Here is a 230,686-nt window from a genome sequence, read left to right as displayed (position 1 = left end):
AACCAGGCCGCTCTACCGACGTCAGCGGCAGCACCGACACCAGCGCGCCGCGGGTCAGGTTCAAATGGAATGCTGAGGAGACCACCAGAGCGGGTCGATCCTTGCCTTGCTCGCGACCACGGACCGGGTCGAAGTCGCAGAACCACACGGAGCCAGGCTCAATGGGCGGTCGGCTCAACTCGGCGACCACTCGTCGGTGATTGGCGCGTCCGCCCCTGCCAGGTTCTCGGCCGCGGCGAGATAGTCGGCCCAGCCCTGCGGGTTGTCGATCCGGTACCGCTCGACGGCCGCGAGCGCGGCGGCCTCCCAGTGTTCATCGAGCAGGCGTCGGATCGTCTCATCGGCACTCGCGCCCCCGAACTCGTCTCGGGCGAGGCGCTGTACCTGCTCGCGTGTGTCATCACTTACTCGCAGCATGCCTTCAGTTTACAGGAATGTAAACAATCTCGTAAGCATAGAAAGGATCGAAGCCGCGCTGCCAGCTCAGGTCAGACAGAACTCATTGCCCTGTGGGTCCTGCATCGTGACCCAGCTGTAGGGGCCCTGTGCGCCGTCGTGGACGAAAGTTGCGCCGCGGGCTTCGAGGGCGGCGCGGATCCGGGCGTGGTTCTCCGGTCCGACCCGCAGATCCAGGTGCATCCGGTTCTTCACGGTCTTTGGCTCAGACACGTACTGGAACAGGATGCGCTCGGCCGTCGACGCCTCGCCCGGCGGCAGGATCCCGGAGCCGGCCTTCCAGACGAGCGTGCCGTTGTGTCTCATAGTGTCGGCCTCGGATGCGTAGCCTTGCTCGACCATGGAGGAAATGAAGGCTTCGTCGGATGGTTCCACTTCCCACTCCAGGGTCTCCGCCCACCAATCGGCGAGCTCGTGCGGCTGGGATGAATCGACGGTGATTTGAAAGCTGTATGTCATAGCAGGAACTCTAGGCGGGGCCACTGACAGTGGGAAGAGTCGATAGGTCTCCCTACAAGACCCAGCTATTCAGGCCGGCAACATACTGCCGGTATCTGGCTTGTTGCTCTTTAGTCAGCAACATCTCAGGGGTGTGAGTGAAGTGCTCCAAGTCGCGCAAGCTGGAAATCAGCAGTTCGCGGGTCAGCTCGCACGACCTGAAATTGATTTCAAGGGCTCGCCGATCTGCGTCCTTCAACGGAGATAGCGACGTCACGAGGAGACTTCGGGCAGTGTCGAGTATGCATAACTTTTGATAGTCGCTCTCGGCATGATCCGCGTATGCCATGAGGAATGTGAGGAACTCCTCCGCGGGTTGGTCATCGGTGGCGTCGAAGATCAGATCAAAGAGAACGTCCGGGTTCAACCGTGCCGCCAAGGCGATGGCATCTTCGATCCTTGCCGAGGTAATCGCCTCAATCAGCGCGTCCTCATCTGGAGAACTAGTCATCGTTTCTGCGGCTGTGGCGAATCGACGGTGATCTGAAAGCTATGTGTCATAGCAGGAACTCTAGGCGGGGACACTGACAGTGGGAAGAGCCGATAGGTCTCCCTACAACACCCAGCTATTCAGGCCGGCAAGGGCACACTCCGAACCTGGATGTCGGTGCCGGCGGATAGAGTCATCAGCATGGCAGACCTGTTTTCCACCCAGCACGAGGATGCGATCGCCGGGGTGAGCTCGCACGCTCCGCTGGCAGTGCGGATGCGGCCCCGAACTCTCGACGAGTTGCTCGGCCAGGAGCACCTGATCGCACCCGGGTCGCCGTTGCGCCGGCTGGTCGAAGCCGGTGAAAATGCTCGGGTCGGTCCAAGCTCGATAATTCTCTGGGGGCCACCCGGCACTGGTAAGACCACCCTCGCCCACGTGGTCTCTCGCGCTCCTGGCCGGAAGTTCGTCGAGCTGTCCGCGATAACCGCGGGGGTCAAGGACGTACGCGCGGTGATGGAGGGCGCCCGGAACGACCGCGACCTCTACGGCATGACAACCGTGCTGTTCCTGGATGAGATTCACCGTTTCACCAAGGCGCAGCAGGACGCGCTGCTTCCCGGGGTCGAAAACCGGCTCATCGTGCTGGTCGCAGCGACCACCGAAAACCCGTCGTTCTCGGTGATCTCGCCCTTGCTGTCCCGGTCCCTGCTGTTGACCCTTCGTCCGTTGAATGACGGCCACATCGAGGCGTTGCTACGGCGTGCGATCGAGGACGAGCGTGGCCTGGACTCGACAGTCCAGGTCGACGACGAGGCGCTTGCACACCTAGTGCAGCTGGCCGGGGCAGACGCCCGCAGAGGGCTGACCACGCTTGAGGCCGCGGCGGGAGTGTCGCTTTCCCGGGTTACGGGTGGAGAGTCGGCGACGCTGACCGTTGCCGACGCCGAGCAGGCACTGGACCGCGCGGTGCTGCGCTACGACCGGCAGGGCGACCAGCACTACGACGTGACGAGTGCGTTCATCAAGTCGATCCGAGGTTCGGATGTCGACGCCTCGCTGCACTATCTGGCCCGGATGATCGAGGCGGGGGAGGACCCACGCTTCATCGCGCGTCGGGTGATGATCTCGGCGTCGGAAGACATCGGCATGGCGGACCCGTCCGCGCTTCCGATCGCTGTCGCGGCGGCCGAAGCGGTACAGATGCTCGGCATGCCCGAAGGCAGAATTCCGCTCGCTCAGGCGGTCGTGCACCTTGCAACTGCCCCCAAGTCCAATGCTGCCTATCTCGCTTTGGACGCCGCTATCGCCGATGTGCGCGCCGGCAAAGCAGGCAGCGTGCCGGACGAGCTGCGGGACGCGCACTATCCAGGGGCCAAGGAACTGGGCCACGGCGCCGGGTATCGCTACGCCCATGACCACCCGCATGGCGTCGCCGAGCAGCAGTACCCGCCGGATGAGCTGGTTGGCCGCGACTACTACCGGCCGACCGATCACGGCGCGGAACGTGATGTCGCGGCGCGACTGGATCGGTTGCGAGAGATCGTCCGCGGCACAGCGGGCCAAAGTGTCTCAGCCTCCCGGAACGAGGCCTCCCGGAACGAGGCCGCACGACCCGAGGCCTCTCGGCCCGAGGCCGATCTGCCATAACTCCCGGACGGCATCGACACCACCGGTAGCTGGCAGACAACCGACTCAGCCCGAGCTGGCCGCCACCTGGTGCGCCATCAGCAGGAACCGGACCGCATCCAGCGCTTCGCCGCCGTCGCGAACCGGCTGCGGGAACGGGACGCGCAGCGTCGCCGGCTCCCGGTCGAACCAGTGGCAGATCAGCGTCAGGCCGTGCCGGTCGATTCCGATCGGGCGTGCCGAGGCGATATTGCGCAGTGGCACCGACCCGGCGTCCGCGGCGTCCTTCGATCCGCGTGCGGTGCCTTTCAGTTCCAGGAATCCTTCCCACTGACCGGCCGTCTGATCGACGACATCCAACAGGATGGCCTGCTCCTCGTGGGCGAGCGGGTCCGGCGTAGCGGCGAGAATGTCCCCGATCGGAAGTTCGGAGTACTCATCTCCGATCAGCACATCGCAGGACTCGGGGGTGAAGGTCAGCAGCCTTGACGCCGCCCGATGGCCGACGACTTCGCCGAGCCGCAGGCCGCTGCAACGGGCGCGCAGGGCGGTGGATACGTAGTGCGCCGGCAGGCTTGCCAGGGTTCCCGAAATGAGCGTTATCGCCCGAGTTACGCTAAGCTGTTCTATCGGCGCCAGTGACCGGATTTGCAGTAGTGCCGGGATGTCTGAATACGACGTTCCGATATGCGGGAGATTTATCTTCACCGCGGCCAAAGATTCGGCATCAGCAACAAGAATGGTTTTTCCATCTTGTGCTTCGGCGTGCAACACGGGAATCGAGACCGGGGTCCGGGCGGATGTCAGGACAGCGGTACCGATTCCGGACAAGCAAGTCCTTGCCACTTCGGCGGCGCTCGGTTGGTTATGAAGAACTCGATGAGTCACTTGATTACCTTCTCAGTCGTCTTATGGCAAGGCTAACCTAAAGTAATCGAATCCGTGAAAGGACATCGTGACAGCACCAGCACGTACGCGGCGTCAGGCCCGGGCATCCCGGGCGCTTGGCCTGCCTCTTACACCGAAGGCAGTCAAGTACTTCGAGCGTCGCCCGTACCCCCCAGGTGAGCACGGCCGCGCCCGGCGCCGTGCGGACAGTGACTATTCTGTTCGTCTCAAGGAAAAGCAGCGTCTTCGCGCCCAGTACGGGATCCGCGAAGCTCAGATGCTGAATCTCTTCAAGGAAGCTCGTCGCGCGGAGGGACTGACCGGTGAAAACCTGGTCGAGCTCCTCGAAATGCGCCTCGACGCTCTTGTCCTGCGCTCGGGCTTCGCCCGCACGATTGCGCAGGCTCGTCAGCTGGTTGTGCACCGCCACATCCTGGTTGATGGTGAACGTGTCGACCGCCCGTCGTTCCGGGTCAAGCCAGGTCAGCTGGTTCACGTTCATTCCCGCAGCGAACAGATGCCGCCGTTCCAGGTTGCAGCAGCTGGTGCACACCGCGATGTGCTGCCTACCGTTCCTGGCTACCTCGACGTAAGCATCGAGAAGCTCCAGGCCAAGCTGGTACGCCGCCCTCAGCGCGTCGAAGTTCCAATCACCTGCGAAGTGCAGTTGGTTGTTGAGCACTACGCCCGCTAAGTAGCACGCCTTAGGCGCCACGTCATCGTTTCGATGGCGTGGCGCTTTTGGTTTACGCAGAACTGTAGTGTTGGGGGAGTGTTTGTGACCAGACGTTTTTTCAAGGGAGATGGAAGATGACCGGAGGAGACATTGCAGGGCTGATCGCGGCCGGTGTTTTCGCTATCCTGGTCGGCCTGATGGCCGTGCCACTGCTCAAGCTCGGCAAGGTCTTTGATGAGGCTCGCCGGGCGATCAAGGATGTCGGGGATGGCGCCTCGCCACTGCTGACCGAGGTCACCTCCACGGTATCGACCACGAACAAGCAACTCGAGAAGGTCGATGGCATCACGACCAACGTCTCCGAAATGTCGGCGAACGTTTCGGCGCTGACCTCGCTGTTCGCGGCGACGCTTGGCTCGCCGGTCGTGAAGGTCGCGGCCTTCAGCTACGGAGTCCGCCAGGCCGTCCGCGGCCGCAAGCGCCGCTAAACCGCGCCCAAGACTTGTAAGGTCCACGAAGGAATCAGGACGAAGCTATGAAACGAATTTTTTGGCTGGGTGTCGGCGTCGCCGTCGGCGTCGTCGCTGTACGTCAGCTGTCCAGGAAGACCAAGTTCCTCACCGGTTCGGCAATCGCCGGCGAGGCGTCCACGCTGGCGGACGCGATTCGCGACTTCGGCGAATCGATACGACGCGGCATGAACGAGCGTGAAGCCGAGCTCCGGGTCGCGCTCGGGGCCGACGAGGGCGAGATCGCCCCCGACCGGGCGAAGAGTCTGCTCGAGTCCCCGGCCTCCCACCTATCCTAGGCAGTACAGAACCCACGATCGACACGCTCTTACCCTGCGCCGCAGCGGCGTTACGGTAACCGGCGAGCTCGTAAGAAAGGCACACCAGAAAATGCAAACGGCTGAGATCAAGCGCCGGTGGCTGCAGTTCTTTGAAAGTCGCGGCCATACAGTGGTGCCCTCAGCGTCGTTGATCAGCGACGACCCGACGCTCATGTTCAACGTCGCAGGCATGGTGCCCTTCATTCCCTATCTGACCGGTCGCGAGCCGGCGCCATTCAACCGGGCGACCAGCGTGCAGAAGTGCGTGCGCACCAACGACATCGACGAGGTCGGCAAGACCACCCGGCACGGCACGTTCTTCCAGATGAACGGCAACTTCTCCTTCGGTGACTATTTCAAGGCCGAAGCGATCGAGTTCGCCTGGGCGCTGCTGACGACGCCGCAGGCCGACGGCGGTCTCGGTTTCGACCCGGACCGGCTGTGGGCCACCGTCTATCACGACGATGACGAGGCATTTGGGCTGTGGCAGTCGATCGCGGGCCTGCCCGAGTCACGAATTCAGCGGCGCGGCAAGGCGGACAACTACTGGCACACCGGTCAGGCCGGACCAGGCGGCCCATGCTCGGAAATCTACTATGACCGTGGCCCGGGTTATGGGTCCGAAGGCGGCCCCGAGGCCGACGAGGACCGTTACATCGAAATCTGGAACCTCGTGTTCATGCAGTACCAGCTCGAGAACGTACGCAGCAAGGTCGACTTCGACGTGGTGGCGGAGCTGCCGAAGAAGAACATCGACACCGGGATGGGCCTTGAGCGGGTTGCGTTCCTGCTGCAGGACGTCGAGAACATGTACGAGATCGACGAGGTGTTCCCGGTCATCGAGGCAGCTTCGAAACTGTCCGGCCGGACTTATGGCGCAAACCACGAGGATGACGTCAGGCTTCGGGTCGTCGCCGACCACGTCAGGTCCGCGCTGATGCTGATTTCGGACGGCGTCACCCCAGGCAATGAGGCGCGCGGCTACATCCTGCGCCGGCTGATCCGCCGCGCGGTTCGGGCGATGCGGCTGCTCGGCGTCGAAGAACCCGCTATGCCGTCGCTGTTGACCGCCTCCCGGGGCGCCATGCAGAGCTCGTACCCGGAGGTCGGAAGCGACTTCGACCGGATCTCGCGCATTGCTTATGCGGAGGAGGAAGCCTTCCTGCGCACGCTGGTGTCAGGAACCGCGCTGCTGAACCAGGCAGTTGCCGGAGTCCGGGGTGGCAGCAACACGCTCAGTGGCGACAAGGCGTTTGCGCTGCACGACACATTTGGCTTTCCGATCGACCTGACACTCGAGATGGCGGCGGAACAGGGCGTTTCGGTTGACGAGCAGGGATTCCGTACCCTGATGGCCGAACAGCGCGACAGGGCGAAAGCCGATGCGCGGGCCAAGAAGACCGGCGGAGTTTCCGACACCTCGGCTTATCGTGAACTCCGCGATATCGGCGAAACCCCGTTCGTCGGGTACGAATCGCTAAGCCAGGATTCGAAGATCCGCGGGCTGGTCAGCGAGGGGCGGCGCACAGAGCTCGCCGAGGTTGGATCGACAGTCGACATAGTGCTTGAGCAGACCCCTTTCTACGCGGAATCCGGTGGCCAGGCCGCCGACTTCGGCGTGATCAGCGGCGACGGTTTCGCCGCGAAAGTGCTCGACGTGCAGTCGCCGGTCAAGGGCCTTGTTGTGCACCGGGCAGAAATCACCGAGGGCGTGCTGCAGCCAGGCAAAGACGTGCTCGCCGCCGTCGATGCCGACCGCCGTCTCGGTGCCTGCCAGGCGCATTCCGCGACCCACCTCGTGCATGCCGCATTGCGCCAGTTGCTCGGGCCAGGAGCGGTCCAGGCGGGTTCACACAACGAGTCCGGTTACATGCGGTTCGACTTCTCCTACAACGCGACACTGACGCCGGCAGTACGTGCCGAAATCGAAGAGGTCGCTAACCTTGCCGTCCGGCAGGACCTCGGCGTCACGGCCGAGTACATGTCGCTCAATGAGGCAAGGGCCTCGGGAGCGATGGCGCTGTTCGGCGAGAAGTACGGCGATACCGTCCGGGTCATCGATATCGGTGGCCCATGGTCGCGCGAACTCTGCGGAGGTACCCACGTGGCGCACTCATCGCAGGTGGGCCCGATTTCCCTGCTCAGTGAGGCGTCGATCGGCTCCGGCGTGCGCCGGATCGAGGCGTCGGTCGGCATGGATGCGTTCCGCAATCTGGCTAAGGAACGCGCCCTGGTCAGTTCGCTTACCGAGCTGCTGAAGGTGCCGGCAGATTCAGTCACCGAACGCGTGCAGTCGCTGCTCGACCGGGTCAGGGACGCCGAACGCCAGATCGACCAGCTGCGCAAGGCGGAGGTACTCGCCGGCGCAGGCAAACTGATCGCGTCCGCACAGCAGATCGGCAAGGTCGCGCTGGCCCGTGCCGACCTTGGCGAGGTGAGCTCCGCCGACGACCTCAGGACACTTGCCCTTGACGTACGCCAGCGGTTCGGCGACGCGCCCGGCGTGGTTGCCGTTACCGGCGTCAGCAAGTCGCGTCCACTGATCGTCATCGCAACGACCGCGGCGGCCCGGGACCTGAAAGTCGAAGCCGGCGCCCTGGTCAGGATTGCCTGTGGCATTCTGGGTGGCGGTGGTGGCGGTAAGCCGGACCTCGCGCAGGGAGGCGGTTCCGACATCGCGGCCATTCCCGCGGCTCTGGAAGCCGTCGCGGCGGATCTGCGCGCCCGACAGGCGGCCTGAGCGCATGTTCCGTCGCGGTGTCCGGCTCGGTGTCGATGTCGGGTCGGTTCGGGTGGGGCTCGCGGCCTGCGATCCGGACGGCATCCTGGCAACTCCGGTTGAAAGCCTCCCGCGGGACGACAGTGGCAGCAGTTCCGACATCAGGCGGATAGCCGAGGAAGTGACCGAGCGTAATGCGCTTGAGGTCATCGTCGGCCTGCCTCGGTCGCTTGACGGCACGCCACGCAAGGCGGCCGAGTTGGCGACCGAGTACGCCCGGCGGCTGGCGTCATCGGTGGCGCCAGTGCCGGTCAGAATGGTCGACGAACGCATGACAACGATCGACGCGCACCGTGCGCTGCGAACCTCCGGAGTTTCCGGGCGGAAGCAGCGTAAGGTTGTCGATGCGGTCGCAGCGGTCATCATCCTGCAGCACGCCGTCGATATGGAACGACAGACAGGACGGGCGCCAGGTGACCTGGTCACCGGGGGCGCCGCGCCAGATACCCAGGAAGGGCGATAGGGCTTTCGATGTCGAAGCTACAGATCGGTGAGCTCGGTGCCGAGGAAACCCGAAAGCAGGAGAACGCGCGCCGGCGCAGACGCCGCCACCATCGTCGCCGGTCGCTCACGATCCTCGTCGTGGTGCTGGCTTTGCTCGGAGCCTCAAGCTATTTCGTCGTCGGGCCGTTGAAGAACATCGCCGCAGAGTTCGGCGTGAGCAACGCCGATTACACCGGTGATGGCAAGGGCGAGGTGGTCATCGACATCCCGGAGGGCTCCTCTGGCCGCACTGTGGCGAACATCCTGCTGGAGGCCGACGTGATCAAGGCCTCGAAGCCGTTCATCAAGGCGGTCGAAGCCGGCAAGAAGCCACTGCAGGCCGGCGTGTACCCGATGAAGAAGCAGATGAGCGCCCAGGCCGCATACGACCGGTTGATTGATCCGCCCACCCTTGACAAGGTCGCCATCCCCGAGGGCTTCCGGCTCAAGCAGATCAGTGAACGTATTCAGCTGGCCACCGGCCTGTCGAAGGACGAGGTCGACGCCGCAGTCAACGCGAAACCGGAAACGTACGGACTTCCGAAGGAGCTGCCTAGCCTGGAAGGGTTCCTTTACCCTGCGACATACGACATCAAGGAAGACGTAAAGGCCAAGGCCATTGTGCAGTCGATGGTCGACCGGCTGAAGGAACAGCTGAAGAAGCATGGCGTCGAGGAAAAGGACGAACTCAAGGTCCTGACACTGGCAAGCCTGATCCAGGTCGAGGCGCCCAATAACGAAGAAGCGCGCGCCCAGGTTTCCCGCGCGCTGCAGAACCGGCTGGACCCGAAGATCAACAAGGAAACAGCCGGATTCCTGCAGCTGGACTCCACGATCGCCTATATCCACGGGGCGCGCGCCGATGCGAGCACAACCAAGGACGAACGGAAGACGGAGTCGCCGTACAACACCTACCTGAACAAGGGGTTGCCCGTCGGCCCGATCAATTCACCGGGTGCTGACACCATCGAGGCTGCGTTGAACCCCGCCGAGGGGAACTGGCTGTACTGGGTGACTATCAACCCGGAAACCGGCGAGACGCTGATGGCCGACAACTACGCGGACCACCAGAAGAACGTGAAGAAGTACCAGGAATGGCTGCGGGACCACCAGTCTGACGATTCGGGAGGCTGAGGTGGGCAAGGACCGGTTCCGGGCCGGTGTGCTCGGCAAGCCGATCTCGCACACCCTGTCTCCTCGGCTGCACCGCGCCGGCTATGCCGCCTGCGGCTTCAACGACTGGCAATACGAGGCGTATGAACTGGATGCCGATCAGCTCGGCGACTTCCTGACCGAGCACGCCGATTTCCTTGGCTTCTCGTTGACCATGCCGCTGAAGCAGGAACTGATCCGCTTGCACCAGACTGCCGGTGAGGTCGACCGGGTCGCCGCCGCGACTGCCGCCGGTAACACCGTCGTGCTTGCCGGCTCGGCCACTGCGGGGCGCGACGCCGTTCCCGGCAGGGGCCAGGTGTACAACACAGATGTGCTCGGCATCGAGCGTGCCTTCCGGTTCGTCGCTCCTGATGCGCGGTTCGACCGGCCCGCAGTGCTTGGCGGCGGCGCCACCGCGGCGTCCGCCGTTGCGGCGCTGATCGGCCTCGGCGCCGGCGAGATTCAGGTATTCGTGCGGAATCTCGCCAGGACCGAGGCAGTGAAACGGACGGCGGACCTGCTGGGTGCGAGTCTTTCAGTGCGGCCGCTCGACGACTGGGAACCTGCCGAGCACGACTCGGTCATCTCGACCCTTCCCGCGGGCGCGGCCGACGAGCTCAGCGCCCGTATCCTGCCCTACGACGTCATCGCTCCCGACGATGAAATCGTGGCCGATTCATCCCGCGCACTGCTCGACGTCGCCTACGCCCGACGACTCAGTCCGCTGCTGATCGCCTGGCAGCAATCCGGCGCCGTGCCGATAGACGGATTGAACATGCTGGTGTTCCAGGCTGTGGAGCAGTTCGTGCTATTTGCCCGCGCCGCGGCCAGGATCGCCGATCACAGCGACCCGCTGCATGGCCTGGCCGAGGAAGAGATCCGGCATCGGGTCGAAACCGCGATGCTTGCCGAGATCTCCAATGATCAGCCCGGCAACGACCCCAGCGCCGACGGCTCAGCCAACGATGCCTGACGCGTTCCTGGGTTTGATTGTTGCCATCGGAGTGTCCCTGCTGATCGGCGCTTTCGCCCGGAAGATCGTCGGCGACCAGGACTGGCCGCTGCTCGGCTGGCCGGGTCGACGCGCGCCGCTGCGCTGGCAGATCGTCACGGCAGTTGTCGCCGCGGTGCTGTGCGGCGGTTATCTGCTGAGCAGAGGCCCAGTGGCGGAAGCCGCCATCGACCCCCAGCCGATGCTGACACTGCGGATGGCAGCCCAAATGACGGCGGTGGCCGTTCTGGCCGGAGCGACGCCGGCGTTGGCCTACTTCGACGTCAGGCTGCACCGGTTGCCTGACCGGATAGTTCTCCCGATGACCGGGCTGGTCCTGCTGCTGGCCGGGGTGGGCGCGCTGACAGGTGCCGGCTTTGCGCTCCCCGCGCCGGAACTGCTCAGACCGTTCCTTGCCGCTATCCTGCTGGCCGGCTTGTTCGCGGTGATCTACCTGATTCCGCGGTCAGGCCTTGGCCTTGGCGACGTGAAACTGATGCTGCCGATCGGCATCATCACCGGCTTCAGCTCCTGGCTCACCGTGATCGGCGCGGTCTATGCCGGCGTGTTGTTCGCCGGGCTCGCCGCAGCCGCCCTGCTCGTGACGAAACGCCGCCGTGGCACCGATCCGATCGCCTATGGCCCGTTCCTGCTGCTCGGTGCGTGGACGGCCGTCATCGGCAGCCTCTGGCTTTCAGTAGGATCGTGACTATGTTGCGTTGGCTTACCGCAGGGGAATCACACGGCCCTGCCCTCGTCGGAATTCTTGAGGGCCTTCCGGCCCACGTGCCCATCACGACTGAGGAGGTCCAGGCCGCACTGGCCCGCCGTCGGCTCGGCTATGGTCGCGGCGCCCGGATGTCGTTCGAACAGGACGCCGTGCGGCTGATCGGGGGCGTCCGGCATGGACGGACCCAGGGCGGCCCGGTCGCCATCGAGGTCGGAAACACCGAATGGCCGAAGTGGGAACAGGTGATGTCCGCCGACCCGGTCGATCCCGATGAACTCGCCGAACAGGCGCGTAACGCACCCTTGACCCGGCCACGGCCCGGCCACGCCGACCTGGTCGGCATGCAGAAGTATGGTTTCGACGAGGCGCGGCCCGTGCTCGAACGTGCCTCCGCACGGGAGACGGCGACCCGGGTCGCTCTCGGCGCCGTCGCGTCTTCCTTCCTCGCCGAGCTCGGGATCACGCTGGTCTCGCACACCGTCGGCATCGGTCCCGTCATGGTCCCCGAGGGTACCGAGCTGCCTACCGCAGACAATGTCGACGCTCTGGATGCCGATCCGATGCGTTGCTTCGATCAGGACACCTCGGCCCGGATGGTCGCCGAGGTCGACGACGCCAAAAAAGCCGGCGACACCCTCGGCGGAGTCGTAGAGGTGCTCGCGTACGGCACTCCTCCCGGCCTGGGCTCGCATGTGCACTGGGATCGCCGGCTCGACTCCCGGCTCGCCGGAGCCCTGATGGGGATCCAGGCAATCAAGGGCGTCGAAATCGGCGATGGTTTCCGCACCGCCGCCCGGCGCGGCAGCCAGGCACACGACGAAATTCAGACCACCGGCGGCAGGATCGGACGCTCGACCGGTCGTGCCGGCGGAACCGAGGGCGGCATGTCCACCGGAGATGTCTTGCGGGTTCGGGCGGCGATGAAGCCGATTGCGACTGTTCCGCGCGCCCTGGCCACAGTCGATGTCGCAACCGGGCAGAACGCCAAGGCCCACCATCAACGCTCGGATGTCTGCGCGGTTCCTGCGGCCGGCGTCGTGGCGGAAGCCATGGTCGCCCTGGTCGTTGCGGACGCCGTCGTGGAGAAGTTCGGCGGGGACTCGGTGGCCGAGACCGCACGCAATATCGACACCTACCGGCGGAACATCCCGGCAACTCTGCAGAGTTAGCGATGTCCAGACCAGTTCCCAAACCGTCACCGCCGCTCAATCCGTCTGCCCGGCCACCGGCCCGCATCGTGCTGATCGGACCGCCAGCTGCTGGAAAGACCACGGTGGGCCGGATGTTGTCCGAGAAGCTGGACGTCAGCATGCGGGACACCGACGCGATGCTGGTCGCGAAGTGGGGCACCATCGGAGACCTCTTCCTCGTGTACGGCGAAGATGGATTCCGCGACCTGGAGCGCCAGACAGTCGATGACGCGATCCAGGAACTCGTCCGCCGGCCCGGCGTCGTCTCACTCGGCGGTGGCGCCATCCTGCACCCTGACACCAGGGCGCAGCTCAAGCACCCGAGCGTTATCGTCGTGCTGATCGACATCGATGCCGAGACGGTGGCCACCCGGATCAACAACAATTCCCGGCCGCTGCTCAACTCGGAGTCTGCCACTGCGCTGGACCGCTGGCGGGCAATCGTGAAGGAACGCACCCCGTTGTACCACGAGGTCGCGAGCGTCACTGTGACAGCGTCCAACGCGCCACCGGGAGCGGTGGTTTCGCGCATCCTTGAGGCCATCGCCTCGGTCCACACAAAAAGCTACCTGCAGGACCTGGCCCGGGAACCTGAACAGACACCACGAACGGAGAACCAGTGAGTAGCGAGAACGCAGCGGAACCACGCCGGATCGAGGTCGGTGGCGACCAGAGCTATCCGGTTCTGGTCGGCAGCAGCCTGCTCGGTGAGCTTCCCGGCCTGCTCGGCGAGCACGTCAGGAAGGTCCTGGTGGTCTACCCGCGCGCCCTGCGCACCACTGGCGATGCCGTGCGCGAGGATCTTGCCGCTAGCGGGTACGAGGCCGTGGCGGCCGAGATTCCAGATGCCGAGGAGGCCAAGCACATTCAGGTCGCCGCGTTCTGCTGGGGCGTTCTCGGTCAGTCCGACTTCACCCGGTCCGACGCCGTCGTTTCGGTCGGCGGGGGAGCGGTGAGCGACCTGGCCGGCTTTGTCGCCGCCTCCTGGCTTCGAGGCGTCAAGGTGGTGCACGTGCCGACAACCCTGCTTGGCATGGTCGACGCCGCCGTCGGTGGCAAGACCGGAATCAACACGGCCGAAGGGAAGAACCTGGTCGGCGCCTTCCACCCGCCTGCCGGCGTCGTCGTCGATGTCGACACGCTGGCGACGCTGCCAAGAAACGAGTTGTTCACCGGAATGGCCGAGGTGGTCAAGGCCGGATTCATCGCCGATCCCGCAATCCTGGACCTGCTGGAGAACAATTCGCTCGACGACATCTCGGACCACGGCGGCGCCGTGCTGCGCGAACTGATCGAGCGGGCCATCGCGGTGAAGGCCTCCGTGGTCAGCGAGGACCTCAAGGAGACCGGTCGCCGGGAGATCCTGAATTACGGGCACACGCTCGGCCACGCAATTGAGCTTGCCGAACGGTACCAGTGGCGGCACGGTGCCGCAGTTTCGGTCGGCATGATGTTTGCCGCCGAGTTGTCCAGCCTCACCAGGGGACTTCCGGACGCCGTAGTGGACCGGCAACGCGATATCCTGCGCAAGCTCGGGCTGCCCCTGACCTACCGCGCCGACCGTTGGCACCAGTTGCTGGACTCGATGAAACGCGACAAGAAGGCCCGCGGTGCACTGCTGCGTTTCGTGGTGCTCGATGACCTGGCCCGGCCAACTACCCTTGAAGGCCCGGATCCCGCACTGCTGTTTGCAGCATTCCAGGAGGTTGCAGCCGAGGCGCCACGCGGCGGCGCGGTCCAGCTGGGCTGACTAGAATCTGAAGCTATGACGCTGCCACCTGAACCCAACCGGCCGCCGCCCGCTCCCCAGCCCTATGGTCGACCGCCGGGGTACGGGCCGCAGCAGCCCTATTACCAGCAGCCGGCCTACTACCAGCCGGTGTATTACCAGCCGGTCTACTACCAGCCGTATCCGCCGGTGTACCGGCCGCCCAGGCCGCCGTTGTCTCGGCGGCAACGTTCCGCGGCGCTTTGGGCCGGTGGCATCGCCGGGCCGCTGCAGCTGCTTGGCATCACTGTTCTCGGAGCTGTCGGCAGTGTTCTGGCCTTCGTTATGTTCGCCGCTTTTGTCGAGGCCACTGGCGAGTTGAGCGAGTCAGAGAGTCTGTTCGCCGGGCTGGACCGGTCCGGCTGGATCGTCGCAGCCGCGATCACGGTGGCCGCCTGCTTCGTCGGTGTGGCATTCTTTCTGGCCGGGCTCTGGATCGGCCGGGCGGTGATGCGTGCTGCAGACGTCCATCGGCCGAAAGCCGTGTCGTGGTCCGGCACCGGCATCAACTTCGGCGTCAACCTGCTACTTTCAGTTTTCCTCTGGCCGCTTGCCTGGACCGTGCTATCCAGTATGTTCGTGGTTGCCATGGTCGCCGTTGGCTCCAGTATCGAGGCAGGTGGGGCCGATCAGGATGCAGTGTCCGGCCAATTCGCGGCACTTGGTGCACTCGGCATCGGTCTCAGCGTGCTCGGATTGCTTCTCGTCATCGCGATAAGTGCGTTGCTCTGGTGGTGGATGGCCTTCGCCTACAGGGCCCGGCCCGCAGATCAGGAAACGACCGGATGAATGGCGAAAGCTATAGTTGGCCACTATGCGCGTTCTGATACTCAACGGGCCCAATCTCGGCCGGCTCGGCAGCCGCGAACCGGACGTCTACGGCGCGCAGAATTTCGTGTCGCTGACGAAATTCTGTGTCGATCAGGCGGCTTCACACGGCTACTCAGCCGAGGTGCGCCAAACCAACGATGAGGCCGAGCTGATTTCCTGGCTATACGAGGCGGTCGATTCGCGGACGCCGGTGATCCTGAACCCGGCAGCGTTCACCCATTACTCCTACGCGCTGCGCGATGCCTGTGCCCAGGTGTCCGGCTCCGGGCTGCCGCTCGTCGAGGTGCATCTGACCAACCCGGCCAGCCGTGAGGCGTTCCGGCACAACAGCGTGATCAGCGGTGTTGCGACCGGCACCATCGCCGGCTTTGGTTTTCATTCCTACCGGCTGGCGATCTCGAGCCTGCCCGTTGAGCCGGAGACTGATGATCGCCGCTAACGGTTAATGGGTTGATGCGCAGACCGGGTACCCTAGGTGAGGTTCGAAAAAATCACCCCAGGCTGACCCCCGCCGCCAGGCAAGGCTCGGTCAGATAAGACCCGGGCTGGATATGACTCGGGCTGGATAAGACTCGGGCTAGACAAGGGAAAGAAATCGCGTGGCTTCGACTAATGATCTGAAAAACGGCATGGTGCTTAATCTGGAAGGGCAGCTGTGGTCTGTCACTGAGTTCCAGCACGTCAAGCCCGGCAAAGGTCCGGCGTTCGTCCGGACCAAGCTGAAAAACGTGCTGTCGGGCAAGACCGTCGACAAGACGTTCAACGCCGGCACCAAGGTCGAGACCGCGAACGTCGATCGCCGCGATATGCAGTACCTCTACCATGACGGCACCGACTACGTCTTCATGGACAACAGCGACTACGAGCAGTACAGCATCACCGAGACGGTGGTCGGATCGGCCGCCAACTTCCTGCTTGAGAACAACACTATCCAGATCGCCTTCCACGACGGCGCAGCGCTCTACGTCGAGCTGCCGCCGTCCGTCGTCCTCGAGATCACCTATACCGAACCTGGCATGCAGGGAGATCGCTCGACCGGCGGCTCCAAGCCGGCGACGCTGGAGACAGGTTACGAGATCCAGGTACCGCTGTTCATTGAGCAGGGCACCAAGATCAAGGTCGACACCCGCTCCGGCGACTACCTGGGGCGCGTTAACGAGTGAGTGCCCGCAGCAAGGCGCGTAAGCGCGCACTGGACGTTCTGTACGAAGCGGAGCAGCGAGAGATCGCGCCGCTGGCTATGTTGCAGGAACGCAGCACCGACACGGAATACCCGATGCGCGCGTACGCCGCGGAAATCGTGCAGGGTGTCGCGGCGCATCAGGACGAGATCGACGAGTACCTGGAAACCTACTCACAGGGGTGGTCGCTGCAGCGGATGCCCGCAGTTGACCGGGCCATCCTGCGGGTGGGTGCCTGGGAGGTGCTCTACAACGACGATGTGCCGGACAAAGTCGCACTCGATGAGGCGGTTGACCTGGCACGCCTGGTGTCCACCGACGAGTCGCCGAACTTCGTCAACGGACTGCTCGGCAGGATCATGGACCTCAAGCCGAGCCTGGGCCTTTAGGTCCAGAGTCTGACGCGTTGCTACAGTTGTGGCAACACAGCTCCTTTAAGTGCCGTCCAGTGAGGCGGGGAAGGGGGATGACGCATGCGTGCACGCCAAGTGCTTGATGCTGCCGAAATCCGCAGGGCGATAGCCCGAATCGCGCACGAAGTCCTCGAGCACAACAAGGGCGCTGAGGACCTGGTCATTCTCGGCATTCCCAGCCGCGGCGTCCCATTGGCTCGCCGGCTGGCTCAGCGGATTGCGGAGATCGAACCCAGCGTTGATGCCGACGCCATCGTCGGATCGCTCGACGTGACGATGCACCGCGACGACCTGCACCGGCAGCCCATCCGGAGCATCTCTCCCACTGAACTCCCGCAGGGCGGTATCGACGACAAGACAGTCGTGCTCGTCGATGACGTCCTGTTCTCCGGGCGCACCGTTCGCTCCGCCTTGGACGCGCTTTCGGACCTGGGACGCCCCCGCGTGGTGCGGCTCGCCGTCCTGGTCGACCGCGGACATCGCGAGTTGCCGATCAGAGCCGATCACGTCGGAAAGAACCTGCCAACCGCCGCGGATGAGCGGGTACAGGTCCGGCTTGCCGAGCTGGATGGCGAAGACACCGTCGAGATTTCCGGCGGTGACCAGTGAGTTACCGCCACCTGCTTTCAACCGCAGACCTCAGTCGTGCAGACGCCATCGCTACGCTCGACATCGCCGAAGAGATGGCCGCCGTTTCCGGACGGGATATCAAGAAGCTGCCTACGTTGCGCGGCCGTACCGTGGTGAATTTGTTCTTCGAAGACTCCACCCGGACCCGGATCTCCTTTGAAGCCGCGGCAAAGCGGCTGTCGGCGGACGTGATCAACTTCGCCGCCAAGGGCTCGAGCGTGTCCAAGGGCGAGAGTCTGCAGGACACGGCGCAAACTCTCGAAGCGATGGGCGCCGACGCCGTGGTGATCCGGCACCCCGGCTCGGGCGCTCCGGCCAGGCTGGCACAGGCCGGGTGGATCGATGCCGGGATCGTCAACGCCGGAGACGGCACCCATGAACATCCGACCCAGGCATTGCTCGACGCTTTCACGATGCGACGTCATCTGGTCGGAGGCGACGGGAACACCGCAGCAACCGGTGCCGACCTGGCCGGCGCTAGAGTCGCGATCGTCGGGGACATTCTGCACTCCCGGGTCGCCCGGTCGAACGTCCACCTCCTGCGAACGCTCGGCGCCGAGGTAACCCTGGTGGCGCCACCAACGCTGTTGCCGGTCGGCGTCGACTCCTGGCCCTGCGAGGTCAGCTACGACCTGGACGGCGTCATCGACGACGGGGCACTGGACGCGATCATGATGCTCCGGGTGCAGCAGGAACGCATGCAGGCATCGTTCTTCCCCTCGGCGCGCGAGTACTCCAAACGCTGGGGACTCGGCGAGACCAGACTCTCCCGCTTGGCGGATCGGACGCTGATCATGCATCCCGGCCCGATGAACCGTGGCTTCGAGATCTGCGCGGCCGCAGCCGACTCGGCCCAGTCGACCGTCATCGAGCAGGTCGCCAACGGCGTCTCGGTCCGGATGGCCGTGCTGTACCTGCTGCTTGCCGCGGACCACCCACAGAAAGAGCTGCCATGACCTACCTGATCCGTAACGCGTCCCCACTTGGCGGAGCCGGCACAGATTTCCGGATCGAGAATGGCCGGTTCGTCGATGTATTCAGCCCAGGAGCCGAAACGCCGACCGAGATCGACGCAACCGGCCTGATCGCGTTGCCCGGCTTCGTCGACCTGCACACCCACCTGCGCGAACCGGGACGCGAGGATGCCGAGACGGTGCTCTCCGGGTCACGGGCCGCGGCGATGGGTGGCTTCACCGCGGTGCACGCAATGGCCAATACCGCTCCGGTCGCCGACACAGCAGGCGTCGTAGAACAGGTCTGGCGGCTCGGCCAGCGCGCCGGCTACACAGAAGTGCGGCCGATAGGCGCCGTTACCCTCGGCCAGGCCGGGACCAGACTTTCCGAACTCGGCGCGATGGCCGAATCGGCCGCCCGGGTTCGCATTTTCTCCGACGACGGAATGTGCGTGCATGACCCACTGCTGATGCGCCGGGCACTTGAATACGTGAAGGCATTCGACGGCATCATCGCGCAGCATGCCCAGGAGCCACGGCTGACCGAGGGTGCCCAGATGCACGAAGGCGCCGTCTCCGCGACTCTCGGACTGCCTGGTTGGCCAGCGGTGGCCGAGGAGGCGATCATCGCCCGCGATGTGCTGCTAGCCGACCACGTCGGCTCCCGGTTGCATATCTGTCACGTGTCGACGGCCGGATCGGTCGACATCATCCGCTGGGCGAAGTCCCGCGGGGTGAATGTCACGGCCGAGGTCACGCCGCACCATCTGCTGCTGACGGATGAACTGGTGCGCAGCTTCGACCCGGTCTACAAGGTCAACCCGCCGCTGCGAACGGCGCGCGATGTCGAAGCCGTCCGCGAGGGGCTCGCCGACGGGACGATCGACATCGTTGCCACCGATCACGCCCCGCACCCTGAAGAGGCCAAGTGCTGCGAGTGGTCGGCCGCGGCAATGGGCATGGTCGGTCTGGAGACCGCCCTGCCGATCGTCAAAAAAGCGATGATCGACACCGGCCTGATGACCTGGCCGGACCTGGCCCGGGTGCTGTCGACCCGGCCGGCCGAGATTGCCGGCCTGGAGCAGCAGGGTGGCGGGCTCGCCGCCGGTGACGCCGCGCAACTGGTGCTGATCGACCCCGACCGGCAGTTCACCGTGGATGCCGCAACGATGGCCACGGCCGGCCGGAACACGCCATTCGCCGGGCTCGAACTCAGCGGATCGATCCGGCACACATTCCTGTACGGGCATCCGGTCGTGGCCGATGGGGCGCTGGGGACACCGCATGTGATCAGCGAGGAAGGCGGCGCCGAATGGACCGCCTGATCCCGGTTCTCATCGCGGTAGCCGTCATAGCGCTGCTCTTCCTGCTGCTGTGGCTTGGCTGGCGAGGACGGCTGAAACGACAGGCCGAAATCGCCGCTCCCGACCCGGTGCCGCAATCGCTCGGCGATGCCATCCTGGTAGTGCCGGGCAGCTATGTCGCCACCACGACGGAAGGCGACTGGCTCGACCGGATCGCCGTGCACCAGCTCGGAATCCGCACCGACGCCACCGTGGAGGTCCGGCCCGAGGGCCTGGTGTGGCGCCGCAGCGGAGTCTCCGACTTCTTCATCCCGGTCGGCAAGCTCCGCTCGGTCCGGACGGAAAGTGGCATGGCCGGCAAGTTCGTCGAAAAGGACGGGCTCGTCGTAGTGAGCTGGCGACTGGGCAAACAGCTCGTTGACACCGGATTCCGGACCCGTCAGGCAGAGCATCGACCAGCACTCAAGCAGGCAATTTCAGAACTAGTACCGGAGAAATCGTGAGTACCGCAACCCAAGCAACGCACCCCGCAACGCTCCTGCTCGAAGACGGACGTACCTTCCACGGAGCAGGCTACGGCGCGATCGGTTCGACAGTCGGTGAGGCTGTTTTCGTCACCGCCATGACCGGGTATCAGGAAACCCTGACCGATCCGTCGTACCACCGGCAGGTCATCATCCAGACCGCTCCGCACATCGGAAACACCGGAGTCAACGACGAGGACGACGAATCGTCCAGGTTCTGGGCCGCGGGCTACGTCGTCCGCGACGCCGCGCGCCGGCCGTCGAACTGGCGCTCAACCGAGACCCTGGACGAGCGCCTTGCCAGGCAGGGAATCGTCGGTATTTCCGGCGTCGACACCCGCGCTCTGACCCGGCACCTGCGCGACCGCGGCGTTATGCGGGTAGGGATTTTCTCCGGAGATGCCGCGATGCAGCCGCACGCCGTACTACTGGAAGCCGTGCGTGGCGCCGCCCCGATGAAGGGCGCCCAGCTGGCGGAGGAAGTCTCGGTCGGCACCTCGTACATCGTGCCGGCCAAGGGCACCAAAAAATTCACGGTTGCCGCCATCGACCTCGGGATCAAGACGATGACGCCCGCTCAGCTGGCCGAACGCGGAGTAGAAGTACATGTGCTTCCGGCCGCGACGACCCCTGAGCAGCTTCGCGAACTCGGCCCGGACGGCGTGTTCTTCTCCAACGGGCCCGGCGACCCGGCGACGGCCGACCGGCAGGTCGAGCTGCTGCGGTCCGTGCTGGATGACCGCATGCCGTTCTTCGGTATCTGCTTCGGCAATCAGCTGCTGGGCCGCGCGCTTGGCTACGGCACGTACAAGCTGCGGTTCGGGCACCGCGGTATCAACCAGCCGGTGCTCGACCGGGCGACCGGGAAGGTCGAGGTGACCTCGCAGAACCATGGCTTCGCGGTCGACGCCCCGGTCGACGCGCCGAGCACGGCGCCCTACGACGACGGCCGCTACGGCATGGTCGAGGTCAGCCATGTCTGCCTCAACGACAATGTCGTCGAGGGCCTGCGCTGCATCGACCGGCCGGCCTTCTCGGTGCAGTATCACCCCGAGGCCGCGGCCGGACCGCATGATTCCCGCTATCTGTTCGATCGTTTCCTCGATCTGATGGCCAACGCTCACGACGAGGAGATCCACTAATGCCACTTCGTTCAGACCTGAAAAGCGTCCTGGTGATCGGTTCCGGACCGATCGTAATCGGCCAGGCCTGCGAGTTCGACTACTCCGGAACCCAGGCCTGTCGCGTACTTCGCGGCGAGGGCCTGCGAGTCATCCTGGTCAACTCGAATCCCGCGACAATCATGACCGACCCGGAGATTGCCGACGCCACCTACGTCGAGCCCATCTCGCCGGAAGTTATTGAGACGATCATTGCCAAGGAGCGTCCGGACGCGCTGCTGCCGACGCTCGGCGGCCAGACTGCGCTGAATGCGGCAATTGCGCTGGATGAGCGTGGAACGCTCGCAAAGTACGACGTCGAGCTGATCGGCGCGAACATCGCCGCGATCCAGCTGGGTGAGGACAGGCAGCTGTTCAAGGGCGTGGTGGAACGCTGCGGCGCCGAAGTCGCCCGGTCCTACATCGGTCACAGCATGGAGGACTGCCTGGAGGCCGCCGGGCAGCTCGGCTATCCGCTGGTTGTCCGGCCCTCGTTCACAATGGGCGGCCTCGGCAGTGGAATGGCCTACAACGAGCAGGACCTGCGCCGGATCGCCGGCGCCGGTCTGCAGGACTCGATCACCCATGAGGTGCTGCTGGAAGAGTCAATTCTCGGCTGGAAAGAATACGAACTCGAGCTGATGCGCGACAGGGCAGACAATGTCGTCGTCGTGTGTTCCATCGAGAACGTCGACGCGGTGGGCGTGCACACCGGCGACTCGATCACAGTTGCGCCATCGCTGACCCTGACCGACCGGGAATACCAGCGGCTGCGCGACGTCAGCATCGCCGTGATCCGCGAGGTCGGCGTCGATACCGGCGGCTGCAACATCCAGTTCGCGATCAACCCGGACGACGGCCGGATCATCGTGATCGAGATGAACCCGCGCGTCTCGCGGTCCTCGGCCCTGGCGTCGAAGGCCACCGGCTTTCCGATCGCGAAGATCGCGGCGAAGCTCGCTGTCGGCTACACCCTTGACGAAATTCCGAATGACATCACGAAGGTCACTCCGGCGTCCTTCGAACCTGCCCTTGACTACGTTGTGGTCAAGGTTCCGCGCTTCGCCTTCGAGAAGTTCCCGGCTGCCGATCCGACGCTGACCACGACGATGAAGTCGGTCGGAGAGGCGATGGCGCTCGGCCGGAACTTCACCGAGGCGCTGCAGAAGGCGCTGCGCTCCCTGGAGAAGAAGGGCGCGACCTTCCACTGGAACGGCTCAGCCATCGACATCGATGACGCCGATGCCCGGGCAGACATCCTGCGCAGGATCGGGCACGCCACCGAGGACAGGCTGATCGCAGTCCAGCAGGGACTTCGTGCCGGGCTGTCGGTCGAGGAGGTGCACGAGGCCTGCGACATCGACCCGTGGTTCCTGGACCAGATCCAGCTGATCAACGAAATCGCCGAGCAGATCGCCTCGGCGCCGCAACTGGATACAGCGACCCTGACCATCGCGAAACGACACGGTTTCTCCGATGTGCAGATCGGCCAGCTGCGGACAATGCCCGAGGACGTTGTCCGAGGGGTCCGGCATGCGCTAGGGCTGCGCCCGGTCTACAAGACGGTTGACACATGTGCGGGGGAGTTCGAGGCGACGACGCCCTATCACTATTCGAGCTACGACGAGGAAACCGAGGTCGCCCCGCGGGAAGAACCAGTTGTGCTGATCCTCGGCTCCGGGCCGAACCGGATCGGCCAGGGCATCGAGTTCGACTATTCGTGCGTGCACGCAACGATGGCGATCCGCGAGGCCGGGCTGAAGACGGTCATGGTCAACTGCAACCCGGAAACAGTGTCGACCGACTACGACACCGCCGACCGGCTGTACTTCGAACCGCTGACCTTCGAGGACGTGCTTGAGGTCTATCACGCCGAATGCCAGGCGGGACCTGTGCTCGGCGTGATCTGCACGCTAGGTGGCCAGACCCCGCTGGGCCTCGCTGACCGGCTGAAGCAGGCCGGTGTTCCCGTGCTTGGCACCCAGCCGGAGGCGATCGACCTGGCCGAGGACCGCGGGGCCTTCGGAGAGGTACTGGATAACGCCGGGCTGCTGGCACCGAAGAACGGCACCGCGACATCGTTCGTCGGCGCGCAACGGATCGCCGAGGACATCGGTTACCCAGTGCTGGTCCGGCCCTCCTACGTTCTCGGCGGACGCGGCATGCAGATCGTCTACGACACGGAGCAGCTGCGTTCGTACATGGCTTCGGCGACCGAGGTGTCTCCCGACCGGCCGGTGCTGGTCGACAAGTTCCTCGATGACGCGGTTGAGATCGACGTCGACGCGCTCTACGACGGCGAGGACCTGTACATCGGCGGGATCATGGAGCACATCGAAGAAGCCGGAATTCACTCCGGTGACTCCGGCTGTGTGCTGCCCTCGGTGACCCTTGGCGAAAACGTGCTGGAACGGGTGCGCCAATCGACGCTTGCCATCGCGCAGGGCGTCGACGTGAAGGGGCTGCTGAACATCCAGTTCGCCCTGGCCGCCGACGTGCTCTACGTGATTGAGGCGAACCCGCGTGCATCGCGCACCGTCCCGTTCGTCTCCAAGGCGACAACTGTCCCGCTGGCCAAGGCAGCGGCATTACTCGCCATCGGCCGCACCATCAAGGAGCTGCGCGAACCGGGTTCGCTGCTGCCCGCACACGGCGACGGCAGCATGCTGCCACTGGACGCCCCGGTCGCGGTGAAGGAGGCCGTGCTGCCGTTCCGGCGGTTCCGCACCGCCGACGGCGCGATCGTTGACAGCGTGCTCGGGCCGGAAATGCGATCCACCGGTGAGGTGATGGGCATCGACGTCGACTTCCCGACCGCGTTCGCCAAGGGCATGGAAGCGTCATCGACCAATGTGCCGAAGTCCGGCCGGGTCTTCGTTTCGGTGGCCGACGCGGACAAGCGTTCGATGGTTCTTCCGGTGAAGCGCCTGGTTGACCTCGGCTTCGAGGTGCTGGCGACCGATGGGACCGCGACAGTGCTGCGTCGGCACGGCATCGCCTCCACACCGGTGCGCAAGGCTTCCGATGAGGGGGCGGGCGATGACGGCACAACCATCATCGACCGGATCCTGGCCGGCGAGGTGCAGATGATCCTCAATACGCCGTCCGGGCGCTCGGCCCGGGCCGACGGCTACGAGATACGCGCCGCGGCGACCTCGGTCAACTGCCCGACGATGACGACGATTCAGGCGTTCTCGGCCGCAGTGAGCGCGATCGAGGTGGTCAAGGCCGGACCGTTCAAGGTCAAGTCGCTGCAGGAATGGGGCAAACGATGAGTAGCTTCGGCGTTCGGCTGGCCTCGAAGGTCGCCGAACGCGGCAGCCTCGTGGTTGGGATCGATCCGCACCCCGGGCTGCTCGCGGCCTGGGGCCTGCCGGATTCCGCGCGCGGCGTGGCGGAGTTCAGCCGGATCGTGGTCGAATCGCTTGCCGACCTGGTTCCGATGGTCAAGCCGCAGTCAGCGCTGTACGAACGGCACGGCTCGCAGGGCGTTGCCGCGCTCGAAGACACCCTGAGCCTGGCAAGGGAACTCGGCGTGCTCAGCCTGGTCGACGCCAAGCGGGGCGATATCGGTTCGACGATGACGGCATATGCCGAGGCATATCTCGGCCCGATGTCGTCCCTGGCCGGCGACGCCGTGACGCTTTCGCCGTATCTGGGTTTCGGTTCACTGCAGCCCGCGCTCGAGATGGCGGCGGACAACGAGCGGGGAGTCTTCGTGCTGGCGTTGACCTCGAACCCGGAGGGAGCCTCCGTGCAGCACGCCACCGGACCCGAGGGACGAAGCGTTGCCGCCACCATCGCACGCGACGTGGCGGAGGCCAACGCGGATGCCCGGCGGCGCGGCGAGCTCGGCTCGGTAGGCATGGTCGTCGGCGCCACTGTCGGCGACGCGGTCCGGAAGCTCGGAATCGACCTCGCGGAGACGGCGGCACCGCTGCTTGCGCCCGGGGTGGGTGCGCAGGGTGCGGGACCGGATGAGCTGCGAGCGGTGTTCGGCCTGTCGGCCTCGAACGGTCAGCTGCTGCCAACCACATCGCGTGCGATCCTCGCCCACGGGCCGGACCCGGCGGCGCTGCGGCAAGCCGTTTTCGATGCGGTCGCCGAACTCGATTCGCTGACTGACTAGACTGAGCTGGTTGAACTGCCTTGCTTAGAATCCGGCTGTGGCTCGTACTGTTGCACGGGCTGGGCCTTGTGATAGGTATGACTGACAAGCGAATTCCCTCGTAGTGACACGCGAAACCCCATCGAAGTGTTTTTGAATATCGTCGAATAGGAGTCCTGGTGGCGCTCTCTCCGCTCACGGCCGAGCAGCGTGCTGATGCGCTGGCCAAAGCCGCCGATGCTCGGCGAATCAGGGCAGAAGTGAAAAGTGAACTGAAGCGGGGCATCGGTTCCGTGGCAAAGGTGATCGAGCGCTCGCGCAACGATGACGCATTGAGCAAGCTGAGGGTCTCGGCCCTATTGGAATCGTTGCCAGGAGTAGGAAAGGTGCGCGCGGCGCAGATTATGGAAGACATTGGCATTGCGCCGACCCGGAGGCTTCGCGGCCTCGGCACTCATCAGGTTGCCGCGCTCGTTGAACGTTTCGACAATCCGTGAGCCGACTGACAGTTCTGGCAGGACCCACAGCAGTTGGCAAGGGCACTGTCTCGGCGTTCGTTCGTGGCCGTTATCCGGACGTCTGGCTGTCTGTTTCGGCAACCACCAGGGCCCCGCGGCCCGGAGAGATCGACGGCGTTCACTATCACTTCGTCAGTCAGGCTGAGTTCGACCGGATGATTGCCGGCGGCGAGCTGCTCGAATGGGCGGTCGTGCACGGTCGTAATAGCTACGGCACGCCGGTGGCGCCGGTGCGTGAGGCCCTAGCGGAAGGCAAGGCTCCGCTGCTTGAGATCGATCTGCAGGGAGCCCGGCAGGTGAAGGAGACCATGCCGGAGGCACACTTCGTGTTTCTTGCCCCACCCTCCTGGGAGGAATTGGTGCGCCGGCTGATCGGCCGCGGCACCGAATCCGCGGAGGAGCAGGAGCGACGCCTGGACACAGCGCGGGTCGAACTGGCGGCTGAATCCGAGTTCGACACGACGGTCGTCAATCACGACATTCGGAAAGCGGCTGAAGAACTCGTATCATTAATGGGAGTCGACCCGCATAGCGCTGGTTCGGACTCGTAAACCTTGGCAGCCGGGCGGCTGCCGAACACACTCAACTGTTAAACGGAGATTTTGTGTCTGCAACGCCAGAAGGCATCACCAACCCACCGATCGACGATCTGCTTGCGATCACCGATTCCAAGTACGCGTTGGTCATTCAGGGTGCTAAGCGGGCCCGGCAGATCAATGCCTATTACTCACAGCTACAGGACGGCCTGCTGGAAAATGTCGGGCCGCTGGTGGCAACCAAACTCAACGAGAAGTCGCTCTCGATTGCGCTGCGTGAGATCGAGGCCGGCCTCGTCGTCGGTTCGGACCACGTGCCTGCCGGCGAGTAAACGCTCACCCCGTGGCCAGCATCGTCCTGGGCGTGGCCGGAGGTATCGCCGCATATAAGTCGGCGCTGCTGCTCCGGAAGTTCACCGAAGCTGGTCACGACGTGCAGGTGGTGCCCACGGCGGCATCCCTGAACTTCGTTGGCGCCGCCACCTGGGAAGCGCTCTCCGGACATTCAGCTTCGGCGGATGTGTTCGAGAACATTCCCGAGGTGGCGCACGTACGGATCGGCCGTCACGCCGATTTGGTAGTTGTCGCTCCGGCGTCGGCCGACCTGCTGGCCAGGGCCACGCACGGTATGGCCGACGACCTGTTGACGGCGACCTTGCTTACCTGCACGGCCCCGGTGCTGATGGCGCCGGCTATGCATACCGAGATGTGGGAGCACCCCGCGACCCGAGCGAATATCGCCACCCTGCGCTCCCGCGGTATCAACGTGCTCGAGCCGGCTTCCGGTCGGCTCACCGGTGCGGACTCCGGCCCGGGACGGCTGCCGGAACCAGAGGCGATTTACGCTGCGGCGATTGCGCTGCTTGGGTCGGCTGAAACCGGGTCGTCGTCTGCAACCGGGTCGGCGGCTGCCGGGTCGGCTGAAACCGGCTCGGCGTCTGCCGACGATGGCGAACCGGCCGGCCGCGGATCCGATTTGGCCGGCACTCGGGTACTGATCAGCGCGGGCGGCACCAGGGAGCCGCTGGATCCGGTCCGCTACCTCGGCAATCACTCGTCCGGGCGCCAAGGTGTCGCCCTTGCGAAGGCAGCGCTGGCACGGGGCGGTCAGGTCACCTTGGTCGGCGCGAACCTCGAGGTCCCTCCGCCGGACGGCATTTCGCTCGTGCCGGTGTCCAGCGCCGCGGAACTGGCCGAAGCGATGCTGCGCGAGGCCGCGCAGGCGGACATCGTCATCATGAGCGCGGCCGTCGCCGACTATCGGCCGGCGAGCGTCGAGACAACAAAGATCAAGAAGACCTCGGCGAACGAAGAACTGACCCTGCGGCTGGTCCGCAACCCTGACATCCTGCGGTCTCTGGTCCAGGCCAGGTCGGATCGCTCCGTCACTGATCAGGTCATCGTCGGCTTCGCGGCCGAAACAGGGGATGCCGACGGGACAGTGCTCGACCACGCCAGGAAGAAGTTCGAGGCCAAGGGCTGCGACCTCTTGGTGGTCAACAAGGTTGGCACAGGTGTTGGCTTTGGCACCGATGGCAACCGGGTCGACATCCTGGCCCGTCGCCGGCCCGGAGGTGAACCGGAGGTTATCGGTTCTGCCGACGGCAGCAAGCTCGCTGTGTCACATGCCGTCATCGACGCCCTGGGCGTTCTCCGTTCCTGATTGGTAGAAGCTAAGCTTCATCAAGTGACAATTCTGCCTTCCGCCCAGCAGGGTCTGCGCCTGTTTACGTCCGAGTCCGTTACCGAAGGACATCCGGATAAGATCTGCGACCAGATCAGCGACTCGATTCTCGATGCCTTGCTGCGGGAGGACCCCTCGAGCCGGGTCGCGGTGGAGACAATGGTGACCACCGGCCTCGTCCACGTCGCCGGAGAGGTTCGGACCGAAGGCTACGCCGACATCGCCAACATCGTGCGGAACCGGATCGTCGACATCGGCTATGACTCTTCCGAAAAGGGTTTCGACGGGCACAGCTGTGGCGTCTCCGTGTCGATCGGTTCGCAGTCGCAGGATATTGCCGCGGGCGTGGACAATTCCTTCGAGTCCCGAGGCCGCGATGGCGACACCTGGTCGGCGGGTCATGACGAGATCTCGCAGCAGGGCGCCGGCGACCAGGGCCTGATGTTCGGCTACGCCAATAACGACACACCGGAATTGATGCCCTGGCCGATCTGGCTGTCCCACCGTCTGTCCGAACGGCTTACCGAGGTGCGCAAGACCGGACTGCTGCCCTACCTCCGCCCGGATGGCAAAACGCAGTTCACCGTCGGCTACGACAAGGACGATGCTGTCAGCGTGGAAACCGTCGTGCTGTCGACCCAGCACGCAGGTGAAGTCAGCCAGGAACAGCTCAAGGCGGACATCGCCGAGCACGTTATCCGGCCGCTGCTGGATGGGATCCCACTGGACACCTCGAAAACCAATTTGGTGATCAATCCAGCGGGCGCTTTCGTCACCGGCGGTCCGATGGGGGATGCCGGCCTGACCGGCCGCAAGATCATCGTCGATACCTACGGCGGCTATGCCCGGCATGGTGGCGGGGCCTTTTCCGGCAAGGATCCCTCTAAGGTTGACCGCTCGGGCGCCTACGCCATGCGCTGGGTGGCGAAGAATGTGGTTGCCGCCGGACTGGCCAGCCGTGCCGAAATCCAGGTGGCCTACGCGATCGGCGTAGCGCAGCCGGTCGGCCTTTACGTTGAGACTTTCGGCACAGAGCAGGTTGCCTCCGACAGCATCTCCGCTGCCATTCAGGAGGTGTTCGACCTGAGGCCAGGCGCAATCGTTCGCGATCTTGACCTGCTGCGGCCGATCTACCAGCAAACCGCGGCGTATGGTCACTTCGGTCGTGAGCTCCCGGATTTCAGCTGGGAGAAGGTAAACCGGGTCGACGACCTGCGGCGGGCGCTGAACGTCTGACACGCATTCGGGGATCGGCTTCGAGGTCCGGGTTTCGTAAGCTACTTCGGCCCGGAACCTTACCGGACCCGGACATCGCTGACTCTCTGCCGCTGCTGTCGGTACCGTCTGCTGAAATGGAGGCATGTCCATTCCGCAGAGCGATTCCTCGCCCGCAGCGGTTCCGGCCGCAGGGCGACCGGACAATGCTGCGGAAACCGGGCTGTTCGACGGTCTGCTGACCCCGGCGGTCAGCTCCGGCAGCACAAGCAATGGCATCGAGCTTGCCGCTGAGAACCACATCGCCGAGGTTCTGATCGACGCTCCGGTTCCGCATCTGGACCGGGTCTTTGACTACTATGTCTCCGCCGACCAGGATGCCGACGCACAGTTCGGTGTGCGGGTACGGGTGCGTTTCGCCGGCCGCGATGTCGACGGCTTCATTGTCTGCCGGAAGGCCGAGACTGATCACGTCGGCGAGCTGACCACCCTGGGCAGAGTCGTCTCACCCGTGCCGATACTGACGCGTGAGGTACTGGGGCTTGCCGAGGCCGTGGCCGACCGATACGCGGGTACGCGTTCCGACGTGCTGCGGTTGGCGATTCCGCCGCGTCACGCCCGGACGGAGAAGCAGATCCTGAAGGAGTCGCAGGGGTCTGCTGGGTCTGAGACCGCTATCCGCGCCGGCGACCTGGCGCCGGGAGACTGGTCTGCGTACGGGGGAGGCGCCGCATTCCTGCGGCACCTGGCCGAAGGGCAGGCACCGAGGGCGGCGCTGACCGCGATCCCCGGCGACGCCCCTGGCACGGGCTGGGCCGCGCTGGTGGCCCGGGCGGCATCCGCCGTTCAGCGTTCCGGACGATCGGCACTCATCGTTGCGCCCGATTATCGCGATCTGACTGTGCTCGCCGACGCGCTGACCGCAGAGTGCGGCCCGGCCGGCTTCGTCCGGCTCAGCGCCGATGAGGGTCCCGCCGACCGATACGCTTCATTCCTGGGCGTGCTGCTCCGGCCGGCGACCGCGGGCGCCAGGATCGTGATCGGTACCAGGGCGGCCGCGTTCGCCCCGCTTTCCGATCTGGGACTCGTTGTCTGCTGGGACGAGGGCAACGACCTGCTGGCCGAGCAGCGGGCGCCTTACCCGCACGCCCGGGACGTGCTGATGATGCGCGCGGCCCAGAACGACGCGGGCGTGCTATTGGCCGGCTACTCGCGCAGCACCAACGTACAGCGGCTCGTCGAACTCGGCTGGTGCGTCGACCTGAAGCCCGACCGCAAGACGCTGCGGCAGAACACTCCACGCGTCGTGCAGCCCGATCCGGACCGCGACTCCGGCGCGCGCAATCGGTTTCCCGATGCGGCCTTCGCAATCTTCCGATCGGCGCTCGGCCTGGAAAAGCGCCAGAAACACGAGCCGGGACCCGTCCTGGTCCAGGTTCCCCGTGCCGGCTACCTGCCTGCCCTGGCCTGCGGCACCTGTCGTCGATCGGCACGCTGCTCGGAGTGCGCCGGGCCGCTTCGGCAAGCGAGCCCGGATCAGGCGCCCAGTTGCGGCTGGTGCGGGAAACCGGCCGGCGACTTTCACTGCCCCGAATGTGAAGGCACCTCTCTTCGCTCGATTGTGATCGGCGCGGACCGGACAACCGAGGAACTCGGCAGGGCATTCCCCGGAATCCCGATGGTGCGTTCCGGCGGAGACCATGTGTTGCACAGCGTGCCCGATCGACCGGCCATCGTGGTTGCCACGGTCGGCGCCGAGCCGATCGCGGACCGGGGCTACGCAGCCGCGGTCCTGCTCGATGGGGAACAGTTGCTGTCGTTACCCGGCCTGCGTGCGGGGGAGCAGGCACTGCGGCGCTGGCTCGGCGCGGCGGCGCTGGTCCGTCCATCCACACGCGGGGGAACCGTGTTGCTCACTGCTGACGAACCCACGACTGCTGGCGGTCTGATTCGGTGGGATCCCTCCGGCTATGCCTCGCGTGAACTTGTGGAACGCCGCGAGCTACGCCTTCCGCCGTCGCTACGGGTGGCGACGCTCAGCGGTGCTTCCACGGCCCTCAATGAGGCGTTGTCGGCACTTGAGCTGCCCGAATCGGTTGATGTGCTCGGGCCCGCGCCGACCGAGCATTCTGCCGGGGGAGCGCCGCGGCCCGGGGCGCCGGACGATGATTATCGACTGATCCTGCGGTTCAGCTACGCGGACGGCCCCGGGCTGACCAGGCAGCTGCGCCATCTTGTGGCGACCCGGTCCGCCCGCAAGGACCCGGAGATCGTGCACGTACAGGTCGACGGAATCCACTCACTGTGAGCAAGTAGGTAGGATACGACGGTGCGTTTGATATTTGCAGGTACCCCGGAGGTGGCTCTTCCCTCACTGAACGTCCTGGCCGAAAGCGCGCACGACGTCGTCGCGGTGCTCACTCGGCCGGATGCTCCGGTCGGGCGGAAGCGGATTCTGACCGCAAGCCCGGTGAAGGCGCGCGCCATCGAACTCGGCATTCCGGTAGTTGAAGCGTCCCGCCTGCGAGGCGACGTTCTGGACGCGCTTGCGGGATTCCGGCCGGATGCCGTGCCGATTGTCGCGTATGGCGCAATCGTGGGTCCTCGGGCATTGGCGATCGCGCCGTGGTTGAACCTGCACTTCTCCCTGCTGCCACGCTGGCGCGGAGCTGCCCCGGTGCAGCGCGCCATTATGGCTGGAGACTCCGAAACAGGTGTCAGCGTCTTCCAGCTCGACGAAGGCCTGGACACCGGGCCGGTGCTGGGTACTTCCCGCGCAGCGATTTCTGATCAGGACACCGCCGGCGCTCTACTGGAGCGCCTCGCAGTCGATGGCGCCGGGCTGCTGCTGGAGAGCCTGACCCAGCTAGCCGCGGGAACTGCCACGCCCAGTGAGCAGCCGGCCGGCGGGACGCACGCTGCCAAAGTGGTGAGCGCGGACGCCCAGATTCACTGGCAAGACACCGCCGAGCAGATCGACCGGACGATCCGGGGCACCACCCCGGCCCCCGGAGCCTGGACTTTGCTCGCCGGCGAACGCTGCAAGATCGCTCCGGTGACCGTGAGGTCCGATGCCGGGCCGATCGTCCCGGGACGAATCGTCGCGGACAGCTCGGAGGTGCTGGTCGGTACCGGCACTCACCCGGTCCGGCTCGGCAAGGTGAACCCGCCGGGTAAGGGCTGGATGACGGCCATCGACTGGATGCGCGGCGGCGGCGCACAAGCTTTCGATACCGACGGCGGCTTGGCCACCGATGCAGCCTTGGCCACCGACACAGATACCGAGGAGACCCGATGAGCCCCAGACCAAGGCCGGTTCAACCGGGGAAGCTTGAACGCACCGCCACCGCGCCATCGCAGCGGACAAGGCACGCCGACGCACCGCGCGCCGTCTCGTACGCGGTGCTGCAGGCGGTGACCGAGGACGACGCCTACGCCAACCTGGTGCTACCCGGGCTGTTGAGCCGGCGTCGACTCAGCGGCCGCGATGCGGGCTTCGCCACCGAACTCACTTACGGCACGCTGCGTGGACAGGGCTACTACGATGCCGTGATCGCTCGCTGCACCGACCGGGCGCTTGCCGACATCCAGCCGCCCTTACTCAACGCGCTCCGCCTGGGCGCGCACCAGCTGCTCGCGATGCGGGTTGGCGCGCATGCCGCCGTGGATTCGACAGTAGGCCTGGTCAGGTCGGAGCTGGGCATTGGCCCGTCGAAGTTCGCCAATGCGGTGCTGCGGCGTATTTCCGAAGTTCCGGCAGAAGACTGGCCGGCCAAGGCAACCGAAGGCATGTCTGAGGCGGCAGCATTCGCGGCGCGCAGCTCACATCCGGAATGGATCATCCGGGCCTTCCGGCAGGCATTGCTTGCGCACGGTCGTCCGGCTGAGGAGCTCGAAGCCCTGCTGGCTGCGGACAACGTACCGGCGACGCCTGCGCTCACGGCCCTGCCGGGGCTGACAGCGGTACAGGACCTGCTCGACGAGGGTGCCGAGCCCGGCCGATGGTCTCCGGTAGCCGCGCTGGCGGCCGGCCGGGAGCCAGCATCGTTCCCGTCCGTGCGCTCCGGGCTGGTCCGGGTGCAGGACGAGGGGTCTCAGCTGGTGGCTCAGGCTCTGCTGGTGCCCGAGATCGACGAAGCGCGGAACACCGGGCGTTGGCTCGACCTGTGCTCCGGCCCCGGCGGTAAGAGCGCACTGCTTGCGGCGATCGGCGATCAGCGAGGCGCGACGCTCACCGCGGTCGAGCTCAGCGAACACCGTTCCAAGCTCGTTGTGCAGGCGCTGCAACCGCACCGCGGCGACCACGAAATCCTGACCGGAGACGGCCGCGACTTCGGCACTGAGTTTCCGGATCAGTACGACCGGGTCCTCATCGATGTGCCGTGCACGGGATTGGGCGCACTGCGTCGTCGGCCCGAGGCGCGATGGCGACGTCTGCCGGCCGACATACCGGCACTGGCTCCGGTCCAGCGCGAACTGCTCAAGTCCGGCATCAGGGCTGTCCGGCCCGGCGGAGTCGTGGCGTACACGACCTGCTCGCCGCACGCCGCAGAGACGATTGCGGTGATCGAGGACGTGATGAAGTCGACCCCCGGCCTCGAAGTGCTTGATGCGCCCCAGGCGCTTGACACAGTTGCCGGCACCAACATCGGCGCAGGTTCTGGGCGATTCGCCCAGCTGTGGCCGCATCTGCACGGAACCGACGGGATGTTTCTGGCGCTGCTGCGCAAGACCGGCGCCTGAGGGTCGTCGCTGCCGGTCAGTCGCGATCAGGTTGCGGCACGCCGGCTGGTACGGTCCGCTGCTGCTGCCGCAGGCGCTGCCGTTCCCGCCCGGCCCGTTACCGCAGGCGGCGGGATTACCGCAGCCGGCCGTGGCCCGTGGGGACGACGTTCCGGCACGGGGCCATGTTCCGGTATGGGACGAGGGGACGCCGTCGGCGGACATTGGATAGAGTCGGTGTCGTGGGAATTCTAATCAATCCGAGTATTCTGTCCGCTGACTTCGCGAACCTGGAATCCGAGCTGGCAGCGATCTCAGCAGCGGACTACGCGCACATCGACGTGATGGACAATCATTTCGTGCCGAACCTGACCCTGGGGCTGCCGATCGTCGAGCGTCTGGCCAAGGTATCGCCGATCCCGCTGGATGCGCACCTGATGATCGAGAATGCCGATCTGCATGCCCCGGCCTACGCCGAAGCCGGCGCGGCATCGGTGACTTTCCACGCTGAAGCGGCTAAGGCGCCGGTTCGGCTTGCCCGGGAGCTGCGATCGAAGGGTGTTCGGGCCGCCATAGCGCTGAAGCCTGCGACCCCGATCGAGCCGTACCTGGACCTGCTCGGCGAGTTCGACATGATCCTGATCATGACCGTCGAGCCCGGCTTCGGCGGTCAGCAATTCCTCGACGTCTGCCTGCCGAAGATCCAGCGAACCCGCGCGGCAATCTCCGCGGCGAACCTCGACGTATGGGTGCAGGTAGACGGTGGCGTCTCGGCGAAGACAATCGAGCGCGCGGCAGACGCCGGAGCAAATGTTTTCGTGGCCGGCTCCGCAGTGTACTCCGCTGAGAAACCCGCCGCCGCCGTGGACGAGCTGCGGCAGCTGGCTCAAGCGCGCTGCGGCGGGCACTGAACAGCCGCCCTGCGTTAAGCTGTAAGCCTGCAATAAGTACGTGCTCCGGGGTCGGTGAAAGTCCGAACCGGCGGTTATAGTCCGCGACCCGGCACCTTTCGGGGTGCCGGTTGACTCGGTGAAATTCCGGGACCGACGGTTAAAGTCCGGATGGGAGGATGCACGCGACGCGATCGGCATGTCGAACCGCCGCTCGCGCCGAGGGTCAGGTTGCGCCGTCGTTGGCGTCGATCCGAATCCTTGATGGTACCCCGGACCGTGTTTTGAACGCGACCGATGAGGAACACCATGGACATATTCAGCTGGCTGAACACCCCGGCTTTCGAACTGTTGGGCAGGCCCGTGCCCTATTCCGACTTGTTCGGCAATGTCTTCGCCCTGTTGACCGTGGTTCTGGCGCTGCGACGCAATATTCTGTCCTGGCCGGTCCAGATACTCGGTTCGATCCTGTTGTTCTCGGCCAGCATGTCAGCAGGCCTTGGCGGAAACGCCTCCCGGCAGGTCGTCATCGTTGCGGCCGCGATCTGGGGGTGGACCCAGTGGCGAAAGAGCAAGGCGGAATCGGGTTCGGTCACCGTGCGCTGGGCCAGCCGGAAGGAGCGGGTGCTGCTGATTGTCGCGTTGCTCGCGGGCACCGCTTTGTTCGCTTCGATACTGCACATCTGGAACCTGTCCTGGTCTCCGATCCCGGACGCCTATATCTTCATCGGCAGCCTTGTCGCGATGTACGCGCAGGGCCGGGCGATTGTCGAGTTCTGGTTCGTCTGGCTTGCCGTCGATCTGGTCGGCATCCCGCTGGCAGTTAGCGGCGGCCTGGTCTTCTCTGGCGCGGTCTATCTGATCTTCCTGGTCATGGTGATCATCGGACTGCGCGACTGGGCTCGCCGGAGCCGGCAAACTGCGTCGTCGCCGTACGCCTCGGCGTCCGACTTACGAGCACCTTGAGCCGTGAGATTCCGGCAGGCACTAGGCTGGAGGGTGTGAAAACCTTCGACTCCCTGTTTGCAGAACTCCAGGAAAAAGCCGCCAGTCGTCCCGCAGGGTCGAAAACCGTCGCAGAACTGGACGCAGGAGTGCATGCGATCGGCAAAAAGATTGTCGAGGAAGCCGCCGAGGTATGGATGGCTGCCGAGTATGAGTCCGACCGGGAGACAGCCGAGGAGATTTCGCAGCTGCTCTACCATCTTCAGGTGTTGATGGTCGCCAAGGGACTGACCCTCGACGACATCAACACCCACCTCTAGGTGCTCACCACCCACTTAAGACGCCAAGGACTTTATCAACATGCTCCGCATTGCGGTACCAAACAAGGGCGCCCTGTCAGAGGCCGCCGCGACTATGCTCGAGGAAGCCGGCTACCGCCGTCGCCGTGACTCGAAGGAACTCGTCCGGGCCGACCCGGACAACGACGCTGAATTCTTTTTCCTGCGTCCCCGGGATATCGCTGTCTACGTCGGCGAAGGAATCCTCGACGTCGGCATCACCGGCCGCGACCTGTTGCTCGACTCGGGCGCGAACGCTCAGGAGATCGCGACGCTTGGATTTGGCAGCTCGACGTTCCACTACGCGGGCCCGGCCGGCAAGTTCACCGACATCGGTCAGCTGGAGGGACTGCGGATCGCTACCAGTTACCCGACCCTGGTGGCGGCCGACCTGGAGCGTCGTGGCGTGAGCGCGACCCCGGTCAAGCTGGATGGAGCGGTAGAGGTGTCTATCCAGCTCGGAGTTGCCGATGCGATTGCCGACGTGGTCGAAACCGGATCGACCCTTCGGGCAGCCGGGCTTGAGGTGTTCGGCGAATCGTTGCTGGACAGTGAGGGAGTGCTGATCTCCCGCAAAGACACGGAACCGAGCCAGGCCGTGCAGGTGCTGGCGCGCCGGCTGGAAAGCGTGCTGGTCGCGCGTCGATACGTCCTGATGGACTATGACGTTCCCACGGACCTGCTCGACGAGGCAATCAAGCTGACTCCCGGCTTCGAATCGCCGACTGTGTCCGCCATGCATGATCCGCAGTGGATGGCGGTGCGCTCCATGGTGACCCGGGAAGACAGCAACAAGGTGATGGACGCGCTCTATAGCGTCGGAGCGCGCGCCATCCTGGTCAGCACGATTCACGCCTGCCGGATGTAGCCATGCCGGATGGCGAACAGTTACGCGTATTCGCGCCGCGGCGAGCCAGGTTCGTGATGATTCCGCTGGCAGTGATCGTGATGCTCGGCTTCATCGTGATCGGCATCGGCCTCCGGGGCGAAGGTGTCGAAGGATTCGACCTGTTCGACCAACTGAGCCTGCTCGGTCTCGGGGCGCTTTTCGTCGGCATCATGCTCTGGATGGTCTCGGTGCGGGCCCGGCCGTCCGGATCCGGCCTTTACGTGCGGAACCTGGTTCGCGCGCGCAGGCTGACCTGGGCCGAGATCGTGGCGGTCCGTTTCGAATACCTGAGCGGCGACCCTTGGGTCACCCTCGACCTGGCGGACGGGACGACGCTCGCTGTGATGGCGATCCAGCGCGCCGACGGCGAATACGGCTTGCGGGAGGCTGAACGCCTTAGCTCGCTGGTGGACAGTTTGGGGACGGCCGGAAATCCCCGCTGAGGCGGCTCGGAGCGCTAGGTTCGGCGATGCAATAGGAATTTCAGTCCCCGAATCTCCTCCCGAACAGGAGACTGACGCCCGTCTCCGCGTTCGCTTCCTCCACCGCAATCCTCGCGGCGACCATCCCGCTGGCAGTGCCGTTCCTGCTGGGTGGTGAGATTGGAGCCGTAGGAATGATCGCGGCCCTTGCCGTTTCATCGACAATCGTCGACGTTTCACCGTTCTCAACCAACGGGGCGCTGGTACTTGCACTTGCCAATGCCAAGGGCACTGACCGCGATCGGTTCTACAAGCAGATCCTGAGCTACAGTGCCGTAGTTGTCGCCGTCGGTCCGCTGATCGCGCGGCTGGTCCTCGTGGTTCCAGGCTGGCTGTAAGACGACAAGAGAAGAAAGAGCAGGTCCACCGATGACATCATCGCCCGATACCCAAGCGCCCCGCCCCGCCGAGGACGCCTCACCGCTGTCCGGATACACGGTCGTCGACCTGACCCGCGCGCTGGCCGGCCCGCACGCCGGAATGATGCTCGGCGACCTCGGGGCACGGGTGATCAAGGTCGAGACCCCTGGACATGGCGACGACACCCGCAACTGGGGTCCGCCCTTCGTCGGTCCCGAGGACGACAAGCAGGCAACCTACTTTCTTTCCTGCAACCGGAACAAGGAATCCATCGCACTGGACCTGAAGTCCGAGGATGGCAAGGAAGTCCTGACGAAACTGGTCGAACGCGCGGACGTGCTGCTTGAGAATTTCAGGACCGGAGTGCTTGACCGGCTCGGCTTCTCGATGTCGCGGCTGCTGGAAATCAATCCCAGGCTTGTGGTGCTCTCGATCACGGGATTCGGCCACGACGGGCCGGAAGGCGGCCGGGCCGGGTATGACCAGATCGCCCAGGGCGAAGCAGGTCTGATGTCGCTGACAGGTTCAGGGCCGGATGACCCGCAGCGGGTCGGTGTGCCAATCGCCGACCTGCTCTCCGGCATGTATGGCGCCTTTGGGGTCGTCTCCGCGCTGCTGCAGCGTGAACGCACCGGGCGCGGCCAGATCGTCCGCACCTCGCTGATCGCCGCCATCGTCGGCGTGCACGCCTTCCAGGGCACCCGGGCCACCGTGGCCGGCGAGGTACCGCGTGCCGCCGGCAACCACCACCCCTCGATAGCACCGTACGGGTTGTTCCACTGCGCCGATGGCGCCGTGCAGATCAGCGTGGGAAGCCAGGGGCTCTGGAATCGGCTCTGCACCAGGTTCGACCTCGACCCGGAGACGCCGGGCTTTGAGAACAATCCCGCCCGGGTAGCGAATCGTCCAGCGCTGATCGAGACGATCGAGAAGGCGTTCTCGACGTATCAGAGCGAAGAACTGCTGGCGATCCTCGCCGATGCGGGTGTTCCGGCCGGCAAGGTGCGTTCGCTTGATGAGGTGTACGCCTGGGACCAGGTCGAAGCGCAGAAGCTCATCGTCGACGTCGAGCATCCGGTGCTTGGCGACATCCGGCTGCCCGGTCCGCCGCTGCGATTCTTCGGCGCCGACCAGGCGGGGGAGCACGAGACGACCCGCGAAAAGCACAACACGCCGCCGCTGCTCAACCAGCATGAGGAAGCCATTCGGTCGTGGCTCGGACTATCGACGGACGTCGGAACCAGCACGGTCGATGACGGCGCGCTCGATAACGGCGAAACTGATTCCGGCACGATCGAGCAGGGGCCCGGCAGCAATGGCTGAGAAGAAGCGCAGGCTGGGCGCACGCGAACTGTTCGACGTCGCCGTTGACGAAGGCACGTTCATCTCCTGGGACGAACCGCCGGTTCGGATTGCCGGCACTATCAGCGCGGAGTATGCCGCGGAGCTAGCTGCCGCGAGGGAAAAGTCGGGGGTCGACGAGTCGGTGATCACCGGCGAAGGCCTGATCCGGGGCCGACGCGTGGCACTGGTCGCCTGCGAGTTCCGGTTCCTTGCCGGATCCATCGGGCTTGCCGCCGCGGAACGTCTGGTCAAGGCGATCGAGCGCGCCACTGCCGAGGGTTTGCCTCTGCTGGCCGGACCGGCATCCGGCGGTACCCGGATGCAGGAAGGCACGCTGGCCTTCCTTTCGATGGTGAAGATCACCGCCGCGGTCGCAGCCCATCGCCGGGCCGGCCTGCCATACATGGTCTATTTGCGCCATCCAACTACCGGCGGCGTATTCGCCTCCTGGGGTTCGCTCGGGCACGTCACGGTCGCCGAGCCTGGAGCCTTGATCGGCTTCCTCGGCCCGCGGGTGTACGAGGCACTGTACGACGACACCTTCCCCGAGGGCGTGCAAACCGGCGAGAACCTGCACCGCCGTGGGCTGATCGATGCCGTGATCCAGCCGGAAAAGATATCGGACACCGTCGACCGGGTGCTCAGCGTCCTGATGGCCCCCAAGGAAACTCTGCCGGCCACGTCTGCGCCCGAGGACGTCGACGTCCCGGACACCCCGGCCTGGGAATCGATCACCCGGTCACGTAAACAGGACCGCCCAGGCGTGCGCCAGCTGTTGCGTTATGCGGCCCGGGACGTGCTGCCGCTGAACGGCACCGGTGAGGGCGAGAAGGATCCCGGCTTGATCCTCGCCCTGGCCCGGTTCGGCAGCGCACCGTGCGTTTTCCTCGGCCAGGACAGGCGCGGGCAGTCGAAGAACGAACCGATGGGTCCCGCCGCGCTGCGTGAAGCGCGCCGGGGAATGCGGCTGTCCAAGGAGTTGAATCTGCCGCTGGTGACAGTTATCGACACGCCCGGCGCCGCGCTTTCGAAGGAGGCCGAGGAGGGTGGCCTGGCCGGCGAGATCGCCCGCTCACTGACCGACCTGGTGATGCTGAGCTCACCCACCGTTTCGGTGCTGCTGGGCGAAGGCAACGGGGGCGGCGCGCTGGCTCTGGTTCCGGCCGACCGGGTGTTGTGCGCCCAGAACGGCTGGCTCTCACCGCTGCCGCCTGAGGGCGCAAGCGCGATCGTGCACCGAACTATCGACCGGGCCGCGGATATGGCTGCCGCTCAGGGAGTGCGCGCCCTCGACCTGCTGGCGAGCGGAGTCGTCGATCGGATAATTCCGGAGCACGACGATGCCGCCGACGAGCCGGAAGAATTCTGCCGACGCGTCGGACAGGCGCTCGAATATGAGGTGCTTCGGCTGATGCAAGAAGAATCGGCGCCGCGTTTCGAGCAGCGGCTCCGGCGTTACCGCCAGCTCGGACTCGGTAGCGAAACTGCGTAGGCTGGGATCATGTCGCTAGCAGTCCGGGTTATCCCATGCCTTGATGTCGATGCCGGTCGCGTGGTCAAGGGCGTGAAGTTTCTGAGCCTGCGCGATGCCGGTGATCCGCTCGAACTGGCTCATGCCTACGACGCCCAGGGCGCCGACGAGCTGACGTTCCTTGACGTCACAGCCTCGAGCACCGATCGGGCCACCACGTATGACGTGGTTTCGGCGACGGCCGAGCAGGTCTTCATCCCGCTCACCGTCGGCGGCGGGATCAGGAGTGCGGATGATGTCGACCGCTTGTTGCGGGCGGGCGCGGACAAGGTATCTGTGAATACCGCCGCGGTGGCCAGGCCGGAACTGATCGGCGAGATCAGCGCGCGGTTCGGAACCCAGGTGCTGGTGCTCTCACTGGACGCCCGCCGGACCCGAGCGGATGGCGATGGCGGCGAGCCGGCCGGACCGGCGACGGCGTCCGGCTTCGAGGTCACCACTCACGGCGGGCGCCGGGGGACCGGAATCGATGCGATCGACTGGATTCGCCAGGCCGAGGACCTCGGGGTCGGCGAGGTGCTGCTCAACTCGATCGATGCGGACGGAACCAAAGAGGGGTTCGACCTGGAGCTGATTTCAGCCGCTCGTGCCGCGGTGTCGGTGCCGTTGATCGCCAGTGGAGGCGCCGGGGCGGCGGACCACTTCGCGCCAGCTGTCCGTGCGGGTGCCGACGCGCTGCTGGCGGCCAGCATATTCCACTTCGGCGAGGTCACGATCGCAGAGGTCAAAGCGGCCCTGCGCGCGGACGGCATCCAGGTTCGATGAACCGTAGGTGGCTGCCGGGCAGTCATGGCCGCGTGGAAACGGAACTCCTGGGCTCGGGGACGTTGCGGAAATCGCGAGCTCGATGTCAGAACGCGGCTGGATACGCGCGCGTTCTGACATCGAGCTCGCGATCCTTTCCGTCCTCCAGCGCAATGCTCGCGTCCTTTTCCGCCGGCGCCTAGCTTTGCCCGGCGTCTAGTGCCCGCGTCTAGCCTCGGGCGGCGTGAAACTCATCGATTGCCGAAGGATCGCCGCCGATCTCAACAGCAGCGGCCTGTTCGCGGCCGCTGCAGAACAGCACCAGGTCCTCCAGCTCGCCGGTGAGAACCACCGACGGCTTATTGGCCGGCCCGAAGCGCCGACGCGGGCCATCTTCGCGGCGGACGACAACGCCGACCGGGAGGCCGCGGAAGTACAGTGCGCCGGCAGCACGGCCGAACCCACGCCAGACGGCCTCGCGGTAATCCTCGGCAAGGACGGCCGGCTCCTCGGCGACCGCCCGCGCGACATCCTGGTAATGAATGAAGTACTCAAGCAGATTGGCGGCCCGGTCAACGGCAGGCACGGCGAAAGGACTGAACACTGGCGGCCCGGAACGGAATTGATCCACCAGCTTCGGGTAGCCGGATCCGCTTCGAGCCTCCGAGGCAGTTTCGGCCAGCCGGCGTTCGCTGAAGTCCCGCAGGCCGGGGACTGCGGCCAGCAACGAAACCCCGGGGCGCGCCTCGCGCAGCCACAAATGCGCGGCTAGCTCTGCCGTTTGCCATCCCTCGCACAGAGTCGGAGCATTCGGACCGCTGCGCAGCAACAGGTCGGCGAGGTCGTTTCGGGCATTTTTCGCACGTAGTTCCTGCATGCTGCGATCCTGTCACACTGTTGCCCGCGGCCTCATGCCAGCGGACCGGCGACTGTCTGGGAAGATGGATACCGTGAGTACTGCGGACGAGACCGAGACCTCCATTGCCGCGCGCCTGAAAAGAAACGAGGCAGGGCTGGTGGCTGCCGTCATCCAGCAAGTCGATACCGGCGAGGTGCTGATGCTGGGCTGGATGGATGACGAGGCGCTTCGCCGCACCCTCACCGAAGGTCGGGTGACGTTCTTCTCCCGGTCCCGGCAGGAGTACTGGCGCAAGGGCGACACCTCGGGGAACATCCAGCTGGTGAAGTCAGTCGCCATCGACTGTGATGGTGATGCCCTGCTGATCAAGGTCGACCAGGTCGGCGCTGCCTGCCACACCGGAACGCGGACCTGTTTTGACGGCCGGGAGATACCTGCGGTCGCAGGGGAGCGGTCCGAATGAAGAAGTCGCCTCTGGGTGGAGCTAGCCTCACCCTCGAACAGTTCCGCGCGCTTGCGCCAGACCACCGGGTGATACCGGTGACGCGTCGGCTTATCGCCGATGCCGAAACTCCCGTCGGCCTGTACCGCAAACTCGCCGACGGCGCGCCCGGCACCTTCCTGCTGGAGTCTTCAGGTGGTGGCACCTGGGCCCGCTATTCGTTTGTCGGTGTGAGGTCGCTGGCAACCCTGACTGAGCGGGACGGCCAGGCACACTGGCTCGGCACGCCGCCGGCCGGCATCCCGACCAGCGGCGACCCACTCGAGGCCGCGGCGGCGACGCTCGCCGCACTCGCTACCGACCGTCACGATGATCTGCCACCGCTGACATCCGGACTTGTCGGCTACTTCGGCTGGGATGTAGTGCGCCGATGGGAAAAGCTCGGTCACGGGCCGATCGACGAACTCCAGATTCCTGAGCTGTCACTCATGCTGGCCGCGGACCTTGCGATATTCGACCATCTGGAAGGCACCGTGCTGCTGATCGCCAACGCGGTCAACGTCGATAACACCGCAGATCGCGTCGACGAGGCGTATCAAGATGCCTGTGACCGGCTCGACGCCATGACCACGGCGCTTGCCCAGCCGGCGGCATCCACTGTCTCGGTTGCCGACCTGCATACCGAACCTGAGCTGAAGAACCGGACAACGCACGATGACTACGTCGCCGCCATCGAGGCAGGCAAGCGAGCCATCGTGGACGGTGAGGTCTTCCAGGTGGTCCTGGCGCAGCGGTTCGACCTGCCCTGCGACGTGGAGCCGCTTGAGGTGTACCGCATCCTGCGTGGTTCAAATCCGAGTCCCTACATGTACCTTCTGTCGTTGCAGGACTCGGCCGGCCGGGGCTACGCAATCGTCGGCTCCTCACCCGAGGCGCTGGTCAAGGTCACCGGAACCGAAGTGATAACCCATCCGATTGCCGGTTCCCGCCCGCGCGGCTCGACGCCGGAGGACGATCAGCGGCTGGGCGCGGAACTGCTGGAAGACGCCAAGGAGCGGGCCGAGCACCTGATGCTTGTCGACCTGGCCCGCAACGACCTGTCGAAGGTATGCCGGCCAGGCACGGTCGAGGTGGTGGAGTTCATGGAAATTGAACGCTACAGCCACATCATGCATCTCGTATCGACGGTGATCGGCCGACTCGGCCCGAACTATTCCGCCTTCGACGTGCTCCGGGCCACGTTCCCGGCCGGAACGCTTTCCGGCGCGCCGAAACCCCGGGCGCTGCGGCTGATCGACCAGCTGGAACCCGTTTCCCGCGGCGTCTACGGCGGAGTGGTCGGTTATCTTGACTTCACCGGCGACCTGGACCTGGCCATCGCGATCCGCACAGCGCTGCTCAAGGATGGCTACGCCCACGTCCAGGCCGGAGGCGGAATCGTGGCCGACTCGGTGCCGGAGACCGAGATCATCGAATCCGAGAACAAGGCGGCCGCCGTCCTGCGGGCGGTCGCCATCGCGCAGACCATGCGGACCGTCAGATGAGCCGGGCATCCGGAGCCGGACGTTCGGGCGGTCAGCGTTTCGGCAAGGGCGCCTGGGTGCTTATCCTGATCGTGCTTGCCGGGGCGATGTTCCTGACCGCGACCCGGGAGTGGCTGCTCACAGAACTGGCATCGCCGGCCGGAGGCACCCAGCAGATAATTGTTGCCGGATCGGAGGCTTCCGAGGTCCTGCTGGCCGTTTCGTTGGCCGGAGTTGCCGCGGCACTGTTCCTGAGCATCGCCCGGCGGATCGGTCGTGTCGTCGGCTTCGTCATCCTGTTCGGCATCGGCGCCGCCTGGCTCGCCTCGACGGTGTCCGTGATCGTCGATCCAGGTCGGGCCAGCGTGCCCGCCGTTCGGGCCGCGACCGGTCTCGAGGTGGTCGCCGACCAGGTCAGCCTCAGCGCCTGGCCTTACGTAGCTCTTGTAGTCGGTGCTTTGTTCCTGATTGGCACCGTTACGGCGGCGGTGATGTCCCGAGGCTGGGACACCTCATCCCGGTTCGAGCGTGCGCAGACCAGGCCGCCTGCCGATGCGGACGCCGCCGATGACGGACTCGACCCGGCTAACTCCTGGGATGCCCAGACCCGGGGCGAGGATCCGTCCTAATCCGTACAGCATGAGACAATGCATGTGAACTTTCACCTCAAGGAGAACAATGAGCACGCCCACAGCTGATATGCCAGAAAACGCCAAGTACCGCCTGACCGAGGAGCAGGTCGCGGCAGCCGTGCCGGAATCACTTGGCCACGGCCATTCCATCGCAGGCTGGACTACGGTGCTGATCATGCTGGGCGGCTGTCTGATCAGTGCCGCGGCATTCTTCCTGGCGTCGGTGACCGTGTTCTGGATCGGCATGGCCGTCGCTGTCGTCGGGCTGATCGTGGGCTGGATTCTGCGCAGGGTCGGCTTCGGCGTCGGCGGCTCGCGAACCAGTGCCCGGCACTGAGCCGGCCGGTGCGATGACGGTTCTGGAGGAAATCATTGCGGGAGTCCGGGAGGATCTCGAAGCCCGTGAGCGAGCGCTGCCGCTCGAGCAGCTCAAGGAGCAGCTGGAGTTCGCCACTCCGGCACTCGACGTCATGTCGAGGCTGCGCTCGAACCCGGACCTGAAGATCATCGCGGAGGTCAAGCGGTCGTCGCCGTCAAAAGGTGCGTTGGCCCCGATCGAGGATCCCGCCTCGCTAGCCGCGGCCTATGAACGCGGCGGAGCGGCGATCATCAGCGTGCTCACCGAGATGCGACGTTTCTCCGGATCGCTCGCCGATCTCAAGGCCGTTCGTGCCGCCGTGTCGGTTCCGGTGCTCCGCAAGGACTTCGTGGTCTCCGAGTACCAGGTCTGGGAGTCCCGGGCCTGGGGTGCGGATGTGGTGCTGCTGATCGTGGCGGCACTGGACGACGCGCAGTTGGCAGCATTGCTGAAACTCACCGAGAGTCTCGGTATGACCGCGTTGGTCGAGGCACACACCGAGGCGGAGATCGCTCGTGCCGTCGCCGCTGGCGCGACTCTGATCGGGGTGAACACCCGCGACCTGAAAACCCTGGATGTCGATCGCGCCATCTTCGGTTCGCTCGTGCATGCAATTCCGCGTGGCGCGCTAGCTGTCGCGGAATCCGGGGTGCGGAACGCCGAGGATGTCGCGGACTACGCGGCGACCGGCGCTGAACTCGTGCTGGTCGGTGAGGCGCTGGTTACCGGCGGCGAGCCCGAGGCCAACGTCCGCGACTTCATCGCCGCGGGTAGTGCCGCCCGGCAACAGGCCACCTACGAATCGACGCCCGCGTCGCTGGATGGAGAAAGTTAAGTGAACGAATCTGCTTCACCTGCTCGTTCGAATGGACCCTACTTCGGCGACTTCGGCGGCCGGTTCGTTCCGGAAGCTCTTATCGCCGCGCTCGACGAGATAGACGCGGCGTATCAGAAGGCCTCGAACGACCCGGAATACATTGCCGAACTGAACGAACTGCACAGGACATACACCGGACGGCCCTCGATCATGACCGAGGTGCCTCGCTTCGCCGAGCATGCCGGAAACGCCAGGATCCTGCTGAAGCGTGAGGATCTGAACCACACCGGTTCACACAAGATCAATAACGTGCTCGGTCAGGCTTTGCTGACGAAACGGATGGGTAAGACCCGGGTCATTGCGGAAACCGGGGCCGGCCAGCACGGAGTGGCCACCGCCACGGCGGCGGCGCTGCTGGGCCTCGACTGCACCATTTACATGGGCGCGGAGGACACCCGCCGGCAGGCGCTCAACGTAGCCAGGATGCGTCTGCTCGGTGCCGAGGTTGTCGCGGTCGAAGCCGGTTCGCAGACGCTGAAGGATGCGATCAACGAGGCGTTCCGTGACTGGGTTGCCTCGGTCGAAACGACACACTATCTGTTCGGCACCGTCGCCGGTCCGCATCCATTCCCGGCGCTTGTTCGCGATCTGCAGCGGATTGTCGGGGTCGAAGCCCGGGAACAGGTCCAGGAGATCACCGGACGTCTGCCGGACGCCGTGGTGGCCTGCGTTGGCGGAGGCTCGAACGCGATCGGAATTTTCCATCCGTTCATCGATGACGCCCAGGTCCGGCTGATCGGCTGCGAGGCGGCGGGGGATGGCGTCGACACCGCTCGGCATGCCGCGACAATCACCCAGGGGACTCCCGGCGTGCTGCACGGAGCCCACTCGCTGATGCTGCAGGACGAGGACGGCCAAACGCTCGAAAGCCACTCGATTTCGGCCGGGCTGGACTATCCCGGCGTCGGCCCGGAGCATGCCTGGCTGGCGGCTTCCGGCCGCGCCGAGTACCGTCCGGTGACTGACACCCAGGCGATGGACGCGTTCCGGCTGCTCTGTGAGACGGAAGGGATCATCCCGGCGATCGAATCCGCGCATGCACTGTCCGGAGCGATCGACCTCGGCAAGGAACTGGGCCCGGAGTCCGTCATCCTGGTGAGCCTCTCCGGTCGCGGCGATAAGGATGTCAATACCGCAGCCCGCTGGTTCGAGCTGCTCGACGAGGGAGCTGAGCAACTGTGAGCGCAGTCCGGAGCACAGCCGACGTACTCGATGCGGTCCGTGCCGACGGCCGGCCCGCCGCGCTGGTCGGTTACCTGCCGGTCGGGTTTCCCGATGTCGACACGTCGATCAAGGCAGCGAAGGAGATCGTCGCGGCCGGCGTCGACATCGTCGAACTCGGCCTGCCGTATTCCGATCCGGGCATGGATGGCGTCGTCATCCAGCACGCCGCCGAGGTGGCGCTTGCCGGGGGAGTCCGCACCAGGGACGTGCTGCGAGCGGTGGAAGAGGTCTCCGCCACCGGCGCGGGCGTCGTCGTGATGTCCTACTACAACCCGGTGCTGCGCTACGGGGTCAACGCGTTTTCGCGCGACCTTGCCTCCGCAGGCGGCGCCGGAATGATCACACCCGATCTGATTCCGGACGAAGCCGACGATTGGATCGCTGCAAGCGACCAGTACGGGCTCGACCGGATCTTTCTGGTCGCACCGTCCTCGACAAGGGAGCGACTGGCAATGACTGCCGCCGCGAGTCGCGGGTTCGTCTACGCGGCATCGACGATGGGTGTCACCGGAACCCGTACAGCGGTTGGCGAACACGCCCGACGCCTGGTGGACGACACCCGCGCCGCGGGAGCCGCCAACGTCTGCGTCGGCCTTGGCGTCTCCAACCCGGCGCAGGCCGCCGAAGTCGGTGAGTACGCTGACGGCGTCATCGTTGGCTCGGCGCTGATTCGTGCCCTCGACGCCGATGGCGTCGGGGCAGCAGGCAAGCTGGCTGGCGAGCTCGCCGGCTCGCTGGCCGTCGCCAAGAAACCGGTCGGAAAGTAGCTATGTACCTCGCGAGTATTCCAAGTCCGGGATGGAGCGGGTTCTCCATCGGTGGTTTCACCGTTCATGCCTACGCGCTGTGCATCCTGGCCGGAATCGGCGCGGCCCTCTGGCTGACGAACCGGCGCTGGAAGGCTCGCGGTGGCAAAGAGGACCACATCTGGGACATCGCCATCTGGGCGATTCCGCTTGGCATCATCGGCGGCCGACTGTATCACGTGTTCAGCTCGCCTGACGCCTACTTCGGCCCGGACGGCGACCTCACGCTGATCCCGCAGATCTGGCGGGGTGGACTCGGCATTTGGGGTGCGGTCGTGCTCGGCGTCGTCGGCGCCTACATCGGCGCCAGACGGTGCGGCGTCCGGCTACCCGCGTTCCTCGATGCTGCGGCACCTGGAATTCTGCTCGCGCAGGGCATCGGACGCTGGGGCAACTGGTTCAACCAGGAGCTGTTCGGCGCGCCGACCACTCTGCCCTGGGGTTTGCAGATCGATTACCTCACCGACGGCGGGATCAACCCGAACTGGCCAGGCCCGCAATACACGGAGGGGACACTGTTCCATCCGACGTTCCTGTACGAATCGATCTGGAATGTGATCGGCGTCGTCCTCCTGCTCTGGCTCGGCAGCAAGTTCCGTCTGGCCTGGGGTCAGGTGTTCTGGGCGTACGTCTGTTACTACACTCTCGGCCGGGTGTGGATCGAAGCCCTGCGGATCGACGACGCGGAACTCGTGCTGGGGCTCCGGCTCAACGTCTGGACCTCAATACTTGTTTTTGCGCTCGGTGCCGCGATGTTCTATCTCAGTCGCCGCAAGCATCGTGAGATAGAACCAAGCGTGTACCTTCCCGGTCGGGAGCCCGCTACGGATTCCGCTTCGGTTGACGAATCGACGACGGATTCAGTTGACGAGCTGGCCACCGGCCGCGGCGACGCGCTGCGAGTCGCCTCCGAACCGCAGCTGAGCAGACGCGCGCGCCGCGAGGCGGATCAGAAGCAGGGCAGGGGTCACGCTTCGGACGGTTAGTGTCTTATTCCTTGAGACGAAAAATGTTGTATTCTGGGCAAACGCGTAGATGGCACGTACCGATGATCCATGTATGCGCTCTGATGTAGTCGGCACCATCCCTGCCGGCGTCAAGAGAACCAGCTAACGCAGGAGCTCGATCGTAAAGGACAGCGCCGTCCCGATGCCCGCTAGCGGGTTGCAGCTGCTGATGACCCGTGTCTTACTGAAGACGCCCGGAGCATAAAAGGACGGTGCTTATGGTTGCTGAATCAGGCCGCATTTCAGCGCACGAAAGATTTTCGGACCTTCCGAAGGCGACCGGCCTTTACGATCCGGCGAATGAGCACGATGCCTGCGGGCTCGCCGTCGTCGCCTCCCTGCACGGCAATCCCACTCACGACATCGTCGACAAAGCGCTCACCGCGTTACGCAATCTGGAGCATCGCGGGGCAGTAGGCGCCGACGAGGGGACCGGTGACGGCGCCGGTATCATTCTGCAGGTTCCGGACGAGTTCTTCCGCTCCGTGCTGGAATTCGAATTGCCCGCGCCCGGCGATTATGCGGCAGGTACCGCCTTCCTGGCGGCGGACGAGCCACAGACAGGCGTTGACCTGGTTGAAGAGCTCGCCGCCGATGAGGGCCTGCAGGTACTCGGTTGGCGGAAAGTGCCGATCATCGCGGATATCGTCGGCCGCGCCGCACGCGCCGTGATGCCGGAATTCCGTCAGGTTTTTCTCGCGCTCGACCCGGCAGTCCCAGCCGAAACCACGGCGACCGGTGAGCCCGATCCGATGGTGCTGGAGCGCCGGGCCTTTATGCTGCGCAAGCGGGCCGAGCACGCCGGCGTGTACTTCCCGTCATTGTCTTCGCGCACAATGACATACAAGGGAATGCTGACAACGGCTCAGCTCGAACCGTTCTACCCTGATCTGTCCGATGCCCGGTTCACCAGCCGGCTGGCAATCGTGCATTCCCGGTTCTCCACGAACACATTCCCATCCTGGCCATTGGCCCAGCCATTCCGGATGATCGCCCACAATGGCGAGATCAACACCGTGCGCGGCAATCGGAACTGGATGCGCGCCCGGGAATCGCAGTTGGCCTCCGAATTGCTCGCCAGCCCGAGTGCCGACGGCTCGAACCGCGATATCCAGCGACTGCTGCCGATCAACGCCCCGGGCGCGAGCGACTCCGCGTCGTTCGACGAGGTCCTTGAACTGTTGGCCATGTCCGGCCGGTCACTGCCGCACGCCATGATGATGATGATTCCCGAGGCCTGGGAAAACGATCAGCAGATGGACCGGAAGCGACGTGAATTCTACGAGTTCCACTCCATGCTGATGGAGCCGTGGGACGGCCCTGCCTGCGTTTCGTTCACTGACGGCAGCCAGGTCGGCGCGGTGCTCGATCGCAACGGACTGCGGCCGGCCCGCTACATCATCACCGACGATGGCCTGGTCGTGCTGGCCAGCGAGGTCGGCGTGCTCGACATCGATCCGGCCAGGATCGTCAAACGTGGCAGATTGAAGCCGGGGCGGATGTTCCTGATCGACACCGCCGCAGAGCGGATCGTCAGCGACGACGAGATCAAGGACCGGCTCGCCAGCCAGGAACCGTATGGCGAATGGCTGGACGCCGGCCGGATCAAGCTCAGCGATCTGCCGGACCGTGAGCACGTCGTGCATACCCAGGCGTCGGTAACCAGGCGTCAGCGTACCTTCGGATACACAGAGGAAGAGCTTCGAATCCTGATAGCGCCGATGGCGCGTGCCGGCACCGAGCCGCTCGGCGCAATGGGGTCGGACACTCCCATCGCAGTTCTCAGTAAGCGGCCACGCCTGCTCTTCGACTATTTCTCCCAGGCTTTCGCACAGGTCACGAATCCGCCGCTGGACGCGATCCGGGAAGAACTGGTCACATCCCTTGAGGCCGGGTCCGGACCGGAAGGCAACCTGCTGCGGGTTTCACCGGAACAGTGCCACCAGGTGGTCCTGCCCTATCCAGTGATCGACAACGACGCGCTGGCCAAAATCGTGCACATCGACGGCACAGGCCGTGAGCGCGCCGGCGCGAGTACCGTCATCCTGCGCGGGCTGTTCCGGCCGAGCACGGGAGGAAACGGCCTGGCCAGGCGGATAGAGGAGATCTGTACCGAGGCCACTGCCGCGATCGCCAAGGGTGCGAGGTTCCTCGTGCTCTCCGACCGGGACTCGACCGCTGACCTGGCGCCGATCCCATCGCTGCTGCTGACGTCTGCTGTGCACCATCACCTGATCCGGGAACGGACCCGCACCCAGGTGGGCCTGATCGTGGAGGCCGGCGACGTGCGCGAGACGCACCATATCGCCACGCTGGTCGGCTACGGAGCGTCCGCCGTCAATCCCTACCTCGCCATGGAGACCGCCGAGGCGCTGGTCCGTGCCGGCGTTGTCACCAACGTGTCGCAGGACAAGGCGGTTCGCAACCTGCTCAAGGCACTCGGCAAGGGCGTGCTGAAGATCATGTCCAAAATGGGTATCTCCACGGTGCATTCCTACCGTGGTGCCCAGACATTCGAAGCGCTTGGGTTGTCACAGCGCATCGTGGACCGGTATTTCACCGGCACGACCAGCCAGCTGGGCGGCGTGGGTCTCGACGTGATAGCGGCCGAGGTCGCGGCCCGGCACGAACTTGCCTACCCGGCGACGTCGATGCCGCCGGCGCACCGCAGGCTGGAGGTCGGCGGCGAATACCAGTGGCGTCGCGAGGGACCGCCGCACCTGTTCAATCCGGAAACAGTCTTCAAGCTGCAGCACTCGACCCGCGCGGGACGCTTCGATATCTTCCGCGAGTACACCAAGGCGATCGATGACCAGGCCGCTGACCTGATGACGCTGCGTGGCCTGTTCCGGCTGCGCGAAGGCGTGCGCCCGGCCGTGCCGCTTGACGAGGTCGAGCCGGTCTCCGAGATCGTCAAGCGATTCTCCACCGGCGCGATGAGCTACGGCTCGCTGTCACAAGAAGCACACGAGACGCTGGCGATTGCGATGAACCGGATCGGCGGCAAGTCCAACACCGGTGAGGGCGGCGAGGACGTGGACCGGTTGCTCGACCCGGAGCGCCGTTCGGCTATCAAACAGGTCGCCTCGGGGCGCTTCGGCGTGACCAGCCTCTACCTGACCCACGCCGACGACATCCAGATCAAGATGGCCCAGGGCGCCAAGCCGGGGGAGGGCGGGCAACTGCCGCCGTCCAAGGTGTATCCCTGGATCGCGCGCACCCGGCATGCCACCCCGGGGGTCGGCCTGATCTCGCCGCCGCCACACCACGACATCTATTCGATCGAGGACCTGGCCCAGCTGATCTACGATCTGAAGCGCGCGAATCCCAGCGCCCGGGTGCATGTGAAGCTGGTCAGCCAGATAGGCATCGGCGCCGTTGCTTCCGGGGTTGCCAAGGCGCATTCCGACGTGGTGCTGATTTCCGGCCACGATGGCGGAACCGGTGCAAGCCCGCTGAATTCGCTCAAACACGCCGGGGTTCCCTGGGAACTCGGCCTCGCCGAAGCACAGCAGACTCTGATGCTGAACGGTCTGCGAGAGCGAATCGTCGTCCAGGTCGATGGCCAGCTGAAAACGGGCCGGGATGTCCTGATCGCTGCACTGCTCGGTGCGGAGGAGTTCGGCTTCGCCACGGCGCCGCTGGTCGTCTCCGGCTGCATTCTGATGCGCGTCTGCCACCTGGATACCTGCCCGGTCGGGGTTGCGACCCAGAACCCCGAGCTTCGGGCCCGGTTCAACGGAAAGCCGGAATTCGTGGTGAACTTCTTCGAGTTCCTGGCCGAGGAGGTCCGCGAATACCTCGCGGCCCTCGGCTTCCGGAGTATCGACGAGGCGATCGGCCACGCCGAGCTGATCGACACCAACGAGGCGATTGCCCATTGGAAGACCTCAGGACTCGACCTGACCCGGATCCTGAACGGACCCGAGTTCCCCGAATCCGCCGTGCGCAGGAACACCACGGTTCAGGATCACGGTCTAGAAAAACACTTCGATCATCAACTGCTGCCACGGGTTGCGGACGTGCTGCAGGACCGGTCGACGGTGCGGCTCAACGCGGCGGTGCACAACGTTGATCGCAGCGTCGGCACGCTGCTCGGATACGAGGTGACCCGGCGCTTCGGTGAGGACGTGCTCGACGAGGATTCGATCGACGTCGCCCTCACCGGATCGGCGGGACAGTCGCTCGGCGCTTTCCTGCCGGCTGGCGTCACCTTGCGGCTGTTCGGCGATGCGAACGACTACGTCGGCAAGGGACTGTCCGGCGGCAGGATAATCGTTCGGCCGGATGCCTCGAGCACTACCGCCGCCGCGGAGAACGTCATCGCCGGAAACGTGATCGGCTACGGGGCCACCTCCGGTGAACTGCTGATCTCTGGCATCGTCGGCGAGCGGTTTCTAGTGCGCAACTCCGGCGCCCGCGCGGTTGTCGAGGGCATCGGTGATCACGGTCTGGAGTACATGACCGGCGGTGTCGCGGTGATTATCGGTGGCATCGGCAAGAACTTCGGTGCGGGTATGTCCGGGGGAACGGCATATGTGCTCGACCTGGATCCGGCGCAGGTGAACCGGGGGGCGCTGGAATCGGGCGAACTCGCGCTGATGGCCCTGCAGCCGGACGACGTGGATGTGCTGACCGAGTTGCTGCAGCGCCACGCGGACCAAACCGGTTCCGTTGTGGCGGCCGCACTTCTTGAGGGCTGTCGCGGTTCAGGGGACAGCATCAGCCGGTTCACCAAGGTGATGCCGCGCGATTTCGCCTCGGTGATCGAGACCAGGGAACAGGCCGTCAAAGAGGGCCTCGACCTGGAAGGCAATGTTGTGTGGGAACGAATTCTGGAGGCGACCAATGGCTGATCCCAGGGGATTTCTCACCACCCGCAAGCGTGAACTGCCAGCTCGTCGTCCAGTGCCGGTGCGGATCATGGACTACCGCGAGGTGTACGAGCAGCGGGACAAGGACCAGCTGACCCGACAGGCCGGGCGTTGCATGGACTGCGGGGTGCCGTTCTGCCATAACGGCTGCCCGCTCGGCAACCTGATCCCGGAGTGGAACGACGCTACCTGGCGTGGTGATAACCGGACCGCCATCGAGCTGCTGCATTCAACGAACAACTTTCCGGAATTCACCGGTAGGGTCTGCCCGGCCCCGTGCGAGTCGGCGTGTGTTCTCGGCATCAATCAGCCTGCCGTCACGATCAAGCAGGTCGAAGTGTCGATCATCGACGAGGCCTGGGAAAACGGTTTGGTGATACCGAAGATCCCGGATCGGCTTACCGGGAAGACGGTAGCCGTCGTCGGCTCCGGGCCCGCGGGTCTCGCCGCCGCACAGCAGCTGACCCGGGCCGGGCACACCGTCGCGGTGTACGAGCGCGACGATCGGCTTGGCGGTCTGCTGCGCTACGGCATCCCCGACTTCAAAATGGAGAAGCACCACATCGATCGCCGGATCGAGCAAATGCAGGCCGAAGGAACCAGGTTCCGGCCGGGCGTCAATATCGGCTCAGACTTCAGCTGGGTGAAGCTACGGGCCCGTTTCGATGCCGTCATCGTCGCCACCGGGGCCACAGTGCCCCGTGACCTGTCGATCCCTGGCCGGGACGCCGAGGGCATCCACTTCGCTATGGACTACCTGACCCCGTCGAACAAGGTGCAGGCCGGTGACACGGTCGACGATCAGATCGTGGCGACCGGCAAGAATGTCGTGATCATCGGTGGCGGTGACACAGGTGCCGACTGCCTTGGCACGGCGCTGCGCCAGCAGGCGGAGAGCGTGACGTCCCTGGCGATCGGCCACCGTCCGCCTGACAGCCGGCCAGATCACGAGCCATGGCCGTTGGATCCACGACTCTTCGAGGTCAGCAGCGCCCATGAGGAGGGCGGCGACCGCAAGTACCTGGCGTCCTCAGTCGAGTTCCTTACCGACGATTCCGGGTATGTACGGGCGCTCAAGGTTGCCGAAACCCACTTCGTCGATGGCCAACGCTTGCCGAAGTCCGGCACCGAGCATGAGATCCCAGCGGACCTCGTGTTGATCGCGCTGGGCTTCACCGGCCCCGAACGCGCGGAGTTCGATCAGGAGTTTGATGGCGGCGGCCGCTCGGAGGCTTCGTCGAGATCCCGGACCTTTGCCCGGGATGAAACCTACATGAGCGAGCACGAGGGCGTTTTCGTCGCCGGGGACGCCGGACGGGGTCAGTCGCTCGTCGTCTGGGCCCTAGCCGAGGGGCGGGCATGCGCTGCAGAGGTTGATCGCTGGCTGTCGGGCAGCACGACGCTGCCTGCCCCTGTGCGACCGAGCACGCGGGCGCTGAACGTCCCATAGAGCGGACCTTCCAGGAGGCCCGCACGCTTTACAGCACTTTGCCAAACATCGATGACTCACTAGCGACTAGGGTTAGGAAACATGAGACGCGCAAAAATCGTAGCAACCCTCGGGCCGGCTACCTCTTCCTATGAACATTTACGTGCACTCGTCGCCGAAGGGCTCGACGTCGCACGTTTCAATCTCAGCCATGGCGACCACGCGACGCATGAGGAGATCTACCGCTCGGTGCGCAGGGCGGCGGCAGACTCCGGTCGGGCGGTCGGCGTGCTGCTCGACCTGCAGGGCCCGAAGATTCGCCTGGCCCGCTTTGCCGATGGCCCGGTCGTGCTCAACACCGGCGATACATTCACGATCACGATCAACGACGTACCCGGAGACAAGGACATCGTCGGCACGACGCATAAGAGCCTGCCGCGCGACGTGAACGTCGGTGATCCGCTGCTGATCGACGATGGCCGGATTCGGCTCCGGGCCACGGAAGTGACCGCAACGGACGTGGTCACCACGGTCGAGATCGCGGGAACGGTCTCCAATAACAAGGGCCTCAACCTTCCCGGGGTCGCGGTAAGCGTGCCGGCATTGTCGGAAAAGGACGAGGACGATCTGCGCTGGGGCCTGCGGATGGGCTTCGACATGGTTGCGCTGTCGTTCGTTCGCAATGCCAGCGATGTCGACCGCGTGCACGCGATCATGGCCGAAGAGGGCCGGGTCGTCCCGGTCATCGCCAAGATCGAGAAGCCGCAGGCGGTGGAGAACCTCAGCGAGATCGTCGATGCTTTCGACGGCATCATGGTCGCCCGCGGCGATCTGGGTGTTGAGCTTCCTCTCGAGCAGGTGCCGATCGTGCAGAAGGACGCCATCACGCTGGCGCGCCAGCGGGCTAAGCCGGTCATCGTCGCGACCCAGATGCTTGAGTCGATGATTTCCGAGGCGAGGCCGACCCGCGCCGAGGCCTCGGACTGTGCCAACGCCGTCCTGGATGGCGCCGACGCACTCATGCTTTCCGGCGAGACATCGGTCGGAAAGTACCCGATCGAGGCGGTCCGCACTATGGCGCGGATCATCGAATCGACCGAGGAACACGGCCTGGACCGGATTGCCCCACTTGGCACCCTGCCGCATACCCGCGGTGGCGCCATCACGAAGGCTGCCGTCGAGATCAGTGAGCTGCTCGACGTCCGGCTGCTGTGCACATTCACCCAGTCGGGCGACTCGGTGCGCCGGATGTCCAGGTTGCGGCCACGTTTGCCGCTGCTGGCGTTTACGCCGGTGGAAGACGTCCGCAACCAGCTGGCGCTGACCTGGGGAGTGCACACCTTCATCGCCCAGCAGGTCAAGCACACCGATCAGATGGCCCGGCAGGTCGACACCATCCTGCTCGGCAATGGCGAGGCGAAGGAAGGCGAGCTGGCGGTCATGGTTGCCGGTTCACCGCCGGGACTCACCGGCTCGACGAATGCGCTCCGGGTGCACAAGATGGGCGACGCGATCAAGGGTGTTGCGCCGGCATTCGCCGACGACACCGACGCTGACCTGGCGATCGAAGGCTACGGCCCGCAGAAGGCACGCCCGGCCTAGAGTCAGTCTGTACATACGCGTTTCGCCCGCACCGAAGTCCGGGTTTTGAGCTTTCGCCGTGCGCGCTACATCTGCTTCGCAGCGGTCCGCAGCGCTGTCACGACGGGCGCAGTTCCGTCTTCCGTTGCGAGCTTTGCCGCCAGTTGGCGTGCTCGTGCGGCGTAGGCCGGCGTCGTGGTGGCCTGCGTGATGGCGGCGGCCAGCCGTTCGGTTGTGAGTTCCTTGTAGGGGACCGGTCGCGGGCCCGCGCCGAGGGACGTGATCCGTGCGGCCCAGAAAGGTTGGTCCGTATATATCGGCAGGCTGACCGTCGGCACGCCGGCGCGCAGCCCTGCCGCGGCGGTCCCCGCTCCGGCATGGTGGACCACCGCAGCCGTCTGCGGGAACAGCCATTCGTGCGGAACGGATCCGATGCTGATGGCATCGGGTCCGGAGGCACCCTGTACGCCTTGCAGTACCGCGCGTACCCCCGCGCGGTGGGCGGCGTTGAGCATGAAGTCGGCGTCCAGGGCTGCGCTGCTACCGAAGCCGATGAAGACCGGGGGCGGTCCGTCCGCGAGGAATTCGAGAAGCACGGCGGGCGGCTGCCAGCCCGGCTCGGTTTCTGGCCACCAGTAGCCGGTCATGGTGAGTCCGGATCGCCAGTCCGCCGGGCGTGGAAATATGGCGGGGCTGATGCCGTGGAGAACGGGACAGTTGGCTTTCCTTCGGATGCGTTCGGACGCAGACCGGGCCCTTTTGGGCAGCCCGAGGGCCTGGCGGATGCGGGCGCTCGGGGCGTCGTAGGGTGCCTTTCCCGCGGATATCAGTGAACCGAGCAGCTTGTTGCCCGCCGGACCCAGGCTGCGGGCGGTCCCAAGAAGTACGGGCGAGTAGGCGGTGCTGGGTTCGGTCGGCTGCAGATGGGCGCCGATGGCAGGGACGCCGAGGGCCTCAGCCACGTCGTAGGCATAGGGAGCGATCGCATTTGCCAGGATCACGTCGGCGCCGGCCTCGGCCGCGGCAAGTGTTCCGGTCGCGGCCAGGTCCATGTAGTCACCGAGTTCGCGCATGTACCTGCGCAGATCCGCGCCCGTGGCCTTCTTCCCTGGGGCGGCGGGACTGACCAGATGGCTCATGTCACCGGGCAGTTCGCGGTGCTCGCACCCGGCTGCGGTGACCAGCGGGGCATAGGCGGCATTCGCCGCGATTGCGACGTCAAACCCCAAGGCTCGAAGTCTGCTGCCGAGCCCGGCCATCGGGGCGACATCGCCTCGGGTCCCTGGCGTAATCATGAGTACCCGCATGCAATTTTCTCATTCCGCTTGATTGCGATCACAGTTCGCAATCAAGCGTATAGTGGAATAGGTACGGAACCTAACCTAAGCGGCCAGACGAAAGGCGGAACAGGTATGCCCTCACATGACCCCATTGACGTCTGGCGGCGGCCGGAGCGTTCAGGGGTCGGGCCGAAACCAGAGCACTCACGCGCGGGGATTGCCACGGCGGCGATCGATATCGCCGACCGGGACGGCCTGGCGGCGGTGTCCATCCGACGCGTGGCCGCCGGCATCGGGGCCGGCGCGGCGTCCCTATACCGGTATCTGAAATCCCACGACGAGCTCATCGAACTCATCGTTGACACGGTCAGTAGTGAATACGACCTTGACCCCTCCGATGAACCACCTCGGATTCAGCTGCTGAACCTGGCACGGCAAGGTCGGGCCATCATGCACCGGCACCCGTGGCTGGCTCCGCTGCTGCTGACCCGGCCCTCAATGGGACCCAACGCTCTCGGATACCTGGAGCATGCCTTGTCCGCTATGGAGTTGGTGGACATGCCCGGCCCCGCGAAACTGCAGACCGTGGCCATGATGACGGCCATCACCTCCGCATTCGTACAAAATGAGCGCTCATCAGCCGCCAGCTCCAAGGAGGGCCCCGACGGGGAGAACGCCCGCTTACAGTACCTCTCCGATGTAGTCCAGGCAGGGAATTACCCGCTGCTGTCCGACGCACTCACTGGGCAGCACGAACCCGAGAAACCGGACGAAATGTTCACCACCGTCATCACTAACTACCTGGCAGGCGCGGGACTTCAGGTCGCCGCCGGTTCTATCTGAGAACAGCTGAACTGCCAAACCGAGCTTTGAAAAACCGCCATTCTGAACTAACGGTGACAGCTTTCGCCGAACGTTCTTCTTACGAGCCCCGGACTTCGCGCTGTTTCCGCATGAGCACGACTGTGGATAACTCGGCCCGACGCCGAAAGTGCGCTTACCTTCGAAGGATGCCGAAGACGCGGATTGCCCAGAGGCCCCTGTTGCAGACGGCGGTTCGGACGGGTGAGGCGAGGCGAAACGGAACTCTGTCCGCGTATGCTGGCGCAGGCGCGAATCGTGCTGACATCGAGTACGAAGGGGATTAACACCGCTCTCACATGAGTCGGGAGATCGTTCACAGGTGAACTTCCCTCGGTGAGTCGGGACATCGTTCACACCCCGGACTGGCAACGATGGTCTATGTCGAAGTAGAAAGTCATCGTTCTGGCCGTTACCGAACAACACGTATCCCAGACAGTAGCCGCCGATACAACGTCAGTCGACGCTGGGTCCACGAACTGATCCTGGATCGCCCGTGCACCCGGCTTCATCGGGGATGGCCGGTGCCCAATGACACAGTAAGTGCGTTTAGGCGCGGTTAAAACACCCCTACTCTGACATTCGAGATACTCTGACATTCGAGAGCAGGGCTACGCTGCCTGTCAACGATCTTGCGGTCTCGCCACGCCAGGACGGCGTCAGCTGAACACAAGAGCCCGCCCCGGTCCGAAGACCAGGGCGGGCTCATTGTGAACGATGTCCCGACTCATCACAAGGGCGGAGAGCGTGGTGTGTAGTTTCAGGACATAGTTGACAGCTGAGTCGGGACATCCTTGACAGTGATGCTTTGCCGGTGAGTCGAGACATCGTTGACACTCGGGGTGGGCAACGATGTCCTATGTCGAAGCAGAAAGTCATCGTTCTTGCCGTTACCGAGCAGGGGTTGAGCCATTCCCAGGCCGCTGCCAAATACGCCGTCTCACGGCAATGGGTCCATGAGTTGATCCGCCGCTATCGGGCCGGCGGCCTGAGCGCGGTCGAGCCACGTTCCCGACGACCAAATTCAGTGCCACAGCACACCCCGGATGACATCGCCACCAGAATCGTCCACCTCCGAGGCAGCTCCAAGCTGCCGGGCTCGACGCCGGCCCGCAAACCATCGCATGGCACCTACAACGCCAAGGACACGCCACCCCCTCGACCTCGACCATCCGCCGCATCCTGCACGCCGCAGGACTGATCACCCCGGAACCGAAAAAACGCCCCAAAACCTCACTCCACCGCTTCGAAGCAGCCCAACCAAACGAGACCTGGCAATCAGATTTCACCCACTGGTCCCTGGCTGATGGCACCGACGTAGAAATTCTCAACTTCCTCGACGACCACTCCCGCTACCTACTAGCCTGCACCGCCTACCGGCCCGTGACCGGAACCGTCGTCGTGAACACCTTTGCCCAAGCCTCCAGCTATTACGGGCTCCCCGCCTCCACGTTGACCGATAACGGCCTCGTCTACACCGCCCGTTTCGCAGGCGGCAAAGGCGGACGCAACGGCTTCGAAACGCTCCTCGCAGCCCTGAACATCACCCAGAAGAACGGCTCACCCGGACACCCGCAGACCCAGGGCAAGATCGAACGCTTCCACCAAACCCTGAAGAAATGGCTCACCGGTCAACCCGCCGCGCACACCCTAATCGAACTCAACGACCAACTGGGAAAATTCCGGCAGATCTACAACCACGAACGCCCCCATCGCGCCCTGGACCGACGCACACCCGCCAACGTTTACAACAACACCCCAAAAGCCCAACCCCTCAACGCCCGGCAAGGCGGCCACTGGCGGATCCGCACCGACCGCATCGACACCACAGGAAAAATCTCCCTGCGCTACAACGCACGCCTACGCCACATCGGCATCGGACGCGCCCACGCCCACAAGCCCGTGCTCATGCTCATCCACAACCGCGACGTAGTCATCACCGAAACCACCACCGGAGAAATCCTCCGCGAACTCACCATCGACCCCGACCGCGACTACCAACCCAGACAATAAAAGAGCCCGCCCCGATCCGAAGACCAAGGCGAGCTCTCTATGTCAACGATGTCCCGACTCATCCGTAAACGATGTCCCGACTCATCACACACGGTGCCGGATGTGGGACTTGAACCCACACATCTTTCGATACCGCATTTTGAGTGCGGCGCGTCTGCCAATTCCGCCAATCCGGCCTATCGGTCATTTGCGGCGCTACGCCGGAAAAACCTAGTTCAGCATATCGAAAAGTGCACTGTGGCACGAATCGCGTGGCCGCCGTGACGCTGGCCCTGCCGTGGCGTTTAGGATTGAAGCGTGACTCAAGATTCTGAACCAGACTCAAGCCCGGCATCCCCTCAGTTCATTGCCGCTGACGCCAGCAGCGTGGCCCCGGTGCGACGCGTGGTCGTTGCCGAGGACGAGGCCGTCATCCGCCTGGACATCGTTGAGATGCTCCGTGAGATCGGTTACGACGTTGTCGGTGAGGCCGCCGACGGTGAATCGGCGATCCGTCTCGCCGAGGAACTGCGTCCTGATCTGGTCGTGATGGACATCAAGATGCCGGTGCTGGACGGTATCTCCGCAGCCGAACGCATCACCAAGGCCAGGATCGCTCCGGTTGTGCTGCTGACCGCCTTCTCCCAGCGTGAGCTGGTGGAAAAGGCGCGGGACGCCGGCGCGATGGCGTACGTGGTCAAGCCTTTCACTGCCAATGACCTCGCGCCCGCGTTGGAGATCGCGTTGTCCCGGCACGCCGAGATCAATGCGCTGGAATCCGAGGTTGCCGACCTGCAGGACCGGTTCGAAACCCGCAAGCTGGTCGACCGGGCCAAGGCCTCATTGATCGAGAACATGGGCCTCACCGAACCCGACGCGTTCCGCTGGATCCAGAAGACTTCGATGGATCGTCGGCTCACCATGCGTGAGGTGGCAGAGACCGTGCTCGCCCAGGTGGGTAAGAAGCGCTAAAGCGCGAACCCGGCCGCGCGGAGTCGAACCTGGCCGCACGGCGTGCAGCCTGCGACTCGCGCGGCCAGCGGGCTTCTTCGCAAACTGCGACTCCCGCGGCCAGTGGGCTACGTCGCGGCGGGAGGCTTGGTCCGGACCAGGTTAGTCATGCGCACAGTGGATAGCAGCTTTCCCTCTTCGTCGGTCATCTTGATCTCGTGAGAAATCAGGGTGCGGCCGACATGGATGGCCTCTGCCGTGCCGGTGACCAGGCCGGACCTCACGCCGCGGACATGCGTTGCGCCAATCTCGATGCCGACCACAATGTGGTCCGGACCGGCGAGATAGGCGGCGGACATCGAGCCAAGCGTTTCGGCCAGCACGAGGTGGGCACCACCGTGTAGCAGCCCGTACGGCTGGGTGTTTCCTTCCACCGGCATGGTGGCAACCACGCGGGTCCGGCTGGCCTCGGTGAACCTGATTCCCATTCTTTCGACCAGGGTTCCCTCGGCGTGCCCGGCCATGAACGGCAGGATGTCGGCGTCCGACGGCTCTGCCGACGACGTAAGCGATGTCTTGAGATGATCATTCATTCCAGACAGCTTAGGCTGGCATGGTGAGCGAAAAGACCCTGACCCCTGCCGATGAACGTTCCCTGCTGCTGATCGATGGCCACTCCCTGGCCTATCGTGCGTTCTTCGCCCTCCCGGTGGAGAACTTCAGCACCGCGACCGGCCAGCACACGAACGCCGTGTATGGCTTCACCTCGATGCTGATCAACGTGCTGGGCAGTGAGAAGCCCACGCACTGCGTCGTCTCATTCGACCTCTCCCGTGAGACATTTCGACTCGCGGAGTACAGCGAGTACAAGGCGGGGCGCTCAAAGACGCCGGACGAGTTCAAGGGCCAGGTTGCCCTCGTTGAGGAGGTACTGGCCGCCTTCAACATCCCGGTGGTGACCAAGGCCGGCTTCGAGGCTGACGACGTGCTCGCCACGCTTGCGACCCAGGCCAGTCAGGAGGGATACTCCGTTCTGCTGATGTCAGGCGATCGGGACTGCCTGCAGCTGGTGAGCGACCGGACGACGGTACTGTACCCCCGCAAGGGCGTGTCCGACATGGTGCGGATGACCCCGGCTGCCGTCGAGGAGAAGTACGGGGTGACGCCGGACAACTACCCGGGGCTCGCGGCCCTGGTCGGCGAATCGGCCGATAACCTGCCGGGTGTGCCCAAGGTCGGGCCGAAAACCGCGGCCAGGTGGATCGCAACGTACGGCGGTCTCGACGGCGTGATCGCTAACGTGGACAAGATTCCCGGCGTGGCAGGCAACAACCTTCGCGAGCACATCGATTCAGTGCTGCGTAATCAACGTCTGAACCTGCTCGTGCGTGACGTGGACCTGGACTTCGGTCTGGATGACGCAGCGCGCACGCAGCCGAACCGCGAAGCCGTTCATCAGCTGTTCGACGCCCTTGAGTTCCGCGTGCTGCGCGACCGGTTGTTCGCCGAAACGCCGGACGAGACCGAGACCACCTCGTCTCTGGAGGCAGAACCGGCTCTGCTTGCCCCGGATGACGTGATGAAGTGGCTGAGCGCGGCGACCGCGGGTCCGGTCGGTGTCCAGGCTCTCGGCCACTGGGCGCAGGGCACCGGCGATGTTGCGAAGATCGCGATTGCGTCGCCGGACCAGTCTCTCGCCGAACGTATTGTTGTGATTGATCTCAACGAGCTGGATGAGGTCGGTGACAAGGCGCTTGCCGCCTGGCTCGCCGACGAGTCGGTGCCGAAGGTGATGCACGAGGCAAAGGGAGCATTGCAGGCGTTGGCCGCCCGTGGCATGAGTATCGGCGGGCTGGTCGACGACACCGCCCTAGCTGCATATCTTTTGCATCCGGACCAGCGAAGCTACCAGCTCGACGACCTTGCTGTCCGCCACCTCGGCATGTCGCTGCCCGACGCGGCGGATTCCGGCGAACAGCTCAGCCTCGATCTCGATGGCGGGAGCGCGGAAGCGCGGGCAGCCGGGCAGCGTGCCGAGGCCGTGCGGCTTCTGCACGAGGCCTTGGTCCCCGAACTGGTGGAGAAGAACTCCACCAAACTGCTCTCCGAGCTTGAGCTTCCGGTCATGCGGGTACTGGCCGGAATGGAGAACGCCGGCGTCGCCGTGGACCTCGACCGGATCGGCGCACTCGAGGCGGAATTCTCAGCAGCTGCTCAATTGGCGGCAGACGCGGCGTACGCAACGATCGGAAAACAGATCAACCTCGGTTCGCCGAAGCAGCTTCAGGTCGTGCTCTTCGATGAACTGGACATGCCGAAGACCAAGCGGACCAAGACCGGATACACGACCGACGCCGAGGCGTTGGCCGACCTCTACGTGAAAACCGAGCACCCCTTCCTGCAGCACCTGCTGGAGTTCCGGGACAGCACGCGGCTGAAGCAGACCGTCGAGGGACTGCGGAAGTCGATTGCGGATGACGACCGGATTCACACTACGTATCAGCAGACCGTGGCCGCGACCGGACGGCTGTCCTCGACTGACCCGAATCTGCAAAATATCCCGGTGCGGACAAATGCCGGCCGGCAGATTCGTGAAGTCTTCGTCGTCGGGAAGGGCTCGGCAGATGCAGGCTTCGAGTGCCTGCTGACCGCAGATTACAGTCAGATCGAAATGCGGATCATGGCCCATCTCTCCGGCGATGCCGGGCTGCAGGAGGCGTTCCTGGCGGGGGAGGACCTGCACAGATTCGTCGGGGCCCGCGTGTTCGGCGTCGACGAGAGCGACGTCACCTCGGAGATGCGTTCCAAGGTCAAGGCGATGTCGTACGGGCTGGTGTACGGGCTGAGCCCCTTCGGGTTGTCGCGCCAGCTAAGGATCAGCGTCGAAGAGGCCCGAGCCTTGATGAACGAGTACTTCGAGCGTTTCGGCGGCGTGCAGACCTATCTGGCTACCGTCGTCGACGAGGCGAGGCGCACCGGCTACACCGAGACGATCTACGGCCGCCGACGTTACTTGCCGGACCTGACCAGCGACAACCGGCAGCGCCGCGAGATGGCGGAGCGTGCCGCGCTCAACGCGCCGATCCAGGGGTCTGCGGCGGACATCATGAAGCGCGCCATGCTCGGCGTGGATCGCGCGCTCCGGGATGCCGGAGTGAAGAGCCGAATGCTGCTTCAGGTGCACGACGAGATCATTGTCGAGATCGCTTCCGGCGAGCGAGATGTGGTTGAACAGATTGTCCGCACCGAAATGGCAGGCGCCGCGGATCTTGACGTTCCGCTCGACGTCAATGTCGGCTACGGCCGCTCCTGGCACGAGGCCGCCCACTAACCCGCTTACGGGGGTTGGTTTGACTTCATTGTCATGGGTCAGTCGTGGATTTGATGCTGAGAGCTCGGTTGTTTTCGACGTTTCGCGGCTAAACCCACGATCGGCGATGAGAACACCCAGAGCCCGCGTGGGGACGACGGCCTCGTCAGGGTGTGGTCGGGCATTTCGAGCGAGGGACGAGCGAGATGGGCGAGACGATTCCGCCGTCCGCCGCGCCCCAGGCGGGGCCGCCATTCCCGTGCCCAAGCGCGGATTCTCGACCCAAACCAACGCTACGCCAGCTCGCAGCTGAAGATCATTGTCCCCGGCATCAGCGACCCGCGCAGCGGCGACCAGCCGCCCCAGGCACTGGTGTTCGACTCCGGCCATTCGGGTTCGGTGACGTCGCGCAGCGCGAATCCCGCGCGGGTGATAAGCGAAACCCAGTCGCCGATCGTCCGGTGGTGTTCGGCATAGATCGGTGAACCGTCCTGAGCCAGCTCGACATAGGGCGTCCGGTCGAAGTACGAGTATTCGACGGTGAGGCCAGCCTCACCCGGAACGTCGGGGAAGATCCAGCGAATCGGGTGCGAGACGGAGAAGACCCATCGTCCGCCCGGCCGCAGTACCCTGGCGACCTCGGACAGCGCGGACTCGGCATCCTGCACGAACGGAAGCGCACCGTAGGCAGAACAAGCGAGGTCGAAGGAGTCGTCCTGGAACGGCAGATGACGGGCGTCGGCCTCCAGTAGCGTGGGCGGCACGGCGCCATCGCTCAGCGGATGCTCTTCCTGCAAACGGCGTGCTTGCTCAAGCATTCCGGGGGAGAAGTCCACGCCGACGGCGCGCGCGCCCTGCTCAGCGAGCCAGCGGCTGCACTGGCCGGCGCCGCAGCCGACTTCCAGAACGTCCCTGTTCCGGACGTCACCAAGCAGGTGAACGTCGGCCTCGTTGAGCCCCTCCGGGCACCAGACGAACTGGCTCGCACCAAGGAAGCTGCCGTGATCCTTGAGGTATTCCTCCGCCGAACCGTCCCAGTAGGTCCGGTTGGCCCGGACCGACTCTTCGGCGCCGATGGAAAGGTAGCCACCGCTGATAATATTGCCGGCGCTGTCGCCTTCCGTCATTGAGTACATTCCCACTTTCTAGATGGTAAGCTTGTCGCGTGTGTGCGCAATGCTGGTTGCAGTGCTGTGCGATCGCGGGCAGGCCTGCAAGTAACTGAGCAAGTCACCGGCAGGCAGCTTCGCTAAGTCTCACGGGATGAAACCGGCCGCGCATGCAATCAGAACTGATGTGATTTTCGATTCTGTTCGCCTAGTCACTCACTGTTTCACAATGTGTTTCGGTTGGTGGTTTCGACGATCAGTTTCACATGTCAATCTGCAATTCAATACTGTACCTGTCCATCTACTACGCAGCTGCTTCATGAAGGGAATCGGACGATCGCTGTGATCGCCGGGGCCGGAAGTGAAGCACTATGCAAATGTCCATCAACGGAGTCCCTACTTTTATGACCACCACGACGCCCGAAAAGGCGACAACACCGCAGGTCGCTGTCAATGACATCGGATCTGCTGAAGATTTTCTCGCTGCAGTCGACGCCACGATCAAGTACTTCAACGATGGCGACATCGTCGAAGGCACGATCGTCAAGGTTGATCGCGACGAGGTTTTGGTCGACATCGGTTACAAGACCGAGGGTGTAATTCTTTCCCGCGAGCTTTCGATCAAGCACGATGTGGATCCCTCCGAGGTCGTATCCGTTGGCGACGAGGTCGAAGCGCTTGTTCTCCAGAAAGAGGACAAAGAAGGCCGCCTCATGCTGTCGAAGAAGCGCGCTCAGTACGAGCGTGCCTGGGGCGACATCGAAAAGATCAAAGAAGAAGACGGCATTGTCACCGGTACCGTTATCGAGGTTGTCAAGGGTGGTCTCATCCTCGACATCGGCCTGCGTGGCTTCCTGCCAGCTTCATTGGTCGAAATGCGTCGCGTCCGCGACCTTGCTCCATACATCGGCCAGCAGGTCGATGCGAAGATCATCGAGCTGGACAAGAACCGCAACAACGTTGTGCTGTCCCGCCGTGCCTGGTTGGAGCAGACCCAGTCCGAGGTTCGGCACACCTTCCTGCAGACCCTGCAGAAGGGCCAGGTCCGCCCTGGTGTCGTGTCCTCCATCGTCAACTTCGGTGCCTTCGTGGACCTTGGCGGCGTAGACGGTCTGGTTCACGTTTCCGAGCTCTCCTGGAAGCACATCGACCACCCGAACGAGGTCGTCACGGTCGGCGACGAGGTCACTGTCGAGGTTCTCGATGTCGACATGGACCGCGAGCGCGTTTCGCTCTCGCTCAAGGCGACTCAGGAAGATCCATGGCAGCAGTTCGCCCGGACGCACGCCATCGGTCAGATTGTCCCGGGTAAGGTCACGAAGCTGGTTCCGTTCGGTGCGTTCGTTCGTGTCGAAGACGGCATCGAAGGCCTCGTGCACATCTCCGAACTGGCCGTGCGTCACGTTGATCTGCCAGAGCAGGTCGTCAACGTCGATGATTCCATCTTCGTCAAGGTCATCGATATCGACCTTGAGCGTCGCCGGATCTCGCTGTCGCTGAAGCAGGCCAATGAGGGCGTAGACCCAGACGCCGAAGAGTTCCTCGACCCAGCCCTGTACGGCATGGTTCAGGAATACGACGCCGAGGGCAACTACAAGTACCCCGAGGGCTTCGACCCGGAGACCCAGGAATGGCTCGAAGGCTTCGACAAGCAGCGTGAAGAGTGGGAGCACCAGTACGCTGCTGCTCAGTCACGCTGGGAAGAGCACAAGAAGCAGGTTGCCGCGGCGAACGCAGCTGACGCAGCCGCCGGTGAAGACGAGGGTTCCGCTGACGAGGTTCCGGCATCGTCGTCGTCGTCCTCCTCTGCTTCCTCGTACTCCTCGGATGAGAAGGCTGCCGATTCCGGCACCCTCGCAACCGATGAGGCGCTTGCTGCTCTGCGTGAGAAGCTCGCAGGAAACTAGTCGTAACTTTTCGTTCCTTGCGCTGCGTCGCGTTCGTCCGGCGTTGCCAAGAGAATGGAAGCATGACGATTGGCATGAAGTGGGGCTCCCTGTCTGCTGACGGGGGGCCCCACTCGCGTCTGCGCACGTTGTTGCGTGACTGTGCGCGAAGCTGGGTCGTTCGGTATGCGGCACTGCTGCTAGTCGTCTCGGTGCTGGTGTATCTGCCGGTTCTGCGGGATGTCGGCGCCCGGGTTTTCGCAACGAATGACGACAGCTCGCTGTTCATCTGGTGGCTCGCTCATGCGGCCGCCGTCGTCCGCGGCTGGTTCACCGGGGGCACCGACAGCTCCTTGTTGTTCAGCACGATGATGAATCATCCGGACGGCGTAAACGGCGCCTGGAATACGTCCGTGCTTGGGTTGGCATTGCCGATGGTTCCGGTGACCCTGCTGGCCGGACCGGTTGTTTCGTACAACCTGCTGATTGTTGCTTCACCGGTCGCCTCGGCGCTGGCCGCCGCCTGTGCTGCGCGCCGCTGGGCAAGCGTTCCGGCAGCGTGTCTTGCCGGTCTGGTTTATGGCTTTTCCAGCTACATCGTGGCTCAAAGTGGCGGCCACCTGAACCTGAGCTTCGCCATCCTCCCGCCGATCGTGGCCGGTGCGGTCTACGACCTGGTGGCCACCGATAGCCGGCTTCGCGGAATCGTGCTGCGCCTCGGAGTCGCCGTCGGCTTCCAGATGTATCTGTCGACCGAGGTGCTGGCTTCCACGGCGCTGATGACGTTGCTCGGGCTCCTGGTGCTGGCCAGCGTTCGGTGGGGACAGGTCCCGGCGATTGCCCGGAGATTGCTGCTCGGCAGCGTTGGCTCGGTGCTGATTGCCTTGGTTGTGGGGTTGCCCTTGCTGGTCATGCTGATTGCCGGCGGCTCCCGGCCGGCAGCCGCTATTCGGCCGCACGGCATTTGGGACAACGACTTCTTCGACCTTGTGCTGCCGGTGCCGACCACGGCGCTCAATCCCTTCCCAGGCTGGGACTACGGCCGGTCCGGCTATATAGACGACGCCGAGCGGGGTCTGTACCTAGGTGTTCCGCTGCTTGTGCTCGCGTTGATCGCCGTCGTGTTGCGCCGCCGGGCGAACGTGCCGGCTGTGGTTGTTCCTATCGCACTCACCGGGGCCATCGCATGGCTGCTGTCGCTCGGCTCGGTGCTGTACTTCGCAGGCAATCCAGTCGAAGGCCTGGTGCTGCCGTGGCGGATGTTCGAGCTGGTTCCCGTTATCGCCAATGTGCTGCCGATGCGGCTTGCTCTGTTCGTGACCCTGGCCGCGGCGATACTAGCGGCGGTCAGCTTCGACATCTTGCGCGCTCACCGTCGATGGTCCGGGTACCTGGCCGGAGCCATCGCGTTGATCTTCGTGTTCCCGGCACCGGTCCCGGCCCGCGCCGTGAGCATTCCGCAGTTCTTCACAAACGGATCGGTCAGCGAGGTCATCGGCGCCGGAGACGTGGTCAAGACCGTGCCACGTGCGCGAGCCCTGGCTGAGCCGCACGCCGATGAGGCGATGGTCTGGCAGGCCGTAGCCGGCATGCGCTACGCCGACACTGGCGGGTACTTCATCGGTTCAGCGCTGGGCTACTCGGTGATCTACCAGGCACTGGACGACCCCTATGACGCCGCGGTCGATGCCGCAAACCAGTCCGGTAGCTTCTACGCTCCGGATTCGGCCCAGGGCCGGGCAGCCGCGGAGTCACTGAGGTCACAGGGCATCGACTTCGTCCTGATCGCGGATAACCCGTGGCTGCCTGTCGGTGCGGCTGAGACTGCGGCATGGACCGGCAGCGTCCTCGACAGCCCTGCCCGGCTGGTTGACGGCGTATGGGTGGTGCCGGTCGGCTAAGCCGGGCGACATCGGATCGGATAGCCTGTTCGGCGTGCTGCTACTCGGACTGACCGGCGGAATCGCGGCCGGTAAATCAATGATCGCCACTCGGCTAGCCGACCTCGGCGCTGTGGTTATCGATGCGGATCTGCTTGCTCGGCAGGCGGTCGAAGCCGGCTCGCCCGGCCTCGAAGCGATTGCCGACGCCTTCGGCCCGGATGTGATGCTTCCGGATGGCACCCTTGACCGTCCCGCGCTGGGCCGGGTGATCTTCAATGACGAGCAGGCAAGGGCGCGTCTGAATGCGATAGTCCATCCCGCCGTGCGAGAGCTCTTTTCGCACCGGCTTGCGGAAGCCCCAGCCGATTCGATCGTCGTCCACGATGTGCCGCTGCTGGTGGAGAACGCCATGCAGGCCGAGTACCACCTGGTCATGGTGGTGGCGGCCTCTGAGCCGGAACGCCTTCGCCGGCTGATCAGTGAACGGGGAATGAGCCGGGAAGACGCCCTGTCCAGGATCCGCGCGCAGGCGGACGATTCCGAGCGCCGGGCCGTGGCGGACATCTGGCTGGACAACGAGCGAGCGCCCGAACAGACACGGATGGAACTCGACCGGATCTGGCGCCAGCGCCTGGTCCCGTTCGAAAGAAATGTTCGCACCCGGCAACTGACCGACAACTCCGGGCCGGTGGTCATAGTTGCCGCCGATCCATCCTGGCCCGCCCAGGCGCGGCGGATTAGCGAGCGAATTCGTCGTGCGGGCGGGGCGGGTGTGCTTGCGATCGACCACATCGGCTCGACCTCGGTACCCGGGCTGGGCGCCAAGGATCGGATTGACCTGCAGATGGCGGTCCGATCGCTTGCCGATGCCGACGAAATGGCCGATCGCCTGGCCTGGATCGGTTTTCCACCCGGCCGGCACTTATTCGACACGCCGAAACCGATGTTCTCCGCCGAGCATGAGGCCTGGGGCAAACGGTTCCATCGGGAAGCCGACCCTGGGCGAGCGGTCAACCTGCACGTTCGGGTGTTCGGCGCGGCCAACTGGCGTTACGCCCTGGCTTTTCGCGACTGGTTGCGGGCGGAGCCAGGATGGCGAGACGAGTACGAGCGACTGAAGCGGCGGATCGCCTCCGAACACAGCCACGATCCTGATGGCAACGGCTACGCCATGGCCAAGGAACCGTGGTTCAGCGATGTCGCTGAGCCGGCCCTGCACGCCTGGATAGCAAAGACCGGCTGGGAAGCCACTGTTCAATGACCTCCCAGCCGGTCCTATCCTGGCGTGGGGCTGTTTCGGCTTAGTCGCCGTACCGGCCCTAGCCGACTGCGACTACGACTACGACTACGACTATGCGAGTCTGGCTTTCAGCGTGATGTCCACGCCGGCCAGTGCCTGGCTGACCGGGCAGTTGGTCTTGGCATCTGCCGCGATCTCCTGGAACTTTGCTTCATCGAGCCCCTCGACGGTCGCCAGCAGATTGAGCGTAATTCCGGTGATGCCCTCACCTGCGACGAATGCGACATCTGCCGAAGTGTGCAGTTCCTGCGGCGGGGTGTCGTTCTGGGCCAGGCCATTCGACAGGGCCATGGAGAAACAGGCGGAATGCGCCGCAGCGATGAGTTCCTCGGGAGTCGTGGTTCCGTTGTGAGCCTCGGAACGGGCCTTCCATGAAATATCGAAGGTCGCGAGTCCGGAGCTGTCCAGGCTTACCTTGCCGGAACCATCGGTGAGTGATCCGTTCCAGATTGTGTGGGCTTTGCTGACTAAAGGCTGTGGCATGCGATGCATCCTCTCCTCACGCCGCGCAGGCTATCCGCGCGTGCTGTCGGTTACTGGCGGCAGAGCGGGCCGGTGCCTCGAATTGCCGCCGTCCCCATTCTTGCCGCATGGCCGGAATCCGGCCACAGCGGGGCGGTCTAACCCGCTTTACGGCACACTCGCTCCGGCCCGTTCGAAAGAGTTCGGGCTAAGCCCGGCGGGCGAGCGTGCCCAGATACAGCTCGATCACCTTCGGGTCATTGAGGAGTTGACGCCCGGTGCCCGTGTACGCGTCGCGACCCTGATCGAGCACGTATCCGCGGTTGCTGATCTCCAAACACCGTTTGGCGTTCTGCTCCACCATCAGGATCGATACCCCGGCATCGCTGATCCGTTTGATCGACTCGAAAACCGTGTCCTGCATCAGGGGCGACAACCCGGCGGACGGCTCGTCGAGGAACAACACCTCGGGGCCGGTCATCAACGCCCGGCCCATTGCGACGATCTGCCGCTCGCCGCCGGAGAGCGAACCGCATTTCTGCGCGCGACGCTCGCTCAGCAGCGGGAACAGCTCGCTGACGGCCGCGAAGCGGCTGGGGTACTCCTTCGGGCGGAGGAACATCCCCATCTGCAGGTTCTCCTCGATGGTCAGCGAGGGGAACACATTGTCGTTCTGCGGCACATATCCGAGGCCGCGTGCCACCATTTTGTGCGCGGCGGTCCCGGTGATCTCATGGCCACGGAGCAGCACCTGGCCGCCACGGACGGGCACGAGGCCGAACATGGCCTTGATCAGCGTCGATTTCCCCGCGCCGTTCGGTCCGATGATCCCGACGAGTTCACCGGCGCCGACGGTGACGTTGCAGCCATTGAGGATGTTGACGTCCGGGAGGTAGCCCGCGACGAGGTCAACTGAGCGGAGGATCGGCTCTGGATCGTTCATTTCTTGTCCTCATGATCGTTCGGTTCTGAACTGTTTTCCGTCGTCCGTGAGGTGCCGAGATAGGCGTCGATCACGGCGGGATTGGCCCGGATGTCGTCCGGACGGCCCTCGGCAATCAGCTCGCCGTCGGCAAAGCAGACGATCCAGTCACTGATGCCCATCACGACATCCATATCGTGTTCGACGAGGACGATGGTCATGCCATTGTCACGAAGCTCCCGGACGTGCCCAAGCAGCGACTGGGTAAGCGCCGGATTGACCCCGGCCATCGGCTCGTCGAGCATCACCATCGTCGGCTCAACCATGAGTGCCCGGGCCATCTCAAGGAGTTTTCGCTGCCCGCCGGACAATGTGCCGGCGAACTCGTCGCGCATGCGCGTCAGGGAGAAGCCGTTCAGCAGCCGGTCGGCGCGTTCCGCAATCTTTCGTTCCTGGCCGCTCCACAAGGGTTTGAGCAGGGCCGGGAAGAAACGCTCGCCGCGCTGCCCAGTCGCGCCGAGCATCAAGTTCTCCAGGGCCGTCAAACGCATCAGTGCCTTGGTGAGCTGGAAGGTCCGGACCAGGCCGAGCCTGGCCACCTTGTACGCCGGAAGCGATTGCAGCGGAACGCCTTCGAAGCGCCAGCTGCCTGAGTCGGCGGAGTCGAATCCGGTAAGCACGTTGAAGAACGTCGTCTTTCCTGCCCCGTTCGGACCGATCAACGCTGTGATCGCGCCGCGCTGCACCTCCAGGTGGTCGACGCTGATGGCACGCAAACCGCCGAAATAGCGGGACACGTTGTCCACGATCAGGATTGGATCCGGCTTCGCTACCCCGGGTATTGGTTCGACGCCCGCCAGCGCGCGTGCCTCGGTGGCGGACCTGGTTTGCTCTGCGGCGGCGCTGACGGCCTCGGCCCGGGCGGCCAGTCCGTTGGCACCGTTGTTATCGGACATCGAGCCGCAATCGGACGCGGAGTTGTTATCGGACATCGAGGCGCAGCTCCTTCTGGTTTCCGAGGATGCCGGCGGGACGGAACATCATCAACAGGATCAAGATCAGGCCGACGAAGGCGAACCGCACCGCGCCGACGTCTGAACCGCTGAGGAGCGACGCAGGGATCAGTCCGGACGAGGTCGCTTGCCGCAGGAAAGCATCGAGGAAGGTGACCAGGAACCAGAAGATGATCGATCCGAGGACAGGGCCAAGCACCCGACTGGCCCCGCCCAGGATCACAATCGCGTACAGGTAGAAGGTGACGACCGGGTTGTAGCTGTCAGGGGAAACCGACTGCACGTTGATCGCAAGCAGTGCCCCGGCAAGTGCTCCGAGGATTCCGCCTAGCACGAGGCTCTGCATCTTGATTGCGTATACGTTCTTCCCCAGGCTGCGGGCCGCCAGCTCGTCCTCGCGGACCGAACGGAGCACCCGACCCCAAGGGCTGTGGATCAATACGTATGTCATGCCTGCCGCAAGCGCGACCAACGCCCATCCGACGGTCATAACCCACAAAGATCGCGAATCGAATACCACCGGCCCGAAACCGTACCTGCCGGGCTCGTAGGGGTTCAGTTCGAAGAAGGTGTCCGCAAACTGCCTGAGGCCGAACACCCCGCCCGTAGTCGGCTCGGCGTAGCTGGAGCGGTAGAAGTAGCGCAGGACTTCGCCGGCAGCGATCGTCGCGATCGCGAGATAATCGCCGCGCAGCCGAAGCGTCGGGATGCCAAGGATCAACGCGAGTATGACAGCGCAAAGGATCCCGACGCCGATCCCTGCCCACAACGACCAGCCGAATGTAGTGACGCTGATCGCCACCCCATAGGCGCCGACCAGCATGAAGGCCACCTGACCGAAGTTGAGCAGGCCGGTGTAGCCGAAGTGGATATTCAAGCCGATGGCAGCCAGGGCGTAAATGGACGCTTCAGGCCCGAATGCCCCCCGGACAGAATTGGCGATCACGCTGAGGAAATCCACCAGTCCTCCTATCCCACTCGCTCGGCTCGGCCGAGGATGCCTTGCGGACGGATCAGCAGAACCACGATGAGCGCAAGCAGGGCCCACGCGTTCTGCAATTCAGCGGGGAACCACAAGGTGGACAGCTGGGCGATCAGCCCGATGACGAAACTACCGACCACCGCGCCGAACGCGTTGCCGAGGCCGCCGAGAATGACACCGGCGAACATCAGTAGGAGCAGATTGAAACCCATGTCCCAATAGACCGCTTCGGTCAGGCCGTAGAAGACACCACCCAGCGCGGCAAGACCGCCGCCCATGACCCATACGACGGAGATCACCTTGTTGACGTCGATTCCCGATGCCTCGGCGAGGTCCTTGTTATCGGCTACCGCACGGGTGGCTTTGCCGATCCGGGTGCGCAGCAGCATCAGAGCGACACCGATCAGCACCAGAACGGAAAGGATGGTGATGATCAGGTCGCGTGGCGCGATCGAGAGCGGTCCGAAGTGCATCGCCTGCTGCAGGGTGTATTGGTCGTACTGCTGTCGGCGTGAGCCGAACAGCGCGAGCAGAAGGTGGCGCAGCAGGAGGGAGATGCCGATCGAGATGATGAACATCTGGATCAGCCCGGCGCTGCGGGCCCGCATTGGCCGCCACACGACCCGATCCATGGAAAACCCGATGGCCCCGCCCACGACGATCGCTATCAGGGTGGCAAGCACCATCGGCAGCCCGAATGGCCGCGTGCTGAAGAAGTAGGCGGCAATCGCGCCGATAGTGACGAGTTCGCCGTGGGCGAAGTTGATCAGCCGGGTGGTGCCGAACACCAGGGACAGCCCGACCGCGGTGATAGCGATGATTGCGCCGAGCTTCAGGCCTTCGACGACCTGCTGGATGAGGCGGCCGCCGAAACTTCTGCTTGTGGCAGGACCCGCGTCCAGGGTCTCTTGTGCATCTGTGGACTTCGGTGCGGAGGGAACTCCCTCTCGCGGTTGCTGCGCCTGGCTGGAGAGGATGAGCGGGAAGATCACCGTGCGCGCTTGCCCGGGGCGCACTACGACGTCGGCCAGATTTTCCCCGCCGCTTGTGCGCAGGTGAACCCCGGTTGGCAGCGTGCTGGCGTCGAGGATGACGGTGTAGGTCCCTGGATTGGGTACGGGGATCGTCCAAGTGCCGTCGTCCGAGGTTTTGACCGTACCGATCTCGGCTTCGCCCTGCGCAACTCTGACGGATACGCCGGGCACCGGCTTGGAGTCCGGGTCTTTCAGGGTGCCCCTGACCGACTCGCTGCTGGCCTGGGCGCGCGTTTCCGGCCGACTGGAGCCGGCTTCCGTGCTTACGCCGAAAACGCCGGAGGCACTGAGCAGAACGACGAAGAGTGCCGCGAATATGGCCATGACCCGCACGCCCACGCTGGACTCCGATCCACGTTGCTTGACTCGGAGCATAGCTTCAGCTCTCTGGGCGATAAAGCCTTGCCGCAGCGGGCGAGCGAACGTAACCAAACCGTTGCGGCAAGGACCAAATTCCGTTGTCGGCAGGCGAACCTCAGCAGCGGGATACGGACCCGTAACATGTTGGTCACGTCAGCCGCCTTTGGCCGGTAGGTCTGTTACTCTCGCCACATCGGGAGACTGTGAGGCAACGGCGGCCGGCAAAAAGTCGAATGGCCTCATACAACCGATCCGCCGCCGCATGTCCGACGCTGCGTGCGAGGAGATCCCATGCAAACGCGAATCTGGATGAAGGCTGTCGGCGCTACCGCCGCGGTGATGCTCGCCCTCACAGCCTGTGGCGGAAATGGTGGGGGAGGCGGTGGCGACACAGGCGGAGGCGATGCCGGCGGCGAGCCCCTCAAGCTGGGCTACGTTCTCCCGGAGACCGGCGACCTCGCCTATCTCGGTCCGCCACAGATCGAAGCGATGAAACTCGCCATCAAGGAGATCAACGACGCTGGCGGTGTGCTCGGCAATGAGATCCCCGATCCGGTCGGAGGCGATGAGGCCAACGATCAGGCGATCGCATCGCAGTCGGCCGATCGAGTGCTTAACGCCAACGTCAACGCGGTGATTGGAGCGGCGGCTTCGGGCATGTCGCTGGCGATCATCGATAAGATCACCGGTGCCGGGGTCGCTCAATGCTCTGGTTCCAATACCGCACCGACATTCACTGATTATCAGGATGACGATCTGTACTTTCGCACCGCACCGTCGGACGCTCTCCAAGGCCCCGTATTGGCAGACGTGATCACGGGTGACGGACACAGCAAGATCGCGATTGCTGCCAGGGCCGACGATTACGGCAGGGGCCTGGCTGACGCAACCGCGAAGGCGCTGGAAAATGGTGGCGCGACGGTGGCGGTCAACGAGGCGTACGACCCGAAGACGACCGACTTCAATGCCACGGTCCAGAAGATTGTCAGTTCCAAGCCGGATGCCGTGGCGGTGATTGCTTTCGAGGAAGGAACGCAGATTCTCAAGGGCCTGATCGAGGCCGGTCTGACCCCGGACAAGGTAGGGCTCTACGGCGCGGACGGGCTGCGCAACACCGACCTCGCCACACTGGTTGATCCAAACAACCCCGATGTGCTTGCCGGGATGAAGGGAACTGCGCCGGCTTCGGCCGACAACCCCGAATTCACCAAAGAGCTCAAAGCCTTCGCGCCCGACCTGCAAGAGTTGCAGTTCGCCCCCCAGGTTTACGACTGTGTCAACGTGATCGCGCTTGCGGCGCAGGCGACGGAGTCCACTGACGCGAACGACTTCAAGGCCGAAGTCGTGAACGTCACCAAGGATGGCGAGAAGTGCACATCGTTCGCCGACTGCAAGACGTTGCTCGATGATGGCAAGGACATCGACTACGACGGCGCCAGCGGGCCGTTGGACTTCGTTGCGGCTGGTGAGCCCGGGAAAGCGACGATCGAGGTCTATGGCTACAACGAGAAGGGTGAGTTGACGACGCTCGACACGCGGGAAGCCGCCCCGGCCCAGTAAACAGGCCACGGCAAAGCCGGCGATACCGCTGAAAGGGAGGGCTCCATCGGGGCCCTCCCTCGCTATGCCGGGACCGGTGTCCTCGGCGCCTGGAATCATCCCTGCGCTCGCGCGGCGACGGCGCAGAACGACGACGCAGCGGAGCAAATTTTCGAAGCAGCCGTTCTCCAGTGCGTTACCGCCGGAAGAGCTGTGACCAAAATGTGTCCAAAAAGAGTAGAGGGTTCGCCAGCTGTCTTGCTAAAACCTAAGGAGCCATCACAATGGTGAGAATTATCACGATGAAATTTCATGTCTTCTTCGCTTGAGACGCTGTGCGGTTTCATCACTGATCAGGTAAACCCAAGTACCCACTGTGGGATTCACGAAAAACGGAGGACTAATGCCCCGGTCTAGGAAATTAATCGGTGCGTTCGCCGCGGCCGGCGTGCTCGCGCTCGTCGCATCGGGTTGCGCAAATCAGCCAAGCGAGGGCGGCGGGTCGGAATCGGCGGCTGGCGGCCTGAAAGACCTCCCTGCCCTGGATACAGTCGAAGTACCCGCAGATGCCGTTCTGCCGGCCGGTGACGGCAAGGCGAAATGTGACGCAAAGACAACGCTTGCCTACGTTGGCGCCGAGACCGGTCCCAACGCGCAGCTCGGCGTGAACATCTTCAATGGCGTGCAGCTGGCCATCGACCAGCACAACGAGGCAAATCCAGACTGCCAGGTGCAGTTCAAGAAGTACGACACCGAAGGTGACCCGAATAAGGCGACCGGTCCGACGACCCAGGCCGCCAGTGTCGAGGACATCATCGGAATCGTTGGCCTGCCGTTCTCCGGCGAGTCGAAGGCGACCGGCAACATTCTGGAACAAAAGGGGCTTGTGCACATCACACCGGCCGCTACCGGCCCGGGACTGAGTGAGAACGGCTGGACCACCTTCTTCCGTGGCCTGGGCAATGACAACGTCCAGGGACCGGCCGTCGGTCAGCTCGCCGACAAGCTCGGTGCAAAGAAGGTCTACGTGATCGAGGATGATTCCGAGTACGGCATCGGGCTGTCCAAGACGACGCAGGCAGCGCTGGGCGACAAGGTCGCCGGAGTCGACAAGGTCACCACCGGCCAGAAAGACTTCTCCGCGACGATCTCGAAGGTGATGAACGCCAAGCCGGACGCAGTGTTCTTCTCCGGCTACTACGCCGAGGGTGCGCCGTTCGACAGCCAGTTGGTCGGCAAAGGCTTCGAAGGCACCTTCATCGGGCCGGACGGGCTGAAGGACAACGCCTTCATCGAACAGGCCGGCGACGCTGCGTCGAACGCGTACTTCACCTGCCCCTGTATCCCGGGCGAGTTGATCAAGGACTTCTCTGCTGCCTACACCAAGGTGTCAGACGGCAAGGCGCCGGGAACGTACTCGATCGAGGGCTACGATGCGGCCACCGTGCTGCTGGCCGGCATCGACAAGGGCAAGACGACGCGCGAGGATCTGAAGGCCTGGGTCAAGGGCTACGACGCCAACGGCCTGAGCAAGAAGTACAAGTGGGACGAGAAGGGGGAGTTGGCCGAGGCCGCGGTTTACGGCTACAAGGTCGAAGACGGCAAGATCGTCTCCGTCGGAGCACTCTAACCACTCAACGTTCCTCGATGGGGAGGGGCTCGCCCGGACGGGTGAGCCCCTCGTCATAAAGCTCCCAAGGACTTCTTCGTGACAACTATTCTTGCCGCCGACGAGTGGGTGACGTTCGATTTCGCCAGCCTTGGCCAGAATTTCTGGTCGGCGACGTTTGACGGGCTTACCTTCGGCGCGATCTACGCGCTGGTCGCGCTCGGCTACACGCTGGTCTACGGCGTGCTCAATCTGATCAATTTCGCCCACTCCGAGGTGTTCATCGTCGGCGCCTACGCCGTCGTCTTCACCCTCTCCGGCCTCGGCTTCGGCCCCTCCGCGCCGAATCTCTCCATCGGCGCAATAATCCTGAACCTGGTTTTGGCCGGCATCGTCGGGATGTTGGCCGCTGCAGTGATGGCGTTGGTCCTGGAGCGGGTGGCCTATCGGCCGCTGCGGCGCAAGAACGCGCCGCGCCTGGTCTTCCTGATCACCGCTATCGGTGCCTCCTTTGCGGTCCAGTACATCATTCGACTGATCCGCGGTCCGGATCCCGAGCCTGCCGTGATCATGTTCAGGCCTTACCCAGTCTTCGACGTATTCGGCACCATCATCGACAGTCAGCAGATCGTGATCGTCGCCGCTGCGATCGTGATGATGGTTGTGGTGGACCAGTTCATCCGCCGGACCCGCACCGGCCGCGGCATTCGAGCCGTCGCGCAGGATCCGGACACCGCCACCCTGATGGGGGTGAACAAGGAACGCATCATCATGACCACATTCGTGATCGGCGGCCTGCTGGCCGGCGCGGCCGCGTTGTTCTACGTCATGAAGATTCCTTCCGGCGTGCAGTACATCGGCGGCTTCATCCTCGGGATCAAGGCCTTCACCGCCGCCGTTCTCGGCGGGATCGGCAATGTACGCGGCGCGCTGCTCGGCGGATTCCTGCTGGGCCTGATCGGTAATTACGGTCAGATTCTGCTCGGCAGTGCACAGTGGACCGACGTGGTGTGCTTCGTCGTCCTTGTCCTGGTGCTGATGGTTCGGCCGAACGGCGTCCTCGGAAGCGACCTCGGGAAGGTACGGGCATGAGTACAACAGATGGACAGACGCCGCTGCCCGGGGCAGCTGCCGCGCAGGCGGCGCAGGATCGGCAGGCGGAGCCCACGAAGAAGCACAACCGGTTCCAGGGCCTCTGGGATAAATGGGAGCGGATGCCACGGATGCAGCAGTGGCTGGTCCTGATCATCGTCGTGGTCCTGGTCTACCTGCTGCCTGTGCTGAACCCGCCGATCATCACCACGGAGCCCGGTAACAACTTCGCTCTGGCCTGTTTCGACATGGCCAGGTTCGCGCTCGTCGCGCTCGGCCTGAATGTCGTCGTCGGCCAGGCCGGCCTGCTCGACCTCGGCTACGTGGGCTTCTTCGCGGTCGGTTCCTATGTGGCGGCGCTCTGGACCAGCAGCGACTCCAGCTACATTCACATTCCGTACCTCTGGACGTTGCCGCTCGCCATGGTGGTCACCGTCGTGTTCGGGGTCTGTCTGGGAATACCGACTTTGCGGCTCAGGGGTGACTACCTGGCGATTGTGACTCTCGGATTCGGCGAAATCATCCGCCTGCTGGCAACTATCGTGCCCGCACTCAAGGGCCAGCCCGGTTTCCAAAACGTAGGGCGGCCTCCGGGCACCAACGCCGACGGCACGCCGATCTTCGCGAACTCCGAGGGGTTGCCCTGGTACTGGCTGACCGTGACGATCATCATCATCGTCATGCTGCTGCTCGGCAACCTGGAACGCAGCCGAGTGGGTCGCGCCTGGAACGCTATCCGGGAAGATGAGGACGCGGCAGAGATCATGGGAGTGCCGACGTTCAAGTACAAGCTGTGGGCATTCGCGATCGGCGCCGCTATCGGCGGCCTGTCCGGGGCATTGTTCGCGGGTCAGGTCGGCTTCGTCAACAACCAGAAGTTCGACGTACAGACCTCGATCCTGTTCCTGGCCGCTGTGGTCCTTGGCGGTGCCGGAAACAAGGTCGGCGCCATCGTCGGTGGTGCGCTGGTGTCCTATATCCCGCTGCGATTCACCGCTATAGCGGAGTACAAATATCTGATTTTCGGCGTGGCACTCGTGCTTCTGATGATCTTCCGGCCGCAGGGCCTGCTCGGCGCGCGCCAGCAGCTGCTGACATTTGGCAAGACGGTGCGTGCCAAAGTCGAGGCGCTCGGCAGAAGTACCGAATCACGAACGCGGACCAGCCGGGCAAAGGAGGAGAGCTGATGACTGAGAACGCTCCCGCACCGGTCCCTGACCTGGATTCAGAGGTGGCGCAGCTTGCCGCGCCGGAACGTGAAATCGCCGTGGAAGAGGGCGAGAACCTGGTTGAAATCGAGAATCTCTCGGTGAAATTCGGCGGCCTGACCGCTCTCGACTCGGTGTCGTTCAATATCAGGCGCGGCGAGATCTTGGGCCTGATCGGACCCAACGGCGCTGGCAAAACCACCTGCTTCAACGCGATGACCGGGGTATACAAACCAAGTAGCGGCACTGTGCTGCTGGAGGGCAACTCGATCGTCGGCCGTAAACAGCACCACATAACCCAGGCCGGCCTGGCCAGGACATTCCAGAACATCCGGCTGTTCGGCGAGATGTCGGCGCTGGAGAACGTGATCGTGGGTCTGGACGCCCGGCACAAGACAAGTGTCTGGGGAGCGTTGTTCCGCTCACCACGGCACTACCGTGAGGAGCGGACGGCGATCGACCGGGGGATGGCGCTGCTGGAGTTTGTCGGCATCGCAGACAAGGCCGAGTTCCAGGCGCGCAACCTGCCATACGGCTATCAGCGACGACTGGAAATTGCTCGCGCACTGGCGACGGATCCGAAGCTGTTGTGCTTGGATGAGCCGGCGGCAGGGTTCAATCCCGCCGAAAAGGAAGAGCTGATGGCGCTCATCCGCACGATCCGCAACGACGGTTACACGGTGTTGTTGATCGAACACGATATGAAGCTGGTGATGGGCGTGACGGACCGGATCGTCGTGCTCGAGTTCGGTAAGAAGATCGCCGACGACAAGCCGAAGGCCATTCGGGAGAACCCGGCGGTAGTCGCCGCCTACCTGGGAGAAGAGGCCGACGATGGCGCTGCTTGAGCTCGACGACATCACGGTGCACTACGGCCGCATTCAGGCAATCACGGGGATGTCGCTATCGGTCGACCAGGGGGAGATCGTAACGCTGATCGGCGCCAACGGCGCGGGCAAGACCACGACGATGCGTGCTGTCTCCGGACTGCTCAAGGCCTCTACCGGAAGTATCAGGTTCGATGGCGACGACATCACAAAAGTGAAGGCACACGTCAGGGTCGTCCGCGGCATCTCGCTCGCGCCGGAAGGCCGCGGTATCTTCCCGAACATGACAGTGCTCGAGAACCTCGACATGGGCGCCTACACCCGTAAGCGGGACAAAAAATATGCGGCCAATCTGGAGCGGGTCTTCGACCTGTTCCCGCGGCTTGCCGAGCGGAAGACCCAGACCGGCGGCACGATGTCCGGTGGGGAGCAGCAGATGCTGGCGATCGGCCGGGCACTGATGGGTGAGCCGAAGCTTTTGCTGCTCGACGAGCCATCGATGGGGCTTGCTCCGCAGTTCATCCGGCAGATTTTCAAGATCGTTCGGCAGATTCATGAACAGGGCACCACGATTCTGCTGGTGGAACAGAACGCCAACCAGGCGCTAGCCATCGCGGATCGCGCGTATGTGCTGGAGTCCGGCGAGATCACGCACCGCGGCACTGGTGCCGAGATTCTGGCCGATCCTGCCGTGAAAGAGGCCTATCTGGGCGTTGCCTGACGGAGGTCGTGCAACCAGTCTCGGGTGCGACGCCCGACGTGTTACGCGTCGGGCGTCAGCCTCACCCGGTGACTGTCAGTGCCAGCGCGTAGCGTATGAGTATGAGCAGAGATGACACGATGACGGACGCTACCCGGCCACTGCCGAAGATCGGGCACCGTCCGCATGTGACGCGTACCGTGGCACCGTTCGAGGTGATCAGTGACTTCTCGCCGTCCGGTGATCAGCCGACAGCGATCAAGGAGCTGACCGAGCGGCTGTCGGCAGGCGAACGGGATGTCGTGCTGCTCGGCGCCACCGGAACCGGAAAATCGGCGACGACTGCCTGGCTGATCGAACAGGTGCAACGTCCTACCCTCGTGATGGCGCCGAACAAGACTCTGGCAGCGCAGCTGGCCAATGAGTTTCGTGAGCTCCTGCCGAACAACGCGGTCGAGTACTTTGTTTCGTACTACGACTACTACCAGCCGGAAGCGTATGTACCGCAAACCGACACCTTCATCGAAAAGGATTCGTCGGTCAATGACGAGGTTGAGCGGCTCCGGCACTCGGCCACCAACGCCCTGCTGACCAGGCGGGATGTCGTCGTGGTCTCGACTGTTTCCTGCATATACGGCCTCGGTACGCCCGAGGAGTACGTGGACCGGATGGTCACGCTCAACGTCGGCGACGAGGTCAGCCGGGACGACCTGCTCCGGCACTTCGTGTCGATGCAGTACTCCCGAAACGATATGGCGTTCACCCGAGGCACGTTCCGGGTCCGTGGCGACACCGTCGAGATCATCCCGCAGTACGAGGAACTCGCCATCAGGATCGAGTTCTTCGGCGACGAAGTCGACAAGTTGTACACACTGCATCCGTTGACAGGCGAGATCGTGCGCGACGAAGAAACCATCCATGTTTTTCCGGCGTCCCACTACGTTGCGGGCCCTGAGCGGATGGACCGTGCGGTGACCGCGATCGAGGCCGAACTTCAGGAGCGGCTCGACGAACTTGAGAAGCAGAACAAGCTGCTTGAGGCTCAGCGGCTAAGGATGAGGACTGCGTATGACCTCGAGATGATGCAGTCGGTCGGCTTCACCTCGGGCATCGAGAACTACTCCCGGCACATCGATGGCCGGGAAAAAGGATCTGCGCCAAACTGCCTGCTGGACTACTTCCCGGAAGACTTCCTGCTAGTGATCGACGAGTCGCATGTCACAGTCCCGCAAATCGGCGGAATGTACGAAGGAGACATGTCCCGGAAGCGCACCTTGGTTGAGCACGGTTTCCGGCTGCCGAGTGCGATGGACAACCGGCCGCTGCGCTGGGAGGAGTTCCTGGATCGGATCGGCCAGCGGGTGTACCTGTCGGCGACGCCGGGGAAGTACGAGATGGGCCAGTCCGATGGCTTCGTCGAACAGATTATCCGGCCGACGGGTCTGGTCGATCCGGAGGTGGTGGTCAAACCGACCAAGGGCCAGATCGACGACCTGCTGGGCGAAATTCACGCTCGGGTGGCGAAGAACGAACGCATCCTGGTCACGACACTGACCAAGAAGATGGCCGAGGACCTGACCGACTACTTCCTTGAGCACGGCGTGCGGGTGCAGTATCTGCACTCCGATGTCGACACACTGCGGCGGGTCGAGCTGCTTCGCGAACTGCGCAGCGGCGAATTCGACGTCCTGGTCGGGATCAACCTGCTGCGTGAGGGACTCGACCTGCCGGAGGTTTCACTGGTTGCCATTCTCGACGCGGACAAAGAAGGTTTCCTGCGTTCGTCGACCTCGCTGATTCAGACGATCGGGCGGGCGGCCCGAAACGTCTCGGGTGCGGTGCACATGTACGCCGACAGGGTAACGCCGTCGATGCAGTTCGCGATCGAAGAAACGAATCGCCGCCGGGAGAAGCAGGTCGCCTACAACCTGGAAAAAGGCGTCGACCCCCAGCCGCTTCGCAAAAAGATCGCCGACATCACCGATTCGCTCCGCCGGGAAGACGCCGACACCGCGGAACTGCTCGCGGACGCCGCCACCCGCCGGAAGGTTCCGGTGCCCGGCGAGGGACACGCTCGAACCGGCAAGCTCGCGGAGCTGCCTGCCAACGATCTCGCAGATCTGATCACCCAGCTGACCGAACAGATGCACGGCGCCGCAGCCGAGCTGCAGTTCGAGCTGGCGGCGAGGTTGCGCGACGAACTGTCCGAATTGAAGAAGGAGCTACGCCAGATGAAATCGGCCGGTCACGCCTAGCGGGGACGCCTGGACTGGTCGCGGCTGGCCGCCAGCGTGCCCGGACTGGGTTCGCTCGGCCCGGTCACGCCTGGACTGGGCCACTCGCCCGTGTGCTTGGGTGTGCTCGGCCCGGGTGCGCCACGGCGCGTCATTGCTTGGGCTCCGGTTGGCCACGGCACGCTAGCTGAGACGGGTTCGCTTCCGATCGGTTAGGATTGACCCAGCGAAGGGGAGTATCCCAAAACACCGCGGACGTCAGCACGAGCTTCACCAGCGAGGTTCCGGGCGCGGTGGCATTGTTTTAACCAATGCGGGAGAGACTTTCGGGTTTCGTTGTGCCGTAAGCACAATAAATGAGCGAAACGAACGTCTGCACGAATAACTCGAAAGGCCCCGAATGGACCTCGCCCTACCCCTGTGGTTCGAGATCGGCTCACTTGTCGTACTCGTACTCATCCTCGTCGGTGATTTGCTGCTTGTGATCAAGCGGCCGCACGTGCCGTCAATGAAAGAAGCAAGCCTCTGGGTTGCCTTCTATGTTGCGCTGGCCCTGGTTTTCGCCGGTCTGATGTTCCTGCTCGGCGACGCCGAGCACGGTGCCCAGTTCCTGGCCGGCTGGCTCACCGAGTACAGCCTCAGCATCGACAACCTGTTTGTGTTCGTCATCATCATGGGACGGTTCGCCGTGCCGCGAAAGTTCCAGCAGGAAGTGCTGATGGTCGGTATCATCCTGGCCCTGGTCTTCCGCGGTGTCTTCATCCTGCTCGGCGCGCAGCTGATCTCAAACTTCAGCTGGATCTTCTACATCTTCGGCGCGTTCCTGCTGTACACCGCCTACACCCAGGCATTCAGCGGTGACGATGACGAGAACGAGGACAATGCGCTGATCCGGATCCTGCGGAAGCGGATCAACATTTCTTCGGAGTTCGACGGCAACAAACTGAAGACTGTAATTGACGGCAAAAAGTTCTTCACGCCGATGCTGCTCGTCTTCATCGCGATCGGCACGACCGATGTGATGTTTGCCCTGGATTCCATTCCGGCCATCTTCGGCATCACCCAAAGCCCCTATCTAGTCTTCACCGCGAACATCTTTGCGCTGATGGGCCTGCGGCAGCTTTACTTCCTTCTCGGCGGCCTGCTGGATCGTCTGGTTTACCTCAAGTACGGCATCGCGGTCATCCTCGCCTTCATCGGGGTCAAGCTGGTATTCCATGCCATGCACGAGAACGAGCTGCCGTTCATCAACGGCGGCGAACACATCAGCTGGGCGCCTGAATTCAGCACCTGGGTCTCGCTCGGCGTGATCGTCGGCACAATGGCTCTCGCCACGATCGCCAGCCTGATCAAGATGTCGCATGACGAGAAGCGGGTGGCGGCGTCTGCGGACACCGACACCGACGCCGACGCTGACGCCGACGCCGACGCTGACGCCGATGTCGAGGTCGTGCAGGACCACTCACGGGATAGCTAGTCGGACGACCCGGCTAAGGGTGCAAACACGGTGCTGGAACGCAGGCTGAATACGCTCGCGTTCCTGCACCGTGTTCGCAGTTTCACCGCCGGCGCTGGCTAGTTCGATCCAGGGTCGATCCAGTCGGCATCCTGCCTGGGCCGGCTCACATCCTGGTCCGCGGCTTCCTCGGAGGCCTGATGGATCGCGTCGGCGGCACGCACCAGGGTGAGGTGGCTGAATGCCTGTGGATAATTTCCGAGCATCCGCTCGTTCCTGACGTCGTATTCTTCGGACAGCAAGCCAAGCTCGTTGCGCAGGCCGAGTAACCGATCCATCAGCCGCCGGGCGTCCGGAAGCCGGCCGGACTTCGCATACTGCTCGACCAGCCAGAAGGAGCAGGCCAGGAAAGGATGCTCTCCCGGTGGTAGCCCGTCGACGCCCTCGTCGGTGTCGTAGCGCAGCAGCAGACCATCGGGCATCAGGTCCCGCTCAAGTGCGGCAACCGTGCCGAGCATTCTCGGATCGTCGTAGGCCAGGTAGCCGATCTGGGCAAGCTGCAGCAGCGAAGCGTCCACGGTGGTTGAACCGTAGTACTGGGTGTAGGTGTTGCGGCGGCGATCGAAGCCGTTTGCCTCTATTTCGTCGGCAATGCTGTCCCGGAGGTTTCGCCACGACTCGGCATCGCCGCTCAGGCCGTATTCCTCCACTGCCCGCACTCCTCGGTCGAAAGCGGCCCACAGCATCGCGCGGGAATGTGTGAAGTGCTGACGTTCGCCGCGGACTTCCCAGATTCCGTTGTCCGGCTCCTTCCAGTTCTTCGCCAGATGGCCAAGCAGGGTGCGCTGCAACGGCCAGGAAAAGGCATCCTCGACGACGTTGGCGTGGCGCGCCATCTCCAGTGACACCATCACTTCACCGAGCACATCCGCCTGGTACTGGTCCACCGCGGCGTTCCCCACCCGGACCGGCCTGGAACCGGCGTAGCCGTTCAGATGTTCCAACTCGCGCTCCGGCAGGTCACGCTCCCCGGCGAGGCCGTACATTATCTGCAGATCCTCCGGGTCGCCGGCAACGGCACGAAGCAACCAGTTACGCCAGTGCCCGGCTACGTCGCTGTAGCCATGAGAGAGTAACGCCTCGAGCGTGAGTGCGGCGTCTCGCAGCCAGCAGTACCGGTAGTCCCAGTTACGTTCGCCGCCGTACCGTTCCGGCAGTGAGGTAGTGGCCGCGGCAACGATACCGCCGGTGTCTTCATGGGTCAGCGCCCGCAGCACGAGGAGCGAACGTGTGACCGCCTCCTGATACGGGTACTTGGCGTCACTCCGCTGGGCCCAGTTGTGCCAGTAGTCGATAGTGTGCTCGAGCCGTTCGGTCACCTTCAGCGGCCCGGGTGGCTTCCGGTGCGAGGGGAACCAGGTCATTACGTAATCGAGCGTCTCACCTTCGGCCACCTGGAAGGTGCCTTCGTGCCGCATATCGGTCGCCGAAGGCAGGTGCGGGCCGCGAAGCTTCACCGCGTCTGGGCCGGCCACCGCGACAAGCGCTTTGCGGTCGTCGGGGTCGTCCACGCTGTAGGGATGCGATGGCACCGACGGCCCGGAGCTGACCGAGTCGCGCCGCCGTGACGTGGGCTGGTCGGCCTCTTCCGCAGGTGGCTCCGCCGACAGGTCTGGGGTATGGTCCAGCCGTCGAACCCAGGGCACGACGTCTCCGTATCCGAAACGGATCTCAAGTTCCTGCCGCATTTCGACAGTTCCCTTGATGCCCCGTATCCGGCGGATGATGTCCGCTCGCCGGTCCTGGACCGGCATCGCATCGATGACCTCCACGGTGCCGGTCGGCGTCGTCCAGACCGAACGAAGCACGAAGCTGTCGCCGACGTATTCGCGGCGCACTGAGGCAGCGTCGTCGTTCGGCGCGATAAGCCAACGTCCGTTGTCCTCGGTGCCAAGCAATGCAGCGAACATCGCGGGGGAGTCATAGCGTGGCAGGCAGAGCCAATCGATGCTGCCATTCGCGCCGACGAGTGCCCCGGTGTGGCAGTCGCTGATCAGGGCGTAGTTCTCGATGGGGGTGGTCATATCGGATTCAGTCCTGCCACGGGCCGAAGACGACGGTCCACTGTCGGATGGTGGCGTCCGCGATCACGCCGATCTGGGCGTAGGGATCGTCAGGGAGTAGCTCTTCGACGGCGCCCGCCGTCTCGGCCCGGATGATCAGCTGCCCGCCGGGTGCACCGTCATCGGCGTAGGGACCGGCAGCGACCAACCTGCCCTCGTCGAACAGGCCCCCCAACCACTCGCGATGCGCGGGTCGTTCTGCAAGCCGTCGCTCGATGTCCGGGCTGTAGCTGTACTGCACCAGAAAAAGCGGCATTGATCCTCCGTACCTCGTCACTGTGCTTCTGCCGTATCGTGCTTTGCGATTCGCCGTCCTGGTTTCCAGCCTAGGGGTATCCGGACAGGCTCCGGACAGGAGGCCCGGTCGGATCGGGTGAAGCACGCTCTCGCCGGAGTTGGTGCGCGACACGGCTTCTGAGGCAAGATCACTAGTGATGAAAACTCTCGAGGTACCCCCCACCCTTGCCGGCCAGCCGGAGGCAATCTTCGATGCGTTCGAGGCGTGGGTGACGGAGCAGGGCCTTGAGCTGTATCCCGCTCAGGAGGAGGCGCTCCTGGAGGTCGTTTCCGAGTCGAACGTCATTGTCAGCACGCCTACCGGTTCGGGCAAGAGCCTGATCGCGCTTGGCGCGCATTTCGCTGCGCTGGCCAATGGCAGACGCTCCTTCTACACCGCGCCGTTGAAGGCGCTGGTGTCCGAGAAGTTCTTTTCGCTCGTCGACGTGTTCGGCGCGCGCAACGTCGGAATGATGACGGGGGACACGGCGGTGAACCCGGCCGCGCCGATCATCTGTTGCACAGCGGAGATTCTTGCCAATGTCGCCCTGCGCGAAGGCGCGGACGCGGATGTGGCACAGGTCGTGATGGACGAGTTTCATTTCTATGCCGACCCACAGCGTGGCTGGGCCTGGCAGGTGCCGCTGATCGAACTGCCCCAGGCGCAATTCATTTTGATGTCGGCGACACTCGGCAATGTGAGCGAACTTGCCAAGGACCTGACCCGCCGTACCGGGCGACCGACCGCGGATGTCACCTCGACTATCCGGCCGGTTCCATTGCATTTCTATTACTCGACCACGCCTCTGCATGAGCAGATCGGGGAACTGCTCAGCACCAAACAGGCACCGATCTACATAGTGCACTTCGCGCAAGTGGCCGCGATCGACCAGGCGCAATCGCTCACGAGCGCGGGTATCGCCAGCCGGAGTGAGCGGGACGCCATCGCCGAAGCTATCGGTGGATTCCGGTTCAGCACCGGCTTCGGCAAGGTGCTTTCCCGGCTGCTTCGGCACGGGGTCGGCGTGCATCACGCCGGTATGCTGCCGAAATATCGGCGGCTGGTCGAACAGCTTGCCCAGCAGGGGTTGCTCAAGGTGATTTGCGGCACTGACACCCTCGGGGTCGGCATCAACGTGCCGATCAGGACCGTGCTGCTGACTGCCCTGACCAAGTTCGACGGCGTCAGGATGCGTCAGCTTTCGGTACGCGAGTTCCAGCAGATCGCGGGGCGAGCCGGGCGCGCCGGGTATGACGATGCCGGAACTGTCGTCGTGCAGGCGCCCGAATATGTGATTGAAAACCAGAAGTCGCTGGCGAAGGCCGGCGATGATGCGAAGAAGCGCCGGAAGATCGTCAAGAAGAAGGCACCGGAAGGTTTCGTTTCCTGGGGCGAAGGCAGCTTTGACCGGCTGGTGTCGTCGACGCCGGAAACTCTCGAATCGCACCTGACGATTAATCACGCGATGGTGCTGAACCTGTTGGCTCGCGGCGGCGACAGCGTGGCCGTGATCCGGCACTTGCTGGAAGATAACCACGAGCCGCGTCGGCGTCAGCTTGCCCTGATGAAACAAGCGATCAGTATTGGCAGGACTCTGCTCACGGCCGGGGTGCTGGAGCGGTACACGGCTGCAGTCGACGGCGAGCCGGTAGTGCGTTTCCGGGTGGTTGCCGAGCTGCAGCCGAACTTTGCGCTCAACCAACCACTGTCCCCGTTCGCGCTTGCCGTTATCGACTTGCTCGACCCGGAGCAGGAGAGCTACCCGCTCGACGTCATTTCGGTGCTGGAAGCCACCCTCGACGAGCCGCGGGCCGTGCTTCGCGGCCAGGAATCATTGGCGCGTGGCGAGGCCGTTGCGGCGATGAAGGCCGAGGGCATCGAATACGAGGAGCGGATGGAGTTACTCGAGGACGTCACGTATCCGCGCCCATTGGCCGAGATGCTGGATGAGGCGTTCGCGATCTATCGGCAGACCCAGCCGTGGGTGTCGGACTTCGATCTCAAACCGAAGTCGGTCGTGCGTGACCTCTACGAACGGGCAATGACCTTCACCGAGTTCGTCTCCTTCTACAAATTGCCTCGGGCCGAGGGAGCCGTGCTCCGATACCTGGCCGACGCCTACCGGACCATGCGGCAGACGATTCCCGATGATAAGAAGACGCCCGAGCTGCACGACCTGATCGACTGGATCGGAGAGCTCGTCCGCCAGGTCGACTCCAGCCTGCTGGAGGAGTGGGCTGCTCTGACGGATCCTGGCACCGACGTTCCCGACCAGGTTCGGGCGCCAGTTCCGGTCGAAACCGGAGTGACCGCGAATCCGCGGGCGTTCATGGTGCTGGTGCGCAATGCGCTGTTCAGGCGGGTGGACCTGGCAGCCCGCCGGCAGTATCAGGCACTTGGCGAGCTGGATGCCGGGGACGGCTGGGATGCCGGCCGCTGGGCAGAAGCGATGGAGAACTACTTCGATAACTACGACCATCTGGGCACGGATGCCAAAGCGCGTAGCAGCGCCATGCTGATCATTGAAAAGGGTGCGGACATCTGGCAGGTACGGCAGATCTTTGCCGACCCGGAGGGCAACAACGACTTCGGCATCAGCGCTGAGGTTGATCTGGCGGAGTCGGACGAGCAGGGCACCGCAGTGGTGCGAGTGATCGACGTGAACGAGATCTAGCTGCCCGGCAGATCCGAGGCCACTGTCACGTCTCAGCCGGTTACAGCTCAGCCGTTTACACCCGGCCGGTTACAGCTCAGCCGTTTACATCTCGGCTTTGCCGAGCCGCCAGTAGCCCATGAAAGTGATGGTCTTCCGTTCGATCCCGCGGTCGTTGACCAGATGGCGCCGGATTGCCTTCACGGCACCAGCTTCCCCGGCAATCCATGCGTAGAACGGAATGTCGTTGTCCTCGGTCACCTCCCAGAGGATGTCCCGATCGACATCGATGTCGTCCAGCTGGAAGGACGGATCGGATTCGGCAACAGACGCGGCCGTCTTGATCTCAGCCGACCTGATTGCCTGGACCAGCGCGGCGCCGGCTACTGTGTCTGCGCCGCGCGGCAACCAGGTGACGCGAACATTGGCTGGCCTGTGCAGTTCGATGGCGTCCGAAGCATCCGGCACCTCGAGAAAAACCTGCCCGGTGGCGTCCGCGGGAAGGGATTCCAGGATGCCGGCGACCGCGGGCACCGCGGTTTCGTCGGCCGCGAGCAACAGGTCAACTGCATGCGCGGGTGGCTTCCACTCGAAACCACCCACCTCTCCCGAGTACTCGTGGGTTGGTGCGAACAACACGATCTCCCGGCCGAGCGGATCTCCGCTGACCCAGCCCGAGGCCGGCCCGCTGTCGCCATGCAGCACGAAGTCGACATCCACCTCGTCGTCATCCGGCCGGATCGCCCTGATGGTGTAGGTGCGCAGGATTGGCCGGTGCGCTGGATCGCTCAGCTTAAACGCGTCGTACCAGCCCGGTCCGCCGTCGAACTCCACCCGGTCTTGGCCGGCAGCCGGCAACACGACTTTGATCCGCTGGTCAGGGGCGTCGGCGCGAAGCAGACGGACGTCATCGCCGGTGAATGTGACCCGGACGAAGCTGGCGCTGAGCCGGGTTGTCCTGGCCACCCTGACTCGGAAGGCGCGGTACGGGGTCTGCACGTGTTGGTCGGTCATCGTCATGACCCGATACTAAAGCATGCCTAACCTAACCTCCAACGTGTGACCCGTCACACGCCCGGCCGTTCAACGAAGAATCTCCCGAAGCCATTGCGACTCGCGGCACGGCGGTGGTTGGATAGGCGCATGACCAGCAACGGAGCAGTCGTCCTCGCAATCGGCACCAAGAAGGGACTGTGGCTGGCCTCGAGCCAGGACCGGAAGTCCTGGGAGCTGTCCGGTCCGCACTTCCTGATGTATGAGATTCCCAGCATCGGTATCGATACCCGTGAAGGGCGCACCCGGATCATGGTGGGCGTGACATCGGAGCACTGGGGCCCGACTGTCGCCCATTCCGACGACTTCGGCGCCAGCTGGCAAGAGCCGGACCACGGCGCTATCCGGTTTCCCGACGACACCGGGGCGGCGCTGGCCCGAGTCTGGCAGATCAAACCGGACTCCGCTGACCGGCCGGGCGTGGTGTGGGCCGGCTGTGAGCCGATCTCGTTGTGGAAGTCCACCGACGGCGGTGAACACTTCGAGTTGAACCGGGGGCTCTGGGACCACCCGCATCGCGCCGAATGGGGAGCCGGATATGGGGGAGCGGCGGCGCACTCTGTTGCTCCGGACCCCACCGATCCGCAAATGCTCCACGTTGCCATGAGCACCGGCGGCGTATACCGCTCGACGGATGGCGGCGGCTCGTGGCAGGCGCGCAATACAGGTATTTCGGCGTACTTCCTGCCCGACCCGAATCCCGAGTTCGGCCAGTGCGTGCACAAGATCGCCCGGGACGGAGAAGTGCCCGAGCGACTGTACGCGCAAAACCATCACGGCGTGTACCGCTCCGATGACAACGCCGACACATGGAAGTCCATCGCGGACGGTCTACCTTCCGACTTCGGCTTTGTCATGCTGACCCACCCGCGCGCCGGGGGAACTGCCTGGGTGATCCCGATGAAGGCCGACGGCGAGCGGATTCCGCCGGATGGCAGGCTCGCGGTGCACCGCACCGATGACGCGGGCAACAGCTGGAGACGGCTGGACAATGGTCTGCCCCAGGCCGAGTACAACACGGTGCTGCGCGATGCGGCGGCCGTCGATGAGGCTGATCCGGTTGGCGTATATTTCGGCACTCGCGGCGGAGACGTCTACGCGAGTTCGAATGAGGGCGAGGGCTTCGATCACGTCGTCGGCAACCTCCCCGATGTGCTGTGCGTTCGGGCAGCGGTTGTCGGTGACCGATGAGCGAAACGCACGAGGTGCTGATCCGGCTTCCACGCACGCTGACGGCGCTGATCGGTGACCAGGAGAACGTCACGGTCGCACTGGCGGTGGGCTCGACTGTCGAGGGCTTGCTGGATGAGCTTGCCGAAGCCTATCCGATTCTGGACCGCCGGCTGAGGGATGAGACGGGGGCGATCCGGCGCTACGTGAACCTCTATCTCGATGGCGAGGACATCCGGAACCTGGACGGCGAGAAGACTGTCATTGGCGCGGGTCAGGACGTGCAGGTGATCCAGTCAGTTGCCGGCGGCTAAGACCACTTGAATCACGCCGGGCCCGGCTGTCTGTTTCGCGGCGCCGTTGTGCGTGCCTAGAGTTATGGCATGGATCCCGGCGGTAAGGCTCGTGTCGACAGCTGGATCTGGGGCGTGCGGTTATACAAGACGAGGTCGGCCGCAACGGCAGCGTGTCGTGCCGGCCACGTCCGGATTAACGGTGAACGGGCCAAGGCCGCGCAGGCTGTGCGGGTCGGTGATGAGGTACGGGTACGGAAGTCCGGTGTGGAGCGGATCGTGGTCGTCACCCGCCTGGTGACCAAACGCGTCGCGGCGAGCGCAGCCGCGGAGTGCCTGATCGATAACAGCCCACCGCCCCCGCCGCGCACCGAAGTGCCGCTGCCGGTGCTTCGGGACCGGGGATCGGGCCGCCCGACCAAGAAGCAGCGTCGTGAGATTGACCGGCTGCGCGCGCGGCTCGGAAACGACGTGCCCGGGCCCCTAGGCTAGGGCCGTTTCCTGCGGATCGATGAGCTGGCGCGGATCGATGAGCTAGCGTCGGGCGGGCTGCCAGCGATTACCTCTGCGGGCAAGAACGTCCATCCGTCCGGTGCTGGCGAGAGTGGAAACGTGTTCGCGCATCGAGTCCGCCAGCGTGACGGCCTGACGGTCGTGCAGCGCGAGAAAGCGTAGCCGGATCATCGGCACACCGGCGACGATCTCGACGCTATTGCTTTCGACAAGCGTCGTCTGCTGCAGGTTGTTTACAGCTCGTGGCAGCAGCGTCGCCGGGTCGACGCCGGCCTTAACTATGCCGATCTCTAGCGACACCCGGTACGAAGGCATAGTCGATTCCTTTGTGGCTGCTGAGACTGCTTATCGCGGTGGCAGGCATGCCTGCGGGCAAGCCAGCGGGCATTACCAAGGGGGCGGGCAAGCCGCAGGTATTGCCATTAGGGCGGACCGCCGGCGTTACCAGCCGCGTTCCCGCCAAGCCTGCAACTGTGGCCGCTCGGCGCCCAGTGTTGTGTCGTCGCCGTGGCCGGGATAGATCCAGGTGTCGTCCGGCAGGCCAGCGAAGACCCGCTCGTCCAGATCGTCCATCAGCTGATTGAATTCCTGTTCCGAGTTGGTCTTGCCCGGGCCGCCCGGGAAGAGGCTGTCGCCGGTGAACAGGTGGGCGGTCCCGTCTGGATCGCGATACAGCAGCGCAACCGATCCCGGAGTGTGCCCCCGTAACGCAATCACCTCGAAGCTGCTCTGGCCGAAAGCCAGCTCATCGCCGTGCAGCAGGGTCTGGTTGACGCCGACCGGGAGGGCATCCGCGTCCTCTGCGCCGGCCATTGTGCGTCCTGCCGTCGCCTCGACAAGTTCGGGCAGCGCCCTGTGGTGGTCCCAGTGCTGGTGGGTGGTGACGAGAAGCTCGACTTTCCTGGCTTCCACGCCCTGCGCGGACAACGCCTCGAGAATCCGGTCGGCATTATCCGCAGCGTCGATAATGACTGCTGAGCTGCTGATCCGGTCGATCACGAAGTAGCAGTTGTTGTCCTGCTCCGAGACGCTGACCTTAACAATGCAAACATTGCCGAGATCACGTCGTGCGGACGGGCCCATCGGCTCAACATGTCCGGTGTAATCGCCGTCGCCGGTCGCGGCACTACTCGTTGTTTCAGTCATGACTAGAGTGTAAGCACGGACTCATCTTTCGGTGACTGTCAGTGCCGCGTCATAGAGTGGAACCGTGACTACTAAGAAGCGCACAATAGCTGCCGCGGGCCCTGCCGGAGGACCCGCAGCATTCGTGGAATCGGCCCAATCATTAGCTGGCTCAGCAGCTGAGTCAACGCTGCCGGTTCCTTCGCAGGCCGGATCGCTGACCGACACGCTTTCGGTCCGTGGCGCCCGGGAACACAACCTGCGGAATATCAACATCGACATCCCGCGAGATGCACTCGTCGTCTTCACCGGGCTCTCCGGCTCCGGAAAATCCTCGCTGGCATTCGACACGATCTTTGCCGAAGGCCAGCGCCGCTACGTCGAGTCGCTGTCGGCCTACGCGCGGCAGTTCCTCGGCCAGATGGACAAGCCGGACGTCGATTTCATCGAAGGACTGTCTCCCGCTGTATCCATCGACCAGAAATCGACCAGCCGCAACCCACGGTCAACCGTCGGCACGATCACCGAGGTATACGACTATCTCCGCCTGCTCTGGGCCCGTGCCGGTAAACCGCACTGTCCGGTCTGCGGTGAGCCGATCACCCGGCAGACGCCGCAGCAAATCGTCGATCAGCTGCTGGCGATGGAGGATGGGACCCGGTTCCAGCTGCTGGCCCCGATAGTGCGGGCGCGCAAGGGCGAATTCGTCGATGTCTTCGCCGAGTTGCAGTCCAAGGGTTACGCCCGGGCGATCGTCGACGGTGAGCTCGTGCAATTGTCGAGCCCGCCGAAACTGGAGAAGCAGATCAAGCACACCATCAGTGTTGTGGTTGATCGGCTCGCTGTGAAGAAGTCCGCCCGGCAGCGACTCACCGACTCGGTGGAGACCGCTCTTGGCCTGGCCGGCGGGCAACTGGTAGCCGACTTCGTTGACATTGAAGCGGAGTCGCCACACCGGGAGCGCCAGTTCTCGGAACACATGGCCTGCCCGAACGAGCACCCGTTGGCGTTGGACGAGATCGAGCCGCGCACGTTTTCCTTCAACTCCCCGTTCGGAGCCTGTCCGGAGTGCGTCGGTATCGGTACTCGGCTGGAAGTTGATGAGACGCTCATCGTGCCAAATGACGAGCTCAGCATTATCGAGGGCGCGATCGTGCCCTGGTCGATCGGTCCGGGCACGGCCGAGTACTTCAACCGGTTGCTGACTGGTCTTGCCGAGGAACTCGGCTTCGAGATGACAACGCCGTGGAAGGACCTCACGAAACGTCAGCGGAACGCCATCCTGGTCGGCAAGGACTATAAGGTTCACGTCCAGTACCGGAATAGGTTCGGCCGGGAACGCTCATACACAACCGGTTTCGAAGGTGTGTCACCGTACATCCACCGGAAGCACTCCGAGACCGAGTCGGATTATGCCCGGGAGCGGTATGAAGGCTACATGCGGCAGATCCCGTGCCCGGTCTGCAACGGCACCCGGCTGCGACCTGAGTCGCTGGCCGTTCTGGTCGGCGGAAAGTCGATCGCGGATGTGTGTGCCATGCCGCTGGACGAGTCGGCGCGTTTCCTCGCCGACATAGCATTTTCCGAGCGTGATACGAAGATCGCCGCCCAGGTTATGAAGGAAATCCATGCGCGCCTCGGCTTCCTCCTGGATGTCGGGCTGGAGTATCTCTCCCTGAATCGGCCCTCCGGCTCGCTCTCCGGCGGGGAGGCGCAGCGGATCCGGTTGGCCACCCAGATCGGATCCGGACTTGTTGGCGTGTTGTACGTGCTGGATGAGCCGTCAATCGGACTGCATCAGCGCGACAATCACCGGCTGATCGACACGTTGACCCGGCTGCGCGACCTTGGCAACACGCTGATCGTGGTCGAACACGACGAGGACACGATCAACATCGCCGACTGGATCGTAGACATCGGGCCGGGCGCTGGTGAGCACGGCGGAGAAGTCGTGTACTCGGGCCCGGTTCCAGGACTGCTCGAGGCGGAACGGTCACTGACCGGGGCATATCTATCCAAGCGGCGCAGCATTCCGGTTCCGGAGAAACGACGGGCCAAGGATGCCAACCGCCGACTGGTGGTGACCGGGGCCCATGAGAACAACCTGCAGAACGTCACGGCGGAATTTCCGCTCGGCGTGCTGACGGCGATTACCGGAGTTTCTGGTTCGGGGAAGTCAACCCTGGTCAATGACATCCTCTACACAACGCTGGCCAACCAGCTCAATGGCGCTTCCCGGGTGCCGGGCCGGCATAAGGCGGTAAAAGGCCTGGAGCATCTGGACAAGGTGGTCCACGTCGACCAAAGCCCGATTGGCCGCACACCGCGATCCAATCCGGCGACCTATACCGGTGTCTTCGACCACATGCGCAAGTTGTTCGCTGAGACAACCGAGGCTAAGGTGCGCGGCTACTTGCCTGGACGGTTCTCGTTCAATGTCAAAGGCGGCCGTTGTGAGGCGTGTAAGGGCGACGGAACTCTGAAGATTGAGATGAACTTCCTTCCCGACGTCTATGTACCCTGCGAGGTGTGCCATGGCGCGAGGTACAACCGGGAGACCCTTGAAGTCCATTTCAAGGGGAAGACCATTGCCGATGTGCTCAACATGCCGATCGAGGAGGCCTCGGAGTTCTTCGCTGCCGTGCCGCCGATCGCCCGGCACCTGAAGACGCTGGTTTCCGTCGGTCTCGGTTATGTGCGGCTTGGCCAGCCGGCAACAACGCTTTCCGGCGGAGAAGCTCAGCGGGTGAAGCTGGCGAGCGAGCTGCAGAAACGATCAAACGGTCGCTCTGTGTACGTTCTTGACGAGCCGACAACCGGATTGCACTTCGAGGACATCAGAAAGCTGCTGATTGTGTTGCAGGGACTCGTCGACAAGGGGAATACCGTGCTGGTGATCGAGCACAACCTCGACGTGATTGCGAATGCAGACCACGTTATCGATCTCGGTCCCGAGGGCGGACGTGGAGGTGGAAGGATTATCGCCGAGGGGACCCCGGAGGAGGTTGCCAAAGTTGCGGGCAGCTACACCGGCAAGTTCCTCGCGGAGGTCCTGGCGTGACGCTGCGTGCGCTGCAGACGACGATCAGTGCCGAACGTCCGCTGATTCTCTTCGACCTGGATGGCACTATCGCCGACCCGGGCCAGGGGATTGCTGCGGGGATGCTCCATGCGCTGCGCGAACTCGGCCGGCCAGAACCTGACGCAGCCGTGCTGTGTAGCTTCGTCGGGCCGCCGCTGTTGCAGAATCTGCTGAGTCTGCCCGGGATGACTCCGGAACTCGCAGCCCGAGGCGCGGAGTATTACCGGGCGTACTTCTCGGAGCACGGACCGGCGGCGACGAGCCTGTATCCAGGGGTGCTTGACCTTGCCCGGGAGCTGCGGTCCCGCGGCGCAATCGTTGCGGTAGCTACCTCGAAGCTCCGGCAGTTCGCCGTGCAGATTCTGCAGATGCATGGCGGTCTCGATATCTTCGACCTGGTGGAAGGTGATGTCGTCGATGGAGCGCCGCGGACGAAGGCGGATGTGATTGCTGCGGTGCTTGGCCAGTACTCGCTGTCGGATGCCCGGGACGCCGTGATGATCGGCGATCGCCGGCACGATGTGTCTGGCGCGGCCGAGCACGGTCTGGATTGCGTGGGTGTCGGCTGGGGTTTCGCGGCGGCGGGCGAACTTGAATCCGCAGGCGCCGTGGCCATTGCCGGCGATGCGGACGAACTTGCGGCAATCCTGGCTGCGCGGTTCCCTCAGCTGCACGACGAAACCCGCCTGCATGACGAGGCCAGCCGGCACGACGAAGCCAGTCTGCACGACGCGGCCAGCCTGCACGGCGAGGCCAGTCTGCACGACGAGACTAGCCTGCACGACGAGACTAGCCTGCAAGACAAGACAGGATCGAGCGCAAGTGGCTGACCCGCAGACCTATCGTCCCAAGACCGGGGAGATCCCGAATCTGCCGGGGGTGTACAGATTCAGGGATTCGCATCGTCGCGTCATTTACGTGGGCAAGGCGAAGAACCTTCGCTCCCGGCTGACCTCCTATTTCGCCAACCTGGCCGGAATGCATCCCCGAACCCAGTCCATGGTCACCACGGCCGCCTCAGTCGAATGGACCGTGGTATCCAGCGAGGTCGAAGCGCTGCAACTGGAATACACCTGGATCAAGGAGTTCGAGCCGCGGTTCAACGTAAAGTTCCGCGACGACAAATCCTATCCGTACCTCGCTGTCACACTCGGCGACGAGTTCCCCCGCGCCCAGGTAATGCGTGGCGCAAAGAAGAAGGGGGTCAAATACTTCGGGCCGTACACGCATGTTTGGGCGATTCGGGAGACACTGGACCTGTTGCTGCGAGTATTCCCGATCCGAACCTGTTCACCGGGCGTATTCAAGCGCGCGCAGCGTGCGAACCGTCCGTGCCTGCTGGGCTACATCGACAAGTGCGCGGCTCCGTGCGTGGGAAGGATCAGCCCGGAGGATCACCGCACGCTGGCCGACGATTTCAGTGCCTTCATGGGCGGGCAAACGGGCAAATTCATCGGGCAGCTGGAACGCCGGATGAAGGAAGCCGCCGCGGAGCTTGATTTCGAGGGCGCAGCCCGGCTCCGGGATGATCTCGACGCCCTGAAGAAGGTCCTGAACAAGAGCGCTGTCGTACTCAACGATTCAACCGACGCCGATATCTTCGCCGTCGCCGACGATGAGCTCGAAGCCGCTGTGCAGGTCTTCCACGTCCGGCAAGGCAGGATCCGGGGTCAGCGCGGCTGGGTCGTGGAGCGAGTCGAGGATGCCAGTCCGGCGGAGTTGGTCGAACACTTGCTGCAGCAGGTATACGGCGAGGCGGAGGCGGAATCGATTCCCCGGGAGGTACTGGTTCCGCACCTGCCGCCGGACGCGAACGAAGTGGTGGCCTGGCTGAGCCAGCGCCGGGGCGCCAAGGTTGATATCAGGATCCCGCAGCGCGGCGACAAGCGAAACCTGATGGAAACCGTCGAGCAGAACGCCAAGCACGCACTGGTGTTGCACAAGACCCGCCGCGCCGGAGACCTGACGAACCGCAGCCAGGCGCTGCAGGAGATTCAGGAGGCTCTCGGCCTCGATGACGCACCGTTGCGGATCGAGTGCTTCGACGTTTCGCACACCCAGGGCAGCAATGTGGTCGCCTCGATGGTTGTTTTCGAGGACGGGATGGCGCGGAAGTCCGAGTACCGCCGCTTTATTGTCCGTAACGAGGCGGCCAGGGACGACACGGCGAGCATGTACGACGTGCTTTCCCGACGCTTCAGCCGCTACCTGGAGAACGAACAGAATGTCATGGCGGCGGAGGCCGACGCTGAGACCCGGGCAGCAGAACTCGCGAGCGAGCAGTCGACTGCCGATTCCTCCGATGCCGGCTCAGCCGCCGACGACTCGGCCAGTGGGATCAGCCGGGTCGCTATTGCTGCGGCGGCGGTCGAGGAAATCGATTCACCGGCCGAACGGGGCATGGCAAAGCGCTTCGCTTATCCGCCCAACCTGCTAGTGGTCGATGGTGGGCCGCCACAGGTGGCGGCGGCGGTGCGGGCACTCAGCGATCTCGGCATAACCGACGTCGCAATTTGCGGGCTGGCCAAGCGGCTTGAGGAGGTCTGGGTTCCCGATGACGAGTTCCCGCTAATCCTGCCGCGAGGCAGTGAGGGGCTCTACCTGCTCCAGCGCCTCCGCGACGAGGCGCATCGCTTCGCAATCAGTTTCCACCGCAAACGGCGCAGCACAGCCATGACCCGTAGTTCATTGGATGATGTGCCGGGGCTCGGCGCGTCCCGGCAGAAGGCACTGCTGAAACACTTCGGGTCCGTGAAGAAGATTCGTGCGGCAACACCCGAAGCAATTACAGCAGTCGAGGGCATCGGCCCGAAGCTTGCGGAAGCGATCTCTGTAGCGCTTCGTTCAGACACGGCTGAGGCCAACGACGCCATTGACCCGAACGACACAGCTAACCCTGCCGAGACGGCTGGCCCGAACAGCACCGCTGAGCCGGACGACACGGCTAACTCGGCTGACACCGCTGAGGCCAACGGTCATGTTGACCCGAACAGCACCGCTGAGCCGGACGACACGGCTGATGCGGCCAGCCCGGCCGACACGGTTGAGGCCAACGACGCCATTGACCCGAACGACACAGCTAACCCTGCCGAGACGGCTGGCCCGAGCAACAAGCCCCAGGTCACCAACACAGCCCGGGCCAGCAACACAGCCCAGGCTGGGTAGCGCGGCCCGGGCGAGGCGCGGACAGTGGGTACGACTGGCTACAGTTGAGGTAGTAGATCTCGGTTGTCGGGTCTTCAATGCGGGGAGGAACCAGAATGACGTCCCTTGGTGGCACGCTCAGCGCTGGGAGCACGTCGGGTTCATCCCGTCCTCCCGGTAACGGGCCCGAAGTACTCATCGTCACCGGAATGTCCGGGGCGGGCCGGACAACCGCGGCCAACGTTCTCGAAGACCTCGGCTGGTATGTCGTCGATAACCTTCCGCCGCAGATGCTCAAGCCGCTCGCCGAGCTGGTCGGCCGGGCCGACGGTGCGCTGCCAAAGCTCGCCGTCGTCGTCGACGTGCGCGGCCGCTCGCTCTACTCCGACCTCGCTCCTTCGCTAAGGGAGCTCCGCGATCAGGGCGTGACCCTGCGGGTGCTCTTTCTCGATTCATCGGACGAGGCGCTCGTACGCCGGTTCGAGTCCGTCCGTCGACCGCATCCCCTGCAGGGCGAGGGAAGAATTCTCGACGGCATCACCAATGAGCGCGACCTGGTGGCCGAAATCCGGGCCAGCGCAGACCTACTGATCGACACGACCGGGCTGAACGTTCATGAACTCGCCCGCGCGGTGACCGACGCTTTCGGTGATTCCGACAGTCCGTCGCTGCGGCTGACGGTGATGAGCTTCGGGTTCAAGTACGGGATCCCGGTCGATGCCGACCATGTCGCCGATGTGCGGTTCCTGCCCAATCCCTACTGGCTGCCCCATCTGCGGGATCTGCGGGGAACGGACCAGCCGGTCAGTGACTTCGTGCTCGGCCAGAACGGCGCGGACACCTTCATCAGCCGCTACGAGGCGGCACTCGAACCGGTTATCGAAGGCTACCTTCGGGAGAATCGCCGGTACGCCACGATTGCGATTGGCTGCACCGGCGGAAAGCATCGCTCGGTCGCAATCGCGGTCGAACTCGGACGCCGGCTCGACAAGCTCAAATCTCTTAACGCCTCGATAGTGCACCGTGATCTGGGGCGTGAATGATGACGGGCAGCACCCGTTCGGGCTATCCCGTGCCCCGCCGGTCCCTGTCGCCGAAGCACGATGAGGCTGCAGGACCGAAAGTTGTTGCCTTCGGAGGTGGGCACGGTCTCTACGCCGCGCTGTCGGCCCTGCGCCTGATAACGGAGAAGCTCACCGCTGTGGTCACCGTCGCCGACGACGGAGGCTCCTCCGGCCGGCTACGACAGGAACTGGGCGGCCTGCCCCCGGGAGATTTGAGAATGGCGCTTGCCGCGCTCTGTGATGACAGCGAGTGGGGGCGCACCTGGCGCGACGTCATCCAGCACCGGTTCACGAGCGATGGGCCGCTGAACGGCCACTCGGTTGGAAACCTGCTGATTTCTGCCCTCTGGCAGCTGCTGCAGGACCACGTCGACGGCCTCGACTGGATGGCACGGCTGCTCGATGCCCAGGGCCGGGTGCTACCGATGTCGTCGGTGCCGCTGGCAATCGAGGCTGACGTCGCCGGACTGCATCCGGACCGGTTGACGCTGGTGCGCGGTCAGTCGAAGCTCGCCCTCACCGAAGGCGTGGTCACCCAGCTCAGGCTGGATCCGGCCGATCCGCCGGCCAGGGCGGAGACGCTCGAGTCGGTGCACGCGGCCGATGTACTGAACCTCGGTCCCGGCTCCTGGTACACCTCGGTGATGCCGCACCTGCTGGTACCCGAACTTTCCGAGGCAATCGTTGGATCGTCGGCAGTGAAATGTCTCACCATGAATCTGATTTCGGCAGATGGTGAGACGTCCGGCATGACGGTCCGGGGACACCTTGAAGCGTTGTCGCACCACGCGCCGAAACTGCGTTTCGACTACATACTGGTCGATCAGAAGGCGGCGGCCCTTGAGGACGACCTCGGCCAGGCATCAGCTGACATTTTCGATGCTGAACTGGTCCGCAGGCCACTGGCCAAACGAGGACGGGCACAGCATGACAGCCTGAGGCTGGCCGCGGCTTACCGTGATGTTTTCATTACCGCCGGCGTGCTGAGCGACGATGCGTGGTGACCGGCCTCGATGGCGCTGACGTCACTATCGCGGCATAATCATGGTCTGCGCATAACGCAGCAGGCAGCTACCCACAGCAGACAACGGACTGACGGCAGGATTTCCTAGATGGCTTTGACAGCACAGGTGAAGGACGAATTATCGCGATTCGAAGTCACCAGAGCATCCGCTCGAAAAGCCGAGGTTTCCGCAACTCTTCGCTTCGCTGGCGGGCTGCACATTATTTCCGGCCGGATCGTGGTCGAGGCCGAACTCGATACCGGCTCGGCTGCTCGCAGGATCCGGAGTGAGATCAAGGATCTCTTCGGTCACGCGAGTGACGTACTGGTGATGAATGCTTCGGGGCTGCGGCGCGGCAAGCGCTACGTCGTCCGGGTGGTACGGGAAGGCGAGGCGCTGGCCCGGCAGACCGGGCTGCTGGACAACAGAGGACGTCCGGTTCGCGGGTTGCCCTCCCAGGTGGTTAACGGTTCGACCGCGGATGCCGAAGCTGTGTGGCGCGGCGCCTTCCTGGCGCACGGGTCGTTGACCGAACCGGGACGCTCGTCTGCGCTCGAGGTGACCTGTCCCGGCCCTGAGGCGGCTCTTGCCCTGGTCGGAGCCGCACGTCGTCTTGATATCCCCGCGAAGGCCCGCGAAGTCCGCGGCGTCGATCGCGTGGTGATCCGCGATGGCGATGCCATTGCCGCCCTGCTGACCCGGATGGGTGCTCATGACGCGGTGATGGCGTGGGAGGAACGCAGGATGCGGCGCGAGGTTCGCGCCACAGCGAACCGGCTGGCGAATTTCGACGACGCCAACCTGCGGCGCTCCGCGCGGGCCGCCGTTGCCGCGGGCGCCAGGGTCGAGCGTGCCCTGGAAATCCTCGATCACGACGTGCCGGAACATTTGCGCTATGCGGGCACGCTGCGGCTGGAACACAAGCAGGCGAGCCTTGAGGAATTGGGTCAGCTCGCCGATCCGCAGATGACCAAGGACGCCGTCGCGGGCCGGATCCGCCGTCTTCTCGCAATGGCCGACAAGAAGGCGGCCGACCAGGGGATACCGGGCACGGAAGCAAATCTGACGCCGGAGATGCTTGAGGCGGACTGAACGCCTTGTTCGGCCGGCGGCCTTTCGTGCCGATGATCGCATGCCGTCGTCGCCCTGACATTGACCTGAACCGATGTTGAGGTTCTAGGGTTGGATGAGTCGTTGTTTCGCTGCCGGGGGGCCTTTTGGGGCTGCCTGTTCGGCCTGAATGGCGACGCGTAAGGTAAGAACTGCATCTGCATACCGTCGGTGGTGCTCCCCGCCACGACGGAACTTTTAGGAGGATTCGTGAGTGTATACACCCTGCCTGAGCTCTCGTACGACTACGGCGCTCTGGAACCACACATCTCCGGCGCGATCATGGAGCTGCACCATTCGAAGCACCACGCCACGTATGTCGCCGGCGCGAACACAGCTCTAGAGCAGCTTGAAGAGGCGCGCGCCAACAACTCGTTCGGCACGATCAACCAGCTCGAAAAGAACCTGGCGTTCAACCTCGGCGGCCACGTCAACCACAGCGTTTTCTGGAAGAACCTGAGCCCCGAGGGCGGCGGCGAGCCAACCGGTGAGCTCGCAGCGGCAATCGATGAGTTTTTCGGTTCGTTCGATGGATTCCGTGGTCAGTTCGAGGCAAATGCGACCGGTATCCAGGGCTCCGGCTGGTCAATGTTGGTCTGGGACATCCTAGGTCAGCGCCTGAACATCGTTCAGCTGTTCGATCAGCAGGGCAACGTGCCACTCGGACAGGTCCCCGTGCTACTCCTGGATATGTGGGAGCATGCGTTCTACCTTCAGTACAAGAACGTGAAGGCTGACTACGTCAAGGCGTTCTGGAATGTGGTCAACTGGGCCGATGTCGCCGAGCGCCTCGCCGCTGCCCGCAGCCAGACCCAGGGACTAATTGTTCCTTAAGCACCAATCACCGTGATCGGAGCTTAAACGGGTTTCCGATTCCTTCCACACCGTGAAGAGGCGGAGAAGTCGCACAGCAGTGCGAAGTCTCCGCCTCTTGTCGTTCCTGGCCACTGGTACGGCCGGTGCACAAAACGGCTGGCGCACGAACCGGACGCTGGTGCACAAAACGGCTGGCGCACGAACCGGACGCTGGTGCACAAAACGGCTGGCGCACGAACCGGACGCTGGTGCACAAAACGGCTGGCGCACGAACCGGACGCTGGTGCACAAAACGGCTGGCGCACGAACCGGACGCTGGTGCACAAAACGGCTGGCGCACGAACCGGACGCCGTTGGCGATGCACGAAACAGTCGGCGCACGAAACGGCTGAATGTGACGCAGCTAATACCCGGCTACTGCTGCCGGGCCGCGAACGCACTAGAGTAGGGAAGGCGACGATCGGACCGGGCACTTCGGTCCGTTGCGTAAGGTGCAGAGGTTTTGCCCAGTAATGGGTAACTGCCCAGTAATGGGTACTGCCGTGTGCAGGGAGTGCACTCCGGCACACGGCACAGCAGATTGTTCAACCCGAACGATCACTACTGCTGGCGTCGGCTCAGGGCGCCAAGAAGGAGGTACACCCGTGACAACGCGTGTAGGCATTAACGGGTTTGGCCGCATCGGCCGTAATTTTTTCCGTGCCGCGCTGGCACTTGACGCGGACATCGAGATTGTCGCCGTCAACGATCTCACCGATTCGACCGCGCTGGCGCAACTGCTCAAGTTCGATTCGATCACCGGTCGGCTCAACCAGGACGTCAAGGTAACCGACAAGGGCATCGAGGTCGATGGCCAGCTGATCAAGGTTCTCGCCGAGCGTGACCCGGCAAATCTTCCCTGGGGAGACCTCGGCGTAGACGTGGTGATCGAGTCCACCGGATTCTTCACCAAGGCAGCCGATGCCAGGAAGCACATCGAAGGCGGAGCCAAGAAGGTCATCATTTCGGCACCGGCTACCGATGACGACATCACGATTGTGGTCGGTGTTAACGACGGTGAATATGATTCCACCAAGCACACCATCATCTCCAACGCCTCCTGCACGACCAACTGCCTGGCGCCGCTGGCAAAGGTGCTCAATGACAGCTTCGGCATCGAACGCGGTCTGATGACGACAGTGCATGCGTACACCGCAGACCAGAACCTGCAGGACGGCCCGCATAAGGATCCGCGGCGCGCACGCGCGGCGGCCCTCAACATTGTGCCGACCTCCACCGGCGCGGCGAAGGCCATCGGCCTGGTCCTGCCGGAACTCAAGGGCAAGCTCGATGGGTACGCCCTCCGCGTTCCGGTGCCGACCGGCTCGGTGACCGACCTCACCGCAACTGTCTCCAGGGACGTCACGGCCGAGGAAGTCAATGCCGCATACCGTGAGGCTGCAGCCGACGGAGCACTCAGTGGCGTGCTGGCCTACAGCGAGGACCCGCTGGTCTCTACCGACATCACAACGGATCCGCATTCCTCGATCTTCGATTCGGGACTGACCAAGGTGAACGGCAACCAGGTCAAGGTCGTCGCCTGGTACGACAATGAGTGGGGATTCTCCAACCGCCTGGTCGATCTGGTCGGCATCGTCGGACGCGATCTGTAGATCGCCGCGGCGTCGAAGTTTAAAGCAGTACCCGGGGCGCACCGTGAGTCGTGCGCCCCGGCTTTTTACTCCCTACGAACGGATGATCGGTGAGCATTAGTTTTCTGTCTGACCCCGCCGAGCTGAAAGGCAAAAGGGTTCTGGTCCGTAGTGACCTGAACGTGCCGCTTGATGGCGATAAGATCACGGATCCGGGCCGGATCAACGCCTCGGCTCCGACATGCAAGGCGCTGGCGGATGCTGGCGCCAGGGTTATTGTGATGGCTCATCTGGGGCGCCCCAAGGGAGAGTCGGAGCCGCAATTTTCGCTGCGGCCGATTGTTGCCCCGTTGGCCGAAGCGATCGGTCGGGAAGTCGTGTTCGCCGACGACACCGTAGGGGAATCTGCACAGGCGGCGGTGGCGGCAATGAGCGACGGCGACGTTGTTCTGCTTGAGAACCTGAGATTCAACCCGGGGGAGACCTCGAAAGACGGCGCCGAACGTGGCGCCTTCGCGGATGAGCTGGCCCGGCTCGCGGACTTCTACGTCTCCGACGGATTCGGGGTGGTGCATCGCAAGCAAGCCAGCGTGTACGACATCGCCGAACGGCTGCCCCATGCGGCCGGAGGCCTGGTCAGGTCCGAGGTCGAGGTGCTGCAACGTCTGACCAGCGACCCACCCCGCCCGTATGTCGTCGTTCTCGGCGGCTCTAAGGCTTCCGACAAACTCGGGGTGATCGACAATCTGCTTGAGCGGGCCGATGCTCTGCTGATCGGCGGCGGCATGGTTTTCACCTTCCTCGCCGCGCTCGGACACAAAGTCGGCAAGAGCCTCCTGGAAGACGACCAGATCGAGACGGTGCGCGGTTATATCGACCAGGCTGCCAAGCGCGGCGTAGACCTGGTCCTGCCGACTGACATCGTGATGGCCTCCGCCTTTGCCGCCGACGCCAGTCACGAGGTCCGGCCTGCCGACGATCTCGAGGGATCGGCCGCAGGAGCCGAGGCGCTCGGCCTGGACATTGGACCGGAGTCTGCCGCGGGGTTCGCCCGGCATATCGAGGCCGCACACACAGTGTTTTGGAACGGACCGATGGGCGTTTTCGAGTTCGATGCGTTCTCGGCAGGCACCAAGGCCGTGGCAGCGGCTTGTGCGGAGCTCACGAAACGGGCTGACGGTAGCCTGTGCGTCATCGGCGGGGGCGACTCGGCCGCCGCTGTTCGCGCCCTGGGCTTCGCAGACGACGACTTCGGGCACATCTCGACCGGCGGCGGCGCAAGCCTCGAATACCTCGAGGGCAAGGAATTGCCCGGACTGACAGTTTTGGAGAAATAGCGTGGCAGACAAGAGAATTCCCCTGATCGCGGGAAACTGGAAGATGAACCTGGATCACATCCAGGCAATCAGCACGGTGCAGAAGCTGGCGTGGACCCTGCAGGACGCCAAGCACGACTACTCACAGGTTGAGGCCGTCGTGTTGCCGCCGTTTACCGACATCCGCAGCGTGCAGACACTGGTGCAGGGCGACAAGCTCGACCTTCGCTACGGTGCCCAGGACCTATCCGCCAAGGACTCCGGCGCCTACACCGGCGACACCTCCGGAGCGTTCCTTGCCAAGCTCGGGTGCAGCTACGTAACCGTGGGGCATAGCGAGCGACGCGAGTACCACGCCGAGAATGACGAGGTCGTTGCGGCGAAAGTGGCCGCCGCCTACCGGCACGGCCTGGTGCCGATCCTCTGTCTGGGCGAGAACCTGGAGGTACGGCAGGCCGGTGACCAGGTCGCGCATGCGACCGGACAGCTGAAGGCCGCCGTACGTGACCTCACCGCTGAGCAGGCCGCAACTCTCGTAGTGGCATATGAGCCCGTCTGGGCGATCGGCACCGGTGAGGTGGCGACACCTGAGGATGCACAGGAGGTTGCTGCGGCACTTCGGTCCACCCTCGTCGAGCTGTTCTCCGCGGATGTCGCTGCGTCGGTCCGAGTTCTGTACGGTGGCTCGGTGAAGTCGTCCAATGTCGCCAGCATTATGGCAAAGCCGGATGTGGACGGCGCATTGGTCGGCGGCGCAAGCCTCGATCCCAAAGAGTTCGCCGCGATCTGCCGGTTCCAGCAACATCAGGTCGGACTTTAACGCTAGACTAGTGACTCGGTTGTCTCCGGCCATAGTTCACGGCATAGACGATGAACCCGATTTTTAAGGAATCTCCGTGGAAGTACTGCACGTTGTGCTGCTCGTCATCCTGCTGCTCACCAGCCTGTTCCTCACTATGCTTATTTTGATGCACAAGGGCAAGGGCGGCGGGCTGTCCGATATGTTCGGTGGTGGCATGAGTTCCAACCTGGGGTCCTCAGGGGTTGCCGAGCGGAACTTGAACCGCTTCACCACCCTTGTCGCAGTGATTTGGGGTGCGACGATCATCGCCTTGGGACTGGTGATTCGCTTCACCGTATAGATCCCCGCGACTGAAGCGCGAGCCTGCTGATTCACTCAGCGGGCTCGCGCTTTTTCGTACCCGCGCAGTAGGTAACTCGCTTGTTGTTCGCGTCGCTCGGGCCTTGGGGTTGGCTGCTCGAGCAGGCTCCGCGGGCCGTTGGGAGGCTTAGTAGTCGATACTGGGGCTCCAAGCCTCTCCCGTGGGTGGGGCGTCGTGTGTAAACGACGCACGCTTAGTCCAGCAGGCTGGAGCTTTCGGTATCGAGGTAGAACCGGGATTCCAACTGTCCGCGCGCGGCGGACGCGGGGACGTCCTCGGCGGTCGATGCCGGACTGAGCGCCGCTTTGACCGCTGGCGCCTTTTCGGCGCCTGAGGCAATGACCCACACCCGGTCCGACGACCGGATCAGCGGCATGGTGAACGAAACCCGGTCAGGCGGTGGCTTGGGGGAGTCGTGCACGGCGATCACCCCGGTGCGCTTGTCGCTGACCCCGGGATGCCCGGGAAACAACGAGGCAACATGCCCATCCGGACCCATCCCCAGCAATACGACGTCAAAGGCGGCTTTCGCACGGCCGATCTCGGTCTCGTAGTTAGTGGCGGCAGCCTCGGCACTCAGACCGCTATCGGCGCCCGCCACTCGGTGGATGTTCGCCTCCGGAATGACAAACCCTGGACCCCAAGTCGCTGCTGCCTGAATGTCATTGCGATCCTGGCTGCCCGCGTCCACGTACCGTTCGTCGCTGAACCATAGATGCACACGACCTGGGGAAGCCTCCGCTAGCCGCGGGCTCTTCGCCAATTCGGCCAAGGTCGCTATCCCGACGCCACCGCCGGTCACGGCGATATGTACCGCAGTGCCGGCAGGGACGCCTTCGATATGCGCTATCAGGTCACCGGCAGCGCGCTGTGCCACCGCCGAACGGTCCTGGCAGGAGACGATGACCGGGCTGGCGGTCACTGCGCTGCCGCTTCCGTGCTGCCGGATCCGGCGGGACTGTTCTGGGCCGGAGCGGCCTTCGTCGCGCCGTCGGCAGTTTCGCCAGCGGCGCTGGTGCGAGCGGGAGACTTGCTACCGGCAGATTTGCTGCCGGCAGACTTGCTACCGGCAGTCTTGCCAGCAGCTTTTCCGGCGGCTTTCGTGCTCGACGCGGAAGCTGATTTACCAGCGGCAGCCTTGCTAGAGCCAGTCTTGCCAGCCTTGCCAGCAGGCGATCCCCGCTTCCCGGCCGGTCGGGTCGGCTTGGCGCCGCTGAGCAGCACCTCACCGTAAACCTCGTCGGAGTCCAGTCGGCGTAGTTCCTCGGCCAGGCAGTCCCGCAGATTCCTGCGCGGCAACGGAATCTCCTGGCTCGGCCGGCCCGGCTGCTTCAGTTCGGCAGTGGTCGGCGTCAGGCGATGCAACTCGACAGACGAATGCTCCCGCTTCAGCAGAACTCCGGCGATACCGGATCCTCCCGCGGCGGGGACCGTCTGCCGGCTGACCGGAACCTTGAGGCTGAGCTGAAGCCAGGCGGCCAGCAGCTCGGTGCTCGGGGAGTCACCGGCGCCCTTGACCACGATTGATTTCACCGGTTCATAGGGCGGCAAGTCGAGTGCCGCGGCAAGCTGCGCGCGCCACGGCGTCAACCGGGTCCACGCAAGGTCGGTGTCGCCATCGGCATAGCTTTTGGCAAGCTGCTCCAGGAACTTCTTCGGGGCAGGCTGGTTCGCGGCGTCGGTAATCCTGCGCTGGGCGATCCGGCCAATCGGAGACTCGGAAACCTTCCGCGGCGCCGCTCCCGGCCACCAGGCCACTACCGGAGCATCTGGAAGCAGCAACGGCATCACCAAGCCGTCCTGAATTTCCGGATCTGCCAGCGGGCCGTAGCCACGGAGCACGATGACCTCCGAGGCGCCCGCATCGCCGCCCAGACGGATCTGGGCATCGAGGCGCGCACTGGCACGACGGTTACCCGAACCGATGACTATCACTCGGCACGGGTGTTCCCGTGACGCTTCGTTGGCTGCCTCGATCGCGGTCTCGGCGTTCTGGTCCGAAGTCGGAATCACCAGGGTCAGCACCCGGCCAAGGGTTACCGCGCCGCCCTGCTCGCGCAGGTCGACAAGCGCGCGGGACACCTTGCTGGCATTCGTGCTTGGCAGATCGACAATCATGGTCGCCTCCAGTGCCGGCCCTCGGCTGCCATCAGGGCGTCGGCGCTTGCCGGGCCCCAGGTTCCGGGGCCGTATTGTTCGGGCTGGCCGAGCGTGGCCCAGTACTTTTCAATCGGATCCAGGATCTTCCACGAGAGTTCGACCTCTTCATGTCGTGGGAAAAGAGGCGGCTCTCCGAGCAGGACGTCGAGGATCAGCCGCTCATACGCCTCGGGCGACGCCTCGGTGAAGGCATGGCCGTAGCCGAAGTCCATGGTGACGTCACGGACCTCCATCTGGGTTCCGGGCACCTTCGATCCGAACCGGATCGTCACGCCCTCATCCGGCTGAACCCGGATCACGAGTGCGTTCTGGCCAAGTTCCTCCGTCGCCGTGGATTCGAACGGCAGGTGTGGTGCGCGCTTGAACACGATCGCAATCTCGGTGACCCGTCGCCCCAGCCGTTTACCGGCACGGAGGTAGAACGGCACGCCGGCCCAACGCCGGGTATCGATGTCCAGCCGGACGGCGGCGTAGGTTTCGGTCGTGGAGGCCGGGTCGATTCCGTCTTCCTCGAGGTAGCCAACAACCTTTGTTCCGCCTTGCCAGCCGGAGGAGTACTGCCCGCGTGCCGTGCTTGCCGACAGGTCTTTGGGCAGCCTGACCGCCGAAAGGATCTTCTCCTTCTCTGCACGCAGGTCGCGGGCCGAGAAGGAGACCGGTTCCTCCATCGCGGTCAGCGCAAGCAACTGCAGCAGGTGATTCTGGATGACGTCACGTGCCGCGCCGATGCCGTCGTAGTACCCAGCCCGGCCGCCGATGCCAATATCCTCAGCCATCGTGATCTGCACGTGGTCGACGTAGTTCGAATTCCAGATCGGCTCCCAGAGCTGGTTGGCGAACCGCAGTGCCAGCATGTTCTGGACCGTTTCCTTGCCCAGGTAGTGGTCGATCCGGAATACCGAATCAGCAGGAAACACCTGTTCGACCGTGGCGTTCAGGGCTTGTGCGGAAGCGAGGTCGTGCCCGAATGGCTTCTCCACTACAACGCGACGCCACTGGTCGTCCGTGGACGCCGCGAGCCCCGTGCTGGCCAGCTGCTCACAGACGACGGCGAAGAACTTCGGCGGAACAGAGAGGTAGAAGGCGTGATTGCCGTTGGTGCCGCGAACCGCGTCCAACTCCTCGATGGTGGTACGCAGCTGTTCGAAGGCCTCCGGATCGTCGAACTCGCCGGGGACAAAGCGGATTCCCTCTGCAAGTTGCGCCCAGACCTCCTCACGGAACGGGGTGCGGGAGTACTCCTTGATCGCATCGTGGGCAAGCTGGGCGAAGTCCTGGTCTTCCCAGTCCCGTCGTGCGAAGCCGACCAGGGCGAAGCCGGTCGGCAACAGGCCGCGGTTGGCCAGATCGTAGACGGCGGGAAGCAACTTCTTACGGGAGAGATCGCCGGTCACGCCGAAGATCACCAGGCTGGACGGGCCGGCGATTCGTTGCAGCCGGCGATCCCGAGGATCCCGTAACGGGTTCTCAGCACGGGTGTTAGTCACGTGATCCCTTCAGGTGTGAGACGGCTGAGCGGATCTGTGCCAGTCCGGCATCCCGGTCCTGCAGGTGCAGGCGGAGGACCGGATGTCCTGCTTTTCGCAGCGCTTCGGCATCGCCCAAGGCCTGGGCCAGCTGGAGCACACCGAAGGTGTAGGGGCGATCCGGAACTGCCAGATCCTGGTCGTGCTCGGCGGTTATCTGCAGGAACACCCCGTTCGGGTGGCCGCCCTTGTGGTACTGCCCGGTGGAGTGCAGGAATCGTGGTCCCCAGCCGAACGTTGTCTGCAGCCCCGTCCTGCGAGCGATGTCGGCCCGAAGCTCTGCCGCGGCTGCGTCACCGTGGCGGTCCAGGTAGGCCTGGATGGCGATGTAGCCATAGTCAGGCGCGGCGCGGAAGAACGTGCCAAGCGCCTCGCTGACCGAGGCAGCCGAACCGAGAAGTTCGTCGGAGCCGTACACTTCAATCGCGTTGTCGACGAAAAGGGGTTCTCCTGCGGCGCTGGCCTCTGGATTGTCCAGGAGTTGCCGGGCCTGGATCTTGGCCTCTTCGACATTGGGTTGGTCGAATGGATTGATGCCGATCATCCGGCTGGCGATCACGATCGCGTATTCCCAAAGCAGCATCTGCGCACCAAGCGGACCGGCGACACTGACGCCGAACCCCGAGGTGGGGTGTGGCCCGGCATCCGGCTCGCCGAGATACACGACCACGGCGTCCGCGCGGGCATCATCGAAGCCGGGGGCGCCAAGTCCCTCGGTGACTACCGGCAGCAGTCCGTGACCGTCCTTGCCGGTCGACTCGGCGATCAGCTGCTCCGCCCAGTCGGCGAAGCCGACCAACCCTGAGTCGTTGTCGGCGAACACCAGCTTCTCGGTTTCACGCCAGTGGGCCATGCCGAGCAGGGTGCCCAGCCGCAGCGCAGGATTGTCCTTGCTGTCGTCGGTCAGTGAGGGTGCGACCGCGGCTGCGTCATCCAGGAGACGCTCGATATCGGCACCCGCCAGCCCCGAAGGCACCAGCCCGAATGCGGTCAGCGCGCTGTAGCGCCCGCCGACCTGTGCATCGGCGAGGAAGACCTTGCGGTATCCGGCCTCTTCACCGAGCGTCTGGAACGGCGAGCCGGGGTCGGTGACGACGATTATCCTGGACGCCGGGTCGATGCCGGCCGCCTCGAACGCTGCCTGGTAGGCGCGCCGGTGCGAATCAGTTTCGACTGTGCCGCCGGACTTCGATGAGACCACGAGAACGGTCCGGTCAAGGTCGTCTGCGATTGCGGCCGCGACCTGACCGGGATCGGTTGTGTCCAGCGTCACCAGCGGCACGCCATCGGTGCCGCAGATGACCTCCGGCGCCAGCGAAGAGCCGCCCATGCCGGCAAGCACGATGTGATCGAGTCCCTCGGCGAGGAGTTCCTCGCGAAGAGCAATGATCTCATTGATCAGCGGGCGAGAGCTCTCGGCCAGGTCGACCCAGGCAAGCCGGATGGACGCCTCGCTCTCGGCATCGGGGCCCCACAGTGTGGCGTCACGAGCAGCAATCCGGCTCGCAACCGAATCCCTGATCAGGTCCTGAAGGTTCTCCTCGTAGGCTTCCTGGTCCGGATAGCCGAAATTCAGCCGCAGCGAACCGTCGGCGGACCGGGCGTCCGCGAGTTCCTTGTGGCTCATCGGGCCTCACCCGCGTGCTTGACCAGTTCGTCCTGCACGGTCGCCAGCAGTTCGGTCCAGCTGTCGACGAACTTCTTCAGACCCTCTTCTTCCAGCTCATCCATCACCTCGTTGTACGAGATCCCGGTTGCCGCCAGGGCATCGAGTACGGCATCGGACTCGGCATAGGTGTCGATCACCGTCGGGCCCTCGATGCTGCCGTGGTCATTGAACGCCTGCAGGGTCTTCTCCGGCATGGTGTTAACCACGTTCGGGGCAACCAGCTGGGTCACGTACATCGTGTCGGGATAGCTGGGATCTTTGACGCCGGTGGAAGCCCACAGCGGACGCTGCTTGTTGGCGCCCGCGTCGGCAAGCGCACGCCAGCGCGGCGTTGCGAAAAGCTCTTCGTAGATCTGGTAGGCCAGCCGGCAATTGGCGAGTCCGCCCTTGCCGCGCAGCTCCTTGGCCGCCGGAGTGCCGATCTCGTCCAGACGCTTGTCGATCTCGGTGTCCACACGCGAGATGAAGATCGAGGCAACCGAGTGAATCGAGGAGAGGTCGAGCCCCTTCTCCTTGGCCTTCTCCAGTCCGGCCAGGTACGCCTCCACGACGTGGCGGTAGCGTTCGAGCGTGAAGATCAGGGTCACATTGACGCTGATTCCCTCGGCAATCGCGGCGGTAATCGCCGGAAGGCCCTCGACCGTGGCTGGAATCTTGATGTGTACGTTGTTCTTTCCGATCCGCTCCCACAGCTGCTTGGCCATGGCGATCGTCCCGTCGGTATCCCGCGCGAGGCGCGGATCGACCTCGATCGAAACCTTGCCGTCTTCGCCGCCCGTACGCTCCGCGACCGGGGCGAAAACATCGGCCGCCGCCGAAACGTCGGCTGTCGTGATCTCGAACACCGCCTTCTCCACCGCGGCGTCATCGGTGCCGGCTGCCGCAAGTTCGCGTACCTGGTCTGTGTAGGCCTCGCCATTGGCAAGCGCGGCGGCAAAGATGGTTGGATTCGTTGTGACGCCGACGACATCGCGGGTGTCGATCAGGTCCTGCAGATTTCCAGAGTTGATCCGCTCGCGAGACAGGTCGTCGAGCCATACCGAGACACCCTGGGCCGAGAGGGTGGACAGCGGGCTGGTAGCTACTTCAGTCATGATTTCTCCATTTCGCGCCCGGCGGTCGCCGTTGAGCCGAACCGGCAACCGCCGGGCGCATGTGCGATATCGAGATGTGGTTAAACTGCGTCAAGCGAGGCGCGAGCAGCCTCAACAACCGCGTCCGATGTGATGCCGAACTCACGGTAGAGCGTCTTGTAATCCGCGGAAGCACCGAAGTGTTCCAGCGATACGCAGCGACCGGCGTCCCCGACGTAACGGTGCCAGCTCATCGCGGCACCTGCCTCCACCGAAACCCGTGCCTTGACCGATGACGGCAGAACCGACTCGCGGTAGGCCTCGTCCTGGTTCTCGAACCACTCCTGCGACGGGAACGAGACTACGCGGGTGGGCGTTCCGGCGGCCTCGAGCACCTTGGCCGCTTCGACGGCCAGCTGCAGTTCGGAGCCGGAGGCGAGCAGTAGTACCTGAGGCGAGCCATTCGAGGCTTCCGAGAAGACGTAGGCACCTCGTGCGGTCCCTGCCGCGGAGCCATAGACGTTCCGGTCATACGTCGGCACATTCTGCCGGGTCAGTGCGAGGCCGGTAGGTCGATCGTGGTTCTCCAGGATGGTCTTCCACGCGACCGCGGTCTCATTGGCATCGGCGGGACGGACGATGTCCAGGCCGGGGATGGCGCGCAGTGAGGACAGGTGTTCGACCGGCTGGTGGGTCGGGCCGTCTTCGCCGAGTCCGATTGAATCGTGGGTCCAGACAAATGTGACCGGGGCCTTCTGGATGGCTGCCAGCCGCACTGCTGCACGCTGATAGTCACTGAAAACCAGGAACGTGCCCATGTACGGCCGGGTGAGGCCGTGCAGCGCGATGCCGTTGCAGATCAGCCCGGCGGCAAACTCGCGGACGCCGAAGTGCAGCGTACGGCCGTAGGGCTCACCGGGGAACTTCTTGCTTGAACGGTCGGTCGGCAGGAAGCTGGGCTCGCCGTCGATCGTGGTGTTGTTCGAGCCGGCGAGGTCGGCGGAACCGCCCCACAGTTCGGGCAGCACACCGGCGATGGCGTTGAGCACCTTGCCGGATGCCGCGCGGGTGGCGAGGCCCTTTTCCTCATCAGGCTCGAAAACCGGGAGCTTCTGCTCCCACTGAGCTGGAAGTCCACGCGCGGCGAGCCGGTCGAGCAGTTGCGCCCGCTCCGGATTAGCCTCGCGCCATGCCGCATAGTTCGCGTCCCACTCGGAGTGCGCCTTCTTGCCGCGTTCGACAACCTCGCGGGCGTGGTCGAGGATTTCGTCGTCCACCTGGAATGTGCGTTCCGGGTCGAAGCCGAGGACCTTCTTGGTTGCTGCGACCTCGTCATCGCCGAGTGCCGCGCCGTGGGCGGCACCCGTGCCCTGCGCGTCGGGAGCGGGCCAGCCGATAACAGTCGACAGCCGGATGAAGGAAGGCCGGTCAGTCTCTTCCTTTGCAGCGGTAATCGCGGCGTAAAGAGCTTCGGCATCCTCGGTGTACTCGCCACCGGCGGTGAAATCGACATGCTGGGTGTGCCAGCCGTAGGCCGCATAGCGCGCGGCGGTGTCTTCGGTGAAAGCGATCGAGGTGTCGTCCTCGATTGAGATCCGGTTATCGTCCCAGATCACGATCAGGTTGCCGAGGCGCTGGGTGCCGGCCAGGGAACTTGCTTCGCCGGAAACGCCTTCCTGGAGATCGCCATCGGAGGCAATCACGTAAATGTTGTGGTCGAAGGGGGACTGGCCCGCAGGAGCTTCCGGATCAAGCAGACCGCGCTCGCGCCTGCCGGCGAACGCCATGCCGACGGCCGAGGCGAGGCCGGAACCCAGGGGGCCGGTCGTGATTTCTACACCGTCGGTATGCCGGTACTCGGGGTGACCCGGAGTCTTGGACCCCCAGGTGCGCAAGGCCTTGAGGTCATCGAGCGCGAGGTCGTATCCGGAGAGGTAGAGCTGAACGTACTGGGTGAGCGAGCTATGACCGGCAGAAAGCACGAAACGGTCGCGACCAAGCCAGTGGGAATCACTCGGGTCGTGGCGCATCACGTTCTGATAGAGCAGGTAGGCCGCCGGAGCAAGGCTCATCGCCGTCCCGGGGTGGCCGTTGCCGACCTTCTGGACCGCGTCTGCGGCAAGGATTCGGGCGGTATCCACCGCGCGCAAGTCTTTGTCTGACCAATTCAGTGTGGGCATTGCCTTCCAGAACCTCTTTCTGTGTTGCCGTTGCGTACGGCAATCACACGGGTCGATGATTGAAATCGATCCACGCGACTTCGCTCTTGCGACAATCGTCACCCAACCACGCAGGCGACGGTTATCACGCCAGCGTGAGCAGCGGTGGATCATGGTTTTACCGCCACGGCCAACCCTACCGCGTAGAGCCGATTTCCGAACCCCTGTGTCCGCCAGCCGGAAACACCGATCCCGCTGCCCCCGACCGGGGTAGGAGGCGTTAGGATGGGCACGGCGGTTGATCTACAGAACGTAGAAAACTTTGTAAGGGATACCAAGCATCGCGTGTGCTCGGCAGAATTCGAAGCTGGCCAAGGGCCTGACGCTTCAGATGGACCCAAGCAGCGCGGGACCGGATTTAAGGATAGATAACCAACGTGACGGCACTTCATCCGCGGGCATCGGCGCATGCCGGCACACCAGACGCAGCTGCCATCGGAAGCGGCTCGTCCGGTTCGACTGATCCGGCTGGCCCCCTGCATCCCGGGGATCAGCGGCCGAAGAAGAAGCGCTCGACGTTCGCGGCGTACGTAGCGTTGACCAAGCCACGAGTGATCGAACTGCTGCTGGTCACGACCGCGCCAACGATGTTCCTGGCCCAGGGCGGCCTTCCGCCGATCATGCTGATCGTGACGACGCTGATCGGCGGGGCGCTTGCCGCGGCTTCGGCGAGTACGCTCAATTGCTATTACGACCGCGACATTGATGCGGTCATGCACCGCACCTCGGACCGGCCGCTGGTTACCGGCGAGATCAGTCCCCGGGCCGCGCTGATTTTCGGGCTGGTGCTCGGTGCCCTATCGATTCTCTGGCTCGGCGGTTTCACCAATTGGGTCACCGCGGGGCTTACCGCGATCGCAATCCTGCTTTACGCCGTCGTCTACACCATGGTGCTCAAGCGTCACACCTCGCAGAACATCGTCTGGGGAGGCGCAGCCGGCTGCATGCCCGTTCTGATCGGCTGGTCGGCGGTGACAGGGTCGCTCAGCTGGGAGCCGCTGCTGCTGTTCCTGGTGATCTTCTTCTGGACCCCTCCGCACTACTGGCCGCTCGCGATCAAGTACCGGGCCGACTATGAGGCGGCAGAGGTGCCGATGCTCCCAGTCGTGGCACCACCGCGTTCGGTCGGTCGGCAGGTCATCCTGTATTCCTGGGCAATGGTTGCCGCATCGCTGGCGTTGATCCCGCTTGCCCCGATGGGACCGATCTATACCGTGGCAGCCGTCGCGGCTGGCGCGTGGTTCCTGGCTCAGGCATACATGTTGCAGCATCGGGTGAAGCAGGGTCTCGAAGGAACCCAGCTGCGGGCGATGAAGCTGTTTCACGGCTCGATCACGTACCTGTCGGTGCTCTTCCTCGCGGTGGCGGTCGATCCGTTCTTCAACATCTGGTCGTAGCCAGGTTCTGGTCGTAGCCAGGTTCAGGGCACTGCCAGCTTCAGGTCTCAGCCAGGTTCAGGTGTCAGCCAGGTTCAGGGCACTGCCAGCTTCAGGTCTCAGCCAGGTTCAGCTTCTGCTAGTCACTAGCAGCTTCAGGTAGTCGCGCAGGAACTCGCTGACGCCCGAATCAAGATGAAGCCGCATGGCCGGTTGGGCCATGGCGATGTCATCAGCCCGAGTCTTTCCCCGATTGACAATCACGATCGGCAGCTGCCGCCGAGCCGCGTGCCTGACGAATCTCAGCCCGGACATTACGGTCAGCGAAGAGCCCAGCACCAAGACGGCTGCCGCCGCTTCAACCTGCCGGTAGCAGGCATCCACACGTTCCCTTGGCACCTGTTCGCCGAAGAACACCACATCGGGCTTGAGGATGCCGCCGCAGATAGGACAGGCCACCACGACGAACTCGTCCGTTTTGTCGACCTCGGCGTCGCCATCGGGCGCGGACTGAGCATCACGCTGCAGCTCGGGAAGCCTGGCGGCGAACGACGGGTTTGCCTGGCCCAGCCACCTTGACACTTCGTGCCGGTCGAAATAATTCTCACAGTTCAGGCATCGAACACGATCCAGCCGGCCATGGAGGTCGATGACGTCTTTCGTCCCGGCGCGCTGGTGCAGGCCGTCTACATTCTGGGTGACGACGCCGGTGAGCTGCTGTCGTTCCTGCAACTCCGCCAGGGCCAGATGCCCGTCATTCGGGGCGGCGGTGCCGAAGCTGGCCCAGCCGACGTAACTGCGCGCCCAATAGTGAGCCCGGGCACTCTCGTCGCGCAGGAACGTCGAATACGTTATCGGGGTGCGCGGCACGGAGTCCGGGCCGCGGTAGTCCGGGATGCCGGAGTCTGTGCTCATGCCCGCACCAGTGAGAACGAAGATTGGCTCCGCCGACAGCAAGCTGACCGCTCGTTCCAGTGTCGCGGAAGGGGCGTCCTGAGGCACTGCTTCCTCCTTAGGCGCAGAATTTGCTCCGGGTCGTTCTTCTGCGCGGCGTCTAGAGCGTTTCGGCCGAGGCTGAGCTAGGTGTGTTCTCGCCGTTGTCGGGAAGCTGCATTAGCGGCGGCCGCTGATACATCGAGTCCACTGCCGCCACGGCGGCCGCGATCAGTGTAACTGCGCCGAGCATGTGCAGTACGACCAGCGCGACAGGCAGGTGCAGGAAGTGCTGGGTATAGCCGATTGCGCCCTGCGCGAGCTCGACGATAAGCAACGTCATCAAAGCCCGCCGCGGTTCGGCCAGCTGGTCGGCGCCGGCCGCGCGCCGACTGCGCGCGGTCAGCACGAGCGCAGCCACAGTAGCCGCCACGAGTAGGTAGACCGGGGCCGCATGCAGCCGGGTGATCCAGGTCGGATCGAGGCCATTCCGCGCCGCACCGTGGTCGCCGGAATGCGGGCCTGCGCCGGTGACCATCACGCCATTGACCACGACGATGATCATCAGCGCCAGGATCGCCCAGCCGAGTCTGCTGACAACCGGCGGGACTACCCGCGCCGGCGCTGCACCTGAGTCAGATACGCGGCGGACCATGAGCGTGGCTAGCGCGACCATAATCGCCGAGGCCAGGAAATGCAGGCCGACGACCCAGGGGTTGAGGTTGCTCAGAACCGTTATTCCACCGATCACCGCCTGGAGGGGCACCGCGAACAGCAGCACTACAGCGAGTGTCCAGAGATCGCGACGCTCGCGCCGGATCTTCCAGAGTGCGATCAGGGTGAGCACGGCGATTGCCGCGACCACAAATGTCAGGGTCCGGTTGCCGAACTCGATGTAGCCGTGAATGCCCATTTCGGGGGTGTTGACGTATGACTGGTCGGTGCACCGCGGCCAGGTCGGGCAACCCAGGCCCGATGCGGTCAACCGGACCAGCGCCCCGGTGATGACGATTCCTGCCTGGGAGACCAGAGTCAGCCAGGCCAGAATTCGGATCCGACGGCTGAGCACCCCAGAGCTGGGTGCTTCCGCTTGGTTGTTCACTGCCGACTCCACTCGAACTAACTCCACTTGAACCATTTCATGGTGGCCAGCCCGGCACCGAGGGCCCAGACGGCGAGGATGAGCCACGCCAGCCAGGGGATGTTTCCGCCGAGCATGCCGGCGCGCATAGCGTTGCCGAGCGCAGCAGATGGCAGGAAGTCAGCGACCTGTGCCAGCGCGCCGTTGGCCGGGACGACCAGGCCGCCGCCGACCAGGAAAAGTACCCAGAGCAGGTTTGCGCCGGCCAGGGTCGCTTCGGCCCGCAGCGTGCCGGCGATCAGGAGGCCGAGTCCGGTGAAGGCAGTGGTGCCGAGAACTATGGTCACGACGACGGGGACGAAGGCCTCGGCGTGCGGTCGCCAGCCCAGGACCGCGGCAAGCCCGCAGATGACGACGACCTGGACCAGCTCAACCAGCAGAACCGCGATGATCTTGCCGAGCAGGAGGCCCGAGCGGCCTAACGGTGTCGTGGCAAGCAACCGGAGGACGCCGTATCGACGGTCAAATCCGGTGGCTATCGCCTGCCCAGTGAAGGCGGTTGAGACGATGCACAGCGCAAGAACGCCCGGCGTTGCCATATCGAGCCGCTGCATGCCGTTCAGGTCGACCTGCAGCGCGGCCATGATTCCGGTGGTGCCCAGACCGATCAGAAGCAGCACTGGCAGCACCAGCGAGAGCAGCAGTTGTTCGCCGTGGCGAAGAATGAGCTTGCTCTCCAACTCGGCCTGCGCCAGCACCCGGCGGACGGCTGGCGCTGCGACTGCCTGCTCGGGCACGGCAGTGCGCGGCAACGAGTCCTGCGTGCTGGTCATCGAAGCGTCCTTCCAGTCAGTTCGAGAAAGACGTCTTCCAGTGTGCGTCGCCCGACCGAAAGATTACGTGGCATCAGGTCATGATCGGCGCACCAGGCAGTCACGGTGGCGAGAACGCGCGGGGTGATCCGGCCGGTCAGCTGATAGTGGCCGGACGGCCCCTCCGAAAGCTCGATTGCATCTGGTCGGCCAGTTTCAACCAGCAGCCCGTTTCTGTCTAGCTGGCCGTGGCTCATCGAACCAGCATCTCCCGGTTGGCCGTGCCCGGCCTGGCGATTCGCGCCCGGTCCGTCGTGCCCGGCCTGGCGATTCGCGCCCAGCGCGAGCCGGAGCGTTCCGAGGTCGAGGTCGGCCGGGCCATCGAAGCGGAGAAACTCGCAGTTGCCGTCGTCGGAGAAACCGCCGGTGAGTTCCGCCGGGGTGCCCGCGGCGACGACCTCACCGATATCGAAGATGAAAACCTGATCCGCAAGCCGCTCGGCGTCCTCCATGGTGTGTGTGGTCAGCACGACGGCCACCCCGCTGTCCCTCAGCTGTTCAACCAGTTCCCAGACCACGAGCTGCGTCTGCGGATCGAGGCCGGCGGTCGGCTCGTCCAGGAAGACCAGCGACGGGCCTCCGACGAGCGCCGCGGCCAGGGCAACGCGCTGGCGCTGACCGCCGGACAGCCGGCGTATCGTGCGATTCGAGAAGGCGGTGATCCCAAGCTGTTCGGCCAGCTCATCGACATTGCGCGGATTCGCATACAGCCGCGAGAAGTGCCGAAGCACCTCGAGCGGGCGTGCTCCCATCGGCAGTCCGCCATCTTGGAGCATTACACCGGTTCGCGCCCGCACGGCTCCGCTGTCGGCTTTCGGGTTCATACCGAGGATGGAAATATCGCCGGAATCGGCGGCTCTGAGGCCGACGCAGCATTCGATCGTCGTGGTCTTACCGGCGCCGTTCGGCCCGAGCACGGCGGAGATCTCGCCGGCACGGGCGGAGAAGGAGACATCGCGAACGGCCTGCGTCTTGCCGAATCGCTTGGATAACCCTTCGACTCGCAGAACAGGGTCTTCTGATGTCAACACATTGACCAGTCTAGAGAAGCTTTCTACGACGCGTCGAATGAGGGCGGGTTTAGGTCGCCCTTTGTTTACACCCCGGGTTAATTACGTCATGCTTGTGTTGTGAATATCCCAGATGTGCACCCTGGTGCCGCCTCTGCCGCCTCGGCTGGCAGGTTGTCTGGCGTTGCTGTGGCCGACGCGCCCGCGCATCGAGCCGCCAGCGAAGATGTTCGCACCCGCCAGCGAGTGCTTGCCGCCGTTCTGGCCCACGGGCCGATCACCGCCTCGAAACTTGCTGCCGAACTCGGGCTGACCCCGGCAGCGATCCGGCGTCACCTCGATGCGCTGCAGGACGACGGCCATATCGACGTGCGCAGTCTTAAGGGAACGACGGCGAAACGCGGCCGGCCCGCGCGGCAGTACGTCGTCACGGATAGCGGACATTCATATCTTGGCAATTCCTACAACGACCTCGCCTCTGCGGCGCTGAAGTTCGTGCGCGAAATGGGCGGCCCGAACGCGGTCGCCGAGTTCGCCGGCCAGCGCAGCGATGAGATGGAGCGCAAATACCTTCCGCTGGTCGAATCCGCGGGTTCGGATATCGCGTCCCGATCCCGGGCGCTGGCGGCCGCGCTATCCGCCGACGGGTATGCCGCGTCAGCCTCGCCGGTCGCCTCGGGAACACCAATGGAGGCTATGCAGTTATGCCAGGGGCACTGCCCTGTGCAACAGATCGCCGCCGAGTTCCCCGAGTTCTGTGAAGCGGAACGCCAGACATTCGCCCGGCTGCTCGGCGTCGACGTGCGCCGGCTCTCGACGTTGGCCGGCGGCGCCCATGTATGCACAACCCACATTCCAACCTCGATTGCGAACCGGCCGCTCGGCGAAGTCGAGAACAACCGGCCAGTTCATCAGCACAACAACGAAGGAGTCTAGGTGACTGAAATGTCTACGACTAACCCGATTCTGGACGCAAATCCAGAACTGAAGGACATTGGCAACTACGCCTATGGCTGGTCCGACGCAACCGATGCAGGTGCCACCGCACAGCGTGGCCTGTCTGAGGCGGTCGTCCGCAATATCTCGAACCTGAAGAGCGAGCCGGAATGGATGCTGAAGAACCGGCTCAAAGGCCTTCGTCTGTTTGAAAAGAAACCGATGCCGACCTGGGGCGCAGACCTGACCGGTATCCACTTCGACGACATCAAGTACTTCGTCCGTTCCACGGAGAAGCAGGCGACCTCCTGGGAGGACCTGCCCGAGGACATCAAGAACACCTACGATCGGCTGGGTATCCCCGAGGCGGAGAAGCAGCGCCTGGTTGCCGGCGTCGCTGCTCAGTACGAGTCCGAGGTCGTCTACCACCAGATCAACGAAGAGCTCGAGAAGCAGGGTGTCATCTTCATGGACACCGACACCGCGCTACGCGAGCACCCGGAATTCTTCGATAAGTACTACGGCACGGTGATTCCGGCCGGCGACAACAAGTTCGCTTCGCTGAACACTGCAGTCTGGTCCGGCGGATCGTTCATCTACGTGCCGCCAGGCGTGCACGTCGAGATCCCGCTGCAGGCCTACTTCCGGATCAACACCGAGAACATGGGGCAGTTCGAGCGCACGCTGATCATCGCCGACGAGGGCTCCTACGTGCACTACGTCGAAGGCTGCACCGCTCCGATTTACTCCACCGACTCGCTGCACTCGGCGGTCGTGGAGATCATCGTGAAGAAGAACGCCCGGGTTCGGTACACCACGATCCAGAACTGGTCGAATAACGTCTACAACCTGGTGACCAAGCGTGCGATCGCCGAAGAGGGCGCCACGATGGAATGGGTGGACGGCAATATCGGATCCAAGGTCACGATGAAGTACCCCGCGATCTACCTGACCGGCGAGCACGCCAAGGGTGAGACCCTTTCGGTGGCTTTCGCCGGCGAGGGCCAGCACCAGGACACCGGTGCCAAGATGGTGCATTCTGCACCGCACACCTCGTCGTCGATTGTGTCGAAGTCGGTTGCCCGTGGCGGTGGCCGCGCCTCCTACCGCGGACTTGTCCAGGTACAGCCCGGCGCTGAGCATTCCTCGAACACGGTTCTGTGTGACGCCCTGCTGGTTGACAGCATCTCCCGCTCCGACACCTACCCGTACGTCGACATCCGTGAGGACGAAGTTTCTCTCGGGCACGAGGCGACTGTGTCAAAGGTCAGCGAGGACCAGCTGTTCTACCTGATGTCACGTGGCCTGGACGAACTTGAGGCGATGGCAATGATCGTTCGCGGCTTCATCGAGCCGATCGCACGCGAACTGCCGATGGAATACGCGCTCGAGCTGAACAGGCTGATCGAGCTCCAGATGGAAGGTGCCGTCGGTTGAGCGAGCAGCTACTTAGCACCGATAGCACCGCAGCAGCCAAGGAGGCAGAACACAAGGTGTCACAACAGCACGGCAACGTCGCGCACTCGCACGGGGCCGGTACGGAGATCCCCAAGCAGTCGCGCGACGAGCGGATCAGGTCGATCAATCCGGCGGACTACCCTGCGATCAACGGTCGTGAGGAGGAATGGCGCTTCACGCCTTTGGCGCGACTGCGTGGCCTGGACACCGCCGAACTCACCGGACCCGCGCCCAAGCTCGAGGTCAAGTCGCCCGCAGAGGTCAACGTCGAGACAGTCGGCCGCGACGATGCCCGGATCGGGACTTCCGGACTGCCTGACGAGAAGATAGCGTCATCGGCTTGGGCCTCCTTCAAGGAGGCCACCGTGGTGACCATCCCACGCGAGGTCGAGGCAAGCAGCGAGGTGCAGCTGACATACACCGGAACCGAGCTGACTCCTGCTGCCGCACACACCGTGATCAACGCCGAAGCCTTCTCGAAGGCCGTCGTCGTCGTTGACTACCGGGGCAGCGCCGTGCTGGCCGACAACCTTGAAATCATCGTCGGCGACTCGGCATCACTCACCGTGGTAGCCATCCACGACTGGGACGACGACGCCGTGCACCTTGCGGCGCACCATGCCAAGGTCGGCCGGGACGCGAAGTTGAAGCACATCGCCATCACCCTCGGTGGCAACCTGGTCCGGCTGACCCCGAACGGCACCTATGCCGGTCCCGGTGGCGAACTGGAAATGCTCGGCGTGTACTTCGCCGATGCAGGCCAGCATTTCGAGCAGCGTCTCTTCGTCGATCACGCCACCGAGAGCTGCACCTCGAACGTCAAGTACAAGGGAGCCCTGCAGGGCGATGGCGCGCACACGATCTGGGTTGGCGATGTGCTGATTCGCCCGACAGCGATCGGCATCAACACCTACGAGCTGAACCGCAACCTGGTGCTGACCGATGGCGCCCGGGCCGATTCGGTGCCGAACCTTGAGATCGAGACAGGCGAGATCGAAGGCGCCGGACACGCTTCGGCGACCGGACGCTTCGATGAGGAACACCTGTTCTACCTGCGCTCACGAGGAATCTCCGAGACAGAAGCACGTCGTCTGGTGGTGCGCGGATTCTTCAACGAGGTCATCCAGCAGATCCGCGTTCCGGATGTCGAACGCCGGCTCAGCGACGCTATCGAGCTCGAACTGGCCAGGAGCATGGTGTGAGTTTTGTTCCGGCATGCGGCGTGGACGAGGTACCCGAAGAAGGCGCAAAGCGTTGCGTCATCAACGGGCGCCCCGTCGCCGTCGTGCGCGATGCAGATGGCGCGTTCCACGCTATCGACGACATCTGCAGCCACGACGAGATCTCGCTCTCCGAAGGCGAGGTCGACGGCTGCACCATCGAATGCTGGCTGCACGGCTCGGTGTTCGACTTGACCACCGGAGCGCCACTCAGTCCGCCGGCAATAACGCCGGTAGCCGTCTTTCCCGTCCAGCAGCAAGGCACCGACCTGCTGGTGGACGTGGACACCACAATCAATAACTAGGAGTTTTAGATGTCCACTCTCGAAATTCGCGACCTGCATGTCAGCGTCGAAACCGAATCCGGTCCCAAGGAGATCCTGCGCGGCGTAGACCTCGACATCTCCCAGAACGAGACGCACGCCATCATGGGCCCCAACGGATCCGGCAAGTCCACGCTGGCCTACTCACTGGCGGGTCACCCGAAGTACAAGGTGACGTCCGGAACGGCCAAGCTGGACGGCGAGGACCTGCTGTCGCTCAGTGTCGACGAGCGGGCCCGCGCCGGCCTGTTCCTCGCCATGCAGTACCCGGTAGAGGTTCCCGGCGTCACCGTCTCGAACTTCCTGCGGTCGGCCAAGACCGCCATCGATGGCGAAGCCCCGAACCTGCGCCACTGGGTCAAAGACATGAAGACCGCCATGGAGCGGCTCAAGGTCGACCCGGTCTTCGCGGAGCGCAATGTGAACGAAGGGTTCTCCGGCGGTGAGAAGAAGCGGCACGAGATTCTGCAGATGGAGCTCCTGCAGCCGAAGTTCGGCATTCTGGACGAGACCGACTCGGGCCTGGACGTCGATGCGCTGAAGGTTGTCTCCGAAGGAGTTAACCGCGTTCGCGAGAACAGCGACATCGGCATCATGCTGATCACCCACTACACGCGTATTCTGCGCTACATAACGCCCGACCACGTGCACGTGTTCGTCGCCGGCCGGGTGGCCGAAGAGGGCGGTCCGGAACTGGCCGACCGCCTCGAATCAGAGGGCTACGACCGCTACGTGCAGGCCGCCGCAGCCAAGGCGTGAGCTCAGCCATGACCGCATTGGATTCCGCTAGGACGCAGCCGTTGGAGGCTGCCGAGGTCGCCCGGATCAGGAACGATTTCCCGATCTTTGACGTCACCGTCAACGGATACGAGCTTGCTTACCTCGATTCCGGTGCAACCTCGCAGAAGCCGGTCAGCGTGCTCGAAGCCGAGCAGGAGTTCTACGCCCAGCGGAATTCCGCCGTGCACCGCGGCGCGCATCAGCTCGCGGTGGCGGCTACCGACGCCTTCGAGGCGGCACGGGCCACGGTCGCGCAGTTCATCGGCGCGGCCGACAACGAGGTGGTGTGGACCAAGAACGCCACCGAGGCGCTCAACATAGTGGCGTACGGCATGTCGAATGCCTCCTTGGGGCGCGGGGGAGCGGCGTCTCGCCGGTTCGCCCTCGCGCCGGGGGATGAACTCGTGGTGACCGAGATGGAACACCACGCCAACCTCGTGCCGTGGCAGGAACTTGCGGCCCGCACAGGAGCCACGCTGCGGTTTATCCCGATCCTGGCCGACGGCAGGCTGGATCTCGATGCGGCCGCGTCAATCATCGGTCCGCGCACCCGGCTGCTGGCGGTCACGCACGCGTCGAATGTGCTCGGGACCATCAACCCGATCGCCGAACTGGTTGCGATGGCCCGCGCACATGACGCTCTCGTCGTGCTGGATGCCTGCCAATCCGTGCCGCACCTCACGGTGGACGTCAAAGAGCTCGATATCGACTTCGCCGCGTTCTCCGGGCACAAGATGCTGGGGCCTACTGGCATCGGCGTGCTCTACGGGAAGGCAGAGCTTCTCGACGCACTCCCGCCCGTGCTTACCGGCGGGTCGATGATCACGACGGTCACGATGGAAGCCGCGGACTACCTGCCGGCGCCGCAGCGCTTCGAGGCCGGCACCCAGCCGATCGCGGAGGCTGTTGGCCTGGCCGCCGCGGTGAACTACCTGTCCGAGACCGGAATGGAGCGCATTGCCGGCTGGGAAGCGCACCTCGCGGAGCGCCTCGCTGCCGGCATCGCCGCGATTCCGGGAGTCCGACTGCTCGGGCCGCCACCGGGCGAGGAGCGGATCGCCGTGGCGAGCTTCGACGTCGACGGCGTGCATGCCCACGACGTCGGACAGTTCCTGGACGACCGGGGTGTCGCCGTCCGGGTCGGCCACCACTGTGCACAGCCACTGCACCGCAGGCTTGGACTGACCGCGACCACCCGCGCCAGTGGTTACCTTTACACGACCGACGCCGAAATCGATGTATTTCTGGCCGGTCTGGCTGAGGTCCGGAGCTTCTTCGGGGTTGATGCCGCATGAGTGCGAGTCTGGAACAGCTTTACCAGCAGGTAATTCTCGACCATTCGAAGGCCCGGCACGGCAATCAGGAGTTCGCTGCCGACCTGGCTAGCCGCCGGCTGAGCGGCACGACGATGGAAGACGGCGTCGGCAGCTCGCATCAGATCAACCCGACGTGCGGTGACGAGATCACCGTCGAGGTGCGTTTCGACCCGGAAACCGGTATCGAGGAAACCCGCTGGGACGGCCGTGGCTGCTCGATCTCGATGGCCTCGGCATCCGTGCTGACGTCGCTGGCCGAAGAATCCGACCTGGAATCACTGGCCAGGATTCAGGATGCGTTTCGCGAACTGATGCACTCACGGGGAAAGCTCGATGCCGACGAGGAACTGCTCGGCGATGCCGCCGCTTTCCAGGGCGTCTCCCGCTACCCGGCACGGATAAAGTGCGCGATGCTTGCCTGGACGGCATTTGAAGACGCTTTGCGCCAAGCCCGATTAACTAAGGACTGAAATGGACCAGATACTCGCGGAACCGGTACCGGCTACGCCTGCCGATGTTGAAGAAGCAATGAAGGATGTCGTCGACCCGGAACTCGGGGTCAATGTCGTCGATCTCGGGCTCGTCTACGGAGTGTCGATCGAAGAAGACGGCAGCGCCGTGATTGAGATGACGCTGACCTCGGCGGCTTGCCCGCTCACCGACGTGCTGGAAGACCAGACCCGGGCGTGCCTGGATGGCATCGTGCCCGATTACCGGCTCAACTGGGTGTGGATGCCGCCGTGGGGTCCGGAGAAGATCACCGAGGACGGCCGTGAACAAATGCGTGCGCTTGGGTTCAATATCTAGGCTGCGTTGTCTAGGTATGCCTGAAGCTGCGTTGTCTAGGCTGAATCGCGGCTGAGCTTTCTAGGCTGGATCGCGGCTGAGCTTTCTAGGCTGGATCGCGGCTGAGCTTTCTAGGCTGGATCGCGGCTGAGCTTTCTAGGCTGGACCGCACTAGGTTAACGACGCTCGGCCGGCGTGGCTGCTACTGTCATGGCATGCTCAATCACGTCGGAATCCAGGTCGGCGATGTCGAGGCCTCATTGCAGTTCTACCTGCGCGTCTTCGGGCCGATAGGGATGCGCGAGGCGGTCCGTATACCGCTCGATGCCGCTCCGGTGATCGGCCTGAGCGGACCGGATGGTGTTCCCGACTTTTGGCTCAGTCAGGCCGACGGCGTCGAGACCCGGGAACTCCACCTCGCCTTTGCCGCTACCGATCGCGAAGCCGTGGACGCCGTGTACGAGGCCGCGCGGGACGGCGGTGCGGAGGTCTTGCATTCTCCGCGGGAGTGGCCCGAGTACCACCCCGGCTATTACGCCGTGTTCCTCCGTGACCCGGATAGCCACAACGTCGAAGCAGTCTTCCACGGCGGCTAGCTGGTCAGGCTCTGTTCGTCACACCCGGTCAACAGCGAAGGTGTCGCACTTGGCGAGGTCCCCGGAGGTGTAGCCGGCAATGAACCACTTCTGTCGCTGCTCGGCGGAACCATGCGTCCACGATTCCGGAGTGACCCGGCCCTGAGCCTTCTGCTGAATGCGGTCGTCGCCTACCGCGGCGGCGGCGGACAGCGCGTCACTGACATCCTGTTCGGTGAGTTCTTCTAGGTACGGCTTGCCGGTTTCCGGGTCATTTGTGGTCGCGGCATGCGCCGCCCACAGACCGGCATAGCAGTCGGCCTGCAGCTCGACTCGGACAGCCCCGGACTGTTCACCCTGCGGATCCTGCTGAGCTTTGCCGAGAGTGCCGGTCAGGTTCTGAATGTGATGGCCCCATTCGTGGGCGACGACATACTCCTCGGCGAGCGGCCCGCCGCTGGAACCGTAGTCGCTCTTGAGTACCTGGAAGAAGTCCGTGTCGAAGTACGCGGTTTCATCGGATGGGCAGTAGAAAGGCCCCATCTCCGAGTTGCCGACGCCACAGCCGGTGTCCCACTGCCCATTTTCCAACGCGGCCTCCGGTGCCCGGTACGAGATCCCGTAATCAGGCAGATATCCCTGCCAGAACGCGTTTAGGCTGTTCACCGTGCCAACGACCCGGCAGTCGGCCTGCTCGTTGGCATCCTGGCCGGTCCGGCATTCGGAAAGGTCTCCGGACGAAGTCGACCTGCCCGAGCTCGAATCATCGGTCAGGCCAATGCTGGTGAGCGCTTCCGGGCCGAAGAAGACGGCGACGAGAATAACCACGACGAGGCCGCCAAGGCCGCCGCCCAGCTTCAGGCCACCACCCCGTCGAGAACCTCCGCCCCCGCGGAAACCACCGCCGCCGCGGCGGTCGCTGACCTGGGAGGTGTCGAGGCGGCTGTTCGGATCGAAGCTCACGTTCGATAGTTTAGTGCGCGGGACAGACCATTGGCCGATCAGCTGGTGGAAACGAGTAGACGTTAATGACGAAACAGGAGACCCGATGACGATCCGCGCAGCTGCCGACGGCTCGGCGCTAGGTAATCCAGGGCCGGCCGGCTGGGCGTGGTACGTCAGCGATGACTGCTGGGCGGCGGGCGGTTGGCCTCGGGCTACCAACAATCAGGGTGAGCTGAACGCCGTGCTTCAACTGTTCCGGGCATCACGCGGCATCAACGAGGACCTGCACGTGATGTGCGACAGCCAGTATGTGATCAAGGCCATTACGCAGTGGATGCCGGGCTGGAAGCGTCGCGGCTGGCGAAAGGCGGATGGCTCGCCGGTGCTCAATCAGGAGCTGCTCAGGGCACTCGATGCCGAGCTGCAGGGGCGCAGTTATCGGTTCGAGTGGGTGAAGGGCCATGCCAACCACGCGATGAACGAGGCGGCCGACGAGCGAGCCCGTGGCGCGGCGACGGCGTATCAGCGCAAGTCCGCGGTGCCTGAGGGTCCGGGCTGGACGCTCGGCGGCTCAACCGCTGACGCCGTTGGCCAGCCACCCGCGGCGGACTACGGAGGCGGCGGGCAGGTACCTCCGGTCGACATCGGAGGCGGACGGCTGCACGCGATGGACGCGCCGCCATCTCTGTTCGACGAACCGGCGCAGACCGAACGGGCGCAGACCGAACGGGCGCAGACCGGATCGGCGGGGGCTGCCCGGCAATTAAGCGTTGAGCTTCATCCCGAGCAGTTTGCCGCGTTAACCGAACGAGCCCGCGCCCGGGGATTGAGCCCCGAGACTCTGCTGCGGGAGATCGTAACCGAATCTCTCGGTGCCTGAGGTCCGATGTGCCGCATCTCGCACCGGGATTCGGCGGCGACGATACTTATCGATGCGACGGGGGACGTGCGCGGGCAGTAGACTGGTGAGGTTGCCATTTTCGGGCGACAACCCAATTTTGAAGAGGTTGAATCTGTGATTTCCGTCCAGGATCTTGAGCTGCGCGCCGGTGCCCGGCTGCTCATGGGGGGCGTGAACTTCCGAGTCGACAAGGGCGATCGCGTCGGATTGGTCGGCCGAAACGGCGCAGGTAAGACCACTCTGACTAAGGTACTGGCGGGTGAAGGCACTCCCGCGGGCGGCACCGTGGCCCGCAAAGGCGATATCGGCTACCTGCCACAGGATCCCCGAACCGGAGACCTCGAAGTACTGGCGCGCGACCGGATCCTCGCCGCCCGTGATCTCGACGGCGTAATCCGGCGTATGCGCCGCGCGGAGGAGGACATGGCCGGCGATGATCCGAATCGCCGCGACCGTGCGATGGCTAAGTACTCCAGGCTGGAAGAGGAGTTCATCGCGAAGGGTGGGTACGCGAGCGAGTCCGAGGCCGACGCCATCGCCAGCAACCTGGGCCTGGACAGCCGGATTCTCAACCAACCGCTCAATACGCTCTCCGGTGGTCAACGGCGGCGTGTGGAGCTTTCGCGAATCCTGTACGCCAACGTCGACACGATGCTGCTCGACGAGCCGACCAACCACCTCGACGCAGAGTCGGTCGTCTGGCTTCGCGACTACCTCAAGACCTACCCGGGCGCGCTGATCGTGATCAGCCACGATGTCGAGTTGCTCGACCAGACGGTGAACAAGGTCTTCCACCTGGATGCCAACCGGGCGCTGATCGACGTCTACTCACTCGGCTGGTCTGCATATCTGAAGCAACGCGAGATCGACGAGCGTCGTCGGAAGCGCGAGCGGGCAAACGCGGAGAAGAAGGCTTCCGCGCTGATGGCGCAGTCGGACAAGATGCGGGCGAAGGCCACCAAGACCGTCGCCGCGCAGAACATGGCGCGGCGCGCGGAGCGGCTGCTGTCCGGACTCGAGGACGAACGGGTCCAGGACAAGGTCGCGCACCTTCGTTTCCCGACCCCGAAGGCCTGCGGACGGGTTCCTCTGACCGCGGAGGGCCTGAGCAAGGCGTACGGATCGCTCGAGATCTTCACCGGCGTCGACCTGGCCATCGATCGAGGCACCCGAGTCGTCGTCCTGGGCTTCAACGGAGCAGGCAAAACGACACTGCTGCGGATGCTCGCCGGAGTGGACTCCCCGGATAGCGGCGAGGTGATCGCCGGTCACGGACTGAAGCTGGGATACTTCGCCCAGGAGCACGACACCCTGGATGTCTCACGCACGGTGCTGGAAAACATGCGGTCCGAGGCGCCGGACCTGGACGACACAGCTGTGCGCAGTGTGCTCGGCTCGTTCCTGTTCTCCGGCGACGACGTGCACAAGCCGGCGAGCGTTCTCTCCGGGGGTGAGAAGACCCGATTGGCACTGGCAACCCTGGTGGTTTCCGCGGCCAACGTGTTGCTGCTGGACGAGCCGACCAACAACCTGGACCCTGCCAGTCGCGAAGAGGTGCTCGGCGCCATCCGCAATTACGAGGGTGCAATCGTGCTGGTCACCCACGATGATGGCGCCGTCGAGGCATTGCAGCCGGACCGGGTGCTGCTGCTTCCGGATGGCGACGAGGACCTTTGGAATGACTCGTACCAGGACCTCGTCTCGCTCGCCTAGCGATCAGGCCGGGCCGGAAACCAGGTCGGGGAGTCGTCCACGGCTGAACCCGGGCTGGCAGCTAGGCGGCCCGCACGGAGATTAGGTCCGGGAGCTCGTCGACGGCCGGAACCCGGGACTGGGCCGGAAGTGCGGGGCCAGCAGCCCGTCGGCCGATAGCGCCGGACGGGAGCTGGTGTTGCTGGCCGGAACGTTGCTGACAGCTGGTGAGCGCAGCAGGGCGGAGAGATCTGTGCCGGCGCGGAGCAGCGCGTCGGAGCGGGCGGCAATGCTCTGCAGTCGGTCTTGGAGGGCGTTGCGTGCATCTATGGTGTTGTCGAGTGTGCGCAGGGATGTCATGACGGCTTGGACTGCGGGGATCCGGTATCTGCCTGCGCGGAGAGCGGCGACGATCCGGGCGTCTCTCACGGCGTCCGGCGGGTAGCGTCGTGCGGCGAGTGGTTCTCGTCGTTCGAGGTTGATCAGTCCTTCCTGTTCCCAGAAGCGGAGCGTGGAGGAGCGTACACCGAGCGCGGCGGAGAGTTCTGTGATGCTCATCGTGTCGCCTGGTGCTGGGGGAGCGTCGTGGGCGCTTTCATCGACGATGCTGTCGAGGGCGTGGAGCGCGGCGATCGTATCGGCGCGGGAGCGGGCGAGGTCGACGTGAAGTGCGACTATACGCGCGATGGCTTCGTCGGACGGCAGATGACGCATTTCGCGCATTGTCGACCGGGCGGCCACGGGGCCGGCCGCGATCGCCAGGTGGCGGTACGCGCGTAGCGCTGTCACGTGAATGCTGGTGAACTGCCGATATCCGTTGGGCTGTCGAACTGCTGGCGGGATGACGTCGAGGTGTTCGAGGTCTCGGATCTGCTGCACCGAGTAACCGGAGAGAGCGGCGAGACGACTCGTCGTGTATCGCTCGGAGTCGAGAGCGGCGGCGTCCGTCATGCGGCAACCCTCCATAAGCACTTCACGTTCACACTTGAACCATGTCTATGGAACAGATCTTGTCAGAAATCCGAACCTACGATGGTCTCCTTGAGCTCGCGCCCCTGCCAGGCAGCGAACATCCCGAGATCTCGTGGGGCGACTTCTACTTCTACTACGCCCCGGACAGGCGGGTACCGCGCAACCGCCAGCCATACGCGACGATCGTGACGAACGACTACCCGGGCGACACCCAGTCTCGCCTCGGTGTCGATGATCGCTGGCGACTGAACATCCACGTCGGTTCACAGGTCTTCACCGAACTCCTCGGATACCCGTCCGAAGAGATCGAGGAGTCGGGCGCGGACTACGGCACCACGGACGCGTTCCTTCCCCACCCACTGTATGGCGCTTACGGGTGGGTATGCGTCGTGAACCCTGGAGGAGCAACGATCAATCGCGCGCTGGAAGCCCTCCGCGGCGCACATCTGGCTGACCGGCGACGAGTGGAGCGCCGGCAGAGCCGGAGCGAAGCCTCGCGGACCGAATGAGCATCAGAGTTCACTGGAATGCACCGCTGACAGTGGAAGGCCGAAAACGGCTTGCCGAGCGCTGCCGCAGCCACCCGATCGCTCACATCGCCGCAGAGGTGGCATCTCCCGCGCGACCGCATCGAAGTGGGTCAACCGTTACAAGCAGTTCGGCGGGATCGCCTCTTCGACCGTTCCTCGACTCCGCTCCGTCAGCCCACGGCAACCGACAACGAGGTTGTAAAGCGGTCGAATGGATGCGCCGCGAGGGCAAGTGGCCGACGGCGTGGATCGAGTTCGAGCTCGCTCTCGAAGGCACCACGATCAGTCGCCGCAGAGTCTCGCACATCTTGCTCCAGCTCGGCCTCAATCGCAGGCGGTTCATCGACTCGACCGGGGGAGACCAATCGTGAGCCGCAGCGGATCGTCGCCGAACGTCCCGGGCACATGGTGCATTTCGACGTGAAGAAGGTCGGCCGTATCCCCGACGGCGGTGGCTCGCGCGTCCACGGGCGCGACAGCCCCAAGCGCGCTCCGTCGAACGACGGACAACCACCCGCGTCGGTAGTTCTCATTGCCGTCAACAACCTCCTGACCTCCATACAGCCAGGCCGCAACTCGGGGCTAGAAACCCTGTTCGGCCAGGATGGCGTCTTCTTCTTCCTCGGCGCTGCGGCGCTTGCGCCTCCGCGGTGGGGTGCTGGCCGTACTGCCGGTGGCAGGACTGCTGGCGTCGGCCAGTTCCGCGGACTCCCTGCGGTTCCGTGCTTCGGTGCGCGCCGCGTAGGCGTATCCGATGAAAATCATCAGGCCGAAGCAGAACCATTGCATCCCGTAGGACAGATGTGGGCCCTCATCGATTGACGGCTTCGTCAACCGGTCGGGAGTTACGGTTGCCGCGGGGGATTCGGACTGCATAAGCGCGTAACCCGACTGGTAGAGCGCGGAATCGCTTGGCACCGATGCGGGGTTGATCGCGGTTATCTGGCCCTCCGGCGAGCCCTGGCCGATTCCGGTCTGGATGGGGCGGAGCCAGGCGGTAACAGTGACCTGGCCTGCCGCCGGCTGCGGAACGGATTCCGGTACGCCGCCGGAGCTGCTGGTGCTGACCCAGCCGCGATCGACCAGGATTGCGTCCCCGCTGTCCAATACGAAAGGAACGATGATCTCGTACCCCGACTGCTGATGGAGCGGCCGGTTCCGAGCCAGCACCGTCTCGTCGGTGGAATAGCTGCCATGGAGCACGACCCGGGTCCACTCGGCCGAGGCGGGCAGCTCAGCGGTACGGCTGCCGATAACCTCGTCCAGTCGCTTGACCGAACCGTCGTAGTTGTTGGTGACCTTGCTGATTTCGACCAGCTTCTGATCGCGGCGGTCCAGCTGCCACATGCCAAGGCCCACGCAGGCTATCGCCAGGACGATTGCGCCGGCCAAATAGCCAAGCCAGCGTCGGGAGATCAAGAATCGGTACTGCTGCATGCCTAGCCTGTGACCTCCTAACCCGCGTCTGCCGGGATGTCTGCGAGCGCCAGGGTCTCCTTGTGCAGCCCCCGCGAGGTCAGGTACTGCTGCAACCAGTCTCGATGTTCGTCGCAGCTGAGCCAGACCTTGCGGCGGACCGGGGTGTGAATCCTGGGATTGTTCCACAGCAGTCCCCAGGAGGCGCTTTGGTGACAAGCTTTGCGCGAGCAGCGTGGCTCTGGCGTCGACTCCCATTCATTCTCGCCGCCCGACGGCCGGCCCAGGTCAAATACGCTCATCGTCGGAACCTCTGTCGTCGGGCTGATCGGAGACGACCTCGCCGGCGATCACATCGTTCGACCCTGACGCGGATCCGTTGCCTGCGTCATCGGCGCTAGCGGACCGGGCATCGCCATCCGGGATGTGCGTGGCAGCCTGGTCATTCTCGCCGGTCATCGGGGTCGCGGTGAGCTGCTCTTGCGGCGGAGCGGCGATGAACGTGTCGTTCTGGTAGGTGTGAGCCTCCCTGCCCGCATTCGCGAGGACGACCGCAACGTATGGCAAGACGATTGCTCCCGTGATGGCGACCCAGCGCAGCCAGCCGTCCACAAGGAATGCACCCACTATGCACACCATGCGGATTCCCATCGACACGGAGTACTTGATCATCCGTGATTTGATGTCGTCGGCATGGGAGAGTGGTGCGTTCGTGACCCGAGGAACCTCGTGTCTCGTTCTCATGGCTGCGTTCCCGCCCGGAGTCGCGTCCCTGTGTGGGCTTCAATCGACAAAATAACGTGTAGTTTCATTGTCTCACTCCCACCAAATCGACGGTGAATGCCCCCGGATCGGCTACGGTGCAGTGTGCACACCAAATTTCCCGCGCGATCCCAAGGAGCCTGACTGTGGCGCAACCCACGACCGAACAACACGCCTCTCAACCGCGAACCGTGCTTGTCACGGGCGGAAACCGGGGAATCGGCAGAAGCATCGCCGAGGCGTTCGTGGCGGCCGGTGATCGGGTGGCCGTTACCTCCCGCAATGGCGACGCACCGGATGGAGCCTTCGCCGTCGCGGCCGACGTGACCGACTCCGGTTCGGTCGACGCCGCCTTCAAGGCGGTAGAGGAGAAGTTCGGTCCGGTGGAAGTCGTGGTGGCGAATGCCGGCATCACCCGGGACACCCTTTTGCTCCGGATGAGCGAGGAGGATTTCACCGACGTTGTCGACACGAACCTCACCGGCGCCTTCCGGGTGGTCAAGCGGGCTAGCAAGGGCATGCTCAAACTGAAGCGCGGTCGCGTCATCCTGATCTCCTCTGTCGTCGGGCTGTACGGCTCGCCGGGGCAGATCAACTATGCGGCTTCGAAGTCCGGTCTGGTCGGCATCGCGAGGTCGCTAACCCGTGAGCTCGGCAGCCGCAACATAACAGCCAACGTGGTCGCGCCCGGCTTTATAGCGACCGATATGACGGCGGCTCTTCCCGAGGCGCAGCAGCAGGCTTACCTCGGCTCGATTCCGGCAGGACGCTTCGGCCAACCCGAAGAGGTTGCCCGCGTGGTGCGCTGGCTCAGTGGCGAAGACGCCGGCTACATCAGCGGTGCAGTCATCCCGGTCGACGGCGGCCTGGGCATGGGTCACTAAGCGGACAGTGCGAAAATAGACCACATCACCTCCTAGGTACAAGGAATCTTCATGGGCATTCTGGACGGAAAACGTCTTCTCATCACCGGCGTCCTCACCGAGTCGTCGATCGCATTCTCGGCAGCGCGTCTCGCGCAGGAGCAGGGCGCGACGGTCGTGCTCTCGTCGTTCGGCCGTCAATCCAAGATCACCCAGGCCATCGCGCGACGCCTGCCCACGCCGGCTCCGGTGATCGAGTTGGACGCGACGAACGCCGACGATCTCGCCGCCCTGCCGGACCGGCTCCGTGAACACGTCGACGGGCTGGATGGCGTGGTGCATGCCATTGCCTTCGCTCCCAAGACGGCGCTCGGCGGCAACTTCCTGAAGACTGAATGGGAGGACGTGGCGACTGCCCTGCATGTTTCGGCCTACTCGTTGAAGGCGATCACCGTCGCAGCCCAGCCGTTGCTCAGCAGAGGATCATCGGTTGTCGGCCTGACTTTCGATGGCCGATTTGCTTGGCCGACGTACGACTGGATGGGTGTGTCCAAGGCCACGTTCGAGTCGACCGCCCGGTATTTGTCGAAGTTCCTCGGACCAGAAGGAATCCGGGTCAACCTGGTATCCGCTGGGCCATTGCGCACCACGGCAGCAAAGTCGATTCCGGGATTCGAGACCTTCGAGGACACCTGGACCCAGCGGGCGCCGCTGGGTTGGGACAACAAGGACACCGAACCGGCTGGGCGCGCCATCGTTGCGCTGCTCTCAGACTGGTTCCCTGCGACCACGGGCGAAATGGTGCATGTGGACGGCGGGCTGCACGCCACCGGCGCGTAACAGCCCAAGCTGGGGGCGCACAAGAGCGTGCCCCTGACTCGCATAGCCGGTTCGCATCACCGTTCGAAGCCTCATTCACGTTTAGCTCAGAACAGGAAGTCACCATGGGGACTGCGCCGCGCCGTTTGGTCATAATGCGCCACGCACATGCGGCGCAGTCCCCAGGGACGCCGGACCATGAGCGCCCACTCGACGCCCGGGGCAAGGCGGAAGCCCAACAGATGGGGCTGTGGCTCGCCAAGAATGTTCCGGCCGAGCAGATCTATTTCTCATCGGCACTGCGCACCGTGCAGACGGCAGAGCTGGTGGTCGCACAGTGGGAAAGTCCGGTTCGGTGCATCCCAGACCGGGGTATGTACGGGGCAGAAGCTGCCGAACTGGTGGAACTGGTCAAGACGATCGACGATGACATCGTGACGGCTGTGCTGATCGGGCATCAACCCGCCATGCATGACGTTGTCGAGCAGCTCAGCAACGACCGGGCCGACCGGTTTCCGCCCGGCACGGCTGCAATCCTCGAGTTCACCGGCGAATGGGATTCGATCGAATCCGCCCAGGCTCGACTGAGCCAGGTTGTCTACGTCGCGGATCTGCCGGGTTAAGTACGGCGTGACCGTAGCGTTCATGGCGTGAGGTTGGGGCACCCGGTTGGCACACCCGGCTGGTTGGCTCACCCGGCTGGCGGCCGGGCTAGCTCACCCGGCTGGATGGCTCACCAGCCGGTTCGCTCATCCGGCTGGCGGCCGGGCTTAGAGTCCGAGCAATGCGACGATCGCGTCCAGCCGCCGGAACCCCAAACTCATATCCGCCTGCTCACGGACCGCAGGCTTGGCCTGGAAGGCAATGCCCAGGCCGGCCACGCCGAGCATGTCCAGGTCGTTGGCGCCATCGCCGACCGCGACGGTCCGGCTGAGCGGCACGCCCAGCTCGTTGGCATACTCCTGAAGCATCCGCGCTTTGACCGATCGATCCACAACCTCGCCCAGGACCCTTCCGGTCAGCACCCCGCCGTCCACTTCGAGCCGATTCGCGCGAACCTTGTCGATATCGAAGCCGGCGGCGAGCGGAACGACGATCTCTGCGAAGCCGCCCGATACCAGGGCAACGTCGCCACCATTCGACTGGACGGCGCGGACGAGTTCCTCGGCGCCCGCCGTGACGGTGACCTCCTGCCGCACGGCATCGAACACGTCATCACTGATTCCCTTCAGAGTCGCCACCCGGGCGTGCAGGCTCTGCTCGAAGTCCAGCTCACCGCGCATCGCGCGCTCCGTCACAGCCGCCACCTGTTCGCGGGTGCCCGAGCGCTCGGCGATCAGCTCGATCACTTCCTGATCGATGAATGTCGAATCGACATCCAGGACCAGCAAGCCGGGCGCGGACCGTTGCAGCGCAGCAGGAAGCCAGCAAGTGTCCAGGCCGAGTCTGGTGGCGGCTCGGGAAATTGCTTGCTGCTGATCTGCTGTCGCCTCGATGCGCAGTCGGAAATGTACCGCCTGGCACGCCGTCGAGGATGTCCGGGATTCGACAAAATCGGCGCCGAGGATGTCCCGAACTGGCTTGAGCTGGTCGTCATTCAGCGTTTCCGCGACGACGACGAGATGACTGTAAGAATCGATCACCGCTTGAGAATAGCCGGATCGGTCCGGCTACGGAGAATCGCGAAGCCAATGCCTCGTAGTGCATTTCGCCGCGCACATCAGCTACGGCCGGGTGTCGTTGACCGCAAGTACCAAGGCCTGCCGCGCTGCGCGATTCAGAAAGTCCAGCTGCGCGTGTTCTTCATGGTGGCTGGAAAATCCGAGTTCGTGTGGTGGAGCGGCTTCGGTCAGTGCCAACATGCGCAGCGCCATGCTTGCCACACGCACTGCACGCGGAGATGCTCCCGGCAGGTCGACGTCATCACCGGCCGATAGAACGCCGCGGGCTCGATCCACGTTTCCTTCCTGCCAGGCGGCTAGCGGGAAAGCCTGCGAGCTGGAGGGCTCGGCGAGCGATCCCAGCGCCTCCAGCACCGCCTCCTTCATCGCGCGCTCGGCCTCGCCAAGCGTCGAGGACGCGACAGGGGAGTAACGAACCGGTGCGCATTCGAAAATGCGCCATTCGCTGCGGGACACATAGTCGTCGAGGGACTGGCCGGCGGGTCGAAGAGAGCAGGGCACCAATACCGCCGCGGCGACTCCGGCTGTTTCGGCAACTACCGCCTGACCCGATGACATTGCCTCAGCCAGACCGGGCGTCGCGGGAAGCATGGAGACATCTCCCGGGACTGGCAGTGCGAGTCGTAGCGAGGTGACGTCGGCCTGGCGAAGCGCGCCGGCTAAAAGTGAAATTCCGGCCCCTGCGGGCAGCCCGAAAACGTCGTCCGCGGCGACGACGGGCGCCAGATCGTTGTCACCCGTTATCGCGTCGAGCGCGTGGTCGATTCCAGTGCGATGACAGAGCACTCCGTTCATCCAGGCTGTCATCGCGATAGATTCGTTTGCTCCGGGCATAGAGCAACACTACGACGGGCATCCCAACGCAAAGCTGGTCGACCGTAAACGATAAGGTCGAGACCATGACTGAAGTGCTTTCTTTTAGCGGTGTGAGCCTCCGGCGCGGAGACAAGTTGCTCCTCGAATCCGTGGATTTGACCGTTTTCGACACGGATCGCTGGGTGATCCTTGGCCCGAACGGCGCTGGCAAGACAACGCTGCTGGAGATCGCCGCAGGAAGGATGCACCCGACCGCTGGTGAGGTGAACATTCTGGGCGAGCGGCTCGGTTCAGTCGACGTGTTCGAACTGCGACCGCGAATCGGCCTCGCCTCTGCCTCGCTGGCAGCCCGGATCCCGCCGCACGAAACGGTACGTGACGCGGTAGTCACGGCGTCGTACGCGGTGACCGGCCGCTGGAATGAGAATTACGACGATGTCGATGAGTCACGGGCCGCGGACCTGCTGGCAGCATTCGGCGTGGCGGAACTTTCCGAACGCACCTACGGCACGCTTAGCGATGGCGAAAAGAAGCGGGTCCAGATCGCTCGCTCGCTGATGACCGACCCCGAACTGCTGTTGCTTGACGAGCCAGCCGCCGGCCTTGATCTGGGTGGCCGCGAGGAACTGATTGCGGCTCTCGCTGAGATCATGCAAGACAAGTTCGCGCCGGTCGTATTCATGGTGACTCACCATGTGGAAGAAATTCCGCCTGGAATAACGCATGCCCTGCTGCTGCGTGACGCACAGATTGTTGCCGCGGGCGCGGTGAATGACGTCTTGACCGCAGAGAACCTGACGGCAACTTTCGGCGTTGAGCTGACGGTGAGCCAGGAGGAAGGGCGATTCACGGCCCGGGCCAAGGTCAACTAGTGAAGGTCAGCTAATTGTCCGTTCTTGAAATGGCGCTCATCCTCCTTGCGGGCCTGGGCGCCGGCGTGATCAATGCGATTGTCGGTTCGGGCACCCTGATCACCTTTCCCGCTCTTGTCGCGTTCGGCGTGCCACCCGTAGCCGCCACGATGAGTAACGCAGTCGGTCTCGTGCCCGGAAATATCACCAGCTCGATTGGTTATCGCAAGGAGTTGGCGGGCCAGAAGAAGCGCCTGCTTCAGCTGATTCCGGCTTCCCTAGTAGGCGCGCTGACCGGGGCATGGTTGCTGCTGCACCTGCCGGAGACCGCCTTCGAAACCATCGTGCCGGTTCTATTGGTCCTGGCGCTCGTCATGGTCGTCACCCAGCCGGCGCTGCAGCGCTGGATTAGGCGACGCAAGGCGGCGCAGCTCGACAAGGACCAGCAGGCGGGCGACGATTCAACCGGGCGATCAGCGAGTTCGGGAGACTCGTCGGACGTGGCCGGGGACCGGCACAATCCCGGCCACGCGGACGGCGGCGGTCAGCCTCACATGTCTTTGGGGCGGACGATCGGAGTGATAACTGTCGTCTTCCTCACCGGAATCTACGGGGGCTACTTCGCTGCCGCCCAGGGAATTCTGCTGATTGGTTTCCTTGGGCTGTTGCTGCCTGAGACCTTACAAAGGATCAACGGCGCGAAGAACATTCTCGTCCTGGTAGTCAATGCGGTGGCGGCGACGACGTACGTCGTGGTGGGCTTTGATCGGATCAACTGGCTGGCAGTCCTGCTGATCGCGATCGGGTCGATGATCGGTGGAAGCTTCGGAGCCAGAATTGGCCGCAGGCTTTCGCCCGTTCTGCTGCGGGTGATTATCGTAATCCTCGGGCTCGTCGCGCTGTGGAGAATCCTTGAGATTTGAGCCGATCCGGATCACGGACCCGACCGACGAGCGTGTCGCGGACTACACCCGGCTGACCGATGTCGTGCTTCGACGCAAGCACGAGCCGGAGAAGGGAATGTACATCGCCGAGTCGTCGACCGTTATTCGCCGCGCGATGGCGGCCGGCCACGTGCCACGTTCGTTCCTGATGCATCGTAAGTGGCTGGAAGATCTCGCGCCGTTAATCGCTGCGCATCCAGATGTTCCGGTGTTCGTAGGCGAGGACGACGTCCTCGAGCAGCTGACGGGGTACCACCTGCATAGAGGCGCGCTTGCCGCGATGCAGCGGCCCCAACTTCCGTCCGTTCCGGAGTTGCTTGCCGGCGCGCGTCGCGTGGCGGTGCTGGAGGACATCGTGGACCACACTAACGTGGGGGCGATTTTTCGTTCCGCGGCGGGGCTTGGGGTGGATGCGGTGTTCGTGACGCCCCGATGCGCGGATCCCTTGTATCGCCGCAGCATCCGGGTCTCGATGGGCACAGTTTTCCAGGTCCCGTGGACCCGGCTGGACGAATGGCCGAGCGGCTTGTCGACGTTCACCGAACACGGATTCACCACGGCCGCCATGGCACTCAGCGACGACGCCGTCTCCCTGGACGCGCTTGCCGCGGCTGCACCGGACAAGTTGGCGGTGATCTTTGGCACGGAGGGAGACGGCCTGAAGCGCGGCACAGTGTCAGCTGCCGATGAGGTCGTGCGGATACCGATGTCCGGCGCCGTCGATTCGCTGAATGTGGCTGCGGCGTCCGCCGTGGTTTTCTGGGCGCTGAGGGCGCCCAGAGCGTAGCTGACTCCTCCTGAAGGTCGTGCCTAGCTGGTCTCTGGGCTCTGCGGGCGCCGGAAGCGTCGTCTGTTCGACCGCCAGGGGGCGGGGGATCGGTCCGGGGGGAGCGGGTAACGCAGCGAACGTGATCGGGCGGACGCGTGCCTACCGGCGATGAGCTTCAGCCAACAAGGCGTTCATCTGGCCATAGTCGACTGACTCGCCAAGCGAGTCGAACGTGCCAGAGTCCAACATTTCCGCTGCCGCCGTCCGAGCTACGGCGTAGGCCGACTGCGCGAGGCCCATCCCAACGCTCACCCTACGCACGCCGGACGCCGAAAGCTGGCCAACCGAAGGTCCGCCGCTTCCCGACATCGCATTCAGTGGAACAGGTATCGAATCCGCCAGTATTCGAAGGGCTGACAGGTCGGTGAGGCCGGGAACGAAGATCCCATCCGCGCCCGCGGCCACGTACGCCTGCGCGCGCACAGCAGTTTCCTGAGCAGTTTCTGCGAGCAGGTTGCTCGACGACGTTGCGTTCAAAAGGTAGGTATCGATCCGGGCATTGATGAAGAACGGGATGCCAGATCTATCGGCCGTCGACCTGGCGGCAGCGATCCGCTCCGATTGGTCGCGCACGTCTCGTAGCGTCGAACCATTTGCATCCTCGATGTTGCAACCGATAGCTCCGCAGGCGGCAAGCATGCTCACTGTTGTCGCTACCTGATCTGCTGTTTCGCCGTATCCGGCCTCGATGTCGACGGTCACTGGAACGTCTACGGCCGCGACAAGCCGAGCGGCGAACTCGATGGCCTGCTCCCTGGTGAGGCTGTTTCCGTCCGGTACGCCCAGGCTCCAGGCAACGCCGGCGCTTGTTGTCGCGATTGCCGCAGCGCCCGCATCCTGGACCAAGACCGCCGAGGCGATATCCCACGCGTTGGGAAGTACCAGAGGGCCATTTTGGTGCAGCGCGGCAAATTGTGAAGCTTTCGCGATCGTTTGTGTGGTGGGCTCTTGCATTCTTTCCTCAGTTCTTGGGTCCGGGAAGCGCGGTGATTGCTCGATCCCATCACGCCCCGCGACCTCGGAGCTGGCAGAAATTCGACCTGACAGTCCTGTCTCGTTCCAGTTGTCTTGTTCCACTGGTCTTATTCCAGTGGTGGCGGTCGATGATAGTGATTCCGCCGCGGTGTCCGGCGCGGGTCGACCCAGCGCGGCGGAATTACCCACGGGATGCCTTCCTGCATGATTACGGTCCAGTCTCCGGCGTGGATCACGCCGTGGTCGTGATCGCAGAGCAAAGCTCCGTTGGCTATCGAAGTGGGACCGCCTTCGGAGTGGAAGTCGACATGATGAACAATGCACCAGCTTGGCGGCGCGGTGCAGCCAGGCATGATGCAGCCACCGTCGCGCGCAATGATCGCGCGTCGCTGGGCAGGCGTGAACAGGCGTCGCGCAGTGCCTACGTCGAGCACCTGTCCGGCGCCCCCGAGAACAACCGGGATCATCGCGGCGTCGCAGGCCAGTCGACGGACCGTCGAGACGCCGATCGGACCGGTATGACTGAGTAGACCGTGGCCGCTGGCCTTCTCATAGAGGGTTTCATAGTCGATGCTGACCATGATCGTGGCGTCGCTGCCGCCTACGGTGCCCGACTTCAATGCCGTGGAGCAGCACGCGATAAGCTCATCGAGCAGCTTGTGTTGATAAGTTCTCTGGTCTTCGCCGCCGGCATCTGCTGCATCACCGCCCATGTCCGGTTCGCAGCAGACCGTCGTAGCGACTCCCGTATCTGCTCCGCTGGCGGGCGCTGTTTCGCCGACCCTGCCCTCCGGCTGACATTCGCCGGCAGGCGCTGTTTCGCCGACCCCGCCATCTGTTGTCCCGCCGACAGGCGCTGGTCCGCCCACAGCATTTGGCTGACCGCCGCCGACAACCGGCTCACTACCGCTGGCCTGCTGCACTACTCCGCCGACAGCACCTGGCCTAACACCGTCGGCACCTACTGTCCCTTCGGCACCTGGTTTGAAGGCGACACTCTGCTCGTTCGTTCTGCCCGGTTGGCACTCCTCGTCCGAGCCATTCCGGTGACGCGGGCTGGTGGCCGGACCGGCTGCGCTGAGCAGCGTTTCGTGCTGGATCTGAGTCATGGCTCCCCGGAACGGAACCAGTCCGTTCCGGCGGGGTGTTCCGAACCACAGGCCGTGTTCCAGCCTGATCTCCGCCGCGCTGGGCCGGACTCCATCGGGATCGAGGAGGGTAATCCACCGGGCACCGCACTGCGCGACGAATCCCGGGTCGTATCCCTCCGCCTGCGCCACGAGGTATTCCTCGGCCTGAGCCGTGATCTCGGCCGGGGCGCGCCCCGCCAGGATATCGTCGTCCGCGGTCTCCGCCTTTTCCCGGATCACTGACAGTTTCTCAGCAAGCACCTTCGCAGCATCTATGCTCAACCGGCCGTCGTGAAGGGCTCCTGCCGTACTTGGACAAGCTGGCGCGAGAGGCGTTCCTGTCAGGGAGCGTTGAGTGGCTGTCGCGGCTGCGACATCGAGCCGCCGTTTCGCCTCGCTCGCCGTGATCCGCAGCCGGTCGCGTAGCAGCGGGACGGTGCCGCGCTGGCCGCGCCGGTCGGCAATGCTCCGGGACTCGATCTCTCCGGCCAATTGGACCTGAAGTGCGCCGAGTCGGCGGCTCGCGGCCTCGACGGCATCTGCGATAGCAAGGACCTCGCGGTCGCCGGCCCGGGCGAGCTCGCCGGAGCTGAAGACGGCACCAACCGCGGCGGCTACGCCGTTCGCCCGCTCGACCATGTCGTCGGTATGCGATTCCCGGTTGCTATCCATGAAACAACCGTATCCGGCACCACTGACAGTCACTGCCGACTGCTACGCAGAGTGTTCTAAATTCGTACTAGTATTGCCAGATCATGCGGCGCGAGCTGCTCGTATTGCAACTGGCCGCCCCCGGCGAACGGCCTGCCCGGCTGCACTCTCGCCGTCCGCTCACCCGGCCGCCGCCATCCGTGCAGGAAGGAAACCACCGCCGCTCACCCATCCGACCGCCGCCCGGCTGCACTCTCGACGTCCAGTCGGCCGACCGCCCACTCGACCGCCGCCATCCGTGCGGGAAGCGCTGCCCACCCACCCGCCGGGCCGCCGCCATCCGTGCGGGAAGCCGACCGCCCACCCGACTGCCGCAATCCGGCAGTGAAGAAAACCGCCACTTAGGCCGGGTTCGCCAGCCCTTCGACGATCTCGACACCCGGATATTCCGCCAGGGCCGACCCGGGGAGCACGAGCTTGGAGCGACGCACTCCGGAACCGAGAATTATTGCCTCCCGGTCCACAACTCGTGAGTCAACGAGTATCCGCCAAACCGCCGGCACCCCAATCGGAGTGATTCCGCCAAACTCCATTCCGGTATCCGCCACGGCCTGCTCGGTCGAGAGGAACGAAGCCTTTCGCACATCCAGCATGCCTTTGGCAGTTTTATTGACGTCGGCTCGGGTGCTCGCCAGCACGACGCAGGCGGCAACGCGCTGCTCTCCTCCGCGCTTGCCTCCGATAACCACGCAGTTGGCAGAATCATCCAGCGAGAAGCCGAATTGACTGGTCAGCGTCTCGGTGTCAGCGTGCTCAGGATCGATTGCGAAGACTCCGGCCTGAGTTATCAAGCCGGATGCCTGGAGTCCATCGCTCACCGCAGAGGCAAGTAATTCGGGATGATCTTCGGCGGCAAGCACATCTACGCCGGAGAAGGCCGGGAATGTCATCGTTACAGCGCGCCCTTGCCGTCGCTGCCCACCGGCAACGGCGTCAGCCGGACAACATCCACTGCCTCGGCCAACAGGCCACTGAGCGATTCATTCAGATCCTGAACCGCGACTCCCGCACCATGCGTATCGAGTAGCTCGGCGGATTCCCACTTTTCGATCATGATGATGTTGCCGTTCGGCGCTTCATGGATGGCGTACAGTTCGCAGCCGTCCTCCTGGTGCACCTGCTCAATGGCGATATCCAACGCAAGACGGACGCGGTCGAGCTCGCCGGGATTCGGCACAAATGTGGCAATGACGACAACAGGCTCGCTCATAAGTTCCCCTTCGCAGTGATGGTCTGGGTCGAGACTATCGAACCGGACGGATAGTGGCGGCAAACGGGTCACGACAGGTCCCGGGGTCCAGACCGGAGCACCCCTGCGCCGGTGTGTCGGACCGGGAACTCGCGAAGAGCACAGGCACTCGGCTATAGTTGGGCGTTGGCAGACAGCCAGGATTTGGGCCTTGGCCGGTCGGATATACGCAGATCAGCCTCCGCGCGCAGCGTGGATGACGCTATTTCGTCTTCGACACCAAACCCTCAGAGATCTTAGATAAGGACACTCACGTGAAGAATGACATCCACCCGAGCTACGGACCGGTAGTCTTCAACGACCTCGCCTCGGGCAATTCGTTTCTGACCCGCTCAACCGCCACCAGCGACAAGACGGTCGAGTGGGAGGACGGCAACACCTACCCGGTCATCGACGTTGAAATCTCCTCGGAGAGCCACCCGTTCTACACCGGCAAGCAGCGCATCCTGGACAGCGCCGGTCGCGTCGAGCGCTTCAAGGATCGCTACAAGGGATTCGGCAAGAAGGGCTAATTCGGCTCGCACAATTGCGGCTTAGCTCGTATATATCAGTGAAGGGACCCACCAGTTGGTGGGTCCCTTCACTGATTTGTATGTGCAGGGGCGACCTCGCCGGCTATTGCCGCGGGGGCGGCCAGTCCGCCCCCTCAGACACAACCAGTCCCGCTATTGCCGCTGGACGTTGACGTCCTCCGACGGCGACAGCCGGGCCGCTGCGTGGTAGACGGAGTCGACCGACGACGCATTGGAAATGTGCCCCGCGATGGCATGTGTGACGAAGGCCTTGGCGCGCTCGACGGCCGTGCGCACGTCCGAGCCCAACGCAAGCTCGGAGGTGATCGCAGCAGCCAGTGAGCAGCCCGCTCCGTTGACCATCAAGTCGCCAAGCTTCGGCGAGGTGAACACAGTGAACTCCTCGCCGTCATAAAGCACATCGACGGCCTGGTTGCCGGCCAACCGGGCTCCGCCTTTGACCATGACAGCCTTGGCGCCGCGCGAGTGCAACTCACGGGCCACATCACGCATCTCGTTGACCGTGTCGATGCTTTCTGCGCCGACCAGGGCGGCGGCTTCCTGCAGGTTCGGCGTCACAACCGAGGCCTGAGGCAGCAGTTCGTCAAGGAATGCCTGCTTCAGGTCGACCATCATTCCCTGGCCCTTGCAAACCAGAACGGGGTCGAGGACATATCTCACGCCCTCCGCCCGATGCAGCGCGGCAGCAAGCAGGGTCACAGTTTCTGTACTGCCGAGCATGCCCGACTTCACGCCGTCGAACGCGTGCAGGGCGAAGGCGCTCGTCAGCTGCTTCTCGATGACGGCGCTGTCAACGAAATCAATGTCGTGGTGGAGTTCGTTGGCCGGGTCGTATGTCACGATCGATGTCAGAGCCGTGGTGCCAAAAATTCCGTGTTCTTCGAAGACCTTGAGGTCAGCCTGGATGCCCGCACCACCTGAGGTGTCCGAGCCGGCGACTGTCAGAGCGCGCTTAACCAAGGTGTGCCGTCCTTTCTAGAGATAACTTCCCTAATTATCGCGCCTCAGGGAATCGTGCGCGGACGGTGGGGGTTGCACGAATGAGACCGTTGTCGCACATGGTTGACTGGACGGGCAAGACAAACGATGAGCTAGGAGAATTACGTGTCACACGTTCCACACATTCGGTTGAACAACGGCGTGGAAATGCCGCAGCTCGGATTCGGGGTATGGCAGGTCGGCAACGATGACGCGAACGATGCGGTGGCCAAAGCTCTTGAAGTTGGATATCGCGCCATTGACACCGCTGCCGTATACGGCAACGAAGAAGGGACCGGAAAAGCGATTGCCGATTCCGGGATTGATCGTGACGAGCTCTTCATCACGACGAAGCTGTGGAACGACGATCAGGGTGCAGATACCACTTTGCCTGCGTTCGATGCCAGCCTGGAACGGCTGGGGCTCGACTACGTCGACCTCTACCTGATCCACTGGCCGAAGCCGAAGCTGAACCGGTACGTCGAAACTTGGAAGGTCCTGGAAGACATCGCGGCCAGCGGCAGGGCCAAGGCTATCGGGGTCTCGAACTTCCATGCTCAGCATCTCACCAGGCTGCTGGCTGAAACCGACATCGTGCCGGTGGTCAACCAGATCGAACTTCATCCGAACCTGACCCAGCGCGAACTTAAGCAGTTCAACGAGTCACGGGGAATCGCCACCGAGGCCTGGAGTCCGCTGGCTTCCGGCGCACTGCTGGGTGATCCGTTCCTGACGCAGCTTGCGGAGAAATACGGAAAGTCACCGGCCCAGGTGATCATTCGCTGGCACCTGCAGGACGAGAATATCGTGATCCCGAAGTCGGTCACCCCGAGTCGGATCAAGGAGAACTTCGAGGTCTTCGACTTCGAACTCGCCGACGCCGATGTCCAGGCGATCACGGCCCTGCACAATGGAGCCCGCACCGGCTCGAACCCGGACGAACTCTAGAAACAGTCGGGTATTGCGCCTGACGTGCTTCGACGCGTGGTGTCAGCTGGCTCCCGGATAGCCATGCTGGCGCCACGCTTCGTATATGGCAATCGATGCCGAATTGGCGAGATTGAGCGAACGGCGGCTCGGCAGCATCGGGATCCGTACCCGCTCGGTCACCTGTTCGGCGCACTGCACCTCGTCCGGAAGTCCGACCGACTCGGGACCGAAGAGAAAGACGTCCCCTGGTTGGTAGGAGACATTCGCGAACGACGTCGTCGCCGAGGTGCTGAAAGCGAAGACCCGGCGGCCCGGACCTAGGGCGAGCCACAGCGCTTCGATATCCGGATGCACTGTGACGTGCGCCAGGTCATGATAGTCAAGGCCGGCACGTCGTAGCTTGGCGTCGTCAAGCGAAAAGCCGAGCGGTTCGACCAGGTGCAGGTCGATGCCGGTCACGGCGGCGAGGCGGATGGCATTGCCGGTATTGCCGGGGATCTCTGGGGTGTGGAAAACAACGGTAAACATCGTCTCTGAGTCTAGGCGCTGACGACACAGCCGATTTCGGCAGCGTTAGGGGCTGGACAATTGGGCGCTCGGAAGCCACCGTTAGGTGCATGGCAAATGCAACCCCTCCCTCCTCAGCCGTCCCACAGGACGGCACATCCCCAACGTCGGGCGATAAACCCGAACTCAAGCGGGTTATGGGCCCGAAGCTCCTTCTGTTGTTCATCGTCGGAGACATCCTCGGCACCGGAGTTTATGCGCTTACCGGAAAGGTCGCGTCCGAAGTGGGCGGTGCCGTTTGGCTACCATTCCTGTGCGCGTTCATCGTCGCGATCCTGACCGCATTCAGCTATCTCGAGCTGGTGACCAAGTACCCGCAGGCCGCCGGTGCCGCCCTGTACACCCATAAGGCATTCGGTCTGCACTTCCTGACCTTTATGGTGACCTTTACGGTGATGTGTTCGGGCCTGACGTCGGCCAGCAGCGCATCAAAGGCGTTCGCCGCCAACTTCGTCAACGCATTCGATATTGGTTGGAGCGTCGATGGCGGCGGCGTGCTGGCCGTAGCCCTGTGCTTCATTCTGTTGGTAGCGCTGGTGAACTACCGTGGCGTCGGGGAAAGCGTTAAGGCAAATGTGGTTCTGACCCTCGTCGAGCTCTCCGGTTTGTTGATCATTATCTTTATCGGCCTGGTCGCGCTTGGCCAAGGCAAAGGCGAGCCGGGACGTCTGCTTGAATTCGCCGTGCCGGAAGGCGAAAGCCCCTTCATGGCGGTGACTGCGGCGACCGCTTTGGCGTTCTTCGCTATGGTCGGTTTTGAGGATTCGGTCAATATGGCGGAAGAGACCAAGAATCCATCGAAGATTTTTCCGAAGATGATGCTGCTCGGATTGTCGATCACGGGCGTGATCTACATCCTGGTGTCGATTTCGTCGGTAGCCCTGGTTGCACCCGCAGAGCTGGGGGAGGGCGACGCCCCGCTGCTCAAGGTGGTTGCCGCAGGTGCGCCGGCGTTCCCGATCATCATCTTCGCGTTCATCACAATGTTCGCGGTGGCCAACTCCGCGCTGATCAACATGCTGATGGCGTCCCGGCTACTCTACGGAATGGCAAAGCAGGGAGTGCTTCCCTATAAGCTCAGCGCCGTGCATCGCAGCCGACGCACACCCTGGGTTGCCATCGTCGTGACGACGGCGCTGGCTGTCGGCCTGATCGCGTTCAGCGATCTGGAGGCGCTCGGCGGAACGACCTCGCTGCTGCTGCTCGCCGTCTTCTCCATTGTCAATATCACGGTGCTTGTGCTGCGCAAGGACCCGGTTGACCACGACCATTTCAGGACACCGACGATTATCCCGATTCTCGGCTTCATCTTCTGTGCGTACCTGGTCACGCCGCTTTCCGGCCGGGCCGCCGCGGACTACAAGGTGGCAGGCGTCCTGCTCGCTGTCGGGCTGGTGCTCTGGCTGTTCACCTGGATGTGGCGGGTGGCTTCACACCGGAAGGGCACCGAATCGCCATCCGCGCGATTCGAACCTAAGTAGATTCAAACCTGAATAGTTCGCTGATCGGCCGGGGGATGTTCCCCCGGCCGATCCGCTGTCCTGGCCGATGGCTCCTCGGCTTGCCTGCTGTCCCGGCCGATGGCACGGCTTGGCTGGGCGGCGCCTCGGCCGCCGGCTGACCTCTCCTCGCTCACTTGCCACCTTCGAACATGTGTTCGATAATTAAAGGGTGTCCATCTCAGTCGCGGAACTCAGCAGGCAGTTTGGGCTGTCGACCGCCACGGGGCCGCTGGCAGCAGAAAAGACGCTGCCGGTCAATCAGACTCTGGCGCCTCTGCTGGGTTCTTCGGGCCTGCGGCGCGGAAGTTCACTGAGCGTCACCGGTACGGGGTCGTTGTCCCTGGCCATCGCCCTTGCAGCTCAAGCCTCGAGTGAGGGCTACTGGTGCACCGTACTGGGACTGCCCGGCCTGGGGCTGGGTGCAGTTTCCGACCTGGGCGTCGATCTCGAGCGGCTGGTCTGCGTGCCGGACCCAGGACAGGACTGGCTGCGGGTGCTCTCAATTCTGGTCGAATCCGTTGACCTGCTCATTGTCCGGCCGCCGGGCGTTCCACCACCGGCCCAGCTGAACAGGCTCTCGGCGAAGCTGAGGGAACGAGAGGCAGTGCTGATCGCGATGAGCAGCTGGCCGGGCAGCGATACCCGGTTGAACGTTGTGGATCAGACCTGGCATGGCCTCGAGAACGGCCATGGCCGACTATCTCGGCGGAATCTTCGGGTCCGCGCGGAGGGCAGAGGTGGCGCCAGGGATTCGATTGCTTCCGTCTGGCTGCCGAACCGCGGTGGTGGGATAAGTGCGGCGGTTGCGGTGGACTCTGACAGCGTCGGCACAGCCACAGCCACAGCTGGCATGACGGGCGTCGGCACAGTCACAGTCAGCACAACCACAGTCGCAGCCAGCACAGTCGCAGCCGGCACAGTCAGCGCAGCCACAGTCGCTGCATCGAAAAGAACCTCGCGCCGCCACCCCCGGATACTGCCATGACTGAGCCCCGGGTCATCGTTCTGCTCTGTCCCGATTGGCCTGTTGTGGCGGCGGCGGTCGAGGCCAATATTTCAGCGCATCGGCCGGTTGCTGTCATTTCCGGAAACGAAGTCGTGGCTTGCTCCGCAACTGCCCGCAGCGCGGGGGTGGCACGCGGGCAACGCCGTCGACTGGCCCAGCTTCGCGCGCCTGACCTGGTGATTCTCGACCCGGACGACGATCGGGACGCCCGGCTTTTCGATCCGGTCATTACTGCCAGCGAGCACATTGTCGCCCAGGTGCAACCCATCCATCCCGGGATTCTGGCAGTCGGCGTCGAGAGTCCCCGGCAGTATTTCGGCTCGGAGCTGGCGGCAACGGAGAAACTGCTCACCCACCTCACCGACAGCACTGGTTACGAAATAATGGTCGGAATCGCCGACACGATATTCGCTGGCACCATCGCCGCCGCGAGATCGGCCAGGGTTCAGGCCGGCGGCACTGCGGACTTCCTGGCACCGCTGCCGATCGACGAGCTGATCCGTCCGGAGGTGCCTGCCTGGACCAACCGCTACGAGCTTGTCGATCTGTTGCAGCGGCTTGGCCTGCGCACACTTGGCGCCTTTGCTGCGCTGTCCAGCACCGAGGTGGCTAACCGTTTCGGTCCCGATGCGATGCTGGCTCATCGGCAGGCCGGCGGTCTGCCAGGTTTACCCATGGCAGGCAGGCGACCGGAGACTCCGCTCGTGGTCGAGAGACTTCTTGACCCGCCCGCGGACCGAATCGATAGCGCCGCGTTCGCTGCGATTTCCCTTGCCGAGGAGTTCCTGCAGCTGGTGCATGCCCGGGGGCTGGTCTGCTCACAGATCCGGGTAGAGGCACGCACGGATGGCGGCCAGTCCACTGTAAGGGTGTGGCGTCACGATGTGTCTCTGACCGCCCGGGACATTGCCGATCGCACTCGCTGGCAGCTGGACGGCTGGCTGAGTTCCTTCAGCCGGAACAGAAAGCGCGGCGGTTCTCGCAGTGGCCCTGACGCCGGTCCTGGCGGTGGCGCCGGCAGCGGTCCCGGTCCTGGCGCCGCAGCTGATGCCACTGACGAAGCCGACCGGGACGAAGCCGGCTCCGCCATCGTGTTGCTTCGGCTTGAGGCGGAAGAAGTCAGCACGCCTGGTTCCTGGCAGCACACCGTTTTCGACGATAAACGCGAGAACGATGAAAAGGTCCGCCGTACTATCAGCCGGGTGCAGGGACTTATCGGTGCCGGTAAGGTCCTCAGCGGATCCCTGCAGGGAGGCCGCGATGCCACCCAGGAGAACCTGTGGACACCTTGGCAACAGCCCGCGGCGAGCCTGCTGCCCCGGAAAGCTCCCTGGCCTGGCCGCCTGCCGAGCCCGCACCCGGTCCGGCTCATGCACGAGGAAGTCAGGGTGCTGGATCCCCGGGGCCGTTCGGTGACGGTCGGCATTGCCGAAGGCCTGAGTGACCGTCCCGCGGTTTTACTGCGCCTCGATGACAAGGACCGGCCGTTCTCACTGCCGGTGGTTTCCTGGTCTGGGGCATGGCCGCTGGAAACCCAGTGGTGGGATCCGGACGCTGCGCGCCGTCGTGCCCGGCTGCAATTCATTGTGCAGACCGGCGAGGCTTTCCTGCTGACCTGCGAGTCCGGCCGGTGGTGGATCGAGGGCTGTTATGAGTAGCCGCGTCATGTCCAGAGAACGGAACCGCGATGGAGTTCAATAATCCACGCGTCCCGTGGTCGGAACTTGCCCGGAAACTCGGCGATAAACCGGGCCGAAGCACTGAAGCCCGCCGCACCGACGCCCGAAGCACCGAAACTCGGCACACCGAAACCGGCCGCCCCGACACACCAGCCCAACGAGCGGTCGACGGTGCCGACGGCAATGACGCACCGGCCTGGTCACGGCAGCGTGAACCCTATCCGGAGCGGGTGCGGCGATCCACGCCTGCTGCTACCCGCGGGCGAACAGGACGAGTGGCTTACGCCGAGTTGCACGCCCATTCGAACTTCAGCTTCCTGGATGGCGCTTCCCACCCGGAACAGCTGGTCGAGGAGGCGGCAAGACTCGACCTCGAAGCCGTCGCGCTCACCGATCACGATGGGTTCTACGGTGTGGTGCGTTTTGCCCAGGCGGCCCGGACACTTGGCATGCCAACGGTTATCGGTTCAGAGCTCAGCCTCGGGTTACCCGCGCGGCCGCAGGGAGAAAAAGATCCACCGGGGCAGCACCTTCTGGTCCTGGCCCGCGGCATCGAGGGATATCGTCTGCTGTCCAGCGCCATCAGCAAGGCTCAGCTGGCGGGCGGCGAAAAAGGTCGTCCGGTCTATCACATCGAAGATCTGGCCGCCTCGGCCAATGATCAATGGATGGTACTGACCGGTTGTCGTAAGGGGACGCTGCATCGAGCGCTTGCCGAGGGTAATGGCGACGCCGAACTACGCAAGCTGATTGATCTGTTCGGTCACGAGAATGTCGCCGTGGAACTCACCCACCATGGCTTCCCGGATGACGACGAACGCCTCGACCGGCTGGCGGCGCTTGCCCGGGCGGCACATCTGCCGGTGGTCGCCACGAATGCTGTGCACTATGCGACCAGAAAACAGGCTCCGCTTGCCTCCGCGCTGGCGGCGGTGCGGGCCCGGGGGAGCCTGGATGACCTTGCCGGATGGATGCCGCCGGCCGGTATCCGACATCTGCGGTCCGGGAGCCAGATGGCCAGGATCTTCGAGCGGTTTCCGTTGGCGGTGCCCACCGCGGTGGCCCTCGCCCGGGAGTGCGCCTTCGAGCTGCACCTGGCCGAGCCGCGCCTGCCGCCCTATCCGGTACCGGAAGGTCACACACTGGGCAGCTGGTTACGGCACCTGACCTACGAAGGCGCCGAAAAACGCTACGGCTCGCGATCATCCCCGCAGGCCCATGCCGCCTGGCAGCAGATCGACCAGGAATTGGCGACTATCGACCGGATGGGGTTTCCGGGCTACTTTCTGATCGTCTGGGACATCGCCAGGTTCTGCCGCGACAATAATATTTTTTGCCAGGGCAGGGGATCAGCCGCCAACTCCGCCGTCTGTTATGTGCTGGGAATCACCGCAGTCGACGCTGTGTACTTCCATCTGCTGTTCGATCGCTTTCTCGCGCCGGATCGGGACGGGTATCCGGATATCGACCTGGACATCGAATCCGGCCGCCGTGAAGAAGCCATCCAGTACGTCTATAACCGCTATGGTCGCGAGTACGCAGCCCAGGTGGCCAATGTGATCAGCTACCGGCCACGGTCGGCCATCCGGGATATGGCAAAGGCACTGGGACACGATCCGGGCCAGCAGGATGCGTGGGCAAAACAAGTCGACCGCTGGCGGTCGATGCCCGATCAGAGCTCGGAGGCAGAACAGGCACACGACATCCCGCGGCCGGTGATGAAACTGGCCGGGCAGATCCTCGACTTCCCACGCCATCTCGGCATCCACTCCGGAGGCATGGTGCTCTGTGACCGGCCGGTGGCGGAGGTGTGCCCGGTGGAATGGGGCCGGATGCCTGGCCGCACCGTCCTGCAGTGGGACAAGGACGATTGCGCCGATATGAAGCTGGTGAAGTTCGATCTGCTGGGGCTGGGTATGCTCTCGGCCCTGCATCAGATGACGGATCTCGTTGCCGAGCACCATGGCCGGGAGATCGACCGGGCAACCATTCCGCCGGATGACCCCCGGGTCTACGACATGCTCTGCCGGGCGGACGCGATAGGCGTTTTCCAGGTGGAAAGCCGGGCGCAACTGGCCACCCTGCCACGACTGCAACCGAGGACGTTTTACGACCTTGCGATTGAAGTCGCGTTGATCCGCCCCGGGCCGATTCAGGGTGGCAGCGTTCACCCCTATATCCGCCGCAAGCAGAACAAGGAACCGGTAACCTACCTGCATCCACTGCTGGAGAAGTCATTGACCAAAACCCTTGGAGTTCCGCTGTTCCAGGAACAGCTGATGCAGATGGCCATTGACGTCGCCGGGTTTTCCGGCGCGGATGCGGATGAACTGCGGCGTGCGATGGGCAACAAGAGGTCCATCGAAAGAATGGAACGGCTGCGCGCACGATTTTTCAGCGGCATGGCCGAACGCGGCATTACCGGCGAGACCGCCGAACAGATCTACGACAAGATGGAGGCATTCGCGAACTTCGGCTTTCCGGAGAGTCACTCGATCAGCTTCGCGAACCTGGTGTACCAAAGCGCGTGGATGAAGCTCTATTTTCCCGCCGCATTCTGCGTCGGCTTGCTTCGCAGCCAGCCGATGGGGTTTTACTCGCCACAATCGCTGGTCGCCGATGCGAGGCGGCACGGCATTGAAATTCGTGGCGTGGACATTAATGCCAGTCGACGGCAGGGCGACCTGGAAAGACTTCCTGGTCATCCTGCGGCTGGTACGCATGCGGCCGGCACGCCTGCGGTCGGCACGCCCGGGGCGGGTATGCCCGGGGCTGACACGCATGCGGCTGGGGCACCTACGGCTGGGGCTGGGACGCCCGGGGCTGGTTATCCTCCGGCCGGTACGCCCGTAGCCAGCACCGATGGCTACCCCGATGTGCCGGTGAACAGCCACGCCATTCGGATCGGCCTGGATTCGGTGCGCACGATAGGCGCCGAGCTGGCCGCAGAGATCGATTCCGAGCGGGAGCGGAACGGGATGTTCCGCGACATCCCGGACCTGTGCCGCCGTGTCACGATCAGCCAGGCATCCCTTGAGGCCCTGGCGACGGCGGGCGCCTTCGACAGTCTCGGCTTGCAGCGACGCGAGGCACTGTGGATCGCCGGGGCAATGGCGGGGGAGAGCGCCGAAACCCTGCCCGGAACACATCGCCTGGCAACGGCCCCGGCGTTACCGGTGATGTCCGACTTCGAAACGTCGCTAGCCGATCTGTGGGCGACCGGGATAACTCCCGAGGGTTATCCGACCCGGCACCTTCGGCAGCTCCTCGATGCCCGGGGTGTGCTCTCTACCGCCGACCTGCTGAGCGTTTCCGATGGGCGACGGGTGCTGGTCGGTGGCCTGGTGACCCATCGGCAACGGCCGGCCACCGCATCCGGCATTACCTTCATCAACCTCGAGGATGAATCGGGGATGGTGAACGTGGTGTGCAGTCCCGGTTTGTGGGCGCGGTATCGTCAGGTCGCGATGCAGGCCAATGCCATGTTGGTGCATGGCCGGGTTCAACGCGCGGACACCGTGGTCAGTGTGACGGCCGAGAAACTTGAAACCCTGCCCATAGCCCGCAAGGTACGGTCCCGCGACTTTCAGTGACGGCTGTTCAACCCGCTGCTTAACCGAGGCCGGCTGTTTAACCGAAGGTTTCTGTGCCCGGGGGCGGTGCCCGCTGCTTAACTGACGCCGGCTGTGCCCGGAAGCCGAAGTCGGCTGTGCCCGGAAGCGTGCTTGCGATGCCGGCCCTAACCGACGGGAGCCGCACGTCCTCCGCACAAAGAAACAGGCGTGCGATGCCGACACGGACCGCAGGGCGCGGCGTTGCCGCCAGCCGGTACGGCAGAATGTAGGCATGACCGAATCTAAGCCTGTAGAAACCTGGTTGACCGACATGGATGGCGTCCTAGTCCACGAGGAACACGCAATACCGGGCGCGGCCGAGTTCCTGGCCAAGCTGCAATCTTCGGGCAAACGTTTCCTGGTGCTCACGAACAATTCGATCTACACACCGCGTGACCTCAGCGCCCGGCTGCTGGCCAGCGGGCTGGAGGTTCCCGAAGAGTCGATCTGGACCTCGGCGCTGGCCACGGCAAAATTCCTGGACAGTCAGCGCACCGGCGGCACCGCCTATGTGCTCGGCGAGGCCGGCCTGACCACGGCGCTGCACGAGGTCGGCTACGTCATGACGGCCCGGGAGCCCGATTACGTTGTGCTCGGTGAAACCCGTACGTACTCCTTCGAGGCGATCACCCAGGCAATACGGTTCATCGAGAACGGTGCGCGCTTCATTGCCACGAACCCCGACCCGAGTGGACCTTCACCCGCCGGGTCGCTTCCGGCCACCGGTGCCGTGGCCGCCCTGATTACCAAGGCAACCAACGTCGAGCCGTACTTTGTCGGCAAACCGAATCCGCTGATGATGCGCAGCGCGCTGAACCGGCTCGAAGCGCATTCGGAAACCACAGTGATGATCGGCGATCGAATGGACACCGACATCGTTTCCGGGATGGAAGCCGGCCTGCGAACCATGCTTGTGCTGACCGGATCGACCAGGCCCTACCAGGTTGACCGCTTCCCATACCGGCCAAGCCGCGTTGTCGATTCGATCGCCGACATCGTCGATCTGATCTAGACGCTGATGCCGCTCCCTGGGCCAGCACGCGTCAATCCGGCGGATGACGCTATGTGACTTCTGGTCACGCCAACCAGCCGATGGCTATCTACGGTGATGAAACAGGCTCTTTCACCAGATACCTTCAGGAGTGCGCTATGAGCAACGGTTGGTCCTTCGAAACACGCCAGATCCACGCAGGTCAAACCCCCGATGCCGCCACCGGCGCTCGTGCGCTGCCGATCTATCAGACGACGTCGTTCGTGTTCGACAGTACCGAGTCTGCTGCCGACCGGTTCGCGCTGAAAGAGCTGGGGCCGATCTACTCCCGGATCAACAATCCGACAAACGACGTCGTCGAGCAGCGCCTCGCCGACCTGGAGGGTGGCGTCGGCGCGCTACTCGTGTCCTCGGGGCAGGCGGCCACGACACTGGCCATTCTCAACGTGGCCGAGGCCGGCGACCATATCGTGGCAAGCCCGAGCCTTTACGGCGGGACCTACAATCTGCTGAACATCACCCTGAAGAAGTTCGGCATCGACGTCACCTTCGTGCCGGATCCGGATGCGGCCGACGACTGGCGGAACGCGGTCCAGGAGAACACCAAGGCATTCTTCGGCGAGGTCGTCTCCAACCCTCGTCAGGACGTGCTGGATATCGAGCTGGTCAGTTCGATCGCCCACGACAGCGGTGTCCCGCTGATCGTCGACAACACCCTGGCCACCCCGTATCTGATCCGGCCCATCGAGTGGGGTGCCGACGTCGTCGTGCATTCGGCCACGAAATATCTTGGCGGTCACGGTACCTCGATCGGCGGCGCCATCGTGGACGCCGGCAAATTCGACTACACGAAGGATGCCGCCCGCTTCCCGGGATTCAACACCCCGGACGAGAGCTATAACGGGCTGGTGTTCGGCCGGGATCTCGGCGAGGGAGGAGCACTTGGCGCAAATCTTTCCTACATCCTCAAGGCTCGGGTACAGCTTTTGCGGGACCTTGGGCCGGCAGTTTCTCCGTTCAACGCGTTCCTGATCGCGCAGGGCCTGGAGACGCTCAGCCTACGGATAGAGCGGCACGTCGCTAACGCCCAAAAGGTTGCAGAATGGCTCGAACAGCACGAAAGCGTCGAGGCGGTAGCGTTCGCCGGGTTGCAATCGAGCCCCTGGCACGAACGCGCCAGGAAGTACGGACCGCTGGGAACGGGTGCCGTGCTGGCCTTCGACATCGTTGGTGGCGTGGATGCCGGCAAGCGCTTCGTCGACGCGCTGGAACTGCATTCGCATGTGGCTAACATCGGTGATGTGCGATCGCTCGTCATCCACCCCGCATCGACCACGCACAGCCAGCTGTCGCCGGAAGACCAGGCGAAATCCGGGGTCCGGCCGGGACTCGTCCGGCTCGCCGTGGGAATCGAGAACGTGGAAGACATCCTCGCCGACCTCGAGGCCGGATTCCGGGCAGCGAAGCGGTAGCCATGGCTTCCGCCGCAACCGGTGTGCCGGTCCGGGAGCCGCTTGTCGCCGACGGCGTGCTGCGATTCCTCGACGTCGGCGATGTCCGGCTCGAGAGCGGCTTCACCCTGCCCGACGTGACGCTTGGCTTCGAAACCTGGGGCACGCTGAACTCCGCGGGCAGCAACGCCGTGCTGATCGAGCACGCTCTGACCGCAGACTCCCATGTGGCCACGGGCACCAGCCGAGATTCCGCCACCGGCTGGTGGGACGGCCTGGTAGGCCCAGGCAAAGCGATCGACCCCTCAAGGTGGTTCATCGTCGCGGCGAACATGATCGGCGGTTGCTACGGCTCAACCGGTCCTGGTTCCACCGCTGCAGACGGGCGGCCCTGGGGTTCGCGGTTTCCCGAAGTCAGCATCCGTGACTCGGTTGTTGCGGAGACCCGGCTGGCCGACCTGCTCGGTGTTTCGCGCTGGCACGCCGTGGTCGGCGGTTCGATGGGCGCGATGCGTGCGCTGGAATGGTCGGTGCTCGAACCGTCCCGGGTCGGCCATGTCGTGGTCCTGGCGTCATCGGCCTACAGCACGGCGGAGCAGATTGGCTGGGCCCAGGCACAGCTGCTCGCCATCCGGCAGGATCCGTCGTTCCAGGGCGGCGATTACTACCAGACCGGGCGCACACCGGACGCCGGCCTGGGCCTTGCCCGCCGGATCGCCCACATCACCTATCGCTGCGAGTCGGAATTGTCGGCCCGGTTCGGCAACGAGGCACAGCAACCGCCCCGTTCTGATGCGCCGTCCCGGTTCCAGGTCGAAAGCTACCTGGATCATCAAGCCGGCAAGCTGGTCGCCCGCTTCGATGCGAATTCCTACATCGCGTTGACTCAGGCACTGATGGGTCACGACGTCAGACGTGGCCGCGGAACACTCCGCGAGGCGCTGGGGTCGACGGAGGCGCAGGCCACTGTTATCGCGGTGGACTCCGACCGGCTGTACCCGGCGGCGCTTTCCGCCGAACTGGCCGCGGCGTGGGCTGACCCGGTCGACGTGCACACCATCCGGTCGGCGGCCGGTCACGATGGGTTCCTGCTTGAAACTGACCAGCTCGGCGCGATTCTCGGCGGCTCCGTCTTCGCCTAGCGCCGGGGAACGTCCCGCTCGCCTAACGTTGCCGGGAGCTGGCGGCCCGCTTCGCCTGCTTCTTGCGTGCCAGCAGGGTCTTCTCGTGCACCGGAGCGCCGGCCGTCGCACGTTGCAAGCGGTGGTAGCTGCGAGCCTCGTCCTGGCGGCGACCCTCCGCACCGGAGTTGATTGCCGCCCGGGTGTGCGCGTGGCTATAGCCAAAGCCGTCCACCAGGTCGAGGGCGTAGGGTCGCAGCCGTTCCAGCAGACGGTTGATGTAACCACTGAGCGTGCGGGCCCGCTGCATCGATAGCCGGCCATTCATTAGGTACCAGGCGGCGTGCTTTTCGATAAGTGACAAGCCGAACAGGTCACGCAGCCAGCCGAGCACCTGCTTTGTGCCGGGATCATCGATGTCGTCCACGGCGTCGGTGAACGCCTCCCACTGAAGCAGTTCCACGTGAGCGCGGGCGGTCTCGATCAACTCGTCCTGGTTGGCGTTGAACAACCGAGCCGCCGACACCTTATCCATCCTCGCCGCAGGTCGAAGCTTGGCTGCTACTTCGGCAAGCCTTGCGTCAACACGCTCGGTTAGCAGCTCGCGCTGGGTAACTGTCTCGCGTAACTGGCCGGCCGCGCGGCGCGCCGAGCCGGAGTCGGCGAATGCCTGGCCGAGCTTTCGCAGCCCGCTTCGATTGAGCGTGAACTCGGCGGTCTGGGTCGCGACGAACCGGGCCACCCCGCCGACATCAATGTTGGCGAACTCTTTGCTGTAGTCGGACAGTAGTCGCTTGGCAACCAGCTGGAGCAGCACCGTGTTGTCGCCTTCGAAGGTCGCGTACACATCGAGATCGGCGCGGAGTCCGACGATCCGGTTCTCGCTCAGATATCCGGCACCGCCGCATGCCTCGCGTGCCTCCTGACACGTGTCGATAGCATGCCAGGTGGACAGCGCCTTGAAGCCAGCAGCCAGTGTCTCCAGTTCCTGCCGATCCTCGTCGGTGTCGGCCGCGCCGGAGAACACCCGGTCGAACTTGCTCAGCAGCTTCTCATGCGCAAAGGACGTCGCATAGGTGGTGGCGAGTCGCGGCAGTAGCCTGCGCTGATGACGTTGGTAGTCCAGCAGCACCTCCTCGTCCGTGTCGCTTGCGGCATTGAACTGCCGCCGCTGACTGCCGTACTCGATGGCGATCTTCAGCGCGAGCTTGCTGGCGACGACTGCTGCGCCGTCCAGCGAAACCCGGCCCTGCACCAGGGTGCCGAGCATGGTGAAGAAGCGACGCCCGGGGCTCGCGATGGCGCTGCTGTAGCCGCCTTCCGCATCCACAGCGCCGTATCGGTCCAGCAGGTTCGTTCGGGGGATATGTACCCGGGAGAAGCACAAGCGACCGTTGTCGACCCCGTTCAACCCGCCTTTTGGCCCGTCGTCCTCGCCGGAGATCCCGGGCAGGAAGTTCCCTGCTTCGTCTCTGATCGGAACGAAGAAGGCATGCACGCCGTGATTGACCCCTCTGGTGACCAACTGTGCGAACACCACTGCGGCACGCCCGTGCAGCGCGGCGTTTCCGAGGTAGTCCTTCCAGGCGGCCCGGAACGGAGTATGCACGACGAACTCTTCGGTGTCCGGCTGATACGTCGCCGTCGTGGCAATGTTTGCGACATCAGAACCGTGACCGGTCTCGGTCATGGCGAATGCACCCGGGATGTCGAGATTCATGATTCCGGGGAGCCACTTCTTGTGATGCTCTTCCGTGCCCAGATGCAGTACCGCCGAACCAAACAGGCCCCATTGAACGCCTGCCTTGATCTGCAGGCTCGGATCGGCGGCCACCAGTTCCTCGAAGCCCGCGATATTGCCGCCGTGGTCGTCGTCGCCGCCTAGTTCCTGCGGAAACGCCCTGTGCACCGCGCTATGCCGGACGAGGCCTTTGAGCTGTTCCAGGACTCGGGCCCGGTGTTCAGCCACGCCGATGCCTTCGATGGCGGCAAACTCATCGGTACCGGCAAGGGCCCGTGACGCCGACCGCGCGTATCCCCACTGACCGAGCAGGTAGTTCTGCAGATAGTCGATGTCCACTATCGGTGCCGGGGCGGCAGCTGTCGCGTCACGCCGTGCGCTGGTTGTCTGCGCCATAGGGGGCTCCTTGTGTCTTCGCCGGATTCGGGTTTCAGTATCGGTTGGGTGGCAGGTCGGCGCCGGTGGCGCCGGACCATAGCCATTCGGTGATCTGACGCGCTAGTGCCTCGCGGTCAGGAACGCTCTGCGTTGTGCGGTGTTCGAGCCACCACTCGACGCTGCCCCGAACCAGACCGATTGCCCCTGCCGCCCAGATGTCGGCGAGCCGCTCGGCCGCCTCGCCGGTGCCGAACTGTTCCCTGATCGGCCGGGCAACCATCGCTGTCACGGCAGCGAAGAAGTGATTGAGGCTGTTCGGAGACCCGCCGCTCGCCGTCTGGGTGGAGAAGGCATAGACGGCGGGTGATGACTCGGTCATCGCAAGGTACACGGACACCATTGCCTGCAGGCTCTCCCGTGGGGAATGTGCCGACTCGGCGGCGGCCTCCAGTGCCTGCTGCATCTGGTTGATCACGAATTCGCCGACTGCTCGCTGCAGGCCTGCCTTGTCACCGAAATAGCGGTAGTACACCGACTTGGCGGTATTGGTCTGTGCCGCGATGTCGTCCATCGAGACCCCGGCACCGTGCCGATGCACCGCCTTGCGCACGGCTGTTATCAGCTCGCTGCGGCGGGCTTCCCGGTGCGTTTCCCAGCGGGAGGCTCGGCCGTCCAGCGGCTCGGGCTCGGCGCCGACGGCCGGCTCAGTGGCGGCAGCCTCCGGAGCGCCTGCAGCGGAGGGCCAGCCAGTCGGATCGGGCGTTTCGGGAACTGGGTTCACGGTACCGAGAGTATCAGGTACTCTCGGTAGTGAGTACTAGCACGACTGGGCATTTCTGACACGTCAACCATTTCAGGGAGAACACATGAGCAGCGAGACGCGCGCCGTCATCGTCGGCGGTAACCGCACGCCGTTCGCCAGGGCAGGGAAGCACTACGCAGAGGCGAGCAACCAGGACCTGCTCACGGCTGCCATCGACGGCCTGGTCGCCCGCTACGGCCTGCAGGGCCAGCGGATTGGGGAAGTCGCCGCGGGCGCTGTGCTCAAGCACTCCCGTGACTTCAATCTGACCCGAGAGGCGGTGCTGGGTTCCGCGCTCTCGGCGGAGACTCCCGCCTATGACCTGCAGCAGGCCTGCGCAACCGGTCTGGAAACCGTCGCCGGCCTGGCTAACAAGATCAAACTCGGGCAGATCGAATCGGGAATCGCTGGCGGTGTGGACTCCGCCTCGGACGCGCCGATCGCCGTTAGCGAAGGCCTGCGTGCAGTGCTGCTCAAACTTTCCCGCGCCCGATCCACAAAGGACAAGCTCGGCGCACTCTCGGCACTCCGCCCACAGCACCTCGCGCCATCCGCACCGAACACTGCCGAGCCACGCACCGGGCTCTCGATGGGAGAGCACCAGGCGATCACGACTGCCGAGTGGGGAATCAGCCGGGCAGCGCAGGACGAGCTTGCCGCGGCAAGTCACCACAATCTGGCCGCGGCCTACGATGCCGGGTTCTTCGACGACCTGGTGACGCCGTACCTCGGTCTGGCCAGGGACGCCAACCTGCGCGCCGACACCAGCATCGAGAAGCTCGCGAAGCTTCAGCCGGTTTTCGGCACAGGGCTGTCCACCCCTGCCACCATGACTGCCGGTAATTCCACCCCGCTCTCAGATGGCGCTTCGACGGTATTGCTCGGCTCGGAAGAGTGGGCCACCAGGAATGGGCTGCCGATCCTGGCTCACTTCGTCGATTCCGAGGCGGCGGCCGTTGACTTCGTGCATGGAAAGGACGGCTTGCTGATGGCCCCGGCGTTTGCAGTGCCGCGGCTCCTGGCCCGCAACAAGCTCAGCTTTGCCGACTTCGACTTCTTCGAAATCCATGAGGCATTCGCGGGCACCGTGCTTGCCTCACTTGCCGCCTGGGAGAGCGAGGAATTCTGCTCAACCCGACTCGGTCTGGACAAGGCGCTCGGCCCGATCGACCGCAGCAAGCTCAACGTCAACGGGTCGTCGCTTGCCGCGGGACACCCTTTCGCGGCAACCGGCGGACGAATCGTGGCCTCGCTGGCAAAGCTGCTGCGGCAAACAGGAAAGCGACGCGGGCTGATCTCAGTCTGCGCGGCTGGCGGCCAGGGCGTCACGGCGATCGTGGAGGCGGCATGACCGACAAGTATCTGCAACTGGTTAACGCTGGTCCGACGAGGAACGTCGCGAAGAAGCTTGGGCTTCCCCGGCCCGCACCGCTGCGTCGATACGCAACCGGCGATCCTCTCGTCACCAAACCTGTGCTCGTGCTCGGCGACAGCGCGGAGTCGGACGCGGTGTCGACGTCGTTGCTGTCCTGGGATGTCGAGGTGCATCGGCACGCTTTGGCCGACGAGCAACTTTCAGCCATCGTCGTGCTGCTCGACGAGCTGAGCCACCCGGACCAGCTGGCCGGACATGTTCTGGAGGCCGGCGCAGCGCTGCGGGATCTGGCGCCAGGGGGCCAGGTGGTCACGATCTCCCGGCCAGGCACTGACGGGGACGCCCCGGCGGTCGCCGCGGCCAGGCAGGGCGTCGAGGGTTTTCTCCGGTCACTCGCACACGAGCTGCGCGCTGGTTCGACGGCCAACGGGATCCAGCTTGCCGACGGGGTACCCCCGTCCTCGGTTGGCGCGCAGGGAGCCTTGCGGTTCCTGCTCTCCGGCCGCTCGGCCTTCGTCGACGGACAATTTCTGCTCGTTGGCGATGAAACCGGCGCGATTCCTGCCGATTGGCACCACCCGTTGGCCGGCAGGGTCGCGGTGGTCACCGGCGCCGCGCGAGGCATCGGGGCCGAGATTGCCCGGACGCTGACCCGCGACGGCGCCAAGGTTGTCGCCGTGGACGTTCCGGCCGCGGGCCAGGCACTTGCCGCGGTTGCCAACGAGGTCCATGGCACCGCACTGCAGTTGGACATCACCCGGGACGACGCCGGCGAGCAGATACTCAGACACTGTGTCGATCGGCATGGCCGGCTGGACATCGTTGTGCACAATGCGGGGATCACCCGGGACAAACTGCTGGCGAACATGGATGCCGACCGCTGGAACTCGGTTATCGGTGTCAATATTTCTGCTCAGCTGAAGATCAACGAGGTCCTGCTGGGTTCGGAGTACTTCACCGATTCACCGCGGATAGTGTCGCTAGCCTCTACCAGCGGAATCGCCGGTAATCGCGGCCAGACCAACTATGCCGCATCGAAAGCCGGTGTGATCGGCATGACTCGGGCGACGGCACCACTGATCGCGGAACATGGCGGCACGATAAACGCCGTCGCTCCGGGTTTCATCGAAACCGAGATGACAGCGCGAATTCCTTTTGCCACCCGCGAGGTGGCTCGCAGACTCAATAGCCTGCAGCAGGGTGGACTTCCGGTGGACGTCGCCGAAGCAATCGCGTTTCTGGCTGCTCCGCAGGCGGGCGGCATCAACGGGCAGTTTCTTCGGGTCTGCGGACAGAACCTGGTGGGAGCATGAGTTCCGAAGCCGCCCTGCAGGAGATGCCGAAGCTTCCCGCCCTCTACGCACGCGGTGTCCGGCTTGCGGCGGGGCGCAAACTGAGGAGCTCAGCGCCGGCGCTGACTCTGCCAGAGGCCGTGCACACAGTGCACGGTGTCCGCGCCGATTCCGCCCGGCTGACCGCATACCAACGCTTGCTGCGGGTACCGGTCAACGACTCGATGCCTGCTGGATTCTTGCATGCTGAGGCATTTCCGCTGGCCATGAGCGTGCTGACTCGCGCCGACTTCCCGCTGCCGGTGCTCGGCATGGTGCATATCAGCAACAGTATTGAGGTCCGGCGGACGATTTCGGCGACCGAGGTGCTGGACTTCCGGGCCTGGGTTTCCGATCTCCGGCCGCACCACCGAGGCACAACCGTTGACGTGCATGCCGAGGTGCGCAGCGCCGGGGAGACTGTGTGGTCCGGAGTTTCCAACTACCTGGCGAAGGGCATTCGCCTTCCGGACCCGGCTGCGCCGAAGCGCCCCGAAGAGCGATTCAGGCCGCCGCAACCAACGGCGGTCTGGCGACTGGGAGCCGATGCCGGCCGCAGTTACGCCTCCGTGTCCGGAGACTACAATCCGATCCATCTGAACCCGCTCGCGGCCAAGGCGCTGGGATTCCCTCGAGCTATCGCCCACGGAATGTACCTGGCTGCCCGGGCCGAGGCTTCGCTCGGGACGGCGAAGCCCGAGGCCTACACCTGGGACGTGTCGTTCCAGGCGCCGGTGCTACTGCCCTCGATGGTGAGTTTCCGCGCCGATGTCGACGCTCAGGGCGGCGCCAGCTATGTCGGTTGGGACTCCCGCAGTGGACGACGACACTTCCACGGCGCGATCACCCCACTGCCGGCGGTCAGCGACTGAGATTGAGGGCCCGGCGAAGATCTTGGATTCGCACTGGGCCGTTGTCGAGCTGCTCAGTTGTCGAGCCGCAGAGAACTGTCTAGAGGTCGCGCACGCTCCAGACAAGTTCTCCGCGATCGTCCCATGTGCTGTGGCGGCGTTCGAAACCAAGTTTGTCCAGCACCCGGAAGGAAGCAGCGTTCCAGGCTCGCACCGTGGACCATAGCCGGCGGCGGTGGGTGGCGATGGCTGCATCCAGGATCGCGGCCGCAGCCTCGGTCGCATAGCCCTTGCGGTGCGCGTGGCGGAACAATTCATAGGCGATTTCCGGTTCTTCCCAGCTGGAACGCCCCACAATAAGGCCGCAGTACCCGATGAAGTCACCTTCCGCCCGACGCCGGATGGTCAGCAGCGAAATTCCGCTTTCATCGGCCCGGTTTCGCAGGTCGCGGAGTTTGGCACGGGCGGCTTTGACGGTTGGCCGGGTGGCGCCACGTTCGGCGAGCAGTTGCCGGTACCAGACCGCATCGTCGACCTCCCACATGCTCAGGGTGAGCCGCTCGGTCTGCAAAGCGAATGACATGGGGATGATGCAGGGTGTTGGCACGGCCACCTCCTCGAGTCGCGCCTGCTGTACGCGGCATAGCAAACAGCGTAACAATTTGCCATCCCGACGAAACCATAAGTTACTGGCGGGTAACATAGGCGCTATGCAAATTTCCTCCCGTCGTCTCAAGCGGCTGATGAACGTGTGGCCGCCCTTTATCGGTGCAGGCATCAGGGTGCAAAGCATCAGCGATGATTTCACCAGCGCACTAGTGCGGATGAGGCTGACAAAACTGAACCGGAACTATGTCGGCACGCATTTCGGCGGTTCGCTTTCGGCGATGACTGACCCGTTCTTCATGATGCTGGCACTTCAGCAATTCGGTCGTGATTACGTCGTGTGGGACAAGGCTGCGGAGATCGAGTTCGTTGCGCCGGGCAGGAGCACCGTCTACGCCCACTTCGAGCTGCCCGCCAGTGCCGTCAACGAGATCCGGCAGGCGACCGAGGATGGCAGCAAGGCGCTGCCATGGTTCGACGTGGATATCACCGCGGAAGACGGATCGATGATCGCGCGGGTCCGTCGCCAGCTCTATGTGCGCCGCAAGCCGGCCAGAGTCGGGCAATCGGTCTTTTGAGGGTCAGACGACGTCGACATTGGCCATCATCGCCATGTCTTCGTGTTCGAGGTTGTGGCAGTGCAGCATGTAGCGGCCCTCGAACTTGGTGAATTTCACCAGCACCTCCGTCACTCCGTAGGGCGTGACGTTCACCGTGTCCTTCCAACCCGCGTCGGCAGGGGCCGGTTCGCGCCCGTCCCGGGTGAGTACCTGGAAGTGGCCCAGGTGCAGGTGAACCGGATGATTGAAGTCGCTGGTGAGCCTCCAGAGTTCAACCGTGTCCCGCTCAACCCTGGTGCCGGCCGCGCTCGGATCAAAGGCCTCACCGTTGATGACCCACATTCGCTCAGCGGTCATCCGAAAGTCGAACAGCCTCGTTTTCTGTGCGTCCTGGCGGCGCAGTTGCTCGAAGTCCTTCACCAACACGTCCGGTAGTTCGCTTCGGTCGTCCTTCGCCTCGTCGATAATGAACTTCATTACTTTCCCGCTGTCGCCCGTGGCCAGGGTGTTTTCCAGCACGACCTCGGTGCCCACCGGAAATGTGCCGAAGTCGACGACCACGTCAAAACGCTCGGCGGGTGACATCGGCACGGAATCGAGCCGCTGCGGCCGGGCCAGCAGCCCGGCGTCGCTGCCGATCTGGCTGATCGGGACGCTTTCGCCGTTGACGCTCAACGTCAGGTCGTACTGCCGGGCATTGGAAGCATTGAGCAGGCGGAGCCGATGCCGGGTGTTGGATACTTTGGCGACCGGCCACGGCACTCCGTTCACCAGGATGACGTCACCCAGCACGCCGTCCATGTAGTCGTCCTGGACCCCGGATAGTTCCGTGAGCGTCGGGTCGAGGGCGGGGTAGGCGAACTGGCCGTCGGCATCGAACGACCGGTCGCAGATCACCAGAAGGAGTTCCTGATCTGCTGTGGGCAGATTGAGTGCCTCTTCCTCGGCATCCCGGATCAGGAACGAGCCAACCAGGCCCTTCCACACCTGCGGGGCGGAGAAGTCCATTCGGTGATCGTGGTACCAGAGCGTCGACGCCGCCTGGTCACATGCGTAGTGGTAGTCCTTGGCCACCCGGTGCAGCGTCCAGATCTTCGGATCGGGCTCGGCTGGAGCGTCTGTGGGGTGCTGATGCGCGGAACTGCCGTCCTGCTGTCCTTGCACCTGCGCGCGTTTGTGCATGGCGAGCATGGCCGCATCGACGCGGCCCTTGAATCGGGTAGGCACCAGGAGATCAGTGGGGTAGCCGTCCGATTCCGGGGCGACGACGCCGCCGTGCAAATGCGTCGATGTCGGCACTGCAAGCTCGTTGCTGACCCGGACGACGATCGGCTCGCCACGCCGGGCCTCAATGGTTGGCCCGGGAAACGTGCCGTCGTAACCCCAGATCGTGGTGGCAAAGCCGGGAACGATCTCGACGTCTGCCTCCCTTTGGGTAAGCGTGTACCGCGTCTTGCCATCCTGGATTCCGTCCGGCGTGAGCACGGCCGGGAGGGGCAGCGCGATTGAGAATGGCTGGGGGAGGTCTATCTGGCTCTTGAGCACCTTGCCGGTCTGTCCGGATACACCCTGCTTTGGCGCAAATGCCGTCGAGCAGCCGGCCAGGCCGCCGGCTACGGTGACGCCAATTCCGGCCGTGATGCCGAGGCCGAGCAATCGCCGCCGGGATAGCGAACCAGACGGCCCGGTCTGAATGCCGAGTCGTGCTGAGCCTACGCTGCTGGCCGGGGTCACCGGGACGCCTCGCGCAGCTCTGAGCGGCCTGGTCTTCGGTTGTACGGCGTGCGCCAGACCAGTGCGCAGACCACAGCGGCAACGCTGATCACCGTGACGCCGAAAAAGATGTGCACTCCGACCAGACGTACGTAACCGAAAATTTCCTGAACGAAGGTCGCGAGCCAGAGTAGTCCGGTACTCGGGAATGGCCAGAGCGGTCCGCGAGACACGAAGTAAAACAAACCCGCCAATGCGAAGCCGATGAAGGCAAGCACCGTGATGAAGAAGGCGTTCACCCCGTGGATGGAGAGCAGGCCCACGCTGCCGGAGACGAATCCCGCCGCCAGGGCAGCCTGCAGGGCCAGCAGGACCATCAGCAAAGTCAGGTCAATCCGAAGGCTCCACAACAACACGCTGTGCTTCCGGCGGCGTGGAACGGTGGCGCCCGGCTGGTACGTTGTGGCGCCTGGCTGGAAGGCCGGGGCGGCCCCGCGGGACTGTACGGCTGGGCCGGCTCCGACAGGCTGGAAGGCTGGGCCGGCCCCGTCAGGCTGGAAAGCCGGGTCAATGGCGTCAGCCTGAAAGGCTGGGGTGTCCCCGCCCGGCTGGAAGGCTGGGCCGGCCCCGCCAGGCTGGAAAGCCGGGTCAATGGCGTCAGCCTGAAAGGCTGGGATGTCCCCGCGGGACTGTGGGGCTGGGGTGGCCCCGCCAGGCTGGAAAGCCGGGTCGGACCCAGGGCCGACGCCCGGCCGATGGCCGTCCAATGGCACATGGGGTGCAGAACTGGGACTCGGTGATACCGCTGGCATGCGTGCAACACTGCCAGCCTGGAAGTGCCCGGCACATCGCCCCAGGGGTGACACTTCGGCTACTCCGCTGGTAGCGCTCGGCTGATGCCACCCCTGCCTGGCGGCCCGGGATTCAGGCTCGGTGACCTGCAATCTAGCTCGGTGACCGGGCATTTCAGGCTCGGTGACCCAGCCGGTCAGGCTCGGTGACCCAGCCGGTCAGGCCCGGTGACCCGGCATTTCAGGTTCGCCAACCGGGCTCGACCAGACCACTTTCGTAAGCCAGCACGACGAGCTGCGCGCGGTCGCGTGAGCCGAGTTTCGTCATCACCCGGCTGACGTGGGTCTTAGCCGTCGCCGGACTCAGTACGAGGCGTTCGGCGATCTCGGTGTTACTCAGTCCTTCTGCCACCAGGATGAGCACCTCTCGCTCCCGGTCGGTCAGCTCGCGCAGCCGCGGCGGCAACGGCGCCCTGCGTTTCTTGTTCGCGATCTCGGCGATCAGCCTCTTCGTCACCGACGGCGCCAGCAAGGCCTCGCCTCCGACAGCAACATGTATGGCACGGATCAGGTCCTCCGGCTCGGTGTCCTTGAGCAAGAAGCCGCTCGCGCCGGCGGCCAGGGCGCGGTAGACATACTCGTCGGCGTCGAAGGTGGTCAGAATGATGATCCGGGTTGTGCCATCGCCGGTCTCGCCGATCGTTTCGGTCGCCTCAAGGCCGTCCATTCCTGGCATCTGAATGTCCATCAGGACGACGTCCGGGCGCTCGGCGCGCACCACCTCGACCGCCTCAGCACCGGTGGCCGCCTCGCCAACGATGCTCAGCCCGGCCTCGACTTCCAGGATCGAGCGGAACCCGGCCCGGACCAGATGCTGATCGTCGGCCAGAACTATCCGGATCATCGTCCTGCCTTCTTATCGGTAGCCGTCGTGCGAGTCGGCCGCTGCTCGCTAGCTATCGGGATCGTGAGCGATGCCCGAATGCCGGAGGGTGTTGCGTTTGCGAAGTCGACCGAACCCTGCAGAAGCCGGGCACGCTCCATCATGCCGCGGATTCCGTTTCCCGGCAGCACTCTGCCGCCCCTGCCATTGTCTTCGACGACGCACCGCAACAGACGGCCCTCAACTTCCAGGCGAACCTGTGCCTTCGACGCGGCTGAATGCCGGATCACATTTGCCAGCGACTCCTGGCAGAACCGGTACACGGCGCGCGCCGCCTCTGGGGCGACCTCGATATCGCTAGGCACCTCGAGCGAGATATCGATGCCCGAGGACGCAAAGTCTTCGACCAGTGCGGGAAGGTCCTCGATGCCGGCGGCTGGCCGGAGTCGCGGATCCGATCTGTTGCCGGCCGAGCCGGCATTCAGCTCAGCCGATCGCAGCATGCCAAGAACCGACCGCGTCTCGGTAAGAGTTGTTTTGCTGGCATCCCGGATGACTTGCAGTGCCTGCTGACTCCGCTCCGGGTCGCCACGTCGCAGGGCGGCTGTGGCCTGCACGTTGATCAGCGATATCCGGTGCGCGATGACGTCGTGGATCTCGCGCGCAATTCGGAGTCTCTCGGCATCTGTCGCTTCCTTCTCCGCACGCCTGACCAGCTCCGTCCTGTTATTCACGATCACGCCGACGGCGATGATTGCGACCAACCAGCCTTCCAGCAGCATCACCTCGAGATTGGACAGATGACGGACCGGGCCGAGCTCACCGAGCAGCACAATGCCGAATTCGGCGATGGCGAACAACGCCGCGACGACGTATCTGCCGTGCCGGGCCAGCACGAACAGCGAGAACACGAATGCGATCAGCAATGGACCGTCGACGGCGCTGAGCGGGTAGTAAACGGCGGAGGCAAGCAAACTCAGCGCGGTCGCCGGGATCGGGTGCCGCCGAGCGAGGAACATCGCCGTGCAGGCGGCCAGTACCAGCGCCGCTGCCGGTAGCTCGCGTCCTCGAGCCGGCGCCACTTCGACCCAGCTGACGGCCGTCGTGACGATGATGGCGAGGGTCAGCGCGCCAGCGACAACGTGGTGCACAAGCCGCTGTCGGCTGGCAAGCCTCGCACGCCAGACGCGAAGCACAGAGCTCCGGCCACGCATGGCCGGCAGCTGGGCCTCCCGTCTACCGCGCTCCGTCATGCCACACACCTTACGCAATCCGTGCGAGTCCTTTGTTACGCAATATGGCGGACCGGTCGCGGCGGCGGCGACTCCGGACCTAGGTTGGTCAGAAGTAGAAGGTAGTTCATGTGTCGGCGACCCTTGTTAAAGGGTGTGGGTGCCCCGGGTGCGGGCTCGACATTGCTGCCGGCCGGCGCTATCCGCCGGCTCATCCGCTCTGTCCTCAAGTCTGGTCGAAGGACACCTCATGCTGATCCATGCTCCTGCACCTACAACTAATCCCGTCGCATTGTCCTATGAGCTGCACCCGCCGCGGTCCGCCGAGGCTGCGGCAAACCTCGCCACGACGATCTCACACCTCGAAGACACCTCGCCGGACTATGTCGCTGTCACGTACGGCGCCAACGGCAGTAATCAGGACTCGGCCTTCGAGCTGTTGAGCCGGCTGCTGCGGGAAACGACTATCCGGCCGCTTGCCCATCTGACCTGCGTCGGCACTCCGACGGGGCGGTTGCGCGGCATCGTCGATGAACTGCTCGACGTCGGTGTCCGGGGGATCCTGGCGCTGCGCGGCGATATACCAGCAGACGCCAGCTGGCCGCCGGATGACGGTCTGCGATACGCCACCGAACTGGTGCAGTTGATCAGGGACGTCGAGAACCAGCGCACGGCCCGGCTCGCCGGCGGCAGGGTCTCGGTCGGAGTTGCCGCATATCCGACCAAGCACCCGGAATCGCCGACGCATAGTCACGATGTCGAGGTGCTCCTGGCCAAGCAGCAGGCCGGCGCGGATTTCGCGATCACCCAGGTGTTCTTTCACCCAGGCCAATACGTTGACCTGGTGGCCGAGGCACGACGGGCGGGTGTGACTATCCCGATCATCCCCGGCGTGATGCCGCTGACCAATGCGCGGCGGATCGGGAAGCTCAGCGAGCTGGCCGGGGTGAATCCGCCTACCGGGCTGCAAGCCAGGTTGGATGCCGCGACGTCCCAGAGCGAGAGGCTCAGAATTGGCGTCGCTGCAACCGTAGACCTGATCAGGGCCACCCTTGAAGCCGGCGCACCAGGCCTCCATCTCTACACATTCAATCACCACGTCTCCGCCCTGGCGGTCCTTGACGATCTTGAGTTGCCGCGACCGTCCCGGCGCGCCGAGCCGGCACTCGCCTGAACCGTTCCGCATCCAGCCACAACGAAGGAATATCGACCATGACGACGAACAACCAGTTTCCAGCCGCCACTATTCTCGGCTATCCGCGAATCGGGCCCCGGCGCGAGTTGAAGAAGGCGGTCGAGAGCTTCTGGGCCGGGAACACATCGAGCGAGCAGTTGGAAGAGACGGCGGCCGGTCTACGTCGGCAGACCGTCGCCCGGCTGAGCGAACTCGGGTTGAATTCGACTGACTCATCGATTCCCGGCTCGTTCTCGTACTACGACCAGGTACTCGATGCCGCCGTCGCGGTTGGTGCGATTCCGCGCCGGTTCTCCCACCTGGTGAATGCCGATGGGGGAGTGGACCTGGACGGCTACTTCACAATCGCACGTGGTGAGGGCGAGCTTCCGCCACTGGAAATGACCAAATGGTTCGATTCCAACTACCACTACCTCGTTCCGGAAATCGGCCCGGAAACCGACTTCGCCGTCGGCTCGGACCGGAGTGTCCGGGAGTTCCGTGAAGCACTCGATGCCGGCTACCGCACCCGGCCGGTCCTGGTCGGTCCGGTGACCTTCCTGCTGCTCAGCAAGCCCAGCGATGAGTCGCCCGAAGGTTTCCGGCCGCTGAGCCGGCTGCACGACCTGTTGCCGGTCTACGCCGAGCTGTTGCGCCGGCTCGCCGACGCCGGCACCGAGTGGGTTCAGCTCGATGAGCCCGGCCTGGTTGCCGACTATTCAACCGTTTCGGCTGAGGAGGTCGCGCAGGCCGCCCGGGAGGCGTACGCGATGCTCGGCGACGGTGCCGCCCGGCCATCAATAGTTGTCGCCGCCCCGTACGGTGACCTGAATGATGCCCTGCCTGCGCTCGCGGCATCAAAGGTGGAAGCCCTGGCACTTGACCTGGTCCGCGGCGGTGTTCCGCGCGTCGATGCCGATACTCGGGCGGCACTGGCAGGCAAGACATTGATCGCAGGCGTCGTTGACGGGCATAACGTGTGGCGCACAGACCTCGCGGCGGCCGCGAAGTCCATTGCGTCCGTGGCCGAACTCGGCACCGCGGTATCGGTATCGACGTCGACCTCGCTGCTGCACGTGCCGCACAACCTTGAGGACGAAACGCTGCTTTCGCCAGAGTTGGCATCCTGGCTCGCCTTCGCCGATCAGAAAACTTCGGAGGTCGTCACCCTAGCCACCGCGCTGAGGGACGGCCGCGAGGCCGTCAGCGACGAATTCGAGGCCGCCACCAGGGCAATAGCTTCCCGTTCGGAATCAGAGCTGGTCCGGGCGGATGCCGTACGGCAGCGTGCCGCAGCGCTGAACGAAGATGATTTCAACCGGTCGTCGTTCGCCAGGCGCAGCGCCGCGCAAGCCGAGGCGCTGAACCTGCCCACACTGCCGACCACGACTATCGGATCCTTCCCGCAGACGTCCGAGGTGCGGCGGGCCCGATCGGAGTTCCGCAAGGAAGTAATCAGCGAAGCCGAGTATGAGGAGGCAATGCGGCGGGAGATCCGACGCGTCATCGACCTGCAGACCGAAATCGGTCTCGATGTACTGGTGCATGGCGAGCCGGAGCGCAATGACATGGTGCAGTACTTCGCGGAGAACCTCGAGGGCTTCGCGACGACCGAGCACGGCTGGGTCCAGTCCTACGGCAGCCGCTGCACGCGTCCGCCGATCCTGTTCGGGGATGTCAGCCGGGAGCGGCCGATAACGGTGCCATGGGCACGCTATGCGCAATCACTGACCGCGAAGCCGGTCAAGGGAATGCTCACCGGTCCGGTGACAATCCTGGCCTGGTCGTTCGTGCGGGATGACCAGCCGCTGGGGGAGACCGCCAATCAGGTGGCACTTGCGCTGCGGGACGAGGTCGCGGACCTGCAGGTCGCCGGGATAGGAATCATCCAGGTCGACGAGCCAGCGCTCCGAGAGCTGTTGCCGCTGCGAGTTGCGGATCAGGCCGGTTATCTGGAGTGGTCGGTGAAGTCGTTCCGTCTGGCGACGTCAGGGGTGCAGGATGTCACCCAGATTCATACCCATCTCTGCTACTCGGAGTTCGGTGAGGTGCTGGAGGCTATCGACGGCTTGAACGCCGATGTCACCAGCATCGAGGCGGCCCGGTCCAGGATGGAGATCCTGGCGGATATCGATGGTTCGGGCTTTGCCCGCGGCATCGGCCCGGGAGTTTATGACATCCACTCACCGCGGGTTCCGACGACCGAGGAGATCGACGGGCTGCTGACCACGGCGCTGCGGCACGTGAACACGAATCAGCTCTGGGTCAACCCGGACTGCGGATTGAAGACCCGGGGGTACGCGGAGGTGGAGCAGTCGCTGAAGAACCTCACCGCCGCCGCCCTGCGCAGGCGGGAGGCATTGGTCAACGTCTGATAGCCGGGCTGCGAACCGAAACAGGCGACGACGGACCTAGCGGCCGTCGTCGCCTGCTGTCGCTTGCCGGGCTCAGGCGCCCAGTGGCTCGCCGGGCTCAGGCGCCCAACAGGAAGCGGTTCAGCACCCGGGTGCCGAACTTCAGCGCATCGACCGGCACACGCTCGTCGACTCCGTGGAACATCGCCGGGAAATCGAGGTCGTTTGAGAGCTTGAGCGGCGCGAATCCATAACCGGTGATACCCAGCTTGCTGAGCGACTTGTTGTCGGTTCCGCCTGAGAGGTTGTACGGAAGCACCTTTGCCCCCGGATCTTCCGCGAGCAGGGAGCTGACCATGTTGTCGACCAGCGCCCCGGAGAAGTCGGTTTCCAGTGCGACGTCCTGGTGCAGCATCTCGATGTCGATCTGCGCGCCGGCCAGCTCGCGGATCGTGTCGAGAACGTGCTCGTCCTGGCCCGGGAGGGTGCGGCAATCGATCAGGGCTTCGGCGGCGCCGGGGATGACGTTGTGCTTGTATCCGGCCTTGAGCAGTGTCGGGTTTGACGTATTCTGCAGCGTGGCGCCGACGAACCGGGCGACCGAACCGAGCTCGTTCAGCAGATCGTCGGTGGTTTCCGGGGTGAATTCCAGGCCGGTGATCTCCGCAACGCCTTCGAGCAGTTCGCGGACAGCGGGCGTGATTTCGCGGGGCCACTTATAGGCTCCGATCCGGCCGACCGCTGCGGCGAGCCTGGTGACCGGGTTATCGTCGTTGATCTGCGAGCCGTGTCCGGCTGAGCCACGGGCGATCAGCTTGATCCAGGCGATGCCCTTTTCGGCTGTCTGCACGAGATACGTCCGCTGGCCGCGCAGGTCGACCGAATAGCCGCCGACTTCGGAGACCGCTTCCGTGGCGCCGTCGAAGAGCTCAGGATGATTGCGAACCGCCCACTGAGCTCCCATTTTTCCGCCGGCCTCCTCGTCGGCGAAGAAGGCGATGATCAGGTCACGCCGGGGCTTGACGCCCGAGCGGGCCAACTCGCGGACATTGGCGAGGATCATCGCGTCCATGTCCTTCATGTCAACCGCGCCCCGGCCCCAGATCAGGCCGTCCTTCTCCTCGGCGGAGAACGGGTCAACGCTCCACTCGGAGGCATCGGCGGGGACGACATCGGTGTGGCCGTGTACGACGAGAGCCGGAGCCGATGGATCAGTGCCCGGAATCCGGGTGAAAATGCTGGTACGTCCCGGGACGGATTCAAGTACGGTGCTTTCGAGGCCCACCTCATCGAACAGGTCGCCGATGTATTCGGCCGCCTTCCGCTCGCCGGGCCCGGAGTCATCCCCGAAGTTCGAGGTGTCTATCCGGATCAGGTCCTGGCAGATCCGGACTACTTCACGTTCGGCGGCCGATTCCGGCTGCGCCGAGTCTGAGGGTGCATAAGGGTCAGACACGTTCATACTTCTCCTCGAAAGACGGTGTGCGTTGTTTCACCGTACCGGTGCGGCCAGGGCGACCGTGTGGCGTGCGTCCAATTGTGTATCTGCAGTAAGCTTCTGTTAGAGTAAATGTCGCTCCGGTACGCCGTTTCAGGTGTCCGGAGAGTGTTTTGTCCGGGTGGCGGAAATGGCAGACGCGCTAGCTTGAGGTGCTAGTGCCCGTATTAGGGCGTGGGGGTTCAAGTCCCCCCTCGGACACCACGGTCGGTTACGCAGTTCAGGTGAACCGTAACCGGCGCAGAATCTGGAATGGCCTCGGAAATATCCGAGGCTTTTCCGTTTAAGACCCGGGTTGATTCAACCCGCGGGTACTGTGTTGAGACAGTGCGACAGGGCCCCAGCCAATGGCTGGGGCCCTGTCCTTTGCCGTTTCGGGATCGTGACCTTGCCGACGACGCAGTTTGTATGCATAAAATTACCTAATGAGATCGTAGTTGCATACACATGGCCGGAGGAAAGCACCCATGCGTGCTGTCACTCAGTTCGTCGCTCGTCAGCCGCTCGGCACCATCAAGGCACGCGACCTTGCTTCCCTCTACGCGAATCCTGCCAGGGATGTTCGGCGGCTACAAAAGCTAGGGTTATTGCACCGATTGGCGCACGGATACTACTGTGCTGTGCCCGCTCAATATGATCCGGAAACCTGGCAGCCCTCGATAGAGGCGGCGGCAGTGGGCATCGCTACGGCAATTCACGGCGAGCGCGTGCCCATCCTGGAGGGCTTGAGTGCTGCGAGGATGCACCGCGCCTTGCCGAGGGCAGTCGCAACAGCATGGGTCGCCACTCCCGCACAACACCGTTCGATTCGTTTAGCGGATCGACCAGGGGAGGTGCGGTTTGCCAAGAGAGATGTTGCTGCGCTCGACGCCATACTTATCGAAACCGACCTCGGTCCGGCCTTGGCGACAACGCCAGAGCAAACCGTCTTGGATCTGGCAAAGAGGGGCCCGGACACTACGTTGACGGATGAAGCGATCCGAGCACTCCTACCCAGATGCGACGTGGAGAGAATGACGGAAATCGCGGATGCTCAATGGATGAAGGCCACACTCGAGCGCCTGAGGGAGTATCAATGACGCCGCGCAGTGTCAGGCCGGCTTCCAGTCCACTGCTCAGCGAACTGGAAGCCGTTGCCCAAGGCTTCGGTGTCTCGATGGACCAGGCGCAGCGTGATCATTTGATCTCACATCTGCTGGCGGCGATAGCGGCGTCTGTTGCCAGCGACGTCATATTCTTCGGAGGGACGGCGCTCTCGCGGACCTATTTGGCCGACGCACGACTTAGTGAAGACATCGACTTGATTGCCATCACAGACCGCAAGATAGTCGCACAGAAGATCGAAAATGGAGTAGCACGGCAGTTGGCCCGCAGTCATGGCCAGGTCACCTGGCAACCTGCCCTTGGCTTGACGAAGGGGTCAGAGCCATCGATCATAACGGCGGGAGGCAGGCTGTCAGTACGTATTCAGCTTCTTCACTCGAAGGGATATCCCGACTGGCCAAGCCAGATAACGAGCATTGAACAAAGATATTCAGACGTGCCTTCGATTAACTTGCGCGTCCCGACCTCTGATGCGTTTGCTGCGGCTAAACTTTCAGCCTGGATTGATCGTCGCGCAGCCCGCGACCTTTACGATCTGTGGGCGCTGAGTGAACGAAGCCTGATCACGTCAGCGGCATTTGAGCTGTTTCGCAAGCACGGCCAGTTCGGCGCGTCGTTGCCGCGCTGGGTACTTAAGACGCCACCCACTGAGGGCGAGTGGGAGTTGGCGCTGGCACATCAGACCCGACTTACCGTGTCTTCGGGAGAAGCTCTCACCCGCGTACGGTCCGCCTGGGCTTCCGCAGCCAAACCCGACGTATCCTGACCTACTGTCCACCTTCGTCGGGTGCTCTGCCGAGTGCCTAGCAATGGAACCAGCGTTCCGTACTCGCTAGCACAACCACTAAGCCCCAAAGTTCGTCAAGCCCATGCATTAGGAAGGGCCCTTCGTCATCCCGATCTTCGCCGCCAAATATTCCCGCGGTCGACCTCTTGACTAATACCCCCGTGGGGTATAACTTCTTGACCATGAGCGATTCTCATCACGATCACAGCGGGCATGGCGCCCGGGAACTGGCACACGCTGGTCAGGCATCCTCTGGGGATCATCCGGGCCACGCCGACCAGGCCGGTCACGCCGACCACCAGCACCCCGCCGGGGGAGTAGGTCACAGCCACGAGGATCACGCCGGGCATGGGGGACATGCGGGTCACGGCGATCACGTCGGACAGTTTCGCCGGCTGTTCTGGATCATGTTGGCCATTTCGATTCCAACCGTGCTGCTCAGCGAGATGTTTGCCGGGATTCTCGGCTACTCGCTGCCTGACGTTCCCGGCATCGCCTGGGTTTCGCCGGTGCTGGGCACCGTGATGTATGTCTGGGGCGGTAAGCCCTTCCTGACCGGTGCGGTAAGTGAAATCAGGGCGTTGAAGCCCGGGATGATGTTGCTTATCGGTCTGGCGATCACCGTCGCATTCTTCGCGTCGTGGGGCGCGAGCCTGGGAGTCATCGCCCACCATCTGGACTTCTGGTGGGAACTGGCGCTCCTGGTCGTCATCATGCTTTTGGGTCACTGGATCGAGATGCGTTCCCTGGCGCAAACCTCTTCCGCATTGGAGTCACTGGCTGCGCTTCTGCCGGACGAGGCAGAACGGATCGATGGCGACTCGGTAACGACGGTCCCTCCGTCCGCCCTCGTAGTCAGCGATGTGGTGATTGTTCGGCCCGGTGGACGCATTCCGGCCGATGGCACCGTAATCGATGGGACCGCCGATGTAGACGAATCAATGATCACCGGGGAATCTCAGCCGGTGCGCCGACAGCCGGGTGACAATGTCGTCGCCGGAACGGTGGCTACGGATACCGCGATTCGGGTGCAAGTCACAGCCATCGGAGACGACACGGCGCTGGCGGGTATCCAGCGCCTGGTGATGGCGGCGCAGAGCTCCTCAACGCACGCTCAGCGGCTGGCCGACAAGGCGGCAGCGTGGCTCTTCTGGTTTGCCCTCGTTGCGGCAGTCATCACTTTCGCTACCTGGTCGTTGCTCGGTGTTCCCGAGGATGCGCTGATCCGAACAATCACTGTGCTGGTGATCGCCTGCCCGCACGCCCTCGGGCTGGCAATCCCGCTGGTGGTTTCCATCGCCACCGAACGCGCCGCCAAGGGTGGCGTGCTGATCAAGGACCGGATGGCGCTGGAAACCATGCGCCGAATCGACACCGTTCTCTTCGACAAGACCGGAACCTTGACCAAGGGAGAGCCTGCAGTGACGCGGGTTGCGTCGGTACAGCAACACCACGATGACGAGGTATTGGCCCTGGCCGCCGCCGCGGAAGCCGATAGCGAGCATCCGCTGGCACGCGCCATCGTGGCAGCCGCGCACCGCCGCGGCATAACGGTGCCGAAGGCGACCGGCTTCAAGGCCTCAACCGCGGTAGGAGTGTCCGCGACCGTCGAGGGAGCGAGGATCAGTGTCGGTGGTCCCGGCATGCTGGATGCCAGCGGGGCCGACGAACTGCCGTTAGTCGAAGCCTGGCGCGCCGAGGGCGAGATAATCCTTCACGTTCTCGCTGATTCAACGGTCATCGGGGCGATCGGGCTGGCGGACGAGGTACGGGAAGAATCACGACAGGCAGTGGAGGCGCTGCACGCCCTGAATATTCGGGTGGTGATGATCACCGGGGACGCGGAAGCCGTTGCTCAGTCCGTGGCCAGTGACCTTGGTATCGACCAGGTATTCGCCGGCGTCAAACCGGCCGACAAAGGTGAGAAAGTTGCCGAGTTGCAGCAGCAGGGGCGCAGGGTGGTCATGGTCGGCGACGGTGTCAATGACGCGCCGGCCCTCGCGCAGGCCGATGTCGGCCTGGCAATTGGCGCAGGCACGGACGTGGCCATTGCGTCGGCCGAGGTAATTCTGGCCAGCGATGACCCGCGGTCCGTGCTGTCAGTCATCGAGCTGTCCCGGGCGAGCTACCGGAAGATGAAGCAGAATCTGTGGTGGGCAGCCGGCTACAACCTGCTGTCAGTGCCACTGGCAGCAGGCATCCTCGCGCCAGTCGGCTTCGTCCTTCCGATGGCTGTCGGCGCCATGCTGATGTCGGTTTCCACCGTCGTCGTGGCGCTCAACGCCCAATTGCTCCGCAGGTTGGACCTGCGCCCAGAGGCCAGCACGCAGGCAGTTCTGAGTTCGGCTCCAGTGCAGCGCGAACAGGTTCCCGCCTAGCGGGGATTTCAGGCTGGAAGACGAGTCGAGGCAGAGGGAGGAATCAGGAGATGCAAGCCGCTTTCTCCGGTAGGCAGCGCCCGCGCGACGTGCTGGCTCCGGTCGCCTGGCTCTTTGGTATCGCCGCCCTGATCGTCGGCGTTCTGGCCATGCATGTCTGGGTCGGCGGGCACGGCCACCAGGCGGTAGCGACGCCGGGGATCCCGGCCGCGGCGCCGGATAGTGGATCCGCCGGCCACCACGCTGCCGGCTCGGCCGCGGCATCCGGCAGCGGAGCGGAATCCACGAGTCATTGCGCGGGAACTGGCTGCGGCGGCCACGACGTGACCGTCGCAGCTGCCTGCATTCTCGCGCTTGTCCTGCTCACCCTGATCTCAGTACGAAAACTCCCATCCGCGTGGTTGCTGCCGCGGCATTTGCGCAGCCTCTTCCGGGCGCCACTCCCGCCGACATCGCGGCGCCGGCCGCCGAGATCGCTCGCGGAGCTGTCCATCTTGCGCTGTTAAACACCTTCGCGCCCGGTCTCGGGCACGCCACTTAGTTCTCAGTCCGCTCGGCGGATACCGAGCGCGCTCCAGCTAAGCACGAAGGAAACACCATGAAGACCAAACGCATGTCCCTTATCGCTAGTACTCTTGCCATCGCCGCACTCGCCCTGGCGGGTTGCGCCGGAACCGACTCCGGATCGACGGGACACCATGACTCCGGCTCTAGCAGCCAGGAGTCGTCCGCCGATCATAACGATGCGGACGTTACATTCGCGCAGATGATGATTCCGCACCACAGCCAGGCCGTGGAAATGAGCGACATGGTCCTCGCCAAGGACGGCCTACGTCCGGAAGTTCGCGACCTGGCTGAGCGGATCAAGGCGGCTCAGGGCCCGGAAATCACCACGATGGCCGGATGGCTCGAGGAGTGGGGTGCGGCGGCGACCCCCGAAGGCAAGCACGGCATGGAGCACGGCGGCCCTGGCATGGACGGGATGATGTCTGAGGACGGTATGAAGGCTTTGGATGCCGCCGACGCTGAGTCAGCGTCGAGGCTCTTCCTCGAGCAGATGATCAAGCACCACGAGGGAGCGGTCGACATGGCCAAGACCGAGCGACAGTCGGGCTCCAACCCCGAGGCACTCAAACTCGCCGACAAGGTGATCTCCAGCCAGGAGGAGGAGATCGCCGAGATACGCAAACTCCTCGGCCAGAACTAACACCGGACTGCGTTCTGCTTGGGGCGGCACGTGATGCCGCCCCAAGCAGTGTGGGCTGTCAAATCCCACTTGGGGCGCGTCGTGTAATAATCTGCGTATGAATGCAGATAGTGAGATATGTGGGCGGCGGCCGGACAGCCAGTACGTCGAACTTGCCGTCGAGGTGTTTGCGATGTTGGCGGACGCCACCCGGGTGCGAATTATCCTGGCGTTACGGGATGAAGAACTATCGGTGAATCATCTGGCCGATGCCCTGGGCAAGCCGGCACCAGCGGTGTCTCAGCACCTGGCAAAGCTCAGGTTGGCTCGCATTGTGTCGACCCGGCAGGACGGTACCCGGGTGTTCTACCGGCTGGCCAATGAACACGCACGGCAGCTGGTTACCGACGCGATCTTCCAGGCCGAGCACAGTCTGGGCGGGGTTCCGCGCCATCACCACTCAGAGCTGAACAAGCCGTGAATGATGCGCCGCACGGGCTGAATCGGCCGGGGCATACCCACGATGACGATGACGTCCACGGCCATCCACATGCCCATCATCACAGCGATCCCCACGAGCACGCCGGGCACGTACACTCGCATCCGGCGGGCTGGAAGGGATTCCTGTACGGCCTGTTTGTGCCGCACAGTCATGATGCGTCGGATTCGATCGATGATGCGTTGGAGGCCAGCAGCCAGGGCATTCGCGCGGTAAAGATCAGCCTGATTGGACTGGGGGTCACAGCGCTAGTTCAGGCCGTCATCGTCTTGATCAGCGGGTCGGTGGCGTTGCTGGCGGACACTGTACATAATTTCTCGGACGCCCTCACCGCTGTACCGCTATGGATCGCATTCGTCCTTGGACGACGCGCCGCAAACCGCCGTTACACCTACGGGTTCGGCCGCGCGGAAGACCTCGCGGGCCTGTTCATCGTCGCGATGATCGCACTATCGGCAGTCGTCGCCGCCGTCGAATCCGTCCGGCGGCTGGTCGATCCGCAGCCGGTTGAGAACCTGGGCTGGGTGCTTGCCGCCGGCCTGATTGGTTTCGGCGGAAATGAACTCGTCGCCGTGTACCGGATCAGAATCGGACGCAATATCGGATCAGCGGCATTGGTCGCCGACGGCGTTCATGCCCGAACCGACGGATTTACCTCACTGGTGGTGGTGTTCGGCGTGATTGGCGTGTGGCTCGGATTCCCCATCGCCGATCCTGTGGTTGGCCTGCTCATCTCCGCCGCGATCGTCGTTCTGTTGTGGGGCACGGCTCGGGACGTCGGCCGCCGTCTGCTGGACGCGGTCGATCCCGAGCTGGTCGACCGCGCCGAGAGACTGGTGCGCGCCACTTCGGGCGTGCAGGATGTCGGCGAGCTGCGCCTCCGCTGGATAGGCCATCGGCTAAGCGTTCAGTCGTCCGTTGTCACAGAGGCAGGAATGACCGTGGCCGACTTCGGCCCGATCCGCCACGACGTGGACATGGCATTACGCCGCGGCCTTCCCGGCGTCGGGAACGTCAGTATCACGCCGATCTCGACGGTGTAACTGTTACCTCGATGCCGGTGCGCAGCAGGCGTCGCCCCGCCACGCGTCCACGCCTTCCTTCAGTGCGAACGCGGCGATTATCAGCGCCGCAACTGGGTCGGCCCAGGCCCAGCCGAATAGGCTGTTGACCAACAGCCCGGCGAGCAAGACGCCGGACAGATAAGCGCAGAGCAGCGTCTGCTTCGAATCAGCTACCGCCGACGCGGAGCCGAGTTCCCTGCCGGTGCGTCGTTCGACCCAGCTCAGCGTTGGCATAATCGCCAGGCTCACGGCGGCGAGCACGATGCCGACAACCGAGTGTTCGGGTTCTGTGTCGCCGAAGAGCGTCCGTACCGCATCGAGGGTGACGAAAAGTGCCAGCCCGAAGAACGAGACGGCAATCAGCCGCATCGCGATCCGCTCCCGGGAACCTGGATCCGGGCTGGCAAACTGCCACGCCACGGCTGCGGCAGACAGCACTTCCACGAGCGAATCCAGCCCGAAGGCGATCAGGGCCGCCGAGGACGCTGCCTGGCCGGCGATGAGTGCGACAACCGCCTCAACGATGTTGTAGCCAATCGTTGCGCCGACTACCCACCGCACCCGGCGCTCCAGGACGACGCGGCGCTCGCTAGCGACGGCAGCTACTCCTTCCCTGCGGTTACTCATTGCAGGCGCATCCGCTCTCGGCGCAGCAGTCCGGATCCACTGTCAGCACCAGCGACAACAGATCATTCAAACCCGCTGCGATCTCGGGCTCGGCAAGCCGGTACCAGGTGCGCCGCCCGTCCGGAACAGCAGACACCAGACCGCAGCCCCGAAGGCAGGCCAGCTGATTCGACATCACCTGGCGTGAGACGCCGAGCGCGTCGGCGAGATCGGACGGACGCGCTGGCGCAACGCGCAAGGCAAGCAGGATTTGCGCCCGGGTCTCATCTGACAGAGCGTGCCCGAACCGCACCAGGGCGGCAGTGTGCGAAAGAGTGGCGGATTGCATGCATCCAATAGTACATGCCTATCTGAATTCAGAATGCGCTGTACTCAGAGGCGACGGAGTTACGCCGGAGCGTGTCGGCCTTCGGCGCGGATACTTCGTATTCAGTGGTACGTTCTCAATGGCTGCCACGCAGGGAGGAATCAATCGACTATGTCCGACAGAGGCTTCGGCGATTTCGAGTTCGAACGGCGGTTCTATGTCCGGGAACTTCCACCCGAGGTAGTGCGTGAGCCGGATCCGGATCTGATTATCCAGAACTATTACATGGCCGAAGGCGGATACGCACTTCGATTGCGGGTCCAGGCGAGTTCGCTGACGCTTGATCCGGCGGACATGGGCAATGAGCTCGCCGCGCTCGACCAACACGCCGATGCCTTCGACTTCTGTGCGATGACGGTGAAGGGCCCGATGATCGGTGGCACCCGTTACGAGGCCGAACGTGAAATCGACGTGAACGTCGGGCTGAACATGATCCGGCTGGGCGAGGCCAGGATCATCAAGAACCGCTTTTCGCTATGGCTTGGTCAGGACGGCTGGGTCATCGATGTTTTCGCAAGCCGAAACCGTCCGCTCATCATTGCCGAATGCGAACGCGGCGGGCCGGTGACCGATCTCCGGATCCCCGACTTCTGCCTGACCGAAGTCACGGATGATCACCGGTTCTCAAACGAGGCGCTGGCGAATCGGCCGTTTGGCGCCTGGGCTGCCGAGTTCGAGCAGGAACTATCCCGAAACGGGCCGCGCTTCTTGCAGAACCTCGGCGAGAACGTCCTCGAGGGCGATCTTCGACGCCCGGAGCCGGGACGCCGCGCGCTCCGCACGCCGCGGCATCGCGGTCCTCAGTAGCGCCGCGACATCGCGAATCGGTGAGTCGCCGGGAGGCTTAGCAGCCGAGATGAGGGCTTTAAGTCTCCCGCTGGAACTCACCCCTCCCAGCCGAGGCAGAAGGCCTCTCCGCGGTAGCGCTACGGCACTGGGTTTTCGGCGTCATAGTGGCGGAAGGTGCGCTGGAACCGGACCAGCAGCGCGATGAGCGCGATGATCAGGATTCCGCCAAGTACCGGAGGAAGCCAAACCGCGAACAGCGCCGCGGTGACGCCAACATAGAAGTCGCCGACTCTGGGGCCACCGGTGACAACAACGGTGAATATTCCCTGCAGCCGCCCACGCATGTTGTCGGGGACCGCGGATTGCAGCAGAGTTGTCCGGAATATCGCGCTCACGTTGTCGGCGGCTCCCGTTCCCGCCAACATGATCGATGCGATCACAAGCGCCGTTGTGTGCGCTCCGTCGAACGACTCGGTGACATTGCCGGGCTCAAAGAACGTGGTGTACGCGAGCACCGCGCCGAAGCCGAGAATGAAAAGGCCGTAAACCGCAATCGCCCAGCCGATCGCTACCCCCTGGCGCCGGACATGGCCGAGCCGCCCGGATAGCAGACTGCTCAGCAGCGTGCCGACGGCTCCGGCCGCGGTCAGGATGCCAACCGTCACCGCACCACCGCCGATCAGCAGGGCGCCGACGGCGGGAAAGAGCGCGTGCGGGCGGCCGAACGTCATGGCAATGATGTCGACCACGAACGACATCCGGACGTTGGGCGCGCGCTTCAGAAAGCCGAGTCCGTAGCGGATCGATGCAAGTCCCGGTCGCTGCACCTCACCTTCCGGCCGGACGGGCGGCAGCGTGATGATGCCGAGGAACGCTGCGCTGAACAGCAGAACGTCCACGGTATAGGTCCAGCCGAAACCGATGCCGGCGACCAGCACGCCGGCCAGCGCAGGCCCTACCGTCACCATCGCACCGATAGCGATGCCGTTCAGCGCGGCCGCGGCCGGTAGCAGGTCAGTTGGCAGAAGTCGCGGCAGGATTGCCTGCCGAGATGTGCCGATTATGGTTGCCGCAACGGCATTCAACGCCGTCAGCAGGTACAGCGGCCAGACTGTGTCAATCTGCAGCCAGGCCGCCGCCGCTATCCCGAAGGTGGCTGCCCAGGCAACGCAGGCTGAGACCAGCGCCACCAATCGACGGTCGAAAGCGTCGGCGAGCATCCCGCCGTACAAACCGGCAAGGACCATCGGCACCAACGCGGTCGTGCCGACCATGGAAACAGCGAACGTCGAATGGGTCAGCTGGTAGACCTGCAGGCCGACCGCGACGACAGTCATCTGGCTGCCGATGCCCGCGATCGTGCTCCCGAGCCACAGCCGCGCGAAGGCCGGACTCCGGCGCAGCGGGGTGAGGTCGACGAAGTGGTGACGACGCGGGTCGGGTGCGGAAATCTGCCTGGCCTATCGGAGGGGAGTCAAGTGTGTCAGGTCTTAACAGCGAGCTTACTCCTGACACGCTGCACTCCTGCAGCTGGCCGGCTACACGCGGGGGAACGCCGGTGGGTGCGCTCCCGCCATTTCTTCGAGCACCCGGATCACCTGGCAGCTGTAGCCGAACTCGTTGTCGTACCAGACGTAGACGACCGAGTTGTTGCCGCTGCAGATGGTGGCAAGACCATCGACGATGCCGGCGCGACGGGAGCCGACGAAGTCGGTGGAGACCACCTCGGGAGAATCGATGAAATCGATCTGCTTGTGCAGCTCGGAGTGCAGCGACATTTCCCGCAGGTACGTGTTCAGCTCGTCCTTGGAGGTGCCATTCTCAAGCGTGAGATTCAGAATCGCCATCGAAACGTCCGGAGTCGGGACTCGGATAGCGTTTCCGGTCAGCTTGCCGGCAAGGACGGGCAGCGCCTTGGCAACAGCCTTGGCTGCTCCGGTTTCGGTGAGCACCATGTTCAGCGCGGCCGACCGCCCACGGCGATCGCCGGAATGGAAGTTGTCGATCAGATTCTGGTCATTGGTGAACGAATGAACCGTCTCCACATGCCCGTGCACCACCTGGTACTTGTCGTTGATCGCCTTGAGCACTGGGACGATGGCGTTCGTGGTGCACGACGCTGCGGTCACGATCGTGTCGTCGTCCGAGATGGTGTCGTGGTTGATGCCGTGGACGATGTTCTTCAGGTCGCCCTTGCCCGGCGCCGTGAGCAGCACCCGAGAGACACCGGGACACTTCAGGTGCTGTGACAGCCCCTGTTCATCGCGCCAACGGCCGGTGTTGTCGACGACGATGGCGTTGTCGATTCCATAGCCCGTGTAGTCGACCGAGGCCGGATCGGCGGAGTAGATGACCTGGATCAGAGTGCCGTTGGCGAGAATTGTGTTGTTCGCCTCGTCAACGGTAATCGTGCCTTCGAAGGGGCCGTGAACCGAATCCCGGCGCAGCAGGCTCGCCCGCTTGATCAAGTCCTGATCGGAGCCCTTACGAACCACGATGGCGCGCAGTCGAAGACCATGCCCGCCGCCCGAGTGCTCGATCAGGATCCGAGCCAACAGCCTGCCGATCCGTCCGAAGCCGTAGAGCACGACATCCCGGCTGGTACGGTCATCACTGCCGTGCAGCCCCGCGATGTCGGAGAGTTCCTCGCGGAGGAAGTCCGTGATTTCCCTGCCCTGGCCAAATTCCTTGTAACGGGCGTTCATCCGTGCGATGTCGATCGATGCCGGGCCGGGGTTCAGGTCCTTCAGCGCCTCAAGCAGGGGGAGCGTATCCTCCAGGGGCAATTCGACCTCGTCGATCTGCCGGGCGAAACGGTGTGCCTTGAGAATTCCTACCACCGACTGGTTGATCAGGCTGCGACCATGAACGGAGGTGACAACGCCGTTCTCCCGGTATAGGCGGCCGATCAGGGGGATCATCGCCTCAGCGAGAGCCTCCCGGTCGATCCACTGGCCAAGACAGCTATCGGACTTCGTTGTCAACGGTTACCTTCCTTGTTTGACCGGGCACTGCCGGTCGAGTCGCCGCGCATCGAGCGCCAGTGGCATCGCGCGGTTAAGAGTTTTCTCAGCGACCGGCTGAGGGAAACTGCCTCATCGGCCACCTGAAGGGAAATGGGCCGCGGCCCAGCATCAATTCTAAATGTCAGCGCGTGGCCGATAGCGCAGATTCACTGTGAGTTCCCTCGCATATGATTGCGTTGCTTTCCTCCAGTCACCTACACGGCATATGCGATGTTTCCATCGCCACGGGCATGGATCCAGCGTGAAGTAGCTTCGAGGCCGGTCCGCAGGCTGACTGTCGGTTCCCATCCTGCGAGCTCCTTCGCCAGGGCGTTGTCTGAGAGAAGTCGTTGCACTTCGCTGCCGGCAGGGCGCATCCGCTGCGGATCGCTGACGATTTGCGCGTCCTGGCCGGAGATGTCGATCAGCAGCTCGACAAGGTTTCCGATGCTGATTTCGGATCCTGTGCCCAGATTTATCGCACGCCCGAGGGCTTGGTCCGATGCGCCGATCGCCATGAATCCGCGGGCGGTGTCGGTGGCAAAGGTGAAGTCACGGGTGGGAGTGAGCGAACCAAGTCTGATTTCCTTGGCGCCGCCGTGCAGTTGTTGGAGGATGGCGGGGATGACGGCCCGCGCGGACTGCCGGGGACCGTAGGTGTTGAAGGGCCGGCAGATGGCAACCGGCTGGTCAAAGCTGTGCCAATACGACAAGGCGAGCATATCGGCTGATATTTTGCTGGCCGAGTACGGCGATTGCGGCTGGAGTGGATGCGATTCACTGATCGGCGCGGTCAGGGCGGTCCCGTAGACCTCGGAGGTCGAGGTGTGAACCAAGCGTGCACCGAAGCGACGGCAGGCGGCGAGGACGTGGTGGGTGCCGACGACGTTCGTTTGGACGTAGGAGTCAGGGGCAGCATAGCTGTAGGGGATGCCAATCAGAGCCGCCAGATGGAACACAGTATCTACACCCTCCACAGCTGAGTAGACGCTTACCGGATCACGCACATCGCCGGTGAGCAGCTCCACGTCGGGGTGGTCAGCATAGCCAGCGAGGAATCCCTTCTCCGCATACGGTTTGTAATGGGTGAAGGCCCGAATCCGGCAGCCGGCACGCACCAATTCATCGACGAGTGTGGAGCCGATGAATCCTTCGGCTCCGGTGACTAGTACGAGCCGGCCGGCCCAATGATTGCGTTCGTTCATGGTGGTTTCTCCTTGGTTGGCTTGTTTGGTTGCTTTGGTTTTGGTGGGGTGCAGGATCCCGCCTAGTGGCGGGCGGCTGCGCGGGAAGTGTTAGAAGCCTGGTATTCCTGTGCCAGATCGATCGCCCACTGCGCCATCGAGTCAGCTGCCTGGGAGTGTTCGGCGGACCGCATTGATTCGGACATGCGCTCCAGCCGATCTGGGTCGGCCAGCAGGACCTCCAATTCGTCGGCCAGTCTGGCCCCGGTGAGCTCCTGGTCCGTCATCATGACGGCGCCGCCGCACTCGACAAGGACTTCGGCGTTGTGCCGCTGGTGGTCCCCTGCGGCCCATGGGTGAGGAATGAGCACGGCCGGCAGGCCAATGTGTGCCAGTTCGGCCACCGTCGCTGCGCCGGAGCGCCCGACCATCACGTCAGCGGCGGCGTAGACCAGATCCATCCGGTCCATGTACGCCACAACCCGCGTGCCGTGGGATGCCTTGAGTTCTTCGATGCGCTGCACAGCGGCCTGGTAATCCGCTGGTCCCGTTTTGATCAGCAACATGACGTCTGTCCGGTCCCGCCACAGTGCGGCCAGCTCGAGCGCCGCCTTTGTGAGACTGCGGGCGCCCTGACTGCCGCCGTTGACGACTACGAGCCGCTGGTCCGGTGATACGCCCAGGGAGTCCACGGCTTCGGACCGCAGCCCGGCACGGTTCATCGCTACCACTGCCGGCATCAGCGGCACACCTACCCGGCGGACATCTTTTCCCAGGGAGGGTAGCTGGCCTTGGGCGTGGTCAAAGGCGATCCCGATGTGGTCGCTCAGGAGGGCGGCCACCTGGTTTGCCTTTCCCGAACGCGCGTTGGATTCATGGATCAACCGTGGAATTCCGGCCAGCCAGGCACCGACAATGGCCGGGGAACTGGGGTAGCCGCCCATGCCAATCACGAGATCCACCCCGTCCCTGCGGAAGCGACGGGCACAGTCAATTCCCGCCCGCAGCAGATAGACCGGAAGGGCGAATCGGCGCCACCCCATCGAGGCGGCAAACGGAATCATGCTGCTGGTTGCCAGTTCGTAGCCAAATTTGGGAACCAGTGTCCCTTCCAAGCCGCGGCTGGTGCCGGTGAAGCTGATCTTGGCCTCCGGGACGCGCTTCAGGATGGCGTCGGCAATAGCCAGGCCCGGGTAGATGTGGCCGCCCGTGCCGCCCGCGCCGATCACGATCCGAAGTCCGGCCGGGTCCAATGCTCCGGAACGAGAAACAGCCTGTGCGGCGGTGAAAGTAGTCATGGCACGATCCTGGCCAGCGAATATTAGTCAATCCTTAAATCTCCGTCACGGCGCCTGGCTAGACTCAGGAATCATGACAATGACCACCGCGTGCCGCATTCTGCTGGTTGATGACGATCCAGAGATTCTGCTCTCCTTGAGCACCGCCCTCGGCCTGGAAGGGTATGAAGTCCTCACCGCCACGAACGGGCGGGAAGCCTTGGCAGTGACACTGCAGGAGGATCCAGACGCCCTGATCGTTGACGTGACGATGCCGGGGACCGATGGGTTGACTCTGTGCCGCCAGCTACGTGCCGCCGGCGACCGGGTGCCCATCCTGATGCTGACCGCGCGCGTCAGCGTCAACGAACGTGTCGAAGGGCTCGATGCAGGAGCCGATGACTACCTCGGCAAGCCTTTCGAACTCGATGAACTGTTGGCCCGGCTGCGTGCCTTGGTCCGCCGCGCCTATCCCGACTCGAAAAGTGCGCTCGGATTTGCGGATCTGACCCTGGAGCCAGCGAGCAGGAGCGCCACCCGCGCCGGCAGGTATATCGAGTTCAGCCATACCGAGTTCGCGCTGCTGCGGGTCATGGTTGAAAACGCCGGGCAAACCCTCAACCGGGCGCAAATCTCAGCAGCCATCTGGGACACAGATTTTGGGCCGTCATCCAATGCCTTGGAAGTGTATGTGTCCTACCTCCGACGAAAGCTTGAAGAGGACGGAGAGCCCCGCCTGGTGCACACTGTCCGTGGCATCGGCTACCGCATGGCTGAGCAGTGACGGCAGGATTCCTGCAGCGACCGTGGCCGTTGCGGACCCGGCTGGCCATGACCACGGCCTTGGTGATGGCCATAGTTATTGTCTGTTTTACCAGTGTCATTTATCTGTTCACCAGCAATGAGATGAAGTCACAACAGGACCTGTCGTTGCGCCGTGAAGCTACCCGCGTCACCAGATTGGTGGAGGCACAAGCAGATTGGACCGCCAGTGGCTATTGTGAAATCGTCGGCTCGCCGGCCTGCAGCAGGGTGATCGGCAGCAAGGATCAGCCCGAAACCGGCGGCCTGGATCTGCCCGTCACCGAGGCCGCACTTAAGGTTGCGACAGCGGAGCGTGGCTCGTTTTACGCCGACACAACAGTCAACGGCGCACGCGTCCGAATGCTGATCACTCCGCTCAGCGGGGACAGGGCACTGCTGATCGGCACTCCGACCACTCCTGTGGACAGGGCAATCCGCCGGCTTGGCTTCTTCCTGGTTGGATTCGCCCTTACTGGGGTACTCATTGCCGGACTGAGCGGCTACTTCAGTGCGCGGCACGGGCTGCGGCCCGTGCGGACTCTCACCGAGATTGCGGAGCGGGTCGCAGCGACCCGCTCCGCAAGGCATCGAATCGACATTGAGGGCAACGACGAATTGGCGCGATTGGCCGCCACGATGAACACGATGCTGTCGGAGCTTGAATCAGCCCAGAATGCGCAGCGCCAGCTAGTCGCAGATGCGTCTCATGAGTTGCGGACTCCGTTGACGAGCCTTCGCACAAATCTCTCCCTCTTGGAACGGGCAGAGCTCACGGAAAGCATGAGGTCAGACATCCAAGCCAGCGTGCGGCGGGAAATGGTTGGCATGACAGCGCTGGTTGAGGACCTCATTGAACTGGCCCGCGGGGAGGAAAATATCGCGGCCGACGACGTCGAAATGCGCGAGTTGCTGCGCCATTGTCTTGACCGGGCCATTGGGCACTGGCCCGGCATCACGTACCTGCTGATTGACACCGACAGAACCGAAGCCATCGAGGCCGACTCGGCCGACCGGTTGTGGCTGGTACGCGGCGACGCGCCACGGCTGGCCCGGATGATCAACAATCTGCTCGACAACGCCGGAAAGTTCAGTCCTCCCGGGGCAACAGTCACGGTGACGGCCACGGCACACGGCCAGGACCTGGAGATCACCGTGCAGGACTGCGGGTCCGGCTTTGACAGCAGCGACGTCGAATTGGTGTTTGAGCGTTTCTACCGTTCCGCAACAGCCCGAGCGCTGCCCGGTTCCGGCCTGGGTCTTGCCATCGCGAAGCAGACGGTTCTGGCACACGGCGGCACCATCGTGGCGGCAAACACGGAGCTTGGTGCTGCGGTGACGGTGCGGCTTCCTATTGCGACTGTCGCCGATTCAGACAGGTAGAGAACGAAAACCGGCAGCTACTTCCGCGCCGCCGCACGGTCGGCATTGCCGGCTAGGCGTTCGGCCCGGTCGGCGTTCAGCGCAGCGGTCCGGGCGGCGACGGCATCCCGTGAGTTCGTGGCCGCCAGCCAGGCCGAAACCCTCGCCGCCGAAGCCGCCAGCCGCGCGGCGCCTGCGGCATCGAATCGCAGGTTGGGATTCCCATGCCGGGCCAGCGTCTCGGCCATGCCTGCCAGCTCAGCCCCGGCCTGCGCCACCGCGATCGGCACGTCGAGCGCGGCATGATCCGCGGCGGCGTCGTGGTCCTGCGGTTGTTCCGAGCGCCAGGCGTTGTCATCGGCCCCGTCGTTACCGGAGCTGCGATCGCGGCGCTCTTGGACAAAGCGCGTGTAGCTCTCGGCATCCGCCTGGGCAAGCGGGGCCAGTTCAGCGGCAAGTTCGGTGGCCCGGGCCGCCAGGGATTCGGCCTCCACCATCCGAGGGGAGGACTTGCCGGCGACCTTGGCTACCAGTGCTGCCGCAAGTGCGCCGGTCACGGCGCAGATCGAACCCGCGGCCGGCACCGGCGCCGTCCCGCCGACGTCGTCCAGCAGCTCACGAAGCGGCCGGTCCAGATAGTCACCTGCCTGCCAGCCCTTCCCAGCCTTTCCACCAACGGCCGTCATGCAAGTCCTACGATCTCACCGTTGTCATCGATGTCGATCCGTTCGGCGGCCGGCGCGGATGACAGGCCCGGCATGGTTCGCATATCACCACAGATCGGGTAGATGAAGCCCGCTCCCACGGAGGCCCGAACTTCGCGCACCGGCAAGCGCCATCCGGTCGGCGCACCCTTCTTACTTGGGTCTGAGGACAATGAAAGGTGGGTCTTGGCTATACAGACCGGCAGGTTGCCAAATCCATTGCGCTCGTAGTCGGCGAGTTGCCGCTCGGCCAGCGGCGACAGATCGATACCGTCCGCCCCGTAGATTCGCCGCGCCACGGTTTCGATCTTCTCAACCAGCGGAAGCGCGTCCTCGTAGAGAGTCGTGAAGGTGTTCTGCTGATCGCAGGCCTCAACGACTGCCCGAGCGAGATCGATGGCGCCCTTGCCACCATCCGGAACGTGGGTGCACACGGCGGCCCGGACGGATTCTTCCGCGGCAATGTCGAGGATCGACTGATGCTCGCTGGCAAAATCGCTAGGGAAGGCGTTGATCGCCACGACGGGCTCAATCCCATGTTCCCGGATGTTCGCGATCTGCTTCCGGAGGTTCGAGGCGCCGGCTGTGACGTCGTCCGGGCTTTCCGCCAGCATTTCCTCGGGCAATGGCTTGCCGGCGACCACCCGGTACTTGCCCGAATGCGTTTTCAGGTCGCGCACCGTCACGACCAGAACCGCGGCATCAGGCGTGAGTCCGGAGTTGCGGCACTTGATGTTGAAGAACCGCTCGGCACCCATATCGGCACCGAAGCCCGCCTCGGTGACCAGGTAGTCCCCGGCATGGATTCCGATCAGGTCGGCAATGATCGAGGAGTTGCCGGTGGCAATATTCCCGAAGGGCCCGCAATGGATCAGCACCGGCGTGTTCTCAACTGTCTGCATCAGGTTCGGCTTGAGTGCCTCCAGCAGAATTACGCACATTGCGCCTGCGGCCTTGAGCTGTTCCGCAGTGACCGGCTTGCCGTCGACGTCGTAGCCGATCACGATCCTGCCGAGGCGCTCGCGCAAATCCTGCAGTGAGGTGGACAGTGCGAGGAGCGCCATCACCTCGCTAGCAGCGGTTATGTCGAAACCTCCCTGCCGCGGGGTGCCGTCCGCCTTGCCGCCAAGGCCGGTGACGATTTGGCGCAGGTCCCGGTCATTGACATCCAGTACCCGGCGCCAGGTGATGGCATGCGGGTTGATGCTCAGCGCATTGCCCTTGTGCAGGTGGTTGTCGATCATCGCCGCGAGCAGGTTGTGTGCCGCGGTCACCGCGTGCATATCGCCGGTGAGGTGCAGATTCAGCGCCTCCATCGGCACCACCTGGGAATAGCCGCCTCCGGCCGCGCCGCCCTTGATGCCGAAGGTCGGGCCCATCGAAGGCTGGCGAAGCGCTATCACGGCCCGCTTGCCGATGTGGCCGAACGCCTGCCCGAGGCCGACCGATGTGGTGGTCTTTCCAGCTCCCAGCGGGGTCGGCGTCACCGAGGACACCACAACGTACTTCGCACGCGGCCGGTCGGCCAACTCGGCGATGGCTTCCAGCGAGACCTTCGCTGCCGCCCGGCCGTAGGGCTCCAACAGGTGGGCGCCGATACCCATTCCGTCGGCCACCTCGGCGAGCGGCTTCAGCGATGCGCTACGGGAAATCTCAAGGTTGTTCGGCATTGTCATCTTTGACTTCTTTCCTGACGGGGTTGGCCCGGTTCCCTCAGTTTGTCCGTGGGTCTCCGGCTTGACAAGCGAAAATCGCTGATCCGGCACGTTGTTTCTGGTTTCCTGCGGCGCTTAGGCTACGCTCAACCGACCAGATGGACGTAACGAAACGAGCTGTGGCATGCGCAACAAGATAAGGCCGTCGGTGTTGAAAGCGCTGCTGTCCGGCGCGCGTTACGAAGTACTGCCAACCACGGGCGCGGTTGATAAGGTGCTCGAATCGGTTGCCCCTGGTCGAACCATCACCGTGACCGCTTCGGCGGCGAAGGGGCTCGAAGCGACCATTGACGTAGCCGAGGTGCTCAGCCGGAATGGTTACCACGCGGTGCCGCATCTGGCGGCAAGGATGATCCGTGATGCTCACGAACTCCGCGACATCTCCGATCGTCTCGCCGCGGCGGGAATCGACAGCATCTTCGTGCCGGCAGGCGATGCGACGCCACCCGCCGGCGACTTCGCTGCCTCGCTCGACCTGCTGCGTTGCCTGGCCGAACTCGATCATCCGTTCCGGCAGATCGGCATCGCAGGCTATCCGGAATCGCATCCATTCATTGCCGATGACGTTGTCAGCCAGGCCCTCGTGGACAAGCGCGACTATGCGACGAACATCGTCAGCAACCTGTGCTTCGATCCGAAGCTGGTCACCGGCTGGCTTGATCGGCTCAGGAGCGCGGGTACCGGCACCCCGGTTCTGATCGGGATGCCCGGGCCGATCGAACGCCACAAGCTGCTGACGATGGCCACCAAGATCGGGCTCGGCGACTCGGCGAAGTTCCTGGCAAAGAACAGGCGGTTGTTCACCAGGATCCTCGCTCCGGGCGGCTACGGACCCGAGCGTTTCATTTCCGGGCTGGCACCCGCGCTCAACAGCGAGCGCGCCCGGGTCCAGGGGCTGCACCTTTACACCTTCAATCAGATCGCCGAGACCGAACACTGGCGTCGTAACTGGCTCGACCGGCTTGCCGCTGTCACGACGTGAAGCGCTGTCTGGCGGCGTAGCCGTTCGGATGCAGTGCCTGCACGCGGACCCGCCGATGCGAACCTAGCCGGCCGGATGCAGTGCCTGACACGCGGACCCGCCGATGCGAACCAGTCGGACCCACCGATGCGAACCAGGCCGGCCGGACGCCAGTGCGGCCGCGCCCGGTCCAACAGCGTCATACCGCGGCGTCGAGGCCCTGGCTTTTGAGGATCTCGCGCTGATTGGGATTTACCGAGGGCCGGAACGGCATCTCGACAACCTCCGCGCGTACCGGTTCGCCAGCGGTCTCTGCGTATTGCTCCGGCAGGTGCACCCAGAGCTCGGTGCCAAGCGCGCTCAGTGGAACCGGTACGAAACCCATCGCGATATTCGACGACAGCTCGGGGGAGTACCACGGAGACGTGACGTACCCGACCGGGTCGTCCTGAGCCGTTTCGCCGATCAGCCAGAAGTCCGGTGCGTAATCGTCGATGGGTTTGCCGCCGAACTTCAGCCCGACCAGGGTCTGCGAGTAAGGCGGGCTGCCGGCTTCAACTGCCGAGCGGGCCACTTCGAGTGCCTGCTTACCGATGTAGTCAGCTGTCTTCTGCCGAGGCACCTGGTAGCCGAGATTGACCTGGAACGGTAGTGTCTCGAAATCCATGTCCTGGCCCCAGGACAGAATTCCGGCGGCGATCCGGCGATGGTGGGCGGGCGCTATCACTGCCAGGTTGTGCTTCTTCCCGGCCTCCAGCACGGCGTTCCACATGGTCTCCGCGTGCAGTGTCGCGTCCCGCAGATAGATCTCATAACCCTTCTCACCGGTGAAACCGGTCTGCGACACGATCACGTCGCAGCCACCCACCGCCGCTGACAGCAGGCCATAGGGCGGGATGTCCCGCGCGGCGGCGCCGACCAGGTCGGCCATCAGGTCGACCGACTTCGGACCCTGGATCTGTACCGGGGCGACGTCGATCTCGTTGATCTCCACATCGAAACGGCGGCCGACGTTAACGCCCTGCAACCAGAACATGATGTCCGAGTCGGAGAGGCTGAACCAGAATTCGTCTTCGGCAATTCGCAGCAGCACCGGGTCGTTGAGGATTCCGCCGGCCTCGTTGCACAGGATGACGTAGCGCGCCCGCATCGGTGGGATCCGGGTGGCGTCCCGGGTGATCACATAGTCGACGAACGCTTCGGCGTCGGGGCCCTTGACCTGTATCTGCCGTTCGACGGCGACGTTCCAGAGCGTCACATCGTTCACCAGCGACTGGTATTCGACCATAGCGCCACCGTCTTCGGGACGTACATAGCCCCGGGGGTGATACGTCCTGTTGTAGACCGAGGCTCGCCAGCAGCCGGCTTCATGCGACAGCTGCCAGTACGGCGACTTCCTGATCCGGGTGTAGATCAGCATCTCCACCGGGGTCGGCCCGGACTGTCGCAGATTGATCGGGACCTTACGGTCGTCCTGGTTGACCGAGGGAAGGTTAAAGCTCATTGTGACTCCCTTGTGCGCTGCAGACGGATGGGGAAGGGTTGCACATTATGGAACCGGTGTTCCATCTGGGCAGTCTAGGACGGGCGCCGATATTCGACAAGAGGTATTTCCGTGTCCGCAGTTTGACAGCGACACGGCACGGGTTACGCCGTCTGGCTGCCGACCAGGCGAGCGATGACCGCAGAGATTCGTTCTGCCTCGGCGACCAGCAGCTGGCCGATTTCATCGTGCGAGTCCTTGATCCGGAAGGAGGGGCCGGACACACCGATCGCTGCGTGCACCAGCTCGTCGCCACCACGCACCGGAGCGGCGAGTGCGTCCAGGCCGACCTCCAGCTCTTCGTGAGTGATCGCATATCCCTGCTTCCGCACCGCCTCCAACTCCGACATCAGGGCGGGGATTTCGGTGATGGTCTTATCCGTACGAGGTTCGAGTGGCTCCTCGGGCAGCGGAATAGCGCCGAACGCAAACAACACTTTGCCAAGCGCCGAGCAGTGCGGCGGCACATCGACATCGACCCAGTTGGTGGCACCGAGAATGAAGGACGAATCGATCTGCGCGACCTGCACCACGGACCCGCCGCGGGGCACCCCGAGGTACACGGTTTCTCGGGTCTGCTCAGCTATCCGCTCCATACCAGGCTGCGCGGCCGAGAGCAGGGTTTCAACCCGGTCGTACCGGCTGGCGTAATGAGCGAAGAGCGCACCTCCCCGGTAGCCGCCGGTTGCGTCACGCTCCAGCATCCCATTGCGCTCGAGGGCCTGGAGCAGCCGTGAAACGGTCGATCTGCTCAGCCCGGTCTGTTCGACCAGCTCGGTGAACGTCAGCGGGCCCTCGGAGCGCACGACAAGCGAGACCAACTCCGCGGCGCGGTCGATCGACTGTGTGCCGTTGGCCATTGTTTGCCTCTTTCGATTGCGTTGCCCTGCAAAAATCCTGCCACCTCTTGACACCTATTCGCATGGGCGACACGATGCAAGGACGTGATTCAAGCCCCGCGAGAAACACGTCAGATGCAAGAGCTGGCACGCCATCGACAATGCCGTCGAGGCCCGACAGCAAAGAAGGTCAAGAGTGGCTGCAGTGCCCGAAAGTGCGCGCGTTATCGTCATCGGAGCCGGAATCGTCGGCAATTCCCTCGTTTACCACCTCGCCAGGCTTGGCTGGCGCGACATCCTGCAGATCGACAAGGGGCCATTGCCGAATCCTGGCGGCTCAACCGGCCATGCGTCAAACTTCATTTTTCCAGTTGACCATTCCCGCGAGATAACCGACCTGACCGTCGACAGCATGAGGCAGTACAAAGAACTCGGGGTGTTCACCGAGTCGGGCGGTTTCGAGGTCGCCCGCACCGAGGAGCGGATGCAAGAACTGCACCGCCGGATGTCGTCAGCCGCTGCCTGGGGGATCGACTCCGAAATGGTATCCCCACAGCAGATAGCCGAACGAGTGCCCTTCCTCGACCCCACCGTCCTGGTTGGCGGATTCTGGACGCCGACCGTCGGCGTCGTCGATTCCCAACGAGCCGGAACACTGATGCGCGAAGAAGCGCTGCGGCTCGGCGCACTGACGGTCGCTTCCTCTGTCGAGGTCACCGGCATGGACGTGGCGGGTGGCCGCATCCGCAGGGTGCAGACAACCGCCGGGCCGATCGAGGCCGACTTGGTTGTGGTGGCGTGCGGTGTCTGGAGTCCTAAGCTGGCGAAAATGGCGGGGGCCTCGATCCCGCTCACTCCCGCCGTGCATCAGATGATCAGCGTCGGCCCGGTGCCGCAGTTTGCCGGGACGTCAGGCGAGATCTCGTTCCCGATCATCCGTGACATGGACACATTCTGTTACGAACGCCAGCACGGCGGTGATATGGAAGTTGGCTCATACGCGCACCGTCCGATCCTGCACAACGCCGAGAACATTCCATCGATCGACCAGGCAAAGCTCTCGCCGACCGAACTGCCCTTCACCGAGGACGACTTCGATCCGCAACTCGAGCAGGCACTTGAGCTGATGCCCGAAGTCCTTGGCAACCCGGAGGTGGAGATCCGCTACGCCATCAACGGCCTGTTGTCGCTGACGCCGGACGGCAGCCCTATCCTCGGCGAAAGTCCCGAGGTCGCCGGCCTCTGGTCCGCAGCTGCGGTCTGGATCAAGGAGGGGGCCGGAGTCGGCCGGCTGCTCGCCGAGTGGATGACGGACGGCACCTGCGAGTTCGACGCGCATCTGTCGGACATTGCGCGGTTCTATCCGCACCAGCGGACGGACGCGCACGTCAAGGCGCGCGCCGGCGAAGGATTCAATAAGACGTACGGCATAGTGCATCCCTCCGAGCAGTGGCAGAGCAACCGCAATGTGCGCCTCGCCCCGATGCACGCGGAGCAGCGCGCATCCGGTGCCGAGTTCTTCGAGGCCGCCGGCTGGGAACGGCCGCAGTGGTACGAGTGCAATGCGTCGTTGCTCGGCGATTATCCGGACGCTGTGATGTCTCGCGAAGCCGAATGGGATTCCAGATGGTGGTCGCCGATCATCAACGCCGAGCATCTCGCTATGCGGGAACGGGCCGGCATGGTGGACCTGTCGGCGTTCGCCATTTTCGATATCGTCGGTACGGGCTCGTTGCCGGCAGTGCAACGGATCGTGGTCGGACAGATGGACGTCGAACCCGGTCGGGTGGTCTACACGCCGGTGCTCGACGAACGGGGCGGTATCCGATCCGACCTGACGATCATGCGACTGGCCGACGACCATTTCCGGGTTGTCACCGGCAGCGGCACTGGAAATATCGACCGGAAGTGGTTCCGCGACCGGATGCCGGCCGATGGCAGCGCAGTGGTGGTGGATCAGACCTCCGCGCTGACCACGATCGGCCTGTGGGGGCCGCGTGCCCGGGACATTCTGGCCAGGCTGACCGACCACGACATCAGCCACGGCGCTTTCAGGTTCGGCAGCTGCCAGGCGATCGAAGCCGGCGCATTGTCGGTCCTGGCGTCACGGATCTCCTACGTCGGGGAACTCGGCTGGGAGCTGTATGTGCCAATGGAACAGGGTGCCCGGCTGTGGCAGCTATTGGGCGAGGCGGGTGCTTCCGACGGACTGATACCGGTCGGCAACGGGGTCTACGGTACGACGGGCCGGCTGGAGAAGGGCTACCGGGCGCACGGCGCCGAGCTGGACACCGAACGAACCCTCGTTGAGGCCGGGATGATGCGCCCCAAGGTCAAGACGGATGACTTCATCGGGCGGGAGGCCTATCTTGCCCAGCGTGAGGAGGAGCCACGTTCGGTGCTCTGCTCGCTCACAGTTGATGACCACACCTCGGCAGACGGCACCAGGAGGTACATGCTGGGCGGCGAACCAATTCTCTCCGTCGACGGGGCTCCGCTCATCGACGGGCACGGCCATCGGGCCTACGCCACCTCCGTCGGATCGGCGCCCTCGCTCGGCAAGCATGTCCTGATGGCGTACCTGCCGCCGGACCAGGCAGTGGTGGGAAACCGGCTCAGCGTGCTGTACATGCAGGAGCGGTTCCCGGTGACAGTCGCCGCCAATGATGCGACACCGCTATTCGATCCGGACAATGAGCGGATCAGGCGATGACGAACATCCTGGTCTGCATCAAACGCGTGCCGGACACGTCGGGCGACGTACAGCTCAGCGAAGATGGCATGACGATCGATGCCCGCCATCTCGGCCACACCCTCAGCGCGCACGAGGAATGCGCAATCGCAATTGCGGCGGAACTGGCAGCATCGAGCGACGGAATGGCGACAGCCCTGAGCCTTGGCGCTGGAGATGCACAGGAGCAGCTGCGCCACGCGGTCGCCCTGGGCTGCGGCGCCGCGATTCTGCTCGAGGCCGAGCCGGATAGTTTTGGTCCGGCCGATGTGGCCCAGGCAATCGCCGCTGTGGTGCGGGATCGCAAGGAGTCTGGCGCGGGCTTTGACCTGATCCTGCTCGGGACTGACGCCGCGGACACCGGTGACTTCCAGGTCGCAGTCCGGCTGGCTTACCAACTCAACCTTCCGGTGCTGACCGGAATCGTAACGGTGGGCATCGATGGCGACACGGTCACCGCCCGGGGCACCGGCCCGGACGGCACCGAGGTCTACGAGCTGCCTATGCCGGCCGTGATCGCGATCCAGGAGGGCGGCGTGGAGCCACGATATCCCTCGATTCCCGGTCGGATGAGGGCCAAACGGACCGAGATCGAGACGCTGCCCCCTGCCGTGTCGCCGCGAGGCAGCGGACGCGTCCGGCTTACGTTGCCGCCGGCGCACCCAGGCACGGTGAAAGTTCTCGGCGAGGATGCCACGGCGGCGCCGGCCCTGGTCGACGTGCTGAGCGAGCTGGGGGTGGTGTCGAAGTGATTCTGGTCCTGATCGAAACCGATGACTCCGGTGCGACGGTGACCTCCCTGGAGACGCTGACCTTCGCTCGCAACCTGGCCGACCTGGGAGACCGCCCAGGGGTGGAGGCCGTTGTGGTGGGGCCACTTGAGGCCGGTCTCCGGCATAATCTGCTGGCCCAGCTCGGCGAGCAGGCGGTTCTCACCGTCAGGCACGCCACCGACGACCAGCTCGACCAGTACTCGGCCGCCGCGTGGGCGGCATCCGTTGTTACCTCGGCGGAAGCCGCGACAGCAGACCTCGTGCTCGCCGCGGGCACGCCGCGCGGCAGCGAGATCATGGCCCACGTCGCCGCCAGGTTGGGCACCGCGATGGCCGCCAACGTGGTCCGGGTGGAGCAAGCCGAACCTCTCGTGGTGTCGCGGCAGGTGATGGGCGGTGCGGTTTTCGAGGAGATGCGCCTCGACGGCGACGTCAACGTTATGACTGTTGCCGGGCACGCCGTCGACCCGAAACCCGCGGACTCGGCGACCTCGCCGGATGTCCTCGAGTTCTCGCCCAGCCTCACCGAGGCCGATCTGGTTACCCGGGTCGTGCGGGTGGAGGCGGAGGAGCGGGACGACACGTCCGCGCTGTCAAGCGCCCGGGTGGTGGTCGGAGCCGGCCGCGGAGCGGGGAGCGCGGATGGCTTCGACGATCTGATCGAGCTGACCGAACTGCTCGGTGGCGTGCTCGGGGCATCGCGGGTGGTGACCAGCCTCGGCTGGCGGCCGCATGCCGAACAGGTGGGGCAGACCGGCAGCAGAATAGCGCCTGACGTGTACATTGCCTGTGGCATCAGCGGAGCGATCCAGCACTGGGCGGGCTGTCAGGGAGCAAAAACAATCGTGGCGATCAACACCGATGCCGACGCGCCGATGGTCACCAAGGCGGACTACGCAATTATCGGTGACCTGCACGAGATCGTGCCGGCGATCAATGCTGAGCTGCGGCGGCGGCTGGGCTGAATTCGGTGCGGCTGGGCTTATCGGTGCGCGGCTGACCGTGCACTAGCTGGTCGGCCGAGCCGCCTACTAGAGAGTGGGCTGCATCCGGATGATCTTCCGGCGTAGCCAGACCTTGCGTGCGCCGCCCATCCCGATTCGAGTCCGCGCCAGTTCCCAGTGTCCGTACTCAGCGTGTTCAGTCAGACGCTCGAGTGCCTCACGACGTGTCGTCTGGCGGGTGAACGAAAGCACGCGGTACTCGTACTGAGCCACTTGACGCTTCATCTGTTACCTCTCTGCTTTGATCAGCAACGCTCAACAAATCTCCCGTCGGCGACTATAACGCTACGTCGTCCGGCGTGGTCGAGCGAAATTCTCGACTTCACTAAAGAGGAACGAAAAAAGTTACCCAATGTTTCCAAGAACAGGCTATTTTGGGGCTATGACTAGCGATCCTCGGGCTGCACTTGAAAACCTGGTAGCCGCGCTGCAGGAACATCTTGCGGCGTCGGCCGAACGCCGTGGTGATCAGGATCCCCGAGTCGAAGCCGCCTATATTGCGGTGGCCGATACGTATGAGGCTTACGAAGCGGCGTTGTACGCCGCATACGACGAGGTCACGCCGTTCGAGCTGTACGACGATGTCGAGGATGCCCGCGAAGACGACGATGTGGATGACGTCGACGAGGACGACCTGGACCTGTACGGCGAAGAGGAAGACGATCACGGCATCACGATCGACACCAACCCCTGAGCACTGCGTTTGGCCCCGCTACCGCGACACCGTGCTACTGCAACACCGTGCTACTGCGACACCTCGTCGAGCGCGGCCAGAATTTCGTCCGGCACGTCAGCATCTATGCCGTCGAGAATCTCATTCAGCTGCGCCACAGTGCGCGGGCCGACTATCGCCGAGGTAATCGAACTGTGGCTGGCGAGCCAGCTCAGCGCAACGGCGAGTGGCGAGAAGTTCAGTCCGCTGGCAGCGGCAGTGACCGCCTCGACAATCTGCCCATCGCGTTCATTGAGGTAGTCGCCGACAAATGCCGACCAGTCGGAGCTCGCCGCACGTGAATCCCGGGGAATTGCATGTCGGTATTTGCCGGTAAGCACTCCGCGCCCCAGCGCCGACGACGCGAGCACTCCGATGCCGAGGTGCTCGGCGGCAGGTAGAAGTTCGGCATCGGCTGTTCGTTGCAGAAGCGAATACTCGACCTCGGCGGCGACGAGCGGCACCTCGCTGGCAGACACAGCCAGCGCCGACTGCCAGCCGGAATAGTTCGCCACCCCGACATAGCGGGTCCGGCCACTTCGTTGGGCGGCCGCCAGCACCGAGAGGGTTTCTTCCAGCGGCACGTTTGAATCCCAGGCCTCGACCAACCACAGGTCGAGGTGATCGGTTCCGAGCGTCTGCAACGTCTGGTCAAGCTGCGCCATAAGCCCGCGACGTGAGCAGTCAACCGAAACGTCATTGACTCCAGGGGAGATGCCCGCCTTCGAAACGAGCACCAGATCGTCCCGGTCGACCTTCGACGAGATGATGTCGCCGACCATTTGTTGTGCCACGCCGTAAGCGAAGGACGTGTCAATCAGGTTTCCGCCCGCATCGACAAAGGTCCGTACCAGCTCCGCGGCGGCATCCGCAGGCACTCCGCGGCCCCAGGTCATTGTGCCAAGGCCAAGCGTTGACACCCGTAGCCCGCTGCGGCCCGCATAGTTCACGTACATGCAGTTGAGCGTACCGGCACCAGCGCGTCACAGCTGCATGTACGCGCCCATCGTCTAGGGTTGGCCAAGTGAAACTTGGCCTTATGCTTGGAATTTCCGGCGCATCCGATCCAGCTGGAACCCTGGAACTCACCCACGAAGCCGAACGACTCGGCTACTCGTCCGTCTGGGCGGCAGAGGCATACGGCTACGACGCCGCGACAGTGCTCGCCTGGCTAGCCGGGCAGACCAGCGCAATCGATCTCGGCTCGGCCATCCTGCAGATCCCGGGCCGGACGCCGGCGATGACTGCCATGACGGCAGCCGGCCTCAACGCGCTCAGCAATGGCCGCTTCCGGCTGGGCGTTGGCGTGTCCGGTCCCCAGGTCTCCGAGGGATGGCACGGGGTGCCGTTCAAAGCGCCCCTCGGGCGCACCCGTGAGTACGTGAAGATACTCACGCTGGCGCTCAGCGGGCAACCGGTCCAGTTTGACGGCAGACATTTCCAGCTGCCGCTGCCGACACCAGAGGCAAAGGCCCTGCGCAGCGCCGCGAAAGTCCGCGATATTCCGCCGATCTACCTCGCCGCAGTCGGCCCGAAGAACCTTGAGCTTGCCGGTGAGATCGCCGATGGCTGGCTCGGCGTGTTCTTCTCGCCGGAACAGGCGGAGCTTTCACTCGGTCCGCTACGATCCGGCCGTCCGGGTGGCAGCCTCGACGGCTTCGACGTGGTGCCAACCGTGCCCGTGGCACTGGGCCCGGACACGTCACGCTGTGCCGACCTGGTCCGCGGGTATACCGCGCTCTATGTCGGCGGAATGGGCAGCCGTGAAAACAACTTCTATAACGCGCTGGCCCACCGTCTCGGTTTTGCCCAAGAGGCGGACACGGTCCAGAATCTGTATCTGGCCAAACAACACCGGGAGGCCGCAGCTGCCGTACCGGAGGACCTCATTCGACAGACCAGCCTGGTCGGCGGCGACGAGCGCGTCATCGACAGGCTGCAGGCATACGCCCAGTCAGGGGTGACCACTCTCGCGGTCTCCCTCTTCAACCCGACCCAGGAAGGCAAGCTCAACGACTTGCGACACCTCGCCGAACTTCTCGACCATGCCGGAGTTGCCTGATGGAGTGGCTGATTGCCGCCGTTCTGGGCGTTATCCAGGGGCTTACCGAATTCCTGCCGATATCATCGAGCGCGCACATCCGGATCATTGGCGAATTCATGCTGCCAGGACAGGACCCCGGCGCATTCTTCACTGCGATCATCCAGATCGGTACCGAGACCGCCGTCCTGGTCTACTTCTGGAAAGACATCGTCAGGATCATCAAGGCGTGGTGCCTCGCCCTCGTCGGCAAGGTGGACAAGCGAGATCCTGACGCCCGGATGGGCTGGATGATCATTGTCGGTTCGCTGCCGATAGTGATTCTTGGGCTGCTGTTCCAGGACGCGATCGATTCGGTGCTTCGCTCGCTATGGATCACGGGGGCCATGCTGATCGTCTTCGGTCTGATCCTCGCCTTCGCGGATGCAACCGCGAAGAATGCGCGCCCGCTGGAACAACTGACCTGGAAGCACGGCATTCTCTTTGGGTTCGCCCAGGCGCTGGCATTGATTCCCGGCGTTTCCCGGTCCGGCGGAACGATTACCGCGGGCCTGCTGATGGGCTACACCCGGGAGGCATCCGCACGGTACTCATTCCTGCTGGCCATTCCGGCGGTGATGGGTTCGGGCTTCTACGGGCTGTACAAGAGTCTCGGCGAGCAACCAGTACTCGGCTGGGGGCCCACCGCGCTGGCCACCGTGATCGCTTTCGTCGTGGGCTATGTCGTGATCGTCGCCTTCCTGAAGTTCATCTCGCACAACAGCTACCGGATTTTCGTGTACTACCGGATCATTGTCGGCGTTATCGTCCTGGTCCTGGTTGGCACCGGCGCCCTGGCAGCTACCAGCGGAGCACCTGTCACCCCCTGACCTCCTTACTAGACGCCCCCACCGATGGCGCCCCCGCTCCTCGCCGCCTGTTTCGGCTGCAGCGAAGCCGCCTCAAGCGTTTCCCCCATCCGGAGCACGTGGGGTCGCTGTGCTGAGTAATTGATCACCGAGAGTGAGCAGGGTGCGACGACGATCCGCTGGAACTGGTCCAGGTGCATGCCGAGAGCGTCGGCAAGTATTGTCTTGATCACGTCGCCGTGTGCGATCGCCAACCAGAGGGCGTCGTCGCCGTGGGCTGCTGCGACCGCCGCATCCTGTTCCCGTACTGCCGCGACAGCGCGCGCGGAAACGTCACGCAGGCTTTCTCCGCCGGGGAATATGACGGCCGAGGGCTGGTTCTGCACGAGCGCCCAGTCCGGGTCCTTGGCCAGATCCCGCAATCGGCGCCCTTGCCAGGCGCCAAAGTCCACCTCGTTAAGCCGCTCATCGGTTTCGGCGTCCAGGTCCCAGCCTGCTGCCGTCCTGATTACCTGGTAGGTCTGGGCGCAGCGTTCCATCGGACTGAGCACAGCCCTCGTCACCGGCACAGCGGCCAGACGTCGTCCCAGCAGCCGTGCCTGTTCCTCGCCTCGATCATTCAGCCGAACGCCGGGGGAACGGCCGGCCAACAGGCCAGAGGCATTCGCCGTGGTTTCGCCGTGGCGGACAAGGAGCAGGGTAGCCATGGTCAACAGCCTAGTTCTTCTTACATCACTTCCGAGATCCCGCCCGCGGCCGTCGGGGCCCGTGGGTGGAGCGTCGGTGCGGCGAAAACGGGACCGTGATTCGGCGTCTGCGAGTCTGACATAGGCTGGGATCATGCCAGCACGAATACTTCGACACGACGCACCCGACCGCTTCATTGCCGGCACAGTAGGACTCCCGGGCGAGCGGACGTTCTTCCTGCAGGTGCGATCCGGTGCGCTCGTCAGCACAGTGTCGCTTGAGAAGCAACAGGTCACTGCGCTGGCCGAACGTGTGGACGAACTGCTCGATGTCGTGCTGCGCCGCTCCGGTGGCGCCGCTTCGGTGCCTGCGGTGCCGCGCGATGAAGACGTTGATAATGCCGAACTGGATATCCCGATCGAGGAGGAGTTCCGGGTCGGCACTATGAGCCTCGCCTGGGACACCGATACCGAAACCCTGGTCATCGAATGCTTTGAACTTTCCGAAGCAGACGCCACAGCGGGGGAGACCAGCTCCACGCCGGATGAGGACGAAGACCGGGACCGGCTCCGGGTGACGCTCAACGGCAATCAGGGCAGGGAATTCGTCCGCCGGGCCCAGTCGGTGATATCCGCGGGCCGGCCGGACTGCCCGTTCTGCTCCAGGCCCCTCGAGCCGACAGGCCACGTCTGTCCGCGCGCTAACGGGGTGCTGCGCTGACCGCCGACACTGCGTGCCGTTCGCAATCGCTCGCCCTGCTGGAAACCGGCGAAGCCATTTCGCTCGGCCGGATTCTCGATGCGTCGAACGTCACCCTGTTGGCCACAGTCACCGAAAGGACGCCGGTTCCGCCCACACCGACCGGACCGCAACCGGCGACGATTCAGGCCGTCTACAAGCCCATTGCCGGCGAACGACCGCTGCACGACTTTCCTGACGGCACGCTCGCCGGCCGGGAATGGGCTGCCTACCAGCTCAGCGAGGCGCTCGGCTGGGATATTGTGGCGCCGACCGTGATCCGGGACGACCTGCCATTCGGCCGGGGCAGTCTGCAGGCCTGGATCGAGTCCGGCCCGCACACCGACCCCCTGGTGGACACCTTCGAGCCGGACGAGCTGCCGGAGGCCTGGCTGCCAGTGCTTGCCGCGGAAACTCCCGACGGCCAACCCCTTATCGTCGCTCACTCCTCGGTTGAGCTGTTGCGCCGGATAGCGCTGTTCGACGCACTAGCCAACAACGCCGATCGCAAAGGCACCCACCTGATCAGCACGCGGCACAATGTCGTCGGCATCGATCACGGCTTGGCTTTTCATCGGGACGACAAGTTGCGTACCGTGCTGTGGGGCTTCGCCGGCAGCCCGCTCGAGGACGGCGAACTGAGCGACCTCACCGAGCTGGCGGAGCGGTGGTCGGCGCTGGCAAAAATTCTCGGCCAGGAGCTCAGCGACGAAGAAGTTTCAGCGACGGCGGGCAGGCTGACCCGGTTGATCGACAGCGGCCATTTTCCCTCGCCAGGCGGAAGTTACCGCGATCTGCCATGGCCACCTCTTTAGCCGTAATCGACAACGTTTAGGCTTGCTTTGTGAAATCCTGGGCTCGACCATCCATCCCGCAACTACCCGGCCACAACGACATTCCGCGGCTTTACGACACTCCAAGCCGCCGTCTGTTGCCGGTGCCTTCGGCACAGGATGGCGATCAGGGGACCGCCAATCTCTACGTCTGCGGCATCACGCCGTATGACGCAACGCACCTCGGTCACGCCGCCACCTACGTGGCATTCGACACCCTGCAGCGAGTATGGCTCGATGCCGGCCTCGATGTGCGATACGTGCAGAACATCACCGACGTTGACGACCCGCTATTGGAGCGTGCCAACGAGACCGGCGTCGACTGGCGCGACCTCGCGGAGTCACAGATCGAACTGTTCCGGACCGATATGACCGCGCTCCGGGCGCTGCCTCCCAACGACTACATCGGCGCGGTGGAGTCGATCCCGCTGGTCACCGACGCGGTGGAACGACTAGTCGGCAATGGTGCGGCATATCGGCTCGACAACGGCGACGTGTATTACCGGGTTACCACTGACACCAAGCCGGCATTCGGTGAGATCAGCGGCTACGACCACGACACGATGACGAAGCTCTTTGCCGAACGGGGCGGAGATCCGGACACCCCGGGCAAGGAAGATCCGCTCGACTCGCTTCTCTGGCGCGCGGCCCGGGATGGCGAACCGTTCTGGCCCGGAGGAACGCTAGGCGATGGCCGGCCGGGCTGGCACATCGAATGTGCGGCGATCGCGTTGAAGTATCTTGGCACTCCGATAGACGTCCAGGGTGGCGGGTCCGACCTGAAATTTCCGCACCACGAGATGTGTGCCGCCTCGGCGGCAGCGCTGACCGGGGTCCCGTTCGCCGATGCATACGTGCACACCGGCATGGTCGGGCTCGATGGCGAGAAGATGAGCAAGTCCCTGGGCAACCTGGTGCTTGTCTCTCAGCTTCTGAAGGATGGCATCGATCCGGGAGCCATCCGCCTGGTGTTGCTCGCACATCATTACCGGTCCGATTGGACGTTCACCCCGGCCGCGCTCGATGAGGCGAACGGCCGGCTGGACCGTTGGGCTGACGCTGTACGACGGCCACACGCTGCGCCGGCGACGGACGTTCTTGCTGCCGTTCGTTCGGCGCTGGCCGACGACCTCGACACTCCTGCAGCGCTGTCCGCAGTGGATCGCTGGGCTGCGACCGATGGTGATGACGCTGGATCGCCCGCGCTGGTCAGGGATCTGGTCGACGCCCTGTTCGGCGTGGCGCTGAGGAGTAGCACGGCGTAAAGTTCCGGGCGCGCCAGCCGTGGCGGCCAGACAGCCGGCACCGCCTGGGGTCAAGCCTCGGGCACACGAGTCACGGCCGGCAAGCCCCGGGCACATCAGCAGCGAACGCGCCAGCCGTCGCGGCCAGACAGCCGGCACAGCCTGGGGTCAGCGAGGCCCTTTGTGGCCGTCCGGCGGGTTCTTACGCCGCAGGTACCGCTCGAACTCCTTGGCGATGGCGTCCCCGCTCGCCTCTGGCAGTTCCGCGGTGTCCTGCACCTCTTCGAGCTGCCGGACGTAGCGCGAGATGTCCTCATCGTCATCCGCGAGTTCGTTCACTCCACGTTCCCACGCCTTGGCATCGTCGGTCAGCGTGCCCTGCGGAATCGACACGCCGAGCACTTCCTCGATCCGCCCGGTGAGCGCGAGCTGCGCCTTCGGTGAGGGCGCCTGCGCCACGTAGCCGGGAATCGCAGCCCAGAGCGAAACGGTGGGCAGACCCGCGGCCAGTGCTAGGTGGCCAAGCACGCCAAGCACCCCGGTCGGCCCTTCATAGGAGTTCCGGTCCAGGTCCAGGGCTTCACGAAGTTCGGAGTCCTCGGTGGACATTGAGACTGGGATAGGCCGGGTGTGCGGCACGTCGGCAATGAGTGCCCCGACGAGAAGCACGGCTCCGGCATCCTTGGCGTGGCTGAGGATCTCGTCGACGAACTGCTGCCAACGGAAAGATGGTTCTACTCCAACCACGAATACGACGTCGAGCTCATGTCCGGGCACAGCCGCCCGGTAAATCCGGGTGCCCGGCCATTGCAGGGCGTTGCCGCCGGCCGGAGTGCGCGTCACTGTGGGCCGGGTGAACTGATAGTCGTAGTAGTCATCGGGAGAGATTTCGGCGATCTGCTCCGCAGACCAGAGCTCAACCAGGTCGTTGACTGCGGAACTCGCGGCTTCTCCGGCGTCGTTCCAACCTTCAAACGCGACGAGCATCACGACGTCACGGTCGGTACCGGCCGCTCGGCTACGGTCCCTTCCCTTTGCGATCACGATCGGCGTACGGTCCTCGGAGTGCATCCCATAAGCCTACGGCGTGACCATGGGGCCCGGCAGCGGGCATGCTTCGTCACCCGTGCACGCCGTGGCCGTGTTGCTCAGACTACGGGCGCTCCTTGCGCTGCTGGGTCTGTGTGGCGAATTCCCCTCGCTCATCCTCGGTGCCCCAACTCGTGTCGGCGGCCGCCATCTCGCAGCCGCGCGAGGTCTTCCATCTCCGTTGCGAGGAACTCCATGCTAAGGGTGACCCGGCGGAGCTCGACGGGCCTTCCCTGACCGGCCTCCAAGCGATGCGCAACCTCGTGGCCCGCGCAGTCGGCCGTGACGATCTCGAGCCGATCGAGCTCTCGGAACGCCAGATCGAGGTCGTGCACAACCTGCTACGTCACGAGTTCCTGCTGAACCGGAGTAGCAGAAGGCGGAGTCACGGTTCTCGTGTCCCTTCTGGACCGCCGCCCACATTCTGTCCGGCAGTGATCCCGTCCTGAAAGGATGGGTATCGGGGTGACCAGCCGAGTTCGTGTTGTGCTTTCGAGTTGGAGACCAGCATGGACACGTCTCCGAGAACGGCACCTCCGTACGGTGCTGCCAGTTTGAGCAGCCATCCCGGAAGGACCAGTGGTCTCGGGGCGTGCCGGTCCTCGGCAATGCCGGTGATCAGTTCACGGAAGGTCACCGGGGTATCGTCGACGATGTTGTATGCCTGCCCTCCGCGGCCGTGCTCGAGCGCAGCAACGGTGGCCGCCGCAGCATCCTGATGATGAACGAACGCAAGCCTGCCGCCCTTCCTGGCGACCGGGAGAGCCCGCTTCCGAAGCATCCGAACAACCGTGCCGGCATCCTCGCCGTAGAGCAGGCCGTAACGCAGAGCGATCCCGTCGATGCCTTCGGCCTGAAAGGCCTGTTGCTCGGTTGAAACCATTGCGGCAAGGTGCGCATCGAACGGTGTTCCGTCCGTGCGGCCGAACGGGGACTCCTCGGTGAGAACCTGCGTGCCGTGGTCGTAGTACCCGTAACCGAAAACGATCGACTGGGTGACGAACCGGGTTGCACCTACCTCACGGGCCATGTCCAGGAGATTGGTGGTGCCCTTGACTCGGAGGGCATTGGTCTGGGCCATGGCGGAGTGCCCGGCCGGAGCCTTCTTCAGTGCCGTGAGTTCGTGCAGGATCGCTTCGGCCCGGTTGCCCTTCACCGTATCCAGGAGTCCGGCGCGATCCATGACATCGGCGACGATGGGGGTCGCGCCGAGTGCTTTCAGGTGGTCTGCGCCCTCTCTTGTCCGGGTGATTCCGGTCACGATGTGCCCGGCTTCGATGAGGTGCTGGACGATCGGCACCCCCAGTGTTCCTGTTGCACCAGCGACGATGACTCTCATTGCTTGACCCCTTCTGTGTACGGTCGGCGCGAGATCCGCCATGTGACGGCGGTACCGGCGGTACCGGCGAGCGGGCTGACGGCGCCCAGCCCGAAGATGTCGCCGGCGTGTCCGCCCAAGTCGGCGAAAGACCCGGGGGAATGCCGGGCCCAAAAGCCGAAGACGAGCATGCTTGCTCCGCTTGCCAGGAGCGCAGTGCTGGCCAGCCATCCGGCTCCGTGTTGTGCCTGGCGGGGCGTTACCGAGGGCGCGTCGTTTCGGTGATCCTCGTTGGTCATCTCATGCTCGTTCATGATTCGGGCATACCCTCGATACTGGGGACGAGCATGTCGACCAGCGCGGCGATGTAACGGTCTTCGCTGATGCCAGCCGGATGCCGGCCGAAGACATCGACGAGCAACCAGAAGTTCGAGATGGATCCGATGATCACCGCGGCGAGGGCGTCCCATTCCTGGGTTATTCGCTGCCCGTCCGACTGAGTGGAGAGCCAGGTCGCGACGGCGGTATGGATTCGCGCGACTTCATCGTCCTTCGCGATTGCCAGCAACTCCGGAAAGTGTTTCAGGTCGCGCACCAGGATCCGGTTGAAATCGGCCTCCTGCTCGAGGCGCCGTAGTCCAGCGGTCGCGACGGCTGTCAGCCTTTCCCGGAGGGACAGGCGAGGTAGCGTCTGCGGATCGCCGAGAAAGGCGAGCAGGCTGCGGCCGTCCGCTATCTGGCGACGAATCCCCGCGGCCAGGAGGTCTTCTTTGGACGAGAAATGGCGGTAGAGACTGCCAGAGCCCGCGGACAATCCCGCAGCGGCTTCGATGTCGCTTATCGACGTACCCGCATAGCCCCGGGATCCGAACAGTCGCATCGACTCCGCGACGAGGCGCTCCTTTGTCGATTGCTTTCCAGTCTCAGCCATCACACTCCTGCAAGTAAGTACTTGCTTGCAGCTTACCGGAGCTCACAATTGATGCAAGTGGATCTGCCGTCGGGATGGGCGACGACCCTCGGACGCGGACTGCTAGGTCACGATGGGCATTGTCAATGCGCAGGTCGGTGCCGCCGCCGGAGCATGCGGCTGGATGCCGTTCGCCGCGCCCGCGCTCTGGGCATTGGCAAGCGATGACGTCACTCTGCTGCAACTGCTGCAACTGCTGCTCCCGCTGCTCGTCCCAACTCTGTTCGGGATCGCCCTTGCGTGGTCATGGGCGCGACTACAACTGAATCGGCAAAAGAATGGCAGTGGTTCAACCGCGTCTCTAGCGACGTGTCCCTGGGGCGTTTGGCGTTGCGGACGGCGGAAAGGGCAGGATGTCGGTATGACGAAGAAACTTGCCGCCGTCCTCTGGGACATGGACGGAACCCTGGTAGACACCGAGCCGTACTGGATGGACGAGGAAAAACGCATCGTCGAAGAGTTCGGCCACGGAAGCTGGACCCAGGAAGACGCATTGATGCTGGTCGGCAACCCGCTGCTGGTCTCCGCCCGGATCATCAGCGAACGAGGCGGCGTCGATCTGGCGCCCGAGGTGATTGTGGACCGGTTGCTGGACGCCGTGATCGCAAGGGTCAGGACGCATATTCCGTTCCGGCCGGGGGCACGCGAACTCCTGCTACAGCTGCGCGAGGCCGGCGTGCCGTGCGCTTTGGTGACGATGTCGTATCGGAACTTCGCCGACGCCATCGCGGCAGGAGTGCCGGAGGGCAGCTTCGACGCAGTGGTCGCAGGTGATGAGGTCCAGAACGGCAAGCCTCATCCGGAGCCGTATCTGAAGGCGGCCGCCGAGCTCGGTGTCGACCCTCGGGACTGCGTCGCCCTTGAGGATTCCATCCCCGGCCTTGGTTCGGCTGAGGCTGCCGGGACCGCGGCAATCGGCATTCCGCACATGGTGCCGATCCCAGAGCAGCCTGGCCGTACCCTGCTGACGACCCTTGAGGGGGTCAGCCCCGAGATCCTGCAACAGGTTCTCGAGGCATCCCACAACTCACCAGCCTGACCATCTCGGCTGGCCGTCCCGGCAGTTATCAGCGAGTAGCGGACATTTCCGCCTCCGGCCGATTGTCGGCCGGTGCCTCACTTCGGGCGTCCACCAGGTCGACCTCGGGGCCTGCTGCTCCGGTGCCCGGCAAGTCAGTCCCAATTGGCTCACTCTCTGAGCTCGCTGCCGAGCCGATTGTGACCTCCGGCGGCTCCGGGGGAGTACCGCCCCAGGCGGGGCAAAGCGGCTTGTAATGACACCAGTCGCACAGCTTCGACTTCTGCGGCCGCCAGTTTCCGGATTCAGCCGCCGCCTTGATCTCGTTCCAGATGCTTTCGATCTTCTGTTCGGTCACCCGCATGTCGGCCTCCGTCGGCCGGTAGCGAATCACATCCTTGCTGCCCAGATAGAACAACTGTAGGGTATGTGGCAGGACGCCCCGGATCCGGAAAATCGCCAGGGCGTAGAACTTCATCTGGAACAGTGCTTTTGCCGAAAAAGCCGGCGGCGGCGCTTTGCCGGTCTTGTAATCGACAACGCGCAGATCTCCGGTCGGCGCGATGTCCAGCCGGTCAATATACCCGCGGATCCGCAAGCCGAAGTCAAGCGTCGTTTCGACGTACACCTCCCGCTCCGCGGGTTCGAGAGCCTGTGGATACTCCAGAGTGAAGTAGCTTGCAACCAGCTCCCGGGCCGATGCCAGCCAGCTTTCGAACTCGCGCTGGTCCGCAAAGAGCTCCAGCATGGCCGGGTCCTTGCCGACCAGTTCAGCCCAGGCCGGTTCAAGCAGGGCCACTGCGGCCTCCTGGGTCCGTTCTGTGCTGGCGAGCTCGAAGAGGTTCTCCAGCGCGGAATGCACCATGGTTCCCTTGAGCGCGGCGAGGCTCGGCGGCTCAGGCAACTTGTCGATCGCCCGGAATCTAAAGAGCAGCGGACACTGCATGAAGTCGTTTGCCCTTGAGGGCGAGAGGGCGTTCAGCTCAGGCATACCGTCACTGTATGCGGTCGGTCCGACAGTCACCGTTATGACGCTCGACGGCAGCCGGGACAGATATGCTGGGCAGATGGCAACAGCGGTAAGACCGGGAACGGGCCGAGCATCCGGTTTAAGGCTGGGCACAGTTTTTGGCGCACCGGTCACGCTGGCCTGGTCATGGTTCCTGGCCGCGGTCCTGATCACCGCGATCTTCACGCCATGGGTCTCCGCGTACCGGCCCGATCTTGGATTCATCAGCGCGGCGATCGCCTTCGTTTACGCCGTGCTTCTCTTTGCTTCTGTCCTGCTGCATGAGTTCGCGCACGCCGTTGCGGCGAGGGCCTTCGGCTACCACATCGTGTCGATCGAACTCAATGTGTGGGGCGGCAACACAAGTTTCAATGAGGCGCCGGCGCAGGATTCACGGCGGGCACGCAACAGCATTGTCATTTCACTCGTCGGACCCGTGACCAACCTGGCCCTCGGAGCCATCGGCTGGGCCCTGCTCGACGCAGTTACGCCAGGAAGCCTCCCTTTCCTCCTGCTCTTTGCGATCACATTCGCAAACATTGCTCTCGGGGTGGTCAATCTGCTGCCCGGGCTGCCGCTCGACGGCGGCAGGGCGTTGGAATCGGTCGTTTGGCGGATCGGCGGCGACAAGTACCGGGGCACGATAATCGCCAGCTGGGCGGGCCGAGGGATTGCCGTGCTCGTCGTCGCCTACACCCTGGTCTGGCCGTTGCTGCAGGGCTCAACGCCCTCGATATTCACCGTGCTCTGGGGCGGGCTGATCGCCTTCTTCATGTGGAACAGCGCAAGTTCGGAAGCAAAAGCCGCCAAGATCAAACGACGGGTTGCCTCTTTCGACCTGCAACACGTCAGCCAGCCAGCAATCGCAGTGAACCAGCATGCCACGCTGCTTCAGGCCACGACCGCAGCGCAGCAATCCGGCGGCGGCCTTGCCAGGATCATTGTCTTCGACGAATCGGGCCGGCCCTCGGGAATTGTCGAACCACAGACCGTCAATTCCATTCCGATCGAATCGTGGGATTCAACCAACATCAGCCAGTGCACCCAGCTGCTTGGCCCATGGATTGCCGCCGCTGCCGGGCAGGACACGCGTACAGTGCTTGAGGCGCTTTCCCAGCAGCCGCACACTGAATACGTTCTGCTGGTGAAGAACGACGCCATCACCGGTCTGGTGGAAACCAAACTGCTCTTTCAGGACCTGATGGACCCCTGATGGACCCCTGATCCGGTCGGCTGCGGCCGGTCCGGTAAGGCATTTCGCCTGAGCACGCATAGACTTATCCGGCGATGACTACGACTTCAGCTACGCCTCCCGGCGACGACCACATTCCCTTCGAACCCGTCGGCGCGTCCGAGCGCCGCGGCCCGCTACGTGCCGGCGACCGGGTTCAGCTCACCGACGCCAAGGGCCGGATGCACACCATCACCCTGCAGCCCGGGCATGCGTTCCATACCCATCGGGGTTCATTTCAGCACGACGAGCTGATCGGCCGGCCCGAAGGCACCGTAATCCGGAACAGCTCAGGCACCGAGTACCAGACACTGCGTCCGCTGCTCAGCGATTTCGTGTTGTCAATGCCGCGCGGCGCTGCCGTGATCTATCCCAAGGATGCCGGGCAGATCATCACCATGGCCGATATCTTCCCCGGTGCCCGAGTCGTGGAAGCAGGCGTCGGCTCCGGTGCCCTCTCGCTATCCCTGCTTCGTGCGGTCGGCGATCACGGACACCTGCACTCCTTCGAGCGCAGGGCGGACTTCGCCGAAATCGCACAGGGCAACGTCGCCGATTTCTTCGGTCGCCATCACCCGGCATGGACAGTCACCGTCGGCGACCTCGCCGAGACTCTTCCGACGGCTGAGCCCGCCGGAAGCATAGACCGCGTCGTTCTCGACATGCTGGCTCCCTGGGAGTGCCTCGACGCGGTGGCAACCGTGCTGGCCCCCGGCGGCGTGCTGATCAACTACGTGGCGACCGCGACCCAGCTCTCGCGTACAGCTGAGGCGTTGCGGGCCGATGGCCGGTTCACGGAACCTGCTGCCTGGGAGTCAATGGTCCGTGGCTGGCATCTGGACGGCCTCGCGGTACGTCCCGAACACCGGATGATCGGACATACCGGATTCCTGCTGACCTCCCGGCGGCTGGCCGACGGCACAGCACCTCTCACCCGGCGCCGCCGTCCGCAAGGCACCGAGGCCACGCCAGAGGACAAAGCCGCCTGGACGGGGGAGACCTTCACCGACGAAGCTCTTGGCGAGCGGCCAACGTCGGCAAAGAAGATCCGGCGGGTGATTAGGGACACCGGGAACCGGCCACAGATCGTCGAGCGACACAGTGGATCCGCAGCCGGGCAGGCTGAAGCGACATCGACTGCTCCCGGGGAAGCCGACCAGTAGAACATGCCGGTCGCAAAGCCGGTGTCGCCGTGAGAACTCCCAGCCTCACTCGGTAGAGTCAGGTAAGAGGCATCGACTGCTGGGAGGCGTTATGAGCGAGAACACGAATTCCTACGAGTCTGAGTCGGGTCGCCAGCTTGCATCATTGCGGGCCGAAGTTGCCGGTTTACGGCGAGATATGCACGATTTGTCCCAGCGCAACGAACGGCTGGTTTCGACACTCCAATCCGCCCGTGAAGAGCTCGTCCGGCTCAAGGAAGAAACCGAGCGGATGGGGCTGCCACCCAACAGTTTCGCCACTGTGTTCGACCTGGTAACCACCCCGGATGGCAGCTTTATCGACGTGATCCATGCGGGGCGCAAATTACGCGTGGCGTATGCGCCCGAGGTCGACATCGACAGGCTGAAGCCCGGACATGAAGTAATGCTGAACGAATCCCTCGTGGTCGTCGGAGTCAGCAGCTTCGAGCGCACCGGCGAGCTGATGACTATCAAGGAACTCCTTGATCACGACCGCGCTCTGATGGTCGGCCATGCCGATGAAGAGCGGGTCGTTCTTCTGGCGGGTCCGCTTCGCGATGCCAAGCTGCGGATCGGCGACGCGCTTACCTGCGACAGCCGCACCGGGATGGCCTACGAAAAGATTCCTCGCGCCGAGGTGCAGAACCTGGTACTCGAAGAAGTGCCGGATATCCAGTACACCGATGTCGGTGGGCTGCACTCCCAGATCGAACAGATCAAGGATGCCGTCGAACTGCCGTTCCTGCACCCCGACCTCTACCGTGAGCACGGCCTCAAGGCGCCGAAGGGGATTCTGCTGTACGGCCCGCCCGGTTGCGGTAAGACGCTGATCGCCAAGGCCGTTGCCAACGCTTTGGCACAACGCGTCGCCGAGCGTCAGGTCGGAACCTCCGAGGAACGCAGCCGCGAATCGAAGAGCTACTTCCTGAACATCAAGGGCCCGGAACTGCTGGACAAGTACGTCGGCGAGACGGAACGCCATATCCGGCTGATCTTTGCCCGCGCACGGGAAAAGGCGTCCGAGGGAAGTCCGGTCGTCGTCTTCTTCGACGAGATGGATTCGCTGTTCCGCACCCGGGGCACCGGCGTCTCCTCGGACGTGGAAACCACCATCGTTCCGCAGCTGCTGAGCGAGATCGACGGCGTGGAGCGGCTCGACAATGTCATCGTGATTGGCGCGTCCAACCGCGAGGACATGATCGATCCGGCAATTCTTCGTCCGGGCCGGCTGGACGTGAAGATCAAGATCGAGCGCCCGGACGCCGAGGCGGCCACCGATATCTTCGCCAAGTACCTGATAACCGATCTGCCGTTGCACGACGACGATCTCCAGGCGAACGGCGGCGACCGCGCGGCGACTGTGACGAACATGATTCAGCGCACTGTCGAGCGGATGTACGCCGTGGACGAGTCGAACGAGTTCCTGGAAGTCACCTATGCCAACGGTGACAAGGAGATCCTGTACTTCAAGGACTTTTCATCCGGCGCCATGATCCAGAATGTGGTCGACCGGGCCAAGAAGGCGGCGATCAAGGAGTTCCTCGGTTCCGGCCAGCACGGCCTCCGGATCGAACACCTGCTGAGTGCCTGTGTCGATGAGTTCCGGGAGCACGAGGACCTGCCGAACACGACGAACCCGGACGATTGGGCAAAGATCTCGGGTAAGAAGGGCGAACGGATCGTTTACATCCGGACAATTATCCAGAGCAAGGAAGGTGCGGTGCCGGGCAAGGCAATCGACACAGTGAACAACACCGGCCAGTACCTGTAGCCGGTTTCGGCTGTCAACGGGAGGGCTGGTTCCCGTCGGGAGGCTTCAAGCCGCCCGACCGGCGACTAGCCCTCCCGTCGGCGTCGGACCAAGAGGATCGCCAAGGCCCGCCAGCCGAGCAGGAAGGCGCCGAGCACCGCGGTTGCCACGATGATGAAGCTGGGCTGCGCGCCCTGGTTCGATGCCAGACGCAGCAGCATCCCTACCGCCACGGTCGCCAGCCAGATCACGATGCCCGGCACGACGAGTCCCAGCGGCTTGCGCCATCCGCGGCTGACCAGCCAGCCGATGGCCAGGCCGGCCAGGAACGGCCACCAGGTCGTCAGCGTGCCGGCAATGGTGAAGCCTTCGTCGTGATTCCGGCGGCCGATCAGCACGAAGATCAGCACCAGGGCAATGTCGACGACCACGGCCGTCAGCGCCAATTTCCGGGACGTTTGCCGTGCAGGAGCGGAATTCTTTATCGATGACACACAACAACCATAGGCGCTCGGAGTGTCAATCCCGGCTCAACATAGGGTTGTGAGCATGAGCGTTCACCGGGTGATGGGAATTGAGACAGAGTACGGGGTCAGTACGCCTGGCGACCCGAATGCCAACCCGATGCTGATGTCCTCGCGGGTTGTGCATGCCTATGCTGCGCCTCGCGGTCTGCGGCCGGCCCAGGCGCACTGGGACTTCTCCGATGAAACGCCGCTGCGTGACGCCCGCGGCTTCGAGATGTCGCGCGAGGCGGCGGACCGAAGCCAGCTCACCGATGAAATGGCGCAGGCCGATGAGCCGCATCTGGTCAATGTCGTTCTGCCCAATGGCGCGCGGCTCTACGTCGACCACGCTCATCCGGAGTATTCGTCCCCGGAAGTGACGAACCCGTTGGACGCCGTGCGCTGGGACAAGGCCGGGGAGATGGTGATGCTCGCTGCGGTCCGCCAGCTTGCGGGTGAAACTCACAGCCCGCCGGTGAATCTGTACAAGAACAACGTTGACGGCAAAGGATCGTCATACGGAACACATGAGAACTACCTGATGCCGCGCAGCACGCCGTTCGGGCGGATCGTCGAGGGAGTCATCCCATTCTTCGTCAGCCGGCAAATCTTTACCGGTGCAGGACGGCTCGGAATCGGGCAGCGTTCGGAGCGCAGCGGCTTCCAGATCAGCCAGCGGACGGACTACTTCGAGACCGAAGTCGGCCTGGAGACGACGCTGAAGCGCCCGATCGTGAACACAAGGGACGAGCCACATGCAGTGCCCGACCGGTACCGGCGACTGCACGTCATCATCGGCGACGCGAACCAGTCGGAGACAGCGACGTTCCTCAAGATGGGCGCCACGTCGCTCGTGCTCGGCCTGATCGAGAACGGCCGCTCACCTGATATCGAACTTGAGGATCCGATCCAGGCGCTCTACGACATCGGTCACGACACCAGCTGCACCGTGAAAGTCCCGCTGGTCGGCGGCCAACGGCTGTCCGCCGTCGAGCTGCAGCGGCGCTACCTCGACGCGGCCGAAAGCTGGGTTGGTTCGGACACCGATCCGCAGACAGCCAGAGTCCTTGAGCTATGGGCCGATGTCCTGGATCGGCTCGAGGACGACCCGCTTGGCTGTTCCGACATCCTGGACTGGGTAGCGAAACTCAAACTGCTCCAGGGCTTCCAGGAACGTGAACGGCTGGGCTGGGACAGCGCCAAGCTCGCTCTGATCGACCTTCAATTCGCCGACATCCGGCCTGAAAAGGGATTGTTTCAGAAGCTCGCGCAACGCGGTGAGGTCCGGACGCTGTTCGACGATGCGGCAATCGCGGCGGCCGTCGCCGGGCCGCCGGAGGACACCCGGGCTTATTTTCGGGGCCGCTGTGTGCAAAAGTATGGCCGAAACGTGGCGGCGGCGAGCTGGGACTCGGTCGTCTTCGATGTCTCGTCCCGGCCCTCACTGCAACGAATCCCGATGCTCGAGCCGCTCAGGGGAACCCGCGAGCACGTAGGAGCGTTGCTCGATTCAGCCGACACGGCGTCGGAGCTTCTGGATGCTTTAACCAGCCCGTGAACTGCTGGCTGTCAGCGGGGCGGCATAGGATCGGGCCTAAAGCCGTTGAAATAGTCGTACCACATCGAACCAGGAGGAATGATGGCCGGACAGGATCGCACCAATCCAACTCGCCGCGAACACGATGCGCCAGAACCCGCGGAGCCCGCAGTCCCGGCTGCCGCGGCGCAGGCCGACACGGCCGCCGTCGACGACCTGCTCGACGAGATCGATGATGTGCTTGAAACCAACGCCGAATCGTTCGTACGGAACTTCGTGCAGAAGGGTGGTCAGTAAGTGAGCCAGGCCCATTCGGGATCCGTCGGTTACCAGGGACTTCCTGGCCCGTTTCTGAGCACGAGCACGTCGTCGTTTCAGGACTTCCTTCTCGCTGCCGCTCCCGAACTACTGCCGTCACGCCGTCCGCTGCCGGCAGGTACCATCCCTGAGTCACCGCATGGCACGACCATTGTCGCGATGACGTTCAACGGGGGAGCGCTGATCGCAGGAGATCGACGCGCCACTATGGGTAACATCATTGCGTCCCGTCACATCGAGAAGGTCTTCCCGACCGACCATTTTTCGGCTGTGGGCATCGCTGGTTCGGCCGGACTGGCGATTGAGCTGATCCGGTTGTTCCAGGTGGAGCTCGAGCACTACGAGAAGATCGAAGGCGCCCTGCTGAGCCTCGAAGGTAAGGCCAATCGGCTTGCCGGGATGATCAGGTCGAACCTTGGCCTTGCAATGCAGGGGCTGGCCGTTGTGCCACTTTTCGCGGGATACGATCCGGACCTCAGCACGGGGCGGATCTTCTCCTTCGACGTCACGGGCGGCCGCTACGAGGAGCACGATCACCATTCAGTCGGTTCCGGTTCGGTTTTCTCCCGCGGATCGCTGAAGAAACTGTGGAAGCCGGAGCTTGAGATCGAGGATGCCGTGCGGGTTGCGGTCGAGGCGCTGTATGACGCTGCGGACGACGATTCGGCCACCGGCGGCCCCGACCTCACCAGGTCGTTGTGGCCGGTGATCTACACGATCACAGCCGACGGACGGCATCGGGTTCCGGACAGCGACCTCAGCGCGGCGTCGCACGCGATCGTCGCCGAGCGCACATCCGCACCAGGGGAGGCGTAAGCCATGACGATGCCGTTCTACGTCTCACCCGAGCAAATGATGAAGGACCGCGCTGACTATGCCCGTAAAGGCATCGCGCGCGGTCGTTCGGTTGTCGTCCTCAGCTACCAGGACGGCCTGGCATTCATCGCGGAGAACCCCTCGAAGGCGCTGCACAAGGTTGCCGAGATCTACGACCGGATCGCTTTCGCCGCGGTCGGAAAGTACAACGAGTTCGAGAACCTGCGGCAGGCCGGCGTTCGATACGCGGACCTTCGAGGCTATTCGTATGACCGTTCAGACGTGACCGCACGCGGGCTCGCCAATGCCTACGCACAGACACTCGGGGCGGTCTTCACGACCGAATCGAAGCCCTACGAGGTGGAAATCGTGGTCGCGGAACTTGGCGAACGCTCCGCCGACGACCAGATCTACCGGCTGACCTACGACGGCTCTGTGGTCGACGAGCAACACCTGGTTGCGATGGGCGGCAAATCCGAGCAAGTGACCGCGGCGCTCAGCGAGGCATGGCAAGCCGACCTGCCGCTTGCCGAGGCACTTTCGGTCGGCGTCAAGGCGCTGGCGGCTGGAAGCGAGACGGCGCCGACTTCGACAGTCCTTGAAGTTGCGGTGATGGAACGCGGAGCACGGCGCAGGACCTTCCGCCGGCTCACGGTCAACGAGGTCGCTTCGCTGTTAGACGAATAGAACAGGAGCCCGCCATGGCACGACGAATTTTCGGCATCGAGACCGAGTATGGCGTCGCCTACTCTGCGGCCGGTGAGCGTCAGCTCAGCGCGGAGGAAGTGGCACGATACCTGTTCCGCAAGGTCGTGTCATGGGGGCGTTCGTCGAACGTCTTTCTGCGCAACGGCTCACGTCTTTACCTGGACGTCGGTTCGCACCCGGAGTACGCCACGGCAGAATGCGATGACGTTCAGCAGCTCGTCGTGCACGACCGGGCAGGGGAACGCATTCTGGAGGGACTGGTCAACGATGCGCAGCAGCGTCTCGATTTCGAGGGTTTCGTCGGCCAAGCGTATTTATTCAAGAACAACACTGATTCCGCCGGGAACTCCTACGGCTGCCACGAAAACTACCTGATCGCCCGCAAAGGCGAGTTTTCACGGCTTGCCGACGTGCTGCTGCCATTTCTGGTCACCCGGCAATTGATCGTCGGCGCCGGGAAGGTGCTGAACACGACAAGCGGTGCGACCTACTGCCTGTCACAGCGGGCGGACCACGTGTGGGAAGGCGTCTCTTCGGCGACGACCCGCTCCCGGCCGATTATCAATACCCGGGACGAGCCGCACGCGGACGCCGAACTCTACCGCAGGCTGCACGTCATCGTCGGTGACTCGAACATGTCGGAGACCACAACACTGCTGAAGGTCGGCAGCACGGGAATCATCCTGGACATGATCGAGGCCGGGACGCCATTGCGGGACATGACGATGGAGAATCCGATCCGCGCGATTCGGGACATCAGTCACGATCCCACCGGGATGAAGCAGATCCGGCTCACGAACGGGAAGGTCGTCAGCGCGCTCGACCTGCAGGAAGAGTACCTCGCGAAGGCGCAGGCCTTCGCGGCGGAGAACGAGACAAGCGTCGGGTCCGAGGAACATACAAAAATGGTGCTGGACCTGTGGGAACGGACGCTGTACGCGCTGCGGGTCGGCGACAGCTCACTGATCGACCGGGAAATCGATTGGGCGATCAAGAAGAAGCTGATCGATCGCTACCGGGCAAAGCACGACCTCGATCTCTCCGATGTGCGGGTAGCCAGGCTCGACCTGGCTTATCACGACATTTCGCGCACTCGCGGACTGTACAACCTGCTAGCCGCCAGGGGCATGGTCGAGCGGGTCAGCGCCGACATCGACGTTTTCGAGGCCACCGCGCTCCCGCCGAGCACGACCAGGGCCAAGCTCCGTGGCGATTTCATCAGGGCCGCCCAGGACCACCGCCGGGACTTCACCGTGGACTGGGTTCATCTGAAGCTGAACGACCAGGCGCAGCGCACGGTGCTGTGCAAGGATCCATTCCGCAGTGTCGACGACCGGGTGGAACGGCTGATCGCCAGTATGTGATCGAGCTGTGTGAGCCGATGAGCCGAAACCGGTAGGCTGGT

211 protein-coding genes, 2 tRNA genes, 4 pseudogenes and 1 riboswitch (1 of these 218 only partly in view) are annotated in these 230,686 nt (G+C 64.0%); of the genes and pseudogenes, 147 read left to right on the top strand and 70 right to left on the bottom strand.

Going from position 1 to position 230,686, the window contains the following annotated elements; all coding sequences use genetic code 11:
- From LWF01_RS08775 to LWF01_RS08760, 4 genes are all read right to left on the bottom strand, one after another.
- Positions 1 to 148, bottom strand: partial view of a type II toxin-antitoxin system PemK/MazF family toxin gene (locus LWF01_RS08775; protein WP_349640643.1) — the 5' portion only. Its footprint begins 170 nt before the window's first position; only the first 148 of its 318 coding nucleotides appear in the window; it begins with the start codon at positions 146 to 148; its stop codon lies off the left edge, out of view.
- Between the two features lie 26 nt (positions 149 to 174).
- Positions 175 to 417 carry a hypothetical protein gene (locus tag LWF01_RS08770; protein WP_349640642.1) on the bottom strand — a complete coding sequence of 81 codons (243 nt, stop codon included), beginning with the start codon at positions 415 to 417 and terminating at the stop codon, positions 175 to 177.
- A 66-nt stretch (positions 418 to 483) separates the two neighbouring features.
- Positions 484 to 915, bottom strand: a complete 432-nt coding sequence (locus tag LWF01_RS08765; RefSeq protein WP_349640641.1) for a VOC family protein — start codon at positions 913 to 915, stop codon at positions 484 to 486.
- Positions 916 to 967: 52 nt separating this feature from the next.
- A complete protein-coding gene (locus LWF01_RS08760; protein ID WP_349640640.1) occupies positions 968 to 1,405 on the bottom strand; it encodes a hypothetical protein in 438 nt (145 codons plus the stop codon).
- A gap of 180 nt (positions 1,406 to 1,585) precedes the next feature.
- Between LWF01_RS08760 and LWF01_RS08755 the strand changes: the two genes are divergently transcribed.
- Positions 1,586 to 3,034, top strand: coding sequence for a replication-associated recombination protein A (locus LWF01_RS08755; RefSeq protein WP_349640639.1), 1,449 nt, complete (start codon positions 1,586 to 1,588; stop codon positions 3,032 to 3,034).
- A 45-nt stretch (positions 3,035 to 3,079) separates the two neighbouring features.
- Here the strand turns inward: LWF01_RS08755 and LWF01_RS08750 are convergent, their stop codons facing one another.
- Positions 3,080 to 3,844, bottom strand: coding sequence for a DUF2470 domain-containing protein (locus tag LWF01_RS08750; protein WP_349640638.1), 765 nt, complete (start codon positions 3,842 to 3,844; stop codon positions 3,080 to 3,082).
- 124 nt (positions 3,845 to 3,968) lie between these two features.
- On the opposite strand from LWF01_RS08750, the gene rpsD reads away from it, so the two are divergent.
- The 39 genes and pseudogenes from rpsD (at position 3,969) to hisF (ending at position 41,825) form a co-directional block, all read left to right on the top strand.
- Complete coding sequence (gene rpsD / locus LWF01_RS08745; RefSeq protein ID WP_349640637.1) at positions 3,969 to 4,595, top strand: 30S ribosomal protein S4; 627 nt, start codon at positions 3,969 to 3,971, stop codon at positions 4,593 to 4,595.
- 116 nt (positions 4,596 to 4,711) lie between these two features.
- Positions 4,712 to 5,065, top strand: a complete 354-nt coding sequence (locus tag LWF01_RS08740) for a DUF948 domain-containing protein (protein ID WP_349640636.1) — start codon at positions 4,712 to 4,714, stop codon at positions 5,063 to 5,065.
- A gap of 47 nt (positions 5,066 to 5,112) precedes the next feature.
- Entirely contained in the window at positions 5,113 to 5,385 is a 273-nt protein-coding gene (locus LWF01_RS08735) for a hypothetical protein (RefSeq protein WP_349640635.1), read from the top strand.
- A 91-nt stretch (positions 5,386 to 5,476) separates the two neighbouring features.
- The gene (gene alaS / locus LWF01_RS08730) at positions 5,477 to 8,146 is read left to right on the top strand and encodes an alanine--tRNA ligase (protein ID WP_349640634.1); all 2,670 of its coding nucleotides are present in this window, start codon (positions 5,477 to 5,479) and stop codon (positions 8,144 to 8,146) included.
- 4 nt (positions 8,147 to 8,150) lie between these two features.
- A complete protein-coding gene (gene ruvX, locus LWF01_RS08725) occupies positions 8,151 to 8,648 on the top strand; it encodes a Holliday junction resolvase RuvX (RefSeq protein WP_349640633.1) in 498 nt (165 codons plus the stop codon).
- Between the two features lie 8 nt (positions 8,649 to 8,656).
- A complete protein-coding gene (gene mltG, locus LWF01_RS08720; RefSeq protein ID WP_349640632.1) occupies positions 8,657 to 9,802 on the top strand; it encodes an endolytic transglycosylase MltG in 1,146 nt (381 codons plus the stop codon).
- Between the two features lies 1 nt (position 9,803).
- Positions 9,804 to 10,796 carry a shikimate dehydrogenase family protein gene (locus LWF01_RS08715; protein ID WP_349640631.1) on the top strand — a complete coding sequence of 331 codons (993 nt, stop codon included), beginning with the start codon at positions 9,804 to 9,806 and terminating at the stop codon, positions 10,794 to 10,796.
- A complete protein-coding gene (locus tag LWF01_RS08710; RefSeq protein ID WP_349640630.1) occupies positions 10,789 to 11,523 on the top strand; it encodes a prepilin peptidase in 735 nt (244 codons plus the stop codon). Before LWF01_RS08715 ends, LWF01_RS08710 begins: the two co-directional genes overlap by 8 nt.
- 2 nt (positions 11,524 to 11,525) lie before the next feature.
- On the top strand, positions 11,526 to 12,713 hold the full coding sequence (aroC, locus tag LWF01_RS08705) for a chorismate synthase (RefSeq protein WP_349640629.1): 1,188 nt from the start codon (positions 11,526 to 11,528) through the stop codon (positions 12,711 to 12,713).
- Positions 12,714 to 12,715: 2 nt separating this feature from the next.
- Positions 12,716 to 13,357: a shikimate kinase gene (locus tag LWF01_RS08700; protein ID WP_349640628.1), complete on the top strand. Its 642-nt coding sequence runs from the start codon at positions 12,716 to 12,718 to the stop codon at positions 13,355 to 13,357.
- Between the two features lie 29 nt (positions 13,358 to 13,386).
- Positions 13,387 to 14,484, top strand: a complete 1,098-nt coding sequence (aroB, locus tag LWF01_RS08695) for a 3-dehydroquinate synthase (RefSeq protein ID WP_432762018.1) — start codon at positions 13,387 to 13,389, stop codon at positions 14,482 to 14,484.
- 15 nt (positions 14,485 to 14,499) lie between these two features.
- Positions 14,500 to 15,291, top strand: coding sequence for a hypothetical protein (locus LWF01_RS08690; protein ID WP_349640626.1), 792 nt, complete (start codon positions 14,500 to 14,502; stop codon positions 15,289 to 15,291).
- A 25-nt stretch (positions 15,292 to 15,316) separates the two neighbouring features.
- Positions 15,317 to 15,772 (top strand): type II 3-dehydroquinate dehydratase, encoded by a 456-nt coding sequence (locus tag LWF01_RS08685; RefSeq protein ID WP_349640625.1) that lies wholly within the window; start codon positions 15,317 to 15,319, stop codon positions 15,770 to 15,772.
- Between the two features lie 160 nt (positions 15,773 to 15,932).
- A complete protein-coding gene (gene efp / locus LWF01_RS08680; RefSeq protein ID WP_349640624.1) occupies positions 15,933 to 16,496 on the top strand; it encodes an elongation factor P in 564 nt (187 codons plus the stop codon).
- Entirely contained in the window at positions 16,493 to 16,903 is a 411-nt protein-coding gene (gene nusB, locus LWF01_RS08675; protein ID WP_349640623.1) for a transcription antitermination factor NusB, read from the top strand. Before efp ends, nusB begins: the two co-directional genes overlap by 4 nt.
- A gap of 84 nt (positions 16,904 to 16,987) precedes the next feature.
- A complete protein-coding gene (gene pyrR / locus LWF01_RS08670) occupies positions 16,988 to 17,536 on the top strand; it encodes a bifunctional pyr operon transcriptional regulator/uracil phosphoribosyltransferase PyrR (RefSeq protein WP_349640622.1) in 549 nt (182 codons plus the stop codon).
- The gene (locus LWF01_RS08665) at positions 17,533 to 18,513 is read left to right on the top strand and encodes an aspartate carbamoyltransferase catalytic subunit (protein WP_349640621.1); all 981 of its coding nucleotides are present in this window, start codon (positions 17,533 to 17,535) and stop codon (positions 18,511 to 18,513) included. The genes pyrR and LWF01_RS08665 overlap by 4 nt, the downstream gene beginning before the upstream one ends.
- A complete protein-coding gene (locus LWF01_RS08660; protein WP_349640620.1) occupies positions 18,510 to 19,835 on the top strand; it encodes a dihydroorotase in 1,326 nt (441 codons plus the stop codon). The genes LWF01_RS08665 and LWF01_RS08660 overlap by 4 nt, the downstream gene beginning before the upstream one ends.
- On the top strand, positions 19,823 to 20,317 hold the full coding sequence (locus LWF01_RS08655; RefSeq protein WP_349640619.1) for a PH-like domain-containing protein: 495 nt from the start codon (positions 19,823 to 19,825) through the stop codon (positions 20,315 to 20,317). Before LWF01_RS08660 ends, LWF01_RS08655 begins: the two co-directional genes overlap by 13 nt.
- Positions 20,311 to 21,480, top strand: coding sequence for a glutamine-hydrolyzing carbamoyl-phosphate synthase small subunit (gene carA / locus LWF01_RS08650; RefSeq protein WP_432762017.1), 1,170 nt, complete (start codon positions 20,311 to 20,313; stop codon positions 21,478 to 21,480). The genes LWF01_RS08655 and carA overlap by 7 nt, the downstream gene beginning before the upstream one ends.
- On the top strand, positions 21,480 to 24,773 hold the full coding sequence (carB, locus tag LWF01_RS08645; RefSeq protein ID WP_349640617.1) for a carbamoyl-phosphate synthase large subunit: 3,294 nt from the start codon (positions 21,480 to 21,482) through the stop codon (positions 24,771 to 24,773). Before carA ends, carB begins: the two co-directional genes overlap by 1 nt.
- Positions 24,770 to 25,627 carry an orotidine-5'-phosphate decarboxylase gene (gene pyrF / locus LWF01_RS08640; RefSeq protein ID WP_349640616.1) on the top strand — a complete coding sequence of 286 codons (858 nt, stop codon included), beginning with the start codon at positions 24,770 to 24,772 and terminating at the stop codon, positions 25,625 to 25,627. The genes carB and pyrF overlap by 4 nt, the downstream gene beginning before the upstream one ends.
- A 158-nt stretch (positions 25,628 to 25,785) precedes the next feature.
- Positions 25,786 to 26,103 (top strand): integration host factor, actinobacterial type, encoded by a 318-nt coding sequence (mihF, locus tag LWF01_RS08635; RefSeq protein WP_349640615.1) that lies wholly within the window; start codon positions 25,786 to 25,788, stop codon positions 26,101 to 26,103.
- Complete coding sequence (gmk, locus tag LWF01_RS08630) at positions 26,100 to 26,675, top strand: guanylate kinase (RefSeq protein WP_349640614.1); 576 nt, start codon at positions 26,100 to 26,102, stop codon at positions 26,673 to 26,675. The genes mihF and gmk overlap by 4 nt, the downstream gene beginning before the upstream one ends.
- A gap of 53 nt (positions 26,676 to 26,728) precedes the next feature.
- Positions 26,729 to 26,992 carry a DNA-directed RNA polymerase subunit omega gene (gene rpoZ / locus LWF01_RS08625; RefSeq protein WP_349640613.1) on the top strand — a complete coding sequence of 88 codons (264 nt, stop codon included), beginning with the start codon at positions 26,729 to 26,731 and terminating at the stop codon, positions 26,990 to 26,992.
- Positions 26,993 to 27,003: 11 nt separating this feature from the next.
- Positions 27,004 to 28,323 (top strand): bifunctional phosphopantothenoylcysteine decarboxylase/phosphopantothenate synthase, encoded by a 1,320-nt coding sequence (locus LWF01_RS08620; protein ID WP_349640612.1) that lies wholly within the window; start codon positions 27,004 to 27,006, stop codon positions 28,321 to 28,323.
- Positions 28,324 to 28,356: 33 nt separating this feature from the next.
- Entirely contained in the window at positions 28,357 to 29,580 is a 1,224-nt protein-coding gene (gene metK, locus LWF01_RS08615) for a methionine adenosyltransferase (protein WP_349640868.1), read from the top strand.
- A 124-nt stretch (positions 29,581 to 29,704) separates the two neighbouring features.
- The gene (locus LWF01_RS08610; RefSeq protein ID WP_349640611.1) at positions 29,705 to 31,867 is read left to right on the top strand and encodes a primosomal protein N'; all 2,163 of its coding nucleotides are present in this window, start codon (positions 29,705 to 29,707) and stop codon (positions 31,865 to 31,867) included.
- Positions 31,868 to 31,888: 21 nt separating this feature from the next.
- On the top strand, positions 31,889 to 32,857 hold the full coding sequence (gene fmt / locus LWF01_RS08605; protein WP_349640610.1) for a methionyl-tRNA formyltransferase: 969 nt from the start codon (positions 31,889 to 31,891) through the stop codon (positions 32,855 to 32,857).
- Entirely contained in the window at positions 32,854 to 34,302 is a 1,449-nt protein-coding gene (locus LWF01_RS08600; protein WP_349640609.1) for an RsmB/NOP family class I SAM-dependent RNA methyltransferase, read from the top strand. The genes fmt and LWF01_RS08600 overlap by 4 nt, the downstream gene beginning before the upstream one ends.
- Before the next feature lie 221 nt (positions 34,303 to 34,523).
- Positions 34,524 to 35,192 (top strand): ribulose-phosphate 3-epimerase, encoded by a 669-nt coding sequence (rpe, locus tag LWF01_RS08595; protein ID WP_349640608.1) that lies wholly within the window; start codon positions 34,524 to 34,526, stop codon positions 35,190 to 35,192.
- A gap of 37 nt (positions 35,193 to 35,229) precedes the next feature.
- A riboswitch (FMN riboswitch) is annotated at positions 35,230 to 35,359 on the top strand.
- A gap of 121 nt (positions 35,360 to 35,480) precedes the next feature.
- Positions 35,481 to 36,137 (top strand): nicotinamide mononucleotide transporter family protein, encoded by a 657-nt coding sequence (locus tag LWF01_RS08590; protein ID WP_349640607.1) that lies wholly within the window; start codon positions 35,481 to 35,483, stop codon positions 36,135 to 36,137.
- Positions 36,138 to 36,172: 35 nt separating this feature from the next.
- On the top strand, positions 36,173 to 36,436 hold the full coding sequence (locus LWF01_RS08585) for a phosphoribosyl-ATP diphosphatase (RefSeq protein ID WP_349640606.1): 264 nt from the start codon (positions 36,173 to 36,175) through the stop codon (positions 36,434 to 36,436).
- Between the two features lie 40 nt (positions 36,437 to 36,476).
- Positions 36,477 to 37,322, top strand: coding sequence for an ATP phosphoribosyltransferase (gene hisG, locus LWF01_RS08580; protein ID WP_349640605.1), 846 nt, complete (start codon positions 36,477 to 36,479; stop codon positions 37,320 to 37,322).
- 2 nt (positions 37,323 to 37,324) lie between these two features.
- Positions 37,325 to 37,786: a PH domain-containing protein gene (locus LWF01_RS08575; RefSeq protein ID WP_349640604.1), complete on the top strand. Its 462-nt coding sequence runs from the start codon at positions 37,325 to 37,327 to the stop codon at positions 37,784 to 37,786.
- Positions 37,787 to 37,866: 80 nt separating this feature from the next.
- Positions 37,867 to 38,163, top strand: a pseudogene (locus LWF01_RS08570) (SLC13 family permease); the annotation flags it as partial.
- 31 nt (positions 38,164 to 38,194) lie between these two features.
- Positions 38,195 to 39,508 (top strand): CaiB/BaiF CoA transferase family protein, encoded by a 1,314-nt coding sequence (locus LWF01_RS08565; RefSeq protein WP_349640603.1) that lies wholly within the window; start codon positions 38,195 to 38,197, stop codon positions 39,506 to 39,508.
- On the top strand, positions 39,501 to 41,021 hold the full coding sequence (locus LWF01_RS08560; RefSeq protein ID WP_349640602.1) for a carboxyl transferase domain-containing protein: 1,521 nt from the start codon (positions 39,501 to 39,503) through the stop codon (positions 41,019 to 41,021). The genes LWF01_RS08565 and LWF01_RS08560 overlap by 8 nt, the downstream gene beginning before the upstream one ends.
- Before the next feature lie 9 nt (positions 41,022 to 41,030).
- Positions 41,031 to 41,825 (top strand): imidazole glycerol phosphate synthase subunit HisF, encoded by a 795-nt coding sequence (gene hisF, locus LWF01_RS08555; RefSeq protein ID WP_349640601.1) that lies wholly within the window; start codon positions 41,031 to 41,033, stop codon positions 41,823 to 41,825.
- A gap of 208 nt (positions 41,826 to 42,033) precedes the next feature.
- Here the strand turns inward: hisF and LWF01_RS08550 are convergent, their stop codons facing one another.
- On the bottom strand, positions 42,034 to 42,681 hold the full coding sequence (locus LWF01_RS08550) for a TIGR03085 family metal-binding protein (RefSeq protein WP_349640600.1): 648 nt from the start codon (positions 42,679 to 42,681) through the stop codon (positions 42,034 to 42,036).
- A 73-nt stretch (positions 42,682 to 42,754) separates the two neighbouring features.
- Here LWF01_RS08550 and hisI point away from each other — a divergent pair, with 73 nt between their 5' ends.
- The 11 genes from hisI to pyk all read left to right on the top strand — a co-directional run bounded on the left by hisI (position 42,755) and on the right by pyk (position 57,437).
- Positions 42,755 to 43,126 carry a phosphoribosyl-AMP cyclohydrolase gene (gene hisI / locus LWF01_RS08545; RefSeq protein WP_349640599.1) on the top strand — a complete coding sequence of 124 codons (372 nt, stop codon included), beginning with the start codon at positions 42,755 to 42,757 and terminating at the stop codon, positions 43,124 to 43,126.
- Entirely contained in the window at positions 43,123 to 44,649 is a 1,527-nt protein-coding gene (locus tag LWF01_RS08540; protein ID WP_349640598.1) for an anthranilate synthase component I, read from the top strand. The genes hisI and LWF01_RS08540 overlap by 4 nt, the downstream gene beginning before the upstream one ends.
- On the top strand, positions 44,646 to 45,257 hold the full coding sequence (locus LWF01_RS08535; protein ID WP_349640597.1) for a Trp biosynthesis-associated membrane protein: 612 nt from the start codon (positions 44,646 to 44,648) through the stop codon (positions 45,255 to 45,257). Before LWF01_RS08540 ends, LWF01_RS08535 begins: the two co-directional genes overlap by 4 nt.
- A 49-nt stretch (positions 45,258 to 45,306) precedes the next feature.
- Positions 45,307 to 45,597 (top strand): HGxxPAAW family protein, encoded by a 291-nt coding sequence (locus tag LWF01_RS08530; protein ID WP_349640596.1) that lies wholly within the window; start codon positions 45,307 to 45,309, stop codon positions 45,595 to 45,597.
- A 13-nt stretch (positions 45,598 to 45,610) separates the two neighbouring features.
- Positions 45,611 to 46,453, top strand: coding sequence for an indole-3-glycerol phosphate synthase TrpC (trpC, locus tag LWF01_RS08525; protein WP_349640867.1), 843 nt, complete (start codon positions 45,611 to 45,613; stop codon positions 46,451 to 46,453).
- Positions 46,454 to 47,677, top strand: coding sequence for a tryptophan synthase subunit beta (trpB, locus tag LWF01_RS08520; protein WP_349640595.1), 1,224 nt, complete (start codon positions 46,454 to 46,456; stop codon positions 47,675 to 47,677). It begins immediately after the preceding gene.
- Complete coding sequence (gene trpA / locus LWF01_RS08515) at positions 47,674 to 48,486, top strand: tryptophan synthase subunit alpha (RefSeq protein ID WP_349640594.1); 813 nt, start codon at positions 47,674 to 47,676, stop codon at positions 48,484 to 48,486. Before trpB ends, trpA begins: the two co-directional genes overlap by 4 nt.
- 2 nt (positions 48,487 to 48,488) lie before the next feature.
- A complete protein-coding gene (gene lgt, locus LWF01_RS08510) occupies positions 48,489 to 49,511 on the top strand; it encodes a prolipoprotein diacylglyceryl transferase (RefSeq protein ID WP_349640593.1) in 1,023 nt (340 codons plus the stop codon).
- 239 nt (positions 49,512 to 49,750) lie between these two features.
- Complete coding sequence (gltB, locus tag LWF01_RS08505) at positions 49,751 to 54,388, top strand: glutamate synthase large subunit (RefSeq protein WP_349640592.1); 4,638 nt, start codon at positions 49,751 to 49,753, stop codon at positions 54,386 to 54,388.
- Positions 54,381 to 55,856 (top strand): glutamate synthase subunit beta, encoded by a 1,476-nt coding sequence (locus tag LWF01_RS08500; protein ID WP_349640591.1) that lies wholly within the window; start codon positions 54,381 to 54,383, stop codon positions 55,854 to 55,856. Before gltB ends, LWF01_RS08500 begins: the two co-directional genes overlap by 8 nt.
- Positions 55,857 to 55,937: 81 nt before the next feature.
- Complete coding sequence (pyk, locus tag LWF01_RS08495; RefSeq protein WP_349640590.1) at positions 55,938 to 57,437, top strand: pyruvate kinase; 1,500 nt, start codon at positions 55,938 to 55,940, stop codon at positions 57,435 to 57,437.
- A gap of 65 nt (positions 57,438 to 57,502) precedes the next feature.
- Here pyk and LWF01_RS08490 read toward each other — a convergent pair whose 3' ends face one another.
- Positions 57,503 to 58,723 carry a glycosyltransferase gene (locus tag LWF01_RS08490; RefSeq protein WP_349640589.1) on the bottom strand — a complete coding sequence of 407 codons (1,221 nt, stop codon included), beginning with the start codon at positions 58,721 to 58,723 and terminating at the stop codon, positions 57,503 to 57,505.
- Between the two features lie 105 nt (positions 58,724 to 58,828).
- On the opposite strand from LWF01_RS08490, the gene LWF01_RS08485 reads away from it, so the two are divergent.
- Positions 58,829 to 59,539, top strand: coding sequence for a TetR/AcrR family transcriptional regulator (locus LWF01_RS08485; protein ID WP_349640588.1), 711 nt, complete (start codon positions 58,829 to 58,831; stop codon positions 59,537 to 59,539).
- 877 nt (positions 59,540 to 60,416) lie between these two features.
- Positions 60,417 to 61,638, top strand: a pseudogene (locus tag LWF01_RS08480) (IS481 family transposase).
- 26 nt (positions 61,639 to 61,664) lie between these two features.
- On the opposite strand, the gene LWF01_RS08475 reads toward LWF01_RS08480, so the two are convergent.
- Positions 61,665 to 61,746 (bottom strand) — tRNA-Leu (locus LWF01_RS08475).
- Positions 61,747 to 61,915: 169 nt separating this feature from the next.
- Between LWF01_RS08475 and LWF01_RS08470 the strand changes: the two genes are divergently transcribed.
- The gene (locus LWF01_RS08470; protein ID WP_349640866.1) at positions 61,916 to 62,521 is read left to right on the top strand and encodes an ANTAR domain-containing response regulator; all 606 of its coding nucleotides are present in this window, start codon (positions 61,916 to 61,918) and stop codon (positions 62,519 to 62,521) included.
- A 107-nt stretch (positions 62,522 to 62,628) separates the two neighbouring features.
- Here LWF01_RS08470 and LWF01_RS08465 read toward each other — a convergent pair whose 3' ends face one another.
- Positions 62,629 to 63,024, bottom strand: coding sequence for a PaaI family thioesterase (locus LWF01_RS08465; protein ID WP_349640865.1), 396 nt, complete (start codon positions 63,022 to 63,024; stop codon positions 62,629 to 62,631).
- 92 nt (positions 63,025 to 63,116) lie between these two features.
- On the opposite strand from LWF01_RS08465, the gene polA reads away from it, so the two are divergent.
- Positions 63,117 to 65,831, top strand: a complete 2,715-nt coding sequence (polA, locus tag LWF01_RS08460; RefSeq protein ID WP_349640587.1) for a DNA polymerase I — start codon at positions 63,117 to 63,119, stop codon at positions 65,829 to 65,831.
- 272 nt (positions 65,832 to 66,103) lie between these two features.
- On the opposite strand, the gene LWF01_RS08455 is transcribed toward polA, so the two are convergent.
- On the bottom strand, positions 66,104 to 66,946 hold the full coding sequence (locus LWF01_RS08455) for a class I SAM-dependent methyltransferase (protein ID WP_349640864.1): 843 nt from the start codon (positions 66,944 to 66,946) through the stop codon (positions 66,104 to 66,106).
- Between the two features lie 377 nt (positions 66,947 to 67,323).
- On the opposite strand from LWF01_RS08455, the gene rpsA reads away from it, so the two are divergent.
- From rpsA to coaE, 3 genes are all read left to right on the top strand, one after another.
- Positions 67,324 to 68,826: a 30S ribosomal protein S1 gene (rpsA, locus tag LWF01_RS08450; RefSeq protein WP_349640586.1), complete on the top strand. Its 1,503-nt coding sequence runs from the start codon at positions 67,324 to 67,326 to the stop codon at positions 68,824 to 68,826.
- Between the two features lie 62 nt (positions 68,827 to 68,888).
- Complete coding sequence (locus tag LWF01_RS08445; RefSeq protein WP_349640585.1) at positions 68,889 to 70,706, top strand: hypothetical protein; 1,818 nt, start codon at positions 68,889 to 68,891, stop codon at positions 70,704 to 70,706.
- 34 nt (positions 70,707 to 70,740) lie between these two features.
- The gene (gene coaE / locus LWF01_RS08440) at positions 70,741 to 71,949 is read left to right on the top strand and encodes a dephospho-CoA kinase (RefSeq protein ID WP_349640584.1); all 1,209 of its coding nucleotides are present in this window, start codon (positions 70,741 to 70,743) and stop codon (positions 71,947 to 71,949) included.
- A 90-nt stretch (positions 71,950 to 72,039) separates the two neighbouring features.
- Here the strand turns inward: coaE and LWF01_RS08435 are convergent, their stop codons facing one another.
- From LWF01_RS08435 to LWF01_RS08415, 5 genes are all read right to left on the bottom strand, one after another.
- Complete coding sequence (locus LWF01_RS08435) at positions 72,040 to 72,471, bottom strand: OsmC family peroxiredoxin (RefSeq protein ID WP_349640583.1); 432 nt, start codon at positions 72,469 to 72,471, stop codon at positions 72,040 to 72,042.
- 187 nt (positions 72,472 to 72,658) lie between these two features.
- Positions 72,659 to 73,393 carry an ABC transporter ATP-binding protein gene (locus LWF01_RS08430; RefSeq protein ID WP_349640582.1) on the bottom strand — a complete coding sequence of 245 codons (735 nt, stop codon included), beginning with the start codon at positions 73,391 to 73,393 and terminating at the stop codon, positions 72,659 to 72,661.
- Entirely contained in the window at positions 73,390 to 74,364 is a 975-nt protein-coding gene (locus LWF01_RS08425; protein ID WP_349640581.1) for an ABC transporter ATP-binding protein, read from the bottom strand. The genes LWF01_RS08430 and LWF01_RS08425 overlap by 4 nt, the downstream gene beginning before the upstream one ends.
- A complete protein-coding gene (locus LWF01_RS08420) occupies positions 74,354 to 75,346 on the bottom strand; it encodes a branched-chain amino acid ABC transporter permease (RefSeq protein ID WP_349640580.1) in 993 nt (330 codons plus the stop codon). Before LWF01_RS08420 ends, LWF01_RS08425 begins: the two co-directional genes overlap by 11 nt.
- 8 nt (positions 75,347 to 75,354) lie before the next feature.
- On the bottom strand, positions 75,355 to 76,776 hold the full coding sequence (locus LWF01_RS08415) for a branched-chain amino acid ABC transporter permease (protein ID WP_349640579.1): 1,422 nt from the start codon (positions 76,774 to 76,776) through the stop codon (positions 75,355 to 75,357).
- Between the two features lie 276 nt (positions 76,777 to 77,052).
- Here LWF01_RS08415 and LWF01_RS08410 point away from each other — a divergent pair, with 276 nt between their 5' ends.
- The 8 genes from LWF01_RS08410 (at position 77,053) to LWF01_RS08375 (ending at position 87,447) form a co-directional block, all read left to right on the top strand.
- A complete protein-coding gene (locus LWF01_RS08410; protein WP_349640578.1) occupies positions 77,053 to 78,321 on the top strand; it encodes an ABC transporter substrate-binding protein in 1,269 nt (422 codons plus the stop codon).
- A gap of 382 nt (positions 78,322 to 78,703) precedes the next feature.
- Positions 78,704 to 79,930 (top strand): branched-chain amino acid ABC transporter substrate-binding protein, encoded by a 1,227-nt coding sequence (locus LWF01_RS08405; RefSeq protein WP_349640577.1) that lies wholly within the window; start codon positions 78,704 to 78,706, stop codon positions 79,928 to 79,930.
- A gap of 87 nt (positions 79,931 to 80,017) precedes the next feature.
- Positions 80,018 to 81,001 (top strand): branched-chain amino acid ABC transporter permease, encoded by a 984-nt coding sequence (locus LWF01_RS08400; protein WP_349640863.1) that lies wholly within the window; start codon positions 80,018 to 80,020, stop codon positions 80,999 to 81,001.
- Complete coding sequence (locus LWF01_RS08395) at positions 80,998 to 82,188, top strand: branched-chain amino acid ABC transporter permease (RefSeq protein WP_349640576.1); 1,191 nt, start codon at positions 80,998 to 81,000, stop codon at positions 82,186 to 82,188. The genes LWF01_RS08400 and LWF01_RS08395 overlap by 4 nt, the downstream gene beginning before the upstream one ends.
- Positions 82,188 to 83,057: an ABC transporter ATP-binding protein gene (locus LWF01_RS08390; RefSeq protein ID WP_349640575.1), complete on the top strand. Its 870-nt coding sequence runs from the start codon at positions 82,188 to 82,190 to the stop codon at positions 83,055 to 83,057. Before LWF01_RS08395 ends, LWF01_RS08390 begins: the two co-directional genes overlap by 1 nt.
- On the top strand, positions 83,044 to 83,757 hold the full coding sequence (locus LWF01_RS08385; protein WP_349640574.1) for an ABC transporter ATP-binding protein: 714 nt from the start codon (positions 83,044 to 83,046) through the stop codon (positions 83,755 to 83,757). Before LWF01_RS08390 ends, LWF01_RS08385 begins: the two co-directional genes overlap by 14 nt.
- 119 nt (positions 83,758 to 83,876) lie before the next feature.
- Complete coding sequence (gene uvrB / locus LWF01_RS08380) at positions 83,877 to 85,991, top strand: excinuclease ABC subunit UvrB (RefSeq protein WP_349640862.1); 2,115 nt, start codon at positions 83,877 to 83,879, stop codon at positions 85,989 to 85,991.
- A gap of 379 nt (positions 85,992 to 86,370) precedes the next feature.
- The gene (locus tag LWF01_RS08375; protein ID WP_349640573.1) at positions 86,371 to 87,447 is read left to right on the top strand and encodes a TerC family protein; all 1,077 of its coding nucleotides are present in this window, start codon (positions 86,371 to 86,373) and stop codon (positions 87,445 to 87,447) included.
- Between the two features lie 98 nt (positions 87,448 to 87,545).
- On the opposite strand, the gene LWF01_RS08370 is transcribed toward LWF01_RS08375, so the two are convergent.
- Together LWF01_RS08370 and LWF01_RS08365 are read right to left on the bottom strand one after the other, a co-directional pair.
- Complete coding sequence (locus LWF01_RS08370) at positions 87,546 to 89,510, bottom strand: glycoside hydrolase family 15 protein (RefSeq protein ID WP_349640572.1); 1,965 nt, start codon at positions 89,508 to 89,510, stop codon at positions 87,546 to 87,548.
- Positions 89,511 to 89,517: 7 nt separating this feature from the next.
- A complete protein-coding gene (locus LWF01_RS08365; protein WP_349640571.1) occupies positions 89,518 to 89,805 on the bottom strand; it encodes a YciI family protein in 288 nt (95 codons plus the stop codon).
- Between the two features lie 178 nt (positions 89,806 to 89,983).
- On the opposite strand from LWF01_RS08365, the gene LWF01_RS08360 reads away from it, so the two are divergent.
- On the top strand, positions 89,984 to 92,500 hold the full coding sequence (locus LWF01_RS08360) for a DEAD/DEAH box helicase (RefSeq protein ID WP_349640570.1): 2,517 nt from the start codon (positions 89,984 to 89,986) through the stop codon (positions 92,498 to 92,500).
- A gap of 84 nt (positions 92,501 to 92,584) precedes the next feature.
- Here LWF01_RS08360 and LWF01_RS08355 read toward each other — a convergent pair whose 3' ends face one another.
- The gene (locus LWF01_RS08355; protein WP_349640569.1) at positions 92,585 to 93,499 is read right to left on the bottom strand and encodes a siderophore-interacting protein; all 915 of its coding nucleotides are present in this window, start codon (positions 93,497 to 93,499) and stop codon (positions 92,585 to 92,587) included.
- A gap of 123 nt (positions 93,500 to 93,622) precedes the next feature.
- Here LWF01_RS08355 and LWF01_RS08350 point away from each other — a divergent pair, with 123 nt between their 5' ends.
- The 3 genes from LWF01_RS08350 (at position 93,623) to LWF01_RS08340 (ending at position 95,487) form a co-directional block, all read left to right on the top strand.
- Positions 93,623 to 94,723, top strand: coding sequence for a WD40/YVTN/BNR-like repeat-containing protein (locus LWF01_RS08350; RefSeq protein WP_349640568.1), 1,101 nt, complete (start codon positions 93,623 to 93,625; stop codon positions 94,721 to 94,723).
- Complete coding sequence (locus LWF01_RS08345) at positions 94,720 to 95,016, top strand: MoaD/ThiS family protein (protein ID WP_349640567.1); 297 nt, start codon at positions 94,720 to 94,722, stop codon at positions 95,014 to 95,016. Before LWF01_RS08350 ends, LWF01_RS08345 begins: the two co-directional genes overlap by 4 nt.
- Before the next feature lie 69 nt (positions 95,017 to 95,085).
- The gene (locus tag LWF01_RS08340; RefSeq protein ID WP_349640566.1) at positions 95,086 to 95,487 is read left to right on the top strand and encodes an RNA-binding S4 domain-containing protein; all 402 of its coding nucleotides are present in this window, start codon (positions 95,086 to 95,088) and stop codon (positions 95,485 to 95,487) included.
- Positions 95,488 to 95,529: 42 nt separating this feature from the next.
- Here LWF01_RS08340 and LWF01_RS08335 read toward each other — a convergent pair whose 3' ends face one another.
- Entirely contained in the window at positions 95,530 to 95,823 is a 294-nt protein-coding gene (locus LWF01_RS08335) for a hypothetical protein (protein WP_349640565.1), read from the bottom strand.
- A gap of 126 nt (positions 95,824 to 95,949) precedes the next feature.
- Positions 95,950 to 96,654, bottom strand: coding sequence for an MBL fold metallo-hydrolase (locus LWF01_RS08330; RefSeq protein ID WP_349640564.1), 705 nt, complete (start codon positions 96,652 to 96,654; stop codon positions 95,950 to 95,952).
- Between the two features lie 169 nt (positions 96,655 to 96,823).
- Between LWF01_RS08330 and uvrA the strand changes: the two genes are divergently transcribed.
- The 11 genes from uvrA (at position 96,824) to secG (ending at position 110,942) form a co-directional block, all read left to right on the top strand.
- On the top strand, positions 96,824 to 99,694 hold the full coding sequence (gene uvrA, locus LWF01_RS08325; RefSeq protein ID WP_349640861.1) for an excinuclease ABC subunit UvrA: 2,871 nt from the start codon (positions 96,824 to 96,826) through the stop codon (positions 99,692 to 99,694).
- The gene (locus tag LWF01_RS08320) at positions 99,691 to 100,545 is read left to right on the top strand and encodes an HAD hydrolase-like protein (protein WP_349640563.1); all 855 of its coding nucleotides are present in this window, start codon (positions 99,691 to 99,693) and stop codon (positions 100,543 to 100,545) included. Before uvrA ends, LWF01_RS08320 begins: the two co-directional genes overlap by 4 nt.
- Positions 100,538 to 102,880: an excinuclease ABC subunit UvrC gene (uvrC, locus tag LWF01_RS08315; protein WP_349640562.1), complete on the top strand. Its 2,343-nt coding sequence runs from the start codon at positions 100,538 to 100,540 to the stop codon at positions 102,878 to 102,880. Before LWF01_RS08320 ends, uvrC begins: the two co-directional genes overlap by 8 nt.
- 95 nt (positions 102,881 to 102,975) lie before the next feature.
- Positions 102,976 to 103,902 carry an RNase adapter RapZ gene (gene rapZ / locus LWF01_RS08310; RefSeq protein ID WP_432762009.1) on the top strand — a complete coding sequence of 309 codons (927 nt, stop codon included), beginning with the start codon at positions 102,976 to 102,978 and terminating at the stop codon, positions 103,900 to 103,902.
- The gene (locus tag LWF01_RS08305) at positions 103,902 to 104,927 is read left to right on the top strand and encodes a gluconeogenesis factor YvcK family protein (protein ID WP_349640561.1); all 1,026 of its coding nucleotides are present in this window, start codon (positions 103,902 to 103,904) and stop codon (positions 104,925 to 104,927) included. Before rapZ ends, LWF01_RS08305 begins: the two co-directional genes overlap by 1 nt.
- Before the next feature lie 108 nt (positions 104,928 to 105,035).
- Positions 105,036 to 106,019 carry a DNA-binding protein WhiA gene (gene whiA / locus LWF01_RS08300; protein WP_349640560.1) on the top strand — a complete coding sequence of 328 codons (984 nt, stop codon included), beginning with the start codon at positions 105,036 to 105,038 and terminating at the stop codon, positions 106,017 to 106,019.
- Between the two features lie 228 nt (positions 106,020 to 106,247).
- Positions 106,248 to 106,871, top strand: a complete 624-nt coding sequence (locus LWF01_RS08295) for a superoxide dismutase (protein WP_349640559.1) — start codon at positions 106,248 to 106,250, stop codon at positions 106,869 to 106,871.
- Between the two features lie 626 nt (positions 106,872 to 107,497).
- Positions 107,498 to 108,505 (top strand): type I glyceraldehyde-3-phosphate dehydrogenase, encoded by a 1,008-nt coding sequence (gene gap, locus LWF01_RS08290; protein ID WP_349640558.1) that lies wholly within the window; start codon positions 107,498 to 107,500, stop codon positions 108,503 to 108,505.
- 95 nt (positions 108,506 to 108,600) lie between these two features.
- Complete coding sequence (locus LWF01_RS08285) at positions 108,601 to 109,821, top strand: phosphoglycerate kinase (protein WP_349640859.1); 1,221 nt, start codon at positions 108,601 to 108,603, stop codon at positions 109,819 to 109,821.
- Between the two features lie 43 nt (positions 109,822 to 109,864).
- The gene (gene tpiA, locus LWF01_RS08280) at positions 109,865 to 110,620 is read left to right on the top strand and encodes a triose-phosphate isomerase (protein WP_349640858.1); all 756 of its coding nucleotides are present in this window, start codon (positions 109,865 to 109,867) and stop codon (positions 110,618 to 110,620) included.
- Between the two features lie 76 nt (positions 110,621 to 110,696).
- On the top strand, positions 110,697 to 110,942 hold the full coding sequence (gene secG / locus LWF01_RS08275; protein WP_349640557.1) for a preprotein translocase subunit SecG: 246 nt from the start codon (positions 110,697 to 110,699) through the stop codon (positions 110,940 to 110,942).
- A 214-nt stretch (positions 110,943 to 111,156) separates the two neighbouring features.
- Here the strand turns inward: secG and pgl are convergent, their stop codons facing one another.
- The 6 genes and pseudogenes from pgl to tkt form a co-directional block, all read right to left on the bottom strand.
- Positions 111,157 to 111,885: a 6-phosphogluconolactonase gene (gene pgl / locus LWF01_RS08270; protein WP_349640556.1), complete on the bottom strand. Its 729-nt coding sequence runs from the start codon at positions 111,883 to 111,885 to the stop codon at positions 111,157 to 111,159.
- A 251-nt stretch (positions 111,886 to 112,136) separates the two neighbouring features.
- A pseudogene (locus LWF01_RS08265) lies at positions 112,137 to 113,081 on the bottom strand (glucose-6-phosphate dehydrogenase assembly protein OpcA); the annotation flags it as partial.
- The gene (gene zwf, locus LWF01_RS08260; RefSeq protein WP_349640555.1) at positions 113,078 to 114,610 is read right to left on the bottom strand and encodes a glucose-6-phosphate dehydrogenase; all 1,533 of its coding nucleotides are present in this window, start codon (positions 114,608 to 114,610) and stop codon (positions 113,078 to 113,080) included. The gene zwf and the pseudogene LWF01_RS08265, both read right to left, overlap by 4 nt.
- Positions 114,603 to 116,276 (bottom strand): phosphoglucose isomerase-related protein, encoded by a 1,674-nt coding sequence (locus LWF01_RS08255; RefSeq protein ID WP_349640554.1) that lies wholly within the window; start codon positions 116,274 to 116,276, stop codon positions 114,603 to 114,605. Before LWF01_RS08255 ends, zwf begins: the two co-directional genes overlap by 8 nt.
- Positions 116,273 to 117,412, bottom strand: a complete 1,140-nt coding sequence (tal, locus tag LWF01_RS08250) for a transaldolase (RefSeq protein WP_349640553.1) — start codon at positions 117,410 to 117,412, stop codon at positions 116,273 to 116,275. Before tal ends, LWF01_RS08255 begins: the two co-directional genes overlap by 4 nt.
- Before the next feature lie 80 nt (positions 117,413 to 117,492).
- Positions 117,493 to 119,571, bottom strand: coding sequence for a transketolase (gene tkt, locus LWF01_RS08245; protein WP_349640552.1), 2,079 nt, complete (start codon positions 119,569 to 119,571; stop codon positions 117,493 to 117,495).
- A gap of 515 nt (positions 119,572 to 120,086) precedes the next feature.
- Here tkt and LWF01_RS08240 point away from each other — a divergent pair.
- Positions 120,087 to 121,007, top strand: coding sequence for a heme o synthase (locus tag LWF01_RS08240; protein WP_349640857.1), 921 nt, complete (start codon positions 120,087 to 120,089; stop codon positions 121,005 to 121,007).
- A gap of 108 nt (positions 121,008 to 121,115) precedes the next feature.
- Here LWF01_RS08240 and LWF01_RS08235 read toward each other — a convergent pair whose 3' ends face one another.
- The 4 genes from LWF01_RS08235 to LWF01_RS08220 are packed head-to-tail and all read right to left on the bottom strand — an operon-like array spanning position 121,116 to position 124,903.
- Entirely contained in the window at positions 121,116 to 121,988 is an 873-nt protein-coding gene (locus LWF01_RS08235; protein WP_349640551.1) for an NAD-dependent protein deacetylase, read from the bottom strand.
- Between the two features lie 52 nt (positions 121,989 to 122,040).
- Complete coding sequence (locus tag LWF01_RS08230) at positions 122,041 to 123,021, bottom strand: COX15/CtaA family protein (RefSeq protein ID WP_349640550.1); 981 nt, start codon at positions 123,019 to 123,021, stop codon at positions 122,041 to 122,043.
- 17 nt (positions 123,022 to 123,038) lie between these two features.
- Positions 123,039 to 123,833, bottom strand: coding sequence for an ABC transporter permease (locus LWF01_RS08225; protein ID WP_349640549.1), 795 nt, complete (start codon positions 123,831 to 123,833; stop codon positions 123,039 to 123,041).
- A complete protein-coding gene (locus LWF01_RS08220; protein WP_349640548.1) occupies positions 123,830 to 124,903 on the bottom strand; it encodes an ABC transporter ATP-binding protein in 1,074 nt (357 codons plus the stop codon). Before LWF01_RS08220 ends, LWF01_RS08225 begins: the two co-directional genes overlap by 4 nt.
- A gap of 99 nt (positions 124,904 to 125,002) precedes the next feature.
- Between LWF01_RS08220 and LWF01_RS08215 the strand changes: the two genes are divergently transcribed.
- The 9 genes from LWF01_RS08215 (at position 125,003) to LWF01_RS08175 (ending at position 132,297) form a co-directional block, all read left to right on the top strand.
- Entirely contained in the window at positions 125,003 to 125,818 is an 816-nt protein-coding gene (locus LWF01_RS08215; protein WP_349640547.1) for a helix-turn-helix transcriptional regulator, read from the top strand.
- Positions 125,819 to 125,827: 9 nt separating this feature from the next.
- Positions 125,828 to 127,255 carry a Fe-S cluster assembly protein SufB gene (gene sufB / locus LWF01_RS08210; RefSeq protein ID WP_349640856.1) on the top strand — a complete coding sequence of 476 codons (1,428 nt, stop codon included), beginning with the start codon at positions 125,828 to 125,830 and terminating at the stop codon, positions 127,253 to 127,255.
- On the top strand, positions 127,252 to 128,478 hold the full coding sequence (sufD, locus tag LWF01_RS08205; protein WP_432762008.1) for a Fe-S cluster assembly protein SufD: 1,227 nt from the start codon (positions 127,252 to 127,254) through the stop codon (positions 128,476 to 128,478). The genes sufB and sufD overlap by 4 nt, the downstream gene beginning before the upstream one ends.
- The gene (locus LWF01_RS08200; protein WP_432762007.1) at positions 128,475 to 128,801 is read left to right on the top strand and encodes a non-heme iron oxygenase ferredoxin subunit; all 327 of its coding nucleotides are present in this window, start codon (positions 128,475 to 128,477) and stop codon (positions 128,799 to 128,801) included. The genes sufD and LWF01_RS08200 overlap by 4 nt, the downstream gene beginning before the upstream one ends.
- A 9-nt stretch (positions 128,802 to 128,810) precedes the next feature.
- On the top strand, positions 128,811 to 129,578 hold the full coding sequence (sufC, locus tag LWF01_RS08195) for a Fe-S cluster assembly ATPase SufC (protein WP_349640546.1): 768 nt from the start codon (positions 128,811 to 128,813) through the stop codon (positions 129,576 to 129,578).
- An 8-nt stretch (positions 129,579 to 129,586) separates the two neighbouring features.
- Positions 129,587 to 130,894: an aminotransferase class V-fold PLP-dependent enzyme gene (locus LWF01_RS08190; RefSeq protein WP_349640545.1), complete on the top strand. Its 1,308-nt coding sequence runs from the start codon at positions 129,587 to 129,589 to the stop codon at positions 130,892 to 130,894.
- Positions 130,891 to 131,385, top strand: a complete 495-nt coding sequence (gene sufU, locus LWF01_RS08185; RefSeq protein WP_349640544.1) for a Fe-S cluster assembly sulfur transfer protein SufU — start codon at positions 130,891 to 130,893, stop codon at positions 131,383 to 131,385. Before LWF01_RS08190 ends, sufU begins: the two co-directional genes overlap by 4 nt.
- 1 nt (position 131,386) lies before the next feature.
- Positions 131,387 to 131,722, top strand: a complete 336-nt coding sequence (locus tag LWF01_RS08180; protein WP_349640543.1) for a metal-sulfur cluster assembly factor — start codon at positions 131,387 to 131,389, stop codon at positions 131,720 to 131,722.
- A 194-nt stretch (positions 131,723 to 131,916) separates the two neighbouring features.
- The gene (locus LWF01_RS08175; protein ID WP_349640542.1) at positions 131,917 to 132,297 is read left to right on the top strand and encodes a VOC family protein; all 381 of its coding nucleotides are present in this window, start codon (positions 131,917 to 131,919) and stop codon (positions 132,295 to 132,297) included.
- An 18-nt stretch (positions 132,298 to 132,315) separates the two neighbouring features.
- Here LWF01_RS08175 and ypfJ read toward each other — a convergent pair whose 3' ends face one another.
- Positions 132,316 to 133,239 (bottom strand): KPN_02809 family neutral zinc metallopeptidase, encoded by a 924-nt coding sequence (ypfJ, locus tag LWF01_RS08170; RefSeq protein ID WP_349640541.1) that lies wholly within the window; start codon positions 133,237 to 133,239, stop codon positions 132,316 to 132,318.
- 85 nt (positions 133,240 to 133,324) lie between these two features.
- Here ypfJ and LWF01_RS08165 point away from each other — a divergent pair, with 85 nt between their 5' ends.
- Complete coding sequence (locus tag LWF01_RS08165; RefSeq protein ID WP_349640540.1) at positions 133,325 to 134,101, top strand: RNase H family protein; 777 nt, start codon at positions 133,325 to 133,327, stop codon at positions 134,099 to 134,101.
- Positions 134,102 to 134,236: 135 nt separating this feature from the next.
- A complete protein-coding gene (locus LWF01_RS08160) occupies positions 134,237 to 135,835 on the top strand; it encodes an ABC-F family ATP-binding cassette domain-containing protein (RefSeq protein WP_349640539.1) in 1,599 nt (532 codons plus the stop codon).
- 81 nt (positions 135,836 to 135,916) lie between these two features.
- On the opposite strand, the gene LWF01_RS08155 is transcribed toward LWF01_RS08160, so the two are convergent.
- Positions 135,917 to 136,765 carry a MerR family transcriptional regulator gene (locus tag LWF01_RS08155; RefSeq protein ID WP_349640538.1) on the bottom strand — a complete coding sequence of 283 codons (849 nt, stop codon included), beginning with the start codon at positions 136,763 to 136,765 and terminating at the stop codon, positions 135,917 to 135,919.
- A gap of 41 nt (positions 136,766 to 136,806) precedes the next feature.
- Here LWF01_RS08155 and LWF01_RS08150 point away from each other — a divergent pair, with 41 nt between their 5' ends.
- Entirely contained in the window at positions 136,807 to 137,295 is a 489-nt protein-coding gene (locus tag LWF01_RS08150) for a DUF6194 family protein (RefSeq protein WP_349640537.1), read from the top strand.
- Positions 137,292 to 137,802: pseudogene (locus LWF01_RS08145) on the top strand (helix-turn-helix domain-containing protein); the annotation flags it as partial. The gene LWF01_RS08150 and the pseudogene LWF01_RS08145, both read left to right, overlap by 4 nt.
- 96 nt (positions 137,803 to 137,898) lie before the next feature.
- On the opposite strand, the gene LWF01_RS08140 reads toward LWF01_RS08145, so the two are convergent.
- From LWF01_RS08140 to LWF01_RS08130, 3 genes are read right to left on the bottom strand one after another with little or no spacing between them, the layout of a single operon-like run.
- On the bottom strand, positions 137,899 to 138,753 hold the full coding sequence (locus tag LWF01_RS08140) for an SURF1 family cytochrome oxidase biogenesis protein (RefSeq protein ID WP_349640536.1): 855 nt from the start codon (positions 138,751 to 138,753) through the stop codon (positions 137,899 to 137,901).
- Positions 138,754 to 138,770: 17 nt separating this feature from the next.
- Entirely contained in the window at positions 138,771 to 139,034 is a 264-nt protein-coding gene (locus LWF01_RS08135; protein WP_349640535.1) for a hypothetical protein, read from the bottom strand.
- Positions 139,021 to 139,476 carry a DUF3099 domain-containing protein gene (locus tag LWF01_RS08130; RefSeq protein WP_349640534.1) on the bottom strand — a complete coding sequence of 152 codons (456 nt, stop codon included), beginning with the start codon at positions 139,474 to 139,476 and terminating at the stop codon, positions 139,021 to 139,023. The genes LWF01_RS08135 and LWF01_RS08130 overlap by 14 nt, the downstream gene beginning before the upstream one ends.
- Positions 139,477 to 139,640: 164 nt before the next feature.
- Between LWF01_RS08130 and LWF01_RS08125 the strand changes: the two genes are divergently transcribed.
- The 3 genes from LWF01_RS08125 to LWF01_RS08115 all read left to right on the top strand — a co-directional run bounded on the left by LWF01_RS08125 (position 139,641) and on the right by LWF01_RS08115 (position 141,799).
- Complete coding sequence (locus tag LWF01_RS08125; protein ID WP_349640533.1) at positions 139,641 to 140,378, top strand: beta-ketoacyl-ACP reductase; 738 nt, start codon at positions 139,641 to 139,643, stop codon at positions 140,376 to 140,378.
- A gap of 51 nt (positions 140,379 to 140,429) precedes the next feature.
- Positions 140,430 to 141,197, top strand: a complete 768-nt coding sequence (gene fabI / locus LWF01_RS08120) for an enoyl-ACP reductase FabI (protein ID WP_349640532.1) — start codon at positions 140,430 to 140,432, stop codon at positions 141,195 to 141,197.
- Positions 141,198 to 141,301: 104 nt separating this feature from the next.
- Entirely contained in the window at positions 141,302 to 141,799 is a 498-nt protein-coding gene (locus LWF01_RS08115; protein ID WP_349640531.1) for a SixA phosphatase family protein, read from the top strand.
- Positions 141,800 to 141,946: 147 nt separating this feature from the next.
- Here the strand turns inward: LWF01_RS08115 and serB are convergent, their stop codons facing one another.
- Both serB and LWF01_RS08105 read right to left on the bottom strand, forming a co-directional pair.
- Positions 141,947 to 142,819 carry a phosphoserine phosphatase SerB gene (gene serB, locus LWF01_RS08110; protein WP_349640530.1) on the bottom strand — a complete coding sequence of 291 codons (873 nt, stop codon included), beginning with the start codon at positions 142,817 to 142,819 and terminating at the stop codon, positions 141,947 to 141,949.
- Between the two features lie 81 nt (positions 142,820 to 142,900).
- A complete protein-coding gene (locus LWF01_RS08105; RefSeq protein WP_349640529.1) occupies positions 142,901 to 143,665 on the bottom strand; it encodes an Rv1486c family protein in 765 nt (254 codons plus the stop codon).
- Positions 143,666 to 143,757: 92 nt separating this feature from the next.
- Here LWF01_RS08105 and LWF01_RS08100 point away from each other — a divergent pair, with 92 nt between their 5' ends.
- From LWF01_RS08100 to LWF01_RS08090, 3 genes are read left to right on the top strand one after another with little or no spacing between them, the layout of a single operon-like run.
- The gene (locus LWF01_RS08100; RefSeq protein ID WP_349640528.1) at positions 143,758 to 144,546 is read left to right on the top strand and encodes an ABC transporter ATP-binding protein; all 789 of its coding nucleotides are present in this window, start codon (positions 143,758 to 143,760) and stop codon (positions 144,544 to 144,546) included.
- A gap of 14 nt (positions 144,547 to 144,560) precedes the next feature.
- Complete coding sequence (locus LWF01_RS08095) at positions 144,561 to 145,448, top strand: sulfite exporter TauE/SafE family protein (RefSeq protein ID WP_432762006.1); 888 nt, start codon at positions 144,561 to 144,563, stop codon at positions 145,446 to 145,448.
- Positions 145,438 to 146,256, top strand: coding sequence for a TrmH family RNA methyltransferase (locus LWF01_RS08090; protein ID WP_349640527.1), 819 nt, complete (start codon positions 145,438 to 145,440; stop codon positions 146,254 to 146,256). The genes LWF01_RS08095 and LWF01_RS08090 overlap by 11 nt, the downstream gene beginning before the upstream one ends.
- A gap of 141 nt (positions 146,257 to 146,397) precedes the next feature.
- Here LWF01_RS08090 and LWF01_RS08085 read toward each other — a convergent pair whose 3' ends face one another.
- From LWF01_RS08085 to LWF01_RS08070, 4 genes are all read right to left on the bottom strand, one after another.
- Positions 146,398 to 147,252, bottom strand: a complete 855-nt coding sequence (locus LWF01_RS08085) for an isocitrate lyase/PEP mutase family protein (RefSeq protein ID WP_349640526.1) — start codon at positions 147,250 to 147,252, stop codon at positions 146,398 to 146,400.
- A gap of 128 nt (positions 147,253 to 147,380) precedes the next feature.
- Positions 147,381 to 149,075, bottom strand: coding sequence for an HNH endonuclease signature motif containing protein (locus LWF01_RS08080; RefSeq protein WP_349640525.1), 1,695 nt, complete (start codon positions 149,073 to 149,075; stop codon positions 147,381 to 147,383).
- A gap of 380 nt (positions 149,076 to 149,455) precedes the next feature.
- Positions 149,456 to 150,004, bottom strand: a complete 549-nt coding sequence (locus tag LWF01_RS08075) for a YbaK/EbsC family protein (RefSeq protein WP_349640524.1) — start codon at positions 150,002 to 150,004, stop codon at positions 149,456 to 149,458.
- Between the two features lie 2 nt (positions 150,005 to 150,006).
- Complete coding sequence (locus LWF01_RS08070; protein WP_349640523.1) at positions 150,007 to 150,324, bottom strand: putative quinol monooxygenase; 318 nt, start codon at positions 150,322 to 150,324, stop codon at positions 150,007 to 150,009.
- A gap of 293 nt (positions 150,325 to 150,617) precedes the next feature.
- On the opposite strand from LWF01_RS08070, the gene LWF01_RS08065 reads away from it, so the two are divergent.
- Positions 150,618 to 150,875, top strand: a complete 258-nt coding sequence (locus tag LWF01_RS08065) for a type B 50S ribosomal protein L31 (RefSeq protein ID WP_349640522.1) — start codon at positions 150,618 to 150,620, stop codon at positions 150,873 to 150,875.
- A 153-nt stretch (positions 150,876 to 151,028) separates the two neighbouring features.
- On the opposite strand, the gene thiD is transcribed toward LWF01_RS08065, so the two are convergent.
- Positions 151,029 to 151,856 (bottom strand): bifunctional hydroxymethylpyrimidine kinase/phosphomethylpyrimidine kinase, encoded by an 828-nt coding sequence (thiD, locus tag LWF01_RS08060; protein ID WP_349640521.1) that lies wholly within the window; start codon positions 151,854 to 151,856, stop codon positions 151,029 to 151,031.
- 144 nt (positions 151,857 to 152,000) lie between these two features.
- Here thiD and LWF01_RS08055 point away from each other — a divergent pair, with 144 nt between their 5' ends.
- Positions 152,001 to 152,822: an aldo/keto reductase gene (locus tag LWF01_RS08055; RefSeq protein ID WP_349640520.1), complete on the top strand. Its 822-nt coding sequence runs from the start codon at positions 152,001 to 152,003 to the stop codon at positions 152,820 to 152,822.
- A 42-nt stretch (positions 152,823 to 152,864) separates the two neighbouring features.
- On the opposite strand, the gene LWF01_RS08050 is transcribed toward LWF01_RS08055, so the two are convergent.
- Positions 152,865 to 153,332, bottom strand: a complete 468-nt coding sequence (locus LWF01_RS08050) for a tRNA (cytidine(34)-2'-O)-methyltransferase (RefSeq protein WP_349640519.1) — start codon at positions 153,330 to 153,332, stop codon at positions 152,865 to 152,867.
- 89 nt (positions 153,333 to 153,421) lie between these two features.
- On the opposite strand from LWF01_RS08050, the gene LWF01_RS08045 reads away from it, so the two are divergent.
- From LWF01_RS08045 to metX, 7 genes are all read left to right on the top strand, one after another.
- On the top strand, positions 153,422 to 154,852 hold the full coding sequence (locus LWF01_RS08045; RefSeq protein WP_432762005.1) for an APC family permease: 1,431 nt from the start codon (positions 153,422 to 153,424) through the stop codon (positions 154,850 to 154,852).
- Positions 154,853 to 155,042: 190 nt separating this feature from the next.
- Positions 155,043 to 155,858 carry a DnaE2-dependent mutagenesis accessory factor ImuA' gene (gene imuA' / locus LWF01_RS08040; RefSeq protein ID WP_349640518.1) on the top strand — a complete coding sequence of 272 codons (816 nt, stop codon included), beginning with the start codon at positions 155,043 to 155,045 and terminating at the stop codon, positions 155,856 to 155,858.
- A complete protein-coding gene (locus LWF01_RS08035; protein ID WP_349640517.1) occupies positions 155,855 to 157,537 on the top strand; it encodes a DNA polymerase Y family protein in 1,683 nt (560 codons plus the stop codon). The genes imuA' and LWF01_RS08035 overlap by 4 nt, the downstream gene beginning before the upstream one ends.
- 29 nt (positions 157,538 to 157,566) lie before the next feature.
- Entirely contained in the window at positions 157,567 to 161,151 is a 3,585-nt protein-coding gene (locus LWF01_RS08030; protein WP_349640516.1) for an error-prone DNA polymerase, read from the top strand.
- A gap of 253 nt (positions 161,152 to 161,404) precedes the next feature.
- Positions 161,405 to 162,184, top strand: a complete 780-nt coding sequence (locus LWF01_RS08025) for an HAD-IIA family hydrolase (RefSeq protein WP_349640515.1) — start codon at positions 161,405 to 161,407, stop codon at positions 162,182 to 162,184.
- Between the two features lie 137 nt (positions 162,185 to 162,321).
- Entirely contained in the window at positions 162,322 to 163,635 is a 1,314-nt protein-coding gene (locus LWF01_RS08020; RefSeq protein WP_349640514.1) for a bifunctional o-acetylhomoserine/o-acetylserine sulfhydrylase, read from the top strand.
- Between the two features lie 2 nt (positions 163,636 to 163,637).
- A complete protein-coding gene (gene metX / locus LWF01_RS08015; RefSeq protein ID WP_349640513.1) occupies positions 163,638 to 164,756 on the top strand; it encodes a homoserine O-acetyltransferase MetX in 1,119 nt (372 codons plus the stop codon).
- A gap of 22 nt (positions 164,757 to 164,778) precedes the next feature.
- Here metX and LWF01_RS08010 read toward each other — a convergent pair whose 3' ends face one another.
- Together LWF01_RS08010 and LWF01_RS08005 are read right to left on the bottom strand one after the other, a co-directional pair.
- Positions 164,779 to 166,872: an acyl-CoA dehydrogenase family protein gene (locus LWF01_RS08010; RefSeq protein WP_349640512.1), complete on the bottom strand. Its 2,094-nt coding sequence runs from the start codon at positions 166,870 to 166,872 to the stop codon at positions 164,779 to 164,781.
- A gap of 34 nt (positions 166,873 to 166,906) precedes the next feature.
- Positions 166,907 to 167,635: a TetR/AcrR family transcriptional regulator gene (locus tag LWF01_RS08005; RefSeq protein WP_349640511.1), complete on the bottom strand. Its 729-nt coding sequence runs from the start codon at positions 167,633 to 167,635 to the stop codon at positions 166,907 to 166,909.
- A gap of 85 nt (positions 167,636 to 167,720) precedes the next feature.
- Between LWF01_RS08005 and LWF01_RS08000 the strand changes: the two genes are divergently transcribed.
- From LWF01_RS08000 to LWF01_RS07990, 3 genes are read left to right on the top strand one after another with little or no spacing between them, the layout of a single operon-like run.
- Positions 167,721 to 169,007 (top strand): acetyl-CoA C-acetyltransferase, encoded by a 1,287-nt coding sequence (locus LWF01_RS08000; RefSeq protein WP_349640510.1) that lies wholly within the window; start codon positions 167,721 to 167,723, stop codon positions 169,005 to 169,007.
- The gene (locus tag LWF01_RS07995) at positions 169,004 to 170,344 is read left to right on the top strand and encodes a 3-oxoacyl-ACP reductase (protein WP_349640509.1); all 1,341 of its coding nucleotides are present in this window, start codon (positions 169,004 to 169,006) and stop codon (positions 170,342 to 170,344) included. Before LWF01_RS08000 ends, LWF01_RS07995 begins: the two co-directional genes overlap by 4 nt.
- On the top strand, positions 170,341 to 171,234 hold the full coding sequence (locus LWF01_RS07990; protein WP_349640508.1) for a MaoC family dehydratase: 894 nt from the start codon (positions 170,341 to 170,343) through the stop codon (positions 171,232 to 171,234). Before LWF01_RS07995 ends, LWF01_RS07990 begins: the two co-directional genes overlap by 4 nt.
- 79 nt (positions 171,235 to 171,313) lie before the next feature.
- Here the strand turns inward: LWF01_RS07990 and LWF01_RS07985 are convergent, their stop codons facing one another.
- On the bottom strand, positions 171,314 to 171,820 hold the full coding sequence (locus LWF01_RS07985) for a GNAT family N-acetyltransferase (protein WP_349640507.1): 507 nt from the start codon (positions 171,818 to 171,820) through the stop codon (positions 171,314 to 171,316).
- 103 nt (positions 171,821 to 171,923) lie between these two features.
- Between LWF01_RS07985 and LWF01_RS07980 the strand changes: the two genes are divergently transcribed.
- The gene (locus tag LWF01_RS07980; protein WP_349640506.1) at positions 171,924 to 172,397 is read left to right on the top strand and encodes a DUF4442 domain-containing protein; all 474 of its coding nucleotides are present in this window, start codon (positions 171,924 to 171,926) and stop codon (positions 172,395 to 172,397) included.
- Positions 172,398 to 172,400: 3 nt separating this feature from the next.
- Here the strand turns inward: LWF01_RS07980 and LWF01_RS07975 are convergent, their stop codons facing one another.
- A complete protein-coding gene (locus tag LWF01_RS07975) occupies positions 172,401 to 174,113 on the bottom strand; it encodes a multicopper oxidase family protein (RefSeq protein ID WP_349640505.1) in 1,713 nt (570 codons plus the stop codon).
- Complete coding sequence (locus tag LWF01_RS07970) at positions 174,110 to 174,508, bottom strand: hypothetical protein (RefSeq protein ID WP_349640504.1); 399 nt, start codon at positions 174,506 to 174,508, stop codon at positions 174,110 to 174,112. Before LWF01_RS07970 ends, LWF01_RS07975 begins: the two co-directional genes overlap by 4 nt.
- A gap of 3 nt (positions 174,509 to 174,511) precedes the next feature.
- Between LWF01_RS07970 and LWF01_RS07965 the strand changes: the two genes are divergently transcribed.
- The gene (locus tag LWF01_RS07965; protein WP_349640503.1) at positions 174,512 to 174,892 is read left to right on the top strand and encodes a hypothetical protein; all 381 of its coding nucleotides are present in this window, start codon (positions 174,512 to 174,514) and stop codon (positions 174,890 to 174,892) included.
- A 232-nt stretch (positions 174,893 to 175,124) separates the two neighbouring features.
- Here the strand turns inward: LWF01_RS07965 and LWF01_RS07960 are convergent, their stop codons facing one another.
- Together LWF01_RS07960 and LWF01_RS07955 are read right to left on the bottom strand one after the other, a co-directional pair.
- Entirely contained in the window at positions 175,125 to 175,787 is a 663-nt protein-coding gene (locus tag LWF01_RS07960; protein WP_349640502.1) for a response regulator, read from the bottom strand.
- Positions 175,784 to 177,019: a sensor histidine kinase gene (locus tag LWF01_RS07955; RefSeq protein ID WP_349640501.1), complete on the bottom strand. Its 1,236-nt coding sequence runs from the start codon at positions 177,017 to 177,019 to the stop codon at positions 175,784 to 175,786. The genes LWF01_RS07960 and LWF01_RS07955 overlap by 4 nt, the downstream gene beginning before the upstream one ends.
- Before the next feature lie 229 nt (positions 177,020 to 177,248).
- On the opposite strand from LWF01_RS07955, the gene LWF01_RS07950 reads away from it, so the two are divergent.
- Both LWF01_RS07950 and metE read left to right on the top strand, forming a co-directional pair.
- On the top strand, positions 177,249 to 178,172 hold the full coding sequence (locus tag LWF01_RS07950) for a methylenetetrahydrofolate reductase (RefSeq protein WP_349640500.1): 924 nt from the start codon (positions 177,249 to 177,251) through the stop codon (positions 178,170 to 178,172).
- A gap of 38 nt (positions 178,173 to 178,210) precedes the next feature.
- Positions 178,211 to 180,547: a 5-methyltetrahydropteroyltriglutamate--homocysteine S-methyltransferase gene (metE, locus tag LWF01_RS07945; RefSeq protein WP_349640499.1), complete on the top strand. Its 2,337-nt coding sequence runs from the start codon at positions 178,211 to 178,213 to the stop codon at positions 180,545 to 180,547.
- Positions 180,548 to 180,644: 97 nt separating this feature from the next.
- On the opposite strand, the gene LWF01_RS07940 is transcribed toward metE, so the two are convergent.
- On the bottom strand, positions 180,645 to 181,988 hold the full coding sequence (locus LWF01_RS07940) for a M20/M25/M40 family metallo-hydrolase (RefSeq protein WP_349640498.1): 1,344 nt from the start codon (positions 181,986 to 181,988) through the stop codon (positions 180,645 to 180,647).
- Between the two features lie 151 nt (positions 181,989 to 182,139).
- Here LWF01_RS07940 and LWF01_RS07935 point away from each other — a divergent pair.
- The 8 genes from LWF01_RS07935 (at position 182,140) to LWF01_RS07900 (ending at position 189,021) form a co-directional block, all read left to right on the top strand.
- Positions 182,140 to 182,228, top strand: a tRNA-Leu gene (locus LWF01_RS07935).
- 263 nt (positions 182,229 to 182,491) lie between these two features.
- Complete coding sequence (locus LWF01_RS07930) at positions 182,492 to 183,103, top strand: type IV toxin-antitoxin system AbiEi family antitoxin domain-containing protein (RefSeq protein ID WP_349640497.1); 612 nt, start codon at positions 182,492 to 182,494, stop codon at positions 183,101 to 183,103.
- Positions 183,100 to 183,894, top strand: a complete 795-nt coding sequence (locus LWF01_RS07925) for a nucleotidyl transferase AbiEii/AbiGii toxin family protein (protein ID WP_349640496.1) — start codon at positions 183,100 to 183,102, stop codon at positions 183,892 to 183,894. Before LWF01_RS07930 ends, LWF01_RS07925 begins: the two co-directional genes overlap by 4 nt.
- Before the next feature lie 203 nt (positions 183,895 to 184,097).
- Positions 184,098 to 186,293, top strand: coding sequence for a heavy metal translocating P-type ATPase (locus LWF01_RS07920; protein ID WP_349640495.1), 2,196 nt, complete (start codon positions 184,098 to 184,100; stop codon positions 186,291 to 186,293).
- Positions 186,294 to 186,343: 50 nt separating this feature from the next.
- A complete protein-coding gene (locus tag LWF01_RS07915; protein WP_349640494.1) occupies positions 186,344 to 186,799 on the top strand; it encodes a DUF6153 family protein in 456 nt (151 codons plus the stop codon).
- A 92-nt stretch (positions 186,800 to 186,891) separates the two neighbouring features.
- Positions 186,892 to 187,500, top strand: coding sequence for a DUF305 domain-containing protein (locus LWF01_RS07910; protein ID WP_349640493.1), 609 nt, complete (start codon positions 186,892 to 186,894; stop codon positions 187,498 to 187,500).
- A 97-nt stretch (positions 187,501 to 187,597) separates the two neighbouring features.
- Positions 187,598 to 187,960 carry an ArsR/SmtB family transcription factor gene (locus tag LWF01_RS07905; protein ID WP_349640492.1) on the top strand — a complete coding sequence of 121 codons (363 nt, stop codon included), beginning with the start codon at positions 187,598 to 187,600 and terminating at the stop codon, positions 187,958 to 187,960.
- On the top strand, positions 187,957 to 189,021 hold the full coding sequence (locus LWF01_RS07900) for a cation diffusion facilitator family transporter (protein ID WP_349640491.1): 1,065 nt from the start codon (positions 187,957 to 187,959) through the stop codon (positions 189,019 to 189,021). Before LWF01_RS07905 ends, LWF01_RS07900 begins: the two co-directional genes overlap by 4 nt.
- A 3-nt stretch (positions 189,022 to 189,024) precedes the next feature.
- On the opposite strand, the gene LWF01_RS07895 is transcribed toward LWF01_RS07900, so the two are convergent.
- A complete protein-coding gene (locus LWF01_RS07895; protein ID WP_349640490.1) occupies positions 189,025 to 189,669 on the bottom strand; it encodes a cation efflux transmembrane domain-containing protein in 645 nt (214 codons plus the stop codon).
- Positions 189,662 to 189,997, bottom strand: coding sequence for an ArsR/SmtB family transcription factor (locus tag LWF01_RS07890; protein WP_349640489.1), 336 nt, complete (start codon positions 189,995 to 189,997; stop codon positions 189,662 to 189,664). The genes LWF01_RS07895 and LWF01_RS07890 overlap by 8 nt, the downstream gene beginning before the upstream one ends.
- Positions 189,998 to 190,147: 150 nt before the next feature.
- Between LWF01_RS07890 and LWF01_RS07885 the strand changes: the two genes are divergently transcribed.
- The gene (locus LWF01_RS07885) at positions 190,148 to 190,843 is read left to right on the top strand and encodes a CYTH domain-containing protein (RefSeq protein ID WP_349640488.1); all 696 of its coding nucleotides are present in this window, start codon (positions 190,148 to 190,150) and stop codon (positions 190,841 to 190,843) included.
- A 119-nt stretch (positions 190,844 to 190,962) separates the two neighbouring features.
- Here LWF01_RS07885 and LWF01_RS07880 read toward each other — a convergent pair whose 3' ends face one another.
- The 4 genes from LWF01_RS07880 to LWF01_RS07865 all read right to left on the bottom strand — a co-directional run bounded on the left by LWF01_RS07880 (position 190,963) and on the right by LWF01_RS07865 (position 196,312).
- Positions 190,963 to 192,276: an MFS transporter gene (locus LWF01_RS07880; RefSeq protein ID WP_432762016.1), complete on the bottom strand. Its 1,314-nt coding sequence runs from the start codon at positions 192,274 to 192,276 to the stop codon at positions 190,963 to 190,965.
- Between the two features lie 87 nt (positions 192,277 to 192,363).
- Positions 192,364 to 193,773 carry a glyceraldehyde-3-phosphate dehydrogenase gene (locus LWF01_RS07875; protein ID WP_349640850.1) on the bottom strand — a complete coding sequence of 470 codons (1,410 nt, stop codon included), beginning with the start codon at positions 193,771 to 193,773 and terminating at the stop codon, positions 192,364 to 192,366.
- 272 nt (positions 193,774 to 194,045) lie between these two features.
- A complete protein-coding gene (locus LWF01_RS07870; RefSeq protein ID WP_349640487.1) occupies positions 194,046 to 195,035 on the bottom strand; it encodes a GDP-mannose 4,6-dehydratase in 990 nt (329 codons plus the stop codon).
- 62 nt (positions 195,036 to 195,097) lie between these two features.
- On the bottom strand, positions 195,098 to 196,312 hold the full coding sequence (locus LWF01_RS07865) for a UDP-N-acetylglucosamine--N-acetylmuramyl-(pentapeptide) pyrophosphoryl-undecaprenol N-acetylglucosamine transferase (RefSeq protein WP_349640486.1): 1,215 nt from the start codon (positions 196,310 to 196,312) through the stop codon (positions 195,098 to 195,100).
- 73 nt (positions 196,313 to 196,385) lie between these two features.
- On the opposite strand from LWF01_RS07865, the gene LWF01_RS07860 reads away from it, so the two are divergent.
- Positions 196,386 to 197,075: a response regulator transcription factor gene (locus LWF01_RS07860; protein ID WP_349640485.1), complete on the top strand. Its 690-nt coding sequence runs from the start codon at positions 196,386 to 196,388 to the stop codon at positions 197,073 to 197,075.
- Positions 197,072 to 198,475, top strand: a complete 1,404-nt coding sequence (locus LWF01_RS07855) for a sensor histidine kinase (RefSeq protein ID WP_349640484.1) — start codon at positions 197,072 to 197,074, stop codon at positions 198,473 to 198,475. The genes LWF01_RS07860 and LWF01_RS07855 overlap by 4 nt, the downstream gene beginning before the upstream one ends.
- Before the next feature lie 17 nt (positions 198,476 to 198,492).
- Here LWF01_RS07855 and LWF01_RS07850 read toward each other — a convergent pair whose 3' ends face one another.
- A complete protein-coding gene (locus LWF01_RS07850) occupies positions 198,493 to 199,140 on the bottom strand; it encodes a cyclodeaminase/cyclohydrolase family protein (RefSeq protein WP_349640483.1) in 648 nt (215 codons plus the stop codon).
- Positions 199,137 to 200,834: a formate--tetrahydrofolate ligase gene (locus LWF01_RS07845; RefSeq protein WP_349640482.1), complete on the bottom strand. Its 1,698-nt coding sequence runs from the start codon at positions 200,832 to 200,834 to the stop codon at positions 199,137 to 199,139. The genes LWF01_RS07850 and LWF01_RS07845 overlap by 4 nt, the downstream gene beginning before the upstream one ends.
- A gap of 163 nt (positions 200,835 to 200,997) precedes the next feature.
- On the opposite strand from LWF01_RS07845, the gene LWF01_RS07840 reads away from it, so the two are divergent.
- Positions 200,998 to 201,855, top strand: coding sequence for a methylenetetrahydrofolate reductase (locus tag LWF01_RS07840; protein WP_349640481.1), 858 nt, complete (start codon positions 200,998 to 201,000; stop codon positions 201,853 to 201,855).
- A gap of 178 nt (positions 201,856 to 202,033) precedes the next feature.
- On the opposite strand, the gene LWF01_RS07835 is transcribed toward LWF01_RS07840, so the two are convergent.
- Entirely contained in the window at positions 202,034 to 203,338 is a 1,305-nt protein-coding gene (locus tag LWF01_RS07835; RefSeq protein WP_349640480.1) for a glycine cleavage T C-terminal barrel domain-containing protein, read from the bottom strand.
- Positions 203,339 to 203,481: 143 nt separating this feature from the next.
- Positions 203,482 to 204,237, bottom strand: a complete 756-nt coding sequence (locus LWF01_RS07830) for an IclR family transcriptional regulator (protein ID WP_349640479.1) — start codon at positions 204,235 to 204,237, stop codon at positions 203,482 to 203,484.
- Positions 204,238 to 204,421: 184 nt separating this feature from the next.
- On the opposite strand from LWF01_RS07830, the gene LWF01_RS07825 reads away from it, so the two are divergent.
- From LWF01_RS07825 to LWF01_RS07815, 3 genes are read left to right on the top strand one after another with little or no spacing between them, the layout of a single operon-like run.
- Positions 204,422 to 206,929 (top strand): GcvT family protein, encoded by a 2,508-nt coding sequence (locus LWF01_RS07825; RefSeq protein WP_349640478.1) that lies wholly within the window; start codon positions 204,422 to 204,424, stop codon positions 206,927 to 206,929.
- Positions 206,926 to 207,699 carry an electron transfer flavoprotein subunit beta/FixA family protein gene (locus LWF01_RS07820; RefSeq protein WP_349640477.1) on the top strand — a complete coding sequence of 258 codons (774 nt, stop codon included), beginning with the start codon at positions 206,926 to 206,928 and terminating at the stop codon, positions 207,697 to 207,699. The genes LWF01_RS07825 and LWF01_RS07820 overlap by 4 nt, the downstream gene beginning before the upstream one ends.
- Positions 207,696 to 208,685 carry an electron transfer flavoprotein subunit alpha/FixB family protein gene (locus LWF01_RS07815; protein ID WP_349640476.1) on the top strand — a complete coding sequence of 330 codons (990 nt, stop codon included), beginning with the start codon at positions 207,696 to 207,698 and terminating at the stop codon, positions 208,683 to 208,685. The genes LWF01_RS07820 and LWF01_RS07815 overlap by 4 nt, the downstream gene beginning before the upstream one ends.
- 66 nt (positions 208,686 to 208,751) lie before the next feature.
- On the opposite strand, the gene LWF01_RS07810 is transcribed toward LWF01_RS07815, so the two are convergent.
- The gene (locus LWF01_RS07810) at positions 208,752 to 208,949 is read right to left on the bottom strand and encodes a DUF5703 family protein (RefSeq protein ID WP_349640475.1); all 198 of its coding nucleotides are present in this window, start codon (positions 208,947 to 208,949) and stop codon (positions 208,752 to 208,754) included.
- A gap of 157 nt (positions 208,950 to 209,106) precedes the next feature.
- Between LWF01_RS07810 and LWF01_RS07805 the strand changes: the two genes are divergently transcribed.
- Positions 209,107 to 209,418, top strand: a complete 312-nt coding sequence (locus tag LWF01_RS07805) for a hypothetical protein (RefSeq protein WP_349640474.1) — start codon at positions 209,107 to 209,109, stop codon at positions 209,416 to 209,418.
- 50 nt (positions 209,419 to 209,468) lie between these two features.
- Here LWF01_RS07805 and LWF01_RS07800 read toward each other — a convergent pair whose 3' ends face one another.
- A complete protein-coding gene (locus LWF01_RS07800) occupies positions 209,469 to 210,392 on the bottom strand; it encodes an aldo/keto reductase (RefSeq protein ID WP_349640473.1) in 924 nt (307 codons plus the stop codon).
- A 68-nt stretch (positions 210,393 to 210,460) separates the two neighbouring features.
- Between LWF01_RS07800 and LWF01_RS07795 the strand changes: the two genes are divergently transcribed.
- Both LWF01_RS07795 and LWF01_RS07790 read left to right on the top strand, forming a co-directional pair.
- Positions 210,461 to 211,498, top strand: a complete 1,038-nt coding sequence (locus tag LWF01_RS07795; protein ID WP_349640472.1) for an LLM class F420-dependent oxidoreductase — start codon at positions 210,461 to 210,463, stop codon at positions 211,496 to 211,498.
- Positions 211,498 to 212,346 (top strand): undecaprenyl-diphosphate phosphatase, encoded by an 849-nt coding sequence (locus LWF01_RS07790; protein ID WP_349640471.1) that lies wholly within the window; start codon positions 211,498 to 211,500, stop codon positions 212,344 to 212,346. The genes LWF01_RS07795 and LWF01_RS07790 overlap by 1 nt, the downstream gene beginning before the upstream one ends.
- An 8-nt stretch (positions 212,347 to 212,354) precedes the next feature.
- On the opposite strand, the gene LWF01_RS07785 is transcribed toward LWF01_RS07790, so the two are convergent.
- On the bottom strand, positions 212,355 to 213,032 hold the full coding sequence (locus LWF01_RS07785) for an MSMEG_4193 family putative phosphomutase (RefSeq protein ID WP_349640470.1): 678 nt from the start codon (positions 213,030 to 213,032) through the stop codon (positions 212,355 to 212,357).
- A gap of 133 nt (positions 213,033 to 213,165) precedes the next feature.
- On the opposite strand from LWF01_RS07785, the gene LWF01_RS07780 reads away from it, so the two are divergent.
- The 3 genes from LWF01_RS07780 (at position 213,166) to mshC (ending at position 215,848) form a co-directional block, all read left to right on the top strand.
- Positions 213,166 to 213,732: a DUF3090 domain-containing protein gene (locus LWF01_RS07780; protein ID WP_349640469.1), complete on the top strand. Its 567-nt coding sequence runs from the start codon at positions 213,166 to 213,168 to the stop codon at positions 213,730 to 213,732.
- Between the two features lie 98 nt (positions 213,733 to 213,830).
- Positions 213,831 to 214,565 carry an SCO1664 family protein gene (locus LWF01_RS07775; protein WP_349640468.1) on the top strand — a complete coding sequence of 245 codons (735 nt, stop codon included), beginning with the start codon at positions 213,831 to 213,833 and terminating at the stop codon, positions 214,563 to 214,565.
- Between the two features lie 29 nt (positions 214,566 to 214,594).
- Positions 214,595 to 215,848: a cysteine--1-D-myo-inosityl 2-amino-2-deoxy-alpha-D-glucopyranoside ligase gene (gene mshC / locus LWF01_RS07770; RefSeq protein WP_349640467.1), complete on the top strand. Its 1,254-nt coding sequence runs from the start codon at positions 214,595 to 214,597 to the stop codon at positions 215,846 to 215,848.
- 147 nt (positions 215,849 to 215,995) lie between these two features.
- On the opposite strand, the gene LWF01_RS07765 is transcribed toward mshC, so the two are convergent.
- The 4 genes from LWF01_RS07765 to LWF01_RS07750 all read right to left on the bottom strand — a co-directional run bounded on the left by LWF01_RS07765 (position 215,996) and on the right by LWF01_RS07750 (position 219,165).
- The gene (locus LWF01_RS07765) at positions 215,996 to 216,898 is read right to left on the bottom strand and encodes a PAC2 family protein (protein ID WP_349640466.1); all 903 of its coding nucleotides are present in this window, start codon (positions 216,896 to 216,898) and stop codon (positions 215,996 to 215,998) included.
- A gap of 403 nt (positions 216,899 to 217,301) precedes the next feature.
- Positions 217,302 to 218,255, bottom strand: a complete 954-nt coding sequence (locus LWF01_RS07760) for an NAD-dependent epimerase/dehydratase family protein (protein ID WP_349640465.1) — start codon at positions 218,253 to 218,255, stop codon at positions 217,302 to 217,304.
- Positions 218,252 to 218,548: a hypothetical protein gene (locus LWF01_RS07755; protein WP_349640464.1), complete on the bottom strand. Its 297-nt coding sequence runs from the start codon at positions 218,546 to 218,548 to the stop codon at positions 218,252 to 218,254. Before LWF01_RS07755 ends, LWF01_RS07760 begins: the two co-directional genes overlap by 4 nt.
- A complete protein-coding gene (locus LWF01_RS07750) occupies positions 218,545 to 219,165 on the bottom strand; it encodes a TetR/AcrR family transcriptional regulator (protein WP_349640463.1) in 621 nt (206 codons plus the stop codon). The genes LWF01_RS07755 and LWF01_RS07750 overlap by 4 nt, the downstream gene beginning before the upstream one ends.
- Before the next feature lie 112 nt (positions 219,166 to 219,277).
- Between LWF01_RS07750 and LWF01_RS07745 the strand changes: the two genes are divergently transcribed.
- Positions 219,278 to 220,243, top strand: a complete 966-nt coding sequence (locus LWF01_RS07745) for an HAD family hydrolase (protein WP_349640462.1) — start codon at positions 219,278 to 219,280, stop codon at positions 220,241 to 220,243.
- Between the two features lie 28 nt (positions 220,244 to 220,271).
- Here LWF01_RS07745 and LWF01_RS07740 read toward each other — a convergent pair whose 3' ends face one another.
- Positions 220,272 to 221,213, bottom strand: a complete 942-nt coding sequence (locus LWF01_RS07740) for a RecB family exonuclease (protein WP_349640461.1) — start codon at positions 221,211 to 221,213, stop codon at positions 220,272 to 220,274.
- Between the two features lie 76 nt (positions 221,214 to 221,289).
- Between LWF01_RS07740 and LWF01_RS07735 the strand changes: the two genes are divergently transcribed.
- The 3 genes from LWF01_RS07735 (at position 221,290) to arc (ending at position 225,417) form a co-directional block, all read left to right on the top strand.
- Positions 221,290 to 222,444 carry a site-2 protease family protein gene (locus LWF01_RS07735; RefSeq protein ID WP_349640460.1) on the top strand — a complete coding sequence of 385 codons (1,155 nt, stop codon included), beginning with the start codon at positions 221,290 to 221,292 and terminating at the stop codon, positions 222,442 to 222,444.
- A 74-nt stretch (positions 222,445 to 222,518) separates the two neighbouring features.
- Positions 222,519 to 223,625: a tRNA (adenine-N1)-methyltransferase gene (locus tag LWF01_RS07730; protein WP_349640459.1), complete on the top strand. Its 1,107-nt coding sequence runs from the start codon at positions 222,519 to 222,521 to the stop codon at positions 223,623 to 223,625.
- Between the two features lie 91 nt (positions 223,626 to 223,716).
- On the top strand, positions 223,717 to 225,417 hold the full coding sequence (arc, locus tag LWF01_RS07725; RefSeq protein WP_349640458.1) for a proteasome ATPase: 1,701 nt from the start codon (positions 223,717 to 223,719) through the stop codon (positions 225,415 to 225,417).
- Between the two features lie 65 nt (positions 225,418 to 225,482).
- Here arc and LWF01_RS07720 read toward each other — a convergent pair whose 3' ends face one another.
- Positions 225,483 to 225,890, bottom strand: a complete 408-nt coding sequence (locus LWF01_RS07720) for a DUF3054 domain-containing protein (protein WP_349640457.1) — start codon at positions 225,888 to 225,890, stop codon at positions 225,483 to 225,485.
- Positions 225,891 to 225,945: 55 nt separating this feature from the next.
- Between LWF01_RS07720 and dop the strand changes: the two genes are divergently transcribed.
- The 5 genes from dop to pafA all read left to right on the top strand — a co-directional run bounded on the left by dop (position 225,946) and on the right by pafA (position 230,645).
- Positions 225,946 to 227,460 carry a depupylase/deamidase Dop gene (gene dop / locus LWF01_RS07715; RefSeq protein WP_349640456.1) on the top strand — a complete coding sequence of 505 codons (1,515 nt, stop codon included), beginning with the start codon at positions 225,946 to 225,948 and terminating at the stop codon, positions 227,458 to 227,460.
- An 81-nt stretch (positions 227,461 to 227,541) separates the two neighbouring features.
- On the top strand, positions 227,542 to 227,736 hold the full coding sequence (locus LWF01_RS07710; RefSeq protein WP_349640455.1) for a ubiquitin-like protein Pup: 195 nt from the start codon (positions 227,542 to 227,544) through the stop codon (positions 227,734 to 227,736).
- On the top strand, positions 227,737 to 228,573 hold the full coding sequence (gene prcB / locus LWF01_RS07705; RefSeq protein WP_349640454.1) for a proteasome subunit beta: 837 nt from the start codon (positions 227,737 to 227,739) through the stop codon (positions 228,571 to 228,573).
- Between the two features lie 3 nt (positions 228,574 to 228,576).
- A complete protein-coding gene (prcA, locus tag LWF01_RS07700) occupies positions 228,577 to 229,260 on the top strand; it encodes a proteasome subunit alpha (RefSeq protein ID WP_349640453.1) in 684 nt (227 codons plus the stop codon).
- A 14-nt stretch (positions 229,261 to 229,274) separates the two neighbouring features.
- Entirely contained in the window at positions 229,275 to 230,645 is a 1,371-nt protein-coding gene (gene pafA / locus LWF01_RS07695; RefSeq protein WP_349640452.1) for a Pup--protein ligase, read from the top strand.
- Positions 230,646 to 230,686 lie beyond the last annotated feature (41 nt).

It is taken from the genome of Saxibacter everestensis, assembly GCF_025787225.1.
GTDB classification, from domain to species: domain Bacteria; phylum Actinomycetota; class Actinomycetes; order Actinomycetales; family Brevibacteriaceae; genus Saxibacter; species Saxibacter everestensis.
Note: the sequence above shows the minus strand (reverse complement) of the source record. Positions and strands in the feature narration are given on the sequence as shown.

Coding starts and splice junctions, on each gene's coding strand:
- LWF01_RS08770 (WP_349640642.1), bottom strand. CDS start 417: ATGCTGCGAGTAAGTGATGACACACGCGAGCAGGTACAGCGCCTCGCC.
- LWF01_RS08765 (WP_349640641.1), bottom strand. CDS start 915: ATGACATACAGCTTTCAAATCACCGTCGATTCATCCCAGCCGCACGAG.
- LWF01_RS08760 (WP_349640640.1), bottom strand. CDS start 1,405: ATGACTAGTTCTCCAGATGAGGACGCGCTGATTGAGGCGATTACCTCG.
- LWF01_RS08755 (WP_349640639.1), top strand. CDS start 1,586: ATGGCAGACCTGTTTTCCACCCAGCACGAGGATGCGATCGCCGGGGTG.
- LWF01_RS08740 (WP_349640636.1), top strand. CDS start 4,712: ATGACCGGAGGAGACATTGCAGGGCTGATCGCGGCCGGTGTTTTCGCT.
- LWF01_RS08735 (WP_349640635.1), top strand. CDS start 5,113: ATGAAACGAATTTTTTGGCTGGGTGTCGGCGTCGCCGTCGGCGTCGTC.
- alaS (WP_349640634.1), top strand. CDS start 5,477: ATGCAAACGGCTGAGATCAAGCGCCGGTGGCTGCAGTTCTTTGAAAGT.
- ruvX (WP_349640633.1), top strand. CDS start 8,151: ATGTTCCGTCGCGGTGTCCGGCTCGGTGTCGATGTCGGGTCGGTTCGG.
- mltG (WP_349640632.1), top strand. CDS start 8,657: ATGTCGAAGCTACAGATCGGTGAGCTCGGTGCCGAGGAAACCCGAAAG.
- LWF01_RS08710 (WP_349640630.1), top strand. CDS start 10,789: ATGCCTGACGCGTTCCTGGGTTTGATTGTTGCCATCGGAGTGTCCCTG.
- aroC (WP_349640629.1), top strand. CDS start 11,526: ATGTTGCGTTGGCTTACCGCAGGGGAATCACACGGCCCTGCCCTCGTC.
- LWF01_RS08700 (WP_349640628.1), top strand. CDS start 12,716: ATGTCCAGACCAGTTCCCAAACCGTCACCGCCGCTCAATCCGTCTGCC.
- LWF01_RS08690 (WP_349640626.1), top strand. CDS start 14,500: ATGACGCTGCCACCTGAACCCAACCGGCCGCCGCCCGCTCCCCAGCCC.
- LWF01_RS08685 (WP_349640625.1), top strand. CDS start 15,317: ATGCGCGTTCTGATACTCAACGGGCCCAATCTCGGCCGGCTCGGCAGC.
- pyrR (WP_349640622.1), top strand. CDS start 16,988: ATGCGTGCACGCCAAGTGCTTGATGCTGCCGAAATCCGCAGGGCGATA.
- LWF01_RS08660 (WP_349640620.1), top strand. CDS start 18,510: ATGACCTACCTGATCCGTAACGCGTCCCCACTTGGCGGAGCCGGCACA.
- LWF01_RS08655 (WP_349640619.1), top strand. CDS start 19,823: ATGGACCGCCTGATCCCGGTTCTCATCGCGGTAGCCGTCATAGCGCTG.
- carB (WP_349640617.1), top strand. CDS start 21,480: ATGCCACTTCGTTCAGACCTGAAAAGCGTCCTGGTGATCGGTTCCGGA.
- pyrF (WP_349640616.1), top strand. CDS start 24,770: ATGAGTAGCTTCGGCGTTCGGCTGGCCTCGAAGGTCGCCGAACGCGGC.
- LWF01_RS08610 (WP_349640611.1), top strand. CDS start 29,705: ATGTCCATTCCGCAGAGCGATTCCTCGCCCGCAGCGGTTCCGGCCGCA.
- LWF01_RS08600 (WP_349640609.1), top strand. CDS start 32,854: ATGAGCCCCAGACCAAGGCCGGTTCAACCGGGGAAGCTTGAACGCACC.
- LWF01_RS08590 (WP_349640607.1), top strand. CDS start 35,481: ATGGACATATTCAGCTGGCTGAACACCCCGGCTTTCGAACTGTTGGGC.
- hisG (WP_349640605.1), top strand. CDS start 36,477: ATGCTCCGCATTGCGGTACCAAACAAGGGCGCCCTGTCAGAGGCCGCC.
- LWF01_RS08575 (WP_349640604.1), top strand. CDS start 37,325: ATGCCGGATGGCGAACAGTTACGCGTATTCGCGCCGCGGCGAGCCAGG.
- LWF01_RS08565 (WP_349640603.1), top strand. CDS start 38,195: ATGACATCATCGCCCGATACCCAAGCGCCCCGCCCCGCCGAGGACGCC.
- LWF01_RS08560 (WP_349640602.1), top strand. CDS start 39,501: ATGGCTGAGAAGAAGCGCAGGCTGGGCGCACGCGAACTGTTCGACGTC.
- hisF (WP_349640601.1), top strand. CDS start 41,031: ATGTCGCTAGCAGTCCGGGTTATCCCATGCCTTGATGTCGATGCCGGT.
- LWF01_RS08550 (WP_349640600.1), bottom strand. CDS start 42,681: ATGCAGGAACTACGTGCGAAAAATGCCCGAAACGACCTCGCCGACCTG.
- LWF01_RS08540 (WP_349640598.1), top strand. CDS start 43,123: ATGAAGAAGTCGCCTCTGGGTGGAGCTAGCCTCACCCTCGAACAGTTC.
- LWF01_RS08535 (WP_349640597.1), top strand. CDS start 44,646: ATGAGCCGGGCATCCGGAGCCGGACGTTCGGGCGGTCAGCGTTTCGGC.
- LWF01_RS08530 (WP_349640596.1), top strand. CDS start 45,307: ATGAGCACGCCCACAGCTGATATGCCAGAAAACGCCAAGTACCGCCTG.
- trpC (WP_349640867.1), top strand. CDS start 45,611: ATGACGGTTCTGGAGGAAATCATTGCGGGAGTCCGGGAGGATCTCGAA.
- lgt (WP_349640593.1), top strand. CDS start 48,489: ATGTACCTCGCGAGTATTCCAAGTCCGGGATGGAGCGGGTTCTCCATC.
- gltB (WP_349640592.1), top strand. CDS start 49,751: ATGGTTGCTGAATCAGGCCGCATTTCAGCGCACGAAAGATTTTCGGAC.
- LWF01_RS08500 (WP_349640591.1), top strand. CDS start 54,381: ATGGCTGATCCCAGGGGATTTCTCACCACCCGCAAGCGTGAACTGCCA.
- pyk (WP_349640590.1), top strand. CDS start 55,938: ATGAGACGCGCAAAAATCGTAGCAACCCTCGGGCCGGCTACCTCTTCC.
- LWF01_RS08490 (WP_349640589.1), bottom strand. CDS start 58,723: ATGCGGGTACTCATGATTACGCCAGGGACCCGAGGCGATGTCGCCCCG.
- LWF01_RS08485 (WP_349640588.1), top strand. CDS start 58,829: ATGCCCTCACATGACCCCATTGACGTCTGGCGGCGGCCGGAGCGTTCA.
- LWF01_RS08465 (WP_349640865.1), bottom strand. CDS start 63,024: ATGGCCGGGCACGCCGAGGGAACCCTGGTCGAAAGAATGGGAATCAGG.
- LWF01_RS08455 (WP_349640864.1), bottom strand. CDS start 66,946: ATGTACTCAATGACGGAAGGCGACAGCGCCGGCAATATTATCAGCGGT.
- rpsA (WP_349640586.1), top strand. CDS start 67,324: ATGACCACCACGACGCCCGAAAAGGCGACAACACCGCAGGTCGCTGTC.
- LWF01_RS08445 (WP_349640585.1), top strand. CDS start 68,889: ATGACGATTGGCATGAAGTGGGGCTCCCTGTCTGCTGACGGGGGGCCC.
- LWF01_RS08435 (WP_349640583.1), bottom strand. CDS start 72,471: ATGCCACAGCCTTTAGTCAGCAAAGCCCACACAATCTGGAACGGATCA.
- LWF01_RS08430 (WP_349640582.1), bottom strand. CDS start 73,393: ATGAACGATCCAGAGCCGATCCTCCGCTCAGTTGACCTCGTCGCGGGC.
- LWF01_RS08425 (WP_349640581.1), bottom strand. CDS start 74,364: ATGTCCGATAACAACTCCGCGTCCGATTGCGGCTCGATGTCCGATAAC.
- LWF01_RS08415 (WP_349640579.1), bottom strand. CDS start 76,776: ATGCTCCGAGTCAAGCAACGTGGATCGGAGTCCAGCGTGGGCGTGCGG.
- LWF01_RS08410 (WP_349640578.1), top strand. CDS start 77,053: ATGCAAACGCGAATCTGGATGAAGGCTGTCGGCGCTACCGCCGCGGTG.
- LWF01_RS08405 (WP_349640577.1), top strand. CDS start 78,704: ATGCCCCGGTCTAGGAAATTAATCGGTGCGTTCGCCGCGGCCGGCGTG.
- LWF01_RS08395 (WP_349640576.1), top strand. CDS start 80,998: ATGAGTACAACAGATGGACAGACGCCGCTGCCCGGGGCAGCTGCCGCG.
- LWF01_RS08390 (WP_349640575.1), top strand. CDS start 82,188: ATGACTGAGAACGCTCCCGCACCGGTCCCTGACCTGGATTCAGAGGTG.
- LWF01_RS08385 (WP_349640574.1), top strand. CDS start 83,044: ATGGCGCTGCTTGAGCTCGACGACATCACGGTGCACTACGGCCGCATT.
- uvrB (WP_349640862.1), top strand. CDS start 83,877: ATGACGGACGCTACCCGGCCACTGCCGAAGATCGGGCACCGTCCGCAT.
- LWF01_RS08375 (WP_349640573.1), top strand. CDS start 86,371: ATGGACCTCGCCCTACCCCTGTGGTTCGAGATCGGCTCACTTGTCGTA.
- LWF01_RS08370 (WP_349640572.1), bottom strand. CDS start 89,510: ATGACCACCCCCATCGAGAACTACGCCCTGATCAGCGACTGCCACACC.
- LWF01_RS08365 (WP_349640571.1), bottom strand. CDS start 89,805: ATGCCGCTTTTTCTGGTGCAGTACAGCTACAGCCCGGACATCGAGCGA.
- LWF01_RS08360 (WP_349640570.1), top strand. CDS start 89,984: ATGAAAACTCTCGAGGTACCCCCCACCCTTGCCGGCCAGCCGGAGGCA.
- LWF01_RS08355 (WP_349640569.1), bottom strand. CDS start 93,499: ATGACGATGACCGACCAACACGTGCAGACCCCGTACCGCGCCTTCCGA.
- LWF01_RS08350 (WP_349640568.1), top strand. CDS start 93,623: ATGACCAGCAACGGAGCAGTCGTCCTCGCAATCGGCACCAAGAAGGGA.
- LWF01_RS08345 (WP_349640567.1), top strand. CDS start 94,720: ATGAGCGAAACGCACGAGGTGCTGATCCGGCTTCCACGCACGCTGACG.
- LWF01_RS08340 (WP_349640566.1), top strand. CDS start 95,086: ATGGATCCCGGCGGTAAGGCTCGTGTCGACAGCTGGATCTGGGGCGTG.
- LWF01_RS08335 (WP_349640565.1), bottom strand. CDS start 95,823: ATGCCTTCGTACCGGGTGTCGCTAGAGATCGGCATAGTTAAGGCCGGC.
- LWF01_RS08330 (WP_349640564.1), bottom strand. CDS start 96,654: ATGACTGAAACAACGAGTAGTGCCGCGACCGGCGACGGCGATTACACC.
- rapZ (WP_432762009.1), top strand. CDS start 102,976: ATGACGTCCCTTGGTGGCACGCTCAGCGCTGGGAGCACGTCGGGTTCA.
- LWF01_RS08305 (WP_349640561.1), top strand. CDS start 103,902: ATGACGGGCAGCACCCGTTCGGGCTATCCCGTGCCCCGCCGGTCCCTG.
- whiA (WP_349640560.1), top strand. CDS start 105,036: ATGGCTTTGACAGCACAGGTGAAGGACGAATTATCGCGATTCGAAGTC.
- tpiA (WP_349640858.1), top strand. CDS start 109,865: ATGAACCTGGATCACATCCAGGCAATCAGCACGGTGCAGAAGCTGGCG.
- LWF01_RS08255 (WP_349640554.1), bottom strand. CDS start 116,276: ATGAGCCACAAGGAACTCGCGGACGCCCGGTCCGCCGACGGTTCGCTG.
- tal (WP_349640553.1), bottom strand. CDS start 117,412: ATGACTGAAGTAGCTACCAGCCCGCTGTCCACCCTCTCGGCCCAGGGT.
- tkt (WP_349640552.1), bottom strand. CDS start 119,571: ATGCCCACACTGAATTGGTCAGACAAAGACTTGCGCGCGGTGGATACC.
- LWF01_RS08225 (WP_349640549.1), bottom strand. CDS start 123,833: ATGACCAGCACGCAGGACTCGTTGCCGCGCACTGCCGTGCCCGAGCAG.
- sufB (WP_349640856.1), top strand. CDS start 125,828: ATGTCTACGACTAACCCGATTCTGGACGCAAATCCAGAACTGAAGGAC.
- sufC (WP_349640546.1), top strand. CDS start 128,811: ATGTCCACTCTCGAAATTCGCGACCTGCATGTCAGCGTCGAAACCGAA.
- LWF01_RS08190 (WP_349640545.1), top strand. CDS start 129,587: ATGACCGCATTGGATTCCGCTAGGACGCAGCCGTTGGAGGCTGCCGAG.
- sufU (WP_349640544.1), top strand. CDS start 130,891: ATGAGTGCGAGTCTGGAACAGCTTTACCAGCAGGTAATTCTCGACCAT.
- LWF01_RS08180 (WP_349640543.1), top strand. CDS start 131,387: ATGGACCAGATACTCGCGGAACCGGTACCGGCTACGCCTGCCGATGTT.
- LWF01_RS08175 (WP_349640542.1), top strand. CDS start 131,917: ATGCTCAATCACGTCGGAATCCAGGTCGGCGATGTCGAGGCCTCATTG.
- LWF01_RS08165 (WP_349640540.1), top strand. CDS start 133,325: ATGACGATCCGCGCAGCTGCCGACGGCTCGGCGCTAGGTAATCCAGGG.
- LWF01_RS08155 (WP_349640538.1), bottom strand. CDS start 136,765: ATGACGGACGCCGCCGCTCTCGACTCCGAGCGATACACGACGAGTCGT.
- LWF01_RS08150 (WP_349640537.1), top strand. CDS start 136,807: ATGTCTATGGAACAGATCTTGTCAGAAATCCGAACCTACGATGGTCTC.
- LWF01_RS08140 (WP_349640536.1), bottom strand. CDS start 138,753: ATGCAGCAGTACCGATTCTTGATCTCCCGACGCTGGCTTGGCTATTTG.
- LWF01_RS08135 (WP_349640535.1), bottom strand. CDS start 139,034: ATGAGCGTATTTGACCTGGGCCGGCCGTCGGGCGGCGAGAATGAATGG.
- LWF01_RS08130 (WP_349640534.1), bottom strand. CDS start 139,476: ATGAGAACGAGACACGAGGTTCCTCGGGTCACGAACGCACCACTCTCC.
- fabI (WP_349640532.1), top strand. CDS start 140,430: ATGGGCATTCTGGACGGAAAACGTCTTCTCATCACCGGCGTCCTCACC.
- LWF01_RS08115 (WP_349640531.1), top strand. CDS start 141,302: ATGGGGACTGCGCCGCGCCGTTTGGTCATAATGCGCCACGCACATGCG.
- LWF01_RS08105 (WP_349640529.1), bottom strand. CDS start 143,665: ATGACAGCCTGGATGAACGGAGTGCTCTGTCATCGCACTGGAATCGAC.
- LWF01_RS08100 (WP_349640528.1), top strand. CDS start 143,758: ATGACTGAAGTGCTTTCTTTTAGCGGTGTGAGCCTCCGGCGCGGAGAC.
- LWF01_RS08085 (WP_349640526.1), bottom strand. CDS start 147,252: ATGCAAGAGCCCACCACACAAACGATCGCGAAAGCTTCACAATTTGCC.
- LWF01_RS08080 (WP_349640525.1), bottom strand. CDS start 149,075: ATGGATAGCAACCGGGAATCGCATACCGACGACATGGTCGAGCGGGCG.
- LWF01_RS08075 (WP_349640524.1), bottom strand. CDS start 150,004: ATGACATTCCCGGCCTTCTCCGGCGTAGATGTGCTTGCCGCCGAAGAT.
- LWF01_RS08070 (WP_349640523.1), bottom strand. CDS start 150,324: ATGAGCGAGCCTGTTGTCGTCATTGCCACATTTGTGCCGAATCCCGGC.
- LWF01_RS08050 (WP_349640519.1), bottom strand. CDS start 153,332: ATGTTTACCGTTGTTTTCCACACCCCAGAGATCCCCGGCAATACCGGC.
- LWF01_RS08045 (WP_432762005.1), top strand. CDS start 153,422: ATGGCAAATGCAACCCCTCCCTCCTCAGCCGTCCCACAGGACGGCACA.
- LWF01_RS08035 (WP_349640517.1), top strand. CDS start 155,855: ATGACTGAGCCCCGGGTCATCGTTCTGCTCTGTCCCGATTGGCCTGTT.
- LWF01_RS08030 (WP_349640516.1), top strand. CDS start 157,567: ATGGAGTTCAATAATCCACGCGTCCCGTGGTCGGAACTTGCCCGGAAA.
- LWF01_RS08025 (WP_349640515.1), top strand. CDS start 161,405: ATGACCGAATCTAAGCCTGTAGAAACCTGGTTGACCGACATGGATGGC.
- LWF01_RS08020 (WP_349640514.1), top strand. CDS start 162,322: ATGAGCAACGGTTGGTCCTTCGAAACACGCCAGATCCACGCAGGTCAA.
- metX (WP_349640513.1), top strand. CDS start 163,638: ATGGCTTCCGCCGCAACCGGTGTGCCGGTCCGGGAGCCGCTTGTCGCC.
- LWF01_RS08010 (WP_349640512.1), bottom strand. CDS start 166,872: ATGGCGCAGACAACCAGCGCACGGCGTGACGCGACAGCTGCCGCCCCG.
- LWF01_RS08000 (WP_349640510.1), top strand. CDS start 167,721: ATGAGCAGCGAGACGCGCGCCGTCATCGTCGGCGGTAACCGCACGCCG.
- LWF01_RS07995 (WP_349640509.1), top strand. CDS start 169,004: ATGACCGACAAGTATCTGCAACTGGTTAACGCTGGTCCGACGAGGAAC.
- LWF01_RS07990 (WP_349640508.1), top strand. CDS start 170,341: ATGAGTTCCGAAGCCGCCCTGCAGGAGATGCCGAAGCTTCCCGCCCTC.
- LWF01_RS07980 (WP_349640506.1), top strand. CDS start 171,924: ATGCAAATTTCCTCCCGTCGTCTCAAGCGGCTGATGAACGTGTGGCCG.
- LWF01_RS07960 (WP_349640502.1), bottom strand. CDS start 175,787: ATGATCCGGATAGTTCTGGCCGACGATCAGCATCTGGTCCGGGCCGGG.
- LWF01_RS07955 (WP_349640501.1), bottom strand. CDS start 177,019: ATGACGGAGCGCGGTAGACGGGAGGCCCAGCTGCCGGCCATGCGTGGC.
- LWF01_RS07950 (WP_349640500.1), top strand. CDS start 177,249: ATGCTGATCCATGCTCCTGCACCTACAACTAATCCCGTCGCATTGTCC.
- metE (WP_349640499.1), top strand. CDS start 178,211: ATGACGACGAACAACCAGTTTCCAGCCGCCACTATTCTCGGCTATCCG.
- LWF01_RS07940 (WP_349640498.1), bottom strand. CDS start 181,988: ATGAACGTGTCTGACCCTTATGCACCCTCAGACTCGGCGCAGCCGGAA.
- LWF01_RS07930 (WP_349640497.1), top strand. CDS start 182,492: ATGCGTGCTGTCACTCAGTTCGTCGCTCGTCAGCCGCTCGGCACCATC.
- LWF01_RS07925 (WP_349640496.1), top strand. CDS start 183,100: ATGACGCCGCGCAGTGTCAGGCCGGCTTCCAGTCCACTGCTCAGCGAA.
- LWF01_RS07920 (WP_349640495.1), top strand. CDS start 184,098: ATGAGCGATTCTCATCACGATCACAGCGGGCATGGCGCCCGGGAACTG.
- LWF01_RS07915 (WP_349640494.1), top strand. CDS start 186,344: ATGCAAGCCGCTTTCTCCGGTAGGCAGCGCCCGCGCGACGTGCTGGCT.
- LWF01_RS07910 (WP_349640493.1), top strand. CDS start 186,892: ATGAAGACCAAACGCATGTCCCTTATCGCTAGTACTCTTGCCATCGCC.
- LWF01_RS07905 (WP_349640492.1), top strand. CDS start 187,598: ATGAATGCAGATAGTGAGATATGTGGGCGGCGGCCGGACAGCCAGTAC.
- LWF01_RS07895 (WP_349640490.1), bottom strand. CDS start 189,669: ATGAGTAACCGCAGGGAAGGAGTAGCTGCCGTCGCTAGCGAGCGCCGC.
- LWF01_RS07890 (WP_349640489.1), bottom strand. CDS start 189,997: ATGCAATCCGCCACTCTTTCGCACACTGCCGCCCTGGTGCGGTTCGGG.
- LWF01_RS07885 (WP_349640488.1), top strand. CDS start 190,148: ATGTCCGACAGAGGCTTCGGCGATTTCGAGTTCGAACGGCGGTTCTAT.
- LWF01_RS07870 (WP_349640487.1), bottom strand. CDS start 195,035: ATGAACGAACGCAATCATTGGGCCGGCCGGCTCGTACTAGTCACCGGA.
- LWF01_RS07865 (WP_349640486.1), bottom strand. CDS start 196,312: ATGACTACTTTCACCGCCGCACAGGCTGTTTCTCGTTCCGGAGCATTG.
- LWF01_RS07860 (WP_349640485.1), top strand. CDS start 196,386: ATGACAATGACCACCGCGTGCCGCATTCTGCTGGTTGATGACGATCCA.
- LWF01_RS07850 (WP_349640483.1), bottom strand. CDS start 199,140: ATGACGGCCGTTGGTGGAAAGGCTGGGAAGGGCTGGCAGGCAGGTGAC.
- LWF01_RS07845 (WP_349640482.1), bottom strand. CDS start 200,834: ATGACAATGCCGAACAACCTTGAGATTTCCCGTAGCGCATCGCTGAAG.
- LWF01_RS07840 (WP_349640481.1), top strand. CDS start 200,998: ATGCGCAACAAGATAAGGCCGTCGGTGTTGAAAGCGCTGCTGTCCGGC.
- LWF01_RS07835 (WP_349640480.1), bottom strand. CDS start 203,338: ATGAGCTTTAACCTTCCCTCGGTCAACCAGGACGACCGTAAGGTCCCG.
- LWF01_RS07830 (WP_349640479.1), bottom strand. CDS start 204,237: ATGGCCAACGGCACACAGTCGATCGACCGCGCCGCGGAGTTGGTCTCG.
- LWF01_RS07820 (WP_349640477.1), top strand. CDS start 206,926: ATGACGAACATCCTGGTCTGCATCAAACGCGTGCCGGACACGTCGGGC.
- LWF01_RS07810 (WP_349640475.1), bottom strand. CDS start 208,949: ATGAAGCGTCAAGTGGCTCAGTACGAGTACCGCGTGCTTTCGTTCACC.
- LWF01_RS07805 (WP_349640474.1), top strand. CDS start 209,107: ATGACTAGCGATCCTCGGGCTGCACTTGAAAACCTGGTAGCCGCGCTG.
- LWF01_RS07800 (WP_349640473.1), bottom strand. CDS start 210,392: ATGTACGTGAACTATGCGGGCCGCAGCGGGCTACGGGTGTCAACGCTT.
- LWF01_RS07790 (WP_349640471.1), top strand. CDS start 211,498: ATGGAGTGGCTGATTGCCGCCGTTCTGGGCGTTATCCAGGGGCTTACC.
- LWF01_RS07785 (WP_349640470.1), bottom strand. CDS start 213,032: ATGGCTACCCTGCTCCTTGTCCGCCACGGCGAAACCACGGCGAATGCC.
- LWF01_RS07780 (WP_349640469.1), top strand. CDS start 213,166: ATGCCAGCACGAATACTTCGACACGACGCACCCGACCGCTTCATTGCC.
- LWF01_RS07765 (WP_349640466.1), bottom strand. CDS start 216,898: ATGCACTCCGAGGACCGTACGCCGATCGTGATCGCAAAGGGAAGGGAC.
- LWF01_RS07760 (WP_349640465.1), bottom strand. CDS start 218,255: ATGAGAGTCATCGTCGCTGGTGCAACAGGAACACTGGGGGTGCCGATC.
- LWF01_RS07755 (WP_349640464.1), bottom strand. CDS start 218,548: ATGAACGAGCATGAGATGACCAACGAGGATCACCGAAACGACGCGCCC.
- LWF01_RS07750 (WP_349640463.1), bottom strand. CDS start 219,165: ATGGCTGAGACTGGAAAGCAATCGACAAAGGAGCGCCTCGTCGCGGAG.
- LWF01_RS07745 (WP_349640462.1), top strand. CDS start 219,278: ATGGGCATTGTCAATGCGCAGGTCGGTGCCGCCGCCGGAGCATGCGGC.
- LWF01_RS07740 (WP_349640461.1), bottom strand. CDS start 221,213: ATGCCTGAGCTGAACGCCCTCTCGCCCTCAAGGGCAAACGACTTCATG.
- LWF01_RS07735 (WP_349640460.1), top strand. CDS start 221,290: ATGGCAACAGCGGTAAGACCGGGAACGGGCCGAGCATCCGGTTTAAGG.
- LWF01_RS07730 (WP_349640459.1), top strand. CDS start 222,519: ATGACTACGACTTCAGCTACGCCTCCCGGCGACGACCACATTCCCTTC.
- arc (WP_349640458.1), top strand. CDS start 223,717: ATGAGCGAGAACACGAATTCCTACGAGTCTGAGTCGGGTCGCCAGCTT.
- dop (WP_349640456.1), top strand. CDS start 225,946: ATGAGCGTTCACCGGGTGATGGGAATTGAGACAGAGTACGGGGTCAGT.
- LWF01_RS07710 (WP_349640455.1), top strand. CDS start 227,542: ATGGCCGGACAGGATCGCACCAATCCAACTCGCCGCGAACACGATGCG.
- prcA (WP_349640453.1), top strand. CDS start 228,577: ATGACGATGCCGTTCTACGTCTCACCCGAGCAAATGATGAAGGACCGC.
- pafA (WP_349640452.1), top strand. CDS start 229,275: ATGGCACGACGAATTTTCGGCATCGAGACCGAGTATGGCGTCGCCTAC.